This window comes from Paraburkholderia sp., from assembly GCF_047605525.1.
Lineage (GTDB): Bacteria > Pseudomonadota > Gammaproteobacteria > Burkholderiales > Burkholderiaceae > Paraburkholderia.
This window is the reverse complement of record NZ_JASGFN010000004.1, coordinates 57,342-288,027: the sequence shown is the minus strand read 5'-3', so window position 1 is coordinate 288,027 and position 230,686 is coordinate 57,342. Positions and strand designations below refer to the sequence as shown.

The window sequence follows — 230,686 nt, the reverse complement described above, 5'->3', positions numbered from 1 at the left end:
TGCCGGTTTATTCGAAGGAGATCCGCAATACGTGGCGCATGCCGCCGCTCGACGAACTGCCGCCACCGAATCTGACGCTTGCCAAACGCGTGTGGATGGGCGCGCTGCGCGGCTATCTGCTGCTCGCGATCGGCCTCGTGATCGTCAAGGTCGCGCAGATGGCTTTTCTGAAGTAGCGCGAACGGTGAGATGTTCCAGGAGATGACGCGTCAACGACGTCAACGGTGAGGATTTACGGGAGCCGCGGCAAGCGTGGCCGCCGGTCATGCGCGACACGCCCCGTGGCCTCGTTGCAACCCGTCGTCAGGCGATCGGCGCGTACCGGCTTTATCGCTTCGAATTCTGACGGCTTTCCGATCCAGTCCCGCCGCATTCGTTCTGATTCTCCGCGCATTCAGCCCGGAAGTACGGGCAACCTCGCTCGGCGTGGTCTACGCTATGAGTGTGACGCTGTTCGGCGGTTTCGCGCAGCTCATCGTGACAGCGCTGTGGCATTGGTCGGGCAGTTTCTACGCGCCGGCATGGTATGTGATGGGTTGCGGCGCGATCAGTGTTCCTGGTGTTGTTATCTTCAACGAACCCAATGAAGGGGGTGCCCCCCATCAGCGCGGCTGAAATCAACGCGGCCGGATCGCGGCACGTGTTACCGTAGCTGACGACGCATCCGTGACAGATCTTCATCCACACCATAGGATCCCTCGCCATGCAGAATGAACCGAAAGACGGCGTCGATCGACGCGACTTCATGAAGTCTGCGATTGCACTGGTCGGCGCCTCATCCGCCCTCGTCGCGCAGGCCGGCACTGCGTACGCGCAGAACGCGAATGCGCCGGCCGCCGGCGCGGGTACAGCGCACGGCACGGTCTATACCGGCGATGTGATCAATGGCAAGAAGGTGATCAGCGCGCTCGACGTCAACGATCTGCCGCCCGGCACGAAGCAGATGCTCTATTTTCAGGGCGTGCAGATGCCGACGGGGCAGCATTGGTACGTGTCGGTGATCGTCGTGCGCGGCGCGAAGCCGGGCAAGCGCGTCGCGCTTATTAGCGGCGTGCATGGCGACGAGATGAGTCCGGTGCACATGATACAAACCGTCGTGAGCCAGCTCGACCCGGCCCAGATGTCGGGCACGGTGCTCGCGGTGCTGGACGTATCGCGCCCCGCGCTCGAAGCGATGGAACGCAGATGGCCCAACTCAAGCCTGGGCATCGGCCTGATCGACATCAACCGCGAATGGCCGGGCAACGAGAACGGCTCGAGCGCGCCGAGCCGGCATGCGGGGCTGATATTCAACCGGCTGCTGCGTCCGAACACCGACTACGCGCTCGATTGTCATACCAGCACGACCGGCATGGATATCACGTCGTTCAATCTGGCACGAATGGAACTGCCCGAAGCGCGTGCGATGGCTGAGCTGTTTCCGATCAAGCAGATCTTCGATAACCCCGCCTACCCGACGCTGCTGGCGAATGCGCTGATCAACGTGGGCATTCCCGCGATCACACCTGAGATGGGTCCGCCACGAGTTCTCGATCTCCAGATGATTCCGTCGTTCGTCGAAGGCACGATGAATGTGCTCAAGCGCTACGGCGTGATTGCCGGACCGATGGGGCGCACCGGGAAAGATGTCGGGATCTTTGTCGGCAATAGCGCTCATACGGTCATGTCGTCGCATGGCGGATTCGTCGAGTTGCTGGTCAAGCCGAACGACACGGTCTCGCCCGGGCAGAAGGTCGCGATCCAGCGCAACACGTTCGGCGAAGTAGTCGCGGAGTATACGGCCGGGACGGCCGGCCAGGTGACGGGGTTGCGCACCGATGCGACCGCGGAGCCTGGCATTCCGCTGGTGATGATTCTTTATCAAAGCGCCGGGCGGGAAAATCCGGAGGATTACTCCGAGTGAGTGCGATGGGTTGAATTGCGAATGGTGAGGATTTCCAGGAGCTGAAACATAGGTGAAGCGGGTTCACGCCTTTCGGATCACCGGACAATCGGCCGCCGCGCTCCCGAAAACCCTCACCTTCAGAACTTCACCTTCACCTGAAACCCGATCGTAAAAGGCAGGTTATCCGAAGGAATCGGCGGTATCACAATGAAGTTCGCGCCGACGCGCTTGTACTCGACCATCACGATCGGCGCGACCACCGGCCCGATCGTATGATTGCGGCCAAGTCCCCAGTTGCCGTAGTTGTAGCCGGAAATGATCCCGCCTATCGCCGCGATCCGCACGAAGCCCCAGTGCGCGAACTCCGGCGCCCAGACGCCGCCGCCATAGTAGGAAGGCCGGCGCAGCGAGTTGCGAAAGCCGCCGGCCGTCAGCGCCCATTGGTTGTTCAACCAGCATTCGACGCCGAGGCCGGGATTGAACTGTTCGAAGTCAGTACCGGGATCGGGGTTGATGTGATACGAGCCGAGCATCGCGTCGACCCATATGCCGCCTTCGCACCAGTTGCCCGCATGCGCGGCGCAAGCCGCCAGGCCCATAACGAGCGCCATCGCGGCGTGCAGTATCTTCTTGTTCATCTGCCGAAAGTGCATGTGTTCTCCGTCACCGGTCGGGCGCCGGTGTCATTGGTGTTCTGGCGATCTGCTTGCCGCCCGTCGCGCACTGTACCTCAACCCGCGCGGGCGAAGTCGAGAACACGCTCGAATGGCCGGGCACGGCACGTGCCGCGCGGCTGGAACCGCAACGATAAAGGAGAACCGATGGCGAAGTGATGAATCAGCGGCGATGAACGCAAGGGCGCGTCTACAGACCGAGATCCGACAGGCTCGGATGACCGTCCGGGCGGCGACCGAGCGGCCAGCGATACAGCCGGTCGGCTTCGCGAATCGGCAGATCGTTGATGCTCGCGTGACGGTGCGCCATCAGGCCGTGCTCATTGAACTCCCAGTTCTCGTTGCCGTACGAGCGGAACCAGTTGTTCGAATCGTCGTGCCATTCGTATGCGAACCGCACCGCAATGCGGTTGCCAGTGAACGTCCACAGTTCCTTGATCAGGCGATAGTCGAGTTCCTTCGCCCACTTGCGGCGCAGAAAGCCGACGATCTCCCCGCGGCCCTGGACGAATTCGGCGCGGTTGCGCCACACGCTATCCGTGGTATAGGCAAGCGATACGCGCTCGGGTTCGCGCGTGTTCCATGCGTCTTCCGCGGCACGCACTTTCTGGATTGCGGTTTCGCGCGTGAAAGGCGGCAGCGGCGGACGGGTTTCGGTCGGGTCGGCCATGATGGTTCCTCTGTCAGGTGGCGGTGCGCCGGGATGGCGGCCGTCTGGTTGCGGGTTGGCTTGTGCGTTTGCCTGCGGGCTTTTTCTTCGGGTTATCCGCGGACTTCGTTTCCTCGACATCGAGCAGGGTCCGCGCGGTAGCCTGTGCGTCGAGTGCCGCATCGGCTTCGCCACTCACAAGCGCGACCGCGATCGCGCCGTCGAGCAGAACGAGCCACTGCCGCGCGAGACGCGCCGCGCGGCGTGCATCGATAGCCGATTCCATCGCGAATGCATCGCATTGAATTCGCACGAAATCGAGCAGACGCCCCTTGTGTTTGCGCGCAACGGCCCGGATCGGATCGTCGCTGGACGCAATTTCCCCCGCCGCATTCAGAAACGCGCAGCCGTGAAAATCTTCCGATGCAAACCACTCGCGCAGTACTTCGAACATGCCGAGCAGGCGTTTGCGCGCGGTCTTGCCGCGTTGCTGCGTGCCGGCGATAAACCAGTTCATCCAGCGTTCGTCGCGCCGTTCGAGTGCGGCGGCAACGAGTGCATCCTTCGAATCGAAATGCGTATAGAAGCTTTTGCGCGCGGTGCCGGACTGCCGCACGATCGCATCGACGCCGGTTGCATGGATGCCGCCTGCGTAAATCAGCGCTTCGGCGGCATCGAGCAGGCGCTCACGTGCACTGCCGGGTGGCACCGAATCATTCGAGGTTTCACGTATCATGGACGAAAGGTAGAACGACCATTCTCCTTCGTCAAGTTTTTATAGTCTTTCACCAGGCGTCTGCGGCATGGATAAGCTTGCTGCTATCGTGGCGAAGTTCGCTCAACCGGAATAGTTTCGATGAACTCATCCTCTGTCCGCACCGCCTGGGTGCGCGCGCTGCTCGGCGCGATGCTGCTGACGGCCATGGCCTGCACACCGGTGCAGGTGCTCACGCATTCGGTCAGTCAGAACGAGGCGCGCGTGCCGCCTGGCCGCTACGACATCGATCCGGACCATACGAGCATCACGTTCGACATCGATCACTTCAGGTATTCGCGCTTTACGATGCGCTTCGACCGCAAGCACGGGCAGCTCGACTGGCATGAAGGCGGGCTCGAACGGAGCACCGCGTCGGTCACGATCGACGCCGCGAGCATCGACACGAACGTGCCGCTGCTCGACAGGATGGTGAAGAGCGACAGCATGCTCGGTGTGTCGCAATATCCGGAGATCCACTTCGCGAGCACGCGCTTCGAGCGCACTGGCGAATCGCGCGGCACGCTCACCGGCGATCTGACGATTCGCGGCGTCACGCAACCGGTCACGCTCGACGTCACGTTCAACGGCTTCGCACCCGATCCGCTAACGAAAAAGGACACGCTCGGCTTTTCCGCGGACGGCCATTTCAGCCGGGCGAAGTTCGGTTTGGCGACGTGGTATCCGGCTGTCGGTGACGATATTCACGTGCGCATTCAGGCGGAATTCGTGAAAACGCCCGCAGGCGCGTGAGCACCGTGCGGGCGTAAAAGAACCAATGGTGTTGCGCCGCTGACTCAGGCAGCAGTCCAGTCGAGAATCACCTTGCCACTCTCGCCGGAGAGCATCGTCGCGAATGCCTGCTGATAATCGTCGACCTTGAAATGGTGCGTGAGGATCGGCGACAGATCGAGGCCGCTTTGCAGCATCGCGACCATCTTGTACCAGGTCTCGAACATCTCGCGCCCGTAAATACCCTTGATTTCAAGGCCTTTGAAGATCACCTGGTTCCAGTCGATCGCGGTTTGCGCGGGCGGAATGCCGAGCAGCGCGATCTTGCCGCCGTGGTTCATCGCTTCGAGCATGCTCGTGAATGCACTCGGCACGCCGGACATTTCGAGGCCGACGTCGAAGCCTTCGGTCATGTGCAGATCGTGCATCACGTCATGCAACGATTCGCGCGACACGTTCACCGCGCGCGTCGCGCCCATCTTGCGTGCCAGCCCGAGGCGATAGTCGTTGACGTCGGTAATCACAACGTTGCGCGCGCCGACGTGCTTCGCAATCGCGACCGCCATGATGCCGATGGGTCCCGCACCGGTAATCAACACGTCTTCGCCGACGAGATTGAACGACAGCGCCGTGTGCGTCGCGTTGCCGAACGGATCGAAGATCGCGGCCAGATCGTCGGAAATTTCGGGTGGAATCCTGAATGCGTTGAAGGCCGGAATCACCAGATATTCGGCGAACGCACCTTCGCGATTCACACCGACGCCGACCGTGTTGCGGCACAAATGCCGGCGCCCCGCGCGACAGTTGCGACAGAAGCCGCACGTAATATGCCCTTCGCCCGACACGCGATCGCCGATCGCAAAGCCGCGCACTTCCTGCCCCATCTCGACGATTTCACCAACGTACTCATGGCCGACATGCATCGGCACCGGAATCGTCTTTTGCGCCCAGTCGTCCCACTTCCAGATATGAATGTCGGTGCCGCAAATCGCGGTGCGCGTGATGCGGATCATCACGTCGTTATGGCCGACTTCCGGCTTCTGCACGTCGGTGAGCGTGAGGCCCGGCGCCCGCTCGAGTTTTGCCAATGCTTTCATCTATCGCTCCTTGCCGATCACGCGGGAATCACGCCGAGTTCGCGGGCGACGCGCGCGAACGCGGCGACCGCGCGGTCGATCTGTTCAGGCGTATGCGCGGCGCTCATCTGCGTGCGGATGCGCGCACGGCCGCGCGGCACCACCGGGAACGAGAAACCGATCACGTAGACGCCCTCCTTCAGCAGCGCATCGGCCATCTTCCCTGCGAGTTGCGCGTCGCCGAGCATCACCGGGATGATCGGATGCTCTCCCGGCACGAGCGTGAAGCCGAGCGCGCTCATCGCGGCGCGGAAGTGTTTGCCGTTTTCGCGTACCTGTGTACGCAATTGCGCGCCTTCGTCGCTCGCGAGCAGTTCGAGCACTTTGAGCGACGCCGCCGCGATGCTCGGTGTCAGCGTGTTGGAGAACAGATACGGACGCGAGCGCTGCCGCAGCAGTTCGACGATCTCCTTGCGCGCGGCGACGTAGCCGCCGGATGCACCGCCGAGTGCCTTGCCGAGCGTGCCGGTCACGATGTCGACGCGCGACATCACCCCGCAATGCTCGGGCGTGCCGCGTCCGTGTTCGCCGACGAAGCCGACCGCGTGCGAGTCGTCGACCATCACGAGCGCACCGTATCGGTCGGCCAGATCGCAGACGCCGGCGAGGTTCGCGATGATGCCGTCCATCGAAAACACGCCGTCGGTGGCGATCAGCTTGAAACGCGCGCCGACCGCGTCGGCTTCCCGCAGGCGCGCTTCGAGATCGGCGAGATCGTTGTTCCTGTAGCGAAAGCGCTTCGCCTTCGAGAGCCGCACACCGTCGATGATGCTTGCATGATTCAGCTCGTCGCTGATGATCGCGTCGTTTTCGTCGAGCAGCGTTTCGAACAGGCCGCCGTTCGCGTCGAAGCAGCTCGAGTAGAGAATGCAGTCGTCGGTTTGCAGAAACGCCGCGAGCGCCCGTTCGAGTTCCTTATGCACGGTTTGCGTGCCGCAGATGAAGCGCACCGACGCCATGCCGAAGCCATCGTTGTCGAGCCCTTCTTTCGCGGCTTCGATCAGACGCGCATCGTCGGCGAGACCGAGATAATTGTTCGCGCAGAAGTTCAGCACGTCCGAGCCGTCGGCGAGACGCACGCCGGCCGATTGCGGACTCGCGATCACGCGCTCGCTCTTGTAAAAGCCATCGGCACGGATCTGCTCGAGGGTGCCGCGCAGATGGGCAAGGTATTGGTCACGCATGAACGGAACTCCTGGTGGTGCGGCGCCCGCGTGTGTATCCGTCATCCGTTCATCGGCACGGGCGCGCATGGTTGACATGGTTGCCGGCGAGGCGGCCTGTTATAGTCGGCTGTCAGCTTTATCGGATATTTTCGATTTTTCGAACTAAAATCCAATATATCGAACAACTCTAAACGATGGGTCAGGAAATGGCAAGTTCGGGTACACGCCGCGGCGCGGCCAATGCAACGGCCAAAGCGCCGCCCGTTTCGGGCGTGGCGGTGGCGGCGCCGGCGAATGCGGCGCCGCCGCGCGTCGGCGAACAGATCCAGCGCCTGCGCGCCGAGCGGCGCATGACGCTCGACGACTTGTCGCGCGCGGCGGGCGTGTCGAAATCGATGCTCTCGGAAATCGAGCGCGACAAGGCCAATCCGACGATCGCGGTCGCGTGGCGCCTGACCAACGCGCTCGGCGTGAGCCTCGATTCGCTGTTTGCGCCGCCGAAGGCGCCGGAGGCGATCGCCGTTTCGGGCTCGCACGATATTCCTACGCTAAGCGGTCACGACGCGAAATACCAGTTGCGCGTGTGGGGCCCGATCGAGCTGGCCGGCAAGTTCGAGTGGTACGAGTTGACGCTGCAGCCGGGCGGAGCACTCGTTTCGAACGCGCACGAACCGGGCACGCGCGAGCATCTGACCGTGCTGAACGGATCGATTGAAATCGAGGCGGCCGGCGCGACGAAGCGGCTGAAGGCGGCGGACACCGCGCGCTACGTCGCGGACGAGCCGCATGCGATCCGCAACGCCGGCAGGGGTGAAGCGAAAGCGCTGCTGGTGGTGATTCACGGCTGAGCGCCCGGTGACGGGCTGTTGGCGCCGCTGTTGGCGCAATAGGCCGTTCAGCCGAGGTTGCGCCGGACACTGTATGTTTGTACAGTATCCAGTATCGACTGGAGCCGATAATGAACACCCTGAAAACCGATCCTACCGATCAAGCTCTGGCCGCGTTGCGCTACCAGACCGCCGCGCGCGATCTCGAACACATCGTGCGCAGCATCGCGGCGCGCTACATCGCCAAACAGGTGCCGCTCACGTGGCGTCTGCTGCACGCGATCGAGGCCGAGGCATTGGCCGACCTCGGCTTCGCGAGCCGGCACGACGCAGTGATGCTCGGCCTGTTTCAGCGGCCGTCCGATCTGCCTTATCCCGAAACCGACGACACAGTGGATTTCGGCACGTCCAATGCGTTACCGGCTGTTTTTGCGTTTGCCGTCAATGCCTATGAGGAAGCCGCGCGCGAGGCGGCACGCCGTGCGGCGCAACAGCCGGTGCCTGGCGAAGCACCGCTGAAACGCGCGCGGGCGTGGGGTGGATGAAGCAGCGGCCCAAACTTTCGTTCACCTGCCCGTCAGCCTGTTCCCCCGTTTGTTCGTCGGCGCTTCGTGAGTCGGCGCCTACAATACGCACAGCAAGAGGCGCAACTAACCGAAAGATTGCCCATGTCACCTCCTCACCTGTCCGATCCTGTCCCCCGCCCCGCCCCATCTACCGATCTCTTCGATCAACAACGCGAAGACTGGCGTCGCGACCCGCAGATCGCTTTCGATGCGTGGCTCGCAAAGCAGAATTTCAGACGCTCTTCCGCGCTGGTCTATCAGGCGCAATGGGGGCAGTTTCTTGACTGGCTCGGGGCGCGGCAAAAAAACCTCGTCACGGTCGACACACCCGCCATCGCCGAATTCGTCGCCGGACTCGAGATCAAGAAAACACAACGGATCAGGTATTTGCGGCTCATCGAACGCGTGCTCGATCATGTCCGCGAAATCGAATCGGCGGCGACCAATCCCGCCCGCTTCATTGCTCAGGATGGTGAGGCCGCGTGGCGCAACGCGCGCGACAATGAACCAACCAGCTTTCTGATACATGCCGAACGGACCGCGTTAATCGCGCAGTTGTTCGCACCGTTGCCGGATCTATCGACGGCGCAGCGCTGGCGGGAGCGGCGCGATCGGGCGTTGATCGCCGTGTTTCTGGGGGGTGGACTGAAGACCGGCGAAGCCGCGGCGCTTACGGTTAGTTGTGTAAGAGTGGGCTCGCCGTGGGTAACGATCGAATCGGCAAACCCGATGTTGACGCGGCGCACCCGGCTCGCGCCTTTTGCAACGGCGATCCTCGACGCGTGGCTTACCGAACGGCGTCACACGGAACTGGCCGGCAATCTCGTGTTTCCCGCGTCGCCCTCCGGACGGCCGATGCACAAGGCCACGATGCTGCGCGCGGTCGACGCACTCGTCGAAACCGCGGGAATTGCCGCATCGCGGAAATCGCGCGCAAGTCCGCAAACCTTGCGCAACACTTTCGCAGCGGACCTGTTTGAGAGCGGGGTGGAGGCGGAACAGGTTGGTCAATGGCTCGGCTTCGTGCAGGCGGTGTCCTCGAACCGGCTGTATCGCGCGTGGCAGATGTGGGTGGATCAGCAGGATTCGCCGGTGACGGAAGAACCGGATCCGGCGGCGGCGCCGTTGGCCGCGCCGAGGCAGGACGGGCGTTTGACGAGGAAAGCGGGAGACGGCGAGCCCTGAAAACCCTCACCTTCGGGCTCCCGGATTTCCTCACCTTTGGCGTTTTATTTGCTGATTGCTTCGTCAGCGCACCGCGCCGATGGGCCGTGCGGATGGCGCGGCCCGATCATTATTCGACAGAAACTGGCTGACCGCGGCCAGCCTTGATTCGCCGGGGCCCGACGAGTGTTCGCATTCCGGGCAGAGCAGTTCGAAACAGTGATCGACCTGCGACAGCTCCGGCTCACCTTCTTCGCATTTCGGACAACGCGCGGGCAGCGTTACGTGGCCGTCCGCCGCGGTGCCGATCATGCTCAACTCTTCTCTCGTGAGCCGGCCGGCACTGACCAGCGAGCACAGCAAAGCGGCAATTGCCGGATCCATGCCCTGCTGGCCGCGCAGCGCGGCCACTTCTTTCGTCAACGCGTCCACGTCATCCGACTGCTCGCGCAACTGCGCGTCGAGCCGGTCCCCGCGCGCCTTGGCCGCGGCAAGCTGCTGGATAAATTCGAATTCCTTGCGGCTCGCGTCGCGAACGCCGGACTGATAGGTCGCGGCCATGGTCCGAAGCGAATCGAGTTCGACCAGCATCGGCTTGACGCGCCGCTCGGCTTCGGCGACCGCGTCCTTGATCTGTTGCGCATAGTGCTCGGTGCTTTGCCGCAATTCGACGTGCAATGCATCGATCCGGTCGCGCAGCCCGGCATTGGTAGTCTGCTCAGTTTCGAGACGCTGACGCAGCGCTTCGTTTTCCTGCTCGAGCCGGCGCGTGGTCATTTGCAGGCCTTCGCGGTGGACATTGCCGTGCGTGGTTGCGCTCGATAGCTCGGCTTCCAGCGCGCGAACCCGTTCCCAGGCGGCTTCGGCGCGGGCTTCACTACGCCTGATCGCTTCGTCAGCCGCGTCGCGGCGAATTTCGGCGTCCCGCGTACGCTGGTCGGCTACGGCGAGTTGCGCGTGGATTTCCTCGCGTTCGCTATCGAGCGCCATTTTTGCCTGCGCGATGGCTTCTTCGAACAGCGCACCCAGCAGCTCGCCCGCGCGATCTTCGAGTGCCTTGGGGATCGCGCCCGCGCCAATCTTCACGCGCGACGCATTGCGGATACGTTCCCAGAAATGGTCGATGTCTTTCGGAATATCGCTCGCACTGCCTGTCTGGGTCAGATCGCGAACCGCCGCCATTGACGGACGGATGCCCAGGTCGAAAAAGAGCCGCTTACATGCGTGCAGTGAAAGATCCTGCCGGCGCATCCCCTGAGTGCGCATCGTTTCAAGCTCATCACGAATGGTTTGCCGTTCCTGATCCAGATTCATGTTTACCTCGATGTCGCTCGAATTGGATGGATCATAACAATTTACGTAGCGTTTGCTACTGATTTGTTCGTGGCGAGGGAATTGGCGGAAACAGACGGTTTTTGCTGGGTGAACTGCGATGGTAAACGCGTGCAGGCAGATTTTTTCCGTGAAACAAAACGAAGAATAGCTGATAACTTATTGTAAATAAAGCAGTTTGCTTGATTTCTTCTTGATCGAGCACTGTTTCACGGATGTGAGGTGATGGTGGGAGGGGTGGGGAGCGAATGTTTTCAGCGCTCGCGGGGGAAAGCTTGAGAGTAATAAAAGTAAACACCCTTGAACCCTTGTTAAAAACGTTAACGCCTCGGCAAAACGTTACCTGGCAGGCATTCCAGCCTGGCAAGGTGAAGCTTTGCGGGAGACGTGGTGAGAGTGTGCGGGAGGGTCGAGTGATGGGGTTCGGGGAGCTCGGTGAGTGGCTGCGGGACAGAACGTGAGCGGGTTCAGGGGACATCGTAAACGCAGGGTTCCAGCAAAGGTGAGGTTTTGCGGGACCTGGAGGCGGTGAATTGCCCGGCAGTGTTCAAAAGTCCCCGGTCGGGTTGGCCGGCGCAAAGGTGAGCGCTTTCGGGACGTTCATGAGTATCGATTTTAGAGGCTGTTTTGAGGCGGTTAACCCGATTGGTGAGCCGGATCGGGAGAAAACGCGAACCGAAGGTGAGGTTTTACGGGAGTGGCCGGCCGTTTTTGCCTCAAATCTGGGCGTTTGACATGCTGAGGTGAGCTTTTACAGGAGCACAGATGGATTTCTCGAGGAAAAAGGCCGCGGTGCGTTAGCTGAACTGCGTGGCCGCGGCTGGAAAGGTGAGCGGATTCGGGATTTCGGCGGTGGGGTGGATCTGTGAAGTGTTTGGGCCGGTGATTCACGACAAAGGTGAGACTTTTCGGGAGGTTTGGAAGCGGATGCTATGGGCTAGGGTGAGGAGATTCGGGACAGAAATGGGGTTTATCGGCCGGAAACGCCCGGCTGATGGTGATAGCGACAAGCATGGTTTACCGGTGCTGGATTTCAAAGGTGAGGATTTTCGGGAGGGTTGATGGCGGTAAGCGGAAAAGCCGGCACCGCTGAAAATCGGTTTGAGGTGAGGGTTTTCAGGAGTTGCGGGAAATTATTGGCCGACGCATGGCTATATAAGCTATTGAAAATGTTGATATTTTTTATTTTCGACATCAAAGGTGAGTGTTTTCGGGATCGGGCGGGGAGAATGAGTTTTGGCGCCGGTAAGCCCCAACGGTGAGGCTTTTCGGGATGATATTTCGGTGAAGGTCGGTGCTGACGGGGCTTGAGCGCGTGTCGTTGTATCCGGTTAGCGGGCGTTAAGGTGAGCTTTTTCGGGGGAATTCCGGTAGCAGCGATGGGGTTGTCGGTCGGCAGGAGACCTCAGGCGCTTCGCCGGAGCTGCCGAGGCCCCAATTCCGTCGGTTGGCTGACGCTTCCACAGACGTTTGTCATCATGGCCGACACATTGCCCGCGAACACAGCAAAACTTGGCCGAAGCGCCACCGCCGGGTGACTACGCAGTCAAATCCTCCCGTTTACGCGACGCCGGGGAAGAAATTCGCAAAATTTTTTTGAGGTGAGAAGATTCGGGATCAATTGCTCTCCGTTGGCGCGGACCCCGGAATCGTCCAGATTCGGAAACGCCGCTACCTGCAAGGAACCCCCGAACCTGGCGGCAGACGCGGAAGGTGAGGGTTTTCGGGAGCGGCCCGAGGTGAGTCGCGCTTCGTAAACTCGCTTCACCGGCAACGGTGAGATAGACGCTATAGACGCGTATCACCACAGCCGGTATCCTCTCGCAAAATCCCTCCTCTGCCCCGACGCATGGCCACCAAGCGCGCTAAAAAGACCGACGTAGTCAGCCCGAGTTCGGCTGAATTGCGCAAAGCCGTCGAGGCAATCGCAATCCAGCCGAAGAGCGGCAAGATTACGCTGCTCACTCGCAAGCTGTTCAACGTGCTGCTCGCCGTGGCGCAACAGGCCGACGAATCGGGCGATACGTATCGGGCGCTGCTGTCGGACATCGTGGCCAATTCGGCGTTCGATTCCAACGATACCGCGCTCGTCAAGGAACACCTGCGCCGGATGGTGTCGGTGCAGGTCGAATGGAGCACCGGCACGTCGAGCCAGAAGCCGGGCCGCAAATGGGGCATCTCGACCCTGATCGCCGACGCCGAAATTCTCGAGGATCCGACCACCCGCCGCGTCTGGGTCGAGTTTTCGTTTGCGCCGAAGATCAAGAAGAAGCTGCTCGACCCGGTTCAGTATGCACGTCTGAGCCTGCAGTTCCAGAGCCAGTTGCGCAGCAGCGCGGGCCTCGCGCTCTACGAGATCTGCGTACGCTATCTGACCAACCCGAGTCATCTGACGATGCGCGAGACGTGGGAATGGTGGCGTCCGATTCTATCGGGCACGCCGGACACCGAAGCGGGCGACGAGGCGAAGCGCGAATACAAGTACTTCAAGCGCGATTATCTGCGCCCGGCTATCGCCGAGGTCAATGCCGTCACGAATATCTTCGTCGAGCTGCTCGAGCATCGCGAAGGTCGGCGTGTCGCCGAAATCCAGTTCCGCGTGACCGAGCGCAAGCAGCCGATGCTCGCGCTCGACGAGCATCCAAACGTGTTCGACAGCACGCTCGTCGACCGGATGGTGAAGATCGGCATCCCGCTGAAAGAAGCGCAGACGCTATATGCGGACAGCGAGGAAAACCGTATTCGCGCCGCGTTGCAGATGACCGAGCAACGCATGCGCAGCACCTCGCTGCCGCCGGTGCGCAGCGCGCCGGCGCTGTTCAAGGATGCGTTGAAGAAAGGCTATGCGCCGCCTGTCGAGACGCTGCCGTCAGCCGGCGGTGTCGGGAAAGTGGCCGCGACGCCGGCCGACGATCTCAAGGCGCGTCTGCTCGGTGAATACTCCGCGTACCGTCGCAAGCAGGCTTACGAGTTGTACAACGAGCAAGGTGAGTCGGAGCAGGATATCGCGCGACAGTCGTTCGAGGAAGAGGAACTGCCGGGACTCGGCTCGCACATGCGGGACGACTGGCGCCGTCGTGGGCTGGATTCGAAGATCGTCGAAACGGCTTTCTTCGATTGGCTTGCGCGCAGAACCTGGGGTGAGCCGACCGATGGCGATCTGCTTGCTTTTACGCTGAGCCAGTCGCGTGCGGCCTGATGGTTGTCGGTGACGGACCTGCCGGTTGAGGGCGGCGACGAACGCGTGCCGCCCCCTGCCAGCTTTACTTCAGCATCTTTTCAATCTGCCTGAGGATGTCGTCGCGTTTTTCACGCGAGAGACCCTTCAGACGTAGCTCGAGCCGATCGTCTCCGTAAGACTTCAGATCGCCGACCGATACCCCATCGAGCTTGATTTCCAGACGTTGCGCGTAGCGTTGCCGGCCGGCCGGCTTGGGGCTTTCCTGCGCGGTCGCCCGGCCCTTGACGATGTCGGCGACCTGCCGCGTGCTCAGATCGTCGGAGAGAATCCGGTTGATCAGCCGCAGCGTTGCGTCCGCCCCCCGAGCCGTGTGATAGCGGCCCACCTGATACGCCATGTTCGAGCCGAACCGGTCGGTGCGTGCGACCATTTCCTGCATGACGGCTTCCGGCAGCTTGGCGATGGACAGTGCGACCGCGATGGTCGATTCGTCGAGCCCCAGATGCTCCGCAAGCTCCTTCTGGCTCTGGAAATGCCGTTCGTCGAGAAAGCGTTTCCAGACGACCGCGTTATCGAAGACCGTCTGCGAGTCGCGCTGGACGTTGAGGTCGTAGCCGAGCTTGTAGCTCTCGATGCCGATCGGCAGATCGACGACGATCGCTTTCACCGTCTCCTTGTTCGCCTCTTTCAGTGCCCGCACTCGCCGGCCGCCATCGCTGACGAAGTAGGTGCCGGGGTTGTCGTAGTCGGGGATGACGTGAATCGCCTGCTGTTGCCCCTGCTTCGCCAGATTGACGGCGAGCTCGGCAATCGACGATTTCAGATAGAAGTGCCGCGGATTGAATGGGCTCGGCTTGATGGTTTTGAGCGCCAGCTCGATGACCTGGCCCGGTCGATAGCCGTGTTCGAGCCTCCACGCGCGGTAGGCCGCCGATTCGTTGGCTGTGTCGACGTTATCGACTTCCTGCAGGCGCGACGGCACGACGGCCGGAATCGCCCGCCCGGCGGTTACGGCGTTTTTGGGCTCGTTTCTGACCAGTCCGTCGATCGCATTCAGGCGATCAAGCGCGGTGCGCTTTTCGCTGCTGGTGGTATCAGGACGTGCTTGAAAGCCTTTGGCGAATTGGGACGGTTTCATTCAGGGTCCTTTATGCGCATAAATTCACGGGAGCAAGGCGGCGATCTCGTTCGCGCACGCCCGTACTTCGATAGCGGCGAGCTTGGCGCCGCGGTCGTTCATCTGAAGCACCGTCTGTCCGAGCGCCATCGCCTGTTTGTAGGCTTCGCGCGTCGGAATCTGGGTCTTGAGCAGAGGGAAGCCGAGTTCCTCCAGCGCGCGCTTCAGTTCACGCGTCAGCATCCGTTTCTCTTCGGTCTTGTTGAGCAGGAAGACGGCGCGCAGATCTTCGTTCATCACCTGGGCTTGCTGAACCAGCTTGACGAGACCGATGCTCGACCAGTAGTCGGCCGGGGATGATGATGTTGGGATTACCGCGACGCTCGCCGCAAGCAGGACAACGCCAGAGACCTTTTCGGTGATGGACGGCGGGCAGTCGACGACGATGATGTCGTAGTCAGCCACGAATTTCTTGATTTCGCGATGGATCTGGCTACCTGCTTCAGAGAGGTTGACGACGTGGAATGGGATGCCGATGTCGCCGTCAGAGGAAGCGCTGGCCCAGTGGATCAGGGTGTTTTGGCCATCCGCGTCGACAACGAGAACGCGTTTGCCTTTCTCGTGAAAGGCAGCACCGAGATGCATCGCGATTGTGCTCTTCCCGACCCCGCCTTTTTGCTGTGTTACCGCGATGATTTCCGCTGCCAAATTTCACCTCCTCTTTTAGACGCAAATGGATTTTACCTGGATGAATTCCTATTTCAAATGATTTGTGTAAACGAGATAGAAATTAGCCGTTCGGCAGAGGGTTTATGCGCATAAAGAGGACGGGGGTGCGTCGCTGGATAGTTAGGCACGTGATGTGGTGAGTGATGCGCTTGCCACATGCGCGGTTTTCGGAGAGCGCCTGCCGCTGTTGACGGAAGGATGCGGCCGACTCTCGCGCACTGGGCACCGGCGTGGAAGCGACTGTCTTCGATTGTCTGGTTAGGGTGCGCGTGAGAGCGATGCACGCCAGGTGCGCGTTGGAGAATGCGAGACTTTATGCGCATAAAGTCCCGACGTCATCGCCGTGGAGAGGATGGTATTCGTCGGGGGTTCAAGCTACGTCGCCTGATGCGGCAACCGGCAAACGTGCCGTCGCACTCTCATCGGCTTTGGGAATGGGTATTGAGGTGCTGTCTTACGCTGGTTTATGCGCATAAACCGGAGAGATCCAAATATCCCTCAGAGGGCGGGCCGGCGCCGCAGTCGGCCAATGCCATCCATACCGCTCACCCGCTATAAAATCTCCTGACGCTCCTCGTGCAACACCCTTCCCACAACGCAGACCTCAAATCCGCAATGATCACCATCTACCACAACCCCCGCTGCTCCAAATCCCGTGCTGCCTGCGATCTCATCACGAACACCTACAACAGCGCGAACGAAGCAACGGAAATCGTCGAATACCTGAAACAGCCGCTTACCGTCGCCGAGCTCAAGGAACTCAATGCCCAGCTTGGCTGCCCTGTCCACGAGATGATTCGTGACACCGAAGCCGAATACAAGGAACTCAATCTCGCCGATCCGTCGCTGACCGACGCGCAGCTATTTGAAGCATTGGCGAAGCATCCGATCCTGCTGCAACGTCCGATCGTCGTTAGAAACGGGCGAGCCGTTATCGGCCGCCCGCCGGAAAACGTCGTGACGCTCTTCGCCTGAGCGGGTGCGTGTCGAAACAAGGTGATTCGCGTGGCGGTGATCCACGCGACGGCGCTAGGCCTTGCCCGGCAGCGCCGCATCCTTCGTGACGATCTTCGTCGGGATAAGGTGCAGTTCGGTGAACGTATCCGCGATGCGTTGCTGTTCCGCAAGCACGCTCGCGTCGATGGGTTTGTAGATATGCGCGTAATGGCGCAGGCCTGATTCGATCACGCTCGCGTCGAGCCCCTGAATCGGCGCGAGTTGCGCGGCGGCCTCGCTGTAATGGCCGCGCACCCACTCTCCCTCTTTGCCGACTTCATTCATCGCGATCGCGAGTACTTCGCCGTTTTGCTGCGCGAATGGCCGGGCGCTCAGAAAAAACTGATGGTGATTCACGATACCTTCGGCATCCGCAAGCAGGCGCGCGTTCGGCTGTCGCTTCGCGGCTTCGAGGAACGGATCCCAGATCGCCCACGCATCGATTGCACCGCGTTCGAATGCGGCGCGAGCATCAGCGGGCGGCAGATAGACGGGCTGAATCTCGTCGTATTTCACGCCGTTTTTCGCTAATGCGGCGACGAGAAACCAGTGCACATCCGAACCTTTGTTCAGCGCGATTTTCTTTCCCTTCAGATCGGCCAATGTTTTGATCGACGCATCCGGATGGACGAGGATGCCTTCAGCATGCGGCGTTGGAATTTCATAAGCGGTGTACACGAAGTTCGCCCCGGCGGCTTGCGCGAACACGGGTGGCGCTTCGCCTACATAGCCGAAATCGATTGCGCCGACATTCAGCCCTTCGAGCAATTGTGGTCCAGCCGGAAATTCGGTCCATTTGACTGCGATGCCGAGCGGCGCGAGCCGCTTTTCGAGCGTGCCGTGCGCCTTGAGCAGCACAAGAGTGCTCGCGGCTTTCTGATAGCCGATGCGAAATTCCTTCGCATGCGCATCGGCGGCAAAAGCGGCGGTGGAGACAACGGGCAACGCGGTGGCGGCCAGCGAAGCGCCCACGCCGGCAAGAAACGCGCGGCGCGTGAGCAGCGGGTGACGGGACATAAGAATGCTCGTTAAAAAGAAAATGACGGGCATAAAACGGCCCGATTGGCTCCGACGATAATTCGTCCGCCGTTCTGGACGAACCGATAAATTCGGATAAGCAAATCACGCGCGCACTGCGAAGCATTGCCCGCCCTTACACTTGCCCATAGCAAGCCCAAGCCCGCCTCGCTGCGGCGAGCCGCCGCGCACCGCTACAATCAGCCAACCGCGCGAAAGCGCGAAAGCCACCGGACAACCACGCAAGATCACCTCCGCGTCAATCGATAAAAAAGGGAAAAGAAACACCGTGCCGCTAACGACAACACTCACCCCGTGGGCCGCCCACGATACGCAGCTCATCCTGTCGTGCGTGCTCGGGCTCGCACTGATCATCGTCTTCATCAGCGTGCTGAAGCTCGCGCCGTTCCTGTCGATTCTGGTCGGCACGTTCGCGGCGGGTTTCACGGCCGGCCTGCCGCTCGAAGCGGTCGCGAGCGCATTCAGCAAAGGCGCCGGCGCGTTGCTCGGCGACGTCGGCATCATCATTGCGCTCGGCGCAATGCTCGGCGCACTGATGGCCGAATCGGGCGCGGCTGACCGGCTCGTGTCGACGATCCTCGAGCACTCGACCCCGCGCACATTGCCGTGGATGATGGCCGTCGTCGCGTTGCTGATCGGTTTGCCGCTGTTCTTCGAAGTCGGTCTCGTGATGATGGTGCCGATCATCTTCGTGATGGCGCGCCGTTCGCAGCAGCCGATCCTGCGCATCGCGATTCCCGCGCTCGCCGGTATGACGACGCTGCACGCGCTGCTGCCCCCGCATCCGGGGCCGCTGATCGCGGTGAGCGCGCTGCACGCCGACCTCGGTCTGACGCTCGGCCTCGGCCTGATCGTCGCGCTTCCCGCAGTGATTCTCGCGGGCCCGCTCTATGGCATCTGGCTGTCCAAACGGATGCACGTCGTCGAGCCCGAGGAAATGGGCAAGCTGTTCACCGCGCAGCAGAACGGCGCCGAGCCTCCGGGCTTCGCGATTTCGCTGATCACGATCCTGCTGCCCGTCGTGCTGATGCTCGGGCGCACGGTCGCGAAACTGCTGCTTCAGCCCGAGACTTTCCTGTTCAACGCGCTGAATTTTCTCGGTGAGCCACTGGTCGCGCTTGGCCTCACCGTACTGCTCGCGGTGGTCGCGCTCGGCTGGTCACGCGGCATGGCGCGCGAGCGCGTCGGCGGCATTCTGCGCAAGAGTCTGCCGCCGATCGCCGCGCTATTGCTGACGATCGGCGCGGGCGGTGGTCTGAAGCAGGCACTCGTCGTCGCGGGTATCAGCACGACGATCGGCAAGATCGCGGTCGGTGCGCATATCCCGCTGATTCTGCTTGCCTGGCTGATCGCCGTCGCGCTGCGCCAGGCCACCGGCTCGGCGACGGTCGCCACGACGACGACAGCCGGCATCGTCGCGCCGGTCGTGGCGGGTTTGAGCACGACGCACAATTCGCTGATGGCGCTCGCGATCGGCGCGGGCTCGGTGTTTTTCTGCCACGTGAACGACGCGGGCTTCTGGATGGTCCGCGAATATTTCGGGCTGCAACTGAAGCAGACGGTGCTGGTCTGGTCGGTGTTGCAGACGATCGTATCCGTCGTTGGACTCGCGCTGACGCTCGTGTTGTGGACCGCGTTGACGTGACGCGTCGTGCGCAAGCCGTGCGCATCCTCGCCGGCCGCTGAGGCACGCGGCGCCGCTCGCTTTTCGCGGCGATGAGTACCGCTTGAACTGGCTGGCAAGCGATGCGCACCCCAACCGCCGCATCCCGATACCTCAATCCTCGCGCTGCTCTCCCGCCTCATCCGCTGTCGCAATCCCGCTCACCGCATGCGCCGCCATCCGCAGCAGCCGGATCTGCTTGCGATAGTTGCGGCAACCGCTGCAAGCCGGCAGATGCAGCCGGATCGCGATCCACTCGCCGGTCGTCAGCGAGCGGTCGAGCGCATCGGATAACAGGCGCGTGATGTCCTTACACTTCCCCATTCGCATCCTCGCTCGATAGGCCCTTTTCGCTCAGGCACGTGCGCAGCCGCAGGCGCGCGCGATAGATCAGCACGCTGCAATGATTCGCGTTGATTTGCAGTTCGGCGCAGATGACCGCGATTTCGAGATCGAGGAACTCGCGCATCATGAACACGCGCCCGATATGCTCGGGCAGATGCTCGAGGCACATCTCGAAGAGGGTCCAGAACTGCTGCTGTTGCAATGCGGTTTCGGGCGTCGGCCATGGACGCGGTTTTGTCGCGCGCGACCAGTGGCCGTTGTCCTTGAAGAGCTCGCGGTCGAGCAGCGCTTCGCCGTCGAGTTCGGATTCGAGCGCCGACAGATTGACCGTGCGCTGCCGGGCACGCAGCGTGTCGACGAGTTTGTGACGAAGGATGCCGAACACCCACGTCTTGTGCTCCGATTGCGCGGCGAACCGGTCGGCCTGGGCCCAGGCGGCCGTCAGTGCTTCCTGAACGGCGTCCTCCGCAGCCGCGGCATCGCGCAACTGCAGACGGGCGAAGCGCACGAGGTCGCGCCGCAATTGGGCGAGATAGACGGGATCGTCGAACGCCGGGCCGCCTACCTGCGCCATCGCGTACTCCGTGGGCGCGTCGGCCGCTGTGTGCGGCGCCGGGCGTGTTGTCCTGAAACGTGGTGATTCTCGTGGTTCATGAGCGAATGGTCGTCCTCGCACGGTCTGCGGATGCGTGCGCCATTCTCTCTCACCAGCGCGTCAAACGGGCCTCGCGATCGACGCCCGGCCTACCCGTCGGCCAACACAGCAAGCCGTTCGCAGCAGAAAGCGCGCAAGCAAAAAGAAAAGGGCGCCAGATAACGAAACGGCGCCCTTTTTGCATTCAGCGTGACCACGGCGGGCGGCGCGCAATGCGTCACCCACTATCCCGCGCCAGCTCTATCCACAACCGCGCGGCTAGCGCGTCGGCGCCTTCCCGCCGCCATCGAGCCCGGCGCCCGTTCGCCACACCTGCTTGCCTTGCTCGGACAGCTCGCCGCAGCTATGCGTGCGATCGGCTTCGGTCCCGTCGACGGCCATTTTGCCCCCCGACGGTTCCTGCGCGCGCTGCTTGGTCTTCTTGCGCGCGGCGACTGCTTCATCATGCGACTTCCCTGCGTAATCCAGACTCATGGCTCGGTCCTCCAGAGTGTCATGGTGGCGATTTGCCTCAAATCATCCCGACCCGATGGCGGGCTTGATTGACAAGGCAAAAGTCTCACTTATCCACAAGGTTATTCAGCGAATCTGTGGATAACTTGGGGGCCCGCGCAGTTATCCACCGGCGGCCCTCGCGTCACCTGTCCGTATCCGCCAGGCGCTGGGCGGGACGTCCCAATTTGCCGCCTGCATTCTGCCGCCTGCTTTCGCCACTCGCGCGGCTTTTGCCTATGATGGACAGGTCCTACCCTTCGCGCGTCGAGCGCCCAATCCGAGGAAGCGAACCATGGCCTATCACATTGCAGTCGTCGTCGGCAGCCTGCGCCGGGACTCGTTCAATCGCCAACTGGCCCAAGCGGTGATTTCCCTTGCTCCGGCTGACTTCACCTTCGAATTCATCGATATCGGCTCCCTGCCGCTCTACTCCCAGGACTACGACGCCGACTATCCGGAAGTCGGCAAGCAGTTGAAACAGCGCGTCGAAGCCGCGAACGGCCTGCTGTTCGTGACCCCCGAATACAACCGCTCGATTCCCGGTGTGCTGAAGAACGCGCTCGACTGGGGATCGCGTCCGTGGGGCACGAATTCGTGGGGCAACAAGCCGGGCGCGGTCATCGGCACGTCGGTCGGCGCGACCGGCTCGGCTCTCGCGCAACAGCATCTGCGTAACGTGCTGGCCTATCTCGACGTCGCGACGATGGGCCAGCCCGAGGTCTTCATCAAGCACGATCCGGCGGTCATCAACGACAAAGGCGAAATCCTGAACGACGGCACGCGCAAGTTCCTGCAGACGTTCGTCGACCGTTACGTCGCGTGGGTCAAGCGGCAGACGGCGGCGTAACGTCCGACGCTCGCGCTGTCATTGCCGCATCGATCGCTGGCCGCCGGCGCCGCATTCGCGGGGCCTAAACATGATGATGTCCGGTCACGCGCTCCCAGCCATGACGCACCGCGAGCTTGAAGCGCTCCCACGTGCTTTCCGGCGACGTGGTTTCCCAATGGCGTCGCGCTTCGGGCTCGATGTCCTCCCACGGACGGTCGTGGAAACGCGCGTCCTTGCCGATTTCCGCGCCATAGCGATAGGCCGGCACGTAGTCTTCGTAGCGCGTGTTCTCGGCGGCGTACTGCTCGTCGTAGTGCGCGCGGAAATCCTCTTCGTATTCCAGATACTCGTTCGGCATCTCGCCGCCCGCGTCCGCGGGCGGCTGACCGCCTTCGGGGACGCTCCCGGACGGCGCCATCACCGCGCCTGAACCCGGCACCGACGCGGCGGCAATCGCGCTGCGGCCCGCGTCGCCGGTGAGCGGATCCACGACGGGCTCGTTCACCGGATCCGTCAGCGGCCGTTCGCCGAGCGGCGGCGGCACGAACGGCTCGGCGTGAGTGCTGCCCGCCGGCGCCGTGTAGGGCGGATCGGACGCCGGTGTGGCGGTGGGCTGCGTGGCACCCGTCACCGAGGCCGCGCCGGTCGCTCCCGCAATGCCTGTCGACTCCGGCATACTCGCTGCGCCCGCCGCCGCAGTCGTCGCGCTCGACGTGCGCGGCGTACCCGGCATCACCGCGCCGACGCCCAGTTCGTCGAGCACCGAATGCTCGCGTGCGCTCGCCGTCCGCGTTTCCGCGTCGGGCAACTGGTTGCCGATATCGGTCGCGCCGAGCCGCACGAGCGTGTTGCGCGCGAGTTCCGCATGCGATTCGCTCGCGGCATGCACGCACACCAGCACCGCGCCGCGCCGCATCGCCTCGGCATAGCGCGCCGTATCGGGCTCGCGCGAACTGGTCGAGAACAGGCTGGACAGAAAGCGCTCGATATTCGCAAGGACGCCGCCACTGGCGACTTCCCCGGTGGCCGAGCCGAGGGACGGTTCGGGGTTCGCCTGCAAATCGATCTTGTCGCGTGCAAAACCGGTTTGCACGAGCGTGTCGCGCGCGCTTTCGGCTTGCATGTAGGTATCGAATAGGCCAATCACGGTATGTTGCATGGTCGTCTCCCGGCATGTTCTGGCGGAACGCGCAATGTCGATGGCGTTGTCCCACCTTCCTCCGGTTTGTCCCGCAACGATCATGCCGGAGCGCAACCGCGCGCCGTTGCGGCCTTTCGGGCGCTCGCGGCACGGCCCGTCCAGGCAAAAAAGCGCGGCATGCCGCCGCGCTTTTACAAGTTCTGGTAAATGACGCCATGCCCGGGCACGCCGTGCGCCGGGCCTCGGGAGCGCTACGTGTCCGCCGGATGCGTCGCCTGATCGGTGTCCGTCTGCGCGACGTTGCGCTGGATCGTTTCGAGCAGCTTCTCGAGCAGACCGATATCGAACGGCTTGGAGAGCACGCGCACGTTCACGTGCCGCGCGCGGTCGAGTTCTTCCGCATAGCCGGTGACGAGAATCACGGGCAACTGGGTGTCGAACGCCAGCACCGCTTCGGCCAGATCGATGCCGTTCATCTTGCCGGGCATGTGAATGTCCGACAGCACGAGATCGAACGGCAGCGGCTCGCCCGTGCTCGCGCGTTTCGCGCGGGCTTCCTCGAGCAGACGCAGCGCGAGGTCGGCATTGAATACGCAGGTGACCCGGTGGCCCATCATCTGCAACAGTGCCTCGGTGCCGGCGGCCACTTCCTGGTTGTCCTCGACGAGCAGCACGCGCAGCCCTTGCGGCGCGTCGCTTTCCGGCGCGCCCGCTTCGGCCGGGTCGGCCGTCTGCGGCTCAGTCGAGGCACGCGGCAGATAGAGACGCACCGACGTGCCCGCGCCGACCGCGCTGTCTATTGCCGCGAGGCCGCCCGAGCTCTCGCAGAACGCGAACACCTGCGGCAGGCCAAGGCCGGTGCCCGCGCCCTTCGGCTTGGTCGTGAAGAGCGGCTCGAAGGCGCGCGCGAGCACGTCGGGCGTCATGCCGGAGCCGGTGTCCTCGAGCGACAACTGCACGAAGTCGCCGGTGATCGGGAAGCCGTCCTCGTGACGGAACACGACATTGCTCGCTCGCACGGTGAAGCGGCCGCCGTTGACCATCGCATCGCGCGCGTTGACGGCGACGTTGATCAGCGCGAGTTCGAGCTCCGCGACATCGACGCGCACCGGCCATGTGTCGGCGCCGCTGTCGATCACGAGCGACACCTTCGCGCCGAGCGATGCGCGCAGCAGTTCGCGGCAGGTCGGCAGCCAGCGCTCGAGCGATAGCGTCTCGGTGCGCAGCGGCTGCTTGCGCGCGACGCCAAGCAGTTGCCGGGTGAGCGACTGGCCGCTCTTGAGCGCGCGCTCCATTGCCGACAGTTCGCGCTCGAGCCCATTGATGCCGCGCCGCCGCACGATCTGCACGTTGGCCGACAGGATCATCAGCAGGTTGTTGAAGTCGTGCGCGACGCTGCCGACCAGCGTGCCGAGCGCTTCCATCTTGCGTGACTGGCGGTACGCGGATTCGATCGAGCGGCGCATCGACGCTTCGGCCTGCCAGCGCTCCCACGCCTCCTCTTCGGCACCGAGGCGCCGCAGCGACAGCCAGATCACGCACCACAGCGCGATCGACGGCGTGAACATCGACAGGATCAGCACGGTCAGGTGCCGATACCAGGCGCTCCAGATGGCCGACGTGCGATAGCCGCACAGCACGTACACCGGATACGAGCCGACGTGGCGGAACGCGACGATCAGATTGCCGCCGGCGAGGATCGAGTGCATCCGCACCACGCCGGCTCCCCGCCCCGCGGCGACCGCCCGCGCGAAGGGCGAATCCGGGGCCATCGCAGCCGGTTCGCGCGGGTTGCGCGGGTACTGCGCGAGCACCGCGCCATCGGTACGCACGAGGCTCATGACGATCGGCATGTCGTCGTCGCCGCCGAGCAGTTCGCGATAGAACGCGTCGAAGTAGCCCGGCCGCAGCGCGATCGAGACGATGCCGGCGAACGAGCCGTCGGCGGTCTTGCGCTCGAGGCCCATGTTGAATACCCGTTCGCCGGCTACGTGCCCGGTCATCACCTTCGACACATGCTCGAGATCGTTGCCGCCGCGGATGCCGACGAAGTCCTCGCGCTCGCCGATCGACAGCGCCGGCGCCGGGTAGAAGCGGCTGCTCGCGAGCAGCGCGCCCTCGCGCCCGAAGATCGACACGGCGGCCACCTGCGGATAGCCGCCGCCCATCGTGCGCAGCTTGTCGTGGATCGTGAATTCGCGCGCGCGGATGCCGTCGTCGTCGAGGTCCTCGGTCAGATCGACGATGCGCGAGTTCAGCGCCTCGTTCATGTCGAACACCTTGAGCGCGTGTTCTTCCGCGACGCGCACCGTGCGCAGCGCCAGGTCGGTTGCGTCGGCTTCGCGCGAGCGCAGATCGGCGAGCGCCATCGCCGCGACGTAGACGAACGGCAGCACGACGGCCACGACCAGCAGCACGATCAGCGTGATGCGCCGCACGTGGAAATTCTGTTCCGGTACCGCGGGGAACGACGTGTCGTCCTGCTCGCGGGCGGAACGACGGGAAGGGCGGCTCGCGCGCGTCGACTCGACGCGGTCAGATGTCATTTTCGTTAATGCCAAAAAAGCGTTCGGAGCGGGCAGCCCCGTATCGGGCCGGTATCGGCACCTCGCTGCCCTCAGAAGAAGCATAGACGGCGGCTGAGGAAAATTTGACGCAAAGCGTGGAGGTCTTGCGTTCGCCGCCGCGGCTGTTCGTAAAAAGTGGCGTTAAAACAGCGATGAATCGGAAAGCGCAAACGTACACAAAAGTATAAATAATAAAAAACCGTTACCAAAACCATTTAATCATTTTTAAAATCCGGCCTGAATGAAAAAATTTCTTTAACAAAATCTGTTCTGGCGAGTTGCCATTGGCACGGGTTTGCTTCGACAATCCATGCCACGATAAAAAGGCCGTCGCTACGTCGTCTGTGCGCCGGATCGTCAAGGTCCGCCGAACGCGTCCTGTCGCGCACGCTCTCCTCTCGCCGGGCAATCCGCATTTCAACAGGCGTTACTGTACCTGGTCGCGGGTCGGTCGGCCTTGTGCCGAAGCGAGCCTCTATCCGTTGTCGAGACGAACACGAACGCGAACACAAACGAGCCGATTCCGCTTTCCGACCCGCCCATACCGCCCGACTTCCCATTGCCATGCTGCCCATTGTGATCGCCGACGATTCGCTGCTCGCGCGCAAGCTACTCACGAAGGCACTGCCGCCGGACTGGGACGTCGACGTGTCCTATGCGACCAACGGTCGCGAGGCGCTGGCGCTGTACCGGGAGGGCAAGGCGTCGGTGATGTTCCTCGATCTGACGATGCCGGACATGACCGGCTACGACGTGCTCGAAGCGTTGCAGCACGAGGATCTGAACACTTTCGTGATCGTCGTTTCGGCCGACGTGCAGCCGCTTGCCCGGGCGCGCGTGCGCGAGCTCGGCGCGCTCGCGTTCATCGCCAAGCCGGTGACGCCCGAGGCGGTCCTGTCCATCCTCAAGGAGTACGGCTTGTATGCCTGAGCCCGCCTTCACCGAAGACCAGCGCGACGCGCTGCAGGAGATCGCCAATCTCGCGATGGGCCAGGCGGCGACGCGCCTCGCGCGGCTGCTCGATTCGTTTATCGAGCTGTCGGTGCCGCGCGTGCGCGTGGTGGCGGTCAGCGACGCGGCGCGCGCGCTGCGCGAGATGACCGGCATCGACGAGACGGTCAGCGCGGTGCGTCAGGGCTTTCGCTCGGACATCAAGGGCGAGGCACTGGTGATCTGCCGCAGCGACGGCATCGCGCAGCTATGCTCGCTGGTGAGCGACTCGTACGCGCGCTCGAGCTACGAGGCGATCGGCGAGCGGGAACTGATGCTCGACGTCGCGAACCTGCTCTGCGGCGCGTGCGTGTCGTCGATACTCGACCAGCTCGGCCGCACGCCGGTGTTTTCCGCGCCGGGTCTGCTCGGCGAGGCGCTCACGCTCGACGAAGTGTTTCAGCCCGGCATGCTGCAATGGCGCAGGGCGCTGCTCGTCGAAGTGAATTTCGCGCTCGAGACCGGGAGTTTTCGCGCGCATCTCGTGATGCTGATGGCCGAAGAGTCGATTCACCATATGAACGAAGCGCTCGACGCGCTGTTGTCCAGTCTATGAATGCATCCGTGGAATCGTTGAGCGACCTCGTGGTCGAGCGGGTCGGCTTCGGCATTTTCGTGCTCGACCGCGACATGAACGTGCTGATGTGGAATCGCTTCATGCAGGACCACAGCGGGCTCCCGGCCGCACAGGTGGTGGGCCGCCCAATCTTCACGCACTTTCCGGAACTGCCGCGCGTGTGGCTGTCGCGCAAGGTCGAGAGCGTGTTCCAGCTCGGCAGCTTTGCCTTCAGCTCGTGGGAGCAGCGGCCATACCTGTTCAGATTCGATCACGACCGGCCGATCACCGGCGGCGTCGACTTCATGCAGCAGGACTGCACGTTCATGCCGCTGATGCGCGAGCGCGAAGTGGTGGCCGTCTGCGTGACGATCTCCGACGTCACGCACGTGAGCATCGTGCAGCGCGAACGCGAGGAGGCCGTCGCGAAGCTGCAGGCCTACGCGAATCTCGACGGGTTGACCGGCATCGCCAACCGGCGCTTCTTCGAAGCGCGCCTGCGCGACGAGTTCACGCGCTGGCAGCGCTACGGCGGCGACCTGTCGATGCTGCTGTTCGATCTCGATCACTTCAAGAAGATCAACGACCAGTTCGGCCACGGCGGCGGCGATACGGTGTTGCGCGTGATGGCGCAGCGCGTCGCCGGCGTCGTGCGCGCGCAGGACACCTTCGGGCGCTTCGGCGGCGAGGAGTTCGCGCTGCTGCTGCCGTGCACGCCGCTCGACGACGCGATGCACGTAGCGGACAAGATTCGCCGCGTGATCGCCGAAACGCCGGTCGAGCTGCTCGGCACCAGCGTGGCGGTGACGGCGAGCCTCGGCGGCGCGGCGGCGCACGCGGGCGTACCCGCGTACGACGTGCTGATCAACGAGGCCGACGCGGCGCTGTATCAGGCGAAGCGGCAGGGACGCAACTGCTCGGTCGCGTTCCGGCCCGCGGAGGTTGATTTGTAGCGCGGCGAGCCGCGCTGGTCCGTGCCGATCCGCCGTCCGTCGCCCCTCGCCGGACGGTCTTCCTCTCCGTCCGCCCATCCGGCCGCGAAACTGCGGCGACCGGCAAAGATTGCTATACTTTTCGCCGTTTCCGGCCACCCAGCCGGATGTTCTGCGCGTGTCCGCGCGCGCGGGTCCACTTGCCCTGCGGGTCGGCATAAAAACTTCTTTGAACGCCTTTCAGCGGGCGCCTCCAGCGGAGATCGTCTTGGCTGTTTCCAATCTTGTCGTGGACGATACTGAAATCGACGCCGCTGCCGCCACGTCCGGCAGCTCGTTTTATCTCGCCATGCGCATCCTGCCGGCGGCGCAGCGCGATGCGATGTATCAGGTCTACGCCTTCTGCCGAGCCGTCGACGACATCGCCGACAGCGATCTGCCGCGCGCCGAACGCGCGGCCGCGCTCGAGCAATGGCGCGCCGACATCGACGCGTGCTATGCGGGCGCGCCGCGCGCGTCGCTGCGCGCGCTCACGCGGCACATTCATACGTTTCATCTGCAACGCGAGGATTTTCACGCAATGATCGACGGCATGGCGATGGACGCCGCCGCCGACATCTGCGCGCCCGACGACGCCACGCTCGACCTCTATTGCGACCGCGTCGCGAGCGCGGCGGGCCGTCTGTCGGTGAGGATATTCGGGATGCGCGAAGAGCCGGGCCGCCTGCTCGCGCATCACCTTGGCCGCGCGCTGCAGCTCACCAATATCCTGCGCGACATCGACGAAGACGCCGATATCAACCGCTGCTATCTGCCGCTCGAACTGCTCGCGCGCGAGGGCATTGCAGTGACGAACCCGCACCAGATCGCCGACGATCCGTCGCTGCCGCGCGTTTGCGCGACGCTCGCCGAGCGCGCGAAGCAGCACTTCGCCGAGTCCGACGCGATCATGGACCGCGAACCGCGTGCGCAGGTGCGCGCGCCGCGCATCATGTCGGGCGTCTATCGCGTGCTGCTCGACCGTACACTCGAGCGCGGCTTCGACATGCCGCGCACGAAGGTCGGCAAGCCGAAGCTGCGCCTGCTGTGGATCGTCGCGCGCTACGCGCTCTTCTGAGCTGATGCCGAAGCTCGTTCACGTGATCGGCGCGGGCGCGGCCGGTCTCGCCGCCGCCGTGCAGTTGCAGCGGCGCGGCGCCCGGGTCGTTCTGCATGAAGCGCGGGACTACGCCGGCGGCCGCTGCCGGTCGTTCTACGACGCGAAGCTCGGCGCGACGCTCGATAGCGGCAACCACATCGTGCTGTCGGGCAATACCGCGACGCTGAACTACATGCGCGCGATCGGCGCCGCCGACGAACTGGCCGGCCCGTCGCTGCCCGAGTATCCGTTCGTCGATCTGGCCACGCGGGCGCGCTGGACCGTGCGGCTGTCGCCGGGGCGGCTGCCGTGGTGGATTTTCGATCCCGACGCGCGCGCGCCGAACACCCATCCGGCCGATTATCTGGCGCTCGTGCCGCTGCTGTTCGCGAAGCCGGGCCGCAGCGTCGCGCAGACGATGCGCTGTAACGGCCCGCTGTGGGACCGGCTGCTCAGGCCGTTGTTGCATGCGCTGCTGAATATCGAGCCGCGCGACGCGTCGGCCGAGCTGACTGGCGCGATGGTGCGCGAGACACTGCTCGCGGGCGGCCTCGCATGCCGGCCGCTCATTGCGCGCAACGGGCTCGGCAGCGCGTTCGTCGATCCGGCGCTGCGGCTGCTGCAACATGGCGGCGCGACGATCCGGCTCGGTTCGCGTCTGCGCGACGTCACGTTCGCGGCCGATCCTGCTCGCGTGCAGGCGCTGCATTTCGTCGACGAGAGCGTGACGCTCGGCGCGAACGAGGCTGTGATCCTCGCGCTGCCGCCCGAAGTGGCGCCGACGCTCGTACCGGGGTTGCGTGCGCCCGACCGCTTCGCGGCGGCGATCAATGTGCATTTCGCCGTCGAGCCGCCGTTCGGCTTGCCGCAAGTGAGCTGCCTGCTGAACGGAACGGCCGGATGGCTGCTCGCGTTCGATGGGCGTCTCTCGGTGACGCTCGCCGATGCCGGGAAGCTGCTCGACACGCCGCCCGATGCGCTCGCGGCAACCGTCTGGGCCGAAGTCGCGCGGGCGGTCGACCTGCCGCCCGCGCCGCTGCCGCCGTGGCAGGTCGTGACAGAGCCGCGCGCGACGTTTGCCGCGCTGCCCGGACAGGAAACGCAGCGGCCGGGCACGCGCACCCGCTGGAACAACCTGATGCTCGCGGGCGACTGGACGGCTACCGGCCTGCCCCCGACGCTCGAAGGGGCGATCCGCTCCGGCCAGAAGGCCGCGGATACGCTGCTGAATCAACCGATGGAACGCTGATGAACGATTTATCTCAAAGCCAGCCGCTCGACGCGGTCCTGCCTGAGTCCGCCGACGCGGTGCCTGATGCGGCAACCTCCGCCACCCCGCTCGACACCTCGATCGCGCGTGCGACCGACGCGATCCTCGCCGCGCAGCAGCCCGACGGCCACTGGCTCTACGAACTCGAAGCCGACGCGACGATTCCGTCCGAATACGTGCTGCTGGTTCACTACCTCGGCGAAACGCCGAACCTCGAACTCGAACAGAAGATCGCGCGTTATCTGCGCCGTATCCAGTTGCCGAACGGCGGCTGGCCGCTCTTCACCGACGGCGCGTTCGACGTCAGCGCGAGCGTGAAGGCGTACTTCGCGCTGAAGATGATCGGCGATCCGGTCGACGCCGAGCACATGGTGCGCGCGCGCGATGCGATCCTCGCGCACGGCGGCGCGGAACACGTGAACGTGTTCACCCGGATCCTGCTCGCGCTGTTCGGCGTGGTGTCGTGGCGCGCGGTGCCGATGATGCCCGTCGAAATCATGCTGTTGCCGATGTGGTTCCCGTTCCATCTGTCGAAGGTGTCGTACTGGGCGCGCACCGTGATCGTGCCGCTGCTCGTGCTGAACGCGAAGCGTCCGCTCGCGCGCAACCCGCGCCGCGTGCGCATCGACGAGCTGTTCCGCGGCGCGCCGGTGAACACCGGCATGAACGAGCGCGCGCCGCATCAGCACGCGGGCTGGTTCGGCTTCTTCCGCTGCGTCGATACGGTGCTGCGCGCGGTCGATGGCCTGTTGCCGAAGGCGACGCGTGAGCGCGCGATCCGCGCGGCGGTCGCGTTCGTCGACGAGCGGCTGAACGGCGAGGACGGCCTCGGCGCGATCTTCCCGGCGATGGCCAATTCGGTGATGATGTACGACGTGCTCGGCTATCCGGCCGATCACCCGCATCGCGCGATCGCGCGCAAGTCGCTCGACAAGCTGCTCGTCGTCAAGGAAGACGAGGCGTATTGCCAGCCGTGTCTGTCGCCGGTGTGGGATACGTCGCTGGTCGCGCACGCGCTGCTCGAAACCGGCGACGCGCGTGCCGCGCGGGCGGCCGAACGCGGGCTCGAATGGCTGCGTCCGCTGCAGATTCTCGACGTGCGTGGCGACTGGATTTCGCGCCGCGCGAACGTGCGCCCCGGCGGCTGGGCGTTCCAGTACCACAATGCGCATTACCCGGATGTCGACGATACGGCCGTGGTCGTCATGGCGATGCATCGCTCGGCGGCGCTCACGCAATCGACGGCCTACCAGGAAGCGATGGCGCGCGCGCGCGAATGGGTGGTCGGCATGCAGAGCAGCGACGGCGGCTGGGGCGCATTCGAGCCGGAAAACACCCAGTACTACCTGAACAACATCCCGTTCTCCGATCACGGCGCGCTGCTCGATCCGCCGACTGCCGACGTGTCGGGCCGCTGTCTGTCGATGCTCGCGCAGCTCGGCGAATTGCCGCAGGCCAGCGAGCCGGCGCGGCGCGCGTTCGAGTACATGCTGCAGGAACAGGAGTCGGACGGTAGCTGGTACGGCCGCTGGGGTCTGAACTACATCTACGGCACGTGGACCGCGCTGTGTTCGCTGAACGCGGCCGGCATGCCGCACGACGATCCGCGCATGAAGCGCGCGGTGCAATGGCTCGTGTCGATCCAGAACGAGGACGGCGGGTGGGGCGAGGGCGGCGAGAGCTACAAGCTCGACTATCGCGGCTACGAGCGCGCGCCGAGCACCGCGTCGCAGACCGCGTGGGCGCTGCTCGGTCTGATGGCGGCGGGCGAGGTCAACCACGAGGCGGTGGCGCGCGGCATCGACTATCTGCAGCGCGAACAGCGCGAGCACGGTCTGTGGGACGAAACGCGCTTCACCGCGACAGGTTTCCCGCGCGTGTTCTATCTGCGTTACCACGGTTATCGCAAGTTCTTCCCGCTGTGGGCGCTGGCGCGCTTCCGTCATCTGAAGCGCAACGGGCTCACGCGCGTCGCGGTCGGAATGTAGCGGATGCCTGGGTCGACCACGCCATCCGCCGGGGCGGGCGCCGGCAGCTTGCCTGTGATCGTCGTGACGGGCATGGCGTTCGAGGCGCGCATCGCGCGCGGTGACGGCGGCGATCGTGTCGAGGCCGTGTACGCGGCGCGCGCCGATCTGCTCGAACGCGCGCTGAGCGCGGCGGTCGCGCGCGGCGCGGCGGGGATCATCAGCTTCGGTACGGCGGGCGGGCTCGCGCCGGACCTGGAGCCGGGCGCGCTGATCGTCGCGGATGCCGTCGATGGGCCGTTCGGGCGGCTCGAGACCGATCGCCAGTGGGCGCACAGGATCGTTGCCGCCGTGACCGCCGCCGGGGCGGCGGAGGGGCTTGCCGGGCGTCTGCGGCGGGGCTCGATGGCGGCGGTCGCCGCACCCCTCATCACCGCCGACGACAAGCGCGCGCTGCACAGCTCAACCGGCGCGCTCGCGGTCGATATGGAATCGCATATTGCCGGCGCGACGGCCGCCGCGCATAGGCTGCCGTTCGCGATATGCCGCGCGGTCGTCGATCCGGCCTGGCGCACACTGCCGCCGGCCGCCACGGCCGGTCTGCGCGACGACGGCAGCACGGCACTCGGGCCGATTCTGCGGGAATTGCTGCGGCAGCCGTCGCAGCTCGGCGCGCTGATCCGTCTTGCCGCCGATGCCCGCGCCGCGCGGACCACGCTGATGCAGGCGCGCCGGGCAATGGGCGAGGGCGGGGTGCTGCGGATGCCGGCCATCGTTTGATGTAGGGGACCTGCGCCGCGATCGATTTTTGTTGTTGTATTCGGCGTTGTCGTGTGGGCAGAAGATGCTCATGCACGGCATTCGTTCTGGCAACAAATGCGTACTTTGTGTCGGCAACGCGCCCTCGTCGTCACTGACTTAGACGTTGGCTGTCCCATACACCGAACTCGATAGCGCGCTGGAGCATGCCAATTGTCAGTATTTCTTTTGGCGGTCTTTTGACTTTATGTCGACGCTCAATCCATCGGGTGATAAACGATAGTCCCAGTTCAAACCCTTCCGGACCAAAATATCGCGCCTCATCGTAATCACCAGGATCAACATTGAAATGCTGGAAAAATGCTTCCATGAATTCGCCCGCATCTATTCCTGTCACCCCTAAATCACGTTCAATCGTTGTGGAAGCTACCAGGATATGCTGTCGCCATAATCCTGCCTGTTTATTTATGAAACTCAAAAGATTATCCGAGAGTTCCAGTGGTTGCGTCATTTATTCTATCCTCCGGTTTGGCAATGTTGTTGTAACGCATGGTCGTTTTTATACTTATTGATACAACATCATAAACGCCAATTACCCACCCGATTTCAGGAATCGTTCTCCCAACGAAAGCCCCTATGTGATTAGTCCACGATAGTTTCAATGTTCCCAGGGTTCCTGTAATAGCTGGCAGATAGGCTTTTTTGAGCCGGATATCAAGCAATTCCCTGCATACAAGCGAAACAATCGATGTTCCTGTCGTTGCCCCGTTTGGTTTGGCTTTCGTCATCAAAAAAGGATATCCAAGAATGATAGCCATTACAGATGCAATATCATGAATTCCTAGTTGTTCCAGCATTTCTTCTGCCATAAGGCATAGATATAATTCCTGAGGCGTCAAATCCTCAAGCGTACCGTAGCTGTAGAGATTGATTTTCTCAGGACTCGAACTGGTGATTAGAAGCTCATATTCATTCATGACCGGTCACTCGTCAGGCGATGTATTCTGTTTAATATCGATAATTGACATTACCGTGCCTGCGCTACTACCGGTAGCCCTCTGGATTGTATATTCCTGTTTTATCCTCGCGAAACTGAGGCTTACATGTTCCATATCGAGTCCCTGACTCCCTGCCTGCTCGACGTGCGTGATAATCACATCACACATGGAAATCCTCAGATATTCGAACGGCAGACTTCCGGCTTTGCGCATGGTCAACACGGCTTGCTTAATGTGTTTTCCCTGAAAACAGAAAGCAGCCAGATTCGGAGTTGCCTTGTCGATTTGATGTACAAAGTGCAAATCTGAAACGGTGGCTTTTGCCGCGCCGCCGCTACCAGACTGCACGCCGTACTTCCGGGTTACGCTCCAGTTCCAACCGACGACTTTAATTTCATCTGGATGTGTGGCGTCTTGTGATTCGCCAGCGATACCGTCAATCTTGATAAAAATGTCTGCCATTCTCGCGCTTTTTAGGTAAAAAATCAGCCTAGCCGAATGTGCGCGTCGAACGAATCAGACAAAACTTAAAAAATTAACCCCAGGCTTCGACGTAGTTACCTTCTGCGGAGCTTCCATTGCGGGCGCCCCGCTGCGCATTGAGCGCCGTTGTTGAAACGCTACTGCGCGGCCGGTGCGGCGGCCGGCTGTCTGGTGTCCGCTGGCGCGGCCTGGGGGGCAGGCGTTTGCACGGCCGATGCGCCGACTGGCGACGCCGCTGGCGGGGCACCCGCTGCGCTGCCTCCCGCGGTATCGCCGGGATCGACGTAGTTGGGCACGTCATTCGGCGAGTCCTTCGCGGCCCCACCCGCCCCACCCGCCCCAGATGCGCCATTCGGTGCCGGCGTCGCCTCCCCCGGATCGGTGTAATTCGGCAGATCACTCGGCGACGCACTCTTCGCCCCACCCGCCCCGGAAGCACCATTCGGTGCTTGCGCCGCGGCACCCGGATCCGAGTAGTTCGGCAGCCCCCCCGCGGCCGGCGCGCCGGCTGCGGGCGCTGCGGCGCCCGTATTCCCCTGATCTTCGTAATTCGGCAGCGGCGCATTGTTGTCGCTCGTGCCGCGCAGACGCGCGCGGCGCTGCTGCGTATAGGCGTCGCGCACGAACGAGTATTTGTCGAGCGCGGCCTGTTGCAGCAGATCGGTCGCGCCGAGCAGGTCCGAGCGCGTGCTCACGAACTGCAGCACGTACAGCGGATTACGCGTCGCCGGTTCCATGTAGTTCAACGGATTGAACTTCACGTCGACGACGAGCCCCATGCTGTCGCGCACCGTGCTCGGCCCGAACAGCGGCAACACGAGATACGGGCCCGACGGAATGCCCCAATGCCCGAGTGTCAGGCCGAAATCCTGGTGATGCTTCGGCAATCCCGCCGGCGTCGCCCAGTCGAGCAGGCCGCCGATGCCGAACACCGAGTTGAACGCGAAGCGCATGATGTCTTCGGTCGCATCGGTGATCTTCAGTTGCAGCAGCGCGTTCGCGGCATTGGTGAGGTCGCCGAGGTTCGAGAAGAAGTTGCTGACGGCGGTGCGCAGCGGTTGCGGCGTCACCTTCTGGTAGCCCTTCGCGACCGGCACCGCGACATAGCGGTCCAGGCCGTCGTTGAAATTGAAGATGACCCGGTTCACGGGCTCGAACGGATCACCGGGCTTGCGGTCGGGCGCGGTTGCGCAACCGGAGATCAGACCCGCGACGGTGAGCGCCAGCGTGGCATTACGTAGTTTCATGCCTAAATTCCCTTTTGCTTCCCGCGACGTTGGCGCGGCTTGCCCATCAGCACCGGCTGAAACACCACCGCGCCGATCAGCGTGCAGAACAGCGACAGCGCGAGCAACCGTCCCATGCTCGACGTGCCAGGATGATGCGACAGCCAGAGGCTGCCGAACGCGGTGGCCGTGGTCGCCGCGCTGAACAGCACCGCGTGCGTCAGGCTCGATTGCAGCAGGCTGGTCTGGCCGTGGCGCCACGCCATCACGAAGTAGATCTTGAACGCGACGCCGACGCCGAGCATCAGCGGCAGCGCGATGATGTTCGCGAAGTTCAGCGGCATGCCGAACACCACGCACAGTTCGAGCGTCACGAGCGCGGAAACCAGCAGCGGCACCAGCGTGCGCAGCATATCGCCGACGCGCCGCAGCGCGATCCATAGCAGTACCGCGATCGACAGCAACGCGTAGACCGCCGCTTGCAAAAACGCCTTGATGATCGTGTCGGCCGAATGCAGGATCGAAATCGGGCCGCCGATCGCGCCCGGCTCAGCCTTTTTCACCGCGTGCGCGAAGCGGGCGAGCATCTGGTCGTCGTTCGGATCGACGCCGGGCGGCACTTTCGGCGCGATGTCGACGAGCGCGCGGCCGCCCTTGCCGATCCACGTCGCGGTGATCTCCTTCGGCAGGTTCTCGCGCGTGATTTCGGTCGGCTGCAGCAGGTTCTCCAACTGCTTCAACGCGAAGCGCAGCGTGTCGGACATCGCGACTTCCGCGCGGTCGCGCGTCGCGGCGTCGGCGCTCGCGAGTTTCTGCAGCGTCGCCGACAGATGCTGAGCTTCGGCGGCGCCCGGCCCCGGATGATCCTCGGCGGCGAGCGACAACTGGTTCGCCGCGCGCTTCAGGGCGGCGACGCGCACGTCGTCGGTGGCCCGCGGCGCGGGCTGCTGCTGCAACGCGGGCAGCAACTGTTGCGCGGCGCTCGCGATCAGCATCATCTTCTGCTGCTGATCGGTGGGCACGAACGTGCTCAGCGTCGTCACGCGGCCCACTTCGGGCAGCTTGCGCAAACGCTCGGCGATCGCATCGGCATCGGCGAGCGACGGCGCGAGCGCATGCACGTTGTTGACCGCGGCTTCGGGCGAATCCTTCAGCGACAGCAGCGTCGCCATCGACTCCGTATGCGGGTCCTTCAGGTGCAGCGGATTGAAATCGAAGCGCAGATGCGTGAGCAGCGGCGTCGCGCCGAGCACGACGATCAGTGTGCCGATCAGCACGGGCTTGCGGTGATGATCGAGGAAGTCGTCGACGGGGGCGAGCCGCTTGAAGCCCGGCGAGCCGGCTTCGCCGGGCGGCCTGAGGACCTTCAGCAGCGCCGGCAGCAGCGTCATGTTCGTGAAGTACGCGACGAACATGCCGACGCCCGCGATCTGGCCGAGCTCCGACACGCCGCGGTACGCGGTCGGCAGGAACGAGAAGAAGCTCAGCGCGACCGCGACCGCCGCGAGCGTGAGCGGCACGCCGATGCTGTGCGCGGTGTGCATCAGCGCGGCCGACAGCCGGTTGTCGCGATTGCGCTCCTCTCGATACTTGACGCCGAACTGCACGCCGAAATCGACACCGAGCCCGACGAACAGCACCATGAACGCGACCGAAATCATGTTGAGCGCGCCGACCATCATCAGACCGAGCGCGGCGGTGATCGCGAGGCCGACGAACAGCGTGATGAACACGGCGAGGATCATGCGGCCCGAGCGCAGAGCGAGCCACAGAATGACGAGCACGACGATGAAGGTGCCGATGCCGTTGAGTACCGCGCCGTCCTGCACCGATGCGAACTCTTCGTCCGCGAGCGGCTGCTCGCCGGTCAGGCGGATCGTCGCGCCGTAGCGCGCGTCGAGGTGCAGCGAAGCGGCCGTCGCGCGGATCGATCTCGATGCGCTCGCGCCCGGTTCCAGCGCGTCGTAGTTGACGACCGGCTGTACGACGACGAACGCGCGCGCCGGGTCGGTGGCAACGCTTTTGTCGACCAGCGCGCGCCACGAGAACGCGGCCGGCTGGCCAGCCAGCACGCGATCGAGCGTATTGGCGCTTTGCGAAAGCAGATGGCTCATGTCGGCGAGCTTCACCTGGCCGAGTTGCAGCGGCAACAGCAAGCTCGTTGTCAGGGTGCCGGCGAGACCGGTCAGGCTCGGATCGTGCGCGAGGGCATTGACGAGCGGGCGCGACTGCACGAGCTGCGATGTGGTGGACATCACCTCGTCGGTGGACGGGAACAGCAGGCCGTTGTGTTCGAAGAACGGGCCGCCGGCGGGCTGCGAGACCGACGTGAACTCCTTCGGATCGGCCCTGAGCGCGGCGGTCAATGCGTTGGCGGCGGCGTCGGCGAATTCGGGCGCGCGCGCCTCGACCACCACGAGCACGGTGTCGCCGCGCTCGGGGAACGCGGCGTCGAGCGCGTTCTGTAACGCCGACCACTGCTTGTCGGTTTCGATGAGACGGCTGATGTCCGTATTGATCTTGAAGTTATGCGCGACGTAGACGCCGCTCAGAACGGCGAGCACGAACGACAGCGCGATGATCCTGAACGGATGACGCACCGAGTACGCGACGAGACGGACGATAGATGACTTCAGCATGTAGGCGGACGTGGCCTTATCACGGGTGTTGTTTTTGACAAAGGTGCATAAGTATACAGAGCCGGGGCACCGCAACCCGACTTCGGTAGCAAGTCCGGCGCCCGCCGGCGCCGGCCGGGATGGGAACACAATCCCGGCTATACTGGTCTACCCCTCTTTAGCCTCGGGCTTCCTGGCCCGCCGGTGCTACTTCTTTCTGGTCTTGACGAGCGTATGAAACGATATCTGTCTGCTTTCCTGGCTGCGGCCGTGGTGTCCACGGCGGCGTTTGCGCAAAGCGCGCCCGACACGGTGGTAAAAAGTGCCGTCGAAGGCACCGTTACCGCGATGAAAACGGACTCACAGGCGCGCGGCGGCGACATGGCGAAGATTACGCAAATTGTCGAGACGCACTTCCTGCCTGCTACCGACTTCCAGCGCACCACGCGTATCGCGGTCGGCAAGCCCTGGTCGACGGCAACGCCGGAACAGCAGAAGCAGTTGTACGAGCAGTTTACGCTGCTGCTCACACGCACTTATGCGGCGTCGCTGTCCCAATTGCGCGACCAGGACGTGAAGTTCAAGTTTATGCCGGTGAGCGTGCCGGGTGGCGCCTCCGACATCGTCGTGCAATCGCACGTAATCAGCAACGGCGGCGACGATGCGATCGACTACCGGCTCACCAAGGGACCGTCCGGCTGGAAGATCTACGACATCAACATGATGGGCGCATGGCTGATCCAGGTGTATCAGACGCAGTTCGCCGACCAGATCAACAAAGGCGGTATCGACGGGCTGATCAAGTTTCTGACCGCGCACAATGCGCGCGGTGCCTGAGAGTCGATACCATTTGAGGCGGTAAAAGAAAGGCGGTAAAGAAAAAGCGCGGTGGCCCTGATTGGTCACCGCGCTTTTTTTATGCATAAGGAATCGTGCGCAACGCAGGACGGCGCGCGGCCGCCCTGGTCGAACCGCTCAGTGCGCCGCGGTCGCGGTCTGCACCTTCTTGCCCGTGCCGGTGCGCTTGATCTCTTCGAGCTTGATCTCGACGTGACGCGAGAACACGTACTCGGCGGGACGCTGCTTGTCGAGCGGAATGTCCTTTGCGAACGCGCCCGTGGTCTTCGGGCCGCGCATGCTGACCTTCAGCGCCTTCAGCGGATGCGCGACCGTATCCATCACGGCCGTCGCTTCGAAACCGCAGTGGACCATGCAGTCCGCGCACTTCTCATAGTTGCCGGTGCCGTACTTGTCCCAGTCGGTGGTTTCCATCAGTTCCTTGAAGGTCTTCACGTAGCCTTCGCCGACCAGATAGCACGGCTTCTGCCAGCCGAACACGGTACGCGCCGGGTTGCCCCACGGCGTGCATTCGTAGCTCTGGTTGCCGGCGAGGAAGTCGAGGAACATCGCCGACTGGCTGAACGACCAGTTCTTGCCGTTGTTGCCGCGCTTGAAGATTTCGCGGAACAGCTGCTTGGTCTTGTCGCGGTTCAGGAAGTGCTGCTGGTCCGGCGCGCGCTCATAGGCATAGCCCGGCGACACCGTGATGCCGTCGACGCCCATCGGGCCCAGCGTGTCGAAGAACTTCGCGACGCGCTCCGGCTGCGCGTCGTTGAACAGCGTGCAGTTGATGTTCACGCGGAAGCCGCGGCGCTTCGCTTCGCGGATCGCGGCGACGGCCTTGTCGTACACGCCTTCCTGCGACACCGAGTGATCGTGCGCTTCCTTGTCGCCGTCGAGATGGACCGACCAGACGAAGTACGGATTCGGCTCGTAGTCGTCCATCTTCTTTTCCATCAGCAGCGCGTTCGTGCACAGATACACGAACTTCTTGCGCGCCATGATGCCCTTGACGATCTGCGGCATTTCCTTGTGCAGCAGCGGCTCGCCGCCCGCGATCGACACGACTGGCGCGCCGCATTCGTCGACGGCCTGCAGGCACTCTTCCAGCGACAGACGCTGGTTCAGGATGGGATCCGGATAATCGATCTTGCCGCAGCCGTTGCAGGCGAGATTGCAGCGAAACAGCGGCTCCAGCATCAAGGCGAGCGGATAGCGTTTGTTGCCGGACAGATGCTGGCGCATGATGTATGCGCCGACGCGGACTTTCTGTAGCAGCGGAATAGACAAGATGTCCTCCTTAAACTTCGCGTGCAGCGAGTGGTTGCATCAGTTTCGATGGCAACTTGAATTCGACTTTCTCTTCACGGCCCGCCATCGTCGTGACATCGACGGGCCCCAATGCGCGCAGCGCATCGATTACGTTTTCGACCATCTCTTCCGGTGCCGACGCGCCGGCCGTGATGCCGACCGTCTGCACGCCCACGAACCATTCCGGCTTCACTTCCGAGCCATCGGCGACGAGGTGGCTCGCCACGCCGCTCTCGCTACCGATTTCGCGCAGCCGGTTCGAGTTCGAGCTGTTGGTGGCGCCCACCACGAGCAGCACGTCGACTTCCTTGCTCAGCTCGCGCACCGCCGCCTGGCGGTTCTGTGTCGCGTAGCAGATGTCGCGCGTGTCCGGACCGACGATGTCGGTGAAGCGGCGCAGCAGCGCATCGATGATGCCGCGCGTGTCGTCGACCGACAGCGTGGTCTGCGTGACGTAGGCGAGCGGCGTGTCGACCGGCAGCTCGAGCTTCTCAACCTCCGCCTCGCTTTGCACGAGCAGCACCTTGCCCGGAATCTGGCCGATCGTGCCTTCCACTTCCGGATGGCCCGCGTGGCCGATCAGGACCAGCGTGCGGCCGGCGGCGACATACTGGCGGCCTTGCACGTGAACCTTGGTGACGAGTGGGCAGGTTGCGTCGAGCACGTCGAGACCGCGGGCTTCGGCGTCACGCTCGACGGTCTGCGCGACACCATGTGCGCTGAATATCGCCACCGCGCCTTGCGGCACTTCATCGAGTTCCTCGACGAAGCGCGCGCCTTTCCGGCGCAGATTGTCGACCACATGACGGTTGTGGACAATCTCGTGCCGGACGTACACGGGCGCGCCGTGTTGCTGTAACGCACGATCGACGATTTCGATTGCGCGGACAACGCCCGCACAAAAGCCGCGGGGCTGGGCAAGGATGACTCGCATAAGTTGGCGAACTCCGACTGACGCGGGTTTCGAAGAAATAGTCAAAACTGACTACTTTATTCGCCGCGCTCATCTAGATTAGTTGACGTCTTGAGCCCCGGCGACCGGCCGGTACAGCAAAACCAAACGCGCATTCTAACGCTATCGGGGCCGCTCTGCTTTCTGGCACGGCCGCCACGACCGCACGCTGCGCTGCCGCGGCGGAACCCTTAAACTACCGATCCTTGCGGCATGCATAGCGCGCCGTATTACAGAATGGTTTCGAGGCTCGCCGGATGGACGTCGACCAGCACGAAAATTTCCCGATCGCGAGCGTGTTGCTGCCGAAGGCGCTGCGCGCGCCTGTCGGCATTATCTACCAGGTTGTGCGCACCGCGGCCGATATCGCCGGCGAAGGCGACTGGAGCGCCGCCGAGCGGCACGCGCGCCTCGCGGATTTCCGCGCCGGGCTCGACGCGATTGCGCAGTGGCGCGCGGCGCCGGTGCATCCGCTGCTGTTCGGCAAGCTGGCCGGCGTGATCGCGCAATATAAGCTGCCGCTCGCGCCGTTTTACGATCTGCTTGACGGCTGCGCGCAGGACATCGACACGAACCGCTACGAGGACCGCGCGGCGCTCATCGACTATTGCCGGCGCTCGGCGCATCCTGTCGGGCATCTGATGCTGCATCTGATCGGCGCGGCGAGCCCGGCCAATCTCGCCGATGCCGATGCGATCTGCACCGCGTCGCAACTGATCAGCTTCTGGCTCGATGTCGCCGAGGACTGGAAAAAGCAGCGGGTGTATCTGCCGCAGGCGGACTTGCGGCGTTTCGGCGTCACCGAGACGCAGATCGCCAACGGTGTCGTCGACGCTGCGTGGCGCGCGCTGATGGCGCACGAAGTGGCCTTCGTGCGCGGCACACTGGTACGCGGCGCGCCGCTCGCGCTGCGCATTCCGGGGCGGCTCGGCATCGAGCTTTGCGGCGCCGTGCATGCCGGCCTGCGTTTTCTCGAGCGGATCGAGCGCGCGGACTACGACGTGTTCCGCGAGCGGCCGGTGCTCACCATGTTCGACTGGTGCGTGGTCGCGGCGCGCACCGTGGCAATGCAACTGTCCAGACGCGTCGGCGTGGCGGCGCGTTCAATCGAGGGTAATGCTTAATGGCGGCGGTTCTGTTTGTTCTTTCGGGTGTTTCCCTGCTGATCTGGTGCGTGCTGCTGTTCGCGCGCGGCGGCTTCTGGCGCGCGCGTCCCGCCGCGCCGCTGAGCGTCGCGGCGCGCGTCGCGTGGCCGGCAGTCGCCGCCGTGGTGCCGGCACGCAATGAAGTCGACGTGATCGCCGGAGCGGTGACGTCGCTGCTCCAGCAGGACTATCGCGGCGCATTCCACGTGATCGTGGTCGACGATCACAGCGCCGACGGCACCGCCGATGCCGCGCGAGCCGCCGCGCTGCAACTGCAATGCCCGGAGCGCCTGACGGTGCTGAGCGCGAAGCCGCTGCCGCCGGGGTGGTCCGGCAAGGTGTGGGCGCAATCGCAGGGCATCGAGGCGGCGCGCGCGCTCGGTCTGCCGGCCGATTTCCTGCTGCTGACGGACGCCGACATCGGCCATCCCGCCGACGCGCTCACGCAGCTAGTGGCGCGCGCGGATGCGGAAAAGCGCGACCTCGTCTCGCTGATGGTCCGGCTGCGCTGCGATTCGTTCTGGGAAAAGGCGCTGATTCCGGCCTTCGTGTTCTTCTTCGCGAAGCTGTACCCGTTCGCGTGGGTCAACAATCCGCGCAACCGCACGGCGGCCGCGGCGGGCGGCTGCATGCTGGTGCGCCGCGCGGCGCTCGAGGAAGCGGGCGGCATCGAGTCGATTCGCGCCGAATTGATCGACGATTGCAGCCTCGCCGCGCGCATCAAGCATCGCGGCACCGGGCGTCATCCGATCCGGCTCGACGTCGCGGCGAAGAGCGTGTCGCTGCGTCCGTACGACAGTTGGCGCGAGATCTGGAACATGATCGCCCGCACCGCGTTCACGCAGTTGCGCTACTCGCCGCTGCTGCTCGTGGGCACGCTCGCCGGCATGGCGATCATCTATCTGCTGCCACCCGTCGCCGCGCTCGTGCTCGGGCCGCTCGGCTGGCCCGCATGGCTCGCGTGGGCGGCGATGTGCTGCGCGTATGCGCCGATGCTCGTCTACTACCGCCGTTCACCGTTGTGGGCGCCGTTCCTGCCGCTCGTCGCGCTGTTCTATGTCGGCGCGACGTTCGCGTCGGCGGTGCGCTACTGGCGCGGCAAGGGCGGGCAGTGGAAGGCGCGCGTGCAGGCGCCGGTGCAGGAGCGTTGAGGCGGGACCATCGACGGAATCGGCGGGTACAAAAAAAAGCGGCTTCGGCCGCTTTTTTCGTGCTTCTCGTGCATCACGCGTTGGTGAGCATCATGTACATCTGAATCACGACGTCCGGCGAAAATGTGAACGGCACCCAACCATGACCGGTGTGGCGCATCACGAGCAGGCGGTCGCCGTTGGACTGCTTCTGCACCGCCATCACCGGGTTCTTCGTCGATACGAACTGCCAGCCTGGCGGGACGCCCATCGGCTGTTCCGGCGTCATCGACGCGCGCGCGTTCGACAACTCCTCGATCAGCTTGCTGATCTGATCCGGGCGAAACGAGACCATCTGGTTGCCGATCGTCATCGTGATTTCGTCGCGCGTGGGACGGCCGACTTCGAGTGTCGGCTGGATCTGCGGGACGGACGGATCGGTGTCCGCGGGCTGTCCGGAGGCTGCGTCCGTGGCGGTGGCCACCGTTTCGGCCTGCGTGGCCACGACAGCCTGAATGAGCTGATCGACGCCCATTTCCAATGCGCCGAGCTGTTCGTGAAGATTCATGCGAGGTTTCTCTGATAGGACCCGCGATTTTACCTGCTGCGCGCGGGCTTTGACCCGTCGCCGATGCGGGACTTGTAACAAAATGCTTACGGCTTCGCTCAGCCCTTCAGATATCCCGCCTGCCGGAACCATTCGAGCGCGTCCGCCAGTCCCTCGCGATAAGGCCGCGCGCGATAGCCAAGTTCGCGCTCCGCCTTCGCCGACGTGAAATACATCTTGTTCTTCGACATTTTCAGTCCGTCGACCGTGACGAACGGTTCGCGCTTCGTGAATTTCGCGACCGCCTCGGCGCCCATCGCGAGCGGATACAGCGGCCAGCGCGGCAGGCTCAGCGTCGGCGCCTTGCGGCCGGTCAGCGCCGCGATATCGGCGAGCATCTGCTGCAGCGGCAGATTTTCGCCGCCGAGGATATAGCGCTCGCCGATCCTGCCGCGTTCCAGCGCGAGGAAATGGCCTGCCGCGACGTCGTCGACGTGCACGAGGTTCAGGCCGGTATCGACGAACGCCGGGATCTTGCCGAGCGCCGCCTCAAGGATGATGCGTCCGGTCGGCGTCGGCTTGACGTCGCGCGGACCGATCGGCGTGGACGGATTGACGATCACCGCGGGCAGACCATCCTCGGCGATCATCCGCTCGACCGCGCGCTCGGCGAGCACCTTGCTCCGCTTGTACACACCGATCGCCTGGGCGGCCGTGAGCGGCGAGGTTTCGTCGGCGGACTGGCCGGAGCTGGTCACTTTCAGCGTCGCCACGCTGCTCGTGTAGACGATGCGCTCGACGCCTTCCTTCAACGCCGCGCGCATCGTCGCCTCGGTGCCTTCGAGATTCGAGCGCTCGATTTCGCTCGGGTCCGGTGCCCACAGCCGATAATCGGCGGCCACGTGCAGCAGATAGCGCACGCCGCGCAGCGTGCTGCGCATCGACGCTTCGTCGCGCATGTCGCCAACGACGATTTCCGCGTCGAGCGACTCGACGTTCTTGCGCGGGCTCGTCGCGCGCACGAGTACGCGCACCCGGAACCCCTTGCTCTGCGCGATGCGTGCCACCGACGAGCCGACGAAGCCGGACGCGCCGGTCACGAGCACGAGATCGCGATTCTGTTCGGTCATTCTGTTTCCATTTCCATGACGGTCGACGGATTGTACGTGGCGCGTTCGCGAAATGGGCGTTGGCGGGCACGGCCGCCGCGACGCGACTAGAATGCCCGCTTGAAAGACTGTCAGGCATCAAGAGGAGAGAGCGGCATGGCCCCGGATCTGGACGAGCGGATCGAAACATATTACGTGCGCGTGCGCGGCATGGTGCAGGGCGTCGGCTTTCGCCACGCGACCGTGCGCCAGGCGCACGCGCTGGGCATCAAGGGATGGGTTGCGAATCTCGACGATGGTTCGGTCGAAGCGATCTTGCAGGGACCGGCCAATCAGGTCGACCGGATGCTGTCGTGGCTGCGTCACGGGCCGCCGGCGGCGCGCGTGACTGACGTGAGCGGCGAGGAGCGTTCGACGGACAAGCGCTACGAGCGGTTCGAGCAGCATTGAGCGCAATGGTACGAGAGTACGAGACGACGGTAGATCCGACGTGAAATCGTGGTGAACCCGCTGTAAGCGCGCGTTGAATCAGTAAAAAGGCGGCGCGCTATCCGGAAGAGGGCGCGCCGCTCTTTCTGGTTTCTCCTGCTTTTGCCATGTCGTGCGCGCTTCCCGGTGCGCACCGTACTACTTCCAGCGCTTATCGCGCCACCAGTAAACTCTCCGCGAAGCCCCACTCTTCCTCGATCCACTGATGGCTGCACACGAAGCCGGCATCGTCGGCAATCGCGGGCAGTTCCTCCGCGCGATACTTGTGGCTGCTCTCGGTCCAGATCGTTTCGCCTTCCTTCAGCGACACCGTCAACTGCGCCGCGCGCACGTGCGCGGTGAGATCGCGCTTCGCGCGCAGATGCATCTCGATGCTGCGCGCGTCCGGATTGAAGCGCGCGACGTGCTCGAACGCGTCGAGTGGAAAGTCGCCATCGAGTTCGCGATTGATGCGCGCGAGCAGATTCAGATTGAACGAAGCCGTCACGCCGATCGCATCGTCGTACGCGGCGATCAGCACCGGCGTCGGCTTGATCAGATCGGTGCCGAGCAGCAACGCGTCGCCGGGTGCGAGCATGTTGCGGATATCGCGCAGAAAACGCGTGGCCGCGAGCCTGCCGAAGTTACCGATCGTGCTGCCGAGAAACAGGACGAGTAACCGGTCGCCCGGCGCGCGTTGCCGGCTCACTTCGGCGAGACCGGCCAGATAATCGCGCTCGTAACCGACGATCGAAATCCGCTCGATGTCGCCGAGTTCGCGCCGGCACAACTGCAATGCACTGCGCGAAATTTCAATCGGGCAGTAAGAAGTAGGGCGTTTTTTACACAACGCTTCGAGAATGCGGCGCGTTTTACGGCCGCTGCCGCTGCCGAGTTCGGCGACCGTCACGTCATGCGGCAAATGCTCGACGATATCCGCCGCGTGCTTGGCGAGCAGCCGTTCCTCGGCGCGCGTGACGCCGTATTCCGGCAATACGGTAATCACTTCAAAGAGCGCGGAGCCGACTTCGTCGTACAGATACTTCGACGGCAGTTCCTTCTGTGGCGTGTGGGTCAGGCCGGCGCGCACGTCGGCGGCGAAGGCGCGGCGCAGTTCGGAAGGCGAGTTGCCAAGCGATAGGGCTGGCTGGGTCATGCTGTCTCCAGTAGTCACATTCGATGAGCGGGATCGCTGCCGGGCGGTGGCATGCGCGGTAAACGCGGTTGACGCATGCCGTGGGCGAGAAGCGCGGGTGGGTCCTCGCGGCTGCCTGAAAACTGCGCTCAGGACTGCATTCACCGGCCCGGCTCGTGGGTGCTGCCCGGTAGTCCCGTCTGAACTGTCGTGAACGACGGGCGAGCAGCGTGCAAAGCTTCGTAGCAAGATTCACGCACGGGCCGGCCCTGAACCGGAATTGATACCTGACGGAACCGGAACGCGATTCGCCCGCCGCGGCGCATGAAGTTATGTTCTAGTGCATCGATGCGCGATGCGCACGACTAATTGCAGCCGATCGACGGGAAAAAGCGCAAACTCCGTGCGCCGATAACCGTCTAGAATGCCCGTTTCGCGCCCATCCGCGCTGTCGATTCCAAACGACCGAGAACAACAACGCAGCGTCTGTCTGCTTATGAGACGTCACATTTCATGACCATAACGAATGCCGCGAACGCCGCGCGCCCGCCTGCGCAATGAACCACAACGACTTCAGGCGCGGCATCGCTCTCGCGGTCGGCGCATCCGCGATGTTCGCATTACTGTCCGCTTACGCGACGCTGCTCAAGCCGTTGAGCGGGCTGGACATCTTCGCGTGGCGCATCGTGTGGACCGTGCCGGGCGCGCTGCTGCTCGTCGCGGTGCGCAAGCGTCTGCCGATTCTGCGCCAGCTTGTTGACCGCATGGTGACGGAGCCGAAGCTCGGCGCCGCGATGATCGTCACCTCGGCGCTGCTCGGCTTGCAATTGTGGCTGTTCCTGTGGGCGCCGCTGCATGGGCGGATGCTCGAAGTGTCGCTCGGCTATTTCCTGCTGCCGCTGGTGATGGTGCTGGTCGGGCGCTTCCATTATCACGAGCGCCTCGACATGTTGCAGTGGCTCGCGGTCGCGTGCGCGGCCATCGGTGTCGGCCACGAACTGTGGGTGACGGGCGCGTTTTCGTGGCCGACGCTGGTCGTCGCGCTCGGCTATCCGCCATATTTCATATTGCGTCGCAAGATCAGGCAGGATTCGCTCGCGATGTTCACCGTCGAAATGGTGCTGCTGTTGCCGGTGGCGGTCGTGTGCATCGTCAGCGGCGGATCGCTGCAAGCGATCGCCGGCCGCGTGGAGATGTGGTGTCTGCTGTTGCCGGGTCTCGGCGCGTTGAGCACGCTCGCGCTCGCTTCGTATCTGAAGGCGAGCCGTCTGCTGCCGGTCGCCTTGTTCGGCATTCTCGGTTACGTCGAGCCGGTGCTGCTCGTGTTCATATCGATCACGCTGCTGCGCGAAACGCTGAGCGCCGCGCAACTGGCCACCTACGTGCCGATCTGGATCGCGGTCGCGCTTACCGCGCTGCATAGCGTGCGGTTCGTTCGCTTCGCGTCGGATTGAGCGGCGCGATGCAAATGCACGGGCTGGTGTAACGCGACCGATCAGCGATGCGCTGCGGCACGCCCGGCGTTGATGCGCGTCGGGCCGACCTGTGCGTCGATCGCTTCGCGTAGAGCGGGGCGCCAGCCGAATCCGAACAGCGCTTCGGCGAGCACGAACAGCGGTCCGATCAGGAGGCCGATCACGTCATCGACGAATGCCGGCTTGCGATGTTCGTACGCGACGTGGCCGACGAACTGGAACACCCAGCCGATCACGAACAGACCGATGCCGGTGGCGAGCCAGACGAGTGTCGACTGCGCGGCGATCCACTCGCCGAACGCGACGCACAGCGCCGAGACGCAGGCCATCGCCACGCCGAGCGGCACGTCGAGCGCAAGGTAGTAGACGGTCGCCGCGACGAACAGCAGCCACGCGGGCGACAACGTCACGGGTAGCAGGCCACCGCCGAAAGCGGGGCGGCTCAGCAGCACGGCGAGCGCGAGCACGATCAGCGGAATGCCGACGAAGTGCGTGGCGATATTGCGCCGGTCGCGATGGTAGGCCGCGTATTGCGTCAATTGCTGTGTCAGCGTTCGCATCAGTGCCGCTCCTGTGTCAAAGTCAGCATAATCGCGGGCTGCGGAATTTGAAACCATCGGCTACCCGACAATCAGCGACAGTCGACAACCCTTGCGCACGGATGCCGTCCCATGACTGAGCGTTTTTCATCGAATGAACTGGCCGTGCTGCTCGCGCGCAGCGCGTGGTTTCGCGCGGCGCCCGCCGATATGCAGGCGCGCTTGACCGAAACGGGGCGCGTCGAATGCCTGGCAGCCGGTCAACGGCTCTTTACGCGCGGCGATGCCGATGACGGCCTCTATGGTGTGCTCGACGGCCTCGTGAGAATCGGCGCGGCAAGTCCGACGGGCAAGGAGGCGTTGCTCGCGGTGATCGAGCCGGTGAACTGGTTCGGCGAGATCGCGCTGTTCGACCATCGCCCGCGCACGCACGACGCGTATGCCGAACGCGATTCCGCGCTGTTTCATATACCGCGCGCGGCGCTCGCCGCGTTGCTCGAACGCACGCCGGCTTACTGGCATGTGTTCGGTCTGCTGCTCACGCACAAGCTGCGTCTCGCATTCGAGGCGATCGAAGAGGCCGCGCTGCTGCCTGCCGCGCCGCGTGTCGCGCGACGCCTGTTGCTGATGGCGGGCGGGTATGGCGAACCCGGCGCGTTGCGGCGCGTGCTCAAGGTGCCGCAGGAAGATCTCGCGATGATGCTCGCGTTGTCGCGACAGACGATCAATCAGGTGCTGAAGCACTTCGAGACGCAAGGTGCGTTGAAGCTGCGCTATGCGGAAATCGAAATCGTCGATGCCGACAGGCTGCGTGCATTGGCCGACTTACAGGTGAGCGACGCCGAGCGGAATTAATTAATGTGCGCTGGCGGTGCTGACGCGACGCTTCAACGCGCCGATCGTCGCGGCCGGCAGCGTGGCGAGTAGCGTGTGCAAGGTGAAGTCGAGATCTTCGCGCGCGATGTCGAGTTGCACGCGGATTTCTTCGCGCACGGCTTCCGTGCTGATGACGTATACGCCGAGCGGCGAATGAAGCAGTGCGCGCAATTGGGTGCCGGCGTGATCGTGAGGCGGGTGGGGCAGCGTTACGTGCAGAAGCGCACGTGTCGAAGGAAACGGAATGACGTTGTTGCGTTGAACCTGCCGGTTGGCGGATTTGGCGGATTGCGGTGCGAACGTGTCGAGCGATTGCGTGAGAGCCATGTGGTGCGGCGTTCGGGTGACGCCAGGGTGAGTCGGGACAGTTCGAGATTAAACGTCCGCGAGTAAACACGGTACAAAAATTCCGCTGCCTGTCGACAAAATGATACGGCGTGGAAGCGCGCGCATTCCCGAAAGTACAGGGAGCTTCATTCACTCACACAGAAAAAAAAGGCGAGTCATACGACTCGCCCTCCCTGAACGGCACAGCCCGGCTTCGATCAGCTTTTATTGGAACAGCACCTGCATGGCCGGTAAGTGCCGGAACCGGTCACGTGTTATTGCGTGCTGGTCGTGCCGGTTTGTGCGCCACCGGCTTTTGCCGGGGCAGTGCTGGCCTCTTTCGCACTCTCCGTTTTAGTCTTTGCGGCGCTCGTATCGACGGCGTTTTTCTTGCTGGTCTTGTGAGTCGTCTTCTTCGTATGGGCAGCGGTCTTTTTCACCTGTTTCTTCGGTGCGGCTGCGGCGGGTGCCTTCGTCGCGGCGGCGCTTTCGTTCGTGGCGCCGGATTGCGCGGTTTGCGCGGATTGTTCGGTTTGCGTCGTGGACGGCGCGGCCGTTTGAGCGAATGCGGTCGACACGAGCAGGGCGGAAGCGAGAGCGGCGAAAAGCGTCTTCATGAGATGACTCCTTGTTGAACCGGTGGGTTCTTTTGTCGCGGCTGAATCATTTCAGCGCTGCCGGTTTAACGTGGGCCGGAATACGGAAGTTGACGCTGTCGTGGTGACAAAACGTAACTACTGCGTCGGCGCTGAAACATGTTGGTGCGTCGAATCGGAGAGCGCCGCTAACGCAGGGAAGAAGTGAAAAAAAGAAGGCGGGAGAACTTCTCCCGCCTCTTAACAGTATTTTGCATTGGCTCATGCCGTTGCGTTGGCTAATACGTCGGCATCGGCTAATGCGTGATTAAGTCGTGGTTAAAGCCACGGACTTCATTGAAACGGATTCTGCACGACACCCGGCTTCGCGTCCGGCTCGTCCTGCACCTTCGCCGGCAAATCCTTGCGTGCCTGCAGATTCGCGACAATCGCATCGACCGCTTCCTTCAATGCAAGCGCCGCCTTCAGTCCGCGCTGGTCGCGCGTCAATTCGAGCGTACCGTTCAGCACGACGCGCGTGGTGCCGTTGCTGAGCGTGAGCGCATCGCCCTGAATGTTGAGTACGTCGTCGTCGTTCGAATAGGGTTTAAACACCTTTCAGTCCTCCTGGCCGCTGATCCTTGAGGTTTTCCGGAATGCCCGGAAAACGGATGCCCGATACCGCTTCGAGTTCATGAATCGTCCTGATGTCGTAGCGACTGGTCGAGACATTATCGACCACGATCGCGAATGCCAGCCGGCGCGACGGCACGTAGACGACCTTATACAACTGCGTCGGCACGAATACGCGCGTGGGTCCGATGGTTTGCAACTGCTGGCCGGCGAACAGCGGTCCGGTGACGACGTACGTATCGTCGTAGGAGAGCGCGATCCTGCGCACCGCGGTTTCGATGCGGGCCCACAACCGCTGGTTATTCTGACGGTTCTGCGGCACGACGTTGGCGAGCGAGAACGATTGCGCCATCGCTTCCTCATTCCAGCGATTGCCCGCCGGGCTCATATGACCACGATCGAAGCCGCTGCGTTTGTAGTCGGCGAGCGTCGCGCCTTCGCCGTCCGGCAAGCGCGCGTCTTCGAAGAACTTGTTGGTGCGCACCATATCTTTCGCTTCTTCGATGTGATCGCGCGTCAGATGCTCGGCGGACCATAGCGGGCCGTGCGTGATGCCCGAATGCAGAACCGCGAAATCGCTATAGCAAAGCAGGCGCGTTTTCGGCGCCATCTTCTGATTGGTCAGGACGGGCCATTGCGCATTCGGCGTGAACTGGGTGCAGGAAGGTGCCGCGCTCGCATGAGCGGCGACGGCGAATAACAGACAGGCGAGCCACTTCTTCATGTGTCGGTCGTTCGATGGATGGGGGCGCAAGTATAGCGTTGCGGCCACCATCGGGCGACCCGCAACGCAAGGGCGGCAAACGCGCAGGAATGAAGAGGAGAGAAGCGGTGCGAATCGAGCAGGCTACGACAGTGCCGGGTTCAGTATTGAATCGGCGGCACCCGGATTCGCGACGCAAAAAAATGGGCCGCTTTGCAGCGACCCGAATGCGTGGACTTCCGACTCTATGCACACAAGCTTAAGAAGGTCTTAAGCAGCGCGACAATATGCCGCCGACGTATGTATGCGTTCGCGTACGCACACGTCGACGCCTGCGAGCGACCGCCCGCGCGCGAACCGGAAGTTTCGACCGAAATGCTGACGCGCAACAAAATCGCGCTAGAACTTAATTACCGAAGACGCTGTTTTCTGCGCGGACTTTCTGACGGTCCACTGCCTGCAGGCGCCAGAAGCCGCTCGCCGGCTTTTGCGTGCGTAGCGCGGTCCACGCGGCGGCGCCTTGCGCGGCGCTCACGCGCTCCTTGCGATCGACGTGCAGGCCGCGCAACGTGCAAAGCGGCGCACCGGCACTTGGCGCACAGAGCGTGGTCACGCCGTCTTCATCGTGCAACTCACCCCAGGGGGGCAGGTCGATCCCTTGATGCGCCTCTCTCGACCACCGGTGCTCATCGGTGTCGAGCCAGAGCACAGCGTAATCGTGGCTTACGGTGGGATCGGAACCGTTGATCAGGATGGTCAGTCGCATGTCAGTTCCGTACAAAGTGCGAAGTGCTTTATCAGTCTAGGTGGCGCCGCGCGTTATGCAAGGCAAAGGCATGACGCGCGAGATGAAAAGAAAAAAATTATCGGGGAATGACGTGTCGGGATATAGCGGATGCTGATGCGCTGCGGCATACGCGGTGTGCGTGCCGCATCAACCGCGGGCACACCGCGAACAGCAGGGAACCCGATCATCCCGACGCAACGCTCAGGCGAGATCGAGCGCGGCAGTCAGATCGCCGGGCGGCGCGAGACCATTGTTCGCAAACGCGTTGTCGCGCGCCACTACGCCGTCGAGCGGCGCGAGTCCATGTATGCGGCTAATGAAACGCAGAATCGAGTTCGTGTCGTACACCGTGTGATCGACGTAACCCTTCTTCGCGAAGGGGGAAATCACCAGCGCGGGAATCCGTGAGCCCGGACCCCAGCGATCGCCGATCGGCGGCGCGACCGGATCCCACCAGCCGCCGTTCTCGTCGACGGTGACGATCACGACCGTGTTCGGCCATTGCGGGCCGCGTTGAATATGCTCGATCAGCGTCGCGATATGACGGTCGCCCGATTCGACGTCCGCGTAACCCGCGTGCATGTTCAGATCGCCTTGCGGTTTGTAGAACGTGACGGTGGGCAGACGTCCCGCATCGATGTCGGCGATCAGCCGGTTGGTCGACGCGTCGTTGCCCATACCGCCATCGCGCAGATGACGGCGGCGTGCCGCGGTGCCCGGCGCGTAATTGGCGAAGTAGTTGAACGGCTGATGGTGATACTGGAAGTCGGGCACCGCGCCGGTATCGCGGTGCTCGAGCGCGTATTGCCACGCGCCGCTATACCATGCCCAGTCGACGTCCTTGTCCGACAGCCGGTCGCCGATCGTCGCGTAATGCTGCGGCGGCAGCACGCGCGGATTCGCCGCATCGGCGAAGGCCGGGTCGCCGCCCTCGGCCGGGCGGACGTTGCTCGGCTGATAGGGTGGCGCCATCGTGTTGACCGCGTAACCGTCGGCGGTAAACGCGCCGTCGTTGACGAATTTCGGCGGACCGTCGAGCGCCGACGGCGGCGAATCCGGCGCGAGCTTCAGGCGTGTGCCGGTCGGATCGTCGCCTTCCACCACCGACACCATCTTCTTCGCCGGGCTGTTGTGAATGTCCGGGTAGTACGGCGCCTGCGCCGAGATCAGGAAGATGTGATTCAGCCACGAACCGCCGAAAGCAGCCATGAAGAAGCTGTCGCACAGCGTGTACTGCTGTGCGAGATTCCACAGGCGCAGCGAGTCGGCGGAATTGCGGTAGTGCCCCATCACGAGGCCGCCGGAGTCGCCCCACGCGGCAAACTGGTTGTTGCGCCCCGCGTTGATCTGCATCTGGTTCTGATAGAAGCGGTGCACGAGATCGCGTGTGATCACGCCGTTCGGCAGCGGCGCGCCGTGCGCGTCGACGATGCGGAACGGCCGGTTGCGCAGATGATCGAGGTCCTTTTCGCCGATCATGTAGCGCTTGCCGTCCACTTCCTGCGCCTGCGGCACGAGCCCGCCCCAGATGGCCGGCAGGCGCGGCAGCGGCGTCTTGCCGTCGCGGTCGAGCTGCACGTAACGATCGGCGCTCACCGCATCGAGCGGATACTGCACGCCCGGATAATTGCCGTACAGGTTCGCGAAGCTGCGATTCTCGGCATAGATCACGACGATGTGCCTGACCTGATCGTGCAGTGCAGCGTCGAGCCGCAGATCGGCGGCGCTGCGCGGCGGCGCGTTGCCCGCGATGCCCTCGCCGGTCTTGCAGCCGGTCAGCGCGAGGCCGATGCCGACCGCCGCGAGACCGGTCAGCACGCGGCGGCGTTCGGGATCGTCGGGGGCGTCGGCGTTATGGATCGGGTCGAGGTTGTCCGGATTCGGCGGCAGGTAAGGATCGTGGTCGGTCATCGGTCAGTTCCGAAGTAGACGTGACGCTTGCATCTGCGACGCTCTGGGCGGCGCTTGCGACACCGGTTGCGGATCCGGCGAGGCCGGCTGGCCTCGCGGCTTACGGCAGCCTGCGCTTCACGCGCCAGCTGTGGTGCGTTGCATCGACAGCCAGGAGTAGCCAGTGCCGTGCGTTGACTGGATGACGTTTTTGCGTCGCATAACCGTCGACCGCCAATTCGAGTTCGTCAGGCGCGCGCAGATGGCAGGTGCCGTGCGCGCCCGAACCATCCGCGAATTCGACGAGCGCGTCGGTCGCGGCGGCCGGTTCGGGCAGATGCGCGATGCGCACCGTGCAGCCCGGATAGAGATGCGAGTCGGCGACCTGAATCTGGATCGAATCGGACATGACGTGGCCTCCCTGCGCTTCTTTGGCGGCGAGTGCGCGACGTGGGGGCGCCGCGCTGTTGGACCGGATCAAAGCATAGCACCGCGTGGCCGATTCGCCGCATGCTTCGCGCTATCATGACGAATTGACTCAATGAACCCGTACAGAAACGGCAGCCAAGATGGCAAAAGAAGAGCAGACAGGAGTGGGACGCAGGCAGGCAAAGCCCCGAGCAGCAGCCGCTTCGGACTCGCACGACGAAACGGCGCAATCGCTCGCGGAGGGCGCCGACGTTTCCGCCTCCGCCGACGATGAAAGCGCCGGCGGGCCCACTTATCTGGTGCCGGGCCTCGAACGCGGCCTGCGCATCCTCGCCGAATTCAGCGCGCGCGAGCCGGTGCTCGGCGCGCCCGAATTGTCAAAGCGGATCGGCATTCCGCGCACCACCACATTCCGTTTGCTGCAGACGCTCGAGGCGCTCGGCTTTCTCGAACGCGTGAACGGCGACCGCTATTTCAGGCTGAGCGTCGCGGTGCTGCGGCTCGGCTTCGAGTACCTGAGCTCGCTCGAGTTGACCGACGTCGGCACGCCGATTCTCGAGCGTCTGCGCGACGCGACCGGTTTCAGCACGCATCTGGTGATCCGCGATGAGCGCGACGTCGTGTTCGTCGCGAAGGCGCAAACGCACGCGCCGATGTTCAGCTCGGTGAAGGTGCATGTCGGCACGCGCCTGCCGGCCCATGCGACCGTGCATGGTCAGGTGCTGATGGGTGACCTGAGTTTCGAGGAATTGCGCCAGCTCTATCCCGAGCCGCAACTCGAACGCTTCACCGAGCGCACGCCGGCTACCGTCGAGGAACTGTATGGCCGGGTGCGCGAGAGCGCGGCGCTCGGTTATGCGGTGAGCGAGGCGTCGTTCGAGCGGGGGATTTCGGTGGTGGACGCGCCGGTGCGCGATCAGGCCGGCAAGATCGTCGCGGCGTTGACCGTGACGATTCCGCGTTCGGATATCGGCGTCGCGGCGGAGCGCGACCCGCTCATCACCGCCGTGTGCCAGGCGGCACTCGAATTGTCCGAGCGTCTGAGCTATCGCCCGAGGCCGGACGATCCGACCACGATGCAGGCGCGTCGCGGGCAGGTCGCCGCGAACTGACTGTGTGGTGGATGGCGCGCGGTTATTTGATGCGCTTACTTCACACGCCTTTCACATCCATTGACTTCACATCTGCCGGCGAGTCCCGCTGCATCGCGCAGCCGGACTCGCCGTTTCACGTCGTCGGGTAATCAGAACGAGTGGTGAATGCCGCTCAGGACGATCGCCTGATTGCGGCCGCTCGACACGCCCGCGGTGAAGAACGCCGCATCCGTGTTCGACCCCGCGCGCTGATACAGCGCGTTGATATACACCTGCGTCGACTTCGACAGCGCATAGATGTTGCCGATCATGAATTGCGTCCAGCGATGTCCCGCCATCGTCGTCGTCGCGGCGCCGCCGGCGATCGTGTTGAACGGCGTGACCTGCCAGTTCGCGCCACCGTCGTAGCTCTGATAGGTGTCCGAGTGGCCGGCGCTTTCGAGCTTCACGCGGGTGTACACGCCGTGCACGAGCACGCTGCCGAACTGGTAGGACAGACCCGCGCCCATGTTCTGCAGCTTGTCGGCCACATAGGTCGCGGCCGGCTGACCCTGGAAGGTCGCGATGCCGGTCGTGACGATCGACGGCGTACGGTTGTTTTCGTTCGAGTAGGTCGCGCCTGCCTTGAAGCCGCCGTTCGCGTACGTCGCCGCAAAGCCGTATTCACGGCCGGTGGCGAAGTTGGTCTGGTTGCCGAGGCCCATCATCGCGCCGACGCTGAAGCCGCCGAACGACGCCGAACGGAATTTCACCGAGTTGTCATACGGCACGACCGCGGTATTGGCGAGCGCGTCGATGTTGCCCGGGTGGAACGCGTACCAGCTCGCGGCCTGATAGGCGGTGCTGAAGGTGCCGAGCACGTCGAAGCTGAACGGCGTCTGATGACCGAAGGTCAACGTACCGATGCTGTCGGACGCGAGGCCCACATAAGCCTGGCGGTTGAACAGCACGCCCGCCTTGGCCATCGCGCCGGTGTTCGTATAGAAGCCGTTTTCGAGCTGGAATACCGCCTTCAGGCCATTGCCCAGATCTTCCGTACCCTTCAGGCCCCAACGGTCCGGCTGCATGTTGCCCTGTTCCTGAATCCACTTCGAGCTGCCGCCCACGTTGCTGATATACGCGACACCGGCATCGAGGCTGCCGTATAGCGTCACGCTGCTCTGCGCCCACGCGCCCGTGGCCATGCAGGTTGCCGTCAAGCCGGCTGCAATGATTTGCTTCACCGTTGGTTCTCCTGATCTACGACGTTGACACTCGCCGAATGCGCCGTCCCTGATCTGTTCTTGGGGTTGAGACGGTTCTGGTTTCTTCGCCAGAACCTTGCCGCGATATGTTATGTTCCACCTATGGACAAACGTATCGCATATGGAAAGTATAGTGAAGCTGAAAATAATCAAAATAAATTTTGAGATCGGTACAAACCCGTAGCCGCCCAGTTGCCTTCGTCTGAAGATTCCGTCTGGGCCGCGTCCGGCAAAGTCCCGCGTGGTATGAGGTTTCGCGGGAAGCGGGTGGGCCGGATGTGTTGCAAATACGACAGTCGGTGTTTTCCCCTAACAGGCCATTTTTTTATTTTCTCCGCCCAAAACGACTCCTATAATTGCCCATATACGAACTGACGTTCCTTGTATGGAACATCAAGGCTCAGGAGAAGGTGAGAAATGACTGAACAATGGCGCTGCGCCGGACATGCCGGCGATCTGTCCGAAGACACTCCGCTCGAGTTCAAGCTCGACGACACGGAAATCGGCATCTACAAGGTGGGCGACGAGATCTACGCGATGGAAAACGTTTGTCCGCACGCATACGCATTGCTGACGCAGGGCTTCGTCGACGGCGACACCGTCGAATGTCCGTTGCACGAAGCCGTGTTCCATATCCCGACCGGCAAATGTCTGAAAGAGCCGGGCGGCCGCGACCTGAAGATGTACTCGGTACGTCTCGCAGGTGAAGAAATCCAGATCAAGGTGGAATGACATGCGAGAGGTAGCCGTGAATTTCAATCCCTTCCTGAAGCCGTGGCTCGCGCCGCAACCGAACAACGTCGCCGGCAAGGGCGTGATCGAGAAGCCGGGCGAAAGCGCCAACATGGTGTGGCAGAACCGCAAGGCCGAGCCGACCCAGTATGAAAACGACTTCGGCGACGCGCTCGAACGCGTTTTCGAAGATGGCGCGACGGAATTGCAGGAAGTCGTCGACGGCCTGAACCGCGATGGCTTCCGCACCCCGGAAGGCGCGCAGTGGAACGCCGAGCGTCTTGCCGCCGAACTCCGTCTGCTCGCTGACTAAGCGGGCTTTCCTGAACACGTTTCATCGCATCCGTACTGGAGCCTCTTCATGACGTCCCCCACTACAACTGAAGGCACGGCCGATCCGATCAAGTCATATCTGGACCGCGGCCTGCGTAACTACTGGTATCCGGTCGCGCCGAGCTGGCAGGTCGGCAACGCGCCGATTGGCGTCACCCGTCTCGGCGACCAGATCGTGCTGTGGCGCGATGGCGAAGGCAAAGTCCACGCGCTCGAAGACCGCTGCCCGCACCGTGGCGCGCGTCTGTCGCTCGGCTGGAACCTCGGCGACCGCGTCGCCTGCTGGTATCACGGCGTCGAAGTGAACGGCGGTGGCACGGTCATCCGGGTGCCGGCCGTCTCGGCCTGCCCGCTCGAAGGCCAGACGTGCGTGAAGTCGTATCCGGTCGAGGAACACGCCGGCGCGGTCTTCCTGTGGTTCGGTGACGACGCGCACAAGGAACCCGCGCCGCTCAAGCTGCCGGACGAGCTGGTGGGCGAGGAGTACGCCGCCTTCCTGTGCATGTCGAACTGGAAGTGCAATTACCAGTACGCGATCGACAACGTGATGGACCCGATGCACGGCGCGTATCTGCACGCGACGTCGCACTCGATGGCCGAAGGCGACAAGCAGGCCGACATGCGCGTGCGCAAGACCGAAACCGGTCTGATGTTCGAGAAGATCGGCCAGCGCGACGTGAACTTCGACTGGGTCGAACTCGGCGATACCGGCGCGCTGTGGATGCGCCTCGCGATTCCGTACAAGAAGAAGTTCGGGCCGGGCGGCAGCTTCGGCATCATCGGCTTCGCGGTTCCGGTCGACGGCGACAACTGCCAGGTCTACTTCTGGCGTACCCGCAAGGTGCAAGGCTGGCAGCGCGACGCATGGCGCTTCCTGTATCGCAACCGTCTGGAAGGTCTGCACTGGGACGTGCTCGAGCAGGATCGCTACGTCCTCGAAAGCCTCGCGCCGAATGCCCGCGACCACGAGTTCCTGTATCAGCACGACGTCGGCATGACGCGCGTGCGCCGCATGCTGCGTCAACGCGCGCAGCAGGATCTCGCCGCGCTCGACGCGCATCGCGCCAACGCGGCGCCCGCCGCCACCGAAGCCGGTCACAGCCATGCATAACGACGCACTCGCAGCGCTCAAGGACCGGCGCGTCCTCGTGACGGGCGGCGCGCGCGGTCTCGGCGCGGCGTTCGTCCGGGCGCTCGTAGAGGCCGGCGCGCAGGTCGTGTTCGGCGACGTGCTGCACGACGAAGGCCGCGCGCTCGTGGCATCGCTGCGCGAGCAGGGCCACGCGGCGACGTACCTGCCGCTCGACCTCGCCGATGCGCAAAGCGTCAAGCAGTTCGCCGACCAGGGCGCGGCGCAGCTCGGCGGTCTCGACGCGCTGATCAACAACGCGGCGATCACGAATTCCGGCGGCAAGTTCGCGGACGAACTGTCGGTAGAAACGTGGGACGCCGTGATGAACGTCAACGTGCGCGGCACCTGGCTGATGAGCACCGCCGCGCTGCCTTATCTGCGCGACTCGGGCCGCGGCAGCATCGTCAACATCGCGTCGGATACGGCGATGTGGGGCGCGCCGAAGCTGCTCGCGTACGTTGCCAGCAAGGGCGCCGTGATTTCGATGACCCGTTCGCTGGCACGCGAATTCGGCGCGCACGGCGTGACGGTCAACGCGATCGCGCCGGGCCTCACCGAAGTCGAGGCCACCGCGTACGTGCCCGCCGAGCGTCACCAGTATTACCTGCAAGGCCGCGCGCTCACGCGCGCACAGGTGCCCGACGACGTGACCGGGCCCGTGCTGTTCCTGTTGTCCGATGCCGCTCGCTTTGTGACCGGCCAATTGCTGCCGGTCAACGGCGGCTTCGTGATGAATTGATCTTGTCGAATCGAAAGGAGAAAGAGATGGCCGACGCCGATAACGAACGCAAATCCTGGGAACAACCCGCCGACGCAAGCTTCCAGCAGTGGCTGGACAGCCGCGTCGCGCGCCTCGAAACGCGTCGCTACGACTGGGACGCGCTGAAGTTCCAGGCCGACTACGACCCGAAGTACCGCCGCGCGCAGATGCGCTATGTCGGCACGGGCGGCACGGGCGTCGCGAAGGACGTCAACACGGTGCCGGCAGGCAGCTTCACGTTCTCGACGATGGTGATTCCGGCCGGCAACATCGGCCCGAGCCACATCCATACCGATGTCGAAGAAATCTTCTTCGTGCTGCGCGGCAAGATGAAAGTGATCTGCGAGCGCAATGGTGAAACGTGGGAAGCCGTGCTCGGCGAGCGCGACCTGATCTCGGTGCCGCCCGGCGTGTACCGCACGGAAATCAACATCGGCGAGGAAGACGCGCTGATGTGCGTGATGCTCGGTTCGTCGAAGCCGATCACGCCGACCTATCCGCCGGATTCGCCGCTCGCGAAGATCAAGCGCTAAGCGGTTGACGCGTTTCCACGCAGTTTCACGTCATGTCACTCACGAACGAAGGAAATCATGTCCGTCGCCCCGTCCGCCAACGCCGATCAGCATGCCGCGCTCGAAGCGCGTCTCGCAGGCTATCCGGCGCAGCAAAGCAGCCTGGCATCGCAACGCGTATTGAGCTATCGCGAAGTCGATCGCGCCGGCAACGATGCGTTGCCGCTGGTGCTGCTGCACGGTATCGGTTCGGGCGCGGCATCGTGGGTGCAGCAGTTCGACGCGCTCGGCGCATCGCGCCGCGTGCTGGCCTGGGATGCGCCGGGGTATGGCGCATCCACGCCGGTCGCGGCGCTCTCGCCGGCCGCTCGGGATTACGCAGCCGTTCTGAAGGAATGGCTCGACGCACTCGGCATCGAACGCTGCGTGCTGGTCGGGCACTCGCTCGGCGCGATCGTCGCCGGTGCGTTTGCCGCGGCTAACCCGGGGCGTCTGGCCGGTCTGTTGCTGTTGTCGCCCGCGGGCGGCTACGGCGCGGCACCGGCTGAAGTACGCGACGCGAAACGCGCCCAGCGCCTTGCGATGCTCGCCGAACTCGGCCCGCAAGGTCTCGCCGAAAAACGCAGCGCCAACATGCTGTCCGCGAACGCGAGCGACGAAGCACGCGCATGGGTGCGCTGGAACATGTCGCGCGTGATTCCGCACGGTTACGCGCAGGCGACGCATCTGCTCGCCAACGCCGATCTCGCGAGCGACCTCGCGCGCTACGACGGCCGCGTCGACGTCGCGGTCGGCGGCGACGACACCATTACGACTCCCGCGGCCTGCGAAAAGATCGCCCAGGCCGCGCGGACCCGGTTGCAGGTCGTGCCGCGCGCGGGGCACGCCGGCTACATCGAAGCACCCGCCGCCTATACGGCGATCATCGACACGTTCTGCCGCGCCAGCGGCGGACAACGGAGCCAATGACATGACGCCCGACATTCTTGACGCCGACAGCGACACGCTCGCCGAGCACAAGGAAATCAGCAGCGAGAGCGGCTACCGCGTGCCCGGTCTCGAACGCGGCTTGAGGATCCTGATGGAATTCTCGCCGCGCGAGCCGGTCCTCGGCGCGCCCGAACTGTCGCGCCGCCTGAAGATTCCGCGCACGACGGTGTTCCGTCTGCTGCAGACGCTCGAAGCCCTCGGCTTTCTCGAACGCGCCGACAAGGACCGCAACTATCGCCTCGGCATCGCGGTGCTGCGCCTCGGCTTCGAATATCTGAGCTCGCTGGAGCTGACCGATCTCGGCCTGCCGATCATCGAAGGGCTGCGCGACGACACCGGCCTCACGAGCCACATCGTGATTCGCGACGGACGCGACGTCGTGTTCGTCGCCAAGGCGCAAAGCCATGCGCCGATTTTCAGCTCGGTGAAGGTCAACGTCGGCACGCGCCTGCCCGCGCATGCGACGACGCACGGCCAGGTGCTGATGGGCGACCTGACGTTCGACGAACTGAAGAAGCTCTATCCCGAGCCGGAACTCGAACGCTTCACGATGCAGACGCCGGCCACGCTCGACGAACTCTACGAACGCATTCGCGACGACGCGCGGCGCGGTTTCGCGATCAGCGAGTCGTCGTTCGAACGCGGTATTTCGGTGGTCAGCGCGCCGGTGCGCAACGACACGCGCCGTATCGTCGCGGTCATCACGACGACGATTCCGCGTCGCGAGATCGACGCGGCACTGCTCGACGGCGGTCTCGTCGACAAGGTGCGCCGCGCGGCGGACGAACTGTCGCAGCGGCTCAATTTCCGGCCGAAGTCCGAGCCGAATGGCGGCAACAAATACATGAAGGCACTGGGGCTCTGATGATCCAAATCGACTTGACCGGACAGGTAGCGGTGGTGACGGGCGGTTCGTCCGGCATCGGCCTCGCGACCGCCGAACTGTTTCTGCGCGCGGGCGCCTCGGTTGCGATCTGCGGCCGCGACAGCGCGCGTCTCGAACAGGCGCAAGCCGCGCTCAGCGAAAAGTTTCCCGGTGCGCAACTGCTCGCGCATCGCTGCGACGTGCTCGACGCCGCCGACGTGAACGCATTCGCGCAGGCCGTGCAGCAGCGCTTCGGCCGCACCGACATGCTCGTGAACAACGCCGGCCAGGGCCGCGTGTCCACGTTCGCCGACACGACCGACGACGCGTGGCGCGAAGAACTCGACCTGAAGTATTTCGGCGTGATCCGCCCGACTCGCGCGTTCCTGCCGATGCTGCGCGACGCCGCCGGCGAAGGCAACACCGCGAGCATCGTCTGCGTGAATTCGCTGCTCGCGTTGCAGCCCGAACCGCACATGGTGGCGACCTCGTCGGCGCGCGCGGGCCTGTTGAGTCTCACGAAGTCGCTCGCGGTCGAACTCGCGCCGCAGCGCATCCGCGTCAACTCGATCCTGATCGGCATCGTCGAGTCGGGTCAGTGGCGCCGCCGTTACGCGACGCAGGCGCAACCGGGTCAGAGCTGGGAAGACTGGACCGGCGAACTCGCGCGCAAGAAAAACATTCCGCTCGGCCGCTTTGGCCGTCCTGAGGAAGCCGCTCAGGCGCTCTTTTATCTGGCTACCACGCTGTCGTCGTACACGACGGGCAGTCACATCGATGTTTCTGGAGGCGTTGCACGACATGTCTAATAAAACCACCGTTGGCGAACTGATCGCCGCCTTTCTCGAGCAATGCGGCGTTCAAACCGCATTCGGCGTGATCTCGATCCACAACATGCCGATCCTCGACGCGATCAACACGCGCGGCAAGATCCGCTATGTCGGCGCACGCGGCGAAGCCGGCGCCGTCAACATGGCCGACGGCCTCGCGCGCGTCTCCGGCGGCCTCGGCGTCGCCTTCACGAGCACCGGCACCGCGGCGGGCAACGCGGCGGGCGCGATGGTCGAGGCGCTGACGGCGGGCACCGCGCTCCTGCACGTCACCGGCCAGATCGAAACCGAATACCTGGACCAGGACCTCGCGTACATCCACGAGGCGCCGGATCAACTGTCGATGCTGCAATCGATCTCGAAGGCCGCGTTCCGCGTGCGTTCGGTCGAAACCGCGCTGCCGACGATCCGCGAAGCCGTGCGCGTCGCGCAAACGGCGCCGAGCGGCCCGGTCAGCGTCGAGATTCCGATCGACATCCAGGCTGCCGAAGTCGAATGGCCGAACGATCTCGGCGCACCGCACGTGACGACGCTCACGCATTGCAGCAAGCGCGTCGCGCAACTCGCCGAGCAGTTGACGAAGGCGAAGCGCCCGCTGCTGTGGCTCGGCGGCGGCACGCGCCATGCGCGCGCGGCGGTCGAGCGTCTGGTGGCGCTCGGCTTCGGCGTCGTGACCAGCGTGCAGGGCCGCGGCGTGCTGCCGGAAGATCATCCGGCGACGCTCGGCGCGTTCAACGTGCATCCGTCGGTCGAAAGCTTCTACAAGACCTGCGACGCGCTCGTCGTGGTCGGCTCGCGCCTGCGCGGCAACGAAACGCTGAAGTACAAGCTCGCGCTGCCGCAGCCGCTGTATCGCATCGACGCCGACGCGCTCGCCGACAACCGCGGTTATCGCAACGAGATGTTCATCCACGGCGATGCATCGGCCGTGCTGAACGAACTCGCGACGCTGCTCGAAGGCAAGCTGAAGATCGATCCGGCGTTCGCGCAGGATCTGGCCGCCGCGCGCGAAACCGCGGTCGCCGACGTGAGCAAGGGCCTCGGGCCGTACAAGCGCCTCGTCGACGCGCTGCAGGAAGCCGTGGGCCGCGACTACAACTGGGTGCGCGACGTCACGATCTCGAACAGCACGTGGGGCAACCGCCTGCTGAAGATTTTCTCGCCGCGCGCGGGCGTGCACGCGCTCGGCGGCGGCATCGGCCAGGGCATGCAGATGGGCATCGGCGCGGCGCTCGCGGGCAATGCGGCGAAGACTGTGGCCCTGTGCGGCGACGGCGGCCTGATGGTCAACGTCGGCGAACTCGCGACGGCCGTGCAGGAAAACGCCAACGTGATGATCGTGCTGATGAACGACCAGTGCTACGGCGTGATCCGCAACATCCAGGACGCGCACTACGGCGGCCGCCGCTGCTACGTCCAGTTGCATCAGCCGGATTTCGCGCAGTTCTGCGAAAGCCTGAAGCTCACGCACTACCGCATCAAGTCGCTCGACGACGCCGCCGCGATCATCCGCGAAGGGATGCAGAAGACCGGTCCGGTGCTGGTCGAAGTGGACATGCTGTCGATCGGCTCGTTCGCGACCGCATTCGCGGGCCCGCCGGTCAAGAAAGAGGAGCCGGAACATGCATGAGGCAGGCTACGCGGGACAGCACGCGCCCGTCGACGTCGCGATGATCGGCTTCGGCGCGATCGGCCAGGCGGTGTATCGCTCGGTCGCCGCCGATCCGGCGGTACGCGTGTCGCACGTGATCGTGCCCGAGGCTCAGATCGCGTCGGTGCGCGAAGTGGTCGGCGCGTCGATGGATGTGGTGTCGTCGGTGACGGCGCTCAGCACGAAGCCGCAGTTCGTACTCGAATGCGCGGGCCACGGCGCGCTCGTCGATCACGTCGTGCCGCTGCTGAAGTCCGGCGTCGACTGCGCGGTCGCGTCGATCGGCGCGCTGTCCGACGTCGGCCTGCTCGAATCGCTCGCGGCCGCGGCCGACGAAGGCGACGCGACGCTCACGCTGCTGTCCGGCGCGATCGGCGGTGTCGATGCACTCGCGGCGGCCCGCTTCGGCGGTCTCGACGAAGTGCTGTACACGGGCCGCAAGCCGCCGACCGGCTGGCTCGGCACGCCGGCCGAAGCGGTCTGCGACCTGGCCACGCTCAGTGAAGAGAAAGTGATTTTCGAAGGCAGCGCGCGCGATGCGGCGCGGCTCTATCCGAAGAACGCGAACGTCGCCGCGACGATCGCGCTCGCCGGCCTCGGGCTCGACAACACGACGGTGCGGCTGATCGCCGATCCGAACGTGACGCGCAACGTGCACCGCATCCTCGCGCGCGGCGCGTTCGGCGAGATGTCGCTCGAAATGAGCGGCAAGCCGCTGCCGGACAACCCGAAGACGTCCGCATTGACCGCGTACAGCGCGATCCGCGCACTGCGCAATCGTGCGGCGCGCTGCGTGATTTAAGACCCGCCAGGCCCCTGGCCTGACAGTTAACGGAACGACCGACATGACTCACTTCGATACCAGCCTCGTGCCCAACGGCGATATTTTCATCGGCGGCGAATGGCGGCAAGGGCGTGGCAACCCGTACAAAAGCCTGTATCCGGCGGATCAGTCGGTCAACATGGAAATCTCGACGGCCAGCGCGGACGACGCGCGCGAAGCCGTCGAAGCGGCCGACGCCGCATGGCGCAAGCCGGACTGGTCGGGTCTGAAGCCGCATCAGCGCGCGCTGATCCTGTATCGCATCGCCGATCTGATCATGGCGCGCCACGAAGCGCTCGCGAATCTGCAGCGCCGCGACAACGGCAAGCCGATCGGCGAAACGCGCGTGCTGGTCGCCAGCGCCGCGAACACGTTCCGCTATTTCGCGGCCTGCCTCGAAACGCTCGACGAGGAAGTCACGCCGTCGCGCGGCGACTATCTGACGATGAGCCTGTACGAGCCGATCGGCGTCGTCGCGGCGATCACGCCGTGGAATTCGCCGATCGCGTCCGATGCGCAGAAGCTTGCCCCCGCACTCGCCGGCGGCAACGCGGTGGTGCTGAAGCCGGCCGAAGTGACGCCGCTCGTATCGCTCGCGCTGGCGCGCATCTGCGAGGAAGCGGGCGTACCGAAGGGCGTCGTGAGCGTGCTGCCGGGCAAGGGCTCGGTGATCGGCGACGTGCTGGTGCGTCATCCGCTCGTGAGGAAGGTGTCGTTTACCGGCGGCACCGAAGTGGGCCGCGGCATCGCGCGCATCGCCGCGGACAAGCTGATGCCGGTGTCGCTCGAACTCGGCGGCAAGTCGCCCACCGTCGTGTTCGACGACGCCGATCTCGATCACGCGGTCAACGGCGTGCTGTACGGCATTTTCAGCTCTTCGGGCGAGGCGTGCATCGCTGGCTCGCGCCTGTTCGTGCAGCGCTCGATCTACGACACCTTCATGCAGCGTCTCGTCGAAGGCGCGCGCAAGTTGCGCGTCGGCGATCCGTCGCGTGAAAACACGCAGATGGGTCCGCTGATCACGCAGGCGCATCGCGAGACGATCGAGCGTTATGTCGCGCTCGGCCTCGAGGAAGGGGGCCGCCTGCTGTGCGGCGGCGAGCGTCCGGTCGGCGACGGCCGCGAAGCCGGCACCTACTTCCAGCCGACGATTCTCGAAGGCCTGAACAATAGCGCGCGCATCTGCCAGGAAGAAATCTTCGGCCCGGTGCTGGTCGCGATGCCGTTCGACGACGAAGCGTCGCTGCTGAAGGAAGCGAACAACAGCGTGTTCGGCCTCGCCGCCGGCATCTGGACGCGCGATTACAAGCGCGCGTACCGGATCGCGCGCGGGCTCGAAGCCGGCACCATCTGGATCAACACCTACAAGCTGTTCTCGATCTCGACACCATTCAGCGGCTGGAAGGAAAGCGGCATGGGACGCGAAAAGGGCCGCCTCGGCATTCGCGAGTACATGCAACAGAAGAGCCTCTACTGGGGCTTGAACGAAGCGCCGCTGGCGTGGGCGAACTAAAGAGCGGCAAGGAAGAGGCACGTTATGACGATTCTCGGCATTGAACAGATTACCTACGGCGTGACGGATCTCGCCACCTGTCGGCACTTTTTCGCGGACTGGGGCTTGAAGGAAACCGCCCACGACGACAAACACGCGCGCTTCGAAACGCAGAACGGCTGCACGGTCCTCGTCGTCGACGCGAACGAGCCGTCGCTGCCGCCCGCGTTCGAGGAAGGCCCGACGCTGCGCGAAGTGACGTGGGGCGTGGCGACGAAGGCGGAGCTCGACGAGCTGCGCGGCCGCTTCGCCGGTCAGCCAGGCCACTACGAAACCGCCGATGCGGTCGGCTGTATCGACCCGAACGGCATGGCGATCCGCGTCGAAGTGACCCGCAAGCGGCCGCTCGACGTGCAGGGTTCGCCGTCGAACGTGTGGGGCAACACGCAGCGCGTCGATCGGCCGTCGCCGATCTACGAACGCGCGGAGCCGATCGAAGTGGGCCACGTCGTGTTCTTCACGAACAACCTCGCGGAACAGGAAAAGTTCTATCACGAGCTGCTCGGTTTCGAGACCTCGGACCGTTATCCGGGCCGCGGCGCATTCATGCGCTGCGCGCCGCACGGCGGTCACCACGACCTGTTCCTGCTCGCGCTGCCGAATGGCAAGCGCGGCCTGAACCACGTCGCGTTCACCGTGCGCGACATCCACGAAGTGTTCGGCGGCGGCATGCACATCAACCGTTGCGGCTGGGAAACGCAGCTCGGGCCGGGACGTCATCCGGTGTCGTCGGCGTACTTCTGGTACTTCAGGAATCCGGCCGGCGCGCTGATCGAGTACTACGCGGACGAAGACCAGTTGACGCCCGAATGGCAGCCGCGCGATTTCGAACCGGGTCCGACCGTGTTCGCCGAATGGGCGATCGAGGGCGGCATCGACGGCAATACGCGCCGGCAGAGAGACGCGAAGGCGCCGGAAGGCAAGTTCATGACGGAGCGCAAAAATGACTGACGCTGCTACCGAAAAGGCGCAAGCCGCGCACGCGGGGCTCGAAGCGCCGCGCACGATCGTCGTGATCGGCGGCGGTCAGGCGGCCGGCTGGGTCGTGAAGACGCTGCGCAAGGAGGGCTTCGACGGCCGCCTCGTGATGATCGCCGACGAAGTGCATCTGCCGTACGAGCGTCCGCCGCTGTCGAAGGCCGTGCTGGCCGGTGAAGCCGATATCGAAACGGTGCGGCTCGTGAAGCCCGACGACTTCGACGCGCTGAACGTCGAGGCATGGCAGCCCGATTGCGCGACGTCGATCGATCGCGAACAGCGCATCGTGCGCACGAAGTCGGGCCGCGAAGTGCAATACGACCGCCTCGTGATCGCGACCGGCGGCGCGGCGCGCCGTCTGCCCGACGCGCTCGTGAAGACCTCGCATCTGGCTTACCTGCGCACGCTCGACGAAGCGGTCGCGCTCGGCGAACGGCTGCGCGCCAGCCAGCGCGTGCTGGTGGTGGGCGGCGGCTGGATCGGTCTCGAAGTCGCGGCGACCGCGCGCAAGCTCGGTGTCGAGGCGAGCGTCGTGGAAGGCGCGCCGCGTCTGTGCATGCGCTCGCTGCCGCCGATGGTGTCGGACTTCCTGCTCGAGTTGCATCGCGCGAACGGCGTCGACGTGCGTCTGAACGCGGCGCTCGTCAAGCTCGAAGACCATCCGAACGACGCGAACCGCATTCGCGCGACGTTCGCCGACGGCTCGACGCTCGACGCCGATTTCGCGGTGGCCGGCATCGGTCTCGCGCCGCACACCGCGATCGCACAAGCGGCGGGTGTGAAGGTCGAGGACGGCATCGTCGTCGATCACTTCGGCGCCACCGACGACCCGCGCATCTTCGCGTGCGGCGACGTCGCGAATCATCCGAGCGCATGGCTGAAGCGCCGCGTGCGGCTGGAGTCGTGGGCCAACGCGCAGAACCAGGCGATCGCCGTGGCGAAAGCATTGCTCGGCACGTTCGAACCGTACGCGGACATTCCGTGGTTCTGGTCCGATCAGTACGACGTGAACCTGCAGATTCTCGGCGACATTCCGCCCGCTGCGCAGCTCGCGGTGCGCGGCGACCTGCCGGGCAAGCGCGCGACGCTGTTCTATCTGGAAAACGACGTGATTCGCGGCGTGATCGCGATCAACACTCCGCGTGAGCTGAAGCTCTCGCGCAAGTGGATGAACCAAGGCCGGACCATCGACCTTGCCACCCTGACTGACGCCTCGACGGCGCTTGCCTAACCATTTTTACGGACGGCACCTTGGCATGAGAACCATAGACAACACGACAGGAGACCGCAGCAGCGCAGGCGTATCGGCTGCTGTCACCCCCGGCTCGATCATCGCGCGTCTCGAGCGCCTGCCGCGCAACCGGATGCAGGTGCGCGCGCGTATCCTGATCGGTCTCGCGACGTTCTTCGACGGCTTCGACGTGATCGCGATCGCGACGACGCTGCCCCTGCTGATTGCGAAGTGGCACCTGACGCCGTGGGACATCGGCTTTCTGCTCGGCTCCGGCTCCGTCGGACAGTTGATCGGCGCATTCCTGTTCCCGTGGTATGCGGAGCGCGCCGGACGCGTGAAGGCGATTGCGCTGAGCTCGGGCATCATCGGTATCACCAGTATTGCGTGCGGTTTTGCGCCGACGTTCGCGATATTCGTCGCGCTGCGCATCGTCCAGGGTCTGGGACTCGGCGGCGAACTGCCGGTGGCCGCGACCTACATCAACGAGATCAGCCGCGCGCATGGCCGTGGACGTTTCGTGCTGCTGTACGAAATCGTCTTCCCGATCGGGCTGCTCGCGTCGAGCGCAATGGGCGCGTGGATCGTGCCGCGCTTCGGCTGGGAGGCGATGTACTTCATCGGCGGCGCGCCGCTCATCCTGTTCTTCACGCTGCGCAGGCTCGTGCCGGAATCGCCGCGCTGGCTCGCCGTGCGTGACCGGATGGCCGAAGCCGATTCCGCGGTGCTGGCGTTCGAACGTGCCGCGAAGGTGCCGCTGCCGCCGGTGGCGAATTCGGCCGAATTCGACGAGCTGGTCAATCGCCATCCGAAGCGCCGCATCGCGGACCTGTTCGGCGCCGCGTATCTGAAGCGTTCGATTGCCGTCGCGATGCTGTGGATTACCTGCGGCTTCATCCAGTACGGTCTGTCGACCTGGCTGCCGACGATTTACCGCACGGTCTATCACGCGCCGCTGCAACTCGCGCTGAACCTGGCCGTGGCGGCTTCGGTGCTCGGCGTGATCGGTTCGCTGGTCTGCGCGCTGCTGGTCGACATCGTAGGCCGCAAGCCGATCATCAGCATCTCGTTCGTGCTGTGCGCGGCTTCGCTGGCGGCGGCCGGCGTGCTGCACAACTCGTCGGTGTATGTGGTCGCGACGTTCTGCGCGCTGGCGCTCGGCTTCCTCGCCAGCGGCTTCATCACCGCTTACGTGTATACGCCGGAGTTGTATCCGACCAGCATCCGCGCAATGGGCTGCGGTGTCGGCGGCGCGTGGCTGAAGGTGGCGGCGATCTTCGCGCCGACGATCGTGTCGAAGACGATGATAGGCGGCAACCTGGACGTTGCGTTCTATATCCTCGCGTCCGTGCCGTTCCTCGCGGCGATCGCGGTGTTCCTCCTCGGCATCGAAACCAAGGGCAAGGTGCTGGAGCAGCTCGAGGCCTGACGCAAGCCCGATGAAACGAAAGGCGCACCCCGCGGTGCGCCTTTCGTCTTTGTGGCCCCGGTTTTTTTGCCGGTGCGGCGCGTCACAACGCCTTGCGATAAACCACGAAGCCGGACTTGTCCGCGACCTTGTCGTAAAGCTGCATCGCGGTGTGATTGGTCTCATGCGTTTGCCAGTAGACGCGCTCGGCGCCATCGGCTTTCGCGCGCGCGTACACGGCCTCGATCAGCGCGCGCCCGACGCCCTTGCCGCGCTCGCGGTCGAGCGTGTACAGGTCCTGCAGATAGCAGATCGGGCCGGCCATCGTCGTGTGCCGGTGGTAAAGGAAATGCACGATGCCGACCAGTTGTCCGTCGCGTTCGGCGACCAATGCGTGCATCGGTTCGTAGCCGTCGAAAAAGCGGTTCCACGTGATCCGCGTGATTTCGCGCGGCAGCGCGGTTTCGCCCGAGCGGCCGTAGAACGCGTTGTACGCGTCCCATAGCGGCAGCCATGCGTCGAAGTCTTCACGGGTGACGGCGCGAATCTGAGGCGGGGCGGACATGTCGGCGGTTCCTCGTCGGACGGGCGGGCAGCAGCGAGCCCGCTGAAAACGGTCGAACCGTCAGCATAGAAAATTCGCGGCGCGATTGTTAGCTCCACGATTCGCGCGAAATCTGGAGCCACGGGCGGGATCGCGCGTCACCGCGCGCTTTCGTCGGAGCAATCGTTCTGGCGGGAATAGCAATAGCGCGCCGGCTGCGGACTGAGCCGTGGGGACGGGCGACGCCGCCAGGCCCCCGCGCGCATCACCCGATCAATGCTTGCGATGCGAATGGCGAAGCTGATCGCGCACCTTCTTCGCGGCGAACAGCGGCACGTAATCGAGCACGCGCGCGTCGTGCCGGTAATCGGCGAGCGTATCGGCGTACATGCGCGATACCGTTTCGGCTGGTGTGTCGGTTTCTTCGGCGATGCTTTTCACCACTTCGTCTATGTTTGTCTCGGGCTGCGACATGGATCTCTCCGGGTGGGGCGGCGGGCTGGATGGACGGAACGTGAACAGCAGGTGTTCATTACAGGATGCGATCCGCGACCATGCCAATTGAATCGGCCTATCGCACGATCCGTTCCACAGAGATTTTTATCTTGCACTGCGAGAAGCATCCGCGTGACGGGGCCGCGCGGAAAATCAATGGGTATGGCGGTGGTGAATGTCCGGGAAATGCGCATGAGTATGGGTGAGCGGCGCATGGTGATGCGGATGGGTGTGCGGTTCCTCACCGTTCCATGCGAAATCGTGCTCGTGCTGATGATGCGCGTCATGCCGATGGCGATGCGTATGGTCGAGCGCCTCGTGCGTGTGCGTATGCTCGTGGCGCTCGCGAATGTGCAGCCATACGCCGAGCGCCATCAGCGCGGCCGCGAGCCAGAATTGCCGGGTCGGCAGTTCGGGCCACAGCAGCCACGCGAGCGTTACGCCGAACAGCGGCGCGACGGAGAAGTACGCGCCGGTGCGCGCGGTGCCGAGATTGCGCAGTGCAACGACGAACAGCACGAGACTGACGCCGTAGCCCGCGAAGCCGGTCAGCATCGCAAGCGCGACGCTCGCTGGGTGCGTGCCGGTGCCGTGGGGCCAGCTTGCACCGAAGGCGAGCGCGAGCGCCACGTTGACCGAACCCGCAACGAGCCCCTTCACGCAGGCGATGAACGTCGCGTCGTGCATCGAGACCTTGCGGGTGAGGTTGTTGTCGACGGCCCAGCACGCGCATGCGCCCGCAACCAGCAGCGCGCCGGCCGGCAGGCCGGCCGTGGCAGCCGTGCCGGGTTGCCAGGACAGCACGACGCCGCCCGCGACGATCGCGAGCATGCCGAGAAACACCGGTGCGTCGACGTTCTCGCGAAACACGAGCCACGCGATCAGCGCGGTGAACACGCCCTCGAGATTGAGCAGCAGCGACGCGGTGGCGGCCGGTGTGGTGCCGAGGCCGAGCATCAGCAGCACGGGGCCGGCGACGCCGCCCGCGGCGATCGCGCCGGCGAGCCACGGCACGTCGCGCAACGGGAAGCGCTGTGGTCCGGCCGGCTCGGCCGGCTGAGCGACGCCGCGTTGCATGATGCGGCGCACCAGAATCACGACGGCCAGGCCGGTGCCGCTGCCGAGATAAAACAGCCCCGCGAGCAGAAACGGCGGCAGTGAACCGAGCAACGCCTTGGCAAGCGGCGTGGTGGCGCCGAACAGCGCGGCGGCGAGCAGAGCGGTGAAGGCGGCGCGATGGCGGGACGGCATCGGTGCACCATGGGTGAGAGCAACGAGGATGCGCACACGATAGCGCGATTGTCGTGGCGATGGGCGGTCCTGGCCGGACCGGCTACCGCGACGGAAGCCGCAAGTCCGCGCCGCGCGTCGCTACTTCCCCACCTTCTCCGCCACATGCGCGATGCGGTCCCGCACGATCCCGATTGCCTGCTTCAGCGCGTAAACGTCCTGAAAGTAGCGATACGGAATCCGGATCTGGCTTGCATTCGCGTCGATGCTTTCGATGTCGTCGTTCCATTGCGCGATCTGCGCGCGGCTCGGATGGCTGTTTTTCCATACTTCGTCTTCGAGCGCTTTGATCTCGCGATACCAGACCACGAGCCGCTTTTTCATGCGCGTCTCGAGCATGCGTGGCAATGCCTGCAGGAGACCGATCAGCAGCGCCATGAACGGCAGCAGGATCAGGAGGCGGCGCTCGATCAGACTCGCGAGCCAGAACGGCAGGTAGCGGTACAGGAACGGCCGGCCTGATTTGAAATAGCGGATGCTTTCGTCGGAGAGCGGGAATTCCTGGGTCCTCAGGTTCGGAAACGTGCCGAGCGGCGTGAAGTAATCCTCGCCGCCGTGGACCGTGCGCGCCGCGTCGAGCAGCAGATACACGAGCGCCGGATGCAGCGTGTCCCTCGAAACCAGCAGCGCCGTTGCGGCGAGCAGCGTGACGTCGTGGGGCGGCAGATCGTCGGCGACGCTCGTCGATGCGCGCGGCAGGACGATTTTCGACAGCGACGGGAATTTCTGCACGAGTGCATCGGCCTGCGCAAAGCTCATCAGCTTCAGATTGCTGGTGAGCAGCGTGCGCTGCATCTCGGCATCGGGTCTGCCGATAAAGAACGCCGCGTCGACCTGACCGCTTTCGAGCCCCTGGTACGCGGCGTTCGCATCCATTTGCAGCAGCGTCGAGTTCTGGCTCGTGATGCCGCTATAGCCGAGCAATACCTGCGAGACGTTGAGCAGCCCGCTACCGGGCACGCCCAACGAAATGCGCTTGCCGCGCAGTTCCGAGAGCCGGTCGATTGTCGTGTCGCCGCGATAGAACACCCAGATCGGTTCGTACGACACGGCGGCGATCGTTTGCAGGTTGTCGGTTTCTTTCGGATTGGTCGTGCCCGACTGGATGAAGCCGACTTCGTAAGCGCTGTTCGGGTCTGTCAGCCGCTCGTAATTTTCGACCGAGCCTGACGAGCTGCGAATGTCGAGCTTGATGCCTTCGTGCTTCAGGAGCGGCGCATAGCGATCGGCAAAGCCGCGATAAATGCCGTTGTCCGCGCCGGTCGTGATGACGATCGTGCGCTGGAACGCGGGCTGAAGCACGCTCGCGAGAATCCATCCGAACGCGGCGAGCAGCACGATCGCGGCGGCGATCAGAAGGCGCCGGCGCCTGCGCGACATGGGCGTGTGCTGGCTGCGGTGAAGCGCGGGATTATGTCTGGGCATCGTTACCCGTCTCTGGTCGGATTCGCCCCTGGTGCGCTACGGGCGGGACTCGGATTTTGGTCCCGTAACTTTACGATATTGGAACGTTTTATTCGATGGTGGGTGCTATGCGGGTGGGGGGTGCGGGTTGGCCTTACTGAGGTGGAATCATTTCCCTGGTTGTAACGGCAATTGGATTTTGGTCACATATTGCGCGGCCAGCGAAACGCTGCTTCGTTTTCGATTGCGTCCGTATCCCATCGTCCCCGGTGCATCGCGAGGAGCAGCATGCCAAGGGTAAGAGGATGCTCCGATTCGTGCCTTTTTCCCGTCAAGACAAACCTTCGAATAGCTTGTCGACGAATTCAATCGCGTCCATACCGGACACGCGTAAATTCTCTTCCACGCGAGTTAGCGGCGTAAGAGAGAGCTCCTTGCCGAATAGTGAGCGACCGATTTCCGCGTAAGTGAACGCCTTTAGCTGCTTCCACAGATCGTAATCGTCGGTCATAGCCGATCCTCCGGCTTAACCATTGACCATGCTCAATAAGACAACTCGGAAAGCGAGGCTGGACGCGTGCCCGTATCAGATCGTTTTCTTAGGGAGCAACTACGCCAGATCCCCCGCTTCGCTCGTCAAATCCCGCGCAATAAACTCAACAAACGCCCGAATACGATTCGACATCTGATGCCGCGGCGAATACACCGCAAAGATGTCGGCGTTCGGCGTGTCGTGATCGGGCAGCAACTGAACCAATGAGCCGTCCGCGAGGTACTGCCTGATGTCCCACTCGGCGCGCATCAGGATGCCGTGTCCTTCCAGCGCCCACTTCACGGCGATCTCGCCGTCGTTGGTGGTCAGCGTGCCTTTGATGCGCACCGCTTCCGTCTTGCGCGCGGCGCCGCGTCCCGAGGTCAGACGCCACACGCCGTACGCCTCGTCCCCCTGACGGATGCCGATGCAGTTGTGGCGCGTCAGATCGTGCGCGGTGAGCGGCATGCCATGCGCTGCGATGTACGACGGCGCCGCGCACAGCAGACGCCGGTTCGGCGCGAGCCGGCGCGCGACCACGCGCGTGTCGGGCGGCTCGCCGAAGCGGATGCAGACGTCGTAGGTGTCGTCGGTGAGCGGCGGGGGCGTCACCGAAAGCTGCAACTGCACCGACACCTGCGGATACCTCGCGACGAAGCGCGAAATCGCGGGGCCGACGTGGCTGCGTCCGAAGCCGAGCGTCGCGTTTACGCGCAGCAGACCCTTCGGGGTCTTCTTCGCCGCGCCGAGCAATTCGGCCAGTTCATCGATTTCGTCGAGAATCCGCCGCGCGTGCGCGAGGTATAGCTCGCCTTCGGGCGTCAGCATCATGCGGCGCGTGGTGCGGTTCACCAGCGCGACGCCCGCGCGCTGCTCCATCTGCGTGAGACGCTTGCTGATCGCGGCGGCGGTCAGCCCCAGCTCGCGCGCGGCCGCGCTCAGGCTGCTGCTCGCGGCGAGCGTCGAGAAAAAGCTCAGATCCGACGGCTGGACGGTATCGCTCATCGCCTTGTCAGCGCCTTTTCACTTGTGAATTGAAGTTAAAGATGCTTTGAGTTTAGCACCGGTTTTTACCTGCGGGGCGGAGCTAAAGTTCACTTACACCCTTCACAACGCAAAGGACGGAGACATGAAAACCTATCGCATCGCAACCATCCCCGGCGACGGCATCGGCAAGGAGGTCGTGCCCGCCGGCGCGCAGGTGCTCGAGGCGCTGGCGAAGAGCACGCGCGCATTCGCGTTCGAGTTCGAAAACTTCGACTGGGGCGGCGACTACTATCGCCAGCACGGCGTGATGATGCCGGCGGACGGACTCGACTCGATCCGCGACAAGGACGCGATCCTGTTCGGCTCGGCGGGCGACAAGGACATTCCCGATCACGTCACGCTGTGGGGGCTGCGGCTGAAGATCTGTCAGGGCCTCGACCAGTACGCGAACGTGCGACCGACGCGCATCCTGCCCGGCATCGACGCGCCGCTGAAGTACTGCAAGCCCGAGGATCTGGACTGGGTCATCGTCCGCGAAAACTCGGAGGGGGAGTATTCGGGCGTCGGCGGCCGCGTGCATCAGGGCCATCCGATCGAAGCCGCGACCGACGTGTCGATTCTCACGCGCGCCGGTGTCGAGCGCATCATGCGCTTCGCGTTCCGCCTCGCGCAGTCGCGTCCGCGCAAGCTGCTGACCGTCATTACCAAGAGCAACGCGCAGCGTCACGCGATGGTGATGTGGGACGAGATCGCGCTGGAGATCTCGAAGGAGTTTCCGGACGTCACGTGGGACAAGGAACTCGTCGACGCGGCGACCGCGCGCATGGTCAACCGTCCCGCGACGCTCGACACGATCGTCGCCACCAACCTGCACGCCGACATTCTGAGCGATCTCGCCGCCGCGCTCGCGGGCAGCCTCGGCATCGCGCCGACCGGCAACATCGATCCGGAGCGCCGCTATCCGTCGATGTTCGAACCGATTCACGGCTCCGCGTTCGACATCATGGGCAAGGGCCTCGCGAATCCGGTCGGCACGTTCTGGTCGGTCGTGATGCTGCTCGAACACCTCGGCGAATCCGACGCCGCGCGCCGTGTGATGCAGGCAATCGAAGCGGTCACCGCGAACAGGTCGCTGCACACACGCGATCTCGGCGGCACGGCTACGACCGCGCAGGTGACGGCGGCGGTTTGCGCGTTCATCGAACAGGCGGGGACGCCCGCGGCGAACGCGGCCTGAGCAATCGGCTCGGGGTGAACCGGGCGGGAACCCGGCGCAATTCAGGCGCAATTCAGGCACGCGGTCTACGCGCCGGCCACGGTGTGGCCGGCACACAACCATCACTCGACTAACGCGGCCCGACGTCGGCCCGCGCGGCTCGCGCGCGGCCCAATGCCGCGCGCCGCAGGAGGAGACAATGATTTCCGGACTCGAAAACCGGGTGTCCCGCAAGCTGATGCTGCGGATCATCCCGTTCGTCATGCTGCTGTACTTCGTGAGCTTTCTCGATCGCGTGAATGTGGGCTTCGCGGCGCTGTCGATGAACAAGGCGATCGGTCTTTCGCCGACCGCGTTCGGACTCGGCGGCGGGCTCTTTTTCATCGGCTACTTCCTGTTCGAAGTGCCGTCGAACCTGATTCTTCACAAGGTCGGCGCGCGCCGCTGGATTGCGCGCGTGATGGTGTCGTGGGGGCTCGTGTCGCTCGCGTCCGCGTTCGTGGTCGGACCGACGAGCTTCTACGCGCTGCGCTTCATTCTCGGCGTGGCGGAGGCGGGCTTCTTTCCGGGCATCATCCTTTACCTGAGCCTGTGGTTTCCGACGCGTCAGCGCGCGGTCGCGGCGGCGTGGTTCATGGCCGCCGCGCCGATCTCCACCGCGATCGGCTCGCCGATTTCAGGCGCGATCATGAAGCTGCCGCCGATCGCCGGGCTCGCCGACTGGCAAATGCTCTATGTGCTCGAAGCATTGCCCGCGATCATTCTCGGCTTCTGCGTGCTCAGGTACCTGACCGATAAGCCCGCGCAGGCACAGTGGCTGCAGCCGGAAGAACGCGACTGGCTGATCGCGAAGCTGAAGCTCGAAGCCGAGGCGCGGCATGCGCATGCGGGCCACACGGCCGGCGCGCTCGGCGCGTTGCGCGATCCACGCGTGCTTGCGCTTGCGTTGATCTACTTCGGTACGTCGGCGGGGTTGTACACGCTGGGTTTGTGGGCGCCGCTGATCATCCGCCAATACGGCTTCGGCTCGTTCGAAACGGGGCTGCTGGCGGGCGTGCCGAGTGTGCTTGCGGTGATCGCGATGGTGTTGTGGGCGAAGCATTCGGATCGCAGCGGGGAACGCACGTGGCATGTCGTCATTCCTTGCGCGCTTGCGTGTGTCGGCTTCGTGTTCGCGGGTAACGCGACTACGGCGTTGATGATCGTGCTTGCGCTCGTGGTCGTGAATGTCGGGATCAGCGCGGCGAAGGCGCCGCTATGGGCGATGCCGAGTACGTTCCTGTCGGGTGCCGGCGCGGCTGCGGGCATTGCGATGATCAATTCGATTGGCAACCTGGGCGGTTTTGTCGGGCCGTTTGCGATTGGCTGGCTCAAGAATGTGACCGGTGGTTATGCCGCGGGGCTGTATGTGGTCGGCGCGACGTTGGCGGTGTCGGCGGTCGTGACGTTGCTGTTGAGCCGGCAGACGAAGACGAGGCATGCGCCGGTGACGGCAGGTGAAGGGCACGGGCGTTGAGCGCAGCTTGCCGTGAAACGGCCGCCGGTGTAGCAACCGGCGGCCGTTTTTATCGAAGCACGCTTGCGACTGTTTGCGATGGACTGCGTGAGTTACCGCATGAGTTACCGCGGCGTGCTTTCCACCTGCGTCAACGCCGCCTGACGACGATAACGCGCGAAGTACATCACGCTCAGCAGCAGGAGGAACGGCACGCCGAAAATCAGCGTCATGTGAAACTCCGGCGTGAAGTACGTCGTCACCATGATCGCCAGCATCAGACCCGCGCCGAGCAGCGTCGGCACCGGAAAGCCGGGCATGCGGAAGCGGCCCGCGGGGATGCCGTTCGCGGCGCGTCGACGGCGGAAGAAGTAGTGCGTGACGAAGATCATCATCCACGTGAACAATGCGCCGAACATCGAGATCGCCATCATGATCGTGAACGACGCGTTCGGATAGAGCACGCTCACCACCGTCGCGATCGCGATGCCCGCCGTCGACAGCAGCAGCGCGCCGAACGGCACGCCGCGTTCGTTGACTTCGCCGAGGCTGCGCGGCGCGTAGCCGGCGCGCGCGAGGCTGAACATCATGCGCGTCGTGATGTAGAGCTGGCTGTTCATCGCCGACAACGCCGCCACCAGCACGACGAAATTGATCACGCCCGCCGCGGCCGGCAGATGAACCGCGATCATCATCTTCACGAACGGGCTTTCGTCGTGACCGGCCGCGGTCCAAGGCACGATTGCGAGCATCAGCGCCATCGTGCACAGATAGAACAGCACGAGACGCACGACCGTCGAGCGGAACGCACGCGTGACGGCCTGTTCCGGATTTTCCGCTTCGCCCGCGGCCACCGCGATCATTTCGATGCTCAGGTAGCTGAAGATCGACACGATGACGGCGACCCACATGCCCCACATGCCCTTCGGAAAGAAACCGCCGTGATCGAAATAGTGATGAAAGCCCGCGACGCTCGCATCCGGGTTGCCGCCACCCGCGACGAGCGTCGGGTTCACGAACACCACGTACGAGCCGATCACGATGAATGCGACGATCGCCGTGATCTTGATGACCGAGAACCAGTACTCGACCGAACCGAATACGTCGACGCTCAATGCATTGACGAGCACCAGCACGGCCGAGAAGCCGATGATCCACATCCATCCGGGTACCGTGGGAAACCAGTACTTCATATAGAGCGCGATCGCGGTCACTTCGGTGCCGACCGCGAGCACGATGCACGCCCAATACGAGTAGCGCACCAGGAAGCCGGCCCATGGGCTCATATAGTGCTCGGCATACGCGCCGAACGAGCCCGACGTCGGATGAGCGATCGTCATCTCCGCGAGGCAGCCCATCAGCAGCAGCGAAATCAGCGCGCCGATCGCATAGCTGATCAGCACGCTCGGGCCGGCGAAGCTTATAGCGAAGCCACTGCCGAGAAAGAGCCCGGTGCCGATGGCGCCGCCGATCGCGATCATCGACATCTGACGCGCCGTCAGCGTGCGGCGAAGACCCGTTTCACGCGCGGCGATCTGTTGAAATTGTCCTTCTGAACTCATCGAATATCTCCTCCAACCTTCCTGATGCGGAGCGCGGGCCGACGCTGCTACGTCGCTTGCCCGCGCGAACGACTCCAGCCGGGCGGTCGAGGCGGCCGAAAAACCGCGGCTCGAACGACGGCATCCCACTGCGATGCGCCGGTTAGAACATGTGGCGAATGCCGGCTGCGATGCCGGTCTGATTGCTCCTGCCCGGCAGCTCGGTGTACGCGCCGCCGGTGACCTTGTTGTAGTCGACGGTGCCGTACACCTGGGTCGCCTTCGACAGCGCGTACTCGGCAACCAGCACGCCGGTGTAGCGCTTGCCGCCATTGCCGGCGATCGCGTTCACGTCGCGCATCGAGTCGTAGTAGAACGCGCCCGACACGGTGACGGCCGGCGTGACCTGATACACGACCCCGGTATAGCCGATCGACTCGCGGCGCGGGTTGGTCACGTACGAACCGGGCTGGACGTTGCGGCTCGGGTCGGTCAGGTCCTGATCGATTTCGCCCGTCGAATCCTTGCCGCCGATATAGCCGAGGAACAATTGCGCCGGTCCGACGACATAGCGCGCCGCCGCGCCCCACATCTGCTGCGAATGACTCTGCATGTCGCGCGTCTGCTGATACACGCCGCCGAGCGTGAACGGGCCGTGCGTGTACGACGAGCGCAGACCCCAGTACGCGTTTTGGCTCATGCTGCCCGCCTGGCCGCCGAAACCGTAGCTCGCGCCGACGTCGAGACCGGGGATCGTCTTGTTGTTGTCATAGCTGACAACGTTGTTCGCGTAGCCCTGCGTGAGGAAGTACGGCCAGGAGTTGGCCGTGTAGTTGCCGATCGTCAGCGGATCGAGATCGCCGAACAGGTTGAAGCCTTCAGTCGTCTGACGGCCCATCTTCACGGTGCCGAAGTTGCCAGACAGGCCGACATACGCATAGCGGCCGAACAGCAGGTTGCTGTCCAGCTTGCCGTTCTGCGGCTCGAAGCCGTTTTCGAGGCGGAAGATCGCCGACAGACCGTTGCCCAGGTCTTCCGTTCCTTTCAGGCCCCACCGGCTATTCGTGATCGCGCCGTTGGCCATCTGCACGCTGCCGTCGTTGTCGGCGTTGGCGTTCGTCGTGTAGCGGATGCTCTGATCGACGATGCCGTACAGCGTGACCGAACTCTGCGCGAATACGCCTTGAGAGATCGCGAGACCGAGCGTCGTCTGTAAGGTCAAGATTCCAAACCGGTTAATGTGTTTTTTCATGATGTATGTCTTCTGATCAGCCGGGGCCTCCGGCCTGCCGGCCGAGCGCCACGTACGCAACCAGTTCGATGCGCATGTCCGGATGCGCGAAGCCCTGCACGGCGACGCAGGCCCGGTTCGGATAGGGCGCCTGAAAGAACTTGCGGTACTCGGCATCGATGATCGGCATGTCGCGCGCGTCGGCCATGTACATCAGCACCTGCGCGACGTCCTCCATGCGCGCGCCCGCCGCCCGCACGGCGAGAGCGAGATTCGCGAACGTCAGGTGGGCCTGCTCGGCGATGTTTTTGCCGGCGATCGCGCCGGTTTTATCGACGGGGCCGTGGGCCGTGAACATCATGCCGTTCGCGTGCGTGGCCCATGAAAAGGGCTGACTGGGCTCGGGCAAGCCCACCGGGATCTGCTGGGACATAAGAACTCCTTCGATGAGCTTACTTGCGCGCTTTCAGCACGTTGCCGATCGCTTCGGCGACGTAGCCGACGTTCGCGTCGTTGAGACCGGCCATGCACGCGCGTCCCGAACGCAGCAGATACACGCTGCTCCGCTCGCGCAGCGCGTCGACTTCGTGCGGCTCGAGGCCGGTGTAGCTGAACATGCCGCGCTGCGTGACCAGGTAGTCGAAAGACATGCCGGGCACGTGCGCGTCGAGACATGCCTTGAGCGCGGCGCGCATGCGCCTGATGCGCTCGCGCATCGCGGCCACGTCCGCTTCCCACTGCCGCGCGAGCGCGGGATCGTCGAGCACCGTCGAGATCAGTTGCGAGCCGTGGAGCGGCGGGCTCGAATACATGCGGCGCACGTTCGCCTGCGCCTGACCGAACACGCGCACAGCCTCGCTTTCGTTCGGGCAGACGACCGACAGGCCGCCGCAACGCTCGCCATAGAGCGAGAAATTCTTCGAGAACGAATTGCTGACGAACAGCGACAGACCCGCATCGGTCATCGCGCGAATCGGCCACGCGTCGTCGGCGAGCTCGCCGCCGAAGCCCTGGTATGCCATGTCGAGGAACGGAATCAGGCCGCGCTTCACGCACAGTTCGGTGACGGCGTGCCATTGCTCGCGCGACAGATCGATGCCGGTCGGGTTGTGGCAGCACGGCTGCAACAGCACGACGCTGCCGGCGGCGAGACCCGACAGCGTGGCCATCATGTCGTCGAAGCGGATGCCGTTGGTCGCCGGGTCGTAATACGGGTACGTGTGAACGTCGAGGCCGGCCGCGGTGAACAGCACGCGATGGTTGTCCCATGTCGGATCGCTGACCCAGATCGCGCTGTCGGGAAAGTAGCGCTTCAGCAGTTCCGCGCCGAGGCGGATCGCGCCGGAGCCGCCGACGGTTTGCAGCGTCGCGATGCGCCGGTCGCGCAATGCCGCGCTATCGGCGCCGAAAATCAGCCGTTGCAGCGCGTGGCGGTAACTCGGCATGCCTTCCATCGGCAGATAGGTGTGCGGGGTGTCCTGAGCAGCGAGGCGGCGCTTCGCGTTGCTCACGCTCGGCAGCACCGGCAGCTTGCCGGACTCGTCGTAGTAAAGACCGATGCTCAGATTGACTTTGCGGACTTCGGGGTCGCGCTGGAAGTCCTGGAAAAGCGACAGGATCGGATCGCCCGGATAGAGGGGAATGTGTTCGAACATGGTTTCAACGCGTCAGGAAAGGAGTGGTGCGATGGGGGTCGGCGCCGTGAGGCCACACGCCGATGTCTGAAGCGCATGTTATCGACGACAAATTGAAATGTGCTTCGGTAATCGTGCTTGGCGGCGCATCAACGTGGTAGAGTCTGCGAATCTGAAAATCTATTACGAAATTTTCTTCGATATGACACTCGATCGAACGGATATGCGCATCCTTCGGCAGCTCGAGAAGGACGGACGCATCAGCAATCAGGACCTCGCGAACGCGGTTGCGCTTTCGCCGTCAGCGTGTCTGCGGCGGGTGAAGTTGCTGGAAGAGGGGGGCTATATCGAGGGCTACCGGTGCGTCATTGCGCCGAAGCGCATCGGCGTGGAATTCGAGGCGCTCGTGCATGTGTCGATGCGTCCCGATGTCGAAGACTGGCACCAGAAGTTCGTCGACGCGCTGCAGTCGTGGCCGGAAGTGGTGTCGGCGCAGGTGGTGACGGGCGCGTCGAATTACGTGTTGACGGTGCGCGCGCGCAGCCTCGATCACTTCTCCGACTTTGTCATGAATCACTTACATCGTGCGCAGGGCGTGATGTCGATCAATTCGAGCATCGTGCTCGCGACGCTGAAGCGGGATGGCTCGGTGCTGGATCTCGCGAGCAAGCCGGCCTAGTGCCGGGTTTTCGTATCGCGTTCCGGTGGCTCACGCGAAAACGTAAGACAAATAGGCTGGTGGGCGTCTATGCTGAAGTACGCGAAGCAGGGACGGTTTGCCCGAGCCGTTGCGTTTCGCATGCCCAACGTCGCACCGTGATGTCACGGAATACGGAGACGAGATGACCACGCACGACGCTTCGCAGCCGCTCGATCCCTCGGACTATGTCGCCCGGCATCTGCAGAATTTCTCGACGCCGTCGCCGGTTTCGGCCGCTGCCGCTGCGGGACATCATGCGGGGTTCTTCATGTGGACGCCGTACGCGCTCATTCTGGCGGGCGTGCTGTTTGTCGTGCTGATCTGCATTGGCGCGCTCAGGGATGGAAGCGCGCTGTTCAGCCTGGGCCGGAGCATCAGCGTCGGCCGGCGCCTGTATGTATGGTGGTCGTGTGCGTGGCGGCAATGGCTCGCGAGCACGCTGCTTTTCGTCGTTGTCGTGCTGGCGTTTCATTTCCTGGCCCCGACGACGGCGGCGCCGGTGATGAAGTTCTCGCAGGATCTGATCACACCCGATCTCGCGCGGCATTCGCCGGCGTGGTCGACTGCGATTGCCGCGATGCCGGCAATCATTGCTTTGCTGATTTATCTGCTGGTGAGCCTGCCGCTTGCAGGGTATATGGTGCGCAGCGGCCTCGCCGCGCATGCGTTGCGCGGGTCTGAGCGTTTCGGCTTCTGGAACGCGATCGTGCTAGGGCTGACGACGTATGTGTGGTCCGTGCCCGGAAGTCTCGTGATTGCCGACCTGGGGATGTCGTTGCCGGACTATGCTGCGGACGTGCTGCGGGTGATTTTTATCGTGACATGGGGGATGTATATCGTGTTGCCGCGACAGGTGAGAAGGGTTCGGAGATTGGATTTGGCGTACGGCAAATAATTGACCCTTGGAAATCCAGGGGGCATTGCTGTTATGCGAGAACGAGAAGTCCGGTTGGAATTCCCCAGGCGAGTACACCTTTGTTGAGAATGTAGCGGAGCATTTGATTTTCAGATTGTTCCTGGTACGCGGCTGCTGCCCGCGGCCTCGCCGGCGCGAATCCCGATTCGACCGGACTGCGCGTGGCCGATCCCGGAAGTCGAGCCCGTAACGAGAGCAACGGGTGCCGCGGTCGATGATGCTGTCATGAACGGAGCGAACGAATCGAGCCTGCGAACAAGGGCCGACGACACCTCATCGTTTCAATCGCCCGGCAGACGATAGGCGAACTCATAGGAATGCGCGCCATCGACGACCTCGATTTTGAATTCGCCCTCGATACCGGTCAGCTCTCCGGTTCCCGAGTCCGGCACGACGGTCACGGACAGCGACGAAGCGCCGCGATTCATCACGCCGACGTGCTGCAGCACGAACGAGCCCTCCTTGCCCGCCAGCGTGCCGCTGACCTGCTCGATCGCAACATAGCCGGCCGAGCCCTTGACGTTCGTCATCGCGCTCAGCATTTGCCCCTTCGTGGTCGCGGCGAGATCGCCGGATATCTGCTTGTCGATCGACATGCGGCCGAGTTTCGCTTCGGCGTTCGCGTTTTCGAACGGCATCGGCTGGAGCGAAACGACGAAAGTGCCTTTTGCGGTGTGTGTCATCGGAATTTCTCCTTGAACAGGACGGTGGCGAATCCACGGAAGGGGCAGCGCGGATAGTCGAGCCGAAACGGCTGCGCTGCTGAAACGTAGCACACGTTGCTGTCAGAAAGCAGTATGCGTGTCGCCGTTCATGCCGAACGCATCGGCAAACTCGCGTTTCAACCACGCGAGTCCCAGATCCTGGTCGCGGGCCGCGGCCCACATCAGCGACACCTCGTACCCCGGCACGTCGAACGGCAGCGGACTCATCGCGAGATCGAGCGTGTCGCGCCACACGCGGCCGATGAAGTCGGGCACCGTCGCAATCGCCGCCGTGCGTCGCACGATGAACGGACTGGTTGCGAAATTCGAACTGGAAAACACGACATTGCGCTTCAGGTCCTGCATTTCGAGCCGTTCGTCGATGAAGCCATGCAGGCCGGCGCTGAACGAAGTCAGGATATGGCGGTGGCGCAGGAACTCGTCCATCGACAGACGCTTGCGGCGCGTCCTGACGAGCCGCGGGTTATAGACGCTCACGAAACGCCACGAAAACAGCGGCGCGCGCCGCTGCCACGGCACGCATTCGCGGAATACGCCGACCGCGAGTTCGATCGTGCCGTCGTCGAGCATCGCGGCGGCGCGCGTCGAATCGGTGGAGCGCGCGATCACTTTCACGCCGGGTGCTTTTTCGGCGAGGCGCGTCATGATGTCCGGCATCAGCAGGACCTCGAGCGAATCGCTCAGGCCGATCCGGAAGACCCGCTGCGCGTGCGCCGGATCGAACACGGACGACTGCGTGAGCGCCTGATGCAGCGATTGCAGCAACGGCTCGATCTGGCGCGCGAGTTCGAGTGCGCGCGGCGTCGGCGCCATGCCTTGCGGCGTGCGCACGAACAGCTCGTCGCCCAACGTTTCGCGCAGGCGTTTCAGCGCGCCGCTTACCGCGGGCTGACCGAGAAAGAGCCGCTGCGCGGCGCGCGTGACACTGCGCTCTTCGAGCAGCGCGCGGAAGGTCAGCAGCAGGTTCAGGTCGAAGCGGCGAAAATCATTTTCAATGATGTTGCCCATGACATCAAACGATTTGAATGATATGCGGCCAGCGGCCATTCTAATGCAACGGCAACGCAGGAAGTCTGCCGTTCATCCACAGGAGCAATGACATGGACTGGCAAAATCAGAAGGTCGTGGTGCTGGGCGGCTCGTCGGGCGTCGGGCTCGCGACCGTGACGCGGCTCGCGGCGGCCGGCGCGAGCGTCGTGGCGGTAGGCCGCGACCGCGTCAAGCTGGACAACGCGCTGAGCCGCATGAGCGGACAGGTGACGGGCGAAGCGCTCGACTGCACCGATCGCGCCGCGCTCGAACGCTTCTTCGGCGGCCTCGGCCGCATCGATCATCTGGTGATGACGCTCTCCGGCGGGGAAGGCGCCGGGCCATTCGCCGAGCTCGATCTGGCGGCGCTGCGGCGCGGTTTCGAGGCCAAGTTCTGGCCGCAACTCGAAGCGGCGCAGGCCGCGCTGCCCGCGCTGCGCCGCGACGGCAGCCTGACGTTTCTGACCGCGATATCGGCGCGCATCGCGAACCCCGGCACGGCGGGGTTGGGTGCGATCAACGGCGCGCTCGAAAGCATGATCGGCACGCTCGCGCGCGAACTTGCGCCGTTGCGCGTCAACGCGGTTTCGCCGGGCGTCGTCGATACGCCGTGGTGGGACAGATTCCCCGCCGGCGTGAAGACCGAGCTGTTTCGTCAGCAAGCCGATACGTTGCCGGTGCGGCGCGTCGGGCAGGCCGACGACGTGGCGCACGCGCTGCAGTTTCTGCTGGAGAACGGCTTCATGACGGGCGCGGTGATCGAATGCGACGGGGGTTTGCGGCTGCTATGAAGCTGAAGCGCGGCGCACGCTTACGCGGCCTCGCCGCTTGCGCGCGCCACGCCGGCGGATTGCGCCTGCGCGAGATGACGCAGCAGCTTCGTCACCATCACGACAACGACGAACGCGACGGCCACGAAGAACAACGCGAGCGGCGCGAGGATCTGCACCGACACGAAGCCGGCCAGGCCCATCATCGCCGACGACACGAGCAGCAGCGCGCAGCCGAGAATCGCGCTCGTCAGACCCGCGATGTGCGGGAACAGCGAATTGCCCTTGGCCATCAGCGTCGGATACATCGCGCCCGCGCAGAAGCCCATCACCAGCACGGGCGTCGCGAGCGTCCACACGCGCAGGCCGACCGTCAACGCAAGCAGCAGCATCACCACCGATGAAGCCGCCATCAGCCGCGCGCCGATGCGCAGCCGCTGCTCGGCGGTCGGCAGACGCGGACCGTGCAAACGGTTCGACAGACCACCGAGGAAATACATCATGCCGATGCCGAGCGCGAGGTAGCCGAAGAAGGTCGGCGGCTTGTGCAGCGTGTTCTGCACCATGAACGGCCCGATGATGTTGAACACGAGCAGGATGCTGTAGCACAGGCCCTGCGCGAGGAAGCAGCTCTGGAACACCGGGCTCGAGAGCACCTTGCGCGCGTTCGCGATCAGCGTGCGCGGCTCGAGATGCACCGGCTTCGGCAACGTCTCGCGATAGCGCCACAGCAGCGCCCACATCACCAGCGAGTAAATCAGCAGGAACACGAGGCAGGCGCGCCAGCCGAACAGGGTTTGCAGATGCGCGCCGATCACCGGCGCGATGATCGGCGCGAGCCCCCATGCGATCGACATGTACGTGAACGCGTGCATCAGCGCGTGGCCGGTGAACGTGTCGGTGATGATCGCCTTCGAAAGCAGGTTGGTGGTCGCGATGCCGAAGCCTTGCAGCGCGCGGGCGAGGATGAACGTCTCCAGATTCGGCGCGGCCAGCGACAGCAGGCAGCCGATCGTGAAGACGACGAGGCCGAACGCGAGCACGCGCTTGCGGCCGTATGCGTCGGCGATCGGACCGAAGATCAGCTGGCCGAACGCGTAGGCGGCCATGTAGCCGGTGACGCTCGTCTGGATCGCCTGCGGCGAGGTGGCGAAGTAACGCGCCATCGCGGGCAGCGCGGGCACATAGATGTCGATGGCGAGCTGCCCGGCGGAAGCGAACAGGCAGATCAGGAACAGCAGGAAGCGCGGCGAGTTCGGGGCGGAGGCGGAAGGAGCGGCGTGGTCGGCGGTAGCGTGGGTCATGACTGCATCGAAAGGGAATTCTGGCGGCGCGGCATCGGCGTGTTTGGATATCGAACGAAACAACGCGGGATTCCCGGCATTATCGCCGGGTATCGTGCCTGGGGTATCGCGGGGAGTGGGATTTTCCCCTGGCAGGGGAATGGATTGTGGGCATCTTTGCAGCGTGGCCGCCAGACCACGACCGGCTCCTTTTCAAGCCGGCTTCACTTCGAACACGCCTGAATGGACTGCAGTAGCGCACTCTGATCCGCGGGATCCTGGAAGAACGCCTCATCGAGGCTCTGATGCCAGTTTGGGCATGGCCTGGCTTTCACCTGGGCGCCGGGTGTCGTCCAGATGACCGCGCCGCCGACAAGGGTGGCAAGCAGCGCGGCAGTCACGGCCAGGCCGATCAGCCACGGCCTTGCATCGTCACCGGTAATGGCTTCGTGTCCGTGCGAATCCCGCCGGGATTCAGCGCTGCGAATGGAGGATGGATTCATGCCGATGGCCTTTGACAGTTCACGTTGAAGAAACCCGCGTCACCATCTTCCATCCGCGCGTAAGATTGGAAAAGTTGAGTTTACTGACTGGTAAATTCAGTTTTTCTGACCGACGCTATCCCAATGAGAGAAATCAGCCTCGATCGCTTGCGCACCCTCGTTGTCATTGCCGACCTGGGCTCCTTCGCCGAGGCAGCACGTGTGCTTCATCTCGCTCCGCCAACGGTGAGTCTGCACATTGCCGATCTCGAGAGCCGCGTCGGTGCTCCGTTGTTGTCGCGCAAGCGCGGGCAGGTGCGGCCGTCCGCGATTGGCGAGTCGCTGATTGCCTATGCCCGTCAACTGCTGACCCAGGCCGAGCAGGCGCTCGAGGATGTGCGGCGGCAAGTGGAGGGTCTGGGCGGCCGCGTTCGGCTCGGCGCGTCCACCGCGGCCATAGCGAACCTGCTACCGCGGGCGTTGGAGAAGTTGGCCGCGGAGCATCCCGGAATCGACGTGCAGATCGCCGTGCTGACTTCTCAGGAAACACTCGGCAGACTGATGGACGAATCGCTCGACGTGGGTATCGTGGCGCTGCCTCAAGCGCCGGTCAGAGGACTCTCGATCGAACGATGGCGCCGCGATCCCGTCGTCGCGTTCATGCCGGCAAGCTGGCAGTGTCCGGCTCGCGTCACGCCGCAATGGATCGCCGCCAGACCGCTGATCCTCAACGACTCCGGCACCCGGCTCGCGCGTTTGACGACCGAATGGTTCAGCGCCGCGGGCCAACATCCGACGCCGCGGATCCAGCTCAACTATACGGATGCCATCAGGAGTCTGGTGGCGGCGGGATACGGCGCGGCGCTGCTGCCGCAGGAGGCCGGCAGCGCGGCTCCCGACGCGCGTATGGTCACGCGTGCGCTGCGTCCGCCGCTATGGCGGCAACTGGGGCTTGCATACCGTGCGGGGGCGCCGGAGCGTCCCACGCGGCATGTTCTGGACGTGTTGCGAAGCTTGCGATTGAGCTAGCAGGCGTCTTCAATCAGGCAGTCTCCGCTTTCCGCCTCTGCTGTTCCTCGCGATAAAGCGCCAACTCCTCGGCCAACGCCTTCTGCACGGCAGGCCGGCGCGCGATGCGTTCGTAATACGCCTGCACCGCCGGCCACTGCGCAAGCTCGACGCCGCTATAGCGCGCCCAGTTCAGCACGGTGACCAGATATGCATCCGCCACCGTAAAGCGATCCAGCAGAAATTCGCGCTCGTGCAGATGCCGCTCGAGCAGATTCAAACGCAACGCCACCTTCTCGCGCGTATAGCTGCGAACCTCGTCCGGCGCGAGCGGATCGAGCAGCGGCACGAACACGGCCTTATGCAGCTCCGTGCTGATGAACCCAAGCCACTCCTGCAGTTTCGCGCGTTCCGGGGTGCCGGCCTTCGGCGCGAGCCGCGCGGCCGGAAACGCGTCGGCGACATACGGCAGGATCGCGGTGTTTTCCCGCAGCAGCCAGCCGTCGTCGGTACGAAGCACGGGCACCTGGCCGAGCGGATTGATCGGATAGAAGTCGGCGCCGTCGCGCAAGCGCTTCGATTTCATATCGACTTCGATAAAGCGCGCGCCGGTGCCGGCCTCGTAAAGCGCGATGCGCGTGGCGAGCGAACAGGCGAGCGGCGAAAAGTAAAGCTCCATGCTGATGGCCCCATCGTCGAAAATGTTTTTGTACTATAGTGAACAAAAATCAACGGCGCCAGATATTTTTATGCATACCGGTACAAAAAATGAAAAGCGGCCGCGTGGGCGGCCTCGCAACTACGATTCGCGTCAGGCGTTGAACGATGCGCGCGACGCGTTCTGGCACGGCGGCTACTCCGGCACGTCGCTCGATGCGCTGAGCGAGGCGACGGGCATGAACCGGCCGAGTCTGTACGGCGCGTTCGGCGACAAGCACGCGCTTTATCTCGACACGCTCGATCGATACGTCGAAGTCGGCCGCAATGCGATGGAAACCGCGCTGCACGGCGATCGTCCGTTGGCCGACGCGTTGCTGGCCGTCTACGACGGGGCGCTGGCGCTTTATCTTCCGCCCGGCGAGGTGCCGCGCGGCTGTTTTCTGATCGGCACGGCGGTAGTGGAATCGAGAGCGGACGCCGAAGTACGCGGCAAGCTCGCGAGCGGCCTCGCTACGTTCGACGCCGCGTTCGAGCGGCGGCTCCAGCGCGCGCAAGCGGAAGGCGAACTCGATGCGTCGGCGAATCCGGCACTGCTCGCGAAAGTCGCATCGGCGATTCTGCACAGCCTCGCGTTGCGCTCGCGCGCCGGCGATTCGCGCGATTCGCTGCGAGCGACGGCGCAGGCCGGTGTCGCGTTGATCTGCGGTACGTCGGGCACATCGGGCGCATCGGGCACGCAGAATGCGTCGGGCAAGCGGCGCAAGCCGACGCGCTGAGCTTCTTTTAGCGTCGCGGCCGCGGCGCCACTCGTGGGCGGCCGCTCACCCAGGCTGGCAAAAACAGAGATGGTTGCCGAACGGATCGGCGATCCGCATCTGGCGTCCCCAATCGACCGTTTCCACACCGGGCCGTGCATACGTGTACTGCTTCGCTTGCAGTTCCTGATGCAGCGAGTCGATATCGTCGACCGGCAGAAAGACCGCGGAGCCGGGCGTGCTGTCGCCGTAATGTTCGCTCAGGTGGAAAACGACGTTCCCGCGTTTGACCTGCGCATAGAGCGGTAAATCATCGGCGAAGCGATGCTCCCATTCGAGCGTGAAGCCCAGATAGTCGAGATAGAACTCGTAGGCCTTCTCGACCGAGAAGATGCGGAGAATCGGAATGGCGTCGCGGAGAGTCATGGCATCACGTCCCTGGGTGGTGGCAAGTGCCGCATGCGTGGCCCGTCTGATGTCCGGCACGGGCCGGTGCGCACGTCGCCGGAATCCGGATTGTTGACGAGCCGGTGGTACATGTCCAACGTTTCGACAATGCCGACTCGTCGCCAAGGGAGCCGCCAAAGGAACCGCCAGGACGGGACGCGTCATCCTTTCATTCGGTTTTCAGCGTGCCTTTCCTGATCGCAACGGAGACGGGCGCCGCCGGCGAAACTGCATCGCGGCCGCGGCAGCGCCGATAATAGGCACTCGCACGCTACGTCTTGTCCCTTCTTCGCCATCAGTGCCACCGGACGGAACCGCCATGACCGCTCCCATCCCCTTCGTCCCCGACCGCTTCAAGGACAACGCTGCCCACTATCTGATGGGCCGCCCCGCGTATTCTCCGCAACTGATCCGCCGCGTCGCGCAGTCGTGCGAGTTGCGCGGCTCGCACAGGCTGCTTGATCTCGGCTGCGGGCCGGGGCAGTTGTCGCTGGCGTTTTCGTCGTGGGTCGGCGCGGGGCTCGCGCTCGATCCGGGGGAGGACATGCTGCGCATCGCGGCAGGCCTCGGCGCGGGCCTCGCGCCGAACATCGCGTATCGCAACGGCAGTTCGTACGATCTGTCGCCCGCGCTCGGGCAGTTCCGGCTCGCGGTGATCGGCCGCGCGTTTCACTGGATGGACCGGCCCGACACGCTCGCGCGTCTGGATGCGCTGATCGAGCCGCACGGCGCGGTCGCGCTGTTTTCGACGTCGCTCGTCACCGATGCGCCGATTGCATGGCTCGCGCCTTATCGCGCGCTGATCGAGGAATACGGGAGCGACGATCCGGCGCGCATGCAGCGCAAGACCGAAGGCTGGGAGGACCATGAGGCGGTCCTCGCGAAGTCGGCGTTTGCGGCGCTCGAGCGTATTGCGGTCGTCGAGACGCGGCGCGTGTCGGCCGCAGCACTGCGTGCGCGGCCGCTGTCGATGTCGAGTCTGTCGCGTGAGCGGCTCGGCGCGCGGCTCGACGAACTGCTCGCGCGCATCGACCAGCTACTCGATGCTCATGCAACCGGTGACGGCTGGTTCGACGAGCGGATCGAATCTACCGCATTGATCGCGCGGCGGCCGCTCGGTGCGCCCCTCAGTGCGCCCCTGAGTCATGCATGACGCGATGCCCGAAACACACTGAAACATGCGCGTTAAGCGCTTCGAGGAATAAAGAGGCACACTTGGGCGTTAGCCTGACACAGGCGGCACCGTGGTTCGCGCAGCGGGCGCGGTCCGCGCCACGCAACCGGATTTTCAAACAGCTTTCGCAGCCTTCATTGCTATCGCGGACAGAACAGCCATGAACACTCGTGCGGACTCCCTGACCGATTCGACCGCGGCGCCGCCGCAGCGCTACACGCGCACGGCGATGGCGCTGCACTGGCTGATCGCGCTGCTGATGATCGTCAACGTCGCGCTCGGGCTCAGCGCGGATTCGCTGCCCGACGACTGGGTGCGTCCGGTGATCGATACGCACAAGTCGATCGGCATCACGGTGCTCGGACTCGCGTTGCTGCGCATTCTGTGGCGCGTGTCGCACAAGCCGCCGCCGTTGCCGCGCGAATTTCCGTCGTGGGAGAGGGTCGCCGCGCATCTCGCCCATTTCGCGTTGTATCTGCTGATGATTGCGTTGCCGCTGTCCGGCTGGCTGCACGACTCCGCGTGGAAGGACGCGGCCACGCATCCGATGCATTGGTTCGGCCTGTTCCAGTGGCCGCGCATCGGCTACGTGATGAATCTCGATCCGACGCTCAAGGAGAGCCTGCACGATCGCTTCGGCGCGCTGCACACGTGGCTCGGCTATGCGCTCTATGCGTTGCTGGCGATGCATATCGGCGGCGCGCTCAAGCATGAGTGGATCGATCGCAAGTCGGTATTGAAGCGCATGAAGCCGTGAAGCACCGCGCAGTTTTTACTCATGCACCGACGCATCGAACACATCCGCGCATCCGCTTTCCAACCGCAACCTCGACGAACCCGGCAATCGCTTTGAAGAAGACTCTCGAACAGGCACTCGCTCTCACATCGCCGCGCATCCTGCCGCGTCGCGCAACGCTGTCGAGCACGCTGATTCACGCGAGCGTCGTCGTGCTGTGGCTGCTGCTGTTCGCGCGCGCGTTCTTTCTGCGCGGCGCGCTCGCGTGGTCGACCGGGATTGCGTATGTGGTGTACGACACGCTGCTGCTCGCGTTCGTCACGTGGAAGTCACTGCCGCTGATGTGCCGCGCGCGGCCACTCGAAGCCGACTACGAGCGGCGCGCATTGCCGGACATGGGCGTGATCGTCGCGTCGCATAACGAGGCGGCGGTGCTGCCGGTGACGCTCGCCGCGTTGCTGCGGCAGACGCACGGCCCGGCGCAGATCGTCATTGCCGATGACGGCTCCACCGACGGCACCGGCGCACTGCTCACCGAACGCTTCGGCCTCGCACCCGCCGCCGAGGGCGTGCTGAGCGCGCCGAGCGCGCTTTATCCGAACCTGTTCTGGCTGCGCGTGCCGCACGGCGGCAAGGCGCGCGCGCTGAACGCCGCGATCACCGTGATGACCACGGAAACGGTGATGACGGTCGACGCCGACACGCTGCTCGACGACGACGCCACCTACGCGATGCGCGCCGCGTTCGCGAGCGAGCCGAAGCTGGTCGCGGCGGCCGGCATTCTCGTGCCGGTCTGCGGCAAGTCGGTGTCGGGCCGCGTGTTCCAGTGGTTCCAGACCTACGAGTACATGCGCAATTTCATCGCGCGTTTCGCGTGGATGCGCGCGGACAGCCTGCTGCTGATCTCGGGCGCGTTCGCGTCGTTCCGGCGCGACGCGCTCGTCGACGTCGGCGGCTTCGATCCGCAGTGCCTCGTCGAAGACTACGAGCTGATTCACCGGCTGCGCCGCTACTCGGTCGATCACGGCCTCGGCTGGGACGTGCGCGTGGTCGGCGAAGCGCATGCGCGCACCGACGCGCCCGGCAACCTCGCGAGCTTCCTGCGGCAGCGCCGCCGCTGGTTCGCGGGCTTCCTGCAAACGCAGTACTGGAACCGCGACATGACCGGCAATTCGCGCTACGGCACGCTCGGCACGCTGATGCTGCCGGTCAAGGCGTTCGACACGATGCAGCCGATCTACGGGCTGACCGCGTTCGGGCTGCTGCTCGGCTTCCTGTTCGGCGGGCACGGCGCGATCGTCGTATCGATCTTCAGCGTGATCGGCCTGAAAACGGCGATCGATCTCGCGTTCTATCTGTGGAGTATCCATCTGTACCGGCGCTGGACCGGCGAGCGCAGCGGCAACAGCCTCGGCATGGCGATGCTCGCGGCGCTCGCCGAGCCGTTCTCGTTCCAGCTTGTGCGCCATCTCGGCGCGGCGCTCGGCTGGCTGCATTTTTTACGCGGCGGCAGCGCGTGGGGTGTGCAACGCCGCTCCGGACTCGTCGCGGGCGACGACCGCTGAGCGTCGCATCCAGGTCATTTTTTCCGTGGCACGCGCGCGGCGAAGGTAGCTCCTTCACGCCCAGGCGCGCGCGCCTGCGCACCGTGCGCGGCGGCACGTCGTACGGACCGCGGGCGGACCCAGGCGGCGCTGCTTCGAGTAGACTGGCGACGATGCCGGCCTCGACGTTCGACGTTCGACGTGCGAGGCGGCAACCTCCTTCTATTCGCTCGCGCACGGAGACTTGACCTATGCATGCTGTCCCCCCGCTCGAACAGGATATCGCCGACGCAGCCGTCGCCGCGGCGCCTTCCGAGACGGCGTCGCAGAATCCCGCTTCCTCCGCTTCTTCCGCATCGCAAACCGGCGAACAGACGCACGCGGCGAACGGCGCGCCGGTGCGCGATCTGCGCCGCGTCGGCATTCATCCGGATTACTGGTACCCGCTCGCGTGGTCACATGAAGTGAAGCGCGGCAAGACGCATGGCGTGACGTTCGCCGGCGATCCGATCGTGCTCGCGCGCACCGAAAGCGGCAACGTGTTCGCGCTCGAGGACCGCTGCGCGCATCGGCAGGTGCCGCTGCATCAGGGTGTCGTCGACGGCGAATCGATTCGCTGCGGCTATCACGGCTGGACCTACGACTGCTCGGGCAAGTGCATCGACGTGCCGTATCTGGGCCGCGACCGTTTGCCGAACGGCGTGCGCTCGTATCCGTGCCGGGAAATCGAGGGGCTGATCTTCGTGTTTCCGGGCGACGCCGCGCTCGCCGAACAGCGGCCGCTGCCCAGTTTCGGCTCGGTGTCGGACCCGAAGTACAAGACGCGCCGCTTCGGCCGCGCGGTCAATTGCCACTACTCGTTCATGCACGAGAACCTGATGGACATGAACCATCAGTTCCTGCATCGCCGGCAGATGGGCAAGATGCGCGCGCGGTCGGTCGGACGGCGGCGCGGCGAGGGCTGGGTCGAGGTCGACTACACGTTCGCGCGCATGGAGGGCCAGCAGCCGATCGGCGAGGCGATCGTGTTCGGCCAGAGCCGCAAGAGCGGCGGCGACAACGACAAGGACGTGATGACGATCCGCACCGGGTATCCGTACCAGACGCTGCAGATTCGCAATGCCGAGCAGACGCTGGTGATGGATCTGTGGATCGTCTACGTGCCGCTCGATCGCGAGCAGCGCACCAACCGTACGTTCGGGCTGCTGTCGATCCGCAAGCCCGGCATTCCGGGCGTGATGCATCTCGCGTGGCCGCTGCTGGTGTGGTTCACCGAGCGCATCTTCAAGGAAGATCGCGAGATCGTCGAGGCGGAGCAGCGCGCGCACGATTCGCAGGGCGCGGACTGGAATCACGAGGTATTTCCGGTCATCAACGAATTGCGCGCGCTGCTGCGCGAATGCGGCGCGCCGGATCAGGTGGTGGGCGCGGGTACGGGCGACACCGCGGTGATCCGCTTCTGGGATTCGCGCCACGGCAATCCGCTGGCGAAGACCTGAGCGCGGGCGGTAGTTTGCGACCGGCGTCGCGCGCCGGTCCTGCCTGCGATACAGCGCCGGCCGCGCAGGTTTCCCCCTCGCCGGGAATTAATCCATCTCCTCACGGTAGACAATGCGCCGCGCCCGAGCGGCGATAATGTCGCCCGGTACTTTATTGCGCGCGAGTTTGCGCCAATCGACATGCGCGTCATCCGCGCCCGTGTACCATTGCGCTTTTTCCGAACTTCAAGAAACGCCCGTGACCACGCAACACACCCCTTCCAGCTCGCGTAAATCCCTCACTTTGCTGCAACTGCTCGGCCTCGTCGGCGGCGCGGCCCTGATCGTGTCGATCGCGCTGAATCTGCTGGTCCAGGCGCGCTGACGCACCGGCCTCCCCGATATTCCGATTGCCATGTACAAGAAGGGCGTAGCGGTAGAAATCCAGTTTTCCCCCGAGCGGCTCAACGACGGCGCGGGCGATCCGTACTGGATCGATCTGACGCAGGACGAGGCGCAGCGCCTGCTCGAAAGCCTGCAGGCGCGGCTCGCCGGGACCGGCAGCGGCACGGTCGCGCCGCTCGTCGTCAGTCTCGACGCGACGCCGCGGACTGCCGCGCCGCCCGCGGAAGACGTGGCCGCGGCGGCGTCCGCTACCGTGGCTGCAGCCGACGATTTCAGGCAATGGGTCTGTGTGATCTGCGGCTGGGTCTACGACGAAGCGGCCGGTTTGCCCGAGGAAGGGATCGCGCCGGGCACGCGCTGGGCCGATGTGCCGGCCGACTGGCGCTGCCCGCTGTGCGACGTGGGCAAGGAAGATTTCGCGCTGGTCGAGTTTTGAAACGGCGCGGCGCGTAGGCGGAAAACGCCGGGCTTCGGACGGCTCAACGGCTCGGAAGCTCAGGGGCTCAGCGCCGCGCAGCCCCAGCGCCGATCACCTCTCCCTCACGCCGCGCCTTGCGAATAATCCGCGCCCTCGGTCGTCGCCTTCCACGCGTCAAAATCGCCGCGCATGAAATCGAGCTTTTTATAGGCAAGCTCGAGCGCGGCCTTGCCGAGCAGCAGACGCAGCGGCGGCTGGTCCGACAGCGCGGCATCGATGATCGCCTGCGCGGCGCGCACCGGGTCGCCCGCCTGGTTGCCGCTGCGCGCTTCGGTCTGCTTGCGGCGCTCGCCGGCCGTTGGCGCGTAAGCGTCGATCAGCGTGGCCGACTGCTTGATCGACGGCCCCGCCCAGTTGGTGCGGAACGGCCCCGGCTCGACGATCAGCACGCCGATGCCGAGCGGCTTCACCTCCAGCGCGAGCGATTCCGACAGCCCTTCGACCGCGTATTTCGTGGCGTGGTAGTAGCCGGTCGCCGCGAAACTCGCAATGCCGCCAATCGACGACACGTTGACGATCAGGCCACTGCGCTGCGCGCGCATGATCGGCAGCACCGCCTTCGTCATGTCGATCAGGCCGAACACGTTGGTCTCGAACATCGCGCGGACTTCGCTGTCCTCGCCTTCCTCGATCGCGGCCAGATAGCCGTAGCCCGCGTTGTTGACGAGCACGTCGACGCGGCCGAAATGGCGCTTTGCCTGCTCGACCGCGCTATCGATCTGCGCGCGATTCGTCACGTCGAGCGGCAGCACCAATGCGCGCTCGCCGTGCCCCTCGGCGATGTCCTTCACTTTCGACGCATCGCGCGCGGTGACGACCGCGCGCCAGCCGCGTTCGAGCACGAGCTTCGCGAGCTCGCGGCCGAAGCCGGTGGAACAGCCTGTAATCAGCCAGACGGGATTGTCTCGATTCATCATTTGGGCAACTCCTGTTGATGGTCTACGACGTTTGACGACTCCGATACGGCGCGGCCGCGCGGTGTGCGCGGCGCGTCGGTGATCGGTGTGCGGGTGATGATGTCAGCGTGAAGCGTGCCTGGGCCGCGCGGCGGACGGCATGGACGGCGGTTTGCGGGAGCGCGCGTCGTGCGGCGCTTATGACCGCCGAAACTGCTGTTACCGTCCCGGCCCGGAATGGCGTTTCAATTGTAGTCGCAGCGCGGCGGCTTCGCTTTGCAGCGCGCCGACGAACGCGGGCGCGAGCGGATGCGCGGGCCGGTGCTCGGGATGAATCACGCTCACGCGAAACGGCAGCGACAGCGCGAGCGGCCGGATATGCAGATGGCGGCCCGCGAAGTCGATGGCGGTCAGCGGATTGACGATCGCGATGCCGAGGCCCTGCCGCACGCAGTTGCATACGGAGACCGCGCCCGGCGTTTCGATCAGCAGGCGGCGCGCGATGCCGGCCTGCGCGAACGCTTCGTCGATCTGGAGCCGGTACGGATCGTTCGCGGACAGGCTGATAAAGGCCTGATCCGCGAAATCCTTCAGGCCGATCACGCGTTTCGCGAGCAACGGATGTCCGTCGGGCAGTACGCACACTTCATCGACTGCGAGCAGCGGCGTCAGACGCGTGCCGGGCGGCGGCGCGCCATGTTCGGTCAGGCCGAGATCGTAGCGCTGCGCGGTCAGCCATTCCTCGAGAAACGGCGACTCCTGCGTCGCGATCGACACACTCACGCCTGCTTGCATGTCGTGAAAGCGTTTGATCGCAGCCGGCAGGATCGATTGCGAGAATACCGGCAGCGCGATCACGGAAAGCTGGCCGCCCTTGAATTCGCGCAGCGCGGCCGCCGTCGATGCGACGTGTTCGAGCCCGACATAGGCGCGCCTGATTTCGTCGAACAACGTCAACGCGGATTGGGTGGGGCGCAGCCGGCCCTGCACGCGCTCGAACAGCGCGAAGCCGATGCTCTGTTCCATGCGCGCGAGTTCGCGGCTCACGGTGGGCTGCGACGTGAACAGCATGTCGGCCGCTTTGGTGACGCTGCCCGCGGTCATCAGCGCGCGGAAGACTTCGATATGCCGGTGCGTGAGCGCCATGGTCAGGCCTATATCAGGAATGAATAGGTGAGCAAGAAATTGGTATTTTACTGAATGATGGCTGCGCCGCATCATGGCGGCTATCGCAATGCAATGCGCCGCCAGGCTTCGACATGGAAACCATCGTGACACCGTTCGATCCGCACCAGCTCGCCGAACTCGCACGCCAGCATGGCACGCCGCTGTGGGTCTATGACGCCGGCGCAATCCGTCGACGCATCGCGGAACTGCACAGCTTCGACACGATCCGCTACGCGCAGAAGGCCTGTTCGAACGTGCATATCCTGAAGCTGATGCGCGACGAGGGCGTGGTGGTCGATGCGGTGTCCGTCGGTGAACTCGCGCGCAGTTTTGCCGCGGGCTTCAAGGCCGACACCGCGGCCCAACTCGCGGTTCAACCCGCGACAAACGCCGCCGACGGCGTCGTCTTTACCGCCGATGTGCTCGATCACGCGACCCTTGCCGCAGTGCTTGCCCAGCGGATCACGGTCAACGCCGGCTCGCTCGACATGCTCGAACGGCTCGGCCGGCACGCGCACGAAGGCCATCGCGTGTGGCTGCGTATCAACCCCGGCTTCGGCCACGGCCACAGCAACAAGACCAACACCGGCGGCGAGCACAGCAAGCACGGCATCTGGCGCGACGACGTGCCGCGCGCGCTCGATCTCATCCGGCGCTATCGGCTGAAGCTGGTCGGCCTGCACATGCATATCGGCTCGGGCGTCGACTACACGCATCTCGCGCGCGTCTGCGAAGCGATGGTCGATGCGGTGATCGGCCTCGATCACGATATCGAGGCGATTTCAGCAGGCGGCGGCCTGTCGGTGCCGTATCGCGACGGCGAGCCGCGCGTCGATACCGCGCATTACTTCAGGCTGTGGGACGACGCACGCCGGCGCATCGAAGCGCATGCCGGGCATAGCGTGCGGCTCGAGATCGAACCGGGGCGTTTTCTGGTCGCGCGGGCGGGCGTGCTCGTCGCCGAAGTGCAGGCATTGAGCCGGCGGCCGTCGCGGCAATTCGCGCTGATCGACGCGGGCTTCAACGATCTCGTGCGGCCCTCGTTTTACGGCAGCCATCACGAGATGAGCGTGCTGAAGCCCGACGGCACGCCGAGCGACGCGCCCGTCGGCTCGTTCAGCGTGGCCGGTCCATTGTGCGAAGCGGGCGATGTGTTCACGCAGGCCGAAGGCGGCGTCGTCACGAGCCGCGCGCTGCCCGCGCCGGAAGTGGGTGACTTCATCGTGTTTCACGACGCGGGTGCGTACGGCGCGTCGATGTCATCGAACTACAACAGCCGGCCGCTCGCTCCGGAAGTACTGGTCGAGAATGGCGGCGCGCGGCTGATCCGCCGCAGGCAGCGCATCGACGAATTGCTGGCGCTCGAAACGTCGGCCTGATTGCCGCGTCACTGCCGGCGCTCAACGCGCCCGCACCGTGCGCGTGTACGACGCGATCATCGTCGCGAATTCCTGCGCGGCCGGCGTCAACGGAATCGCCGCGCGTTGCAGCAGGCAGACGTTCTGCTCGACGCCGCGCTCACGCACCGCAATCGTCGTGAGCACGTCCGCGAACGGCCCGCGCCTCGCGACGACCGACGATTCGAGCGACAGGCAATCGGTCGCGCCGACCAGATGCAGTGTTTCGTACAGCCCCTCGACGGTCGCGACGATCCTCGGCGGCGGCAGCCCGTGACTGTCGAATAGGTGGCTCAGCCGGTTGACGTGCGGCTCCTCGGTCAGATTCGGCGAGCGTGTCGTCACCCATGTGCAATCGGCAAGCTCGGCAAGCGACTTCGCACGCGCCTTCGGATGCCCTTTGCGGCACACGATCACCGGATCGGACGGATAGAGCGGCGTGACCGACAGATCGGCGGTATCGGTCTGCTTCGACACGAGCGCGACCGCGAAATCGAGCGTGCCTTCGCGGATCCACGAAATCATCATGCGCGACGTGCCGGTGCGCAGATGCACGGCGACGCGCTCGAAGCGCGCGCGAAATTCCATCAGCACCGGCGCGAACGCGTCGACGAGCGGCTCGGTCGTCATGCCGAACGTGACTTCGCCCGCGTAGTCGCCGCGCAACTGCCGCACGTCCTGCTCGGCGCGCTCGCATTCGCCGAGGATCGCGCTGGCCCGTTGCAACAGCCGCTGACCGAGCGCGGTCAGTGCGATGCCGCGATTCGTGCGCGTGAAGAGCGTCGCGCCGAGCATCGATTCGAGATTCTGCAATTGCTGCGTGATGCCGCTCTGCGCGATGCCGAGCGCGCGCGACGCCGCGCGGATGCTGCCGTGCTCGGCGACCGCGGTGAACGCGCGCAGTTGGGAAATCGTCAATGCCATGACGTTGTCGTTCGGTGATCGGTAAAAGTGATCATGATAGTCCGAACGGGGCTTCTTTAAGGCGCGGTGGCGGCATAGGATTGCGCTGTCCCCATCCGCCCACACCCGGTTTCCATGAAAATTCCGCTGACGATTCTCTGCGCCGCGCTGACCTTCAGCAGCGGCGCGTTCGCCGCCGACGCCAACACGTTGCGCCTCGGCATCGACCCGACCTATCCGCCGATGGACTCGAAGGCGCCCGACGGCAGCCTCAAGGGCTTCGACGTCGATCTCGGCAACGAGATTTGCCGGCGCATCCACGCGCATTGCCAGTGGGTCGAGCTGGAATTTTCGGGGATGATTCCGGCGCTCCAGGCGCGCAAGATCGACGCGGTGCTGTCTTCGATGGCGATCACCGAGAAGCGCGAGCAGCAGATTCTGTTTTCGTCGAAGCTGTTCCAGTTCAAGTCGCGGCTGATCGCGCGGCAAGGTTCGACGCTCGCGCCCACTGCCGCCGGGCTTGCCGGCAAGCAGATCGGCGTGCAGTCGGGCACGCAGTTCGAGGGCTATGCGCTGAAGAACTGGACGCCGCTCGGCGCGCACGTGGTGGCCTACAAGAGCCAGGACGAAGTGTTCGCCGATTTGCAGAACGGCCGGCTCGACGGCGCATTGCTCGGCACGGTCGAAGCCGATTACGGCTTTCTGCGCACGCCGGCGGGCAAGGGCTTCGCGTTCGTCGGCGAGCCGCTGTCGATGGGCGATCGCGGCGTCGGCATCGGCCTGCGCAAGGATGAAACCGCGGTGCAGGCGTCGATCAACGCGGCGATCGCGTCGATGCTGAAAGACGGCACCTATGCGCGGATCGCGAAGAAGTACTTCGACTTCGATCCGTACGGCAACTGATCCCCACGTCCCACTTTCCTATTGCGACTTTCCGTTCATGAACAGGCAATCGATTCCGCTTCTCTCGCCGGCTATCGGCACGCACCGCGAACTGGTGTCCTTTCATTTCGGTCCCGCGGGCGACACCCACGGCGGCCAGAAGATCTATATCCAGGCGTCGCTGCATGCCGACGAAACGCCGGCGATGCTGACCACCGTGCTGCTCAGGCGCCGTCTGCTCGAACTCGAGAAAACCGGCGCGCTGAACGCGGAAATCGTGCTCGTGCCGGTCGCGAATCCGGTCGGGCTCGGCCAGTACGTGCTGGGCCAGTTTCTCGGCCGCTTCGATCTCGGCAGCGGCAAGAACTTCAACCGGCATTTCGTGCAATTCTCGAAGCTGGTCGCACATGCAAAGGAAGCGCTGGGCTCCGACGCGAACGAAAACCGGCGCATCGTGCGCGGGCTGGTCGCGGCCGAACTCGCGCAGCAGAAGCCGCTGACCGAATTCGAGTCACTGCAACTGGCGCTGCTGAAGCTGTCGTTCGACGCGGACGTCGTCATCGATCTGCATTGCTCGCTCGAAGCGGCGATGCATCTGTACACGAGCGAAGCGGCATGGCCGGAATTCGAGCCGTTGTCGCGCTACCTCGGCGCGCAGGCGTCGCTGCTCGCGACGGACTCGGGCGGCGGCGCGTTCGACGAAACGCATAGCCTGCTGTGGTGGACGTTGCAGCAGCAGATGCCCGCGGACAAGCCGGTGCCCACGGGCTCGATCGCGGTGACGGTGGAGTGCCGCGGCCAGCGCGACGTGTCGTACGAAGTCGCGCAGCAGGACGCCGATGCGATCGTCGATTACCTCGTGTGGCGCGGCGCGATTCGCGGCGAAGCGAAACCGTTGCCAGCGTTGCGGTCGGCCGCGACGCCGCTCGCGGGCAGCGAACAGTTCTATGCGCCGGTGAGCGGGATTCTGGTGCACCGCGCGAAGATCGGCGACACGATTCGCGTCGGCCAGCCGCTATTCGATATCGTCGATCCGTTGACCGACGAGACGACCACGATCGTCAGTCAGACCGAGGGGGTGCTGTATATGCGGCGCGCGATCCGCTTCGTCACGGCCGGCGCGCCGCTCGGCCGGGTGACGGGCACGCGGCCGATCAGGACGGGGGTTCTGCTCGGCGCCTGATCGAGCGAGGCGGGCGTGCCGCGGCATGCGGGACGCCACGCCTCGTGGCCACGACATCCTCCCGGATGGGTCCTGTGCCGGAGTCGGCATCGGTGCGTGCCGCAAGCGTCACGTGAGGTTGTCGCCACAGCCAGACCCTGTCTTGGTGCAAACCCAAAAACCCGGCCAGGTCCGGTGATTTTGCGCCCCGGCGATTGTGCAGATTTAATCTCTTTCGGCTACGAAAAAGCCCAAGCCCACCCGAAGATAAAAGCCGATACTCGTTGCCATACATCAACAGGTGTCGGCGCGGCCGGCGTTTTGAAGGAGAGGGGCACAATGAGCAAGGCTATCCAGTGGAGCGGTGTGTTTCCCGCCGTCAGCACCCAGTTCAGGCCTGACTTTTCGCTCGACATCGACGCGACGCATCGCGTGGTCGGCAATCTCGTGAAGGACGGCGTGTCGGGCCTCGTGGTCTGCGGCACGGTCGGCGAAAACACGTCGCTGAGCACGTCGGAAAAATTGCAGGTGATCGAAGCCGCGCGCGATGCCGCCGGCGGCAAGGTACCGGTCATCGCGGGTGTTGCCGAGTTCACGACCGAGTTCGCGCGCCAGACCGTGCGCGAAGCCGCGCGCGTCGGCGTGGACGGCGTGATGGTGATGCCGGCGCTCGTCTATTCCGCGAAGCCGCACGAAACCGCCGCGCATTTCCGCGCGGTCGCGACCAGCACCGATCTGCCGGTGATGATCTACAACAACCCGCCTATCTACAAGAACGACGTCACGCCGGACGTGCTGATCGCGTTGCAGGACTGCGAGAACATCGTCTGTTTCAAGGATTCGTCGGGCGATACGCGCCGTTTCATCGATCTGCGCAACGCGGTCGGCGATCGCTTCGTGCTGTTCGCCGGCCTCGACGACGTGGTGGTCGAAAGCATCGCGGTCGGCGCGCAAGGCTGGGTGTCGGGCATGTCCAACGCGTTTCCGAAGGAAGGCGAGACGCTGTTCCGGCTTGCCACGCAGAAGCGTTACGACGAAGCGCTGTCGCTGTACCGCTGGTTCATGCCGCTGCTGCACCTCGACGCGCGTCCCGACCTCGTGCAATGCATCAAGCTGTGCGAGGAACTGCTCGGCCGCGGCAGCGCCGTCACGCGTCCGCCGCGTCTCGCGCTGCAGGGCGACACGCTCGCAGAAGTGAAGGAGATCGTCGCGAAGGCGGTGGCCACGCGTCCGTCGCTGCCGGACGTCGGCATCTAGTCAGAGCGATCGCTTTCGCGAATTGCGTCAATGCGCGTGCCGCTCGCGCCGATGCGGTTCGATGCCGGCGACGATCGATGAACGAAGGAGCCAGCATGACCGCTGATGCGACGGATGTCGTGCTCACGCTCGACGAAGTCCACGACCTGTCGTTTCGTGTATTGACGCGGCACGGCATGTCCGACGCGCACGCCGACGCGATCGCGCGCGTGATTACGCAGGGCCAGCGCGACGAATGTCATTCGCACGGCATCTACCGGCTGCTCGTGTGCACGCGTTCGCTGCGTATCGGCAAGGTGAATCCGCGGGCCGAGCCGACGTTGCGCGACGTGTCGGCGAGTATCGTCGCGGTCGATGCGCACTACGGCTTCTCGCTGCTCGCGTTCGAAACCGGCTTGCCGGTTCTGCTCGAGAAGGCGCGGCGCCAGGGCATCGCGGCGATGGCGATCAACCATTGCTTTCACTTCTCGGCGCTGTGGCCCGAGGTGGAAGCGATCGCGCGTGAAGGACTCGTCGGCCTCGCGATGAATCCGAGCCATAGCTGGGTCGCGCCGGCCGGCGGTAAGCAGCCGGTGTTCGGCACGAATCCGCTCGCGTTCGCATGGCCGCGGCCGGGGCGCGAGCCGTTCGCGTTCGACTTCGCGACGAGCGCGATCGCGCGTGGCGATATCGAGCTGCATGCGCGGCAAGGCAAGGCGATTCCTTCGCATTGGGCGATCGACAGCGAAGGCCGGCCGACCACCGATGCGCAGGCTGCGCTGCAAGGCGCGATGCAGACGTTCGGCGGCCACAAGGGCTCGGCGCTGGCGGCGATGATCGAATTGCTGGCCGGCGCGTTGATCGGCGATCTCACGAGCATGGAGTCGCAGGCGTTCGATGAAGGCGCCGGCGCGACGCCGTGTCATGGCGAACTGCTGATCGCGCTGGATCCGAAGGTGTTTCTCGGCGATGGCTACGAGGCGGGGCTGGCGCGCGCCGAAAAGCTCTTCGGCGCGGTGACCGGGCAGGGCGCGCGGCTGCCTTCGCAGCGGCGTTTCGATGCGCGCGGGCGCAGCATGCGCGATGGCGTGAAGATTCCGCGTGCGCTGTATGACGACGTGCTCGCGTTGCTCGATTGAAGATCAAATGCAAGTAAAAACACCGGCATGAAATGAAATCGGCATCCTGTCCGCCGCACGGGCGAAACGGGATGCCGAATCACGCTACAAGAGCCTGCAAGAGTCGTAAGCGAAAACCTCAGCTCACCACGAGCACCGGCGCGACCGCCGCCGGATCGCTGATGCTCGGCCGGCCGTTCTCGACGTGACCGGCGAAGCGGCGCGAAAAGCTCGCGTCGTCGCTGCTCGTCACCGTCAGGTCGTACCAGTGATGGCTCGACGCGAGCACCCAGCCTTCCTCGATATGCGCATGCGCCGGCACGAGCACGGTGCGCGGGCGCGCGCCGTACGCGTTGTCGGTCACGGCGAGGCGGGCAATGCCGCCGCCGTTGTTCGTGAACTTCAGGAACACGTTGCCGTTGGCGACGTCGTATTGCGCGGTCACTTCGGGCTTCGCGGGCGTGCCATTGCCATGTCCGTGGCCGCGGTCATGTCCGTTCTGCGTGCTTTGCACGCTCGCCTGCGTATTGCCCGCGAACTTGCGCACGAAGCCGTTCGGACCGAACACCTCGAACGAATACACGCCGTTCGTCGCGCTCAGATCGAACGTATCGCTGAGCGACTTGCCCGCCTCGACCGTATAGCGCCACGGACCATCGGTGCGATTCGACGCGTATACGTAGAAGTGCGCGCCCTGGTCGCCGGTGTTGCCGAACGAGATCTCGAACGTGTTCCTGCCCGCATCCGCCGAGCCGTTCACGTGCAGTTCATACGGCAATGCGCGCGCGAAACGGATGCCCGCTTCCTGCGCATCGACCGGGCCGGGCGTCGTGGGTACGGTCGGCTTCGGCTGGGTCGCGCACTGGTTGTCGGCGATGCTCTTGTAGTTGCTCGTGTCCGGCAGCGGCGGCATCTTCGAGTCCGGCGTGCGGAAGTCGAATGCGGTGGTCAGGTCGCCGCACACCGCGCGGCGCCACTGCGTGATGTTCGGCTCATGCACGCCGAAGCGCGTTTCGATGAAGCGGATCACCGACGTGTGATCGAACACCTGCGAGCAGACGAAGCCGCCCTTGGTCCACGGCGACACGATCGTCATCGGCACGCGCGGGCCGAGGCCGTACGGCAGGCCGTCGGCGGTATAGCTGCCGCCGCGCAGCGGATTGACGACGTCGTGGATCTCGCCGTCGGTCGTGACCGTCGACTTGCCCTGCGCGGACGTCGTCGGCGGTTGCGGCGGCACGATGTGATCGAAGAAGCCGTCGTTCTCGTCGTACATGATGAAGAGCACCGTCTTGCTCCACACCTCGGGGTTCGACGTCAGCGCATCGAGAATCTGCGACGTGTATTCGGCGCCGTATGCGGGCGTGTAGCTCGGATGCTCCGAGTACGCGGCCGGCGGGCACAGCCACGACACCTGCGGCAAGCGGTTCGCGAGCACGTCGGCCTTCAGGTCGTCGATCGTGCGCACGGTCTGCGCGCGCTCATAGAGCGGCGAGCCCGGCTGCGCGTCGATGAAGTTCGTGAAGTTCTGCAGGATGTTGGTGCCGTAGTTGCCGTTCAGCGGATCGGCGCCCGTCAGGCCCTGCTGATAGACCTGCCACGAAATGCCCGCGGCCTGCAGGCGTTCGGGATAGGTCGTCCACGACAGCAACTGGTACTTCGGCGGTAAGTCGTTGTCCACGAAATCGTTGTTGTCGAGCAGCGGACCACCCATCGTGCCGCTCGGATCGACCATGCCCGTCATCAGATACGCTCGGTTCGGGTGCGTCGGTCCCGGCATCGAACAGAAGTAGGCGTCGCACACCGTGAACGCATCGGCCAGCGCGTAATGGAACGGGATGTCGCCACGCAGGTGGTAGCCCATCGTCATGTCCGTCTTGTACTGCGGCCACTGGTTGTAGGCGCCGTTGTTGATCGCGTAATGCGTCGGATACCAGTTGTGATCGAGATCGCCGACGCACTGCGCGCTCGTCGTCTGCGTGTTCAGGTGGAACGGCAGCACCGGTTTGGTCGGGTCTTCCTTCGACGGTTGATACCAGACCGGTTGCTGGCCGCCCGGCAGCGGAATCGGGAAGCGGTCGTTATAGCCGCGCACGCCGCGCAGATGGCCGAAGTAGTGGTCGAACGAACGGTTCTCCTGCATGAACACTACGATGTGCTCGACATCGCGGATCGTGCCCGTGCGCGAGAACGCGGGTATGGCCAGTGCGTTGCGGATCGACTCGGGCAAGGCGGTCATCGCGGCGGCGGCGCCCGCCGATGAAGCCACGGTCTGCAGGAAACGGCGACGGCTGGTTGATGTCATCGGATATCACCTTCTGCGTTGGGGAAGAATAGCGCGCGTGCGCGCGCCGGGGGGACGTCGGATTCGTCGTGGGGTCCGGGTTGCCGGCTAGTTGCTCGCGCTGTCGCCGGGTGCGTAACGCATCACCGGTGCGACCTGCTGGCTGTCGGCCGCGAGATTGGCCTGCATGTTTTGCGCGATCGGGTCGGAGGCGGCGCTTGCGCTGTTTGCCGCGTCGCTGATGCCCGGTGTGGAAGCGCCGGGAAGCGCGGCGACTGCCGAAGGCGCCGGTGATGTTGCCGTCGCCGTCGCAGGAGGCGGCGCCGCGTCGTTAGCGGCGGAGTTCGTCGTTGAAGGAGTGCTCGCGGACGATCCGTCGTCCGCGCCGCAACCGTTCAACGCCATCGTTGCGAGTGCAAGCAAGGTTGCACTCGCCATGAGCCTCGTCTTTCTCATGTCTGCATCCGGTTCGGTGAAAGCGGATGCAGTCTCCAATCCTTTCAAGAAATAATTGTGAAACGTTTGCGCGTGGCATAACTTTCGTCAATTCGTTGGGTTATCGAAAGTAAATGGAAAGTGGCGAGAAGGACAACGGTCACGGTATCGCCATCTATGACATCTGCGTTATGGTCTTGTGCACGACGTTTTTGCATGGGCACGCATGACATGACACGCATCGAATCACCTCTCGACCTCGCGCGGCTCGAAGACGAATGGCTGGAAGCGGACAGCTTCGGCGGTTTCGCGTCGGGCACGGTTGGCATGCTGCGCACGCGCCGTTATCACGCGTTGCTGCTCGCCGCGACGCGCGCGCCGGGCGGGCGGATGGTGCTCGTCAACGGCGTGGAGGCGTGGCTCGAAGCGGGCGGGCAGCGGTATCCGTTGAGCATGCAACGCTATGGGCCCGACGTGATCTATCCGGATCTGCGCGGCAGCGTGGTCAGCTTCGATACCGCGCCGTGGCCGACGTGGCGCGTGCGGGTCGATGCGCGGACGGTGGTGATAGCCGAAGTGTTCGTCAGCAAGGCGACCTGCGAAACGGTGCTGCGCTGGCGGCTCGAAGGCGGCGATGTCGATGCGCCGGTGCTGAAGGTCAGGCCGCTGCTGTCGGGCCGCGACTATCACGCGCTGCATCATGAGAATCCCGCGTTCAACTTCAATGCGCGGGCGAGCGACGACCAGTCGTGCGTGAACTGGCAGCCATACGGCGGCCTGCCGGTCATCCGTGCGGCGACGAACGGCACTTACACGCACGCGCCCGACTGGTATCGCAACTTCTGCTATGTGCGCGAGCAGGAACGCGGGCTCGATTGCACCGAAGATCTCGCGACGCCCGGCGTATTCAGCTTCAACCTTGCCGCTGGCGACGCGCTGATGATCCTGAGCGCGTTGGGCATCGCCGCAACGGAGAACGCAAGCGATAAAGCCCAAACCGCCGCGCACGCCGACGCGCTTGCGCGCACCGAACAGCAACGCCGCACCGCGCTCGGCTCGCGCCTGCAACGTTCCGCCGACGCCTACGTCGTCACGCGCAACGAAGGCCGCACGATCCTCGCGGGTTTCCCGTGGTTCACCGATTGGGGGCGCGACACCTTCATCGCGATGCGCGGCTTGCTGATCGCGTCGAATCGTCTCGCCGACGCCGAAGCGATCCTGCTCGAATGGTCGGGCACGCTGTCCGAAGGGATGCTGCCGAACCGTTTCCCCGATTACGGCGACACGCCCGAATACAACTCCGTCGATGCGTCGCTGTGGTTCATCGTCGCCGTGCACGACTATCTGGCGACGCCGCACGCAAGCACGGCCACGCGCGCGCACTTGCAACAGGCGGCCGAAGCGATCCTCACCGGCTATACGAACGGCACGCGCTTCAACATCGGCGCCTGCGCCGAAGACGGCCTGCTGCGCGCCGGCATCCCCGGCGTGCAGCTCACGTGGATGGATGCGAAAGTCGGCGACTGGGTGGTCACGCCGCGCATCGGCAAGCCGGTCGAAGTGCAGGCGCTGTGGATCAACGCGCTGCGGATCGCGTCGGCATGGAACCCGCAATGGCGGCAGCAGGCGGAGCGCGCGACGCTCGCGTTTCATCGGCGTTTCGTCGATCCGGACACGCAGGCGCTGTTCGATAACGTCGACGTCGATCATGTGCCGGGCACGGTGGATCGCGCGATCCGGCCGAATCAGATTTTCGCCGTCGGCGGCTTGCCGTTTCCGCTGCTCGAAGGCGAGGCGGCGCGCGCGGTGCTCGGCCAGGTCGAAGCGCAACTGCTCACGCCGCTCGGGCTGCGTTCGCTCGCGCCGTCCGATCCCGCCTATCGCGGCCGCTATGGCGGCCCGCCGCTCGCGCGCGACGGCGCCTATCATCAGGGCACGGTGTGGCTGTGGCTGATCGGTCCGTTCGTCGAAGCGTGGCTGCGCACGCATGGCGCGAGCGCTGAAAACCGCGCGCAGGCGCGGGCGCGTTTTCTCGATCCGCTGTATGCGCATCTCGACCATGCGGGGCTCGACCACCTGTCCGAAATCGCCGATGGCGACGCGCCGCATACGCCCGCGGGCACGCCGTTCCAGGCGTGGTCGCTCGGCGAGCTGCTGCGCATCGAGAACCTGCTGGCCCAGGCGGAGCGCACCGGCGCGTAAACCGCGCTACGATGTGGGTCCCGTCTCGCCAGGCCTGTTGCAAGGATTCCCTCATGCCCCCGCTGCGCCCCGCCAATCTGCTTGCCACCATCGAAGGTTCCCGGCTGCATTCGGCCGACTGCGGCCGCTGGCAGCGCTGGGGCCCGTATCTGAGCGAGCGCCAGTGGGGCACGGTGCGCGAGGACTACAGCCCAAATGGCACCGCGTGGGACTCCTTTCCGCATGACCATGCGCGCAGCCGCGCATACCGCTGGGGCGAAGACGGCATTGCCGGTTTCGGCGACGACCGGCTCAACTGGTGCGTGTCGCTCGCGCTGTGGAACCGCAAGGACCCGATCCTCAAGGAGCGCCTGTTCGGCCTCACGAATTCGCAGGGCAATCACGGCGAGGACGTAAAGGAGCTGTACTTCTATCTCGACGGCACGCCGACGCATTCGTACATGCGCATGCTCTACAAGTATCCGCACGCGGCTTATCCGTACGAAGACCTGATCGAGGAAAACGCGCGCCGCGGCGGCGATATGCCGGAGTACGAGATTCTCGATACCGGCGTATTCGAGGATTCGCGCTATTTCGACGTGCAGGTCGAATACGCGAAGCACACGCCCGACGACATCGTGATGCGCGTGACGATCGAGAATCGCGCGGATCAGGCCGCGTCGCTCGACGTGCTGCCGCAGATCTGGGCGCGCAACTCGTGGTCATGGAGAGAGAACAGGGACAAGCCGAAGCTCGTGATGAGCACCGACCATGACGGCGCGGTGCATCTCGTCGGCCATCATCACGTGCACGAGCCGATCGTGGTGACCGCATGGTCTCCCGACGTGCCGCGGCTTGCGTGGCTGTTCTGCGAAAACGACACGAACGTGAAGCGCCTGTTCAACATGGACGGCGCGGGTCCGTTCAAGGACGGCTTCAACGACTATCTGGTGCACGGCGACGCGAACGCGATTCGCCACGACGCGGGCACCAAGGCCGCCGCGCATGCGGCGCTCGAACTCGGTCCCCATGCGCGCTCGGTCGTGTATCTGCGCTGGCGCTCGCAATCCGCTGCCGACGACGCACCGTTCGACGCCGACGCGGTCTTCGCGCGCCGCATCGCCGAGGCCGACGAATTCTATGGCGCGCTGCAACACGAGATCGCCGATCCCGACGCGCGCCTCGTGCAGCGCCAGGCGCTCGCCGGCATGCTGTGGTCGAAGCAGTACTACCAGTACGACGTGCAGCGCTGGCTCGACGGCGATCCGTTGCAGCCGCCCCCGCCCGCCGAGCGCAAGCACGGCCGCAACGTGGACTGGCGGCATCTGTGCAACGCGGACATCGTGTCGATGCCGGACAAATGGGAGTACCCGTGGTACGCGTCGTGGGACCTCGCGTTTCACGCGGCGGCGTTCGCACTGATCGATCCCGCGTTCGCGAAGAAGCAACTGCTGCTGCTCGTGAAGGACCGCTATCAGCATCCGAACGGGCAGTTGCCCGCGTACGAATGGGCGCTCAGCGACGCGAATCCGCCCGTGCATGCATGGGCCGCGTGGCGTGTGTACGAGATCGACCGCGCGCTGACCGGCAAGGCCGATCGCGATTTCCTCGAACTCGTTTTTCACAAGCTGCTGCTGAATTTCTCGTGGTGGGTGAATCGCAAGGACGCCGACGGCCACAATATTTTTCAGGGCGGCTTTCTCGGGCTCGACAACGTCGGCATTTTCGACCGCTCGTCGCCGCTGCCGACCGGCGGCCATATCGACCAGGCCGACGGCACCGCGTGGATGGCCGCGTATGCGCTCGACCTGATGCGCATCGCGCTCGAACTCGCGTATGCGAACCACGTGTTCGTCGATATCGGCGTGAAGTTCTTCGAGCACTTCCTGTACATCGCGGAAGCCGTCAGTTGCGACGATGGCTGCGATACGGGCCTGTGGGACAGCCAGGACGAGTTCTTCTACGACAAGCTGCGCCTGCCCGACGGCAGTAGTTTCCCGATGCGCGTGCGCTCGATCGTCGGACTGATTCCGCTCTTCGCGGTGCACGTGCTCGAGGAGCGTTTGCATGGCGGTTTGCCGGGATTGCGCGAGCGGCTCGTGTGGTTCCTCGAACATCGGCCCGATCTCGCGAGGCTCGTGTCGCGCTGGAACGAGCCGGGCAAGGGCAATGCGCTGCTGCTGTCGCTGCTGCGCGGGCATCGGATGAAGGCATTGTTACGCCGCGTGCTCGACGAAAGCGAATTTCTTTCCGATCATGGCGTGCGCGCACTGTCGCGTTTCCATCGCGATCAGCCGTTCGTGTTGCAGCACGACGGCAACAGCTTCTGCGTCAAATATCTGCCGGCCGAGTCCGACACGCGCGTGTTCGGCGGCAATTCGAACTGGCGCGGCCCGGTGTGGATGCCGGTCAACTATCTGCTGATCGAATCGCTGTATGAATTTCACCGCTATTACGGCGACGATTTTCGTGTCGAGTATCCGACCGGGTCCGGGCAGAAGTTCTCGCTGAGCGAAATCGCCGACGAACTCGCGCGCCGCGCGACCACGCTGTTCCTGAAGAACACGGACGGCGAGCGGCCGGTAATGGGCACGTATCCGCTATTGCAGGCGGACCCGCGCTCGCAGGATCTGATTCTGTTTCACGAGTACTTTCACGGCGATAACGGGCGTGGGGTGGGCGCGTCGCACCAGACCGGCTGGACCGGATTGGTCGCGTTGCTGCTGCAGCCGCGCGCGATGGGGGCTTCGGGCAATGTGCCGCTGGCGGGCGAGCCGGTGGCGCGGGCACCGATTCCGGCCGGGGCTGGGGTGACGGCGGCTCCCGTGGTTTCCGCGCCCACGCCAGCGCAAGAAGCCGCGCCGTCACTCGCGGCCACGACGACGAAGTAAGCGCGCCACGGCCGCGGTTGTCGCACTCACGCGCGAGATTACATACGTCATACAAGCGGAATGCCGCACAGCTTGCATGATCGTGATTGAACTGTGCGGGGCCGTGCGCGGTCTTTCACGTATCCATTGGCTCGTCCAGGTCCAAGTGAATCTCATGTCGACTACACCCAACCCCTCCGCTTCTTCTTCTTCTTCTTCTCAACCCGACACAGCCTCCGCGCGTAGCTGCAAGCTCAGCGCGAGCCCGCACGATGCGCTGTCGTCGCCGGCCGGCAAGAAGCCGGCGCCGCCGTGCACGCTGGTGATCTTCGGCGCCGGCGGCGACCTGACCCGGCGTCTGCTGATGCCCGCGCTCTACAACCTCGCGGTGGATGGGCTGCTCGACGACGGCATGAAGATCGTCGGCGTCAATCACGGCGAGCGTGAAACCAGCGAATGGGTGGAGGATCTGCACAAGTCGCTGCAGCAGTTCGCCGCCGACAAGGCCAGCACGTTCCACGCCGGCAAACTCGACGACAACGCGTGGAATTGGGTCGCGCAACGCCTCGAATACATGGCGGGCGAATTCGAATCCGACGATACGTTCGCGCAGCTCAAGCAGAAGCTTGCGCAGCAGCAGAGCGGCAACGTGATTTTTTACCTCGCGGTCGGCGCGCGCTTTTTCAAGCCGATCGTCGATCGTCTCGGCAAGGCCGGTTTGCTGAAAGAAGGCGACGGCGCGAACGGCGGTTTTCGCCATCTCGTGATCGAAAAGCCGTTCGGTACCGATGCCGCGTCGGCGCGCGACCTGAACGCGCATATCCTGTCTTGCGCGAACGAGTCGCAGGTGTATCGCATCGATCATTTTCTCGGCAAGGACACCGTGCAGAGCATTCTCGCGGTGCGTTTCGCAAATGCGCTGTTCGAGCCGATCTGGCGGCGCGAATATATCGACAGCGTGCAGATTACGGCGGCGGAAACGATCGGCGTCGAAGGGCGCGGCAGGTTTTACGAGCAGACCGGCGCGTTTCGCGACATGGTGCCGAACCATCTGTTCCAGCTTCTCGGCATGGTCGCGATGGAACCGCCCAATTCGTTCGACGCCGAAGCGGTGCGCGACAAGAAAGCCGACCTGTTCGACGCGATCCAGCCGCTCACGCGCGACGACGTGGTATTCGGCCAGTACGAAAAGGGACCGGCCGGGGTCGGCTATCGCGAAGAGCCCGACGTCGCGCCCAACAGCACGACGGAAACCTACGCGGCGGCGCGGGTGTTCGTCGAGAACTGGCGCTGGGCCGGCGTGCCGTTCTATCTGCGCACCGGCAAGCGGCTCGCCGCGCGCCGCACCGAGATTTCGGTGCAGTTGAAGCCGGTGCCGTTTCGCCTGTTCCGCGACACGCCGGTCGATGCGTTGACGCCGAACGTGTTGACGTTGCGCATCGATCCCGCGCACGGCACGAGCTTCGATTTCAACGTTAAAACACCGGGACCCGTGATGCAGGTCGGCGCGGTGCAGTCGTCGTTCGACTACAACGACTTCTTCGCCGAGCGCGCGAATGTCGGCTATGAAACGCTGCTGTACGACTGCATGCTGGGCGACGAGACGCTGTTCCAGCGTGCCGACAGCATCGAGACGAGCTGGTGCGCGGTCGACGATGTGCTGCATCCGAAAAGCGGCGGCGCCATTGCCGTGCACGGTTATGCGGCCGGCAGCGAAGGGCCGGCGCAGGCCGATGCGCTGCTTGCGCGCGACGGCCACGCATGGCGGCCGTTGCAACGCGATACGGTCGAAAAGAAGTAATGCCACGGCAGTTCAACACACGTGCTAACACTCGCATTCACGCAACGGGGGATATCGTGACAACAGGCAGAAAGAACGCGGCAGCGAAGAAGGGCGCGGCAACGAAGAGCGCGACGAAAGGTACGACGAGGAGCGCAACGAAGAACACAGCGAAGAACACGACGAAGCGCGCGGCGACAGGTGGCGCCGAAAACATTCTGGCGATCGACGTCGGCGGCACCGGTTTGAAGGCCGCGATCATCGGCGCCGATGGACAGATGAAGACCCAGCGCGTGCGCGTCGCGACGCCGCATCCGTGCACGCCGGATCAGCTCGTGGACACGCTCGCGCAACTGGTCGCGCCGCTCATCGAGCAGGCGCCGCCCGCGATGATCTCGATCGGCTTTCCGGGTGTCGTGCGCGACAACCGCATCCTGACCGCACCGCACTTCGGCATCGAGGGCTGGCATGACATCCCGCTCGCGGATTCGCTCGCGCAGCGCCTCGGCGGTCTGCCGGTGCGCATGATCAACGATGCGGAGATGCAGGGCTTCGCCGCGATCGAAGGACACGGCCTCGAATTCGTGCTGACGCTCGGCACCGGCGCGGGCACCGCGATGTTCCGCGACGGCGAGCTGATGCCGCATCTGGAGCTGGCGCACCATCCGGTGAGCAAGAAGGGTGTCGCGTACGACGAATACATCGGCGAGGCCGCGCGCGAGCAGATCGGCAACAAGCGCTGGAACCGGCGCGTCGAGAAGGTGATCGGCATTCTGAATTCGCTCGTCAATTACGACAAGCTGTGGATCGGCGGCGGCAACGCGGCGCGTATCAAGTTCGAGTTGCCGGCGAACGTGGCGACCGTGTCGAACGACGCGGGCATCGAGGGCGGCGCGCGCTTGTGGCATCCGCTGTCGGTGCGCGAGACGCGGCAGTTGCCGGAGGCGACGCAGAAAATCGGGCGGTTCAAGTTCAGGTGACAAGGAGCGTGCGACCTTCCCGCCACGGAGACTCACGATGACGACTCGAAGCAATCTGAACTTTGCGCGGCGCCTGCTCTCCGTCGGCATCTGCGCGGTGCTCGCTTACGCGAGCGTGCATGCGTATGCGGTGCAGGCATTCGCGGTGTCGTCGCCCGGACTCGCCGACGGCGGCACTCTCGATGCCAGCCACGCCGCGAGCGCCAACAATTGCGGCGGCGGCAACGTATCGCCGGCACTGCAATGGCGGAACGCGCCGGCCGGCACGAAGAGTTTCGCGGTGACGATTTTCGATCCCGACGGCGCGAAGGGATTGGGCATCGTTCATTGGATCGTGTACGGCATCGCGCCGACCACGATGGGACTCGCCGCGGGCGAGGCCGCGCCGCACGGCAGCGTCGCCGGCACGAACCGCACCGGCGGTCCCGGCTACTACGGACCATGTCCGCCGGTCGGCGACGTGCCGCATCACTACGTCGCGCAGATCTATGCGCTCGATCTGCCGCCCGACGCATTGCCGGCCGGCTTGACGCGCGACGCGTTTCTCGCGGCGATCAAGGATCACGTGCTCGCCGCGACGAGCACCGTGCTGCGCTATGGGCGTTGACGGCGCGCCGTCTGACGCGCCTACCGCGCCGCGTCGCCCCAACGGTATTGCACGCTCGCTTCGTCGAGCTGCGTCTTGAGCGCGCCATCGAGCACGAAATCAGCGGCCGCGAGCGTATCGCTCAGTTGCTCCGCCCGGCTCGCGCCGATAATCGCCGACGTGATCAGCGGATTCGCCAGCACCCAGGCAAGCGAAACCTTCGTCAGCGATTCGCCGGTCGGCGCGACGATCGCCTTCAGCTGCCCGATGGTCTCGAACTCGCGCTCGTGCCAGTAGCGCTCCTGATACATCGCGCCCGCCTTGCCGACCGTTTCGGTGAAACGCCCTTCGGCGGGCTTCGCATCGTGCCGGTGCTTGCCGGTCAGCAGCCCGCCCGCGAGCGGGTTATACGGCATCACGGCCAGTTGCTCCTCGGCGGCCAGAGGCAGCAACTCGCGCTCGATCTGGCGAAACAGCAGGTTGTAGCGCGGCTGCACCGACACGAAACGCGCGACGCGCAGCACGTCCGCGCGTCCTAACGCGCGCGCGAGCCGGTACGCGAGAAAGTTCGACACGCCGATATAGCGCGCCTTGCCCGCTCGCACGATCACGTCGAGCGCTTCGAGGGTTTCGTCGAGCGGCGTTTTCGCGTCGTCGGAATGGAGCTGGTACAGGTCGACGTAATCGGTGCCGAGGCGGCGCAGCGATGAGTCGATCGCATCGAGCAGATGCTTGCGCGACGCGCCCTGATCCCATGCCGCCGGCCCCACCTTGCCGACCGCCTTGGTCGCGACGATGAAGCGTTCGCGCTTGCCCTTCAACCAGCGTCCGATGATTTCCTCGGTACGTCCGGCCAGATTCTCGCCGCCGCCGAGCGGATAAACGTTGGCGGTGTCGATGAAATTGACGCCGGCGTCCGCGGCCGTGTCGAGAATGCGGTGCGATGCGGCTTCTTCGGTTTGCAGCCCGAAGGTCATGGTGCCGAGACACAGGCGTGAAACGGTCAGGCCGGTGCGGCCGAACTGGCGGTATTGCATGGGTCGACTCCAGAAAGGAACGGGAATAGCCGGCAACGAGGACGCTCGCGAACGTGTCGCCGGCGATGGTGTTGTAAAAAGGATAAACGCAGTCGTGGTTCCGCGTGCGCGGCGTCTTTTTCGGTTCGTTATTGAATTGAAAGATGGGCTGTAATGTTCTGCTGAATAACAAGCTTACGCGCAATAAGATTTCTCGTGATCGAAGAATCGTGCGTTGCTGTTCGATATGGACACCGCGATTCAACGGCTCAATGCCACGCATGCCGATGAGGCCGCCCGCGGACAGTGAGAACGACGCGCACGAGTTGCGGCGGCTCGATGACGATGAGCTCAAGTCGCGCCAGCAGCGCTCGCGCCGCGCGACCTTCATCAAATGGCTGCGCAAGGTGCACGGCTGGGTCGGGTTGTGGGGGGGCCGCGCTCGGTCTGTTGTTCGGCACCACCGGGTTCTTCCTGAATCATCGCGGCGGCCCGCTCAGGGTGTCGACTGGGAGCCGCAGGTGTCGGTCGTGCAGATGCCGCTGCCGCAACCGGCGCCGGAAACGCCGCGCGAGCTTGCCAGCTGGCTGAAGGGCGAACTGAAGATCGCCGGCAATCCGGGGCGCGTGCAGAAGGAGCCCGAGCGTCGCGTCGCATGGGGTGATCGTAGCGTGATGCAGCCCGAGCATTGGCAACTGATTTTCGCGTCGCCGCGTGAGAATACGTCGGCCGAATACTGGGTCGGCAATAACTATGTGACGGTCAAGCGCAGCGAGAACACCTTCCCCGCAATGCTGACGAACATGCACAAGGGCGTGGGCCTGAGCGTCGGCTGGGTACTGCTGATCGATACGTTCGCGTGCAGCCTCATTCTGTTGTCGCTGACCGGCGTGCTGTTGTGGACCGAGTTGAACAAGCGCAAGACCGTGGGCGCGATGCTCGGGCTGGGGTCGATTGTCGCGATCGTGTGCCTGGGGTTGCTGTAAGCGCGGCTTTTTCCGCCACACTCCGTCAATTACACACTACGTATTGCATCGCGCGGATCATCGCGCTCCGGCGACCTGTGTGCTTGCGCGCGGGCTTTGACCGGCACGCGCTAGAATCGTCGCAGACCCACTTCGCTGGCGCTGCCGCCATCCGCCGATGCCCTCTCCCGCCAATCCTTCCAATCCTGTCGATGCCGCGCTGATGACGCGGCGTGCGGTGCGCGCGTTTCTGCCGACACCGGTGCCGCGCGCCGACATCGAAGCGATTCTCGAAGCCGCGAGCCGGTCGCCGTCGGGCACCAACACGCAGCCGTGGAAGGTGTACGTGCTGACCGGCGACTCGCTCGCGCGGCTGTCGCGCGAACTGCTTGCCGCTTACGACGATCCGCAACGCGACGCGCTCTATCGCGAGGAATATCCGTACTATCCGCAGCAGTGGCTGTCGCCGTTTATCGACCGGCGCCGCAAGATCGGCTGGGATATGTATGGGCTGCTCGGCATCGGGAAGGGTGACAAGGCGCGCATGCACGCGCAGCATTCGCGCAATTTCCGTTTCTTCGATGCGCCGGTCGGTCTGCTGTTCACGATCGACCGCAGCCTCGAGCTCGGTAGCTGGCTCGACTACGGGATGTTCCTGCAGGCGATCATGACGGCCGCGCGCGGACGCGGGCTCGATACCTGTCCGCAAGCCGCGTTCATACCGTTTCATCGATTGATTGCCGAACATCTCGGCTTGCCCGGCAACGAGCAGTTCGTGTGCGGCATGTCGCTCGGTTTCGCCGACGAAAGCGCGCCGGTCAACGCGCTGCGAACCGAACGCGAACCGGTCGAGCGATTCGCGCGGTTTCTCGATTGAGCATTCGCCAGTCCCCATCCGGAGCCACACGAAAATGAAAACATCACGTCGCCAATTTCTGCTGCTGAGCGCGGGCGTCGGCTCGTCGCTCGTGTTGTCCCGCGCCGTGTTTGGTGCCACTGCCGCCAATACGATTAGCGAGAGCGATCCGCAGGCGCGGGCGGTCGGCTATGTCGCGGATGCGTCGAAGGTCGACAAGGCGAAATTCCCGAGCTTCGCGCCGGGGCAATCGTGCGCGAACTGTTCGCTGTTCCAGGGCAAGGCTTCGGATGCGTACGGCGGCTGCACGTTGTTCGGCGACAAACAGGTGGCGTCGCGCGGATGGTGTAGCTCGTATTCGAATATCTAGGTCGGTCCGTACCGGGGCGCAGGGCGTGTGGCGCCGGCTACATCAACGCTTTCAACACCAGCTCATACGAACGCCCGATCCACACCGCCGCGTCGCGATGATCGCGCAGCGCGTCGCCGGTATTCGGATGCAGAAACACATCGAGCGCGCCGTGATTGAGCGTGAGCCAGCCGACCACGTCGGCGAACTGCGCGTGCGTAAACGCAAGCTGATACGACCACATCGGATGTGGGCCGACCGGTCGTTCGTGAAAGCGGCCGATCTGCAACCTGTTGCCCCAGTGCGCCGCGATCTGCTCGCGAAACGCCCATGCGGTGTCGCGGCTCGCCGCATCGAAATAAATGTGCGCATGCCAGCTTTCGATAGCTGACAGATCACGAAAAGTCATATCAGAGTTCATCACGTATCAGTCTTTATCCGACATTGGTTCTGCTTCGCTTTCCGCCGGCGCGCACGGTGCGAGGCGCATATGAAACTGTGCTTCATCTTCGCCGACGATCTCGAAGCCGAGCCGATCGTACAGCCGTTTCGCGGGATTACCCTTGAGCACGTCCAACGCGACCGGCAGCGCGTCGGCCACGGCGGCGCGCAGGATCGTGCGCAGCGCCCGCTCGCCGATGCCGCGCCCTTGCAGTGCCGGCGCGACCTGCAATTGCACGACGAACCACCCGGCGTCGCTGCGATGCGCCTTCAGCAGACCCGCGGGTTCGCCGTCGACGCAGATCACCTGCGCCGCGTCGTAGCGATGCAAGAGGCGCGCGCGATGGGCATCGTCGTCGGTCGGTTCGCCGGCGCGCGTGAGGTGTTCGGTCATCGTCGCCTTGCGCAGCTCCAGCAGGAACGCTTCGTCGTCCGGTTGCGCGGGGCGCAGGATCAAGTCGGGTTGTTGGGCTGGCGCTCGGGCGGACATGTCGACAAGTTTGCGGCGCGCGCTTGGCACACGGTTGGCACGCGGTTGTGGTGCAAGGCGCGAGTAAGAATTATCGTCGATTGTCGCGCGCGCAGCGCTTTTTTTCCACCCGCGCGCAATGACTGAGATGTACATCGAGGGGTCAACCAGCGGGCGTAAAACAACAGATGTGAGGCAGTGGCGCAACAACGGCGGCCCCTGCGAGTTTCATACGGATTTTCCGGCGACGTTCGAGCGGCACGGCGAACGCCGCAACCCATGTCGGGAGGTGGGCCATGACGACGATCGAGGCGGCGGCCAGCGTCTCGGCAGATGGACGCGCGGTGATTTTCCAGTTTTCGTCGCGCGGACGCGATCTCGAATGCTCGGTCACGCGCGAGGCGCTCGAGCAGTACTTCTGGCTGCAAAGCGGCGCGGGCGAAGCGCGCGTGCTGCAGACGTTCGCGGATGGACGCAAACGCATTACCGCGATCGCCGAGCGAAAAATGCTCGCGCGTCCGGGCGAGAAGGTGCTGCTGACGATCGACGATTTTTCCACGCGCGGTTGAGGTGCGTTGCGCCGTCGCCGCCGCGCCTGTTCAGCTTGAAGCGGCCGGCTTCGCAAATTGCGCTTTTCGTTTCTCACCTTGCGTTTCGGACTACCCGTCCGCGCGTCTTGCCGCGCTGTTACATCGATTCGTCAAATTAACCCGCCAATGCCCCTCGCTTCACGCAATTGCATCCGCGCTTGCGCGCCTACACTGTTTTCCATGGAGCGACGAATCACCGAACTCCATCGACGCGATCTTCCCCCGCGTCGTGTCTGAACCGTACCGTTGATGGTAGTAAGTCACCCGCAGTAGCAGTAACGTAAAACGCGCCATCCACATCACGGAGTAACGCAGTAACCCGGTAGATGTTGCAATCGCAATAGCACTAGCGGTTTGAATCGATAGATAGTTGAAGTCAGCTTTGAAGCAGTGGGTTTGGCTAAAAAGAAGTCGGCAGGCATCCACGCGCATGGTCGACTGTTTCATCCTGTCAACCCTGTTCCCCGCGGAACAGGGTTTTTTTCGTTGGGGCGGTTCGCTCGTCTTGTATCTGGCGGGTTCGAACCGATATGCGGGCATTGCATCCTGCGATACGGTTCCGATCAACGGCGCGCCGCGTGTCGTGAACTGTCGGGCGGGAAAAGCGTCGGACGACTTTGAGCGCCGCGTTTGCCGTCGCCGCGTGCCGAAGTCCGGCCGCGCAGCAGTGACAAGGAGGTTGAATCGATATGCCCAGTAAATCGCGAGTTCGCAGGCACGGCCAGTCGGCCCTGTCCCCACTATTGCGCGCACTGACCCTCAGCCGCACCGCGCACGAGCCGGTCACGCAGACGATGCTGCTGCAAGCCTACGCCGCACTCGACGCGTTCCGCCGCGGCCACGGCGCGCGCAATCTGCACACGACGCTGAGCCGGCATTTGCTGGTGGCGCGGGAACTCGCACGTATCGGCCTCGGCGAAGACGCGCTCGCCGACATCGAAAGCGCGCACGCGGCGATGGTGCGGCTCGACCTGCGCGAGCGCGAAAACGGTCGCTGGTCGCTCGAAGACGACGAATATGCGCGGCTTTGCACGGCGCTCGCGACTTTCGACGGGCAGTTGTCGGCGGCGTCGTTGAGCGAGCTGGCAAGCGCGGAAGCGCGCATGATCGAAGGTCTGGTGAAGTCCGCGCAGGTGCGGGCATTCGCGGACGCAGCGGTTTGAGCCGAAAACGGACGCCGCCACACCCGGATACCGGGCGAAAAACGCCCCACGTTGAATCGCCCCCGCGCGCGATCAACCTCGGCAACGTCAGTCGTTGTACTTCGTGATGTCGTAGTACGCGGTGCCGTTCTGGCCGCCACCCAACTGAATGAGCCGCGAGCCGCCCGTGGTCAGCGCCGGGAACGGGCAGTTCGTGCAGGCCTGCGCACCCGACGAATCGACGCCCGCGCTGACGGTCGTCTGATATTGCCCGACCGTCGTGTTGTTCATCGGGCCGACCGAGAATCCGTCGGCTTCCACCAGCCCCGCGTTCGACTGCGCGGTCGCCTGAATCTGCACCGAGTTGACCGGAATCGCCAGGTCGAGGCCGTTCACGAGACTCGACCACGTGACGCTCAACGCGTACTGCACGTCGGCGAGTTGCGTGCCCGGCGTCAGGAACTGTTTCGTCGCGTCGTTCATCAGCAACGACGGCCACGCGACCGAGCCACCGGCCGCCGCGCCGAGCGGGCTGCCCGGATTGATCACCGACGACTGGCCGAGTTGCGCGCCGTTCCTGTCGTAGAACGTCACCGTATAGGTCGAATAGAGCGGCACGCTGGTCGCGTCGATCGCTTGCGCCGCGTAATAGCCGGTCGATGCCGGCGGCGTGAAGCTCGCCGTCGACGACAGCGACTGCCACGACCAGCGGTACAGCGACGTATTGCTGCTGGTCGTCGCGGGCGCGACGGGCGGCGCGCTCAACGCGGTATCGGCGAGACCGAGCGAACTGCTGCCGGATGCGGTGCGCGGCATCAGCCACACCGGCGCGGCGAGACCCGGCCCCGTGACCGATGCCGAATACACGGTCGGATTCGACGCGCCCGGAATCGTGATTTCGAGCCCCGATTCGTAGCGGTTCACGTCGTTCAGCCGCGTATCGAGGAACGTGCTGCGCTGGATTTGCGATTTGATCGCCACCGCGAACGACGACTGATCGCCGATCAGATCCCAGCCGAGCTGCGTGCCGTTCGCGAGCGTCACCGGCGTCGCGAGCTGTTGCGCGACGCTGTAGAGCACGCCGGGGTTGCCGCTCGCGAGCGTGAACGGCAACTGCACGAGCGCGAGCTGCTTGCCGCCGCGCGTGAAGAAGGCGAGCGTCTTCGGCGAGCCGAACACCGCGCCGGTCACCACCGATTCCGTCAGCCCGTGCGCGATCGCGAGATCGGTCGAGCCGCTTTCCTTGTACGCGGTGTCGATGGCGGGCGAGCACGACGTGTTGTCGAGCGCGCCGTTCGCGGCACACGCGGTGAGCAGCGACGCGAGCGGCTCCAGATAATTCGCGGCGGCTGGCGGCGCGGCGAGCGCGACGCCCTGCGCGGTCTTGCTGTTCAGCGTGACGGTCGTGCCAGGCGCCGCGTTCGACACCAGCGACAGCCCGCCGTTGGCCGCGGTCACCAGCGATACGGTGTCGATCACCGCATCGGCGCCCGTGTGATTCGGCGTGAACGCGGTGCCGACCGGATCGAAGCCGGCCATCTGGATGCCGTTCTGCTGGAGGATGTTCGCGAGGATCGTGTCGAGCGTGATGGTCGCGATTTCGACGGACGGCAATGTGACTTTCGCGAGCGCCGTGCTCGACGCGAGATCGAGCGGATTGCCGGACGCGGTCAGCATCGCGGCGAGCGCGGTGGTCAGCGTGGTCACGTTGGCGACGGCCGGCGCGGTGCTGTTCGGCAGCTTCGCGACCACGGAGACGAGCGGCGCGGACAGACCGGCCGCGTCGTTCGCGACGATCAGGAACGGCAACGTCATGCCCTTTACGGAGAGGCTGTACGCGCCCTGCGCGTCGGTGGTCGCGGTGGCCTGCGCGCCGGTCGCGTCGATCAGCGTGACGTTTGCGCCGACGAGCGCGGTGCCGGATGCGACCGTGCCGCCTACCGAGGTCGGCGTGGGGGCCGGCGTGCCCGACGAGCCCGTGCCGGAATCGCCGCCGCTGCCGCAACCGCCGAGTTGAAAGAAGACGAAGGCGACGGCGGCTGCGATGCCGGTGCGCACGATCGATCGATGCATGAAATTCCCCGCTGCTCGGATTATTTGAATTGTTGCCGGTGCGGCCGACGAGGCCGCCGTGACTCCACGCTAGAACGGCTGTTTCAGCGCGGACTTGAATGGATTTCGGAGAATACTTCAAAGCGGCGTCGGCGTGTCGCGTATCGCGTATCGGGGTGAACGCCATACGAGTGTCCGTAGATCGGATATCCGCCGATGCCGGCCAGAAGGCGCCCGCGCGCGGCGTGAAAGCCGAACGAAGCGCCGGGCCCCGCGTTTGCCGCTGTCATGCGTGCTTGCTAGACTGGCTTCGCCTGTTTTCCGCTCGCGCCGACTGGCCGTTGCGTTCATCGCCGGACGCCGTCGCGCGCGGCGCGAGCCAGCCCGCCAACCGGAAACGAACCGGAAACGAATCGGAACCAATCGGAGACGCCATGTCCTACATGCTGCTCATCGTCGAACCCCCGAATCAACGCGCCGAGCGCGGCGAAGCCGCGGGCCGGCAAGTCTATGACCAGATGGTGCAATTCGCCGCCGGCCTCAAGGAGCGCGGCAAGCTGCTCGCGGTCGAATCGCTGACCTCGCAGAAGGACGCGGTGCGCGTGCAGGTCCGCAACGGCCAGCCGAAGCTCGTCGACGGTCCGTTCGCCGAAGCGAAGGAAATGATCGGCGGCTTCTTCCTGCTGAACTGCGACACGCGTGAGGAGGCCGTGGCGATCGCGCAGGCCTGCCCGGCGGCGACGTGGTGCACAGTCGAGGTGCGCAAGCTCGGGCCGTGCTTCACGTAGCCGCGTCTGAAGGCGAACGCGGTTTTTTAGGTACTTTCCCTGGGCATTGACGCGCGTGTCGATCCGGCCGCGCATCGCTCGTCGTGTGAATAAGAAGCGGGCCGGCGCGGCTCGTTTCGCGATCGATTCACTGCATCCACTCACAACCAACTCATAAAAAAGGAGCAACGACAATGCGATTCATGATCATCGTCAAGGCCACGGCCGCGAGCGAAGCCGGCGAGATGCCCGAGCCGTCGCTGATCGCCGCGATGAGCGCGTACCACGAAGAACTCGCGAAGGCCGGCGTGCTGCTCGACGCGACCGGCCTGCAGCCGAGCGCGAAAGGCTGGCGCGTGCGCTACAGCGGCGGCAAGCGGACCATCGTCGACGGACCGTTCACGGAAACAAAGGAACTGATCGCCGGTTACACGCTGATCCAGGTGCGCTCGCGCGAGGAAGCGATGGAATGGGCGCGGCGCTTCCCGGCGCCGTTCGGCGAGAACGCCGATGGCGAAATCGAAGTGCGGCAGTTGTTCGAACTGGACGATTTCGAACCGGGCCCGGAAATCGAGCGCTTCCGCAAACTCGAAGAAGGTCGTCGCTGAACTGAACCCCCGGCCAATGCCGATTACCGGATTCCATCATGCACAAACAGATCTACGTCAATCTCGCGGTCGATAACGTCGCGCGTTCGAAAGCTTTCTTCACCGCGCTCGGCTTCAGCTTCGAGCCGCGTTTCAGCAACGAACGGGCGGTGTGTCTGATCCTCGGCGAGAACATCTACGCGATGTTGCTCGTCAAGGACATGTTCAAGACCTTCACGCCGAAGTCGCTTGCCGACGCGAAGGCGAGCACCGAAGTGCTCGTGTGCCTGTCGTGCGAGAGTCGCGAGGAAGTGGACTCGCTGGTCGCGAAGGCGCTCGCGGCAGGCGGCGCCGTGCCGCGCGCGCCGCAGGACCACGGCTCCATGTACGTGCACGGCTTCGAGGATCCCGACGGCCATATCTGGGAGCTCGCGTACATGGACCTTAACGCGCAGCCTGCGGCCAGCTAGGGTCAAGCTCGTGACGACGCAGGCCACCCATCGTGCGATCGAGGCTGTCTGGCGGATCGAGTCCGCGAAGGTCATCGCCCACGTCGCGCGGATCGTGCGCGACGTCGGGCTCGCGGAAGAGCTCGCGCAGGACGCGCTGGTGGCCGCGCTCGAGCATTGGCCCAGCGCGGGCGTGCCCGACAACCCCGGAGCATGGCTGATGACGACCGCGAAGAACCGCGCGCTCGACCGGCTGCGCCAGGAAGCGCTGCATGCGCGCAAGCGCGAGGAGCTCGGGCACGATCTCGACGCCATCGACGCGCATGTCGTGCCGGATTTCGTCGATGCGCTCGATGCCGCGCGCGCCGACGACATCGGCGACGATCTGCTGCGGCTGATCTTCACCGCGTGCCATCCGGTGCTGTCGACCGATGCGCGCGTCGCGCTGACGCTGCGTCTGCTCGGCGGCCTCACCACCGATGAAATCGCGCGCGCGTTTCTCGTGCCGGAGCCGACCATCGCGCAGCGGATCGTGCGCGCGAAGCGCACGCTGTCGGCGGCGCGAGTGCCGTTCGAAGTGCCGCAGGCGGATGCGCGCGCGCCGCGTCTCGCGTCGGTGCTGCAGGTGATCTATCTGATTTTCAACGAAGGCTATTCGGCGACGGCCGGCGACGACTGGATGCGCCCGGCGCTGTGCGAGGAAGCGCTGCGGCTCGGACGCGTGCTCGGCGGTCTCGTTCCGGACGAAAGCGAAGCGCTCGGCCTCGTCGCGTTGATGGAGATTCAGGCGTCGCGCACGCATGCGCGCACCGACGCGCAGGGGCGTCCGGTGTTGCTGCTCGATCAGGATCGCAGCCGCTGGGACCCGCTGCTGATTCGCCGGGGACTGGCGGCTTTGGAGAGCGCGCATGCGCTCGGCGGCGCGAGCGGGCCGTACGCGTTGCAGGCCGCGCTCGCCGCGTGTCATGCGCGGGCGCGCCGCGCCGGGGATACCGACTGGGCGCGCATCGTCGCGCTATACGATGCGCTGGCGCAGGTCGCGCCGTCGCCGGTGGTCGAATTGAACCGCGCGGTCGCGGTGGGGATGGCGTTCGGGCCGGCGGCGGGTCTCGAGATCGTCGATGCGCTTGCCGCCGATGCGGCGCTCGCGAACTACCACTGGCTGCCGAGCGTGCGCGGCGATCTGCTGGTCAAGCTGGGGCGCGTCGATGAAGCGCGCGCCGAGTTGGAGCGCGCCGCGGCGATGACGCGCAATACGCGCGAGCGGGAGTTATTGCTGGAGCGTGCGCGCGGGCTTGCGGATTGAGCGTTGCGTGGATGTCAGGGTTGGCGTTCGCGCGCATGCACATGAACGCACGCCGCGATAAGCGCATCGCAACGAATGCCGCCTCAACGAATCAACTGCCGCACCCCCAACGCGACAATCAATCCGCCGCACACCCGATCCACCCACGCCTTGCCGCGGCGGTACGCCGACGCGATCCGCGCATGCGACAGCGCCAGCGCGACGAACCCATACCAGCTGCTCGCGACGACGAACACCACGCCGAGCATCGCCGCAAACGTGCCGGTGCCCACGTGCGCGGGCGCCGCCGACGAGAACACCGCGGCAAAAAACGCCATCGACTTCGGATTCGCGATATTGGTCGCGAAGCCCTGCGCGAATGCCTGCCGGAAGCCGCCCGACGGCGCTTTGCCGAGAGCCGTCTGCCTGGCCGCCGACGCGTTGAAGATCAGCCGCCCGCCGAACCACAGCAGATAACACGCGCCCACGAGCCTGACCACGAGCGCGAGCCACGGAAAGGCGGCGAACACGAGGCCGACGCCGAGAATCGCGCAACTCGCCCAGAACAGATTGACGAGCACGATGCCGGCGACTACCGCGAGCGCCTCGATGCGCGTCGCCGACGCGGCCTTGTGCGCGACCGCGACGAAGTTCGGGCCGGGGCTCACCACGCCCGCGATATACACGGAGAAAACGCCGAGAACGGCGGAGCCATCGATCACAACACACTCCTTTGAAACGGGCTTTTCCTGTTGTCGCCGGGCGGGGCGGGAGCCCGGCGGGCCCCAATCTTAACGTGTCGCATGCGGCGGCAGGCCGCGGGATCCGGGATTCAGCGAATGATTCAGTGCAGGCCCGACGCGAGCCACGTGCGCACGAACGGAATCAGATGTTCGCCGCCGACCATGCCGAGCAGCCCGACCAGCGCGACGGTCGGCGGCGCGGGCGATTTCACGTTCATCACGCTATAGAGCAGCCCGACCAGCACACCGGCGGCGAGCGAGAGCAAATACGCTTTCATGTTCGTGGTACCTGTGGGGAAGGGAACGGTGCCGGCTATTCCATGCGAATCACGACGCGCCCGCGCGTGCCCGCGGCCACCGCCTCGTAGGCCTCGCGCGCGTGGGCCAGCGGGAACGTCTGTGCGATCGCCGGCGCGCTCAGCTTGCCGCTGTCGAAGCCTTCGACGAGCGCCGTCATCAGCGGCGCCGATTCCGCGACGCCGAGCTTCGCGCTGTCGACGCCGAGCAGTTGGGTTTCGTTGTGATAGAAATCGATCAGGTCGAATTCGACGCGGCGCTTGCCGGTGCCGCTGATTTCGAGCACACGGCCGCGCCGCTTCGCGAAGCTCAGCGCGGTTTCGAATGCGACGCCGCCGACCGTGTCGTAGACGACTTCCGCGCCCGCGCCACGGGTCAGCTCACGCAGGCGTTCGGTCGCGTGTTCGTCGAACGGCACGTGGTCGTCGATCAGACGGCCCGCGGGCGTCGCCGGATCGAGCGGCCGGCGGTCTACGGCAATCACGCGCGCGCCGCGCGCTTTCGCGATCTGCACGACCGCGCCGCCGACGCCGCCGCCCGCGCCGAGCACCACGACCGTTTCGCGCGCGCGCAACCGCGCGTATTCGACGGTGCCGAGCCATGCGACCACGAAGTTCACGCCGATCGCCGATGCTTCGGCGTGACTCAACGCAGCGGGCTTGCGCGACAGCGCGGCGAGCGGAACCTGAATGTATTCCGCGTGCGTGCCGTCGCGCGTGAAGCCGATGTCGCCGCCGGTGCCCCACACTTCGGCGCCGAGCCATGCTTGCGGGCCGTCCGTGACGACCCCGCTGAAGTCGCGGCCCGGTGTGCGCGGCAGGACCGTGTGCGCGAAATGGCCGGAGACGTTTTTCACGTCGCTCGGATTGACCGAGGCCGCCATGACGCGCACGACCGCGTGGCCGGCATCGGCTTGCGGCGTCGGGAGGTCGACGTATTCGAGCACGTCGGGGGTGCCGAAAGACTTGAACTGGATCGCTTTCATCGTGAGTGGCTCCGCAGTGGATGGAGCCTAGTCTAGGTGACGCGTGAGCCGGTGTCAGGACAAGGGCTTTCGAATTTCGGACAATGGGGAGCGGATTTCAGGCCCATCTTTATCGACACCCGCACGCGCCGCGGCGTGCGCGTCCCGTACATCCGCCAATGTCTCGCCCGGATCGAACGCGCTCGGCGGCGCGCCGAGTTCGCGCCGGAACATATCGCTGAAGCTGCTCGGCTGGAAACCGAGCGCGCGGGCGATGCTGCTGACCGGCCGCCCTTCGGCCAGTCCCGACACGGCCACCGCGAGTTGCACCTGACGCCGCCATTGCGCAAAGCCGACGCCGAGTTCGCGCATGAAGAGACGGGCCAGCGTGCGCACACTGGCGCCGACCGACGCCGCGTGCTGCTCGAAGCTGATCGCATTGGACGGGTCGTCGATCACCGCGCGGCATAGCGCTTCGAGCCGCCGGTCCGAGGTGCCGGGCAGCGCGATGCGCAGCGACGAGCGCGGCGCGTGCGCGAGTTCGAGCATCGCGAGACGGTAGGCGGCGTCGAGATAGGTCCGGTCGCGCGCGTCGGTGCGCTCGTATTCGGCAATCGACGCGATCAGCTCGCGCAGCAGCCCGTTGACCTCGAACACGTCGCTGCGCCGGCTGAGATGGCCAACGTTGCGCTCGTGCAGATAAATGTTGCGCATCTCGACGTCGCTCATCATATGGATCGAGTGCGACGTGCCGGCCGGCAGCCACACCGCGCGCTGCGGCGGCACGACCAGCGCCTCGCGGCCGACCTCGACCCACATCACGCCGGACACCGCGTACAGCACCTGCGCCCACGTGTGCGAGTGCGGATCGATGCGCAGTCCGCGCGGATAGCGGCGCGCGAGGGAGCGGGCGTTGGCGTCGTCGTCGAGTTCGGGTGGGCGGGCTTGGGGCACGGCGGGTGGTCGCGCGGCGCGCGTCAGGGAGTCGCGAACCTTCGCGGTTCGTGTGCGAAGGATAGCGCGTGGCGGGCGTGGGCGGGGCCTATGCGCGATGCCCCATCACCATCAACAGCAACGACAACGTGAGCACCGAGCCCACCGTCGACAGCAAAATCGTCCGCGACGTAATGTGCGCCTCGCGCTCGTAGAACTCGGCAAGCATGAACGGCCCGGTGCCGGTCGGCAGCGCGGCGAGCACGACGGCCATTTCGACCAGCGTCGGCGCGAGGCCGAACACGCGCGCGGCGAGCCACCAGGTCAGCGCCGGCTGCACGATCAGCTTGACGCCGGTCAGCAGCAGCGAGATGCCGCCCGCGCCGGCTTCGGTGGGACGCTTTTCGGCGAGGAACAGCCCGAGGCTCACGAGCGCGCACGGACTCGCCGCGCCGGCCAGCAGCTTCAGGAACGTCTCCGCGCTCGCCGGCAGCGTGACGTGCAGACTCGCGACCGCGGCGCCCGCGAGCGGCGACACGATCAGCGGATTGCGCGCGAGCGAGCCCAGCACCTTGAGGCCGAGCTTGTGCGGCGTGCGCTCGGTCTGCAGGCCGATTTCGATCAGCACGATCGCGAGCGCGAACAGCACGCATGCGACGAGAATCGTCGCGATCGTCGTCGGCGTGAGGCTTGCCTGGCCGAATGCGATCACGCCGAGCGGAAAGCCGATGTAGCCGGTGTTCGGATACGACGCGGCGATCGCATCGACGCTCGCATCGGCGAGATGCCGGCCGCTGCCAAGACGCATGACCAGGATCAGCGCGAACACGCTCACGCACGCAATCGAAAACGTTGCGACGAATGCCGGCTGGTAGAACTGATGCCACGTCGCGTGCGCCATCGTGTCGAACAGCAGCGCGGGCAGCGCGAGCCAGACCACGAAGCGATTGAGTTCGGATGCGGCGTTCGGTCCGAGCACGCCGCGCCGGCGGCACGCGAAGCCCGCGAAAATAAGGCCGAAAACGGGAAGCAGGATTTCGAGGGTGGCTAACATCGGTGCAGGGGAGCGGGCGTGCGAAAGCAGGTGCTGAATGAGACGAAATGCGACGAAACGGACGATCCGCCAGCGTAGTGAATTGCGTTGATACAATCCAATACCGTTTAAAGGTTTCAACGATACCTTTTTTGCATCGTCAATCCGCGGAGGCGTCGTGATTGATGTCAAACCGCTGCGCTACTTCGTGACGCTCGCCGAAACGCGCCATTTCGGCCGGGCGGCGGCGCGGCTGAATCTGTCGCAACCGCCGCTGAGCCGGCAGCTCGCGGCGCTCGAGGCGAGCCTCGGCGTCACGCTGATCGAGCGCAGTCCGCGCAGCGTCACGCTGACCGCGGCCGGCGAACGTTTTTACGCGGATGCGAAGGCGATCCTCGCGGCGCTCGAGCAGGCGGTCAGCAACGCGCGGGCCGCCGCGCACGGCGAGGCGGGCAAGCTCGCGATCGGCTTTACGATGTGCTCGGCGTATAGCGTCGTGCCCGGCTATGCGCGGACCTTCGGCGCCGCGTATCCGGAGGTCGAATTGAAGCTGCGCGAGGTCGTGTCGAACGACCTGACCGAACAACTGCTCGCCGGCCATATCGACGCGGCGATCATGTTCCCGACCGCGACCGACAAGGCGCTCGCGACACGCACGGTGCTGAGCGAGCCGTTGTGCGTCGCGCTGTCGCGCGGCCATCCGCGCGCGCGGGCGCGGCGCCTGAAAATCGCGCAGTTGGCCGGCGAGCCGTTCGTGCTCGCATCGGAAGAGGTTGCGCCGAGCCTGCGCGCGACGATCCTCGAACATTGCCGGCTGGGCGGCTTCGAGCCCGACATCCGTTTCGAGGTGCAATTGCAGCAGACGGTGCTGAGCCTCGTCGATGAAGGCGTGGGCGTTGCGCTGGTGCCGTTGTCGATGCGCAAGGCGCAGCTTGCGGGCGTGGTGTTCCGGCCGCTCGTCGATGCGCCGTTGATCGAGCAGGTATTGGCGTGGTCGCCGGCGAACCGGAATCCCTGTTTGAAGAGGTTTCTGGAGTTGGCGTGAGGGGCGCTGCAAAGACGTTCAGGGACTGGCCGGTGAACCAGCGGCGCGCCTGTTGGAGCCAACGCGCTTACGCGTCTTTTTATGCCGCCGCTCGCCGGCGCGCGATCAGATCCGCCAGCTTCTCGATCTGCTGCCCCCGCGCGTCGAAATTACCCGCGTCGAGCCACTGCGTATAGCACTCGCGCAGCGCGGGCCATTCGCTATCGATGATCGAAAACCACGCGGTGTCGCGATTGCGTTCGCGATATACGATCGCCTGGCGAAAGATCCCCTCGAACGTGAATCCATAACGCAGCGCCGCGCTGCGCGACGGCTCGTTCAGCGAATCGCATTTCCATTCGAAGCGCCGATAACCGAGCTTGTCGAACACCTCGCTCATCAGCAGGAACATCGCATCGGTCGCGATGCGCGTGCGCTTCAGACGCGGCGAGTACGTGACGTGGCCGACTTCGATCACGCCGTTCGCCGGATCGATCCGCATCAGCGAGAGCGTGCCGACCGGCTTGCCGGTCGCGAGGTCGATCACCGCGTAGTGCAGCGGATCCTTCGACGCGGCCATCCGCGTCAGATGCTCGCGATAGGCGGCGAGGCTGTCGAACGGGCCGACCGCGAGATAGGTCCAGTCGCGGCCGTCGGCGGCCGAGCTATACGCGTCGAACAGGTCCGTCGCGTGGCGCTCGACATCGACCGGCTCGAGCCGGCAATAGCGGCCCGTCAGCGGTTCGCGGCCCGGCGGTTGCGCGCCTCGCCAGCCGGGCACGGGCACGCCGATCGGCTGGCCGTATGCGTTTCGTTTTGGTTCCATGTCTGTTCTCCTGTCGGCGCATGCCAGGGGGTGTCGATGGGGAAACGATACGGCAATCGTGGTATGTTCAAAAGATCCACGACACGCCCAATCGATAGGTCCAGCCAATATATGATCGAGATCATCGGAGCGCTCGTCCATGCGGACGATGCCACCGCCGCGAACGGTACCGCGCGGCCCGCGCCGCTGCAAAAGCAGTTGATCGAACGTCTGCAGCAGGCGATTCTCGCGGGCCGCCTGGCGGCCGGGTCGCTGCTGCCGTCGTCGCGGTTGCTCGCGGCGGAGATGGGCGTGTCGCGCAACACGGTCGTGATCGCCTACGAGCATCTGGCCGCGGTCGGCTACGTGATCGCCGACCGCCGGGGCACGCGCGTGAGCCCGTTGTCGAACCCTGCCGCGCGCGGCGAGCCGGCGGCGGCATCCGTCGCGCCCGAGGTGGCGTACGCGGCGCGCGTCGGCCAGTTCGCGGCGTCGCACGCCGCCGCCGACAACGCCTACGCGCTGACTCCCGGCACGCCCGCGCTCGACCGTTTTCCGCTCGCCGCGTGGCGGCGCGCGCTCGAACGGGCGATGGAGCGCGCGTTGCCGCAGGCGCTGGGCTACGGCACCCCGGCCGGCGAGTCGGCGTTGCGCGACGCGATCGCCGCGCATCTGCGGATGGCGCGCGGCGTACGCTGCGACGGCTCGCAGGTCGTGATTACCGAGGGCGCGCAGGAAGCGCTGAACCTGTGCGTGCGGCTGTTCACGAATCCGGGCGATGTCGCGTGGGTCGAGGATCCCGGCTATCGGGGCGCGAAGGCCGCGTTCAACGCGGGCGATCTGCGCACGCTGCCGGTGCCGGTCGACGCCGAGGGCATGGCCGCGCCGGACGATGCGTGGCGCACGCATCCGCCGAAGCTGATCTACGTGTCGCCCGCGCATCAGTATCCGACGGGCGCGGTGTTGTCGGTGGCGCGGCGGCTCGCGCTGATCGCGCAGGCGCGGCGCCGCGGCGCGTGGCTGATCGAGGACGATTACGACGGCGAGGTCCGCCATACCGGCGAGCCGATCGCGAGCATGCAGGGCCTCGTCGACGACGCGCCGGTGCTGTACGTCGGCTCGTTCAGCAAGACGATGTTTCCGGCGCTGCGCATCGGCTTCGTGGTGCTGCCGCGCGCGATCGCCGCGCGCATCGCTGTTGCTCTGCAGGAAATGCTGCGCGGCGGACATCGGCTGGAGCAACTGGCGCTGGCGCATTTCATTGAAAGCGGCGAGTTCGGGCGGCACCTCGGACGCATGCGGCGGCTGTACCGCGAGCGCCAGCAGGCGCTGCGCGACGCGCTGGCCCGGCATTTTCCGGCGACGCGGATTCTGGGTGGCGATTGCGGGATGCATTTGACGCTGCTGTTGCCGCCGGGGATCGACGATCGGGCGCTCGCGGAGCGCGCGCAGGCGCGAGGGCTCAATCCGCGTGCGCTGTCGGGGTTCGCGCTGGCAACGTCGGACGAAACGAATGGGCTCGTGATCGGGTATGGCAATACGGCTGCGGAGCGGTTGGCGCCCGCGGTCGAGGTGCTGGCGGAATTGGCGCGGGAGATGGAGGCCGCGGCGGGATCTGTCGTCGTGAAACGCGCGGCGAAGGCCGCCGCGCAACCGGCGGCCAAAGCTGTGCCGGAAGGCATGGCCAGATCTGCCGCAAAACGGGCCGCCACGTCCGCCGCAAAACCCGCCCGGCGGCCCGCCCGGCGAGGCCGCACGGCCGCGGCGTCCGGCGTGTAAGTTTTACGTTTGTCCGCGCGGCCCATGTCGCGCTATCGTGTCGTCTATGCGCGGCGATTCGGCGTTGCCGATGTCCTGTTCTGCCCGCATGTGTCGCCGTTGCCCGGCCCGCCGCGTCGCGGGCGCAGCGCCGCCGGCAATGGGCACGAAGAATGCCTTGAGTGTGGTTATCGATGACGATTTATCCGACCGGAGAAGACATGAAGGAAATCGAACCGACCCCGTGGTTTGACCTTGCCACTCATACGCCCGTCCGCGAAGGCTGGTACGAGGTGCAGTTGACGAGCGGGGACACGGCGTTTGCGAAGTTTGGCGACGGCGTCTGGACCGAAAAACCGTTGCTCGTGTTCACGCACTGGCGCGGATTGTCCGCTGACCCGTCGAGAGCCGAGGAGGGCGCGGCCGAATCGATCAGTGCCGAAGCCACCGCGGCGCAAGGCGTGCGCGCCGCATGGAACGCGTTCTTCCCGGGACTCGGCGAAGAGCAGCACAAGCCGCACGATGCGCTGCCGAACGGCAAAGCGCCGCATTGAGATTCGCGCGGGCGGCAGCTTGCGGGCTGTCGCCCGCAACGCTGCTTGCAAAGCGGGCGGCTTTTCTTCGAACGCTTCCTGCCTGAGCGCGACGGATGCCACTCGCGCGTGATGGCTGCCAGGCCGACATGGCTACAATCAGCGTCATCTCTTCCGACGCACACCAGCAGATATGAACCCCAGCCGAGAACCCGTGGAGTTGTCGCGCGCGACGCAGTTGCTCAATCATGGCCCGGTCACGATCATCACGAGCGCGCACGGTGGCCGCACGAACGTGATGGCCGCGTCGTGGGCGATGCCGCTCGATTTCAACCCGCCGAAAGTGGTGGTCGTCGTCGACAGCCGCACGCTGACGCGGCGGTTGATCGAAGCAAGCGGTGTGTTCGGGCTGCAACTGCCGAGTCGCGGCTTTGCCGCGCAGACGCTCGCGGTCGGCACGCACGCGGGCGTCGAACTCGATAAATTCTCCGCGTTCGATCTCGAGACGTTCCCCGCGCAAAAGATCGACGTGCCGATGCTCGCCGGCTGCATCACGTGGATGGAATGCAAGGTGATTCCGGACGACAGCCAGCGGCATGATCTGATCATCGGCGAAGTGGTCGCCGCGTACGCGGATAGCCGCGTGTATTCGCACAACCGCTGGCATTTCGGCGACGATCCGGACCTGCGCACCTGTCATTACGTAGCGGGCGGCACGTTCTTCGCGACGGGCGATGCATTCGAGATCGCGCCGGCGAGTGCGTCGTCCGTGGAGTGATGGGAATGGGCGTCGCCGCGCCAACTCGCGAATACCTGTTCAACGCGCGTATCACAAAGGCTTTGCGTGGCTGAATAGCGATGCTGCGTGCGGCTTATGCGTTTCCTTCGGCAAACGCCTTCAGCGCATCGCCCGCGAGACGGTAACGCACCCATTCGCTCTGCGGGTTCGCGCCGATCGACTTGTAGAAGCCGATGGCCGGCTCGTTCCAGTCGAGCACGCTCCATTCGAAGCGGCCACAGCCGGTCTCGCAGGCGATCTGCGCGAGATGGCGCAGCATCTGTTTGCCCGCGCCGCTGCCGCGCGAGGCGGGCGACACGTATAGATCTTCCAGATAAAGCCCCTGCTTGCCGAGCCACGTCGAATACGAAAAGAAATAGACGCAAAAGCCGACGGGTTCGCCATCGATTTCGCAGATCAGCGCTTTCGCGGGAACGCCCGCGGAAAACAGGCTCTTTTCGATGTCTTTGACGGTGGCGACGACTTCGTGCTCGGCTTTCTCGTACACCGCGAGTTCGGTGATGAAGCGAAGGATCAGGGTAGCGTCGGAGGCGGTGGCGGGGCGGATGTGGATGGTCAAGGTTTTGAATGCTCGGTGAGTTGAGTGGTGGATCGTGGCCGGGCAGCCATGCATGGAAACGAGCCGGCGTCGAATCGGACGTACATCGTAGCGTTTATCGCGTCGTCGTGGCCAGCGCGGCACGCGTGCATTCGTCATGACGATTGACGTACCAGTACCATTTCGCGTATTTTCGACACATGCACTTCCACTCGATTTCCCTCTCCGCCGTCACCACCACGACGACCACCTTCGCAGGCGGGTCGTCTGGAGGTTGCGCGCGCTAGAAGCTGGAGAACAGCGGAATCAGTGGCAAATCCCCAAGGGCCCCGCCGGAAACGGACGGGGCCCTTGGCGTTTGTGGCTTCTCCGTTTGCGGCATTCATCGTGACATTCGAACCAACGGAGCATGACCGTGAACGACATCGATCATCGTGTACTTGGCAATAAACTCGATCTCTTCCATCAACAGGAAGAAGGCCCCGGCATGGTCTTCTGGCATCCGCGCGGCTTTACGCTTTATCGCGTGCTGGAAGATTATGTGCGCGAGCGCATGCGTCGCGCGGGCTTTCGCGAGATCCGCACGCCGCAATTGCTGGCGCGTTCGCTGTGGGAAAAGAGTGGCCATTGGGAGAAGTTCGGCGGCGCGATGTATTCGCTCGACGATGCCGAAGAAAACCGCGCGCTTTGCCTGAAACCGATGAGTTGCCCTTGCCATGTGCAGGTGTTCAGCCAGCGCGTGCGTTCGTATCGCGAGTTGCCGATGCGCTATAGCGAGTTCGGCGCGTGTCATCGCGACGAACCGTCCGGATCGCTCGAAGGTTTGAAACGCACGCGCGCGTTCGTGCAGGACGATGCGCATGTGTTTTGCGCGCCCGCGCATATCGAGGCGGAAGTTGGCCGCTTCTGCGCGTTGTTGCGTTCGATGTACGCGGACCTCGGCTTTCCGGCCTTCAGGGTCGCGCTGGCGACGCGCCCCGCGCAGCGCGCCGGCAGCGATGCAACGTGGGATCGCGCGGAAGAAGCACTCGCTAATGCCGCGCGCGCGGCCGGTCTTGCGTTCGACGTGCTCGTCGGAGAAGGGGCTTTTTATGGACCGAAACTCGAATTCCATCTGACGGACAGCCGCGCGCGAAGCTGGCAATGCGGCACGATCCAGCTCGACCTCGTGCTGCCCGACCGGCTCGATGCGGTGTACGTCAACGAGCGCAACGAACGCGAGCGGCCGGTGATGATCCATCATGCGGTGCTCGGCAGTATCGAGCGTTTCATCGCAATGCTTCTCGAACATCATGAGGGATGGCTGCCGATGTGGCTCGCGCCGGAGCAGGTGGTGGTCGCCACTATCAGCGACGCGAATCTCGCCTACGCGAATGAGGTCGTGCAGGCGCTCGACGATGCGGGTATTCGCGCGATGCTCGATGGCCGGCCCGAGCGCCTGGAGAAGAAGATCGTCGATGCGCGCGAGAAGCAGGTGCCGGTTCTGGTCGCCGTGGGTCCGCGCGACGAACGTGACCGTACGATCAGTGTTCGGGCGCGTGACGGGCGGCAATCGATATTTGCGCTGGCGGAGGGTGTCGAGTACTTGAGGAAGATTGCGCTGCCGCCGATTCCATTGAAATGACGATGCGAGGTTTGCATCCTGCTGCACTCAGTCGAGACATCCGCTTCCACTGAGTCGTCGCGACTCGTCCCTGCCTGTAATAGTCGGTAACGAGTGCTCCGGTTTCTCGGCCGGAATAAACGCAACTTCGCGAGCGTTCATCCTCAGCGTCAGCCTTTCGACAGGTATTCGTTGGCTCAAAGGCTGACCGGAAAGGAGTGCACCGGCAGAACATCGCATCTGTTCTCGACGGAAGAACCAGGGGCCCGGTGGAATCAATAACGGGGCAAATTGCATTCTAAAAGTTAAACAAAAATCGTTATCAGTTGCATTTCTGGTTAAAAGTCGGAGCAGTCTCGTGACAGATCAATGTGTCATGGCGGCGAGCGCAAATCAGTTCTGCAATTGAGAAGCGAGCTGGAGGACTTGCAGTGAAGAAAACCCGCATCGTTAGGATCGGCAAAGAGGTGGCGTGGGGATTGACCGCGCCGCTGCTGGTCATCGCACTCGTTCATCCCGCGACCGCGCAGGAGTCGCCAACGACTGGCCCCGGAAAGTCGGGGCCGCCGGACGCTACGACCTTGCCGCCCGTCGAAGTGCGCGCGACCTCATCGAATCAGGCTCCAGTGGTCGACAACGTCAACGATCCGGATCAGGTCACGGGTCTGAGCAAGACGGGAACCGCCCTGAAGGATTTGCCCGCAAGCGTGCAGGTCATTCCGCGCGCACTGATGACCGAGCAAGGCGCGACGATGCTGCGGCAGGGCGTGGCCAATGCGAGCGGGGTCAATGTCGGCGGTCAGGACACGAAGGGCTACTACGATCACTTTCTGATTCGTGGCCTCAATGCGCAGATCTATAACGACGGGTTCTCCGACGGCGATCTGCTAGGGGGCGTCTCGCATTCACTGAATGGCGTGGAGCGCATCGAAGTGCTCGAAGGTCCCGGCTCAGCGCTTTTCGGCAGCGGGCCTCCGGGCGGCACGATCAACATCGTCCATTACACGCCGTCCGCCGATTTTCATTTTGGCGGCGATATCCAGTCCGGCTCGTTCGGCACGATCGGCGGCAGCGGCTACGTCACGGGGCCTACGGGGATCTCCGGACTGAACTACCGCGTGGACGCAACCGTGTCGCGATCAGATGGGTTTCGTGATCTGGCGAGCCGCGACGAAGAGATCCGGCCCGCATTCGAATGGAAACTCGACAATCACAGGATTAATTTCTCCATCGACGCGCGTGACATCCACGAGACGCCCGACTCGTATGGTCTGGTTTACTTTCACGGCTCGCCCATTACAGGCGTGCCTATCGATGCAAAGTACTCGACGCCCTTTGCTTATGCACGTAGTAACTACGTCCGCCCGACACTCACCGATGAATGGAAAGTCAGCGATATTCTGACCATCAACAATCGTTTTTCGTATCTGCATCGCAGTCTCGATGTGCTTGGAAACGGCGATAGCACGAGTACCAAGGTGAGCGGCAACGAGGTGGTCGGCCGGCAACTCCGGCAGCAGGACGATTCGGACAACAGCTTTGATTATCAACTGGAGCCTGTCTGGCGGTTCGGTACCGGCAGCGTCAAACACACGTTGCTGACGGGTTTCGAGTATCAGCATCAGACGATCGACACGGAGCGCAGCACGGCGGATTTGCCGAACATTCCGGATGCATTTGCGCCCGTGCCGCCCGAGACTTCGCTTGCCGGCCTGACTTTCCTGTGCGATGCAAAGCACTCGTGCGACAACGATCATCTCGTCGCCAATTACTACAGCCTGTATGCAACCGATCAGATCGACGTGACCGACAGGCTCAAGGTGAGAGCGGGCATTCGCAAGGACTGGTGGGACACGTCGCTTACCCCGAACATCACGGTGCCGGGGCGATTCGATACGCAGGGTCAACCTCTCGTCGCCGGTGTGACGGACTCGCGCAACGACGCTCCGGTCAGTTGGAACATCGGCGTGCTCTACAAGGTACTGCCGTGGATGTCGCCATACGTCGGCGTGTCGAAGAGCCATCTTGCGAACTTCAATTCCGAGAACACGCAAAACGGCATTGGTGCACCGGAGTCCGCGCTGCAATACGAAGTGGGCGTGAAGTTCTCCTTTCTCGATGACCGGTACGTGTTGAACACCGCGCTATTCGACGTTTCGCGCGACAACGTGGCGACGCTGACGACGATCAACAGCGCGGAAAGCGTGGTCTTCGACAGTCAGAAGACGAAGGGCGCCGAGGCGTCATTCGATGCGAGCATTACGCCACGGTGGCATGTGGTTGCCAATTTCACCGCGCAGGACGCAAAGATTACCGGCAACCCTCAAGCGGTGGGATCGATCGGCAATCGGCCGCAAGGCGCACCGGCGTATCTCGGCAATCTGTGGACCACCTACGACTTTTCGATTGCCGGCATGCCGGGTTTCCATGTCGGCGCGGGCATCAACTATGCCAGCAAGTCGTACAGTGACACCACGAACGTGAATTCGATTCCTTCGTACGTGATAGCGAATGCCGCATTCGGCTATGAGACGTCGCGCTGGGGTGTCGATCTGAATGTTCACAACATCACGGACCGGCGGTACTTTATTGCCGCAAACGCTGCGGGCGCGTATGTCGGTGAATCGCTCAGTGCGTTCGTCAGGCTGCACGCGAACTTTTAAGTCGGAGAGGGCGCCGCATCAGGGTTGTTCTCGGGGCGGTGCAGTAATTGTTGTTCGCAAACCGGGGCGCAAACGCCGTTCTTTCCGTCATCGCGTCAGCGCGATACGACGGATAAGCGCCTCGGCCTTCAGCTCGCCCGCGCCGGTGTGTCCACCGGGCTCAACTGAGCGAGCCAATGCCCGACTGCTGATAATTCTCGATGCCGATCTTGTCGATCAGGCCGAGCTGGGTTTCCAGCCAGTCGATGTGATCCTCGGTGGCGTCGAGAATCTCGACGAAGATCTCTCTCGACACGAAGTCCCGAACGGATTCGCAATACACGATGGCTTCCTTGCATTGCGCCTGTGCGGTCTGTTCGAGCTTGAGGTCGCACTCGAGTATCTCGCGCGTGTTCTCGCCAATGAGGAGCTTGCTCAAGTCCTGCAGATTGGGCAGTCCGTCGAGCATGAAAATCCGCTCGATCAGCTTGTCCGCGTGTTTCATCTCCTCGATCGATTCGTCATACTCGTGCTTGCCGAGTGCATCGAGACCCCAATGCTTGTAAAGCCTCGCATGCAGAAAATACTGATTGATCGCTGTCAGCTCGTTTTTCAGTTCGGCGTTGAGATATTCGATAACCTTCGGATCAGCTTGCATGGCTCCCTCCTGGGCTCGGTTCCGTTGCGGCGATGGGGCGATTAAAAAGAGCATAGACATTTGACGCCGGCATCGCGCGAACAATAGTGTCAATGAGAAGAATTCCGCTTCCCATCTTTCGCACGTTCCGGCAGAGGTAGGGCGCCGCCTTCCGAGGTTGCCGTCAACCGCCTGCATTCCCAGGTTCGCCGAACCATCGCGATAGTGCCTGTCGAACGTCTTCATCGTCCGGGGCCGCTTCGGTTGCCCAGGCGACGAACCCGTCGGGACGCACCAGCAGAGTGCGCAGGCCTAGCCGATCCCTGACGTCGCCTGCTACATAGGTGACCCGCTCCCGCCAACGGTTTGTCAGCGTCCGAAGCGATGGGCGTGGGTCGAAGTCCAGCAACAGGCCCTTTCCTTCGCGCAGAAGGCTGCCGACCCTGGTTCCGTCGACCAGTTCGAAATCAGGAACGCTTAGGCCCATCAGCGGATGAGCGTCGCCAAAATCGTAGCGGAGCGAAACCCCCCACATGCGCTCGGCGAAATACGTCGCGCCGTCGCGGGTCGCGACGAGATCACGGATGACGGCTTCGAGCGCGCGCGTGCTCGGCGTGGGCCGCATCAGTGCAACTTGCGCGCGCGACCAGTCGAGAATGCGCGCGCCCACCGGATGCCGCTCCTGCTGATAGCTGTCGAGTAAGCCGGCCGGTGCGTCGCCACGGATCGTGGACGCCAGCTTCCAACCGAGGTTCAGCGCGTCTCCGAGCCCGAGATTGAGCCCTTGACCGCCCAACGGAGAATGGATGTGCGCGGCATCGCCGGCGAGCAGCACCCGTCCTTTCCGATACGCGGTCACCTGACAGGCGCGATCCGTCCAGGTGGTGGCGAGCTGAAGGCCTGTCAGGGTGACGTCCGTGCCGGACACGCGGCGCAATACCGCCTGCACATGCTCCAGCGTGATCGGCTGGATGCGGTGAAAAGCGCCGCCGTCGAATTCGACCATCGCGATCGTGCTGGGACGCGCATAGGTGTACATGCCGGTCGGCGTATAGTGCCGGCCGGGGCGGAGCGCTTCCGGATCGGCCATCCGGGCTTCGACCGAATAGCCGGTGAACTCGGGATCGGTGCCGACGAATTCGAAGCCGCCTGCCTTGCGAATCGCACTGCGGCCGCCGTCGCAACCGACGAGCCAGCGTCCACGAAAAGTCTCCCCGCCGGCGTGAACGGTCACGCTTTCGTCCGACGCGAGGAAATCGTCGACGCCGAAGCCGCGCCGGATTTCGGCTCCCATTGCACCGGCTCTGCGGGCGAGAATGGTTTCCAGTGTCTCCAATGTGACTGCCATGCTGGTGCCAGCCGGGCTCGGCAACCGATACGGCCATCTGGAGGTGTCGACGTCGTCGTGATAGAACTGGATGCCCGCGAAGTGGCCGGCTGGCCGGCGCGGCTGCTGGATCCAATGCGCGGCCGCCGCGGTCTTGCCCGCGGCATCGTCTGTGCGCTGCGCCGCGACCAGCTCGTCGAGCAAGCCGCGACGGTAAAAGGCTTCAAGGGTGGGCGCCGACAGGCCGCGCATGCCGAACGGAAGGCGCTTCAACGGGGAGTGTGGGTCGTGGGCTCGCTCCAGCACCAGGACCGACAGGTCCAACAGGCGAAGCTCACAGGCGAGAAACAGGCCGACGGGGCCGGCCCCGGCGATTACGACGTCATAGATATCCGGATGGCGGTTGTGCATGAACGACTCCTCTGTCGATGTTCGACCGGAGCGTTCCTCAGGATGAAAACCGCGCGGACGAACGACTGGACGCTTCTACAGCGCCCGATGTTCGTCGTGGGGATCTCATGCACGAGGCCAAAGACCAGAGCTTTCGTTACCGAAAGGACTTGGGCTTACCAAACCAAGTCTGCCTTTTCCGACACGGCTTTATAACATTGCGGCAATCGACGCGCAACGAGTGGTGGCGCCTGGCGCCATTACATCAATCATCCGGCAACGCGGATTTACTCCGCCGCTTACGTGGCTTCGGCTCGACGCCCACACGCGGATCGCGAGCCAACACGAGCGCCGTCATCTTTTCCACAGTACTTTCAAACGCAGGATCTTCCTGCGGCACATAAAGCCACTTCCCAAGTACCGGATGCGGCCGCAATGCAGGCATCTCGGCGGTGAGCGACGCGTGGCGCTCCTGCGACGTACACACCAGCAGCCCATTCCATGGCTTGGCGCGATCGGCGGCGACCAGGCACAACAGGCCGTCGATATAAGCAGCGTCGGAGCCGAACATCCGCCTGCGGACGTAGGTCGGATCGCGCTCGAACGCGTCAAGGATCCAGAGAAGCGAATTGCTGATCGAGGAGGGCATTGGCGAGAGGACCCAGGTGGCGGAGGAAGCGGAGACAGGAAGCTTACATAAATTCCCCCGGCCCGGCAGCTACGCCGATTGAAGATCGAGCAGGCGCGACCCGGAACGGAATTCTGCTCCCTGCGAATAGCCACCTGAGCAAGATTTCTGGCGTACCAGTCCGATCGCCCCAACGACAATCGAAAGGCGCTTTCACTGGCCATGCTGCGTGCCAGGACCGGAACCCCGCAATGTACTCATTGTCAATACAAATTGTCACCCGCGCTTTTGGGGAGATATCAAATGGCCGCCACGCAATCAGGGGCAACACCCCTCTCCAATGAGGAGGCTCGGCGCCAGTTGCGCCGCGCTGTCATCGCCAGCACGATCGGCACGACAATCGAATGGTATGACTTCTTCCTGTACAGCACGGTCACGGGTCTTGTATTCGCCAAGCTGTATTTCCCCGAATCGGATCCACTCGTCGGCACTCTCCAGGCTTTTCTGATCTACGCCGTCGGCTTCATCGCGCGACCGGTCGGCGCGGCGATTTTCGGCCACTATGGCGATCGCATCGGACGTAAAGCCACCTTGATCGTGACGCTATTGCTGATGGGACTCGCCACGTTTGCCGTGGGTTTTGTTCCGACCTACGCGACGATCGGCATCTGGGGGGCGATCGTGCTCACAGTGCTGCGCTTCATTCAGGGCGTGGGCGTCGGAGGCGAGTGGGGCGGCTCGGTGCTGATGTCGATGGAATGGGCGCGCACCAACAGGCATCGCGGGTTCGTCGCGTCGTGGCCGCAGTTTGGCGTACCGGCCGGATTGTTCGTGGCGAACCTCGTGGTGCTGGCCATGAGCCGGATTTCCGGCAGCGCGTTTCTCACGTGGGGTTGGCGCGTGCCGTTCTTCCTGAGCATCGTGCTGGTCGGGATCGGTCTTTATATCCGCTTGAATATTCTCGAGACGCCGATCTTCACGAAGCTTCTCGCCGAGCGCAGGATCGAAAAAGCGCCGATGCTCGAGGTATTGCGTCGCCAACCGAAAGACATCTTTCTGTCAGCCTTTGCGCGCATGGCGGAACAGGCGCCTTTCTACATTTTCACGGCCTTTATCTTCACCTATGGCGTGATGACGCTAGGCGTGACACGCGACCTGTTGCTGACGGCGGTGCTGGTGGCTTCGGTGCTGGAATTCGTCACGATCCCCTTCTTCGGTCACGTGTCCGATCTGATCGGGCGGCGGCGCATGTACATGATCGGCGCCGCTGTTGTCGGCATATTTGGCTTCCTCTACTTTTTCATGGTCGGCACGAAGAACCCGATATGGATCTTCGCAGCCATCGTGCTCTCGCTGGTGCCGCACGCGATGATGTATGGTCCGCAAGCCGCGTTGATCGCCGAATCGTTCACGGGGCGCATGCGTTACAGCGGTGCGTCGATGGGCTACCAGTTAGCTTCCATCATTGCGGGCGGTCCGGCGCCGTTGATCGCGACGGCGCTCTTCGCCTACTTCCATTCGGGCTTTGCGGTGGCGGCCTATATCCTCATATGCGCGGTGATCAGTCTGGGCGCCGCTTCGCGACTCGGCGATTACACGAACAAGGACATTTCGCGGGAATACGACGACGCGCAAGCAACGCATGACACGCGGCATGCCACGCCGTGATCGATCAGGCGAATGGCCGGCCACTCCCCGGTTATTCGCCGCATCGACCATCAGCTCTTCAACGGCAACCAGATCTCGACGCCACCTATTCCCGTCACCGGATCGAACTGTTCGCCATATCGCTCGAATTGCGGCGCATCCTCGGGCACATGTCCGGACGCCGGCAACCACTGATTCCAGATCGTGTTCATCGTGCGGCGAATTCCCGAGATATGCTCGCGATGACTGAACACCGCATACCGTTGCGCGGCAATACGCACGCGGCTCAGTTCAGCCGGCAGCCCCGAAAAATCACTGACTTCGACGCCGCACATATAGTCGAAGTTGCCGAGGTCATCGGCGTTATAGCCGACGCCATACGCCACCTTACCGACCTGTCCCGGCACGCTGCCGTACCACGCGCCAAAGCGCTGCCATTGCGATGGAATCGCCTTGCTGCTGTCGCACGTATAACGCTCGCTCAGGCCGGCGACGAGAAACGCCCGGCCGTCTTCGAAACGCGGCGGGTCCAGATGCATGAGAAGGGTTTCGTCCATTCTGATCGGCTCCACGAGGGCAAGATTGTCGAGATGACCACGCGCGCGCAGCGCTTCCGGCGTGATGCCGAACTGCTCGCGAAACGCGCGCGTGAATGCCTCGTGAGAGCCATAGCCGGCGTCGAGGGCGACCGCGAGGATATCGGGCGCGCCATCGGCGAGACGTCGCGCGGACTCGCTCAGACGCCGCGCGCGAACGTAGCGCATCACCGGAATTCCGGTCGCCGCTTCGAACGCGCGCGCGAGGTGGAAGCGCGACACGCAGCCACAGCGGGCGATATCGTCGAGCGTGAGTTCGCCCGCGAAATGGCTTTCGATAAACCAGAGTGCTTTGCCAACCGGGTTCATATCGGCTCTCATATCAGCATGAAGCCAGCATAGCGGGCGGCGCAACCGCGCATTTGATCGCGCTTGCGCTTCCGCGCCGGAACGCGGCAACGCGGCAACGCGGAAACGGGATGACGGCGCGCGCCGCTCAGCAGTTCTCCGTTGCCGCCCGCGCATCGCGCGAAGACTTTGCCGGCCGCGTATCAACCGCCTCTACCGGATGCGCTTCACCAGCCGGCCCCGGTCGCAACAGCAACCCGCCGAGAATCCCCGCCATCGCGGCGAAAATCGCACCGAAGAGAAACGCGACGTGATAACCGCTATTGAGCGCCGCGTCCGCGTTCATCGACGCCTGCATCGCATCGCTGCGCGCGGCCGCCAGGCTCGCGAGCACCGCGAGGCCGAGCGCGCCGCCCATCATGAACGACGTGTTGACGATGCCCGACGCGAGGCCCGAGTCGGCCGGATCGACGTCGCTCATCGCGGCGAGCAGCAGCGGATTGAACGCGATGCCCGCACCGAAGCCGAGCAGGATCATGCCGGGCAGCACGTCGGGCACGAAGCTGCCGTCGACGGGCGCGCGCGCGAACAGCGCGAGCCCGCAAGCCGCGATCAGCAGACCCGCGGCGAGCGGCCGGCGCAGCCCGAAGCGCAGCACCACGCGCGCCGACAGACCGAGCGAAAAGAAGCCCATGATCAGATTGGCGGGCAGGAACGCGAGCCCGACCTGCAACGGCCGGTAGCCGAGCACGCGTTGCAGATACAGCGCGGAAATGAAGAACCATGCGAACATCGCGGCCGCCCACAGCACGCCGACCACATTTGCGGTTGCCACGTTGCGCAAACGCAGGAGACCCGGCGGCATCAACGGATGTTCGACGCGCGTTTCGATCAGCAGGAACACCGCGAGCAATACCAGCGCCGCGCCGAGCAGGCCGAGCGTTTGCGCGGAGGTCCAGCCCGCCTCGTTGCCGTTGACGACCGCGTAGACCGCGAGCATCAGCGACGCGGTCACGCTCACTGCGCCGGCCACGTCGAGCCGTTCGCCGTGCGCGTGTCCGTGCGCGGCCGGCAGCATCGCGAGACAGAGCGCGTACACCGCGATGCCGATCGGCAGATTGACGAGAAAGATCCAGTGCCAACTGAGCAGGTTTGTCAGCAGTCCACCGAGCAGCACGCCGATGCTGCCGCCGCCCGCGCAGACGAAGCCGTACACGCCCATCGCTTTGGCGCGCTCGCCGGGTTCGGTGAACAGATTCATGATCAGCGACAGCGACACCGCGGAGACGATCGCGCCGCCCAGACCCTGCACCGCGCGTGCGGCGATCAGCAGGATCTGCGAGTTCGCGAGTCCGCAGGCGAGCGATGCGAGCGTGAACAGCGTGATGCCGCCGAGAAAGAGGCGCCGGTGTCCGTACAGATCGCCCAGCCGTCCGCCGAGCAGCAGGCAGCCGCCGAACGTGAGCATGTATGCGTTGACGACCCACACGAGCGAGGTTTCGCTGAAGTCGAGGTCGGCGGCGATGGATGGCAGCGCGACGTTCACGATCGTCGTGTCGAGCACGATCATCAGCACGCCGAGGCACAGCACGATCAGCGCGAGCCAGCGTTGCCTGCCGTGAAGGGAATGGGTCATGCGGGCGCTCCTGTGCCGCGAGGGGGCGGGGGCGGCGTGAATCGCGCATAAACGCGGCATGCGGATGCGCATATGCATGCATGGGCGTTCACGCGGGTTTGGGCGATTCGCGCCACTGCCGACGGTGGGGTTTTTGAGTCTAGCACCCGCCTGTTTCGCGTCACAACTACGAAATCCTGGGCGTTCGGCGCGACGCAGTGCGCCGGGCCGGGTCAGCCGCCGAGGATGTCGTATTTGCCGCCGCGTTCGAGCGCGCGTTGATACGCAGGACGCGCGTGAATGCGCTGCAGGAAGCCGGCAATCGCGGGCAATTGCGATTGCAGACCACTGCGCGCGGCGGCGGCTTCGAGCGGGAAGCTCATCTGCACGTCCGCCGCGGTGAAGTCATGACCGACGAACCAGCCGGTCGCGCCGAGTTCCTTGTCGATATAGCCGAGATGCAGTTGCAATTGCGGATCGACGAAATTCGACTGCAGCGTCGCGGCGATCTTGCGCGCGATCGGCTTCGCGAAGAACGGCATCGGCGCAGCGGCGATGCGTTGCGCGACGAGCTTCAGCAGCAGCGGCGGCATCGCCGAGCCTTCCGCGTAGTGCAGCCAGTACGTGTAGCGTAGACGCTCCGGCGTGCCGGGTGCCGGAGCGAAACGTCCCGCGCCGTACCTGTCGACCAGGTACTCGATGATCGCGCCCGACTCGGCGATGGTCAGGCCGTCGTCGGTAATGACAGGCGACTTGCCGAGCGGATGCACGGCGCGCAACTCGGGCGGCGCGAGCAACGTGTTCGGATCGCGCTCGTATCGACTGATCTCGTAGGGCACGCCGAGTTCTTCGAGCAGCCACAATACGCGTTGCGAGCGGGAGTTGTTCAGATGATGGACGGTGAGCATTGGGCGGCGGCGGTTGGGGGGAAGCCTCACATCATAGGGATGTTGTGCCGAGGCGTGGCTCTAGTTCACGAGACCGGCCGCCGTCGTGCTCAAACCTTCGACTTCCCGCCCATCAACTGATTCGACGGCAACGTCTCGTCGAGCAGCTTGCGCGCGCTCTCGATTCCCGCCACCGGCAGTCCCTCGGGATCGAGCAATCCCACCTGCACGAGTACCGAAGCCTGATCCCAATAGATGTGCTCGTTATAAAGCTTGTCGCCGCGGAAGCACACCACCGCCAGCATCGGCACCTCGAAATATTTGCCGGTCGGTGCGACGCCGGGCAGCAGCCAGTCGATTTCGCAGCTATGCGTGCAACTGAAAATGAATTCATCGACGACGCGGTCCGAGCCGATCGTGCGCGAAATCGGAATCAGCTTCGTGTCGGGCGGATTCGAGTTGACGAAGTGATGCGTATAGAAATGCTTGAGATTGTCATGACCGACGCCGCCCGTCATCGTCGGAACGTGATTGACGTAGGGCTCGGCGACCATCGTCGGCATCACCGCATCGACGTCGCGCGTCGCGAACTCGTGATAGCAGTGCGCTTCCCATAGCGCGTTCAGATCGTAGACCGGACCCAGCACCTTGCGCAGCAGCGCGAGCGTGCGCGAATACGCCATCATCGCGGCGGGCTTGTCGTACTGCGCGCGCTGCGGCGCCGCGAACGCGTGATCGCAGCCGGGATACACGTATTGCTCGATCTGCGGCCGCGTGCGCAATGCGGCGCTAATGCGCTCGCGTGTCGCGGGTGGGCAGTGTGCGTCGTTTTCGGGGAAGTGAAACACCATCGGGCTGCGAATCGCCGGCACTTCGTCGAGATGCGCTTCGAGGCCCACGCCGTAATAACTGACCGCGCAATCGACGTCGGTGCGCGCCGCGCCCAGAAACGCGAGCTTGCCGCCCAGGCAATAGCCGACGATGCCGACCTTGCCGGCCTGTTCGGGCATCGCGCGCAACGCCGCGATGGTGGCGGCAATGTCCTTGACCGCGAGATCGGCGTCGAACCGGTCCAGATAACCGAGCGCCTGTTGTATGTCGGCTTCACCGTAGCCGAGCTCGATGCCGGGCTTGATGCGCCAGAACAGATCCGGCACCAGCACGACGTAGCCCTCTTCGGCATAGCGGTCGGCGCTCGCCTTCATCGTATCGTTGACGCCGAAGATTTCCTGCAGCAGCACGAGCCCCGGACCGGAGCCCTGCGCGGGGCGCGCGACGTAAGCGTTGAAACGGCCGCCATCCTGGGCGACGACTTCGATGAAAGAGCCGGCCATGCAGTCTGTCTCCATGCAGCGCATTCGCTGCAAAAGAAGTGCGTTATGTGATCGTGCGCAACTCGAAACGTTTGAGCTTGCCGGTTTCGGTGCGCGGCAGCGCGCCGACGAAGTTGATGACGCGGGGATATTTATAAGGCGCCACACTATTTTTAACGAAATCCTGAAGTTGCGCGACCAGTTCGTCGTTGGCCGTGTAGCCGGGGTTCAGCACGACGAAGGCCTTGACGATCTGTCCGCGTGTTTCGTCCGGCACGCCGATCACGCCGCATTCGGCCACCGCTTCGTGTTGCAGCAGCACGCTTTCCACTTCGGGGCCGGAGATGTTGTAGCCGGCCGAGACGATCATGTCGTCGGCGCGCGCCTGATAGAACACGTAGCCGTCCGCGTCGAGATAGACCGAATCGCCCGGCAGGTTCCAGCCGTCGCGCACGAAGCGCAGTTGCCGTTCGTCGGCGAGATAGCGGCAACCGGTCGGGCCGCGCACCGCGAGCTTGCCGATCGTGCCCGGCGGCACCGGCCGCATGTCGTCGTCGACCGCCTGTACGATATAGCCCGGCACCGCGCGGCCGATTGCGTTCGGCCGGATTTCGGCGCCCTGCGACGAAATGAAAATGTGGATCAGCTCGGTGCCGCCGATGCCGTCGATCATGTCGATGCCGGTCGCATCGCGCCATAGACGCCGTGTCGAATCGGGCAGCGCCTCGCCGGCCGACACGGTTTTCTTCAGCGACGACACGTCATGCGTGGCAACGAGCGGCGCCATCTGCCGGTAGAAAGTCGGCGCGGTGAACATGACAGTCGCGTGAAAGCGCTCGACGACTTCCAGCAGGGTTGGCGGTGTGAGCTTTTCGATCAGTACCGTCGCGGCCCCGACGCGCAGCGGAAAACACAGCAGGCCGCCGAGGCCGAACGTAAACGCGAGCGGCGGCGTGCCGCAGAAAATATCGCTCGAAGACGGCTTCAGCACGTGGCGCGGGAACAGATCGCACATCGCGATCACGTCGCGATGGAAATGCATGCAGCCTTTCGGCAAACCGGTCGTGCCGCTCGTGAACGCGATCAGGCAGACGTCGTCGGCGGCGGTATCGCACGCGGTGAAGTGCTCGGGCTTGTTGACCGCGAGCGTTTCGAGCGAATCGGCGGAGTCGTCGTGAAAGCGGCGCGTCTGCTTCAGCGTCGCGCAGTAGAACTCGTCTCGCGGATCCGTGCAGCGTTCGAGTTCGCCGGTCAGGCGCGCGTCGCATAGCGCGGCGCCGATCTGCGCCTTTTCGATGATCTGTTTCAGTTCCTTCGCGCGCAGCAGCGGCATGGTCGGCACGACGACGAGACCGGCCTTCAGCGCCGCGAGCATCACGACGGCCATCTGCAGCGTGTTCGGGCCGCGCAGCAGCACGCGGTTGCCGGGCCGCAGACCCATTTCATCGACGAGCACGTGCGCGCTGCGGTTCACCAGCGCGAGCAGTTCGCCGTACGTGGTTGCCTGCGGCTTGCCGTCCACGTCGGACCAGATTGCCGGCCGGTCGCGATGGCCTGCTTCGATGGTGCGCTCGAGCAGTTCGGTCGCGCAGTTCATCCGCGGCGGATAGGCGACGTCCGGGTTGTCGAGCAGAAAGACAGGCCATTGATCCTGCGGCGGAAGATTGTCGCGCGCGAAAGTATCGACGTGTGCTGACGGTTCCATCATGGTCTCCGGAGGCGTTGAGCCGGAAAATGCGCTTCGTTGGGCGTGAGAAGGCGTGAGAGGGTGTGAGAGGATGTGCGCGGGTTCTCGATGCTTGAAACGTTCAGTGCGGAATCACCGCGGTGGCTTCGATCTCGACCTTCGCGCGGTCTTCCATCAGCGCGACGACCTGCACCGCGCTCATCGCGATGTCGTAGTCGCCGATCAGCTCGCGAAACGCGCGGCCGATGTCCTTCAGCGACGCAAGGTATTCGCGCTTGTCGGTCACGTACCACGTGAGGCGCACGAGATGCTCGGGCTTGCCGCCCGCTTCGCGCAGCACGGCCAGCAGATTCTTCAGCGCCTGTTCGGATTGCGTGGCGAAATCGTCGGTGTGGAATTGCGCCTGTTCGTCCCAGCCGATCTGGCCGGCGATAAACACCTGCGTGCCGACGGCCGCGACACCGTTCGCGTAGCCGCGTGGTTTGATCCAGCCGGCGGGAAGGAGAGCTTTTTTCATGAGCGATGCGCCTCGATGGATTGGGACGGAGGGACGAACGCCGCGAGCGCGCTCGCGATGTCGCCGGGAATATCGATGGATTTGCCGGTGTCGAACGACATGAACACGAGCACCTGTTTCGAGCGAAAGCGCGTTTCGCCGTTGCAATGGCCGCGAATCCCGATGCCGATCGAGCTGCGGCCGATGGTGGCGACATCGAGCGTGAGCAGAATCGTTTCGCCCATCCGGCTCGGCCGCGAGAATTCGCAGTCGAGCTTGACGATCGGCAGGCCGACCCTGCGTTGCCCGATCATGTGCGCGTAGTCGATGCGCAGCCCCTCGTTGAACCAGTCTTCGACGAGCATGTTGGTCATCACGAGGTACTGCGGAAAGTACACGATGCCCGCCGGATCGCAGTGCGAGAAGCGGATGCGCACGGGCCGCTCGAACGACGTGCTCATGGCGCGTTCCCGTTCGCGGCGGCATGCGCCTTCAACAGATCGCGGCCGACGATCAGTTGCTGCACTTCGGTCGCGCCTTCGTAAATGCGCAGCGCGCGAATCTCGCGGTACAGCATCTCGACCGCGGTGCCGCTTTGCACACCCATGCCGCCGTAGAGCTGGACGGCGGCGTCGATCACCTGCTGCGCGCCTTCGCTCGCGTGCCACTTCGCCATCGCCGCTTCGCGCGTGACGTTCTCGCCCTGATCGCGCAGCCACGCGGCGCGATAGACGAGCAGCGCGCTGCTGTCGATCGTCAGCGCCATCTGCGCGAGCTTCGCTTGCGTGAGCTGGAAGTCGCCGAGCGTTTGCCCGAACATCTTGCGCGACGATGCGCGCGCGAGCCCTTCGGCCAGCGCATGACGCGCAAAACCGAGCGATGCCGCCGCGACCGACGTGCGGAAAATATCGAGCGTGCGCATCGCGATCTTGAAGCCTTCGCCGGGCGCGCCGAGCATCTGGCTCTTCGGCACGCGCGCGTTCGCGAAGCGCAAGCGCGCGAGCGGATGCGGCGCGATCACGTCGATGCGCTCGGCGATTTCGAAACCCGGTGTATCGGCATCGACGACGAACGCGCTGATGCCTCGCGCACCCGGCGCCTCGCCGGTGCGCGCGAACACCACGTAGAAGTCGGCGATGCCGCCGTTCGAAATCCACGTCTTCTCGCCGTCGAGCACGTAGTGGCCGCCGTCCTCGCGCGCCGCGAGCGCCATCGCCGCGACGTCCGAGCCCGCTTGCGGCTCCGACAGCGCGAACGCGGCAATCGCCGTACCGCTCGCGACGCGCGGCAGATAGCGCGACTTCTGCTCATGCGTGCCCGCGAGCGAGATCGCACCCGAGCCGAGGCCCTGCATCGCGAGCGCGAAATCGGCGAGGCCCGAATAGCGCGCGAGCGTTTCGCGCAGCAGACAGACCGCGCGCATGTCGATCGTGTCGCCGTGGCCGCCGTACGCGACGCCGCCGACGCCGTATTTCAGCCAGCCCGCCGCGCCGAGTTCACGCACGAGGCGGCGGCAGGTCGCATCGGTGTCGCCCGGCTCTTCATGCGCGAGATGCGCGCGGCACCATGCGTCGATGCCGGTGGCGAGTTCGCGGTGGCGCGGCTCGAAAAACGGCCACGCGAGCGGGCTATGCGGATCGATGAGGTGGTCGTGGTTGTCGGCGCTCAACTCAGTCTCCTTCGAACACCGGGCGCGTCTTCGCCGCGAACGCGTTGTAGGCGCGCTCGAAATCGCGCGTGCCCATGCAGATCGCCTGCGCCTGCGCTTCCGATTCGATCGCTTCGTCGATACTCATGCTCCATTCCTGGTGCAGCATCTTCTTCGTCATGCCGTGCGCGAAGGTCGGACCGGATGCCAGGTCGGCAGCGAGCTTCCGTGCTTCGTCGAGCAGCGCGGTCGGTTCGCACAGGCGGTTGTAGAAGCCCCATGCGTGGCCTTCGTCGCCGCTGGCCGAGCGGCCGGTGAACAGCAGTTCGGCGGCGCGCCCCTGGCCGATGATGCGCGGCAGCATCGCGCAGGCGCCCATATCGCAGCCGGCGAGACCGACGCGTGTGAACAGGAACGCGAGCTTGCTGCGCGCGGTGGCAATGCGCAGGTCGGAGGCCATTGCGAGAATCGCGCCCGCGCCGGCGCAGACGCCGTCGACGGCCGCGATGATCGGCTGCGGGCAATGGCGCATCGCCTTGACGAGGTCGCCGGTCATGCGCGTGAACAGCAGCAGTTCCGGCATCGGCAGATCGATCAGCGGCGCGATGATGTCGTGCACGTCGCCACCGGAGCAGAAGTTTTCGCCGGCGCCGTGCAGCACGACCGTTTTCACGTCGGTCGCGTACGCGAGGTCGCGGAACAGGTCGCGCAGTTCCGCATACGATTCGAAGGTCAGCGGGTTCTTGCGCTCCGGGCGGTTCAGCGTGATCGTCGCGACCTTGCCGGTCACCGACCAGCCGAAGTGCTTCGCCTCGTAGCCGGCGAGCGTCAGGCGGTTGCCGGCCAGCAGTGCGTCGGCGTTGGATCGTGTCATGGGTGTCTCCAGCGGTTCCGAATGGTTCGGCGTGGTTCGGTACGAGGTCAGCCTTTCAGACTGTCGAGCAGATGCTGCTTGAGCTTGCCGAGCTGCTGATGCGTCTGCATTTTTTCGTCGAGGCTCAGGCCGCCGAACATCTCGACGACCCATTGCTCGTGCGCGACCGCCATCCTGTCGAACGCCTTGCGCCCGGCCGGCGTCAGGCACACGCTGATCGAGCGACGGTCGTTCGGATCGGTGTCGCGCGCGACGAGCCCTTCCTTTTCGAGCTGGTCCGTAATGCCGGTGACGTTGCCGCCCGTCACCATCAGACGGCGCGACAGCTCGGTCATCTTCAGGCCTTCGGGATGGCGCTCGAGTTGCGCCATCAGATCGAAACGCGGCAATGTGATGTCGAATTCGTTGCGCAGACGCTTGCGCAACTCGGCCTGCACGAGATTGGTGGTGGTCAGCATACGCAGCCACAAACGCAGACCCATGTGACTGTCCGCGCCAGTACTCATTTCGAGGTCCACGACGTTCTCCGCGGGTTGGGCGACGCCTTTGCGCGGCGGCTTCGCTGTGCCGGCCGCCGTCGATTTCCGGATTGGGGTCGATTTGCTCACATTACTTCTCCGCCCGAGATGGAAATGGATTGCCCCGTGATCGCATCCGAGCCGGGGCGGCATAGCCAGAGCACCGCGTTCGCGACCTGTTCCGGACTCACGAAGCGGCGCTGCGGATTCGAACGCAGCAGCGTTTCGCGCGCCTGTTGTTCGGTACGCGAGGTCTTGCTGGTGATCTGTTCGAGCGATGCGTGCAGCAGCTCGGTTTCGGTGTAGCCGGGGCACACCGCGTTGACCGTGATGCCTTTGGTCGCGGTTTCGAGCGCGAGCGAACGGGTGAGACCGATCACGCCATGCTTCGCGGCGCAGTACGCGGCGACGTACGCATAGCCGATCTGGCCGGCCGTGCTCGCCACGTTGACGATGCGCCCGTGGCCGCGTTCGAGCATGCCGGGCAGCACCGCGCGCGTGCCGAGAAACACGCCGGTCAGGTTCACGTCGAGCATGCGCTGCCACAGCGCCATGTCGGTGTGCGAAAACGGCGCGGCCTGTGCCTGGCCCGCGTTGTTGACGAGGATATCGACCGCGCCCGCCTCGCTGAATGCACGCGCGACCGAATCTTCCTGCGTGACGTCCACGCTGATGCACGCGACGTCGCCGAGCGCCGCGCATTGTTCGCGCTGCGCTTCGAGGCGTTGCGCGTTGCGGCCCATCAGCGTGACGCGCGCGCCCGCGCGCAGCAGCGCCTGCGCGATCGCCGCGCCGATACCGCCGCCGCCGCCGGTCACGACCGCGTGCTGTCCGGCGAGAGTGGTGTCCGATGTGTTCACACGGTTCCTTCGGCGCGTTGCGCGCGTTGTTGCGCGGTGAGACCGGCGTTCGCGATGGCCTGGGCACGCTCGCGTTCGAGGTTGCGTTCGAGCTGCATTTTCGCGGCGGTGTAGGGCTTCGGCCAGGCCACGTCGAGATAGCCGATCTTCGCGGCTTCGTTGAGCGTCCACGATGGATTCGCGAGGTGCGGGCGCGCGATGGCGCACAAGTCCGCGCGGCCCGCCGCGATGATGCTGTTCACGTGATCCGCTTCCGAAATCGCGCCGACCGCGATCGTCGCGATACCGGCTTCGTTGCGCACGCGGTCGGCGAACGGCGTCTGGAACATGCGGCCGTACACGGGCTTTTCTTCCTTGCTGACCTGACCCGACGATACGTCGATCATGTCCGCGCCGGCCGCCTTGAAGGCTTGCGCGATCTTTACCGCGTCGTCCGGCGTGTTGCCGCCCTCGACCCAGTCGTGCGCGGAAATCCGCACCGAAATCGGCTTGTCTTGCGGCCACACCGCGCGAATCGCATTGAACACGCGCAATGGATAGCGCAGACGGTTTTCGAGCGAGCCGCCGTATTCGTCGGTGCGTTGATTCGTCAGGGGCGACAGGAAGCTCGACAGGAAATAGCCGTGCGCGCAGTGTAGTTCGAGCCAGTCGAAGCCCGCTTCGACCGACATACGCGTCGCGTTGACGAACTGCTCTTCGATTTCGCGCAGCTCCTCATGCGTGGCTTCGCGCGACTGCTGGCTGATGCCGTGCAGGTACTGCTGCGGCGACGCGGAAATGAGCGGCCAGTTGCCTTCGGTCAGCGGCTGATCGATGCCTTCCCACGCGACGCGCGTCGAACCTTTCGCGCCGGAGTGGCCGAGCTGGATGCCGATCTTCGCATCCGACTGATGATGGACGAGATCGACGATGCGCTTCCAAGCGGCGAGATGTTCGGGCGCGTACATGCCGGGACATCCCGGCGTGATGCGCGCTTCGGGCGACACGCAGGTCATCTCGGTCATCACGAGCGCGGCGCCGCCCATCGCGCGGGCGCCGAGGTGCATCAGATGATAGTCGCCGGCGATGCCGTCCACCGCCGAGTATTGCGCCATCGGCGACACCATCACGCGGTTTTTCAGCGTGACACCGCGCACCTTGAACGGCGTGAACATCGGCGGAATCGAATGCCTGTCGGGCGCGCGCTCGACGCCCGCGCGCCGCGCGAGCCAGTCCTCGAAACCGGACAGATACCGCGAGTCGCGCTCGCGCAGGTTCTCGTGCGAGATGCGCTGCGAGCGCGTGAGCAGCGAATACGCGAACTGTTCCGGCTCGAACGACGTATAACGGTCGACGTGTTCGAACCATTCGGTCGAATTGCGCGCGGCGTTCTGGATGCGCAGCACGTCGACGCTACGTACTTCGGTGTAGTGCTGGAGCGCGGCGGCGAGGTTGCCGGGATCCGTGCCCGGATGCGCGCTCATGCTGTTCGCGAGTTCGATCGCGTCTTCGAGCGCGAGCTTGGTGCCCGAGCCGATCGAGAAGTGCGCGGTATGCGCGGCGTCGCCCATCAGCACGATCGGGGTTTGCGTGCCGTTCGCATTGGTGCGCCAATGCACCCACTCCTTGTTGACGACGCGTGGGAAGCGGATCCACTGCGACGAACCGCGCAGATGCGCCGCGTTCGACATCAGCGCGTTGCCGTCGAGGTACTTCGCGAACAGCTTTTCGCAGAACGCGATGCTGTCTTCCTTGCTCATTTCGTCGAGACCGGCGGCGCGCCACACGCGCTCCGGCGTTTCGACGATGAACGTCGAGGTCTGATCGTCGAAACGGTATGCGTGGGCCTGGAACCAGCCGAATTCGGTTTCCTCGAATGCGAACGTGAACGCGTCGAACAGCTTCTTCGTGCCGAGCCACACGAAGCGGCAGTCGCGCACGTCGATGTCCGGCTGATAGGTGTGCGCGTATTTTTGCCGGATCACGCTGTTCAGGCCGTCGCTCGCGATGATCAGGTCGGCGTCGTACGTGCTGTCGTCCACGACCTGGGTTTCGAATACGAGCTTGACACCGAGTTCTTCGCAGCGCGCTTGCAGGATATTCAGCAGGCGTTTACGTCCGATGCCGCAGAAGCCGTGGCCCGACGAGCGGACGCTGCGGCCGCGGAAATGGATCTCGATGTCGTCCCAGTGGTTGAACGCGTCGAGAATCGCGTCGGCGCTGGGGGCATCGGCGGCGCGCAGGTTGCCGAGCGTCTGGTCGGAGAACACGACGCCCCAGCCGAAGGTGTCGTAGGGGCGGTTGCGCTCGATCACCGTGACTTCGTAGCCGGGATTGCGTTTCTTCATCAACAGACCGAAGTACAAGCCGGCCGGACCGCCACCGATACAGACTATGCGCATGCTGGTTCCCCAAAAATGAACTCTGCCGTGCGATTAATTTAGGTTTAGATAATTTAGATGTCAAGTAAATTTTTGGGAAACGCCGGTGAGACGGGGCTGGGGTTGTTGCCTTGGCTAAAGAGGCTTGCTTTGATTAAAAACACCCGTTGGCGATCACTTCGGAACGCCGGTTCGCGGAACGCCTCACTTGCGCTAGACTGGCTCGAGCAATCAGAAGGAGACCTGGATGATACGCAAGACGCTCAATGCTTCGCAGCTACAGCAGGAGGTCAATCGGCGGATCCATCGACTGCGGGAAATCGTCGATGATGGCGTGAAGATTCGTGTGCCGCGGCCGCAGTTGCAGGAGGCTGACAAGACAGGCTGCAACTGGAACATGACTCACTTCGGCAACGCGGCCGGCTTCGAGCGCGACATCGAGAGCGTGCTCAAGACCATGCGTGCGGAATACAACCTCAATACCGAAGTGAAAGACATCGGCAATCCGTTCGGGGACTAGCCGCGAAAGATATCGATTCCTTGTTCGTTTTTGGCGTGGGCGCTAATGGTGCGCTTACCTCAAATGGTCTGCCTTGCGACGCCCCTACCATTGGGACGGGGCGCAATGGCTGATTACGAGTCATCACTCGTCGGCGATGCCGGAGAAGCAGTGACAAAAGTGCCCGCCGCCGACAGCTCCATGCGCCTGCGTTGCAGGAACCGGCGCACGGCCGGATCGCGCGCGAGGCCGATCGCGAGATCGTATGCGCCGAGCGCTTCGGCCGTCGCGCCGGCGCGCGCGAGCAGATCGGCGCGCGCGGCCCAGTACGGCTGGTAATCGGCGAGCCGCGGATCGTCCGCATACGGTTCGAGCGCGGCGAGCGCCGCCCGCGGGCCATCCCGTTCCGCCAGTGCGAGCGCGCGGTTGACCGCGACCACCGGCGACGCCGCAATCGCGAGCAACGCATCGTAAAGCTGCACGATTTCGCCCCAGTTCGGACGACGCGTCCGGCAGCGGTGCACGTGCGCCGACTGCAGCGCGGCTTCGAGCTGAAAGCGCCCGATCGCGTTGAATGCGCTCGCGCGCCGCAGCAGTGCGTCGGCTGCGTCGATCATCGGCGTGTTCCATGTCGCGGGATCCTGAGCCGACAGCGGCACGTAGTCGCCGGCCGCATCGCGTCGCGCGTCACGACGCGCCTGCGCGTACAGCATCAGCGCGAGCAGACCCAGCGTCTCCGGCTCTCCGGGCAGCAATTCGGCCAGCAACTGCGCGAGAAACAGCGCCTCGCCGGCGAGATCGCGCCGCTCGGTATCGCTGCCGACCGGGTCGGTCCACCCTTCCGCGTACACCGCATAGACTGCTTCGAGCACCGCGGCGAGCCGCTCGGGCAACTCCTCGCGCTCGGGCACCTCGAACGGAATGCCCGCTTCGCGGATCTTGTTCTTCGCGCGCACGAGGCGCTTGCTCATCGCGGCGGGCGACATCAGGAACGCGGACGCGATCGTCTTCGCTTCGAGTCCCAGCACCACCTGCAGCATCAGCGGCGTGCGGATCGCGGGTTCGAGCGCGGGGTGTGTGCACGCGAACAGCAGCGCAAGCCGCTGGTCGGGCAACGCGCCGGCTTCGCGCTCGTCGATTTCGTCGGCGAGGATCGCGAGCTGGTTCGCGACTTCGTCGCCGACCCGGCGATGACGCGCGCCGTCGATCGCCCGGCGGCGCGCAACCGTCATCAGCCACGCTTCGGGATTGGCCGGGCAGCCGCGCGCCGGCCAGTCCGCGAGCGCGGCCGCGAACGCATCGGCCAGCGCGTCCTCGGCCGCAGCGACGTCGCGCGTGCGCATCGCCAGCAGCGCGACGAGCTTGCCGTAACTGCGGCGAGCGACCGCCTCGGCAACCGCATGCGCGGCGCCGTCGACGTCACGGCCGCCGCCGCGCGAACTCATGCGGTATATCGCGCGTCGGGGGACGCCACCCAGACCGGACGCACTTCCAGGAGCCCGTGCGCTGCGCCAGGGCAGCGCGACGCCCACGTAATCGCCGCATCCAGGTTGGGCACGTCGATCAGGTAATAGCCGGCGAGCTGCTCCTTCGAATCGGAATACGGACCGTCGAGCACCTGCGGCTTGCCGTCGACGAGTCGTACCGTAGTGGCCGTGCCCGTATGCTGCAGCCGGTTCGCGCCCACCAGCGCTCCCGCTTTCCGCAACGACTCGGTGTACGCCTGATAGGCGGCGACGCCTTGCTGCCGCTCGCTGTCGCTCATCTGGTTCCAGCGGGTTTCTTCCGAATAGATCATCAACAGGTATTGCATATGAGCCTCCGTCATGGGGTTGAGGCGGGTGGATTGCATCGAGCCGCCATTTCAATGTCGCTCGGGACGCATGCCGACGGACAGGTCGCATCGAAAAAATTGCGGGCGCTCGCCGATTTCAGCGATTCCGGCGAAGATAGCTGACTTTAAACCGCCCCGGTCCAGACACCCGGAAATGCCTGCCGTATTGCACTTTTGGCGCGAGATTTGCGGGGTTCGCCGTGCGTTGAAAAACTGGACCATGACTGGAAAATCATTCAGCAGACTTTTCGACAGGGGGCAGGATGCTGCCGTCGTGGCTCGTGCGCGAGCGCGCGCAGGCGGGCATACTCGTACAGTTGCCGCGTGACGAGCCCGCTTTTCCCTACGATGCGTACGCGCTGCCTCGCGTTCATGACGTGAGCGCGATCCGCCGCCAGCGGCCCACCACCTCATTCGATGTCAGGGAGCGAAGCAAGCAATGACGAGCGTGACGATGCGCGACGGCCAGCCCGATAACTGGCTCGTCGCGCGACGCGATCCGGAGACGGGCATCGAGGGTCTGCGCGCGCATTTCAGCGGCCACGCGTACGATCCGCACGATCACGACGACATGCTGATCGGCTACACGGAGCAGGGTGTGCAACGCTTCCAGTGCCATCGCTCGCTGCATACGAGCGTGCCGGGCCGCGCGATCCTGATCGAGCCGGGCGCGCTGCACGACGGCCACGCGCCCGAGGCGGGCGGCTTCACTTACGCGATGCTGTATCTGCCGCAAGCGTGGGTCGAGCGCGCGGCGCGCCGGCTCGATCTGCCGGGCCTCGGCGGCGTCGAGGCGGCTTTCGGCCAGACGCTCGTCGACGATGACGGCCTCGTCGACGCGATCCGGCAGGCGTTTCTCGCCATTTACGACGACGAGGGGCGGCTCGCGCGCGACCAGTCTCTCGATCGTCTGCTGATGCGGCTCGGCGGCCAGTTGCGTGACGCGCCGATCATCGACGGTCTCGCCGCGCCGCCCGCGATCGTGCGCGTGCGCGGTCTGCTGCACGAGCATATGGACGGCAATCTCGGCCTCGACGAACTCTCCGATATCGCCGGCATCGACCGGTTCCAGCTCACGCGCCTGTTCCAGCGCGCGTTCGGCACGTCGCCGCACGCGTATCTGGTGCGCTTGCGCCTGCGGGCCGCGCGCAGACTGCTGGCGACCGGCCGCACGCCGGCGCAGGTCGCCGCGGAAGTCGGCTTCGCGGATCAGAGCCATCTCGGCCGCTGGTTTCGCCGCGCGTACCGGATGACGCCGGCAGCATACCGGCGCATGTGTACAAACGTTCCAGACTGAACGCGGCGGTTCGCCGATCATGATGCGCTCAACGAGGAGCCATCATGTTCGATACCAAAGTGGCGCTGATCGTGCGCGACGATCTCGCGGTCTGGCAAAAGCTCAATGTGGTCGCGTTTCTCGCGACCGGCATCGCGGCGGAAGCGCCCGAAGCGCTCGGCGAGCATTACGAGGATGCCGCCGGGCATCGCTACGGCCGCATGCTCGGCCAGCCGATGATGGTGTATGCCGCGGATCTGTCCGGCCTGCAAGGCGCGCATCGACAGGCGCTGTCGCGCGAACTGACGATCGTGCCTTACGTGCACGCGATGTTTTCGACCGGGCACGACGCGGCGAATCGCGAGGTCTTTCGTGCCGAAGACGCGGCGAATCTCAACCTCGTGGGCCTCGCGCTGCACGGACCCAGAAAGGCCGTCGACAAGGCGGTGAAGGGATTGGCGTTGCATGGGTGAGTGAGGGGGCTGGCGCGTGACTTCGCGAATTGCATGCATTTCTCTACCCGATGGCGGCGCACATGGTTAACCTATGCGCAATCTGTCATGTGGAGCGAGGCAATGGAAAACCACATTACCGGCTCCTTCCGGTGCATGGCTTTGGCAATCACGCTTGCGGCGACGTGCAGCGGCTGCTCGACGGACGGCCCGCGGGCAGCCGCGCCCGACACATATAGCCCACAGTCGCCGTTTCCCGGCACTGAATGGTCGGTGGCCGCGCCTGCCACGCAGGGTTTCTCGCAGCAGGGCATCGATGCGGCGATCGCGTACGCCAAACAGAGCGGGGCGACGTCCGGCATGATCGTCCATAACGGACTGGTCGTGGGCGAGTGGGGAGACGTGGCGAGGAAATCGAACCTCTATTCGGCGCGCAAGAGCCTGCTGAGCGCACTGATCGGGATTGCGGTCGCGCGCGGACAGATGCACCTCGACGACACGCTCGCGCAACTCGGTATCGACGACAACGAGCCGTCGCTGTCGCCGACCGAGAAGCAGGCCACGATCCGGATGATGCTGGAGGCCCGCTCGGGCGTCTACCATCCGGCCGTCTACGAGACCGCCGCGATGCAGGCAGCCAAACCGCCGCGCTATAGCCATTCGCCGGGTACGTTCTGGTATTACAACAACTGGGACTTCAACACTGTCGGCGCGATCTACGAAAAGGCTACCGGCGAGGCGATCTTCACGGCGCTGAAGATGGACATCGCCGACCCCATCGATATGCAGGATTACCAGCCTTCGGACGGACACTACGTGTCGGGCGGCCCAGCCACGCGCTATCCCGCGTACCTGATCGATATGAGCACACGGGATCTTGCCCGGTTCGCGCTGTTGTATCTGCATGACGGCAACTGGCGCGGCCGCCAGGTCGTGCCGGCCGGCTGGGTCGCCGAATCGACGCGGCCGTACTCCGATACGTCCACGGGTGGGTATGGCTACATGTGGTGGACCAGCGCGCCGGCCGTGGGACCTCGTGGCGCCAATGCGGCGTTGTTACGGCCCGCCTACTGGGCCGATGGTCACCTCGGCCAGTACGCGGTCATCGTGCCGTCACTGGATCTGGTGGTGGTGACCCGGGTCGATTCGCAATTGACCTCGAAGCGGATCGGGCAACTCAAGATGGAGAAGCTGGTCTGGCTGGTCGAGTCCGCGGGAAACGCGAGCGGCATCGGTCCTGAACCCGGGAAGAAGCCGCCGGCGTGACAGCGGTGAGTCGGCTCGTTCAGGCTGCTGTCAGACTAGCGATAGTTGACGAAGTTGATGATGTCGTTGAGGAACCACGGCAGGATAAGTTGCGTGTCGGAATAGCTGGTGCCGACTGTGAGTCTCGGTGGTCTTGACGCGTAATTGGCGGGTGGTGCGCCGTAGGGAGCGTGCAGCATGTAGGCGTTCGTGTCGTCCACCGTCTGAGGATTCGCCGGCGACGAAGTCGAAGCGCAGCCGGCAGTGAAAATGGCGAGCACTGCTGCGAAGCAGAGGGACTTCATGAGGGGTGAACTCCGGCGACGTTTTCAACATTATGGCCGAACTCAGTCGAATACCGGGGAACGAACCGCAGCCGCTATTACAACTCCACCACCGCGACCCCCACATCCATCCGATCTGAAGCGCTCGCGCGATTTACGGCAGAGGGAATTGATCCGGCTTCACGCGCAAACGCTGCTTCACTTCAGGGTGATACATCGAGAGTATGCCGAGCGCACAGGCCCCGAGGCGGTTGGCGACATTCTCTGTCAGTTCACCGCCTGGAATGGCGTCAAGCCGCCAGGGCGCGACGAGGGCGTTCTCGCGCAGTTCCGCCAGATCTGAATCTTTGAGCGAGCACATTTCGAATTGTTGAAGTTCCTCGTTGAACGAGATAACGAAAGAGTGTGGTGCTGGAATAACCTGGAATGATTCCGGAGCGATTGCCCCACCTTCGATCACCAGATGCGCTGCATCCACTCCAGGCGCGAAGAAGCGCCAGTCCTCGTCATCTTGAACACCGTCAGGGATCACGACAAGGCTATACCCTCGCGAGAACGAAACATCCACGCCGCCCGCATCGTCCGCTGATACTGCCTCGACCTTGGTAGGCCCTTGTCCAATGAGCATTTCATGCAAGCGCCTGGCTGAGTCGTGCGCCTTTTCATCGGTACCACGCAGATCATCGCGGGTCGCAATAGTCTCGCCCTCCCGCTCGAGCTTCCAGGCACATTGCACGTGAAGCGCCCACGCCCCGCCCTCACGATCCCTGCCCCTGAGCGTGTACCGCCTTTGCGGGCCAAACTGCATGGTGAGCATGTCTCCCGCGTGGCTGACCCAGCTCGTATCGAGCCCGATGAGCGCGGAAAGCCGCGTCGTAATTTCTGTCCTGGTATCAGTCACTACCGCCTCCAAACAAATCCTGCCCACGCTTCAGCATCTCGTGATAGCCGAGCCCCTGCTTGCTTATATCGTCGTGAAGCTGCCTCGCCTGATCCTGATTGAGTCTCAACGCCTTTACGACGGCCTTGAACTGCTTGTTTTGCGCGTGATTGTTGCGGGGAGTTCCCTCACTGCCCGCCAGATCTACCACGTCACCACTCACCGCATCCGGTGCATACTCGAACGCTTGCGCATTACTGAGGTTCTGCGGCACGCGTGGGCTGTTGCCATATTGCGAGCTTGGTATGTCCGCGTCGGCTGGTTGCTGCGCGCGCCCGTTTTCTGTTGCTCCATTGGACTCATCATGAAATTTCTGGCGATACCCGGAGAATTGACCATCGAAGCGGATCACGGTCAACCGCTTTAAATTGGGATAAGGCCGTTTTGACAAAACATGACGATTGTTTCGGGCATCTCGTTTTTATTGCATATTCCTGCTTACGCAGGATGATTAAGAAAAGCGGCATTGAGCGGTAATGCCGTTCAGTTAAGGTCTCTTTTGAGGACTCGAACGGTATAACGAAATGGTCTGGATTTAACGGCCCGAGCGAGGTGCGTCCCAGGCCGTTTCTCCAGCGCTGTCCCGCGCCGCACTACCGCGCCTGCCGTGGACCATATCCTCCACGGCCATCTCGTGAGGCGATGGCTTCATCACCAATGGTCAACAGCGCCGGCGCGTAATATGTCTATGCTCTCTTCACGAATCGTCGATGCAGGCGATCGATCGTACGGAGGAGACAATGAAACGGGCGTATCAAGCGCTTTGGCTCGTCGCGTTCATCGTGGTTGCAGGTTCGGCAAACCGGTCCGCCATCGCCGCGCCGGCGAACTGGCGTTGCTATACCTATCTGCCGTCATCGACTGATCCTGCTTTCCAGGCGCTTTCCAGACTCGCCCGCGACATCGAATCCGCCACTGATGGCGCGGTGCATATCACCTGTAATGTCGGCGGCTCGCTGCCGATCAAATCGAGCACGATTCCAACCGCGATCCGTGACAACGTTTTGCAGTTCGGCCTCACTGATTCCGGCTCTTACACCGGCTTCGTTCCGATCGCCGGCCTGCTCTCGCTTCCCGGTCTCTACCAGAACGATGCCGCGCTCGAACGCGGTATTGCGCTACTCCGACCCACGCTCGACAAGCAGTTCGCCGCGAAGAACGTGAAATTGCTCGGTGTCGCGTACTACCCGCCGCAGGTGTTGTGGAGCACGCAGAAGCTGACCTCGCTCGCCGATCTCAAAGGCCAGAAAATCCGCGTGACGACCGCCGAGCAGGCCGAATTCGCCAAGCGCGCCGGCGCGGTGCCGGTCAGCATCGATACGCCCGAGGTGCCCGCCGCGTTGCAGCGCGGCATCGTCAGCGCCGTGCTGACGTCGAGTTCCGGCGGCGGACGCCTGTGGCACGACCTTCTCAAGTCGAATCTGCGCGTCGGTGCGAACTATGTCGCGGTGATCTTCACCGCGAACCTGCAGAACTTCGAGAAGTTGCCGCCCGCCACCCAGCAGAAAGTTGCCGCGCTAAGCGACAAGGCCGCCACCGACCTGACGCAACTGCTGCGAAACAACGAAGCGTCACTGACGGCCGGCTTCCAGAAGGAAGGCATGACCGTCACGCCGGGCAGCGATGCCGACGCCAGATCGATCACGTCGATGATGCGGCCGTACTGGAGCGATTGGGCGAAATCGCGTGGCCCGGAAGCTGAAGCGCAATTGCAGCAATTGCGCAGCGCGCTCGGCGAATGATTCCCGGATTTTCTTTCTGATCGTTCTGGAGACACTCACATGTACGCAGCGCCGCCGCTTCTGGAAACTCACGTGTTCGCGAAGGTACCGGTCGATCTCGAAGTCCGCGACCGCTCATCCGACTGGCTCGCCGGCCGTCATCACGGCCGTCCGACGTCATTTCTCGAAGGTCCGTCGTTTGACCGTGAAGGCAATCTGTACGTCACCGATATTCCGTATGGCCGGGTGCTGCGCATTTCGCCGGCAGGCAGATTCGAGGTCGTCACCGAATACGATGGCGAGCCGAACGGTCTGAAGATCCACAAGGACGGCCGCATTTTTATCGCCGATCAGAAGAACGGGATCCTCGTGCTCGAACCCGGCGATGCGAAGCCGAAGCCGTTCTTCGTGCGCGCCAATCTGGAGCGCCTGAAAGGCCCCAACGACCTGGTGTTCGCAAGCAACGGCGATCTGTATTTCACCGATCAGGGTCAGTCCGGCCATCACGATCCGACCGGCCGCCTCGTGCGCGTGCGCGCCAACGGCGAGGTCGACATCCTGCTCGACAACGTGCCGAGCCCCAACGGACTCGTTCTGAACCTCGACGAATCGATGGTGCTGCTGGCCGTCACGCGTGCAAACGCGGTCTGGCGCGTGCCTCTGGTCGGCAGCCGCGTGAGCAAGGTCGGCACCTTTATCCAGATGTCGGGCGGCGGCGGTCCGGACGGCATGGCGATCGACGAGCAGGGCAATCTGGCGGTCTGTCATGCGGGGCTCGGCAGCGTGTGGTTCTTCAGCCCGCTCGGCGAACCGCTCTACCGGATCACGTCGTGCACCGGCGGACGGATGACGACGAACCTCGCGTACGGCGGCCCGGAGCGCAAGACGCTTTTCATCACCGAATCGTCGACGGGCACCGTCATCACGGCACAGATGGATGTGCCGGGACGCGCGATGTATTCGCATCAATGATGCGGCGCGGGATTTTCATCAAGCACTTTCGGAAGGGATAGTCATGTCCAGAACGTTCAAGCTGGTGGCGGCAACAGGCATGCTCGGCTCGGGTTTTCGCGCCGAATCGATCGACAAGGCGATCGAGCTGGGCGCCGAGATGATCGGTTGCGACGCGGGCTCCACCGATTCGGGCCCGAACGGGCTCGCCCAAGGCAAGAGCCATTTTTCGGTCGCGGCGGTGCGGCGCGATGTCAGCAATATCCTCGGGCGCGCGCTGAAGGCGGGTATTCCGCTCATCATCGGCTCGGCGGGGACGTCGGGGTCGGACAAGTCGCTCGCGTCGCTGGTCGAGATCGTGCGCGAACTCGCGCGCGAGCAGGATCTGCATTTCAGGCTTGCGATCATCCACTCGGAGCTGAGCAAGGACGTCGTGCTGGAGCACGTGCGCGCGGGCCGCTCCCATCCGTTGACGCCGTCGCAGCCGCTGACCGAAGCGGAAGTCGACGAGTCGCTGCACATCGTCGCGATGATGGGTGTCGAGCCGATCCAGGAAGCGCTGAAGGCGGGCGCGCAGGTGGTGCTCGCCGGCCGCAGCAGCGACACGTCGATCTATGCGGCGCTGCCGCTGATGAAGGGCTTCGATCCGGCGGTCGTGTGGCACATGGCGAAGATCCTCGAATGCGGGGCGGCGGCGGTGGCGGTGCGCACCGCGCCGGACAGCATGATGGCCGTGCTGCACGAAGATTCCTTCGATGTCTTCCCGCTGCGCGACGACTATCGCTGCACGCAGCAAAGCGTCGCGTCGCACACGCTCTACGAGAACGCCGACCCGTTCGATCTGAAGGAGCCGTCCGGCACGCTGATCACACGCGATTCGAAATACGAAGCGATTTCCGATCGCGCGGTCAACGTATCGAATTCGCGCTTCGTGCCCGCCGACGAGTACACGATCAAGATCGAGGGGGTACGTCAGCGCGGCTATTCGACGATCATTCCCGGCGCGATCCGCGATCCGTACATCATCGGCAATCTCGATCCGTGGCTCAGGCAGCTCGACGAGAGCATCAAGGTCCGGCTGTCGAATACGATCGGCGACAAGCCCTACGAAATCGTCACGCGGGTCTACGGTCGCGACGGCGTGATGGGCGAGCTCGAACCCGATCCGACCATCAAGGGACACGAGATCATGATCCTGTGGGACGTGATCAGCGAATCGCAGGAACTGTCGCATACGATCGCCAGCAGCGTCTCGCATCTGGCGGTGCACAATCCGATTCCCAAATGGAACGGCCTGATTTCCGGCGTCGCGTATCCGTACTCGCCCAACGAGATCAATCGCGGGCCGGTGTACGAATTTCACCTGAATCATGTGCTGGTGCCGGACACGCCGACCAGCCTGTTCTCGACCGAATTCGAGGAGATCTGATCATGGCAAGAACCATCGGCGATCTGGCGGTGCTGGTGCGCTCGAAGAACGCGGGGCCGTTCTGGCTCACCTTCGACGTGATGTTCAACGACGAAGCAGTCTACCGGCGCGTGCGCGACAGCCGCGTGATCAACGCGAACGACGTCGCGCGCGCGTTCCATCGACGCGAAGACGAGGTGATCGTCGTGAATCACGACGCGGCGCTCGCGGTGAAGGTCAGCTTCCCGCGGCCGCAAAGCTCGGGATCGAAGCTCGACAACGACGTGTACGGCGGCCAGCAGTACGCGCCGCTGCTCGCGCTGGAAATCCCCGACTAGCACGACGATCGTGAATCGCGGGACCGGCGCGCATGAACGCCGGCACGACAATAACAGGAACAGCAACCATCTTTCATGGGACCGGAGTAAGCGCTAAAGCGCTCACTCCGGTCGACACAGGAGACATTCCCATGAGCCGACACGACGAGTCGGACGACGGCGTGCCCGCGGCGCGGGAGAACGTCGACGCCGAGCGCCTCGCGCTTCAGCAGACGCTGCATCATGGCCATAGTCCATACGCACCGGACGCGAAGCCCGGCCTGATCGAGAATGCCTTCATGTGGGCATGCAAGCTGATCATCGTCGCGATGATCGCGATCATCGGCACCGAGCTGGTGACGCGCAACCTGTTCCACTTCTCGTTTCAACTGTCCGACGAATTCGGCGGCTACCTGCTCGCGGCGCTCGCGTTCTTCAGCTTCTGCGTGTGCCAGTCGCGCGGCTACTTCCATCGCGTCGATTTCGTGCAGGCGCGCTTGCCCGAAGCGGGGCAGGCGCTGTCGATGGTGATCTTCGACGTGCTGTCGCTGGCGTTCGCGCTGGTGCTGTTCTGGCAGATGTTCCTGCTCGAGCGCGGTTCGTGGGAAACCGGCGAACTGGCGTCGACGATCCTGATGACGCCGCTGTGGATCCCGCAGTTCGCGCTGCCGATCGGCGCGGCGGCGCTGTGCGTGTCGGTGAGCCGCAGTCTCGTCGCGAACGTGCGCTGGTTCATCGGCGCGCTGGCCCGGCGCAGAGGCTGAGCCATGTCGCCGGAACTCCAGATCGCGCTATCGTTCGGCGCTTTTCTGCTGTTTCTCGCGTGCGGCATGTCGGTGCCGTTCGCGATCGCGGTGCCGGGCACGCTTTATCTGCTGATGCAGAGCGGTATCGACGGACTGCGCGGAATCGGGCTCGTCACGTGGGGCAGCATGGACAGCTTCACGTTGACCGCCGTGCCGCTGTTCGTGTTGATGGCTGAAATCATGCAATTCAGCGGGCTGAGCTCGCGCATCTATCGCGGCCTCTCGCGGCTCGTGTGCCGCGTGCCGGGCGGGCTCGTGCAGACCAACATCGTCGGCTGCGCGCTTTTTGCGGCGATTACGGGCTCGAGCGTCGCGACCGCTGCGTCGATCGGTGGCGTCGCGCTGCCGCAACTGCTGCGGCGCGGCTATGACCCGCGTCTGGCGGCGGGGTCGCTGGCGGCGGGCGGCACGCTGGGCATTCTGTTTCCACCCAGCGTGGCACTGATCATCTACGGAAGCCTGACCGACACGTCGATCGCCAGGCTGTTCGTTGCCGCGGTGATTCCCGGGCTGATGCTGACGCTGATGTTCATGTTGTATGTGGGCGCGTACGCGATGCTGCGGCCGGGCGCGACGCCGCCCGAGCCGCCGCTGATCTCGCTGCGCGAGTTCCGCGAGGCGCTCGTCGACGTGGTGCCGTTCGTGCTGCTGATCGGCGGCACGATGGGCAGCATGTACTTCGGCCTCGTGACGCCGGTCGAAGCGGCGACCGCCGGCTGCATCTTCGCGACTATCCTGGCGGTGCTGCTCGGCGATCTCACTTTCGACAGGCTGCTGCAGGCGCTGCGGCGCTGCGTGCTGATCGTCGGCAACCTGCTGTTCATTATCTACGCGGCGTTTATCTTCGCGTATGCGATCGATACGTCGGGCATGGGAGAGGTGCTGACGGGCTGGATCGTCGGCCTGCACCTGACGCGCGGCGAATTCTTCATCGCGCTGTTCATCCTGTACACGGCGCTCGGCTGTCTCGTCGAGAGCGTCGGCATGATCGTCATCACGGTGCCGCTGTTGCATCCGGTGCTGGCGCAATACGGCATCAGCACCGTGTGGTTCGGCGTCATTCTCGTGATGTATATCGAGCTCGGCCAGATCTCGCCGCCGATCGGCATCAACCTGTTCGTGATTCAGAGCATCTGGACCGGCGTGCTGCGCGACGTCGTGCTCGGAACGATGCCGTTCCACGTGATCATGTTCGTTTTGCTGTTGATTCTGTCGGTATGGCCGGACTTCGTGCTCTGGTTGCCGGGCCGCATGTAGCGGCTTTTGTGTAGCTTGCGCGGTTCGGGTTTCCGGCGCGGCCGCCTTGATATCGGGCGCGCTAGGACAGCAAGTCCCCCGCGCGGTCCTGCTTGCCGAGAACGTGTGCGAGCATCAGGCGCGCGGCCGTCGACAGTTCGTCCGGCTGACGGACGCACACGCGATGCTCGCGTCGCGCCCACGGTTCGAGCAGCGGCCGTACCGCGAGTCCCATCGCTTCAGCCAACAGCAGGAGCGAAGTGCTCTCGGCCACGATGCCGATGCCCACACGTTCGTTTGCGAGCTGGCACGCGAGATCGAAACCGCGCGCCCGCACGCGGATGCGCAGCGTGCGCCCGTAGATCGCCGCCTGGCGATTGAGCAGGCTGCTCAGCGCGCCATGTTCGTCATCGCCGATGACTTCGTGATCGAGCAACTGGATCAGTGTGACGCCCGGCATCGATGCGAGGACGTGATCCTTGTGCATGACCGCGATGATCTGGTCGCGAAAGCACGGTCGTACCCATAAGCCGCCGGGCGGCAGGTCCGCGGCGCAGATCCCGAGATCACCGCCGTGTTGTTCGATTGATGCGATCACGTCCGCGCTCCCGCGCTCTTCGAGATCGACATGCACGGCAGGGTAGCGTTGCACGAACTGACCCACGATCTCCGGCAGGTATCCGACGAGCGTGGTTTCGCTCGCGACGATCTTCACGTGTCCGTCGACGCCCGCGGACAGGCGGGCCAGCTCGGCGTCCAGCTCCGTGGCTTCGTGAATGAGATTGCGTGCGCGCCGCAGCACGATCGAGCCCGCGGGCGTAATTTCAACGCCACTTGCTCGCCGGGTCAAAAGGCGATGGCCAACGCGCTGTTCGACTTCGCTTATGCGCTTGCTGACCGCGGAAGGAACGATGTTCTCGCGCCGTGCAGCTCCGGCGATACTTCCTTCTTCAACAACGGCGACAAAAAGGCGCGCTGTAACGATATCGAGGAAATAAGACATGGGCGGGGTTTATCCGGTCACCAGATACCGCTGCTGGGATCGTTGAAATTATATGGCAGGTGTCTGTCCGGAGACTTCGAGCTGGTGGCTCGTATTCGTCGTATTCATGCATAGCGTGCGAGGAACATATCCGCGGCCGATTCCGCGACCTGCCTTTGCTGCTGTTCGCCGAGCGGCGCCTGGCCCATCGTCACCTGTGGCCAGAACGCAAAAGCCTTCACCAGCGCCTGCAATTGCAGCGCCGCCAGCAGCGGATCGTCGGTCTTGAGACGGCCATCCGCGGCGGCCGCCCGGACCCACACCGTCAGATCTTCCTCGCGTTCGCCGAGGCGCGCGACCATGTCCCGCGCCCGCTCCGGCGAATGGATTCCGGCGGCGATTGCCACGCGTGCAAGCGACAGAAACGACTCGTCGTTCAGTAGCCGGAGCTTGCGGCCCAGGAGATCGAGCAACTGGGCGCGCAACGGTTCGTCGGCGCGGTAGGCGGGAGCATCGCCTCCCTCGCTTGCATCCCATAGTTGATGAAGAATCGCCGCGAAAAGCGCTTCCTTGCCTGGAAAGTGGTTATAGACCGTACGTTTCGAGACGTTCGCGCGGGCGGCGATACGGTCCATGCTGGTCGCGTCGTAACCGGATGCGAGGAATTCCTCGATCGCCGCCGCGACGATAGCGACACGCTTGCGGTCAGTCAGCCGTTGATGGGTGGTACCGGAATTCATGGCTGGATTTTACACCGGGCAGTTTACTTTTCTTGAAAATAAACTACACTGCCGGGTGTACATTTTTCCGGATGACCTGTTCATGACGTCGCTTTTCACTGTTGTCAGCCGCATGCTCGGCGTGAGCGCCGCGCAACGCGGCCGGGCATTGTCCAGTCATTCGCCGCAGCATGACGGCGAGCGTTTTCGCAACGTCAGGCCACGTCCCGTGGAAGGCCTGCGCAAGATGCTCGGCATCGCGTGGAACATGCTGTTCAACAAGCCGCGCGGCACCGTGCCGACAGACGCCTTTCCCATTAATGCGCTCACACGTGAACAGCTCGATGCGGCGCCCGACCGCAGCCTCTACCGGCTCGGTCATTCGACGATGCTGCTGAAACTGCGCGGCCAGTTCTGGCTGACCGATCCCGTGTTCGCCGAGCGTGCGTCTCCGTTCCGGCATCTCGGCCCGAAGCGCTTTCATGCGCCGCCGATTGCGCTCGCCGATTTGCCGCCGCTGCGAGGCGTGATCCTGTCGCACGACCATTACGACCACCTGGACCGCGAAACCGTACTGGCGCTTGCACAGAGTACGGGGGTGTTTCTGACCCCGCTCGGCGTCGGCGACCGGCTGATCGAATGGGGCATCGACGCTGCGAAGGTGACGCAGTTCGACTGGTGGCAAGGCGTCGAAGTAGACGGCGTGCAGTTCACCGCCGCGCCCGCGCAGCATTTTTCCGGCCGTAGTCTGTTTGACGGCAACAGTACGTTATGGGCGTCGTGGGTGATCGTCGAGAATGATCTGCGGATGTTCTTCAGCGGCGACACCGGCTACTTCGACGGCTTCCGGACGATCGGCGAGCGCCTTGGGCCATTCGACGTCACGCTGATCGAAACGGGTGCGTACGACGCGCAATGGCCGTACGTTCACATGCAGCCGGAAGAGACCGTGCAGGCGCATATCGATCTGCGTGGCCGCTGGCTCGTGCCGATTCACAACGGCACTTTCGACCTCGCGATGCACCGCTGGCAGGAGCCGTTCGAAAGAGTGACGGGGCTGGCGCTCGCGCGGGGCGTCGCGCTGTCGACGCCCCGCATGGGCGAGCGGCTGGATCTGGGCGCGCCGCATCGCGGCGAATCGTGGTGGCGGCATGCCGTCGAGAACATCGCCGCGCCGAAGGCCGGATGGCGTTTGTGCTCCGGCTCCCGTTCCGGATAACCCTGCTCCGCCGGCCGGGGCCGTCAGCGACGCTGCGTCCCGAACATCCGGCCGAGCATGCGCGCGAGTTCCTTGACGACCGGATCAGCGGTCGGGCGATGCAGCAGGGCGATGTCCATCGTCTCGATGGGCGGCAGTCCGCTTTTGCTCGTCAATACGACATGTTCCGCGGTGACGGCGCGCGCGGGAAGAAGACTGATGCCGAGGCCGTCGGCGACGGCTGCCTGAATGCCGCTCAGACTCGAACTGATGAAGCTGATCCGCCAGCGGCGTCCGAGTCCTTCGATCGTGTTGATCATGTCGTCGCGGTATAACCCGCGCGGCGGAAACGCGACGAGCGGAATGGGGTCGAGGTGGATCGACGGGTTCTTCGCGCTGTCGATCCACCTCAACTGCTCGGGCCAGCATGCGACGGTTTCGCGACTGTTGCGCCGTTGCTTCACGAGAATCAGGTCGAGGTCGCCGCGATCGTAGCTGCTGGTCAGATCCCGGCTCAACCCGCTGGTCACTTCGAGCTTCACCTGCGGATGCTTGCGATTGAAGGTTGCGAGCATATGCGTGGTGGGCCCGCCGACGAAATCTTCCGGCACGCCGAGCCGGACCGTCAAACCCACCGTCGCACCCGATAGCGCTTCGATCATTTCATCGTTGAGCGCGAGCATCCGGCGCGCATAGCCAAGCAGCATTTCACCGGCATCGGTCGGACGCGCGTCGCGACTTCCACGATCGAGAAGCTTATGCCCGGCCATGTCCTCCAGCCGCCGCACTTTCTGGCTGACGGTGGACTGGGTCGAATGAAGCCGTGCGGAAGCGGCGGTGAAGGTGCCGCAATCGGCGACCATGACGATCGCTCTCAGCAGATCCAGATCGAACAGCGGTCTGCGCGTTTTTGCACTGTTTCTCATCGAACTATTCGATATTCGAATGGATTAGCCGCCTTGTACCACGCAAGGGGACGGCCGGCAATCTCGCTTCGCCCGAGGATCCACAAGCCTACGTCTTGCTTACACGGCGGAATCCCGCGCCGGGAGGCGTGCACGCGCATTTCCCCACTATTCGGATTTCAACTGGGAACCAGTGGAACATTTCATTTTTGAATGTGATGTGGTCTGGATAACATCCAGTGGCTGACGAGGCGGCATGGCAGCGTGCAGGCAAACCCGGCCACGAAGAAGGTGGCCGGACACGAACAGGAAAAAGGCGGCAAATGAGGCAACCAGTGAGGAGTCGAATGGACCGGAAGGCCGGAATCGCGTCCCGCGCAACAGGTTCGGCGTGGTTCGAGGACCGGCCACGCGTGGGGGGTATATGAAACTCCGGCTTTTCCTCGCCGCGTTGCCCTTCGTCGGCATGTATTCGGGCGGTTCGCTCGCCGCGCATCTGCCGATGCTGTTCGGGATGCCGTTCCTGCTGTCGTGGAACCTGATCTGGATGGCCGGCACGGCCGCTGTTCTCGCGCTCATCCTTCATCTCGACACCCGCGCTGAAGCGACGAACGCGGACAGCGGGACCGGAGACCCGCGATGAACGCAGCCCTGATCGTCATCATCCTGTTCGCGGGGTTCGCGCTCGGCATCGGCCTGCTTGCGCGTCGCGGCAAGAAGCTGAGTCTGGAACAGTGGGCGGTGGGCGGCCGCGGTTTCGGTTCGCTGCTCACGTTCCTGCTGATGGCCGGTGAAGCGTTCTCGACCTTCACTTTCCTCGGCGCGAGTGGCTGGACGTACAGCAAGGGCATTCCGGCGTTCTATATCCTGTCGTACGGCTGCCTCGCGTATGTGATCGGCTACTGGATGCTGCCCGCGATCTGGCGCTACGCGAAAGAGCGCAATCTCGTGTCGTTCGCCGATTACTTCGCGTCGCGCTACGACAGCCGCGGTGTCGGCGTGCTCGTGTCCGTGGTCGCCGTTCTGGCGATGGTTTCGCTGCTGATCATCCAGTTGCGCGGGCTCGGCATCATCGTGTCGGAGATGTCCTATGGCTCGATCTCGCCGTCCGTCGCGATCTGGATCGGCGCGATTCTGATGACGATGTACATGACCGTATCCGGCATTCACGGCTCGGCGAGCATCGCGGTCGTCAAGGACGTACTGATTCTCGCGCTCGCGATTTTCCTCGGTATCTATCTGCCGCTGCACTACTACGGCGGCATCGGCGAGATGTTCACGCGCATCGACGAGGTGCGCCCCGAACTGCTGCGCATGCCCGAACACGGCTTCAACCTGAGCTGGTACAACTCGACGATCCTGCTGACGTCGCTCGGCTACTACCTGTACCCGCACGGCTTCACCGCCGTCTACGTGGCCCGCGACGCGAAGGTGCTGCGCCGCAACGTGGTGATGATGCCGATCTACCAGGTTCTGATCGCGTTCCTGTTTCTCGTCGGGTTTGCCGCCACGCTGACCGTGCACGGCCTCGAAGGCGCGCAGACCGACCTCGCGCTGCTGCGGCTCGTCAAACAGACTTTCCCGTCGTGGTTCGTCGGCGTAGTCGGCGGCGCCGGACTGCTGACGGCGCTCGTGCCGGGTTCGCTGATCATGCTCAACGCGTCCACGACAATCGCGCGCAACGTCTATCGCGAAGGCTTCGCGCCGCACGCCACCGAGCAGCAGGTCGCCCGCGTCGCGCGCATCGCGCTGCCGCTATTCACGCTGGTCGTGGTCTACTTCACACTGATAGGCGGCGCAACGTTCGTTTCGCTCGCGATCTTCTCGTCGAGCCTGCTGACCCAACTGGTTCCGATGCTCGCGTCGAGCTTTCTGAAACGCCCGTTCGGCACCCGCGAGGCCGCATTCGGCGGGATTGCCGCGGGCGCCATCGTGCTTGCGCTGGCGAACTGGCGCGGCATGACGCTGTCGTCGTTGTTCCCCGGCGCGCCCGACGCGTTTCTTTCAATCAATACGGGCCTCGTCGCGCTGCTCGTGAACGCGGTAGTCTTCATCGCGATCAGCGCCGCGCAACGCGCACTGCGAGCCCGTATAGCCACTCCCGTCAAATCATCATGACATCCTCTCTCCCGTCTCTCGTCATTACCAACGTCCGCCTGTCCGGCGGGCAGCCGGTGGCCGTATCGATCGCAGCCGGCCGCATCGCGGCGCTCGGCGCGGACGTCGTGCCGCCACCCGGCGCCGTGGTGGAAGACGGCGGCGGCGCGCTGCTGCTGCCCGGTTTCGTCGAAGGGCACACACATCTCGACAAGACCAACTGGGGCCAGCGCTGGTATCGCAACGAAGTCGGCGCCACCTTGCTCGACCGGATCAACAACGAACGCCGCTGGCGTCGGGAGTCCGGTCACGACGCCGGTGCGCAGTCGCTTGCGCTGGCTCGCGCGTTCGTGCAGGCGGGCACCACGCGTCTGCGTACGCACGTCGACGTCGATACCGATGCGGGGTTGCGCTACATCGAACGCGTGCTTCAGACCCGCGAGACGATGCGCGATCTGCTCGATATGCAGATCGTTGCGTTTCCGCAATCGGGCCTGCTAGGGCGTCCGGGCACGGACGAACTGCTGGCGCGCGCGCTTGCCGACGGCGCGGACGTGCTCGGCGCGCTGGATCCGGCATTGATCGACGGCGATCCCGTTGCGTCGCTGGACGCGACGTTCGCACTGGCCGGACGCTATGGCAAGCCGATCGATATCCACCTTCACGAGCCGGGCGAAGTCGGCGCGTTCACCTTCAGACTGCTGCTCGAGCGCGTCGAGGCGCTGGGCATGCAAGGGCAGGTCGTGGTCAGCCATGCGTTCTGTCTTGGCGCGTTGCCGGAGCGCGAGCGCGATCTGCTGCTCGAACGGATCGCGCGCCTGAACGTGGCGCTTCTGACGTCCGCACCGCCGTCGCGGCCGGTTCCTCCGTTGAAGATGTGCAGGCAAAAGGGCGTGACGATTTTTGGCGGCAATGACGGTATCCGCGATACATGGTCGCCGTATGGCTCGCCCGACATGCTCGAACGCGCGATGTTGATCGGCATGCGCTACGACATGCGCCGCGACGACGAGCTGGAGATCGCATTCGATTGCGTCAGCGCGGCGGCGGCGCGCGGTTGCGGGTTCGGCGACTACGGGCTGCATGCCGGCGCGCGCGCCGATCTCGTGCTGGTCGACGCGGACACGATCGCGCATGCGGTGGCCGCGCGCCCGAAGCGCAAGCTGGTGGTGTCCAATGGACGCATCGTCGCGCGCGACGGCGAGCTGGCCGCGGCGGTCTGATGCAGCGGCCCGATGCGAGGCTAAAGCAAACAAGGAATCCGGCTATGGACAATCGTGAACGGGTCGACATTCTGGTCCGGAATGGCTGTGTAGTTACCGTCGATCCGCGGCGCCGTGTAATCGATGATGGCGCCGTCGCCGTGAAGGGCGAGCGCATCGTCGCCGTCGGCGAGACGTCCGTGCTTGCTTCGCAATACGTTGCCGATCGCGAGATCGATGCGCGCCGCAAGGCCGTGTTGCCCGGCTTTATCGATGCGCACGCGCACGCGGGACACGCGATGCTCCGAACCATCGGCGGCGCGGATGGCGATGCCTGGACGGCCGCGTGCGAGGCGATTTATACGCGCGCGTCCGACGAAACGTTCTGGGAGGTCGAATCCCATCTGGCGGCGCTCGAACGGCTGAAGGCCGGCGTCACGACCGGAGTGTCGCTGCTTGGCGGCGGAGACTCGATCATGCGCGTCGACGACCCGGTCTATGCGCGGCGTCATTGCGATGCGGTGGTCAGAACGGGCACCCGCTCGATCGTCGCGGTCGGCCCGTCGCGCCCGCCCGCGCCCGCCCGCGCCGCGTGCCTATACCCGTCATACTTCGGACGGCAGCGTCACGCGCGACGTCGATTTCGACACGATGTACGACGTTTGCAAGGACATCGTCGATGCGTGCGACGGCGACGCGAACGGCAGGATCGGCATCGCGCTGACGTTGCCGGTCTATGCACCGGAACACTATTCCTGGCAGCTCGCGTACGAGAGCGTATTTCGCGCGCAGGCCGAACGCTACATGGCGCTCGCCCGCGAACGCGGGTTGCGTTTCACGCAGGATGGGCATCGCGCCGGCACGCTCGCTTTCGCTCATCGCGAGCTGGGGCTCCTGAACGGGACCTCGTTCATGTCGCATTCGATCGATCTGACAGACGACGACATCGCGGCGTGCGTCGAAACCGGGGCCTCGATCGTGCACAACCCGAGTGCGATCATGTCGATCGTCGGACGTTGCCCGGTGCCGGAACTCATCGATGCGGGCGTCAATGTGGCGATCGCATCCGACGGCGCGGCGCCCGATCGTGGCTACGACATGTTCCGCCACATGTGGCAATGCATGCACTACCATCGCCGGCATTTCCGCGATCCGGACGTCCTGCCGCACGGCAAGGTTCTCGAGATGGTCACGATCGATGCCGCGAAGGCGCTGTCACTCGATGATCGGCTAGGTTCGCTCGAAGCCGGCAAGCTGGCGGACATCATTCTCGTCGATCTGTTCAAGCCGCATATGATGCCGATGAACATGCCGGTCTATCGCGTCACGTGCTTCGCGAATGCTGGCGACGTGTGCATGACGATGGTCGGCGGCAAGATCCTGATGGAGGATTACCGCGTGCAGACGGTCGACGAAGGCGAGATACTGGAACGCGTCACTTTAGCCGCGCAACAGATGCTCGATCGCAGCGGCTTGCATCATCTGCTCGATGCGCCATCCACGCTTTGGCGGCGCAGCCACTACTAGACCCGCCAGATCAAAGATGCCGGCTTTCCGCAGGAGGATTGTTCCAATCGTTCTGCAGGCGACGCTTGCGCGCAGAGTGCATGCGAATACTGATCGAGCGCGAGAGTAACGTATCGTCGCGTAGCGCGATTCGGGTCCGTGCCACGTGAGCACTCAAATTCTATTTGTATCGATGCAAATAAGCATCTAGTCTTCAGTCGATCTCGTCCGGTCAAAACCACAACTACTCATACCCGGCGTGTCAGCAATTCAAATCCGATATCTATTCTCTTTTTACGTGACGGTTTTATGACGTCGCCGGAATTTCGGCATAGCGACGTTACGAATCAAGGACGGGGCATGCGAAGCAAAGTAGAGCATGGCGGCTTGACCGCGCAGGCTGTAGCCGGAACGCACGTAGTGCTGCTCGGATGGGATATCGAACCGGCACTTGAAGCCGGTTTATTAGGATTCGCCATTCAGCGAACGGATCACACGGAAGGTGAAACATACTGGCTTCGTGGAATGAAAACGTTTCCAGATACGGTGCCCAAACTTGCGCCGGGTGGAACCGTATCGAGTCAGGACCAGCCATTCCAGACATTCCAATGGGGCGACTACTCCGCGAAACCAGCCCATCAGTACACGTACAAACTGATTGCGATGTATGGCAGACCCGGTGCATTGGAGCGAGGCGTCTCGATGGACATGTCGATCGACACCGAAGTGGAGGATGGAGCGCGCCATAGCGTCTACTTCAATCGCGGGGCGATCGCATCGCAGGAATATGCGCGCCGCTTCCAGGACAAGGCGCCTGACGTGATCGGCCAGGCTGCCTACGACTGGCTATCGCGTGGCCTGCTCGAAGCGATTACGCGCTTTATCGGCAAGGCCGCCGATCACACGTTTGCTCTGCGCGTCGCTATCTATGAGTTTCAATGGCCCGCCGTGCTCGACGCGCTGAAGTCCGCCACGGCGCGTGGCGTGGACGTGAAAGTGATCTTCGATGCGATCGAAAACGCGAAGGAAGACCCCGTCGCCAAAAACGAGGAAGCGATAAATCGCGCCGGAATCAGGAACATGTGCGTGGGCTTTACCAACGGCAAGATCATGCATAACAAGTTCATCGTTTTGCTGAAAAACGATGTCGCGATCGAAGTACTCACTGGCTCGACCAACTACACCGAGAACGGAATATTTGGTCACTTGAACTGCGCGCATGTGGTGAACGATCGAGACATTGCCGATGCCTACCTTCAATACTGGAGCAAATTGTCGACGAACCCGGAACTTGCGGAAATGCGCATCTGGGACGATGAGGCAACGCCGGCCCCGGACGTTCCTCCGCCCGAGGGGACCAGCAAGGTTTTCTCTCCGCAAAAAGGTACTGGGACCCTGAAGACCTATGCGAATATCGCGGCGCTGGCTAAACGCGCGTTGTTCATGACCTTCGCGTTCGGCATGAATGCGGACTTCCTGCCCGTCTACAAGGAAGGTGGCGGAGTTTTGAGGTTCGCGCTGATGGACAAGGAGGGAGCCGGGAAAGGCCTCGCTGCCGCGAAGGAGCAGATTGCGGAAATCCGCAAGGTCGACGGCGCCGTCGTCGCAATTGGTCAGAACATCGCGACGAACGCATTCGATCACTGGCTGCGCGAACGCGACGGTCTGGCGCCGGGGGAATACGTGCGCTGGGTACACACGAAGTTCATGCTGGTCGACCCGCTCTCGGATGATCCGATCGTTATTACCGGTTCTGCGAATTTCAGCGACGCGAGTGTCGAAACCAATCATGAGAACATGCTCGTGATTCGCGGCGACAAGCGTATCGCGGATATCTATCTGAGCGAATTCATGCGGCAATTCTCCAGCTATGCGTTCAGAGATGCAGTGGCGGCTTCGCATGCGGAAGATCCGGAGAATTTCGAACGGCAATCCCTTGCGACAGACAACGCGTGGATCCGCCGCTATAGCAAAGCCGGGTCAGCGGGGGCACTGCGTCGAAGCTATTTCGCGGGCAGGTAGATATCCCTTTTCCAACCTGTGTTCCGACGAGGCCGGCGCGTCGTCGCACGACCCCGCGTTGGCGCTGCCGGGCCGCCGGTAAATCCGTGTGCTGCCGAACCCGCCCTGTTTCGTCGGACGTCCATGATTTACCGATAGCTGTCTTCCCTTTCAGGCCACTGTCCGAAAGCCCCGGCCGGCGCGGCCTCGGCCGGATTCCGACGAAGGCAATATGGGTTCGCGAATAGCGAGCCGCATTCCGGCTATCATCTATGAATACGAGGCCGCGCGTTCCCGTTTGGCATGCGAGGTCCCGACGTTCTGTAGTCGCCGCTTAGGACATCGCGTCGGGCCTTGGCACGCGCGGTGGAGTTCGTCACTCTTCAAGAGTTCGGTGTTCGTCACCGGGATTTCCGGGTCTGGGTTGGACCGTTGCAGACAGGCCTGGATCGGGTCTTCCGCTTAACCACCACTTCACAGGACGGCAATATGTCACTCCGCATCAATGACGTCGCGCCAAACTTCACCGCGCGCACCACGCAAGGCACCATCGATTTCCACGACTGGATTGGAGACCAGTGGGCCATCCTGTTCTCGCATCCGAAGGATTTCACGCCGGTTTGCACCACCGAGCTGGGCTACATGGCGAAGATCGAGCCGGAGTTCACGAAGCGCAATGCCAAGCTGATCGGCCTGTCGGTCGATCCGGTCGAAGATCACGAAAAATGGGCCGCCGACATCGAGGAAACCCAGGGTGCCGCGGTCAAGTACCCGATGATCGGCGACACCGATCTGGCGGTCGCGAAGCTGTACAACATGCTCCCGGCGGACGAGGGCGGCACGAGCGAAGGCCGCACCGCCGCTACCAACGCCACCGTGCGCTCGGTCTTCATCATCGGTCCGGACAAGAAAATCAAGCTGATGCTGACCTATCCGATGACCACGGGCCGCAATTTCGACGAAATCCTGCGGGTGCTCGATTCGATGCAATTGACCGCGAAACACAGGGTGGCGACGCCGGTCAACTGGAAGCATGGCGACGACGTCATCATCACCGGCGCGGTCAGCAACGAAGAGGCGCAGCAGCTCTTTCCCGGCTTCAAGACCATCAAGCCATATTTGCGCACCACGAAGCAGCCGGGCTGAATGCGGGCACGGCGCGTTGGAACCGTTCGCGGGCCATCGCCGTGCCTTCTTTCCTTCAGAGGTTTGCGATGATCTTTCGTCAGCTATTCGATCCTGTCTCGTCCACTTACACCTATCTGTTGGGCGACAGCGGCGAAGCGCTGCTGATCGATCCCGTCTACGAGCAGGTGCCGCGGGACCTGGCGCTTTTGCAGGAAATGGGTCTGCGGCTGCTCACCACGCTCGATACCCACGTGCACGCCGATCATGTGACCGGTGCATGGCGCTTGCGTCAGCGTTGCGGCAGCGAGATCGCGCTTGCCGCGGTGGTCGAAGCCGACGGCGTGACCCGCCCGCTGCGGCACGGCGATCGCATCGATTTCGGCACGCGTCATTTGACCGTGCGTGCGACGCCCGGCCATACCAATGGCTGCCTGACCTATGTTCTGGACGACCAGAGCATGGCCTTTACCGGCGACAGTCTGCTGATTCGCGGCTGTGGCCGCACCGATTTCCAGCAGGGTAGCCCGCAGCAACTGTTTGCGTCCGTGCGCGAGCATATCCTGTCGCTGCCCGACGATTGCCTGCTTTATCCCGCGCACGACTATCGCGGCATCACCGTGACCAGCGTGGCCGAGGAGCGGCGTTTCAATCCGCGCCTGGGCGGCAATGTGGACGTCGGCGACTTCACCGGTCATATGAACAATCTGAATCTGCCGCATCCGAAGCTGATGGCGGTGGCGGTGCCCGCGAATCTGCGCTGTGGAAAGCCGGAGGGCGGAGCGGATCCGGTGGAGACACCGGATTGGGCGCCGCTGACGCTGCGCTTCAGCGGTGTGTGGGAAATCGAGCCGATGGCCTTGCTCGAGCATGGCGCGGCGTTTCAGATCGTCGACGTGCGCGAGGCGCCGGAATTCATCGATCGTCTGGGCCATTTGCCGGGTGCAAAGCTGGTGCCGCTGTCGCAACTGATGGGCCGTATCGACGAGCTGGATCGGGAGCGCCCGATCGTCGCGGTGTGCCGCTCCGGCGTGCGCTCGGCTCAGGCCAGCGTATTGCTGAGCAAGGCGGGTTTCGGCAAGGTGGCCAATCTCGCCGGCGGTATGTTGCGCTGGAAAATCGAGGGGTTGCCGGTGGCGTCGGATAGTGTTTGAAGTGATGTTGCCGGACCTGGCGACAGACACCATCAACTCGATCATCAGATTGTCGGGCGCTACGCGATAACAAACCGCATAGCCAGTTCCACCTGTTTCGTTTCGTCGTCCTCACCCGGAATCCCCCGGCGACCGTATCTCCTGTTCAGTCCCAGTGACCCGTGGCAGGCCCACGGTCCATCTACTCCCGCCCCACGCGAAATCTCCGTCACGAGTGATGTCACGTCAACTGGCATCGCCTTGCGCATAGATTCCGGCGCAGTCTTTTCTCGCGGCATTTTCCTCTCCTCTTTCTTATCGCGCGCGATTAGCAGATCGGCATTTCATTTCAATGAAGCACTCCGCCCGCACTCAATAAAACTCCGCGGAAAAGCGGCTCAGTAAAGGTTCCATGTCACAAAAAAGGAACATATCCACTCGATAATTCGCTGCATAAAAATTCACGGATTTATTCCGTTTGGGCGGGAAAAGCAGTGCATTCAAACCAACAGGGGTCCCACAATGCCGGTCAGTCCATCACGTACCACCCTTCTTTTAACATCGATCGCGGCAGCCTGTGTCCTGGCCGCTTGCGGCGGCAGCGACGATAATCCGTCGACGGCCAGCAACGGCGGCGGTACCAGCACGCCGCAACCGACGACGTTCGCGGGCGTCGTGACCGCCACGAACTTCGTTCCGGGCAGCACGTCCGGTAATCCGGACATCAAGGCGGGCTACTACGCCGGCGCGACCGTGTGCCTCGACGCAAACGGCAACGGCAAGTGCGATACGGGTGAAGCGAACGCGACGACCGACAGCAGCGGCCACTTCTCGCTGCAATCGACGGCAAGCGGTCAATTGATTGCCGACGTCAGCACGAAGGCCACCAACACCGCAAGCGGCGCAGCCGTTGCGAGCCACGTGATCCTGCGCGCTTCGGCTGCGCAGATCGCCGACCAGGGCACGTCGAACATCGTGATCAGCCCGATGTCGAGTGAAGTTCAGCGTCTCGTCGAGGCGAACGGCACCGACTATGCAACCGAGAAAGCCAACCTCGCGTCGCGCATGAGCGTTGCGGCTCTGGGCGCGTCGTCGGTGACGGTCAGCGCGGCCGACGCGCTCGGCGACGTGAACAAACTCTCCGGCGCCGAGCAGCAGTCGATGCTGTTCGAAGACAACCAGCTCGCCAACCGCTACACGTACGCGACGACCAAGCTCGACCGTGGCGATATGTACCCGGACAACCTCGCGATGGCGGGCGGCGATCCGTCGCTCGTCGGCGCATCCGGTGTGAGCGCCGCGACGGCCGTGAAGCCGGCGCAGCAACAGGCGCCGATCACGTTCGCGCAGGCTCAGCAGGCCGCGTTCAACGTCGAAGGCGTGCCGCGCTACGACAACGTGTTCATCATCATGCTCGAAAACCACAGCGTGGGCCCGACCCCCGGCACGCCCGGTATTTTCGGCTCGAACAATGCACCGTTCATCAACCAGTTCCTGACCTCGAACAACCAGTTCACGACCTACTACGCGACGGGTAACCCGAGCGAGCCGAACTACACGGCACTCGGCGGCGCGGACGACTGGGGTATCGTCGACGACAACTGGTGGGGCTGCGGCGCGGGCACGACCGGCGCCAACGCACCGACCGACAAGCCGTTTGCCGGCGGCATCGCGTCGGACGGCCAGCCGCTCGTCGCGACCGGCGCACTGCCGCTGCTCGACACGAGTCACCTGACGGGCTACACGACGACCGGCACGTGCGCGTCGACGACCGCGATCGCGAACCACAACATCTCGGCGCCGAACCTGTTCACGCTGCTGTCGCAAGCCGGCATGACGTGGCGTACCTACAGCGAATCGATGAACCCGGGCCAGGATCCGCGCGCGGACAGCATCGCCGAGCCGACCATCTCGGACAGCTACAAGGGTCCGGGTACGACCGGCACGGCCTTCACGATGCCGGGCGCGCTGTACAAGACCAAGCACAGCCCGGCGATGGCCTACCAGACGGCGCGTAACCTGCCGGAGTTCTTCGCCGACAACCGCACGTTGTTCGGTACGCAGTACCCGGCCGCCGACCTGGCGACCTCGAAGGATTACCCGATCCCGGCGAACTACAACTATGACCAGTTCAGCACCGACCTCGCGAACGGCGACGTGGGCAACCTGAACTTCATCATGCCGGACCAGTGCGACGACATGCACGGCACGGGTTCCGATCCGTCGTGCGCGGGCGGCAGCACCGCGATCGTTCAGCGCGGCGACGACTACGTGCGTCAGGTGGTGGGCAAGATCGAGGCTTCGCCGATCTGGACCAACCCGAACCACAAGGTCGCGATCGTCGTGATGTTCGACGAAGGCGAAGGCAGCTCGACCTCGTGCTGCGGCTGGAATCCGGTCACGTCGAACGTGAATCAGGCGCCGCTGACGTTCACGAACGGCAAGTACTCGCCGCAGACGACGACGCTGTACAACCAGGGCAACCATGGTCACGGCAACTCGGTGTTCGGCGTGGCGACGAACCAGGCCAACCCGAATGTCGTGGATAGCGACGAGTACAGCCACTTCTCGTTCGTGCGTACGCTGCAGGACATGTTCCAGGTCGCGGACCCGGTTCAGCCGAACACGTACCTCGCGCGCGCGAAGTACTCCGAGTCGTTCATCGCGACGAATATCCTGAACCTGCCGGAACTCGCGGGCAGCGCGGATACGCACTTCGATTCGGTGCGTCCGATGAACCACGCGTACATCACGCCGGCGACCTACACGCAGAAGCTGAACCCGGTCGACGTGACGACCACCTCGCTGGCATCGCGCGGCCCCGGCCCCGACCCGACCCAGACCAACATCTGGTCGCTGAAGTCCGCGAAGTAAGCAGCCGACAGCAGACGGGCAACGCGGTTCGCCGCCTTGCATCGCAGCCGGATGCGTAATCGCTCGCTGCCGGACCACGTTTCGTGTGGTCCGGCAGTTTCCATTCCGTTCGTCCCATTGCCATGCGGCCTCAGCTATACCGCGCTTAGCCAGGACCGTCCGGCAATCGGACCCAGGTAAGAACATCGACATGCGAAAACTTTCCCTCGGCGTGCTTTGCGCGCTTTCCCTGATATTGACCGCCTGCGGCGGCGGTGGCAGCGATGGGGGCAGCGGCTCGACCCAGACGTCGTCGTCGGGCAGCGGCGGCACGAGCAGCGTTGCACCGCCCGCCGCGGTCACGCTGAGCACCGCGGCACAGGTCGGCAAGCAGCTGTTCTTCGACCAGAGCCTGTCGGGCGGCAAGAACATGTCCTGCGCGACCTGCCACAGTCCTCAATATGCGTACGGACCGCCGAACAGCCTGTCCGTGCAGCTCGGCTCGGATCCGTCGCTGGCGGGTCAGCGCGCGGTGCCTTCGCTGCGCTACAAATCGATGACGCCGCCGTATAACGACGTCGCCGACAATCCGGACGGCATCACGCAGAACGCGCCGGGCGGCGGCTTCATGTGGGACGGCCGCGCGACGACACTCGCGACCCAGGTGTCGTTGCCGCTGCTCAATCCGCTCGAGATGAACAACTCGTCGCCGGCATCCGTGGTGGCGGCCGTGAAGAGCGCGTCCTATGCGCCGCTGTTCCAGCAGGCGTTCGGCTCGGGCGTGTTCTCGAACACCGACACCGCGTTCGCCGATATCGGCCTCGCGTTGCAGGCGTATCAGCAGGAAGACCCGAGCTTCGCGCCGTATTCGAGCAAGTTCGACCTGTTCGAAGCCAACAAGGTGGGCGGCGCGCTGACGCCGGCGGAACTGCGCGGTCTCGCGCTCTTCAACGACACCGACAACGGCGCCGGCTGCGTGGCCTGCCACTACGCGGGCGCGAACTTCAACGGCTCGGTCGGGTTGATGACCGACTTCACGTATCAGGCGATCGGCGCGCCGCGTAACGACACGCAGATTCCCGACAACCCGGACCCGATCCCGAGCAACGCGAATACCTCGTACTACGACATGGGACTGTGCGGCCCGCTCAACTCGATCCACACACCGGGTACCGCGAATAGCGGCTCCGGGCCGGATTCGTTCACCGGCGTGAACGTGCCCGATCCGTACTGCGGCCGCTTCAAGGTGCCGACGCTGCGCAACGTCGCGACGCGCACGGCGCTGTTCCATAACGGCGTATTCCACTCGCTCGTGCAGGTGATCAACTTCTACAACACGCGCGACACGAACCCGGAGTTCTGGTATCCGAGCACCGGCGGCGACAGCACGCATATGATCCAGAACCCGTCGTTCGCGCTGTTCCCGCAGGTGGCATCGGGCGCCACGGCCACGCCGTTCAACGATCTGCCCGTGGCGTACCAGGGCAACATCGACGAAGAACTGCCGATGGGGCAGGGCCAGACCGACGCGGGCGGCACGACCGCGGCGGACGGCGCGAAAGCGCGCGCGGTTCACTCCACGCCGCAACTGACCCAGCAGAACATCGCGGATCTCGTCTGCTTCCTGAACACGCTGACGGACGGCTATCAACCGCCCGCGACGCCGCCGACGAGCGGCGCGTGCGTGAACTGACGCAACGGCGCGGCGCGCGGCATATGTACATTTCACGCGTACCTGAGTACGCAACCGAATTACCCAACCGAACTACCCAACCTGAGCAACAACACCATGATGCGACGCTCCACCGCCGCCCGCCTTGCCGGCGGCGCGCTTTCCCTGATTGCCCTGACGCTGTTCGCCGGCTGCCACGACAGGAGCCAGGACGCCAATCAGGAAAACTTCACGGCCGCCATCAACGACTTCCTCGGTCAGCGTGGTCACCTGTGCCTCGCCAAATACGACTGGCCGATCTACACGACGACCGAAGATCAGGCCGCCGGCACGCGCGACGCGGTGCAGATGCCGGTGCTCGAGAAGCTTGGTCTCGTGACGGGCAAGGACGTGATGGTCGAACGCGTCGACGCGGACGGCAAGAAGATCACCGCGTCCGCGCGCCAGTACCAGTTGACCGATGAAGGCAGGAAGTACTACCTGCAGATTCCGGAAGTGGTCGCAACGGCCACGTCGCGCGTCACGCATCCGGCCGATTTCTGCGCGGCCACGCTGAAGCTCGACAAGGTCGTCGGTTGGGAACGGCCGATGCAGATGGACGGCAAGACGGTGACGTCGGTGGTGTACACGTACAAGGTCGACCCGGCGCCGTGGGCGAAGGACGCCGACGCGCAGCGCGTGTTCCCGATGGTCAGGCGCGTGATCGAAGGCGCGGGCACGATGCAGTTGCGCGAGGGCGTGCATCTGACGTCGGAAGGCTGGGTGGCCGACGAGGTGTTCCAGCGTTGAAGTTGCCGTTGATCGAGGCGGGCTGAGGTGACTGAAGGGACGCCGCGCGCGACGCGCCGTCCCTCTTAACGTTACTCAGAAGTTAGTCAGCCCTGATTGCGCGGCACGAAGCGTCGCGTGCGAATCCATTTGGTGGCCACCCACTTTTCACCCGAGCGCAGCGGCGTGCTCGCGTGCAACGAGCCCGGATCGGACAGCCCGAAGCGGTTGCCGTATTCGAAGTAGAGCGCGTGGCCGCGCTGCGGCGCGACCGACCAGCCGAGCTGCGGAAACACCGTCTCGCCACCGCTTTCCACATCGTTCAGATACATCAGCAGCGTACCCATGCGCTGGCCGCTGCGCGCGATCGACTCGCGATTCGCCTCGTTGCCCGCGATCAGATAGTCGACGTGCGGCGTCGACTCCGCGCCTTCCTCGTAGTGCAGCATTTGCAGGCCTTCGCCGTTCTCGACCGGCGTGCCGGTCAGTTCCGCGATCCGCGCTTCGAGGCGCGCGATCAGCGGCGTTTCGCCCAGACGGAAAAACATCCCGTGACTGCTGCGATGACCGGCGACGACATTGCGGCCCGTGACCGGATCGACGACGGTCGAGCGGTCGAGGCGCGGATGCGCGAGCGCGATCAGTTGCTCGCATTCGTCGGCGCTTAGAAAGTTGGCGAGATGCACGGCGGCCGGCCGTTGCAGACGCGACAGCACCCACACCGCGCGCTCGCCGAGCCGGATCAGCGGACCGTCGGGCACGCGCAGCGGCTCCGCCTGATAGCTGACCGGCGCACCGCCGACTTCGAGCTTGTCGCCAGGCAGCGGGGTGCCGTACAGGAACGCCGCGGAGATCGCATCGACCATCGCCGACGCGAGCTCGACCGCGTTGTTGCGGTTGACGAGCTCGTTCACGATCGCTTGCGGCGCGACGCCGCGCGAGAGATTGGCGGCGATCCAGTCGCGCACTTCGGCGGGGAAATTGACGGTTATGGACATCGGGGTGGTGCGCGATGGCTCGCGATGGTGTCGCGAGAAGGTTGATCCTGGCGAGCATGATACTGGGGGATTGTTACGGGCTGGAGAAGGGGCGAGGCTTCGCGGTGGTATTGAAGGATGTACCGGCACGGTGAAGAGGTTGACACGCTCACGCGAGAACGCGCCATCCCGATAACACGAATACTGTGTCACTTCCCGAATGTCACCTTTTGCAATGTTCATTTGCAGTATATGAACCTTGACGTGATTTTACATTCGGCATATTGCGTCGCTGGCGATATTGCAGAAATATCGAAGCATCTGGACACGCGATTCATTCACTTCAACTGCCTGCTTTGCCAGCCGGCACCGCTGGTGCTTTTTCAGTAGGTAGCGTGCTTCAGTTTCACAAGCTGTCGTTGTAGATAGCACATAACGAGAATGGAGTTGTCATGAGAGACGAACGGGGGCGCGAAGTTGCGCGACTGGGTGACGGAACTGATCACGGTGGCAGGGTCGTTCAGGCTGCGGACGACCTTACCCACATGGGGCGGCGCGTAGCACTCGACGGCCATCTGGTCGAGTGCCCGAAATGTGGTGGCGTGTTCCCGATCAAGGCAACGGGAGAGCGTACGCACGGGGGCGTACGTATCGCGTTTACTGGCGACAGGACCGCGTGCGAGGCCACGCTCATCAGGGTGTGAGGCGCGTATGACATGGGATATCCAGACGCGCAGCATCGGGTTCACCTGCCCCGCGCTTCCCGAAATGGTCAGTCGCAGCCCCGGCGGCGAGGAATTCCGCGAACCGATGCTGGCCACACGCCGTATCAAGGGATGTGAAGCGGTGGGTGAGCTGTTCGAATACCTGGTTGTGGCGGAGAGCCAGCCCGATTTCCTGCAAAACCCGGTCGACGCCGCGCAGATCGATCTGGAGGCGATCGTCGGCACCCACGGCACCGTTGCGATCGAGCTGACCGGTATCGGCACGTTCAGACCCGGCCAGCACGGGAATACCGGGCGCGCAAATATCGGCGCCGATACGCGCTACATCAGCGGCGAGATCGCGTCGGCACGAATCCGGTGCGTGGAAGATCGCGCGGTGGTCTATGAATTCGTGCTGCGCCCGTTCGTCTGGCGCGCGACGCAGAACTGCGATTCCCGCATTTTCAGCGGTTCGGTGACGGACGTGCTGCGGGAAGTTCTCGCGAAGTATGCAGGCATGGTCGAATGGCGCATACGCGGCCCGGCAGGGGGAAAGGGTTACTATCCGCCGCGCGCCATGGTCCGGCAGGCGTGGGAGTCCGACTGGACGTTCGCGCTTCGTCTGATGGAGGAATGGGGCCTGGTATTCTGGTTCGAGCACCGGCAGGATTTTCACAGCCTCGTGATTTCCGATTCGCCCGGCGGCTTCCAGCCGCACGGCATCGCCTATGAAACGCTGCGCTATCACACGGGTAGCCGGATCGACGAGGAACACATCAGCGAACTGGCCGTGACGTACACCGTCACAGCGGGCCAGGCCACGGTCAACGACCACAACTACATGCAGCCTCGCCTAGGCCAGGGCAGGGAGCCGAACCGGGAGGAGTATGAGGACGCGAGCGGCACCGCCAGCCGCGAAATCGAGATCTATGCGGCCGCCGGGTTCGCGCAGCCCGAAGCGCACCGCGCGCCCGAACCGCATGACATGCGCGAGGAGGGCCGGCATCTGGCGCGGGTGAAGTTGCAGGCGGCACGCTGCGGGGGGCGCCGCGCGAACGGCAAGGGCTGTCTGCGTGGACTCCAGCCAGGCCGCACCTTCACGCTGGTGGACTATCCGCAGGCGAGCGCGAATCGCGAATATACAGTGCTGGCCTGCGAGCTGGACATCACCGAAGCCGGTACGTCAACGGGTACACGGCGTACGTACACGGTCAGTGCGGAATTCGAGCTGCACCCGGTGAACGAGCCTTACCGGATGCCGCAGGCGACGCCGAAGCCGCGCGTCGAGGGCTACGAGTATGCGGTCATCGTGGCGCCGCAGGACCATGAAATGTGGATTGACTACCGCAACTGCCTGTTCATCCAGTTTGACTGGGACCGTCGGGCCCGGTTTGATGGCGCCACGTCGATCTGGGTACGGGCGGTGACGCAATGGCAGGGGAGCGAACTGGGCGTCGTCACGCCGGGGCGGGCGGGGCAGATGGTGGTCGTTTCCCACGTTCATGGCGATCCCGACCGGCCGGTTATCTCGGGATTCGTCGTGGACCGGTTCAACACACCGCCCTGGGAACTGCCGGCAAACGCGGCGCTGAGCGGCATGCGCAGCAGGAGCCTCGAGCACGGCGTGGAGTCGAATCATCTGGCGCTGGACGATACGCCTGGCAGGCAGCAGGCGCAACTGGCGAGCGATCATGCGAAATCAGGCCTGAGCCTGGGCTTTATCACGCGGATCGACGGCAACAAGGGGCGGCAGGATGCGCGGGGTGAGGGCTTCGAACTGCGTACCGATCGTTGGGGCGTGCTGCGCGCTGCAAGAGGACTGCTGGCGACGACGTTCGCACGGTCCAATGCGGCGGGCAAGGCAAAGGACATGTCCGAGACGCATGCGCACCTGACTGAGGCGCGTGGCATTCACGAGCACATGGCGCAACTGGCACGGCGCCACGGTGCGCAGGACGCGACGGATAACCAGGGCAACGTAGCGAAGGCCATCAGGGATACCAATGCGGCTCTGCGTGGCAACGCTGCGCCCCGTTCCGACGATTTTCCCGAACTTGAAAATCCCGATATCGCGATCTCGAGCGCGGCCAACGTTCATATGGGCGCGACGGCCAGCACGCACATTGCGAGCCGCGAACACACGGCATTAACCACGGGCGGGAACGTCGCGATTGCGGCGCTGAAGTCTCTTTATGCTTCGGTTGGCGAGCGGATAGCGCTGTTCGCGTCGAAGGCGATTACGGTCCTGACGCCGGGGCGCGTGCGTGTCGAGTCGCAAACTGATGATGTCGAGCTGATTGCGCGGAAGGTCATCAGCATCCTGAGCGAGCAGGATGAAATCAGGCTGACGGCGAAGCGCATTGTCATGAACGGCGGCGGCACGCAGTTGACGCTTGGCTCCAATGGAATTCTCGGGCACACCGCCGGTGCGTTTCTCGTTCACGCAACGTCGCACGCAACGGAGAGGCCACTGGATGTTCCGGTAAAGGCGCCTATGACAGATATCAGCGCCGCAAAAATCGCCGAGCCGTTTGCGCTGGTGGACAACGTGACCGGCCTGCGCATCGCGAACCAGCCGTACCGGATCACGCTGGAGGATGGCCAAATCATCAAGGGCATGACCAATGACGCAGGCGAAACAGCGCTGGTGCTGACCGACACGCCGCAGTTTGCGACCGTCGAGGTCTATCACAACGACGGGACCGACAACCCGATAGGCATCTTCAATTCGTTGCTCACGCAGCATGCCGATGTGGCCAAGTCATCGGACAATACGTCGATGCCGCCGTCGCATGTTTCTGAAAAGCGATCGGTGCAAAGGGTTGGCTCACGTGATCTGAAGGTGAACGATGATTCGCCGTCATCATCGGGACATGGCCTGAACTACGCACTGTGCCAGCCGTATAACTGGGGAATGCGTTACAGCACGCGTAACAGCAAGAACCCCAGGCAGCTTGAATTTCCGGTGGCGAAGCAGTTTGCACTTGATCTTTACAGCGTGCTGGTCGAGAAAATACAGTGGGGTTCCAACTACTACGGGAATGAGAAAGATAAATCGAAGAACCCGGAATGGGTGTTTAGTGCGTTTCCACTTGGCGAGACAAACTGTAACAAGCTTGCTCTTTTAATTGCACCAGTCATACAAACTGCACTGACGACGCCACAATCAGGGGCATTTGCGCTTCCAGTTCCGGCAGTACCGACTGTAGTTGTGACGGATGCTCCATTGGTTGATGGAGCCAAAGGAACATTTAGCGAAAACACATGGACGCTTACCATTGCGACTACTGCGCTGGTGGACCTGTTCAAGCCGTATGACGGCAGCCGGGGTACCCGGTTGGTTCATGTCAGGAAGCAATTGCAGGATTTGACCGACACGATTTTTCATGAAACACGACATTGCCAGCAGTATTTTTGGGTATTCGCAATGATGCAGCAGCAGGTGAGGAATTTTCCTGATACACCGAATATTGCCAGATTCCCTGCTGTCGATACTGGTGTACAAAGCGATGCAGGCGAGGGCAGGTTGCTTGCACAAAAAGTCGTTGAATTGACCGCAAGTCATGCCATTCCCGCAGATACGGCTGCACTGACAGGTATCAAGCAGATGGCAGTCGCCATCTACGTAGAAGTTCTGGCGTACTGGAGATTGCAGGCCAAACAGGCGGAAGAAAACAGCAAATCACCTTTTTTCCCGTCCTTCGCGCCCGATAGAGCATCGCTGGAAAATGAATACGAGCGGGCCTACCGGCAGGCGCAAATCTTTTTAACCAATGCGGGAGCGGGAGGAACACCGGTTGATGTCGACAAGATGGTTGATCAAAGCCAGAACGGAGGGGCAGGCTATCTGTCGCGCCCGTGGGAAAATGATGCGATGTTTTGCGGAAATATCGAAGGCGATTACTGGCTCGTTGGTCATCCGGTTGATGTGGATTCTGATAGTCAATGCAGCCGTCTGTATGCCTACACCTACAATGTCGGCGAGTTTTCCGGCGGCTCGACCACTGTCGGGAGCAAGTGACACGGCACAGACGTCAAAGCCGTATCCGTCATGGCCCGCGCAGCGAGACATGACTCCGGAACAACGCGATGAACTTTTTCAGGTATCCGCAGTTGGCCTGCAATGGATAGCGGGAAAAATCACCATTGAGGATGCGCAAAAGATGCTCGGAAAAATGGATGATATGAACGTGGGCGGCACGCATTCATATTTTCTAGACGGCCATGGATTTGCAGCGGTGTTTAGCCGGAAAGAGCAACTGGAACAGGCCAGGGATGGCATCGCAAGCGAATTCCACCTGGGTGTCGAGGCATGGCTTACGTCGACAATTCCGCGTGATATGTTCGATTCCCGTTTGGATCTGCAGCGCGTGGTGCCAGGGGAACTGATTGATGGCGTGCGCAGGGAAGGTGGTCACTATTTCAATCCACATAATATTTCCCCGCGTGGTGATCCAGACATGGTCACGTTGCTATATCGATATCAAATGCCGAATGACTCTCTGTTTGACGTGACCGCCAGAATCGACTACATGGGACAAGGGACTGATGAGAGTCTGGATGATACGCAGAATTTCCGTCGCCTCACGTTCTATCGTGACTATCTTTCCGCGGATAAACAACGACAACGCGACGAGGCGAGACAGTACAAATAGAAAATTTCCTTATCTCCACCACACTTCGGTCAAAAGCTTCCCTGTACGGTCGCTCAAGTGAGCTGATAAGCACGCACCGGCGCGACCGGCGCCGGGATCGGGCACCCGCACAGTTCGAGAATGGAGCGCTCGATATTGCGCGACATCGCGTCGAGCGCGAGCGCGTTGGGGGTGGTGCTGAACGGGTCGGCCACTTCGCTTGCGATGGCTTCGAGCGCGATCAGCGTATAGGAGATGAACACGCAGAGCAGCGGCGTGAAGAATTCGGTCGAATCGACGAGACCGAACGGCAACAGCACGCAGTACGCGTAGACGGTACGGTGCAGCAGCACGTTGTAGGCGAACGGAATGGGCGTGGAGGCGATACGTTCGCAGCCGCCCACGACCTTGCCCAGCTCGTTGATCTGCGCATCGAGTATCCATAGCTTCGTGTCCGAAGTATGGGCGCGATGACGAGGGCTCGCCACGTCGCGGCGGATTTCGTTGAGGATCGCGATGGGCTTGTAGCATTGATCGCGCAACATGCCGGTCTCCTCGCATCCGAGCAGGCGCAGCAGGTCCTCGGTAGGGTCTGTGCCGCGCAACTCGTGCTTGAGGGCATAGACGAAGCCGATGAGCTGCCGGGCGACGCGCAGGGTGTCGGCGCGCTCGGGCACGTAGCAGAGCATCTGTGACGTGAGCGCGCGCGACGCGATCAACAGATTGCCCCACAGATGGCGCGCCTCGTTGAAGCGCTCGTAGCTGGCGTTGTTGCGAAACGCGAGGAAGATCGCGAGCGCCACGCCGAACAGCGTGAACGGCGCCGTATTGAGCGGAATCTTTTCTCCCAGCACGCGGCCGTGCGTGAAAACGGCGAGAGTGCTGACGATCGCCATGAAAGTCAGTTGCGGAATGATCGACGGCAGCACGGAGCCGTTCCAGACGAACAGCAGGCGGAACCAGTTTTCCCTGGGCCTCACAATCATGATGCGCTCTTGTCGTTTATCGAATCATCAGTGATAGCCCGCGTCCCCTTCGCGAACCTTGCCGCGGAATACCCGATACTGCATCGCGTTGTAGACGAGAATCACCGGCAGCACGATCACGGTGCCGACCAGCGCGAAGAGCTGGCTCGAGTGGCTCGAAGAAGCCTCCCAGATCGTCAGCGAGGGCGGAACGATGTTCGGCCAGATGCTGATCACGAGCCCGGTGAAGCCGAGGAAGCAGATCGCGAGCGTGAGGAGGAACGGCGACGCATCGTGCCCGAGCCGGACCGTGCGAAAGATGCCCCACACGCAGGCGACCACGAGCACCGGCACCGGCAGGAACCAGACCAGATTGCCGCTCGCGAACCAGCGCGCCTCGACGGCCGGCAAGCCGAGCACGGTCCACAGACTCACGAAGACGATGGCCGCGAGCAGCACGGCCGCGAGCGGACACATCAGTTGCCGCATCTTGCGTTGCAATTCGCCTTCGGTTTTGAGGATGAGCCAGCCACAGCCGAGCGTCGCGTAGGTGACGAGCACACCGAAGCCGCAGAACACGCTGAATGGCGAGAACCAGTCGAACGGGTCGCCCGCGAAGCGGTCGTCCACGATCCGGATGCCTTGCAGCAGCGAGCCGAGCACGATGCCCTGGCACATGGCCGCGAGCGCCGAGCCGCCGATGAACGCGAGCTCCCACGCGTGCTGCGTGCGGGTGGCTTTCGCGCGCAGCTCGAACGCCGCGCCGCGAAAGATGAGGCCGACGACCATCAGGATGAGCGGCATGTAGTTGGCCGGCAGCAGCGTCGAGTACACCACCGGAAACGCGCCGTAGAGTCCCGCGCCGCCGAGCACGAGAAACGTTTCGTTGCCGTCCCACACCGGCGCGACGGTGTTGAGCATGACCTCGCGATCGGCCTTGCCTTCGAAGAACGGAAACAGCAGGCCGATGCCGAGATCGAAGCCGTCGAGCATCACGTAGAGAAAAACGCCGAGGCCGATGATGGCGGCCCAGACGACGGGGAGATCGAGGTACATGGCGTCAGTCTCCTGTCACGGCGTCGAGCGCGCGGTTGTGCAATCCCGGGTACTTGAGCGACTCGCTGCTTTCGATACCTTGCGCCGGGCCCTTCTTCATCATCTTCAGCATGTAATAGACGCCGGCGCCGAACACGAGAAAGTACACGATGACGAAGACGAGCAGGGACACGCCTGCCTGTTGCGCGCCGATGGGCGACATCGAATCCGCGGTGCGCAGGACGCCATAGACGGTCCACGGCTGGCGGCCGACCTCGGTCGTGATCCAGCCCGCGAGAAGCGCCACGATGCCGGACGGTCCCATGCAGAACACGAACCACTGATACCAGCGCGTTTCGTAGAGGCGTCCGCGCAGCCGCAGCCACAAACCCAGCAACGCGGTCAACAGCATCAGCATGCCGAGACCGGCCATGAGCCGGAACGTCCAGAACACGATGGGCGAGTAGGGGCGATCCTGCGGCGCAAACTCCTTGAGCCCGCGAATCTCGCCGTTCCAGCTATGCGTCAGGATCAGGCTGCCCAGATGCGGAATCCGGATCGCGTAACGCGTGACTTCCGCGTTCATGTCCGGCAGGCCGACCAGGTTGAGCGCCGTGCCGCCATGCTCCGTTTCCCAGAGCCCCTCGATGGCGGCGATCTTGGCGGGCTGGTATTCGCGGGTGTTCAGGCCGTGCGCGTCGCCCACGACGATCTGCACGGACGCGAGCACGAGCAGTATGCCGAGCGCCATCGAAAAGCTGCGCTTGACCGGCACGTCGCGCCGGCCGAGCAGCAGATGCCACGCGCCGCACGCCGCCACGATGAACGCGGCGACGATGAACGCGGCAATCGTCATGTGCGCGAGCCTGAACGGAAACGACGGGTTGAAGATCACCTTGAACCAGTCCACCGGCACGATGCGGCCGTTCTCGATCGCGTAGCCCTGGGGCGTCTGCATGAAGCTGTTCGACGAAAGAATCCAGAACGTCGAGATCAGCGTGCCGATCGCGACCATGACCGTGGCGAAGAAATGCGCGCGCGGACTCACGCGGTTCCAGCCGAACAGCATCACGCCGAGAAAGCCTGCTTCGAGGAAGAACGCGGTCAGCACCTCATAGGTCAGCAACGGCCCCGTGATGTTGCCCGCGATCGTCGAAAAGCCGCTCCAGTTCGTGCCGAACTGGTAGGCCATCACGACGCCCGAGACCACGCCCATGCCGAAGCCGACCGCGAAGATCTTCGACCAGAAGCGGTACATGTCCTTGTAGGCCGCGTCGCCCGTCAGCAGCAGGCGCCATTCGAGCACGGCGAGAAAGCTCGCCATGCCGATGCTGATGGCCGGAAAGACGATGTGAAAGGAAACCGTGAACGCAAACTGCAACCTGGCGAGATGAAATGCATCGAAGATTTGCATGATGGGTCGGAGTTCCAGGTAACGCCTGCGTGAGCCCGAGCCGCGGCACCGCGCGGCCGAAGGGCAATGAGGCCGCCAGGATCGCCGGCGGGCTGACTAACCCGCCGCGTGCACGACGCGCACGGGCACCGACTTGTACGAAGGCGTGCCGCTCTCCTTGTCGATGTAGTCGAGCGGAACCAGCACGTTCGCTTCCGGATAATACGCCGCCACCGATCCCTTCGCGATGCTGTAGACGATCGCCGTGATGCCTTTCAGGCGCAGCGTCCGTCCGGGCGTGAGCGTTTCGATATCGACCACGTCGCCGTGCTCGATGCCTTGGGCGGCCATGTCCGCTTCGTTCATGAACAGCACGTCGCGCCGTCCGAACACGCCGCGATAGCGATCGTCCATTGCGTAGATGGTCGTGTTGTACTGGTCGTGGCTGCGGATCGTGATGAGGCGCAGCACGTTCCCGGCGCCCAGCACGTCCGCGTCTTCCTTCACGCCGCCGTAGACGGAGAACTCGGCCTTGCCCGACGGCGTGTGCCATACGCGCTCGGTGGGCGGCAGGGGCAGACGGAAGCCGCCCGGTATCCTGATGCGCGCATTGAAGTCCTCGAAGCCGGGAATGACGCGCGCGATGAGATCGCGGATCCTGTCGTAGTCCGCGATCAGCTCCATCCACGGCACCTTGCTATGCGGTAGCGTCGCGCGTGCGATGCCGGCGACGATCGCCGGCTCCGAGCGCAGGTGTTCCGAGGCGGGCGTGAGCTTGCCGGCGGACGCGTGAACCATCGACATCGAGTCCTCCACCGTGATCGACTGCCGGCCGCCCGCCTGCATGTCGAGCTCGGTGCGGCCGAGGCACGGAAAGAGATAGGTTTCCTTCGAAACGAGCAGATGCGTGCGGTTGAGCTTGGTGCCGATGTGCACGCCGAGATCGAGTCCGGCCATGGCCGGGAAGGACTGCCCGGAGTCGGGCAGCGCCACCGCGAAATTGCCGCCGAGGCAGATCAGCGCCTTCGCGTCGCCCGCGATCATGGCCTGCATTGCCTGGACGGCGTCGTGACCGTGCGCGGCCGGCGGAGTGAAGCCGCAGGCGTCTTCGATCAGCTTGAGAAACGCCGCGGAGGGCTTCTCGGTGATACCGACCGTGCGATTGCCTTGCACGTTGGAGTGTCCGCGCAGCGGGCAGATGCCGGCGCCCGGCTTGCCGAAGTTGCCGCGCAGGAGCAGCAGGTCGGCGATCAGGCGGACATTGGCGGTGCCCTTGTTGTGCTGCGTAATCCCCATGCCGTAGGTGACGATCGTCGCATTCGACTTCGCATAGGCGACGGCGACGTGCTCGAGGTCGGCGCGCGTGAGGCCGCTGGCCTTTTCTATGTCGTCCCACGACGTCGCATCGAGGTCGGCCGCGAACGCATCGAAGCCCTGCGTGTGCGCGGCGATGAATGCCTTGTCGAGGACGGTGCCCGCTTCGGCCTCCATCGCGAGGAGCGCCTTCATGACGCCCTTGAGTGCGGCCGCGTCGCCACCGGCATCGAGCTGGAAATACGTCGAGGCGATGCGGGTCGAACCGAAGGTCGCCATCTCGAGCACGCTCTGCGGATCGGCGAAGCGTTCGAGCGCGCGTTCACGCAACGGATTGAAGACGATGATCGGGACGTTGCGCCGCGACGCCTCGTGCAGCGTGCCCATCATGCGCGGATGATTGGTGCCGGGGTTGTGGCCGATGGAGATGATGAGCTCCGCCGAATCGAAATCCTCGAGCGAAACCGTGCCTTTACCGATGCCGATCGACTGCGGCAGCCCGACGCTCGTCGGCTCGTGGCACATGTTCGAGCAATCGGGGAAATTGTTCGTGCCGTATTCGCGGGCGAACAGTTGATACAGGAAGGCCGCTTCATTGGACGCGCGCCCCGATGTATAGAACTCGACCTGATCCGGCGAAAGCGAGCGCAGAATTTCCCCGATGCGCGCGAACGCATCTTCCCAGTCGACCGCGCGGAACGTATCGGTCGCGCGGTCGTAGACGAGCGGATGCGTGAGCCGTCCCATGTCTTCGAGCTCGTAATCCGTTTTCTGCAAAAGCGCCGTGACCGTATTGGCCGCGAAGAATTCGGGCGGCACGCGTTTGGTCGTCGCTTCCCACGTCACGGCCTTGGCGCCGTTCTCGCAGAACTGGAACGTCGAGCGGTGCTCCTTGTCGGGCCATGCGCATCCGGGACAATCGAACCCGTCGGGCTGATTCGTGCGCATCAGCATGATGGGCGCCTCGATGCTCTCCATTTGCTGGTGAATCGCCTGGGCGGTGGCCCGAAGCGCACCCCATCCGCCGGCGGGCCCGTCATAGGGGCGCACGCCCGGTACTTCGCGTTGCTTGGTCATAGGAAACTCCAGGCGGTGCCGTTAGAAATCGTCGGGATCGTGGCGATGCGGGACGCGGTGCCGGATAGAAGCGAGAATGCCCCTCGCGTGATGATGCGATTTATTTTAGGGAATCCCGATGGCTAAACAAGATGGGTTAATGCGATTCTAATAATCGGTAAATTCGTTGTATTTTCCCGGATATATCGAATGAAAAGCCAATGCGTCGACGCGGCGTCCGTCTTTAAAAATACTTCTGGCAATAACGGCTGCCGCGTTGCTCCAGTCTGATTATTTGGCGTTCGCTTCCGGTTTGTGTTCGCCGCGTTTCTTGCGCCCCTTTCCCGTCGTCGGTGCCCCGGCAGCCGCGGGCTCGCCGGCGTCCGCCGCCGCTCCGGCACCGTTGGCGGCCTTATCCTGGCGAGGCGTGGAAGCGGACGATGTTTTGTTGACCCGGACCTCGCCGCTTTCCTTGTCGTAGTCGATTTCCGCGCTGTCGCCGGGCTTCAGCGCATCGCCGAGTATTTCCTTCGCGAGACGCGTTTCCACGCCCTGGCGAATCTGTCGTTTCAGCTCGCGCGCGCCGAATTCGGGCTGATAGCCGACTTCGACCAGATGATCGAGAAGGGACTCGCCCATCTTCAGCGTAATGTCCTGCGCGGCGGCCGTGCGCGTCACGCGGTCGAGCTGGATTTGCACGATCGAGCGAATGTTCTCCTTCGAAAGCGCGTGGAAGACGATGACCTCGTCGATGCGGTTCAGGAACTCGGGGCGGAAGTGGCCCTTGAGCACCTTCATGAGTTCCTCGCGTAGGTCCTTTTCGCTCTTGCGTTGCGCCTCGGGCTGCTCGAGGTTGTCCATGATGATCGCGGAGCCGAGGTTGCTCGTCGCGATGATGATCGTGTTGCTGAAATCGACCACGCGGCCCTTGCCGTCGGTGAGACGTCCATCGTCGAATACCTGCAGCAGCACGTTGTAGACGTCCGGATGCGCTTTCTCGATCTCGTCGAGCAGGATCACGCTGTACGGGCGCCGCCGCACGCGTTCGGTCAACTGGCCGCCCTCGTCGTAGCCCACGTATCCGGGCGGCGCGCCGATGAGGCGCGCTACCGCGTGACGCTCCATATACTCGCTCATGTCGATGCGGATGATGGCCTGCTCGTCGCCGAACACGCTTTCCGCCAGCGCTTTCGCGAGTTCGGTCTTGCCGACGCCCGTGGGTCCGAGGAACAGGAACGTCGCAATCGGCCGGTGCTCCTGGCCGAGGCCCGCGCGCGAGAGCCGCACGGCGTCGCTCACCGCGACCACCGCATCGTTCTGGCCCACCACCCGCTCGCGCAGCTTGTTCTCCATCTCCAATAGCTTCTGACGCTCTTCCTGCGTGAGTTCGGTGACGGGAATGCCGGTGAGCCGCGACACCACTTCCGCCACCGACGCGACCGTCACTTCGAGTGTTTCGGAGCCCGTCTTGCGCTGCCACGCTTCCATCTGCTCGTCCAGCAGCTTCTGCTTTCCGGTGATGCGCTCTTCGAAGTCCTTGGCCTCGTCGAAGCGCTTGCGCGACGACGCATAGTCCTGCTCGCGCTTCAACTGCGTGATTTCAGCTTCGAGCTCCTGGATATCGGCGGGCCGCGAGGTCGCGCCGATACGCACGCGCGCCGCGGCCTGGTCGATCAGATCGATGGCCTTGTCCGGCAGGAAGCGCTGCGTGATATAGCGGTCCGCCAGCTCGGCGGCGGCCACGAACGCATCGTCGGAGAACGTGACCTGGTGATGAGCTTCGAGCTTGTCGCGCAAGCCGCGCAGGATCACGATGGTTTGCTCGACGCTCGGCTCCGGCACGAACACGGGTTGAAAACGCCGCTCCAGCGCCGCATCCTTCTCGATGTACTTCTGGTACTCGTTGAGCGTCGTCGCGCCGATCAGGCTCAATTCGCCGCGCGCAAGCGCCGGCTTGAGCACGTTGGCGATATCGAGGCCGCCTTCGCCGCCGCCCTGGCCCGCGCCGACGATCGTATGCAGCTCGTCGATGAAGAGAATGAGTTCGTCCTGTTTGGCCGTTACCTCATCGATCAATTGCTTCGCGCGTTCCTCGAATTCGCCACGGTATTTCGCGCCCGCGACCATCGAGTTGATATTGATCTCGACGAGCCGCTTGCCGCGCAGCACTTCGGGCACGTCGCCGTTGACGATGCGCTGCGCGAGTCCTTCGACGATCGCGGTCTTGCCGACGCCCGGCTCGCCGATCAGCACCGGATTGTTCTTCTTGCGCCGCGCGAGCACTTCGATCGTGCTCTCGATTTCCTGTGCGCGGCCCAGAACGGGATCGAGCTTGCCTTCGCGCGCGAGCGCGGTGAGGTCGCGCCCGAACTTGTCGAGATTCGGCGTACCGGTAGGTGTTTCGACGCGCCCGTCTTCCGCGCCTTTGCCGACGACCTTCACCACTTTCTGGCGCAGCGCTTCCGGCGTCACGCCGTACTTCTTGAGCAGCGTGCCGGCCAGGCTTTCGGGTACCGCGGCAAGACCGATCAGCAGATGCTCGGGGCCGACGTACGAATGACCGAGATCGCGCGAAGCCTGAAACGCGAACTGAAACGCTTTCTTCAGCCGCGGCGACACGGTCATCTTTTCGACAGACGCGTCGTCGCTCGCAGTGCCTTGCTTGGCATGCTCGTCGATATAGCTGCGGATGTCCTGCGGCGAGAGCTTCAGCTCCTTCAGCAGCGCCGCGCATACGTCGGTATCGGCGAGCACGTACAGCAGATGCTCCGTGTCGAGCTCGTTGCGATGCAACTCGTGCGCTTTTTCCGCGGCGCGCTGGAGAATTTCGAGGGTTTGCCCGCTGAACGCGTCGGTGGCGTCGACGGACTCGCGCGGCACTTCGGCCGCGAGGCCCGCGAACGCGTCGTCGTGATCGCCTTCGCCGCCCATGCCGCCGAAGAAGCGCGACAGGCCGCTTCCGCCCAGCAGCGAATCGAACGGATTGAGCATGCTTTGATGACGCATCAACTGCCGGTAGTGGTAGTCGCAGATCGACAGCGCCTTGCGCTCGCCGTTCTCGGTGACGACGACGCGCGCGACGGCGGGGCGGGCATGGCAGATATCGCAGAGTGTGGACATGATCGGGTTACCTCTAACCGTGGGAAGTTTCGTCCTGCGAGGGTTCGCGTGTGCCCGCCGCGCTCTCCGGACGCGCGCCCGGCGAGCCGGCGGCTTGCGCGCCGGGTTCGACGAGCGCTTCGAGCATATCGGCCGAAGGCACGAAAAAGAGGCCGCCTGTCACGGCGCGGCTGAAATCGAGCAGCCGGTCGTAGTTGCCCGGCGGCCTGCCGATGAACATGTTTCGAAGCATCTGTTCGATCGGCGCGGGGGAGCGTGCGTAGCCGATGAAATAAGTGCCGAATTCCTTGTCGCCGACCCGGCCGAACGGCATGTTGTCGCGCAGAATCTTGATCTCTTCGCCGTCTTCGTCGAGCGTGGTCAGGGAACTGTGCGAGTTCGTGGGCTTGACGTCGGGGGCGAGCTCGATATCGGAGAGCTTTTTGCGGCCGATGATGTTCTCCTGCGTCTCGACCGGCAGCGCATTCCAGCCCTTCATGTCGTGCAGGTATTTCTGCACGATGACGTAGCTGCCGCCCGCGAACGCGGGGTCCTCCTTGCCGATGAGCGTGAACTTCGCGGCATCGCGGCCTTCCGGGTTCTCGGTGCCGTCGACGAAGCCGATGATGTCGCGCATGTCGAAATTGCGAAAGCCGTGGACTTCGTCCGCCACTTCGACGGCGTCCTCCAGCCGCTCGAGCAGTTGCGTCGCGAGCTCGAAGCACAGGTCCATGTGCGACGCGCGAATGTGCAGAAGAATATCGCCGGGCGTCGATACCGCCACGCGCTCGCCAGAACGGATTTCCTCGAACGGATGCAGCCCGGCGGGACGCGGCGCGCCGAAGAGGGTGTCCCACGCCCGCGAGCCGAACCCGCAGACGCAGGCCAGGTATCCCGAGGGCACGCGCTTGCCGACCGAGCGTATCAAGGCGGCGACGTCGCCGCACCATTCGCGCACGGTGGCGGCATGGTCGTCACCGGGTTTGAGCGTCGCCACGATGAAGATGGCGGCGGCGGTGACGGGGGTGATCACGGCTTGCGGCACGGGATCGCGCATAGGCATTGGACGACTCCTGTAGAAACGGCAACGGGAGCGCCTCGCCGAACCCGCGGGCGCCGCCGGGCAACGGACGGCAATGGAACGCACGTGTTCCGCGGTCCCCGAGCGGGCCAACCGGACGTTGCAAGCGGTATCCCGATGCGAATTACAAAAAGGGACACTTTGGTCGTTGAATTCTATGAAGCAATTCCACGGCTGTGAACCTCTGTGCAGCCGATACTAGATATCGGACAGGGTGTGTCACATCGAACGCGAACGAACCTATATCCACTATCGGATCGCGCCGGGCGTTGCGCTCAACCGGTTTGGATGTACGATGGCGCGAACATGAAGGAATGCCGCTACGCCATTGTTGCCCTGTCTCGCATGGCTACTTTCGCATCATCGCCATGACGAGGAAATGAAACGGCAGGACAAGCAGAACTGCGCCGCCGAAACCGACGCACCACAGAATGGCGACCCACTTCAGGTCGTGCAGGAGACGGTGCCGGCGGTTCGCCGGATTGCGTTGCGTGGCTGGCTTCATGGTCAACTCCTCGACTCGGTGACTCGCTTCGGGGCGCAGGTTGCAATTCATCGCGTGGTGATCGAAAGGACAAGGAGCGAGCATGGCAGCGCACGAACGTATCGAGTGCCACGGGTTCGACATCACGGCGCAATCGCGGTGCAACCAGCGTGGCGGATGGATCGCGCACGTGGATATCCATCACAACGGGCGTCTCTTCGCGACCTGCAGCCCCGATACCGTTCAGCCCGAGTGGCTGACCGAGGCGGAGGCGAACCGCGATGGAATCGAGCGGGGCTGCAAGTTCGTCAGCCGCATGATGAGCGATCCGCAGGATCACTCATGGGTGGCCCTGCGTGCCCATGCGGAAAAATGGTTCTTCACGATCGTCGAATCGCGGGAATCCGAACAGATTCTGCGGGATCTGCTCGCGAGCCGGGGGAGCACCGCATAGCGGCGCGTTTTGCGGATGTTTTGCGGATTCCATCAACTGTCGTCGACGTTGTCCGCGTAATGGTCGATCGCGACCTTGCATTCGTCCACGATGACCTGGAGCGCGTCGGGGTTGAGCGATTCGACCCAGCGCTCCGTGTGCAGGAAGCGGTCGGTGCCGAGCCCGGCGATACGCGCGGGATCGGTGGTGGTGACGGTGACCGTCGCGAGTCCGTGATGGTTCGGCAGCGGCGTGAGCGTCGCGACAATCTCGAACCGGCGGTAATGGGTATTGGCTGACACGGCGGCTGACCTCATGTCGAAGGGTTGCGGGATGAGCGGGCCGCGTCGATCACCACGATAGCGGCTGGGTGAAGAGCTTTCCGCCGTAGCCTAGCACGACGTTTTCCACCTCGTATTCGGGCGGCTCCGTCGTTTCGAGAATGAGTGCGACGCTGCCGGGCCGAAGCTCGCCCTCGATCGCGGTTGTCATCTTCCTGTCGAGAACGTGTTCGATCGCATGGCCCGTGAGCGCGGCGCCGGCTCCCGCGGCAGCGCCGGCGACGATGCCGAGGGGGCCGCCGATGATGCCGATCAGGCCGCCCGTCACCGCGCCGATCGCCGTTCCCCAGTACGACTCGGTGTACTGCCTGAGCACGGCGAGCTGGCCGTCGGCATGTTTCTGGACCATTACGCCGCTTTCGATCTTGAAGCCATCCCCATCCTTCACGAAATTGTCGAGATCCCGTGCGCACCGTTGCGCGACGTCCAGATTATCGAAAGTCGCGACGATCAGCTTCTGAGACATTTTGCACTCCTCGTTCGATGAGCTGTACCCATTCAACATAGCAACATAGACAATGGCAATCCACCCGCCAGCGTTAATCGTCCGATATGAACTATCGGTCCATGCCCAGTTCTTCGACGACATAGTTCTTCAGCATATCGACAATCTTGCGCACCCGAGCCGGGACCGGGCGCTGTGGCCGGATCAGCAGATTCAGCGCGAGCGGCGGCACCTCGTAGTCCGGCAGGAGCCGCACGAAGCGCCCTTGCGCGATGGCTTCCCTGCACGCGGGGGCTTCGAGTACGCCGATGCCCAGGCCGGCCCTCACCATTTCGAACATCGGCCGCCAGTGCGTCGTCTTGATGGTCGTCTGGATGGGCACGCCGTCGACGCGGTCGGCCACGGCGGCACCGGGCGCGCGCGGGGCGAGCGGCAGCAGGTCCGCGTCGAACGCACCCTTGACGCGGATGAAGCTGTGGCTTGCGAGGTCCGCCGCTTCGGCAATCGTGCCGTGCCGTTTCAGGTAATCGGGCGACGCGACGAGCAGACGCTCTACCGGGCCGAGGGGAGAGGCGATGTATGCGCCGTCGCCGAGCGGCCCGAGACGGAACGAGATGTCGACGCCCTCGGTCACGAGGTCGGCAACCTTGTCGTTCAGCACCAGTTCGATGTCGAGCTGCGGATAGCTCTCCCGTATGCGACGTACGCCCTCGGGCAGGATGGTTTCGCCGAAGCAGTGCGGCGCGGCAATGCGAATCGTGCCCCTGACCACCTGCCCGTCGTTCGACACTTCGGCGACGGCCTGTTCCACCGCGCCGAGCACCGACTTGCTGCGTTCGTGGAAGATGATCCCTTCCGGCGTGCACTTGAATACCCGCGCGTTGCGCAGCAGCAATTGGCAGCCGAGATATTTCTCGAGCCGTTCGATGCGCTCGCTCACTGCGGGCTGGCCGATCTCGAGATCGCGCGCGGCCCCGGATATGCTGCCTCGCTCCACCACTCTTACGTAAATCCGCATCGCCTCCAGCAGATTCACATTGCGCTCCCTGCCGTGGCCGGCCGTATGAGCGTTGCGTGCGTCAGCGGGAAGCGTGGACATATGACCCCTTTCATTCCATGGCTCCAGATTCCGGCGTCGCGAATCGTTGCGGCGACGCGTCATGGGATAAGAGTAAGGGCAGGTCTGCATGTCCGGTATGCACAGATCGGCCCGGCGTCGCGCAGTACAGTTCTGCTACGATCGGCGTCGCGCAAGGACGCCGGACGACGCGCCGAACGACGTGCCTGACAACGCCGGGGAGGGCGTTCGATGAAACTTTACGAAAAACTTGCGGATGAAATCGAAACGTCGATCCGGCAAGGTGTGTACCGTCACGGCGAAAAACTGCCCTCGGTGCGCCAGATGGGCCAGCAGCACCGGCTCAGCGTCGCGACCGTGGTGCGCGCATACATCCTGCTTGAAAGCCGCGGCCTGATCACGAGCCGCCCGCAATCCGGCTACTTCGTGAGCAGCGAGGATCACGGCGCGGATGGCGGCCGCATTCCGGCGCTGCGGCCGTCGCGGCCGCAGCCGGTTTCGCGGCCCGTGGATGTGAGCCGCCTCGTGCTCTCCACGTTGCGCTCCATCGGCGTGGACGACGCCGTGCCGCTCGGCTCGCCGTATCCCGATTCCCGCGCGTTTCCGTTCGACAAGCTCAACCGCTACGCGTACGACGCAGGCCGCGGCCAGGCCGTCTGGAGCGTGACGGACGCGTTGCCGCCCGGCAATGTGAGGCTGATGCGCCAGATTGCCCGCCGCTACCTCGAAAACGGCATGCCGATCGACCCCAACGAGATCGTCATCACGGTGGGCGCGACGGAAGCGATCAATCTGTGCCTGCAGGCGGTGGCGAAGCCCGGCGACACGATTGCGGTGGAGTCGCCGACCTTCTACGCGATGCTTCACGCGATCGAGCGGCTGGGGATGAAAGCGATCGAAGTGGCGACGCATCCGGATTCCGGAATCGATGTCGATGCGCTCGCCGAAGTGATCGCGTCGCATTCCATCGCGGCGTGCATGGTCATGCCGAACTTCCAGAATCCGCTGGGCTTCCTGATGCCCGACGCGAACAAGCGCGCCTTCATGGATCTCGTGACGGCAAACGATATTCCGGTGGTCGAAAATGGCGTCTATAACGAGCTGTATTACGGCGATGCCTATCCGACCACGCTGAAGTCTTTCGATACGAAAGGGCTCGTGCTTCATTGCGGCACGTTCTCGAAGAGCCTGACCGTCGCCTACCGGATCGGGTGGGCGCTGCCGGGACGCTACCGCGACCAGGTCGAGAAACTGAAATTCCTCAACACGCTCACGTCGCCGACGATCCCGCAGATCGCCATCGCCGAGTTTCTGGAACGCGACGGCTACGAGCACCACCTGCGACGCGTGCGCAAGACCTACGCCCAGCAGGCCAACCTGATGAGGACGATGGTCTCGCGGTTCTTCCCGAAGGGCACGCGCATGTCCCGGCCGGCCGGCGGCTACGTGCTGTGGGTCGAGTTGCCGAAGTCCGTGGATTCGCTGCGCCTGTACAAGCTCGCGCTGGAGCAGGGCATCACGATCGGGCCCGGATACATGTTCTCCGTCTTCGAGAAGTCTTACCGGAACTTCATCCGGCTCAATTACAGCAGTCCCTGGACGGACGAAATAGAACAGGCGGTGATCACCGTCGGCAAACTCGCCGCAATGTGCATGCGCGGCTGACGTGGGCTGGGCAGCCATGCGGGTCGCCATTCACCGGCCTGTTACTGGATATTGCAATCTTTCCCCCTGCTTTTCCCTTCCAGTTCGCCCACGACCCCATCCATCCAGTCCCGGCTGGGCTCGCGAACCCTTTCACCCCCCCGACATGTTGCACCGCTGTAACTCAAACCCCGCGCAAGGCAGTTACATTGGCGCCATGCCGGCGCCCCGACACACGGCCCGTTTCCTTACGTCCAGATAACAGCGCATCCCGAGGCTCGCGACTAATGACAACGCGCGCGAACCATGGCACTTTTGCGCAGTCCCGACACAGGACGGCCAGCCGCCCGATCATCATCTACACCAATATCCGCACCCGGAGATCAATATGAGCGAAACCGTGTCCCCGCCGCCGAAGCGTTCCCGACGCGGGCTCATCGTATTCGCGGCGATCGTGCTCGTGCTGATCGCTCTCGTCGTGGTCCATCTGCTGACCCGCAAGAAGCCCGCGCGCGAGAACGCGGCGATCGTCGTCACCGTGACCCGCGCGACCACCGGCTCGATGCCGGTCACGCTGAGCGAACTCGGCACGGTCACGCCGACGGCGACCGTGACCGTGCTGCCGCAACTGAGCGGCTACCTGACCGAAGTCGGCTACCACGAAGGCCAGGAGGTGCAGAAAGGCCAGTTCCTCGCGCAGATCGATCCGCGTCAGTATCAGATCAGCAAGCAGCAGGCGCAGGCGACGCTCGCGAAGGACCGCGCGTCGCTCGCGCAGGCGCGCGCCGATCTCGAGCGTTACACGCAGTTGAACGAGCGCAAGTCGATCGCGCAGCAGACCTTCGCGGACCAGCAGTTTCTCGTGCAGCAGGACGAGGCGGCGGTGAAGTCCGATCTCGCCAACATCGCCCAGTTCGACCTCGACCTCGCCTATTGCCGCATCACCGCACCGATCGCCGGCAAGGTCGGCTTGCGCCTCGTCGATCCGGGCAACTACGTGACGGCGTCGTCGACGACGGGCATCGTCGTCATCACGACGGTCAAGCCGACCACGGTGCAGTTCACGGTGCCGCAGGATTCGCTCGCCTCGATCGTGCAGCGCCTGAACACCGGCGCGAAGCTGCCGGTGACCGCCTGGTCGAGCGACAACGCGCGCGAGATCGCGACCGGCACGCTGTACGCGGTCAGCAACCAGATGGCCACGTCAACCGGCACGGTGACGCTGCGCGCGACGTTCGCCAACGACGACGAAGCGCTGTTTCCGAACGAGTTCGTCAACGTGAAGCTGCTCGTCGACACGCTTCAGAACGCGGTGCTCGTGCCGACCGCCGCGGTGCAGACCGGCGCGCCGGGCGACTTCGTGTATCTCGTGAATGCGGACAACACGGTGTCGGTGCACAAGGTCAAGCTCGGCCCGAGCGACGGCGGCAACACGGTGATCCTGTCGGGTCTCGCGGTGGGCAACGAGGTCGTCACCGACGGCATGGACCGGCTGTCCGACGGCGCGAAGATCCAGCCGACCAGCGCGAAGCCCGCGGCGGCGGCGAGCGGCGCGGCCGGCGTGCCCGCTTCCGGCGCGGCGCCCGGCGCCGCCGCTTCGGGAGCCCGCCCCGCGGCATCATCGACCGACGCTGCTTCGTCGTAACGGACCGCCGCGCCGATGAATATCTCGCGTCTCTTCATTCTTCGACCGGTCTCGACGCTGCTGCTGATGATCGCGCTCGTGCTCATCGGCCTGATCGCGATGCGCGTACTGCCGGTGTCGTCGCTGCCGAACGTCGACTATCCGACGATCCAGGTGCAGACCTTTTATCCGGGCGCGAGCCCGAGCGTGATGGCGACCACGGTCACCGCGCCGCTCGAGGTGCAGCTCGGCGAGATTCCGGGCCTGCAGCAGATGACCTCGTACAGTTCGGACGGCGCGTCGGTGATCACGCTGCAGTTCGATCTGTCGCTGAACCTCGACATCGCCGAGCAGGACGTGCAGCAGGCGATCAACGCGTCGAACAGCTACCTGCCCTCGGGGCTGCCGGCGCCGCCCACCTACGCGAAGGTCAATCCCGCCGACCTGCCGATCCTGACGCTCGCGGTCACGTCGAAGTCGATGTCGCTCACGCAACTGCAGGACGTCGCGAACAACCGCCTCGGCACGAAGATTTCGGAGGTATCGGGCGTCGGCGTCGTCACGACGAGCGGCGGCAACGTGCCGGCGATCCGCGTCGAGGCCGATCCGCACAAGCTCGCCGCCTACGGCCTGAACATCGACGATCTGCGCACGCTGCTCAGCTACGTGAACGTGAGCCAGCCGAAGGGCAATTTCGACGGCCCCGATCTCGACTACACGATCAACGGCAACGACCAGATCACCGATCCGAAGGACTATCTGGACACGGTGATCGCGTATCAGAACGGCTCGCCGGTGTTCATGCGCGACGTCGCGCGCGTGAGCCAGGCCGCGCAGGACGTCGAGCGCGGCGCGTGGTACAACGGCTCGCCCGCGATCGTGCTGAACGTGCAGCGGCGGCCGGGCGCGAACGTGATCCAGACGGTCAACCAGATCATGAAGGAGCTGCCGCAGCTCGAATCGACGCTGCCGGCCGGCATGAAAGTGACCGTGGTGTCGGACAGCACTGGCGTGATCCGCGCGTCGGTCGCGGATGCCGCGTTCGAGCTGATTCTCGCGATCGTGCTGGTGGTCGCGGTGATCTTCGTGTTCCTGCGCAACGTGCCGGCGACGCTGATTCCGAGCATCTCGGTGCCGGTCTCGCTGATCGGCACGCTCGCCGTGATGTACCAGCTCAATTACTCGATCGACAATCTTTCGCTGATGGCGCTGATCATCGCAACCGGTTTCGTCGTCGACGATTCGATCGTGATGATCGAGAACATCGTGCGCTATCTGGAAGAGGGCATGACGCCGCTCGAAGCCGCGCTCGAAGGCGCGGGGCAGATCGGTTTCACGATTCTGTCGCTGACCGTGTCGCTGATCGCGGTGCTGATTCCGCTGCTGTTCATGGGCGGCGTGATCGGCCGGCTGTTCAGCGAATTCGCGGTGACGCTGGCGGTCACGATCGTGATCTCGGCGGTCGTTTCTCTGACGGTGGTGCCGATGTTGTGCGCGCGCATGCTGCGCGCGCAGGCCGAGCGGCATCCGAGCCGCTTCGAGCGCATCAGCGAGGGCCTGTTCGACAAGACGCTGGCCGCCTACGAGCGCGGCCTCGCATGGGTGCTCGATCATCAGACGCTGACGCTCGCGGTCGCGGTCGGCACGGTCGTGCTGACCGGCATCCTCTACGTGGTGATTCCGAAGGGGCTGTTTCCGGTGCAGGACGTCGGCGTGATCCAGGGGATCAGCGTGGCCGACAACTCGGTGTCGTACGCGGCGATGGTGCAGCGCCAGAGCGCGCTCGCCGACGCGATCCTGAAGGACCCGGACGTGACGTCGCTCACTTCGTATGTGGGTATCGACGGCGTCAACACGACGCTGAACAACGGCCGCTTCCTGATCAACCTGCGCGATCGCGACAAACGCTCCGACACCGCGCAGGAGATCGCGCGGCGTCTCGCCCAGGAAGTCGCGCACGTGCCCGGCGTGAAGCTCTACATGCAGCCCGAGCAGGACCTGACGCTCGACACCACGGTCTCGCCGAACCAGTACAGCTTCGTGCTGCGCGGGCCGAATCAGCAGGCATTCCAGAAGTACGTGCCGGACCTGGTGGCGCGGCTGAAGAAAATTCCGTCGCTGGAAGACGTGCAGAGCGACCTCAACAGCGACGGCCTCAGCGTGAACGTCGAAGTGAACCGGCAACTGGCCGCGCGCTTCGGCATCACGCCCGCGACGATCGACAACGCGCTGTACGACGCGCTCGGCCAGCGCATCGTGTCGACGATCTTCGAGCAGTCGAACCAGTACCGCGTGATTCTCGTCGCGAAGCCGGAAACGATGCCCACCGTGCAGTCGATCGGCAATCTCTATCTGCCGAGCCAGACCAGCAGTACGGGCCAGGTGCCGCTGTCCGGCATCGCGAAGATCGAAATAAAGAAGGCGCCGCTCGTCATCAGCCATCTCGCGCAGTTCCCGTCGGTGACGATCTCGTTCAATCTCGCGAAAGGCGCGTCGCTGAGCACGGCGGTCAGGGAGATTCACGCGGCCGAGCAGGCGGTCGACCTGCCGCCGTCGATCACGTCGTCGCTGCAAGGCGCGAGCGCCGCGTTCGAGGATTCGCTGTCCAGCGAGGTCTATCTGCTGATCGCGGCGCTGGTCGCCGTGTATATCGTGCTCGGCGTGCTGTACGAGAGCTTCATCCATCCGGTCACGATCCTGTCGACGCTGCCGTCGGCCGGCATCGGCGCCTTGCTCGCGCTGATGCTCGCGGGCAGCGATCTCGACGTGATCGGCATCATCGGCATCGTGCTGCTGATCGGCATCGTCAAGAAGAACGCGATCATGATGGTGGACTTCGCGCTCGACGCCGAGCGCAATCACGGCAAGGCGCCGCGCGACGCGATTTTCGAGGCGTCGCTGCTGCGCTTCCGCCCGATCCTGATGACGACGCTCGCCGCGATGCTCGGCGCGCTGCCGATGCTGCTCGGCACCGGCACGGGGTCGGAATTGCGTCGGCCGCTCGGTCTCGCGATCATCGGCGGGCTGACGCTGAGCCAGATGCTGACGCTGTTCACGACGCCGGTGATCTATCTGTTCTTCGACCGGATGGCCGCGCGCGTGAAGCGCTGGCGTGAAAATCGCAACGCACGCGGCAGCGGCGGCGAGCCGGACGGGAGCCCGCCTGAAGGCGGCGCGGAGGGCGCGCCGTGAACATCCCGGCGCTCTTCATCCGGCGGCCGGTCGCGACCACGCTGCTGGCCATCGCGATCCTGATCTCCGGCACGCTCGCGTATTTCCGCATGCCGGTCGCGCCGTTGCCGAACATCGCGTTTCCGGTGATCGTCGTGCAGGCGAACATGGCCGGCGCGAGCCCGGACATCATGGCGTCGACGGTGGCCGAGCCGCTCGAGCGGCGGCTCGCGACGATCGCCGACGTCGAGGAGCTGACGTCGATCAACAACGTCGGCTCGTCGCTGATCGTCGTCGAGTTCGGGCTCACGCGCGACATCAACGGCGCCGCGCGCGACGTCGAGGCGGCGATCCAGGCCGCGCGCGCCGATCTGCCGACCACGTTGCGCAGCAATCCGAGCTACCGCCAGTACAACCCGGCCGACGCGCCGATCATGGTGCTGTCGCTCACGTCCGACACGCTGACGAAAGCGCAGCTCTACGATTCCGCCGATTCGGTGATCCAGCAGCAACTGTCGCAGGTGCGGGGCGTCGGGCAGATCACACTCGGCGGCGGCGCGCTGCCGTCGGTGCGCGTCGAGTTGCAGCCGGGCAAGCTGAACAGCTACGGCATCGGCATGGAGGACGTGCGCGCGGCGATCAGCGCGGCCAATGCCGACAGCGCGAAGGGGCATCTCGACGTCGGCGACCAGCGCTACGTGGTCACCTCCAACGACCAGATCACGCACGCGGCGCCGTACCGCGATCTGGTGGTCGCGTATCGAGACGGCGCGCCGGTGCAGTTGCGCGACGTCGCCGAGGTGCGCGACTCGAACGAAAACATCCGCAATGCGGGGCTCTTCAACGGCAAGTCGGCGATCCTGGTGATCGTCTATCCGATGCCGGGCAGCAACGTCGTGCAGACCGTGCGGCAGATCCGCGACGTGCTGCCGTCGATCGAGGCGACCTTGCCGAGCAGCATTCACGTGGGCGTGGCGATCGACCGCTCGGTGTCGGTCACGTCGTCAGTCGGCGATACCGAGCGCACGCTGTTCATCGCGGTGCTGCTGGTGGTCGGCGTCGTGTTCATCTTCCTGCAGTCGCCGCGCGCGACGCTCGTGCCGGCGGTGGCGCTGCCGCTGTCGATCGTCGGCAGCTTCGGGCCGATGTATCTGCTCGGCTATAGCATCGACAACTTGTCGCTGATGGCGCTGACGATCGGCACCGGCTTCGTCGTCGACGACGCGGTCGTCGTGCTCGAGAACATCGTGCGGCACATGGAGCTGGGGCTGAGTCCGAAAGAGGCCGCGTTGAAGGGTGCGGGCGAAGTCGGCTTCACGGTGATCTCGATGAGCCTGTCGCTGATCGCGGTGTTTCTGCCGATCATTCTGTTTCCGGGCATCGTCGGCCTGATGTTCCATGAGTTCGCGATTACGCTGTCGATCGCGATCATGATTTCGCTGGTGATCTCGCTGACGGTCACGCCCGCGATGTGCGCGTACGTGCTGAGCCGCAACAACGCCGGCCACTCGAAAGCGCGCTGGGCACGCTGGGTCGAGCGGCAGTTCGACCGTTTCAAGGACGTCTACGCGCGCTCGCTGACGGCGGTGCTCGATCATTCGCTGCTGGTGATCCTGCTGCTGTTCGGGCTGCTGGTCGGCAACGTGTTCCTGCTCAAGCTGGTGCCGGCGACGTTCTTTCCCGAACAGGACACCGGCATCCTGATCGGTCAGATCATCGCCGACCAGAGCATCTCGTTCACGGCGATGCAGAAGAAGCTCGCGCAATTGCAGGCGATCGTGCAGAAGGACCCGGCGGTCGAGTCGGTCGCGGGCTTTACCGGCGGGCGCTCGCTCAACAGCGCGAGCGTGTTCATCGAACTGAAGCCGCTCGCCGAGCGTCACGCCATCGCGACCGAGGTCGTGAACCGGCTGCGGCCGAAGCTCAACGAAGTGTCGGGCGCGCGGCTCTTCCTGCAGGCGCAGCAGGATCTGCGCATCGGCGGACGGCAGTCGGCGGCTGAATACCAGTACACGCTGACGAGCGACGATTCCGCCGCGCTCTTCAAATGGACGCCGAAGCTCGTCACCGCGCTCTCGAAGGAGCGCGGGCGGCTGCTCGACGTGAACTCCGATCTGCAGCAGAACGGCTTGCAGACCTATGTGACGATCAATCGCGCGACGGCGGCGCGCTACGGCTTCGCGCCGAACCAGGTCGACAACGTGCTGTACGACGCATTCGGCCAGCGCACGGTGTCGACGATCTATAACCCGCTGAACCAGTACTTCGTCGTGATGGAGGTGGCGCCCGAGTACTGGCAGTATCCGCAGACGCTGAGCCAGATTTATCTGAGCACCGCGTCGGGCAATCCGACCGGCACGGCGGCCACGCAGATGCCGGGCGGCACGGTGTCGGCGACGACGAGCGCGGCAAGCACGAGTACGTCGGCGAATACCAACGCGCGCAATGCGAACGCGCAGTCGAACGCGACGAACAACAGCATCGCCAACAGCAAGGGCGGCAGCTCGACCGGCAGCGCGGACAGCACGGCCGCCGAAACGATGGTGCCGCTTTCGGTGATGGCGTCGTATTCGAACAGCCATACGGCGACGCAGGTGAATCACCAGAGCGGCCTCGTCGCCGCGACGATCTCGTTCAACCTGCCGCCCGGCGGTTCGTTGAGCCAGGCGGGCGCGGCGATCGAAAGCACGATCCGCGAGCTCGGCATGCCCGCGAGCATCCACGGTTCGTTCGCGGGCGCGGCCGCGGCCTATTCGCAATCGATGGGTATCGTGCCGCTGCTGGTTCTCGCGGCGCTCGGCGTCGTCTACATCGTGCTCGGCGTGCTGTACGAAAGCTCGATCCATCCGCTGACGATTCTCTCGACGCTGCCGTCGGCGGGCATCGGCGCGACGCTCGCGCTGCTGATCTTCGGTACGCCGTTCTCGGTGATCGCGATGATCGGCATCATTCTGCTGATCGGTATCGTCAAGAAGAACGGCATCATGATGGTCGACGTCGCGATCCAGTTGCAGCGCCAGGAGCGCATGCCGGCGCGCGACGCGATTCATGGCGCCGCGCTGATCCGGCTGCGGCCGATCATGATGACGACGTTCGCGGCCGTGCTCGGCGCGGTGCCGCTCGCAATCGGCATCGGCCAGGGCGGCTCGCTGCGTCAGCCGCTCGGTATCACGGTGATGGGCGGGCTGATCCTGAGCCAGATGTTTACGCTGTACACGACGCCGGTGATTTACCTGTACCTCGACCGCCTGCGCGCGAGGCTGGTCAGATGGTCCGAGGGTTTGCGCTGGAACCGCGACGCGAGGCAGCCGGGAGAACCCGGGCAGCCGGATACGAAGGCATGACGATGAAGATTTCCATTGAACGTTTGGGGCCGCGCCGCATGGCGACACTCGCCGTCGCGACGCTGGCGCTGTTCAACGCCGGCTGCATGGTCGGCCCGGATTATCACCGGCCGCAGGTGCGCGTCCCCGCGACCTACTCGGAACTGCCGGGCTGGACGCAGGCCGAGCCGAACGCGAGCGCGCCGAAGGGCAACTGGTGGACGGCGTTCAACGATCCGCTGATCGACGAACTCGAACCGCTGGTCGTGGTGTCGAACCAGACCGTGCGCGCGGACTACGCGAACTATCAGGAAGCGCTCGCCGAAGTGCGGGCCGCGCACGCGAGCCTGTTTCCGACGATCGGCGCGACCGGCTCCGCCACGCGCGAACGCGCGGGGAGCGGGTCGGTGAGCTCGGCGGGAACCCTGGTGAACAGCGCGGCGGCGCGCGTCGTCAACTCGGGCTCGCTCGAAGGCAACGTCAGCTGGGCGCCGGACCTGTGGGGCCAGGTGCGGCGCACGGTCGAGGAAAACGCGGCGACCGCGCAATCGAGCGAGGCGACGCTCGCCAACGCGACGCTGTCCGAGCAGGTCGCGCTCGCGACCGCGATCATCGAGCTGCGCACGACCGATGCGAACATCGACCTGCTGGAGAAAACGGTGGACGCGTATCAGCACTATCTCGACGTCGTCACCGAGCAGGACCGCGCGGGCACGATTGCGCCGAGCGACGTGATCACCGCGCGCAGCCAGCTCAATACCGCGAAGTCGGATCTGATCGCACTCGGCGTCGCGCGCGCGCAGTACGCGCATGCGATCGCGGTGCTGGTCGGCAAGAATCCGGAGGAACTCGAGGTCGCGCATAGCGCCGCGATGCCGGCGCTGCCGTCGGTGCCGGTGGGCGTGCCGTCGACGCTGCTGGAGCGCCGGCCCGACATCGCCGCCGCCGAGCGCAAGATGGCCGCGCAGAACGCGGCGATCGGCGTCGCGGTGTCCGCGTATTACCCGGAGATTTCGCTGTCGGGCGCGGCCGGCTTTACGCAGTCGCCGCTGTCCGGGCTGCTGAAGATCGCGAACTACGTGTGGTCGCTCGGCGGCAGCGCGAGCGAAACGCTGTTCGACGGCGGCCTGCGCAGCGCGGACGTCGACGCGGCGAAAGCGGCTTATGACGCGACCGTCGCCAACTATCGCGGCACGGTGCTGGGCGCGTTCCAGAACGTCGAGGACGATCTGTCCGGCTTGCGCATTCTCGCCGAGCAGGCGGACGTGCTCGACGCGGCGGTGCGCGACGCGGATCGCGGCGCGGAGATCGCGTTCAACGAATATCAGGCCGGCACCGTCGACTACACGACGGTTGCGACCGCGCAGGCTACGCAACTGAGCACGCGGCAGACCGCGCTGAACGTGCAGGAATCGCGCTTGCTGCACGCGGCTTCGCTGTTCGGCGACCTCGGCGGCGGCTGGTCGACCGACGAGTTGCACGATCCGCGTCATCCGGCTGCGCCTGCCGCCGCTGCTGCCGGGTCCGTGCAAGGCGGCGCGACATCCGCGGGTAGCGGTGAAGAGAAGGTGCAATGACGGGGTTTTGCGCCGAGGGCTCCGCGCCATTACGGCTATGATGCGAGGCAGCCGGAATCACGAACGATCGCCAGAACGGGACAGGAGGAGCCTTGACCCAAGCCACCCACGCGGACGACCTCGGCGAGCCGCCGTCGACACGCGAAGACGTCGCGCAACACGACGACCCGCCGCCCGGCAAGATCACCTCGCTCGGGCTGTTCCTGATCTTTGCGCGCATCGGTTTGACGAGTTTCGGCGGCGGCCTGAGCGGCTGGTTCATGCGCGAATTCGTGCATGACCGGCACTGGATGAGCGAAGACGAATTCCTCAACGGCCTTGCGTTGTCGCAGGCGCTGCCGGGCGTCAACGTGAAGAATCTGGCGATCTGGATCGGTTACCGGCTGCTCGGCTGGCGCGGCGCGCTTGCCGGGTTCTGCGGCATCATTTTTCCGCCGGCCGTCGTGATCATTCTGCTCGGCGTGTTCTTCTCGGCGATCGCATCGTTTCCGCTCACGCATATCGCGCTCGCGGGCGCGGCGGCCGGCGCGATCGGGCTGTCGCTGTCGATGGCGCTCACCGCCGCGCGCAGGCTGCCGCGACGGGTGTTCCCGTATCTCGTGCTGATCGCGACGTTCGCCGCCGCCGCGCTGTTTCGCGTGTCGCTCGTGTGGACCGTGCTGATCGCCGGCGCGCTGAGCATCGGCTACGAATACGTGCGTTCGCCGCCGCAGCCGTGACCGTCGTGACTGCCTCGATCGCCCCTGGTCAAACTTCAGAAAAGCTTCTCACGTGTCCAGAACACTCATCGCCCTGTTTTCGGTTTTTGCGCCGCTGTCGATCGTGACCGTCGGCGGCGGTCAGGGGATCATCGCCGAGGTGCAGCGGCAGGTCGTCGACGTGCATCACTGGATGACCCATGCGCAGTTCCTGAGCGACTTCGCGATCGCGCGGCTCGCGCCCGGTCCCGGTTCGCTGCTCGCGACGTTGATCGGCTACCAGGTCGGCGGCCTCCCCGGCGCGCTCGTCGCGACGCTCGCGTTGTTCGGGCCGACCGCGTTTCTGATGTACGGCGTCGTGCACGTCTGGAACCGGCACGAAGGCGCGCGCTGGCTGAACGCGTTGCAGGCCGGTTTGCGGCCCGTCGCCGCGGGGCTGATTCTCGCGGCCGTCTATGTGCTGATAAAAGAACTCGAAGGCGGCTGGATTGCGTGGCTCACGGCCGGGATCGCGACCGTGCTCGTGATGAAGACGCGCATCAATGCATTGGTGCTGATCGCGGGCGGCGCGGTGCTGTTTGTGCTGGTGCATTTCGCGGGGTTGCTGTAGGGCGGCAACGGCGGCCTAGCCGTTTTTCTCTCCGCGCCATCACGCCTGGCTTACCGCGCCGCAGCACGCCAACTAGGGCCTCGGTGCCCCGTATTTTTAGCGATGAATGCACTAGGACAATAATTTCCCGCCCCGTTTTTGCCTCACTATGGAGACGGCGCGGCTTTACACGGAGTCGCGGCCGACCCTAACGAAGGAGCAGCGGTGATCGAGCAGTGGCGCGAAGCCGTGCGCGCGGTGCACGGCGTGGAATCGAAATACAAGCGGCTGGTCAAGGCGATTGCGGGCGATATCGAAAGCGCAACGCTGCCGCCGGGCGCGCGTCTGCCGCCGCAGCGCGACGTCGCCGCGGAACTGGCGATCAGCGTGCAGACCGTCACCAACGCGTACAAGGAGCTGGAGCGGCAAGGGCTGATCCGCTGCGAGGTGGGGCGCGGCAGCTTCGTCGCGGCACGCGTCACCGAAACGATGTCGAGCTATATGCTCGATACGGCCGAACGCTCGGTGGTCGATTTTTCGATTGCGCGCATCATCCATACGCCCGAACACGATGCGATGTGGCGCAAGGTGTGCGCGACGCTGTCGACGCTCGACGATCAGCCGTGGATTCGCGCGTTCCGCCCGATTGCGGGCTTCGAGCATCATCGGCAGGCGGGCATCGCATGGCTCGCGTCGCTCGGCATGCCGGCTTCCGCGGATACGCTGCTCGTCACGAACGGCGCCGCGCACGGCATTTTTCTCGCGCTCGCTTCGCTGGTGGGACCGGGCGACACGGTGCTGTGCGAAAGCCTCACGGATCACGGCGTGATCGGCTCGGCGAACGTGCTCGGCTTCACGCTGAAGGGACTCGAAATCGACGAGTACGGCATTCACCCCGAGCACTTCGAGGAGATGTGCGACAGCGAGCGCGTCTCGGCACTCGTCTGCACGCCGACGCTGAACAATCCCACCGTCGCGCTGATGCCCGATTCGCGGCGGCGCGCGATTGCGAAGATCGCCGAACGCTACGGCGTGTACGTGATCGAGGACGATGTCTACGGACCGTTGCCCGCGAAACCCTCGACGCCGATTTCGAGCCTGATTCCCGATCTGTCGTTTTACTGCACGAGCCTGACCAAATCGGTGATGGCCGGCTTGCGCATCGGCTATCTGACGACGCCGCGGCGCCTCGCGCTGCGCGCCGAAAGCGTGCTGCGCGTGAGTAGCTGGATGGCGACCCCGCCGATGGCCGAGATCGCGACGCGCTGGATCTTCGACGGCACGGCTGCGCGGCTCGTGGAAATCCAGCGCGAACGATTGGGGCGGCGTCAGGCGCAATTGCGGCAGACGCTCGGCAACTACGTGCTCGGCGCGCATCCGCAGGCGCTCTCGGCATGGCTGCGCGTGCCCGATCACTGGCGCACCGATCGTCTCGTGCGCGAGCTGCGCAATCGCGATATCGCGGTCACGTCGCCCGATCCGTTTCTCGTGCGCGAAGCGGACCGGCCGAATGCAGTGCGGATCTGCGTCGGCGCGGAGGTCGGCGAGGACACCTATAAGTCCGCGCTCGAAACGATGCGCGACGTGTTCGAGCAATATCCGCAGGTGCACGACTTCACGTGAGCTTCACCGTCAGGCCCGTGCATGTTTCGCGCCACGCGATCCGAAATGGACTAGGACAATAGAAATCCCTTTTTGGAACACTAGACTGGGCTGCATGAAAAGCGATGCGGCCACGAACGTTCTGCCACTGCCTGCGAAAGTTGCGACTGCATCGAACGAAACGCTTTGATGCAGGGCCGAGTCCATGTCCGTTCAGCCGTCCGATCTGTCTTTAGCCGATATCTATCGTGCGCGCAGCCGTATCGAAGGGCGCGTATGCCGTACGCCGCTGGTCGAATCGCCGGGCCTGTCCGCGCTGGCGGGCACGCCGGTTTATCTGAAGCTCGAAACCGTGCAGCCGACCGGCAGCTTCAAGGTGCGCGGCGCGACCAATGCGCTCGCGCGGCTCGCTCAACAGGGCTGCCGTCGCGTCGTGACCGCGTCGACCGGCAATCATGGCCGCGCGGTGGCGCACGCGGCGCGCGCACTCGGCATCGAGGCGACGGTTTGTCTGTCGCGGCTCGTGCCCGCAAACAAGGTCGAAGCGGTGCGCGCGCTCGGCGCGCAGGTGCGCATCGGCGGTAAAAGTCAGGACGAAGCCGAACATGAAGCGCTGCGTCTCGCGCGCGAAGAAGGCTTCGCGTACGTTTCACCGTTCGACGATCCGCACGTGATCGCCGGACAGGGGACGATCGGACTCGAAATCGTCGAAGCCGTGCCGGATGTCGCGAACATCGTCGTGCCGCTGTCGGGCGGTGGTCTGTTCGCGGGTATTGCGCTCGCGGCGAAAAGCGCGAATCGCGCGATCGGTTTGACGGGCGTCACGATGGCGCGCGGCGCGGCGATGCATGCGAGTCTCGCGGCCGGTCATCCGGTGCTCGTCGAAGAACTCGACACGCTCGCCGATTCGCTCGGCGGCGGTATCGGACTCGAAAACCGCTATACGTACGCGCTCACGCGCGATCTGATCGACGAGACCGTGCTGCTCGACGAGACGTCGATCGCGCGCGGCATCGTGCATGCGTACCGGCAGGAGCGGCTCGTCGTCGAAGGCGCGGCGGCGGTCGGTATCGCCGCGCTGCTCGATCGCGCGCTGGCCGCCGCGCGCATCGAACGCGGGCCGCTCGTGCTCGTCGTGACCGGCGCGAACATCGATATCGATCTGCATCGGCGCATCGTCGACGGCGATGCGCGGCAATTTACGACACCACCGGATTCACACACTGCGCCATGACCTCGATCACGCTCCTTGGCGAAGCGGAGCTTCGCAAACTCGTGCCACTCGATCTTGCCGCGATCGATCAGATCGAAGCGGCCTTTGTCGCGCTCGCCACCGAGGCAGTCGCGATGCCGCCGATCCTGCGTCTCGATCTGCCCGAACACAACGGCGAGGTCGACGTGAAAACCGCATGGCTGCCGCGCTTCGACAGCTTCGCGATCAAGGTGAGCCCGGGCTTTTTCGACAATCCGTCGCTTGGTTTGCCGAGTCTGAATGGCCTGATGCTGGTGTTGTCGGCGAAGACGGGATTGACCGAAGCGGTGCTGCTCGACAACGGTTATCTGACCGCGATACGCACGGCGGCGGCCGGCGCCGTCGCGGCGCGCTGGCTCGCGAAGCCGCACACGCCGCAAGTCGCGGTGATCGGCGCGGGCGAACAGGCACGTCTGCAATTGCAGGCGTTGATGCTGGTGCGTCGTGTCGAACGCGTGCGCGTATGGGCACGCGACGCGGCGAGCGCACGGCGTTTCGCCGCCGCGGTGAACGCCACGCTCCGTGTGCGATGCGACGTGGCACTCAGTGTGCGCGATGCGCTCGCCGAAGCGGATGTCGCGATCACCGCGACGCCGAGCCGTACGCCGCTGATCGAAGCCGCGCATCTGCATCCCGGCCTGCACATCACGGCGATGGGCTCGGACGCGGAGCACAAGAACGAAATCGCACCGGCCGCGTTGGCGGCAGCGCGCTACATATGCGACCGCGCGCGGCAAACACGCGTGCTCGGAGAATTGCATCACGCGCTCGACGCAGGCGCGATGCGAGCCGATGCGGCAATCGTCGAGCTCGGCCAGGTCATAGCAAAACAGGCCGCGGGCCGCGCGAGCGATGCCGACGTGACGATTTGCGATCTGACCGGCACCGGCGCGCAGGACACCGCGATCGCCGCGCTCGCGTTGCAGCGTGCGCGTGCCGTGGGAGCGGGAACGCGTTTTCGCAACGACGCGCCGGCGAAATGAGGCTCGGCAATCCGCCGCGCAAGCGGCCCAGGAAGGAGTGGCACTTATGCGGGCATCCCCGATTCAACCGACGGTCGATTTCAACGCCGACGGCGAACAGCACGGCTTTCTGAAGCTGCCCCATTCGCACGACGGATCCGCGTGGGGCGCGGAGATGATTCCGGTCACGGTGATCCGCAACGGCGAGGGGCCGACCGCGCTGCTCACCGGCGGCAATCACGGCGACGAATACGAAGGTCCGATTGCGCTGTCGAAGCTGGCCGGCGCGTTGAAGGCGCAGGACGTGAGCGGGCGCGTGATCATCGTGCCGTTCATGAACTTCCCCGCGTTTCGCGCGGGCAGCCGCACGTCGCCGATCGATCGCGGCAATCTGAATCGCAGCTTTCCGGGCAAGCCGGACGGCACCGTCACCGAGAAGATCGCCGATTATTTTCAGCGCTATCTGCTGCCGCTCGCCGACTATGTGCTCGATCTGCACGCGGGCGGACGCACGCTCGATTTCGTGCCGTTCGCCGCGATTCATTTGCTGCCCGACGCGGCGCAGCAGTCGCGTTGCGAAGTGGCGATGCGCGCATTCGGCGCGCCGTATTCGATGCGGATGCTCGAACTCGACAGCGTCGGGCTGTACGACACGGCCGTCGAGGAAGCGGGCAAGGTGTTCGTGTCGACGGAACTCGGCGGCGGCGGAACGGCGACCGTGAAAAGCGTCGCGGTGGCCGAGCGCGGCGTGCGCGGTTTTCTGCAATACGCGCGCATTCTGCAACGCGAGGAAGCGCGCAACGGCATGAGCGATGACGTATCACGCACCACGACGCTGCTCGACATGCCCGACGGCACCTGCTACACGACGAGCGAGCACGACGGCCTGCTCGAATTGTGCAAGGACCTCGGCGAGATGGTCGAGCGCGACGAAGTCATCGCGCGCATTTACGATGCGACGCGCACGGGCGCCGCGCCGGTCGAATATCGCGCGCGACGCGGCGGCATGTTGGCCGCGCGGCATTTTCCGGGGCTCGTCCGGACCGGCGATACGGTTGCGGTGGTGGCCGACGTCGTCGAACGCGGCATACCGGTGACGGTTTGAGCACGCGATGAAATTCGACCGCTACGATCTCGCGATTCTGCGCATTCTCGCGCGCGACGGGCGCATCACGAAGTCGCGCCTCGCCGAAGAGATCAATCTGTCGATTTCGCCGGCGTGGGAGCGCGTGAAGCGTCTCGAGGAGGACGGCGTGATTCGCGGCTATCGCGCGGACATCGATTGGGTGCGTGCGTTCAAGGGCAGCCGCGTGGTGGTCGAGGTCACGCTCGCGCGTCACACCGCGCCGGACATGCGGAGGTTCGAGGAACGCGTGGCCGCCGCGCCCGAGGTGGTGCAATGTCTCGCGACGGGCGGCGGTGTCGACTATGTGATGCACGTGCTGTCGCGCGATATCGACCACTATCAGCGCTTCATCGATACGCTGCTGACCGACGGGCTGGGCATCGAGAAGTACTTCACCTATATCGTCACGAAGGTCGTCAAAAGCGGCAGCGAAGGTCTGCCTGAGTGGGCGGAGCAGTCGGTTGGCGAGAGCGGTTGAATGCCGCGATGGACGTGGAAAAAATGCAGTAAAAAGCACGCGAAAACGCCGCAACGCGTACCGCGTGAAAAACCCGCCACGTCACGGCCAATTGCAGAAAAAACGCAGTTTTCGAGATGCCATAACGAAAAAAACCACGGCGCCGCCGGACCTACAGTGACAGTAGATATCGCACACAGGAGGTCGTCATGCTGCTGGGTCATCCGGTCCTATTCAAATCGCTGTGCTATGTGGACGGACGCTGGGTTCACAGTGCCAGCGCCGCGAGCGTCGCCGTGCAGAATCCCGCCGATCAGACCGTGCTCGGCCACGTGCCGATGCTCGACGCGGCGCAGATCACCGGCGCGGTCGACGCCGCGCATCGCGCGTTTTCCGCATGGCGCTGGCTGCCGGTCGCCAAACGCTCGGCGCTGCTGCTGCGTTGGCACGAACTGATCCTGCGCCATCAGCAGGATCTTGCCGCGATTCTGTCGCTCGAACAGGGCAAGCCCCTTGCGGAAGCGCGCGGCGAAATCGCCTATGGTGCGAGCTTCGTCGAATGGTTCGCGCACGAGGCGCGGCGCCTCAATGGCCGCACGATTCCGACGCATATCGACGGCGCGCATCTCGGCACGTTCGTCGAACCGGTCGGCGTCGCCGCGCTGATTACACCGTGGAATTTCCCATGCGCGATGCTCACGCGCAAGGCCGCGGCCGCGCTGGCCGCCGGCTGCACCGTGGTCGCGAAACCCGCGCACGAAACGCCTTTCTCGGCGCTCGCGCTCGCGCAACTCGCGGAAGAAGCCGGCTTTCCGGCCGGCGTGTTCAACGTCGTGCTCGGCGAGCCGCAAATGGCAATGGAAACGCTGGTCTCCGACTCCCGCGTGCGCTCGGTGAGCTTTACCGGTTCGACGCGCGTCGGCACGCTGGTGATGCAGACGGCGGCCAACGCGGGCATCAGGAAGACCGCGCTCGAACTCGGCGGCAACGCACCTTTTATCGTCACCGAAGATGCGGACCTCGAGCAGGCCGTACGCGTCGCGGTTGCGGCGAAGTTCCAGACCTCGGGACAGGACTGCTGCGCGGCGAACCGGATCTTCGTTGCCCGTCCGCTCTACGAATCGTTCGTCGCGCGCTATAGCGACGCAGTGCGGGAGCTGAAGGTAGGCAGCGCATTCGAAGCGGACGTCGATGTCGGTCCGCTGATGCACCAGGCGGCGTTCGATGCGACCGCGCAGCGCGTCGCCGATGCGCGCGAGAAGGGCGCGCGCATCACCGTCGGCGGCGCGGCGCATGAACGTGGCGGCTGGTTCTTCGCGCCGACGGTGGTCGCGGACGCTGCGCCCGGTATGCGCATCTACGACGAAGAGAACTTCGCACCGATCTCCGCCGTGTCGCCATTCGATTCGCTCGATGAAGTGGTCGAGCGCGCGAACGACACCGAATACGGTCTGGCCGCGTATGTGTGCGCGAAAGATCTCAACACGGTGTTTCAATTGATTCGCCGGCTCGACTTTGCAATGGTGTCCGTCAATGGCGCGAAATTCACCGGCGCGCCGATTCCGTTCGGCGGCATCAAATCGTCGGGGCTCGGCCGCGAAGGTGGCGTGGAAGGTTTCGAGCCGTTCGTGGAAACCCGTTATTTCTGCCTTGGCCAGCTC

214 protein-coding genes and 4 pseudogenes (2 of these 218 only partly in view) are annotated in these 230,686 nt (G+C 64.2%); 119 read left to right on the top strand and 99 right to left on the bottom strand.

Translation table 11 applies throughout. The annotated features are described in order from the left end of the window. From QM685_RS08005 to QM685_RS07995, 3 genes are all read left to right on the top strand, one after another. Positions 1-176 carry the 3' end of an NRAMP family divalent metal transporter gene (locus QM685_RS08005; RefSeq protein WP_415114518.1) on the top strand. The gene continues 1,471 nt to the left of window position 1, outside the view, so the window shows 176 of its 1,647 coding nt (coding positions 1,472-1,647); its start codon lies beyond the left edge, outside the window; the stop codon is at positions 174-176. A 262-nt stretch (positions 177-438) separates the two neighbouring features. Beyond that, positions 439-615, top strand: coding sequence for a hypothetical protein (locus QM685_RS08000; RefSeq protein WP_415114516.1), 177 nt, complete (start codon positions 439-441; stop codon positions 613-615). A gap of 88 nt (positions 616-703) precedes the next feature. Further along, on the top strand, positions 704-1,903 hold the full coding sequence (locus QM685_RS07995) for a succinylglutamate desuccinylase/aspartoacylase family protein (RefSeq protein ID WP_415114514.1): 1,200 nt from the start codon (positions 704-706) through the stop codon (positions 1,901-1,903). Positions 1,904-2,022: 119 nt separating this feature from the next. On the opposite strand, the gene QM685_RS07990 is transcribed toward QM685_RS07995, so the two are convergent. From QM685_RS07990 to QM685_RS07980, 3 genes are all read right to left on the bottom strand, one after another. Beyond that, positions 2,023-2,538 (bottom strand): hypothetical protein, encoded by a 516-nt coding sequence (locus tag QM685_RS07990; RefSeq protein ID WP_415114512.1) that lies wholly within the window; start codon positions 2,536-2,538, stop codon positions 2,023-2,025. A 211-nt stretch (positions 2,539-2,749) separates the two neighbouring features. Next, a complete protein-coding gene (locus tag QM685_RS07985; RefSeq protein WP_415114510.1) occupies positions 2,750-3,229 on the bottom strand; it encodes a DUF1348 family protein in 480 nt (159 codons plus the stop codon). A gap of 13 nt (positions 3,230-3,242) precedes the next feature. Beyond that, positions 3,243-3,944, bottom strand: coding sequence for a TetR/AcrR family transcriptional regulator (locus QM685_RS07980; RefSeq protein WP_415114508.1), 702 nt, complete (start codon positions 3,942-3,944; stop codon positions 3,243-3,245). 120 nt (positions 3,945-4,064) lie between these two features. On the opposite strand from QM685_RS07980, the gene QM685_RS07975 reads away from it, so the two are divergent. Continuing rightward, positions 4,065-4,715 carry a YceI family protein gene (locus tag QM685_RS07975; protein ID WP_415114506.1) on the top strand — a complete coding sequence of 217 codons (651 nt, stop codon included), beginning with the start codon at positions 4,065-4,067 and terminating at the stop codon, positions 4,713-4,715. 44 nt (positions 4,716-4,759) lie between these two features. Here the strand turns inward: QM685_RS07975 and tdh are convergent, their stop codons facing one another. After that, positions 4,760-5,791, bottom strand: a complete 1,032-nt coding sequence (tdh, locus tag QM685_RS07970) for an L-threonine 3-dehydrogenase (protein WP_415114504.1) — start codon at positions 5,789-5,791, stop codon at positions 4,760-4,762. Positions 5,792-5,808: 17 nt separating this feature from the next. Next, a complete protein-coding gene (locus QM685_RS07965) occupies positions 5,809-7,014 on the bottom strand; it encodes a glycine C-acetyltransferase (RefSeq protein ID WP_415114502.1) in 1,206 nt (401 codons plus the stop codon). 188 nt (positions 7,015-7,202) lie between these two features. On the opposite strand from QM685_RS07965, the gene QM685_RS07960 reads away from it, so the two are divergent. From QM685_RS07960 to QM685_RS07950, 3 genes are all read left to right on the top strand, one after another. Continuing rightward, positions 7,203-7,844 carry a helix-turn-helix domain-containing protein gene (locus QM685_RS07960; RefSeq protein WP_415114500.1) on the top strand — a complete coding sequence of 214 codons (642 nt, stop codon included), beginning with the start codon at positions 7,203-7,205 and terminating at the stop codon, positions 7,842-7,844. 110 nt (positions 7,845-7,954) lie between these two features. After that, complete coding sequence (locus QM685_RS07955; protein WP_415114498.1) at positions 7,955-8,368, top strand: DUF2471 family protein; 414 nt, start codon at positions 7,955-7,957, stop codon at positions 8,366-8,368. A 123-nt stretch (positions 8,369-8,491) separates the two neighbouring features. Continuing rightward, the gene (locus QM685_RS07950) at positions 8,492-9,574 is read left to right on the top strand and encodes a tyrosine-type recombinase/integrase (RefSeq protein ID WP_415114496.1); all 1,083 of its coding nucleotides are present in this window, start codon (positions 8,492-8,494) and stop codon (positions 9,572-9,574) included. A 63-nt stretch (positions 9,575-9,637) separates the two neighbouring features. Here the strand turns inward: QM685_RS07950 and QM685_RS07945 are convergent, their stop codons facing one another. Continuing rightward, on the bottom strand, positions 9,638-10,867 hold the full coding sequence (locus QM685_RS07945) for a DNA-binding protein (protein WP_415114494.1): 1,230 nt from the start codon (positions 10,865-10,867) through the stop codon (positions 9,638-9,640). Positions 10,868-12,734: 1,867 nt separating this feature from the next. On the opposite strand from QM685_RS07945, the gene QM685_RS07940 reads away from it, so the two are divergent. Continuing rightward, positions 12,735-14,084, top strand: a complete 1,350-nt coding sequence (locus QM685_RS07940; protein ID WP_415114492.1) for a replication initiation protein — start codon at positions 12,735-12,737, stop codon at positions 14,082-14,084. 64 nt (positions 14,085-14,148) lie between these two features. Here QM685_RS07940 and QM685_RS07935 read toward each other — a convergent pair whose 3' ends face one another. Both QM685_RS07935 and parA read right to left on the bottom strand, forming a co-directional pair. Then, positions 14,149-15,204, bottom strand: a complete 1,056-nt coding sequence (locus QM685_RS07935; RefSeq protein WP_415114490.1) for a ParB/RepB/Spo0J family partition protein — start codon at positions 15,202-15,204, stop codon at positions 14,149-14,151. 24 nt (positions 15,205-15,228) lie between these two features. Continuing rightward, the gene (gene parA, locus QM685_RS07930) at positions 15,229-15,891 is read right to left on the bottom strand and encodes a ParA family partition ATPase (protein WP_415114488.1); all 663 of its coding nucleotides are present in this window, start codon (positions 15,889-15,891) and stop codon (positions 15,229-15,231) included. A 636-nt stretch (positions 15,892-16,527) separates the two neighbouring features. On the opposite strand from parA, the gene arsC reads away from it, so the two are divergent. Next, on the top strand, positions 16,528-16,887 hold the full coding sequence (arsC, locus tag QM685_RS07925; RefSeq protein ID WP_415114486.1) for an arsenate reductase (glutaredoxin): 360 nt from the start codon (positions 16,528-16,530) through the stop codon (positions 16,885-16,887). A gap of 54 nt (positions 16,888-16,941) precedes the next feature. On the opposite strand, the gene QM685_RS07920 is transcribed toward arsC, so the two are convergent. Further along, positions 16,942-17,925 (bottom strand): sulfonate ABC transporter substrate-binding protein, encoded by a 984-nt coding sequence (locus QM685_RS07920; protein ID WP_415114485.1) that lies wholly within the window; start codon positions 17,923-17,925, stop codon positions 16,942-16,944. 289 nt (positions 17,926-18,214) lie between these two features. Between QM685_RS07920 and QM685_RS07915 the strand changes: the two genes are divergently transcribed. Continuing rightward, complete coding sequence (locus QM685_RS07915) at positions 18,215-19,591, top strand: gluconate:H+ symporter (RefSeq protein WP_415114483.1); 1,377 nt, start codon at positions 18,215-18,217, stop codon at positions 19,589-19,591. A gap of 132 nt (positions 19,592-19,723) precedes the next feature. On the opposite strand, the gene QM685_RS07910 is transcribed toward QM685_RS07915, so the two are convergent. The 3 genes from QM685_RS07910 to QM685_RS07900 form a co-directional block, all read right to left on the bottom strand. Next, positions 19,724-19,933: a zf-HC2 domain-containing protein gene (locus QM685_RS07910; protein ID WP_415114481.1), complete on the bottom strand. Its 210-nt coding sequence runs from the start codon at positions 19,931-19,933 to the stop codon at positions 19,724-19,726. Further along, complete coding sequence (locus tag QM685_RS07905) at positions 19,920-20,528, bottom strand: RNA polymerase factor sigma-70 (protein WP_415114478.1); 609 nt, start codon at positions 20,526-20,528, stop codon at positions 19,920-19,922. Before QM685_RS07905 ends, QM685_RS07910 begins: the two co-directional genes overlap by 14 nt. Positions 20,529-20,867: 339 nt before the next feature. Continuing rightward, a complete protein-coding gene (locus QM685_RS07900; protein ID WP_415114476.1) occupies positions 20,868-21,083 on the bottom strand; it encodes a hypothetical protein in 216 nt (71 codons plus the stop codon). Between the two features lie 313 nt (positions 21,084-21,396). Between QM685_RS07900 and QM685_RS07895 the strand changes: the two genes are divergently transcribed. Further along, entirely contained in the window at positions 21,397-21,951 is a 555-nt protein-coding gene (locus tag QM685_RS07895) for an NADPH-dependent FMN reductase (protein ID WP_415114474.1), read from the top strand. Between the two features lie 64 nt (positions 21,952-22,015). Here the strand turns inward: QM685_RS07895 and QM685_RS07890 are convergent, their stop codons facing one another. Next, complete coding sequence (locus QM685_RS07890; RefSeq protein WP_415114472.1) at positions 22,016-23,092, bottom strand: hypothetical protein; 1,077 nt, start codon at positions 23,090-23,092, stop codon at positions 22,016-22,018. Between the two features lie 233 nt (positions 23,093-23,325). Further along, positions 23,326-25,620, bottom strand: a complete 2,295-nt coding sequence (locus QM685_RS07885; RefSeq protein WP_415114470.1) for an ATP-binding protein — start codon at positions 25,618-25,620, stop codon at positions 23,326-23,328. 585 nt (positions 25,621-26,205) lie between these two features. On the opposite strand from QM685_RS07885, the gene QM685_RS07880 reads away from it, so the two are divergent. The 7 genes from QM685_RS07880 to QM685_RS07850 all read left to right on the top strand — a co-directional run bounded on the left by QM685_RS07880 (position 26,206) and on the right by QM685_RS07850 (position 33,274). Beyond that, positions 26,206-26,571 carry a response regulator gene (locus QM685_RS07880; protein WP_415114468.1) on the top strand — a complete coding sequence of 122 codons (366 nt, stop codon included), beginning with the start codon at positions 26,206-26,208 and terminating at the stop codon, positions 26,569-26,571. Then, on the top strand, positions 26,564-27,187 hold the full coding sequence (locus QM685_RS07875; RefSeq protein WP_415114466.1) for a chemotaxis protein CheC: 624 nt from the start codon (positions 26,564-26,566) through the stop codon (positions 27,185-27,187). Before QM685_RS07880 ends, QM685_RS07875 begins: the two co-directional genes overlap by 8 nt. Next, a complete protein-coding gene (locus QM685_RS07870) occupies positions 27,184-28,140 on the top strand; it encodes a GGDEF domain-containing protein (protein WP_415114464.1) in 957 nt (318 codons plus the stop codon). The genes QM685_RS07875 and QM685_RS07870 overlap by 4 nt, the downstream gene beginning before the upstream one ends. Before the next feature lie 247 nt (positions 28,141-28,387). Beyond that, the gene (hpnD, locus tag QM685_RS07865) at positions 28,388-29,236 is read left to right on the top strand and encodes a presqualene diphosphate synthase HpnD (protein WP_415114462.1); all 849 of its coding nucleotides are present in this window, start codon (positions 28,388-28,390) and stop codon (positions 29,234-29,236) included. Positions 29,237-29,240: 4 nt separating this feature from the next. Next, positions 29,241-30,506, top strand: a complete 1,266-nt coding sequence (gene hpnE / locus QM685_RS07860; protein ID WP_415114460.1) for a hydroxysqualene dehydroxylase HpnE — start codon at positions 29,241-29,243, stop codon at positions 30,504-30,506. Continuing rightward, positions 30,506-32,515 (top strand): squalene--hopene cyclase, encoded by a 2,010-nt coding sequence (gene shc, locus QM685_RS07855; protein ID WP_415114458.1) that lies wholly within the window; start codon positions 30,506-30,508, stop codon positions 32,513-32,515. The genes hpnE and shc overlap by 1 nt, the downstream gene beginning before the upstream one ends. A gap of 3 nt (positions 32,516-32,518) precedes the next feature. Next, a complete protein-coding gene (locus QM685_RS07850) occupies positions 32,519-33,274 on the top strand; it encodes a phosphorylase (protein WP_415114456.1) in 756 nt (251 codons plus the stop codon). Between the two features lie 130 nt (positions 33,275-33,404). Here QM685_RS07850 and QM685_RS07845 read toward each other — a convergent pair whose 3' ends face one another. The 5 genes from QM685_RS07845 to QM685_RS07825 form a co-directional block, all read right to left on the bottom strand. Further along, positions 33,405-33,764, bottom strand: coding sequence for a DUF1493 family protein (locus tag QM685_RS07845; protein WP_415114454.1), 360 nt, complete (start codon positions 33,762-33,764; stop codon positions 33,405-33,407). Beyond that, positions 33,736-34,230: an STM2901 family protein gene (locus tag QM685_RS07840; RefSeq protein WP_415114452.1), complete on the bottom strand. Its 495-nt coding sequence runs from the start codon at positions 34,228-34,230 to the stop codon at positions 33,736-33,738. Before QM685_RS07840 ends, QM685_RS07845 begins: the two co-directional genes overlap by 29 nt. 6 nt (positions 34,231-34,236) lie before the next feature. Further along, entirely contained in the window at positions 34,237-34,713 is a 477-nt protein-coding gene (locus tag QM685_RS07835) for an Hcp family type VI secretion system effector (RefSeq protein ID WP_415114451.1), read from the bottom strand. A gap of 158 nt (positions 34,714-34,871) precedes the next feature. Further along, entirely contained in the window at positions 34,872-35,981 is a 1,110-nt protein-coding gene (locus QM685_RS07830) for a VacJ family lipoprotein (protein WP_415114449.1), read from the bottom strand. 2 nt (positions 35,982-35,983) lie between these two features. Next, complete coding sequence (locus QM685_RS07825) at positions 35,984-38,599, bottom strand: MMPL family transporter (protein WP_415114447.1); 2,616 nt, start codon at positions 38,597-38,599, stop codon at positions 35,984-35,986. Between the two features lie 213 nt (positions 38,600-38,812). Between QM685_RS07825 and QM685_RS07820 the strand changes: the two genes are divergently transcribed. Next, entirely contained in the window at positions 38,813-39,415 is a 603-nt protein-coding gene (locus QM685_RS07820) for an MlaC/ttg2D family ABC transporter substrate-binding protein (RefSeq protein ID WP_415114445.1), read from the top strand. A 138-nt stretch (positions 39,416-39,553) separates the two neighbouring features. Here the strand turns inward: QM685_RS07820 and hpnH are convergent, their stop codons facing one another. Together hpnH and ispH are read right to left on the bottom strand one after the other, a co-directional pair. After that, complete coding sequence (hpnH, locus tag QM685_RS07815; RefSeq protein WP_415114443.1) at positions 39,554-40,708, bottom strand: adenosyl-hopene transferase HpnH; 1,155 nt, start codon at positions 40,706-40,708, stop codon at positions 39,554-39,556. A gap of 10 nt (positions 40,709-40,718) precedes the next feature. Continuing rightward, positions 40,719-41,663: a 4-hydroxy-3-methylbut-2-enyl diphosphate reductase gene (ispH, locus tag QM685_RS07810; protein ID WP_415114441.1), complete on the bottom strand. Its 945-nt coding sequence runs from the start codon at positions 41,661-41,663 to the stop codon at positions 40,719-40,721. A 275-nt stretch (positions 41,664-41,938) separates the two neighbouring features. Here ispH and hpnC point away from each other — a divergent pair, with 275 nt between their 5' ends. Further along, a complete protein-coding gene (hpnC, locus tag QM685_RS07805; protein ID WP_415114439.1) occupies positions 41,939-42,805 on the top strand; it encodes a squalene synthase HpnC in 867 nt (288 codons plus the stop codon). Then, positions 42,805-43,977 (top strand): glycosyltransferase, encoded by a 1,173-nt coding sequence (locus tag QM685_RS07800; RefSeq protein ID WP_415114437.1) that lies wholly within the window; start codon positions 42,805-42,807, stop codon positions 43,975-43,977. Before hpnC ends, QM685_RS07800 begins: the two co-directional genes overlap by 1 nt. Before the next feature lie 73 nt (positions 43,978-44,050). Here the strand turns inward: QM685_RS07800 and QM685_RS07795 are convergent, their stop codons facing one another. Together QM685_RS07795 and hpnA are read right to left on the bottom strand one after the other, a co-directional pair. Then, positions 44,051-44,524, bottom strand: a complete 474-nt coding sequence (locus QM685_RS07795; protein ID WP_415114435.1) for a hypothetical protein — start codon at positions 44,522-44,524, stop codon at positions 44,051-44,053. Between the two features lie 98 nt (positions 44,525-44,622). Next, entirely contained in the window at positions 44,623-45,633 is a 1,011-nt protein-coding gene (gene hpnA / locus QM685_RS07790) for a hopanoid-associated sugar epimerase (protein WP_415114433.1), read from the bottom strand. A gap of 135 nt (positions 45,634-45,768) precedes the next feature. On the opposite strand from hpnA, the gene QM685_RS07785 reads away from it, so the two are divergent. Continuing rightward, positions 45,769-46,062 carry an acylphosphatase gene (locus tag QM685_RS07785; RefSeq protein WP_415114431.1) on the top strand — a complete coding sequence of 98 codons (294 nt, stop codon included), beginning with the start codon at positions 45,769-45,771 and terminating at the stop codon, positions 46,060-46,062. A gap of 190 nt (positions 46,063-46,252) precedes the next feature. Here the strand turns inward: QM685_RS07785 and egtD are convergent, their stop codons facing one another. After that, positions 46,253-47,236 (bottom strand): L-histidine N(alpha)-methyltransferase, encoded by a 984-nt coding sequence (egtD, locus tag QM685_RS07780; protein WP_415114429.1) that lies wholly within the window; start codon positions 47,234-47,236, stop codon positions 46,253-46,255. Positions 47,237-47,772: 536 nt separating this feature from the next. Between egtD and rarD the strand changes: the two genes are divergently transcribed. Then, entirely contained in the window at positions 47,773-48,669 is an 897-nt protein-coding gene (rarD, locus tag QM685_RS07775; RefSeq protein ID WP_415114427.1) for an EamA family transporter RarD, read from the top strand. A gap of 41 nt (positions 48,670-48,710) precedes the next feature. Here the strand turns inward: rarD and QM685_RS07770 are convergent, their stop codons facing one another. Next, a complete protein-coding gene (locus tag QM685_RS07770) occupies positions 48,711-49,250 on the bottom strand; it encodes a DUF962 domain-containing protein (protein WP_415114425.1) in 540 nt (179 codons plus the stop codon). Between the two features lie 111 nt (positions 49,251-49,361). On the opposite strand from QM685_RS07770, the gene QM685_RS07765 reads away from it, so the two are divergent. Then, positions 49,362-50,084, top strand: a complete 723-nt coding sequence (locus QM685_RS07765; RefSeq protein ID WP_415114423.1) for a Crp/Fnr family transcriptional regulator — start codon at positions 49,362-49,364, stop codon at positions 50,082-50,084. Here the strand turns inward: QM685_RS07765 and QM685_RS07760 are convergent, their stop codons facing one another. From QM685_RS07760 to QM685_RS07730, 7 genes are all read right to left on the bottom strand, one after another. Further along, complete coding sequence (locus QM685_RS07760) at positions 50,085-50,432, bottom strand: hypothetical protein (protein WP_415114421.1); 348 nt, start codon at positions 50,430-50,432, stop codon at positions 50,085-50,087. It abuts the gene before it with no gap. A gap of 275 nt (positions 50,433-50,707) precedes the next feature. Then, positions 50,708-51,049, bottom strand: a complete 342-nt coding sequence (locus QM685_RS07755; protein ID WP_415114419.1) for a hypothetical protein — start codon at positions 51,047-51,049, stop codon at positions 50,708-50,710. 312 nt (positions 51,050-51,361) lie between these two features. After that, the gene (locus QM685_RS07750) at positions 51,362-51,622 is read right to left on the bottom strand and encodes a hypothetical protein (protein WP_415114417.1); all 261 of its coding nucleotides are present in this window, start codon (positions 51,620-51,622) and stop codon (positions 51,362-51,364) included. Continuing rightward, positions 51,615-52,364: a DNA/RNA non-specific endonuclease gene (locus QM685_RS07745; RefSeq protein ID WP_415114415.1), complete on the bottom strand. Its 750-nt coding sequence runs from the start codon at positions 52,362-52,364 to the stop codon at positions 51,615-51,617. Before QM685_RS07745 ends, QM685_RS07750 begins: the two co-directional genes overlap by 8 nt. A 385-nt stretch (positions 52,365-52,749) precedes the next feature. Beyond that, complete coding sequence (locus QM685_RS07740) at positions 52,750-53,109, bottom strand: DUF3564 domain-containing protein (protein WP_415114414.1); 360 nt, start codon at positions 53,107-53,109, stop codon at positions 52,750-52,752. 222 nt (positions 53,110-53,331) lie between these two features. Next, complete coding sequence (locus QM685_RS07735) at positions 53,332-55,041, bottom strand: acid phosphatase (RefSeq protein ID WP_415114413.1); 1,710 nt, start codon at positions 55,039-55,041, stop codon at positions 53,332-53,334. Between the two features lie 100 nt (positions 55,042-55,141). Beyond that, the gene (locus QM685_RS07730; protein ID WP_415114410.1) at positions 55,142-55,429 is read right to left on the bottom strand and encodes a hypothetical protein; all 288 of its coding nucleotides are present in this window, start codon (positions 55,427-55,429) and stop codon (positions 55,142-55,144) included. Positions 55,430-55,589: 160 nt separating this feature from the next. On the opposite strand from QM685_RS07730, the gene QM685_RS07725 reads away from it, so the two are divergent. Beyond that, a complete protein-coding gene (locus QM685_RS07725) occupies positions 55,590-56,561 on the top strand; it encodes an IclR family transcriptional regulator (protein WP_415114408.1) in 972 nt (323 codons plus the stop codon). A 131-nt stretch (positions 56,562-56,692) separates the two neighbouring features. Here the strand turns inward: QM685_RS07725 and QM685_RS07720 are convergent, their stop codons facing one another. After that, a complete protein-coding gene (locus tag QM685_RS07720) occupies positions 56,693-57,766 on the bottom strand; it encodes a porin (RefSeq protein WP_415114406.1) in 1,074 nt (357 codons plus the stop codon). A gap of 438 nt (positions 57,767-58,204) precedes the next feature. Here QM685_RS07720 and QM685_RS07715 point away from each other — a divergent pair, with 438 nt between their 5' ends. The 14 genes from QM685_RS07715 to QM685_RS07650 are packed head-to-tail and all read left to right on the top strand — an operon-like array spanning position 58,205 to position 71,605. After that, positions 58,205-58,519 carry a non-heme iron oxygenase ferredoxin subunit gene (locus tag QM685_RS07715; RefSeq protein ID WP_415114404.1) on the top strand — a complete coding sequence of 105 codons (315 nt, stop codon included), beginning with the start codon at positions 58,205-58,207 and terminating at the stop codon, positions 58,517-58,519. Position 58,520: 1 nt separating this feature from the next. Then, positions 58,521-58,832, top strand: coding sequence for a recombinase-like helix-turn-helix domain-containing protein (locus tag QM685_RS07710; protein ID WP_415114402.1), 312 nt, complete (start codon positions 58,521-58,523; stop codon positions 58,830-58,832). Positions 58,833-58,880: 48 nt separating this feature from the next. Beyond that, positions 58,881-59,963, top strand: a complete 1,083-nt coding sequence (locus QM685_RS07705; protein ID WP_415114400.1) for a Rieske 2Fe-2S domain-containing protein — start codon at positions 58,881-58,883, stop codon at positions 59,961-59,963. After that, positions 59,956-60,723 carry an SDR family oxidoreductase gene (locus tag QM685_RS07700; protein ID WP_415114398.1) on the top strand — a complete coding sequence of 256 codons (768 nt, stop codon included), beginning with the start codon at positions 59,956-59,958 and terminating at the stop codon, positions 60,721-60,723. Before QM685_RS07705 ends, QM685_RS07700 begins: the two co-directional genes overlap by 8 nt. A 26-nt stretch (positions 60,724-60,749) precedes the next feature. Continuing rightward, the gene (locus QM685_RS07695; RefSeq protein ID WP_415114396.1) at positions 60,750-61,277 is read left to right on the top strand and encodes a cupin domain-containing protein; all 528 of its coding nucleotides are present in this window, start codon (positions 60,750-60,752) and stop codon (positions 61,275-61,277) included. A gap of 57 nt (positions 61,278-61,334) precedes the next feature. Then, positions 61,335-62,225, top strand: a complete 891-nt coding sequence (locus tag QM685_RS07690) for an alpha/beta fold hydrolase (protein ID WP_415114394.1) — start codon at positions 61,335-61,337, stop codon at positions 62,223-62,225. 1 nt (position 62,226) lies between these two features. Continuing rightward, the gene (locus QM685_RS07685; RefSeq protein ID WP_415114392.1) at positions 62,227-63,111 is read left to right on the top strand and encodes an IclR family transcriptional regulator; all 885 of its coding nucleotides are present in this window, start codon (positions 62,227-62,229) and stop codon (positions 63,109-63,111) included. Beyond that, positions 63,111-63,920: an SDR family oxidoreductase gene (locus QM685_RS07680; protein WP_415114390.1), complete on the top strand. Its 810-nt coding sequence runs from the start codon at positions 63,111-63,113 to the stop codon at positions 63,918-63,920. Before QM685_RS07685 ends, QM685_RS07680 begins: the two co-directional genes overlap by 1 nt. After that, complete coding sequence (locus QM685_RS07675) at positions 63,913-65,571, top strand: thiamine pyrophosphate-binding protein (protein WP_415114388.1); 1,659 nt, start codon at positions 63,913-63,915, stop codon at positions 65,569-65,571. The genes QM685_RS07680 and QM685_RS07675 overlap by 8 nt, the downstream gene beginning before the upstream one ends. Next, entirely contained in the window at positions 65,564-66,394 is an 831-nt protein-coding gene (locus tag QM685_RS07670) for an aspartate dehydrogenase (RefSeq protein ID WP_415114386.1), read from the top strand. The genes QM685_RS07675 and QM685_RS07670 overlap by 8 nt, the downstream gene beginning before the upstream one ends. A gap of 43 nt (positions 66,395-66,437) precedes the next feature. Then, positions 66,438-67,928 (top strand): aldehyde dehydrogenase, encoded by a 1,491-nt coding sequence (locus QM685_RS07665; RefSeq protein WP_415114384.1) that lies wholly within the window; start codon positions 66,438-66,440, stop codon positions 67,926-67,928. Between the two features lie 24 nt (positions 67,929-67,952). Then, on the top strand, positions 67,953-68,918 hold the full coding sequence (locus tag QM685_RS07660) for a VOC family protein (RefSeq protein WP_415114382.1): 966 nt from the start codon (positions 67,953-67,955) through the stop codon (positions 68,916-68,918). Further along, complete coding sequence (locus QM685_RS07655) at positions 68,911-70,176, top strand: NAD(P)/FAD-dependent oxidoreductase (RefSeq protein ID WP_415114380.1); 1,266 nt, start codon at positions 68,911-68,913, stop codon at positions 70,174-70,176. Before QM685_RS07660 ends, QM685_RS07655 begins: the two co-directional genes overlap by 8 nt. Positions 70,177-70,201: 25 nt before the next feature. Further along, positions 70,202-71,605: an MFS transporter gene (locus QM685_RS07650; protein ID WP_415114378.1), complete on the top strand. Its 1,404-nt coding sequence runs from the start codon at positions 70,202-70,204 to the stop codon at positions 71,603-71,605. 82 nt (positions 71,606-71,687) lie between these two features. On the opposite strand, the gene QM685_RS07645 is transcribed toward QM685_RS07650, so the two are convergent. The 6 genes from QM685_RS07645 to QM685_RS07620 all read right to left on the bottom strand — a co-directional run bounded on the left by QM685_RS07645 (position 71,688) and on the right by QM685_RS07620 (position 76,854). After that, complete coding sequence (locus QM685_RS07645) at positions 71,688-72,149, bottom strand: GNAT family N-acetyltransferase (RefSeq protein ID WP_415114376.1); 462 nt, start codon at positions 72,147-72,149, stop codon at positions 71,688-71,690. A gap of 252 nt (positions 72,150-72,401) precedes the next feature. Continuing rightward, positions 72,402-72,602, bottom strand: coding sequence for a DUF3562 domain-containing protein (locus tag QM685_RS07640; RefSeq protein ID WP_415114374.1), 201 nt, complete (start codon positions 72,600-72,602; stop codon positions 72,402-72,404). A 174-nt stretch (positions 72,603-72,776) separates the two neighbouring features. Continuing rightward, positions 72,777-73,874 carry a DMT family transporter gene (locus QM685_RS07635; protein ID WP_415114372.1) on the bottom strand — a complete coding sequence of 366 codons (1,098 nt, stop codon included), beginning with the start codon at positions 73,872-73,874 and terminating at the stop codon, positions 72,777-72,779. Between the two features lie 120 nt (positions 73,875-73,994). Next, complete coding sequence (locus QM685_RS07630; protein WP_415114370.1) at positions 73,995-75,293, bottom strand: TAXI family TRAP transporter solute-binding subunit; 1,299 nt, start codon at positions 75,291-75,293, stop codon at positions 73,995-73,997. 355 nt (positions 75,294-75,648) lie between these two features. After that, a complete protein-coding gene (locus QM685_RS07625) occupies positions 75,649-75,828 on the bottom strand; it encodes a hypothetical protein (RefSeq protein ID WP_415114368.1) in 180 nt (59 codons plus the stop codon). Between the two features lie 99 nt (positions 75,829-75,927). Further along, positions 75,928-76,854 (bottom strand): LysR substrate-binding domain-containing protein, encoded by a 927-nt coding sequence (locus QM685_RS07620; RefSeq protein WP_415114366.1) that lies wholly within the window; start codon positions 76,852-76,854, stop codon positions 75,928-75,930. A gap of 124 nt (positions 76,855-76,978) precedes the next feature. Here QM685_RS07620 and QM685_RS07615 point away from each other — a divergent pair, with 124 nt between their 5' ends. Together QM685_RS07615 and QM685_RS07610 are read left to right on the top strand one after the other, a co-directional pair. Next, positions 76,979-78,073: a tartrate dehydrogenase gene (locus tag QM685_RS07615; RefSeq protein ID WP_415114364.1), complete on the top strand. Its 1,095-nt coding sequence runs from the start codon at positions 76,979-76,981 to the stop codon at positions 78,071-78,073. A gap of 178 nt (positions 78,074-78,251) precedes the next feature. Next, the gene (locus tag QM685_RS07610) at positions 78,252-79,568 is read left to right on the top strand and encodes an MFS transporter (RefSeq protein WP_415114362.1); all 1,317 of its coding nucleotides are present in this window, start codon (positions 78,252-78,254) and stop codon (positions 79,566-79,568) included. Between the two features lie 104 nt (positions 79,569-79,672). Here QM685_RS07610 and QM685_RS07605 read toward each other — a convergent pair whose 3' ends face one another. The 4 genes from QM685_RS07605 to QM685_RS07590 all read right to left on the bottom strand — a co-directional run bounded on the left by QM685_RS07605 (position 79,673) and on the right by QM685_RS07590 (position 83,974). Then, positions 79,673-81,109, bottom strand: a complete 1,437-nt coding sequence (locus QM685_RS07605; RefSeq protein WP_415114360.1) for an amino acid permease — start codon at positions 81,107-81,109, stop codon at positions 79,673-79,675. 142 nt (positions 81,110-81,251) lie between these two features. Beyond that, positions 81,252-82,328: a porin gene (locus QM685_RS07600; protein ID WP_415114717.1), complete on the bottom strand. Its 1,077-nt coding sequence runs from the start codon at positions 82,326-82,328 to the stop codon at positions 81,252-81,254. 28 nt (positions 82,329-82,356) lie between these two features. Then, positions 82,357-82,752, bottom strand: a complete 396-nt coding sequence (locus QM685_RS07595; protein ID WP_415114358.1) for a RidA family protein — start codon at positions 82,750-82,752, stop codon at positions 82,357-82,359. Positions 82,753-82,771: 19 nt separating this feature from the next. Next, complete coding sequence (locus QM685_RS07590; protein ID WP_415114356.1) at positions 82,772-83,974, bottom strand: amino acid aminotransferase; 1,203 nt, start codon at positions 83,972-83,974, stop codon at positions 82,772-82,774. Between the two features lie 181 nt (positions 83,975-84,155). Between QM685_RS07590 and QM685_RS07585 the strand changes: the two genes are divergently transcribed. Next, on the top strand, positions 84,156-84,632 hold the full coding sequence (locus QM685_RS07585) for an Lrp/AsnC family transcriptional regulator (protein ID WP_415114354.1): 477 nt from the start codon (positions 84,156-84,158) through the stop codon (positions 84,630-84,632). A 163-nt stretch (positions 84,633-84,795) separates the two neighbouring features. After that, positions 84,796-85,548, top strand: coding sequence for a hypothetical protein (locus tag QM685_RS07580; RefSeq protein WP_415114352.1), 753 nt, complete (start codon positions 84,796-84,798; stop codon positions 85,546-85,548). A gap of 302 nt (positions 85,549-85,850) precedes the next feature. On the opposite strand, the gene QM685_RS07575 is transcribed toward QM685_RS07580, so the two are convergent. Then, positions 85,851-86,252: a DUF3224 domain-containing protein gene (locus QM685_RS07575; protein WP_415114350.1), complete on the bottom strand. Its 402-nt coding sequence runs from the start codon at positions 86,250-86,252 to the stop codon at positions 85,851-85,853. A 102-nt stretch (positions 86,253-86,354) separates the two neighbouring features. Next, on the bottom strand, positions 86,355-87,302 hold the full coding sequence (locus QM685_RS07570) for a LysR family transcriptional regulator (RefSeq protein ID WP_415114348.1): 948 nt from the start codon (positions 87,300-87,302) through the stop codon (positions 86,355-86,357). 92 nt (positions 87,303-87,394) lie between these two features. On the opposite strand from QM685_RS07570, the gene QM685_RS07565 reads away from it, so the two are divergent. Continuing rightward, the gene (locus tag QM685_RS07565; RefSeq protein WP_415114346.1) at positions 87,395-88,114 is read left to right on the top strand and encodes an SDR family oxidoreductase; all 720 of its coding nucleotides are present in this window, start codon (positions 87,395-87,397) and stop codon (positions 88,112-88,114) included. Between the two features lie 20 nt (positions 88,115-88,134). On the opposite strand, the gene QM685_RS07560 is transcribed toward QM685_RS07565, so the two are convergent. Together QM685_RS07560 and QM685_RS07555 are read right to left on the bottom strand one after the other, a co-directional pair. Further along, positions 88,135-89,397, bottom strand: coding sequence for a multidrug effflux MFS transporter (locus QM685_RS07560; protein WP_415114344.1), 1,263 nt, complete (start codon positions 89,395-89,397; stop codon positions 88,135-88,137). Positions 89,398-89,600: 203 nt separating this feature from the next. Beyond that, complete coding sequence (locus QM685_RS07555; RefSeq protein ID WP_415114342.1) at positions 89,601-89,879, bottom strand: hypothetical protein; 279 nt, start codon at positions 89,877-89,879, stop codon at positions 89,601-89,603. 123 nt (positions 89,880-90,002) lie between these two features. Between QM685_RS07555 and QM685_RS07550 the strand changes: the two genes are divergently transcribed. Continuing rightward, entirely contained in the window at positions 90,003-90,887 is an 885-nt protein-coding gene (locus QM685_RS07550; protein ID WP_415114340.1) for a LysR family transcriptional regulator, read from the top strand. 13 nt (positions 90,888-90,900) lie between these two features. On the opposite strand, the gene QM685_RS07545 is transcribed toward QM685_RS07550, so the two are convergent. Then, positions 90,901-91,545: a glutathione binding-like protein gene (locus QM685_RS07545; protein WP_415114338.1), complete on the bottom strand. Its 645-nt coding sequence runs from the start codon at positions 91,543-91,545 to the stop codon at positions 90,901-90,903. 70 nt (positions 91,546-91,615) lie between these two features. On the opposite strand from QM685_RS07545, the gene QM685_RS07540 reads away from it, so the two are divergent. After that, complete coding sequence (locus QM685_RS07540; RefSeq protein ID WP_415114336.1) at positions 91,616-92,302, top strand: TetR/AcrR family transcriptional regulator; 687 nt, start codon at positions 91,616-91,618, stop codon at positions 92,300-92,302. A 45-nt stretch (positions 92,303-92,347) separates the two neighbouring features. Here the strand turns inward: QM685_RS07540 and QM685_RS07535 are convergent, their stop codons facing one another. Then, on the bottom strand, positions 92,348-92,893 hold the full coding sequence (locus QM685_RS07535) for a glyoxalase superfamily protein (protein ID WP_415114334.1): 546 nt from the start codon (positions 92,891-92,893) through the stop codon (positions 92,348-92,350). A 154-nt stretch (positions 92,894-93,047) separates the two neighbouring features. Between QM685_RS07535 and QM685_RS07530 the strand changes: the two genes are divergently transcribed. The 6 genes from QM685_RS07530 to QM685_RS07505 all read left to right on the top strand — a co-directional run bounded on the left by QM685_RS07530 (position 93,048) and on the right by QM685_RS07505 (position 98,501). After that, positions 93,048-93,881, top strand: a complete 834-nt coding sequence (locus tag QM685_RS07530) for a class I SAM-dependent methyltransferase (protein ID WP_415114332.1) — start codon at positions 93,048-93,050, stop codon at positions 93,879-93,881. 181 nt (positions 93,882-94,062) lie between these two features. Then, complete coding sequence (locus QM685_RS07525) at positions 94,063-94,659, top strand: cytochrome b (RefSeq protein WP_415114330.1); 597 nt, start codon at positions 94,063-94,065, stop codon at positions 94,657-94,659. Positions 94,660-94,751: 92 nt separating this feature from the next. Next, the gene (locus QM685_RS07520; protein ID WP_415114328.1) at positions 94,752-96,203 is read left to right on the top strand and encodes a glycosyltransferase family 2 protein; all 1,452 of its coding nucleotides are present in this window, start codon (positions 94,752-94,754) and stop codon (positions 96,201-96,203) included. Positions 96,204-96,433: 230 nt separating this feature from the next. Beyond that, complete coding sequence (locus QM685_RS07515; RefSeq protein ID WP_415114326.1) at positions 96,434-97,681, top strand: Rieske 2Fe-2S domain-containing protein; 1,248 nt, start codon at positions 96,434-96,436, stop codon at positions 97,679-97,681. A 238-nt stretch (positions 97,682-97,919) separates the two neighbouring features. Continuing rightward, positions 97,920-98,045, top strand: a complete 126-nt coding sequence (locus QM685_RS07510) for a hypothetical protein (protein ID WP_415114324.1) — start codon at positions 97,920-97,922, stop codon at positions 98,043-98,045. Positions 98,046-98,075: 30 nt separating this feature from the next. Then, on the top strand, positions 98,076-98,501 hold the full coding sequence (locus QM685_RS07505) for a rubredoxin (protein ID WP_415114322.1): 426 nt from the start codon (positions 98,076-98,078) through the stop codon (positions 98,499-98,501). 104 nt (positions 98,502-98,605) lie between these two features. Here QM685_RS07505 and QM685_RS07500 read toward each other — a convergent pair whose 3' ends face one another. Beyond that, positions 98,606-99,460 carry an oxidoreductase gene (locus QM685_RS07500; protein ID WP_415114320.1) on the bottom strand — a complete coding sequence of 285 codons (855 nt, stop codon included), beginning with the start codon at positions 99,458-99,460 and terminating at the stop codon, positions 98,606-98,608. A 198-nt stretch (positions 99,461-99,658) separates the two neighbouring features. Beyond that, the gene (locus tag QM685_RS07495; RefSeq protein ID WP_415114318.1) at positions 99,659-100,585 is read right to left on the bottom strand and encodes a LysR family transcriptional regulator; all 927 of its coding nucleotides are present in this window, start codon (positions 100,583-100,585) and stop codon (positions 99,659-99,661) included. A 113-nt stretch (positions 100,586-100,698) separates the two neighbouring features. Between QM685_RS07495 and lysA the strand changes: the two genes are divergently transcribed. Next, entirely contained in the window at positions 100,699-101,985 is a 1,287-nt protein-coding gene (gene lysA, locus QM685_RS07490; protein ID WP_415114316.1) for a diaminopimelate decarboxylase, read from the top strand. A 21-nt stretch (positions 101,986-102,006) separates the two neighbouring features. Here the strand turns inward: lysA and QM685_RS07485 are convergent, their stop codons facing one another. Then, the gene (locus QM685_RS07485) at positions 102,007-102,927 is read right to left on the bottom strand and encodes a LysR substrate-binding domain-containing protein (protein WP_415114314.1); all 921 of its coding nucleotides are present in this window, start codon (positions 102,925-102,927) and stop codon (positions 102,007-102,009) included. Between the two features lie 114 nt (positions 102,928-103,041). Here QM685_RS07485 and QM685_RS07480 point away from each other — a divergent pair, with 114 nt between their 5' ends. The 4 genes from QM685_RS07480 to QM685_RS07465 all read left to right on the top strand — a co-directional run bounded on the left by QM685_RS07480 (position 103,042) and on the right by QM685_RS07465 (position 107,325). Further along, positions 103,042-103,809, top strand: coding sequence for a transporter substrate-binding domain-containing protein (locus tag QM685_RS07480; RefSeq protein ID WP_415114312.1), 768 nt, complete (start codon positions 103,042-103,044; stop codon positions 103,807-103,809). Between the two features lie 37 nt (positions 103,810-103,846). After that, complete coding sequence (locus tag QM685_RS07475) at positions 103,847-104,971, top strand: succinylglutamate desuccinylase/aspartoacylase family protein (protein ID WP_415114310.1); 1,125 nt, start codon at positions 103,847-103,849, stop codon at positions 104,969-104,971. Positions 104,972-105,289: 318 nt separating this feature from the next. Further along, positions 105,290-106,207, top strand: coding sequence for a dihydrodipicolinate synthase family protein (locus QM685_RS07470; RefSeq protein ID WP_415114308.1), 918 nt, complete (start codon positions 105,290-105,292; stop codon positions 106,205-106,207). Between the two features lie 95 nt (positions 106,208-106,302). Further along, on the top strand, positions 106,303-107,325 hold the full coding sequence (locus tag QM685_RS07465) for an Ldh family oxidoreductase (RefSeq protein WP_415114306.1): 1,023 nt from the start codon (positions 106,303-106,305) through the stop codon (positions 107,323-107,325). Positions 107,326-107,443: 118 nt separating this feature from the next. On the opposite strand, the gene QM685_RS07460 is transcribed toward QM685_RS07465, so the two are convergent. Beyond that, entirely contained in the window at positions 107,444-109,609 is a 2,166-nt protein-coding gene (locus QM685_RS07460; protein ID WP_415114304.1) for a phosphocholine-specific phospholipase C, read from the bottom strand. 166 nt (positions 109,610-109,775) lie between these two features. Between QM685_RS07460 and QM685_RS07455 the strand changes: the two genes are divergently transcribed. From QM685_RS07455 to QM685_RS07430, 6 genes are all read left to right on the top strand, one after another. Beyond that, complete coding sequence (locus QM685_RS07455; protein ID WP_415114302.1) at positions 109,776-110,099, top strand: hypothetical protein; 324 nt, start codon at positions 109,776-109,778, stop codon at positions 110,097-110,099. Between the two features lie 155 nt (positions 110,100-110,254). Continuing rightward, positions 110,255-112,225, top strand: coding sequence for an amylo-alpha-1,6-glucosidase (locus QM685_RS07450; RefSeq protein WP_415114300.1), 1,971 nt, complete (start codon positions 110,255-110,257; stop codon positions 112,223-112,225). Positions 112,226-112,278: 53 nt separating this feature from the next. Further along, positions 112,279-115,095 carry an MGH1-like glycoside hydrolase domain-containing protein gene (locus QM685_RS07445; RefSeq protein WP_415114298.1) on the top strand — a complete coding sequence of 939 codons (2,817 nt, stop codon included), beginning with the start codon at positions 112,279-112,281 and terminating at the stop codon, positions 115,093-115,095. Positions 115,096-115,249: 154 nt separating this feature from the next. Further along, entirely contained in the window at positions 115,250-116,875 is a 1,626-nt protein-coding gene (gene zwf / locus QM685_RS07440) for a glucose-6-phosphate dehydrogenase (protein ID WP_415114296.1), read from the top strand. 56 nt (positions 116,876-116,931) lie between these two features. Next, the gene (locus QM685_RS07435; RefSeq protein ID WP_415114294.1) at positions 116,932-117,834 is read left to right on the top strand and encodes an ROK family protein; all 903 of its coding nucleotides are present in this window, start codon (positions 116,932-116,934) and stop codon (positions 117,832-117,834) included. A gap of 37 nt (positions 117,835-117,871) precedes the next feature. Continuing rightward, positions 117,872-118,441 (top strand): YbhB/YbcL family Raf kinase inhibitor-like protein, encoded by a 570-nt coding sequence (locus QM685_RS07430; protein ID WP_415114292.1) that lies wholly within the window; start codon positions 117,872-117,874, stop codon positions 118,439-118,441. A 20-nt stretch (positions 118,442-118,461) separates the two neighbouring features. Here the strand turns inward: QM685_RS07430 and QM685_RS07425 are convergent, their stop codons facing one another. Then, positions 118,462-119,457 carry an aldo/keto reductase gene (locus QM685_RS07425; protein WP_415114290.1) on the bottom strand — a complete coding sequence of 332 codons (996 nt, stop codon included), beginning with the start codon at positions 119,455-119,457 and terminating at the stop codon, positions 118,462-118,464. Positions 119,458-119,665: 208 nt separating this feature from the next. Between QM685_RS07425 and QM685_RS07420 the strand changes: the two are divergent. The 4 genes and pseudogenes from QM685_RS07420 to QM685_RS07405 all read left to right on the top strand — a co-directional run. Next, positions 119,666-119,746 (top strand): annotated as a pseudogene (locus QM685_RS07420) (PKHD-type hydroxylase); the annotation flags it as partial. Next, positions 119,718-120,422, top strand: a pseudogene (locus QM685_RS07415) (PepSY-associated TM helix domain-containing protein). The pseudogenes QM685_RS07420 and QM685_RS07415, both read left to right, overlap by 29 nt. A 157-nt stretch (positions 120,423-120,579) precedes the next feature. Then, the gene (locus QM685_RS07410; RefSeq protein ID WP_415114288.1) at positions 120,580-121,278 is read left to right on the top strand and encodes a nitroreductase; all 699 of its coding nucleotides are present in this window, start codon (positions 120,580-120,582) and stop codon (positions 121,276-121,278) included. Positions 121,279-121,312: 34 nt separating this feature from the next. Further along, positions 121,313-121,627 (top strand): high-potential iron-sulfur protein, encoded by a 315-nt coding sequence (locus QM685_RS07405; RefSeq protein WP_415114286.1) that lies wholly within the window; start codon positions 121,313-121,315, stop codon positions 121,625-121,627. 37 nt (positions 121,628-121,664) lie between these two features. On the opposite strand, the gene QM685_RS07400 is transcribed toward QM685_RS07405, so the two are convergent. Together QM685_RS07400 and QM685_RS07395 are read right to left on the bottom strand one after the other, a co-directional pair. After that, positions 121,665-122,015 (bottom strand): DOPA 4,5-dioxygenase family protein, encoded by a 351-nt coding sequence (locus QM685_RS07400; RefSeq protein WP_415114284.1) that lies wholly within the window; start codon positions 122,013-122,015, stop codon positions 121,665-121,667. 18 nt (positions 122,016-122,033) lie between these two features. Continuing rightward, on the bottom strand, positions 122,034-122,537 hold the full coding sequence (locus tag QM685_RS07395) for a GNAT family N-acetyltransferase (RefSeq protein ID WP_415114715.1): 504 nt from the start codon (positions 122,535-122,537) through the stop codon (positions 122,034-122,036). A 275-nt stretch (positions 122,538-122,812) separates the two neighbouring features. Between QM685_RS07395 and QM685_RS07390 the strand changes: the two genes are divergently transcribed. Both QM685_RS07390 and QM685_RS07385 read left to right on the top strand, forming a co-directional pair. Continuing rightward, positions 122,813-123,085, top strand: a complete 273-nt coding sequence (locus QM685_RS07390) for a DUF1488 family protein (protein WP_415114282.1) — start codon at positions 122,813-122,815, stop codon at positions 123,083-123,085. 710 nt (positions 123,086-123,795) lie between these two features. Continuing rightward, entirely contained in the window at positions 123,796-124,269 is a 474-nt protein-coding gene (locus QM685_RS07385) for a hypothetical protein (RefSeq protein ID WP_415114280.1), read from the top strand. Positions 124,270-124,356: 87 nt separating this feature from the next. Here QM685_RS07385 and QM685_RS07380 read toward each other — a convergent pair whose 3' ends face one another. After that, entirely contained in the window at positions 124,357-126,321 is a 1,965-nt protein-coding gene (locus QM685_RS07380; RefSeq protein WP_415114279.1) for a hypothetical protein, read from the bottom strand. Between the two features lie 413 nt (positions 126,322-126,734). Here QM685_RS07380 and QM685_RS07375 point away from each other — a divergent pair, with 413 nt between their 5' ends. The 4 genes from QM685_RS07375 to QM685_RS07360 all read left to right on the top strand — a co-directional run bounded on the left by QM685_RS07375 (position 126,735) and on the right by QM685_RS07360 (position 129,409). Further along, positions 126,735-127,088, top strand: a complete 354-nt coding sequence (locus QM685_RS07375; RefSeq protein ID WP_415114277.1) for a YciI family protein — start codon at positions 126,735-126,737, stop codon at positions 127,086-127,088. Positions 127,089-127,261: 173 nt separating this feature from the next. Beyond that, the gene (locus QM685_RS07370; protein ID WP_415114275.1) at positions 127,262-127,675 is read left to right on the top strand and encodes a YciI family protein; all 414 of its coding nucleotides are present in this window, start codon (positions 127,262-127,264) and stop codon (positions 127,673-127,675) included. 38 nt (positions 127,676-127,713) lie between these two features. Further along, complete coding sequence (locus QM685_RS07365; RefSeq protein WP_415114273.1) at positions 127,714-128,124, top strand: VOC family protein; 411 nt, start codon at positions 127,714-127,716, stop codon at positions 128,122-128,124. Positions 128,125-128,134: 10 nt separating this feature from the next. After that, entirely contained in the window at positions 128,135-129,409 is a 1,275-nt protein-coding gene (locus QM685_RS07360) for an RNA polymerase sigma factor (RefSeq protein ID WP_415114271.1), read from the top strand. An 83-nt stretch (positions 129,410-129,492) separates the two neighbouring features. On the opposite strand, the gene QM685_RS07355 is transcribed toward QM685_RS07360, so the two are convergent. The 5 genes from QM685_RS07355 to QM685_RS07335 all read right to left on the bottom strand — a co-directional run bounded on the left by QM685_RS07355 (position 129,493) and on the right by QM685_RS07335 (position 133,379). After that, positions 129,493-130,110 carry a LysE family translocator gene (locus QM685_RS07355; protein ID WP_415114269.1) on the bottom strand — a complete coding sequence of 206 codons (618 nt, stop codon included), beginning with the start codon at positions 130,108-130,110 and terminating at the stop codon, positions 129,493-129,495. Positions 130,111-130,232: 122 nt separating this feature from the next. Further along, positions 130,233-130,409, bottom strand: coding sequence for a DUF1427 family protein (locus QM685_RS07350; RefSeq protein WP_415114267.1), 177 nt, complete (start codon positions 130,407-130,409; stop codon positions 130,233-130,235). A 35-nt stretch (positions 130,410-130,444) separates the two neighbouring features. After that, the gene (locus tag QM685_RS07345; protein ID WP_415114265.1) at positions 130,445-131,413 is read right to left on the bottom strand and encodes a quinone oxidoreductase family protein; all 969 of its coding nucleotides are present in this window, start codon (positions 131,411-131,413) and stop codon (positions 130,445-130,447) included. Between the two features lie 54 nt (positions 131,414-131,467). Then, positions 131,468-132,346 (bottom strand): AraC family transcriptional regulator, encoded by an 879-nt coding sequence (locus tag QM685_RS07340; RefSeq protein ID WP_415114263.1) that lies wholly within the window; start codon positions 132,344-132,346, stop codon positions 131,468-131,470. An 88-nt stretch (positions 132,347-132,434) separates the two neighbouring features. Continuing rightward, positions 132,435-133,379 carry an AEC family transporter gene (locus QM685_RS07335; protein ID WP_415114261.1) on the bottom strand — a complete coding sequence of 315 codons (945 nt, stop codon included), beginning with the start codon at positions 133,377-133,379 and terminating at the stop codon, positions 132,435-132,437. Between the two features lie 157 nt (positions 133,380-133,536). On the opposite strand from QM685_RS07335, the gene QM685_RS07330 reads away from it, so the two are divergent. Next, positions 133,537-134,403: a LysR family transcriptional regulator gene (locus QM685_RS07330; protein ID WP_415114259.1), complete on the top strand. Its 867-nt coding sequence runs from the start codon at positions 133,537-133,539 to the stop codon at positions 134,401-134,403. A gap of 79 nt (positions 134,404-134,482) precedes the next feature. Here the strand turns inward: QM685_RS07330 and QM685_RS07325 are convergent, their stop codons facing one another. Next, positions 134,483-135,208, bottom strand: a complete 726-nt coding sequence (locus tag QM685_RS07325; RefSeq protein ID WP_415114257.1) for a GNAT family N-acetyltransferase — start codon at positions 135,206-135,208, stop codon at positions 134,483-134,485. Positions 135,209-135,319: 111 nt separating this feature from the next. Here QM685_RS07325 and QM685_RS07320 point away from each other — a divergent pair, with 111 nt between their 5' ends. From QM685_RS07320 to QM685_RS07310, 3 genes are all read left to right on the top strand, one after another. After that, positions 135,320-136,966 (top strand): PLP-dependent aminotransferase family protein, encoded by a 1,647-nt coding sequence (locus tag QM685_RS07320; protein WP_415114255.1) that lies wholly within the window; start codon positions 135,320-135,322, stop codon positions 136,964-136,966. Between the two features lie 200 nt (positions 136,967-137,166). Then, positions 137,167-137,499, top strand: a complete 333-nt coding sequence (locus QM685_RS07315; protein ID WP_415114253.1) for a hypothetical protein — start codon at positions 137,167-137,169, stop codon at positions 137,497-137,499. Positions 137,500-137,671: 172 nt separating this feature from the next. Further along, on the top strand, positions 137,672-138,256 hold the full coding sequence (locus QM685_RS07310; RefSeq protein ID WP_415114251.1) for a flavin reductase family protein: 585 nt from the start codon (positions 137,672-137,674) through the stop codon (positions 138,254-138,256). A gap of 94 nt (positions 138,257-138,350) precedes the next feature. Here the strand turns inward: QM685_RS07310 and QM685_RS07305 are convergent, their stop codons facing one another. Then, on the bottom strand, positions 138,351-138,836 hold the full coding sequence (locus tag QM685_RS07305; protein ID WP_415114248.1) for a GNAT family N-acetyltransferase: 486 nt from the start codon (positions 138,834-138,836) through the stop codon (positions 138,351-138,353). Positions 138,837-139,230: 394 nt separating this feature from the next. Here QM685_RS07305 and thrS point away from each other — a divergent pair, with 394 nt between their 5' ends. After that, positions 139,231-140,439, top strand: coding sequence for a threonine--tRNA ligase (gene thrS / locus QM685_RS07300; protein WP_415114246.1), 1,209 nt, complete (start codon positions 139,231-139,233; stop codon positions 140,437-140,439). Between the two features lie 410 nt (positions 140,440-140,849). Next, complete coding sequence (locus QM685_RS07295; RefSeq protein ID WP_415114244.1) at positions 140,850-143,081, top strand: TonB-dependent receptor; 2,232 nt, start codon at positions 140,850-140,852, stop codon at positions 143,079-143,081. 160 nt (positions 143,082-143,241) lie between these two features. Here the strand turns inward: QM685_RS07295 and bfr are convergent, their stop codons facing one another. From bfr to QM685_RS07280, 3 genes are all read right to left on the bottom strand, one after another. After that, a complete protein-coding gene (bfr, locus tag QM685_RS07290; protein ID WP_415114242.1) occupies positions 143,242-143,718 on the bottom strand; it encodes a bacterioferritin in 477 nt (158 codons plus the stop codon). A 163-nt stretch (positions 143,719-143,881) separates the two neighbouring features. Next, positions 143,882-145,435 (bottom strand): FAD-dependent monooxygenase, encoded by a 1,554-nt coding sequence (locus tag QM685_RS07285; protein ID WP_415114240.1) that lies wholly within the window; start codon positions 145,433-145,435, stop codon positions 143,882-143,884. Between the two features lie 244 nt (positions 145,436-145,679). Continuing rightward, the gene (locus QM685_RS07280; protein WP_415114238.1) at positions 145,680-146,063 is read right to left on the bottom strand and encodes a hypothetical protein; all 384 of its coding nucleotides are present in this window, start codon (positions 146,061-146,063) and stop codon (positions 145,680-145,682) included. 282 nt (positions 146,064-146,345) lie between these two features. Here QM685_RS07280 and QM685_RS07275 point away from each other — a divergent pair, with 282 nt between their 5' ends. After that, the gene (locus QM685_RS07275) at positions 146,346-147,710 is read left to right on the top strand and encodes an MFS transporter (RefSeq protein WP_415114236.1); all 1,365 of its coding nucleotides are present in this window, start codon (positions 146,346-146,348) and stop codon (positions 147,708-147,710) included. Positions 147,711-147,760: 50 nt separating this feature from the next. Here the strand turns inward: QM685_RS07275 and QM685_RS07270 are convergent, their stop codons facing one another. From QM685_RS07270 to QM685_RS07215, 12 genes are all read right to left on the bottom strand, one after another. Continuing rightward, positions 147,761-148,594 (bottom strand): AraC family transcriptional regulator, encoded by an 834-nt coding sequence (locus tag QM685_RS07270; RefSeq protein WP_415114234.1) that lies wholly within the window; start codon positions 148,592-148,594, stop codon positions 147,761-147,763. A gap of 127 nt (positions 148,595-148,721) precedes the next feature. After that, positions 148,722-150,209 (bottom strand): MFS transporter, encoded by a 1,488-nt coding sequence (locus tag QM685_RS07265; protein WP_415114232.1) that lies wholly within the window; start codon positions 150,207-150,209, stop codon positions 148,722-148,724. A 212-nt stretch (positions 150,210-150,421) separates the two neighbouring features. After that, positions 150,422-151,096 carry a glutathione S-transferase gene (locus QM685_RS07260; protein ID WP_415114230.1) on the bottom strand — a complete coding sequence of 225 codons (675 nt, stop codon included), beginning with the start codon at positions 151,094-151,096 and terminating at the stop codon, positions 150,422-150,424. Between the two features lie 89 nt (positions 151,097-151,185). Continuing rightward, complete coding sequence (locus QM685_RS07255) at positions 151,186-152,409, bottom strand: dienelactone hydrolase family protein (RefSeq protein ID WP_415114228.1); 1,224 nt, start codon at positions 152,407-152,409, stop codon at positions 151,186-151,188. A gap of 43 nt (positions 152,410-152,452) precedes the next feature. Then, on the bottom strand, positions 152,453-154,093 hold the full coding sequence (locus QM685_RS07250; RefSeq protein ID WP_415114713.1) for an AMP-binding protein: 1,641 nt from the start codon (positions 154,091-154,093) through the stop codon (positions 152,453-152,455). A 103-nt stretch (positions 154,094-154,196) separates the two neighbouring features. Further along, the gene (locus QM685_RS07245) at positions 154,197-154,592 is read right to left on the bottom strand and encodes a RidA family protein (RefSeq protein ID WP_415114226.1); all 396 of its coding nucleotides are present in this window, start codon (positions 154,590-154,592) and stop codon (positions 154,197-154,199) included. Beyond that, on the bottom strand, positions 154,589-155,032 hold the full coding sequence (locus QM685_RS07240) for an acyl-CoA thioesterase (RefSeq protein WP_415114224.1): 444 nt from the start codon (positions 155,030-155,032) through the stop codon (positions 154,589-154,591). The genes QM685_RS07245 and QM685_RS07240 overlap by 4 nt, the downstream gene beginning before the upstream one ends. Then, complete coding sequence (locus QM685_RS07235; protein ID WP_415114222.1) at positions 155,029-156,240, bottom strand: acyl-CoA dehydrogenase family protein; 1,212 nt, start codon at positions 156,238-156,240, stop codon at positions 155,029-155,031. Before QM685_RS07235 ends, QM685_RS07240 begins: the two co-directional genes overlap by 4 nt. Position 156,241: 1 nt before the next feature. Further along, positions 156,242-157,093 (bottom strand): enoyl-CoA hydratase family protein, encoded by an 852-nt coding sequence (locus tag QM685_RS07230; RefSeq protein ID WP_415114220.1) that lies wholly within the window; start codon positions 157,091-157,093, stop codon positions 156,242-156,244. Positions 157,094-157,140: 47 nt separating this feature from the next. Beyond that, entirely contained in the window at positions 157,141-157,701 is a 561-nt protein-coding gene (locus QM685_RS07225; RefSeq protein ID WP_415114218.1) for a MarR family winged helix-turn-helix transcriptional regulator, read from the bottom strand. Continuing rightward, the gene (locus QM685_RS07220; RefSeq protein WP_415114216.1) at positions 157,698-158,471 is read right to left on the bottom strand and encodes an SDR family NAD(P)-dependent oxidoreductase; all 774 of its coding nucleotides are present in this window, start codon (positions 158,469-158,471) and stop codon (positions 157,698-157,700) included. The genes QM685_RS07225 and QM685_RS07220 overlap by 4 nt, the downstream gene beginning before the upstream one ends. Next, complete coding sequence (locus QM685_RS07215) at positions 158,468-160,852, bottom strand: bifunctional salicylyl-CoA 5-hydroxylase/oxidoreductase (protein WP_415114214.1); 2,385 nt, start codon at positions 160,850-160,852, stop codon at positions 158,468-158,470. The genes QM685_RS07220 and QM685_RS07215 overlap by 4 nt, the downstream gene beginning before the upstream one ends. A gap of 226 nt (positions 160,853-161,078) precedes the next feature. Between QM685_RS07215 and QM685_RS07210 the strand changes: the two genes are divergently transcribed. Beyond that, positions 161,079-161,351 carry a hypothetical protein gene (locus tag QM685_RS07210; protein WP_415114212.1) on the top strand — a complete coding sequence of 91 codons (273 nt, stop codon included), beginning with the start codon at positions 161,079-161,081 and terminating at the stop codon, positions 161,349-161,351. Between the two features lie 113 nt (positions 161,352-161,464). On the opposite strand, the gene QM685_RS07205 is transcribed toward QM685_RS07210, so the two are convergent. Both QM685_RS07205 and QM685_RS07200 read right to left on the bottom strand, forming a co-directional pair. Continuing rightward, positions 161,465-162,775, bottom strand: a complete 1,311-nt coding sequence (locus tag QM685_RS07205; RefSeq protein WP_415114210.1) for an RNA polymerase sigma factor — start codon at positions 162,773-162,775, stop codon at positions 161,465-161,467. Further along, positions 162,772-163,143, bottom strand: a complete 372-nt coding sequence (locus QM685_RS07200) for a YciI family protein (RefSeq protein WP_415114208.1) — start codon at positions 163,141-163,143, stop codon at positions 162,772-162,774. Before QM685_RS07200 ends, QM685_RS07205 begins: the two co-directional genes overlap by 4 nt. A gap of 460 nt (positions 163,144-163,603) precedes the next feature. On the opposite strand from QM685_RS07200, the gene QM685_RS07195 reads away from it, so the two are divergent. The 3 genes from QM685_RS07195 to QM685_RS07185 all read left to right on the top strand — a co-directional run bounded on the left by QM685_RS07195 (position 163,604) and on the right by QM685_RS07185 (position 166,158). Continuing rightward, complete coding sequence (locus QM685_RS07195) at positions 163,604-164,461, top strand: helix-turn-helix domain-containing protein (protein WP_415114206.1); 858 nt, start codon at positions 163,604-163,606, stop codon at positions 164,459-164,461. A gap of 44 nt (positions 164,462-164,505) precedes the next feature. Further along, entirely contained in the window at positions 164,506-164,913 is a 408-nt protein-coding gene (locus QM685_RS07190; protein WP_415114204.1) for a DUF2000 family protein, read from the top strand. Between the two features lie 102 nt (positions 164,914-165,015). Beyond that, entirely contained in the window at positions 165,016-166,158 is a 1,143-nt protein-coding gene (locus tag QM685_RS07185; RefSeq protein ID WP_415114202.1) for a serine hydrolase domain-containing protein, read from the top strand. Between the two features lie 35 nt (positions 166,159-166,193). On the opposite strand, the gene QM685_RS07180 is transcribed toward QM685_RS07185, so the two are convergent. The 3 genes from QM685_RS07180 to QM685_RS07170 form a co-directional block, all read right to left on the bottom strand. Then, the gene (locus QM685_RS07180; protein ID WP_415114200.1) at positions 166,194-166,442 is read right to left on the bottom strand and encodes a hypothetical protein; all 249 of its coding nucleotides are present in this window, start codon (positions 166,440-166,442) and stop codon (positions 166,194-166,196) included. A 133-nt stretch (positions 166,443-166,575) separates the two neighbouring features. After that, positions 166,576-167,322 carry a hypothetical protein gene (locus tag QM685_RS07175; protein ID WP_415114198.1) on the bottom strand — a complete coding sequence of 249 codons (747 nt, stop codon included), beginning with the start codon at positions 167,320-167,322 and terminating at the stop codon, positions 166,576-166,578. After that, complete coding sequence (locus QM685_RS07170; protein ID WP_415114196.1) at positions 167,315-167,713, bottom strand: hypothetical protein; 399 nt, start codon at positions 167,711-167,713, stop codon at positions 167,315-167,317. Before QM685_RS07170 ends, QM685_RS07175 begins: the two co-directional genes overlap by 8 nt. Positions 167,714-168,101: 388 nt before the next feature. Here QM685_RS07170 and dctP point away from each other — a divergent pair, with 388 nt between their 5' ends. The 6 genes from dctP (at position 168,102) to QM685_RS07140 (ending at position 173,821) form a co-directional block, all read left to right on the top strand. After that, positions 168,102-169,103, top strand: coding sequence for a TRAP transporter substrate-binding protein DctP (gene dctP / locus QM685_RS07165; RefSeq protein ID WP_415114194.1), 1,002 nt, complete (start codon positions 168,102-168,104; stop codon positions 169,101-169,103). Positions 169,104-169,142: 39 nt separating this feature from the next. After that, positions 169,143-170,054, top strand: a complete 912-nt coding sequence (locus QM685_RS07160) for an SMP-30/gluconolactonase/LRE family protein (RefSeq protein ID WP_415114192.1) — start codon at positions 169,143-169,145, stop codon at positions 170,052-170,054. Positions 170,055-170,097: 43 nt separating this feature from the next. Continuing rightward, positions 170,098-171,462, top strand: a complete 1,365-nt coding sequence (locus QM685_RS07155; protein ID WP_415114190.1) for an acyclic terpene utilization AtuA family protein — start codon at positions 170,098-170,100, stop codon at positions 171,460-171,462. Positions 171,463-171,464: 2 nt separating this feature from the next. Beyond that, positions 171,465-171,779, top strand: a complete 315-nt coding sequence (locus tag QM685_RS07150) for a DUF4387 domain-containing protein (protein WP_415114188.1) — start codon at positions 171,465-171,467, stop codon at positions 171,777-171,779. Between the two features lie 131 nt (positions 171,780-171,910). Next, positions 171,911-172,522, top strand: a complete 612-nt coding sequence (locus QM685_RS07145) for a TRAP transporter small permease (protein ID WP_415114186.1) — start codon at positions 171,911-171,913, stop codon at positions 172,520-172,522. 3 nt (positions 172,523-172,525) lie between these two features. Continuing rightward, positions 172,526-173,821: a TRAP transporter large permease gene (locus tag QM685_RS07140; protein ID WP_415114184.1), complete on the top strand. Its 1,296-nt coding sequence runs from the start codon at positions 172,526-172,528 to the stop codon at positions 173,819-173,821. A 61-nt stretch (positions 173,822-173,882) separates the two neighbouring features. On the opposite strand, the gene QM685_RS07135 is transcribed toward QM685_RS07140, so the two are convergent. The 3 genes and pseudogenes from QM685_RS07135 to QM685_RS07125 all read right to left on the bottom strand — a co-directional run bounded on the left by QM685_RS07135 (position 173,883) and on the right by QM685_RS07125 (position 175,522). Beyond that, a complete protein-coding gene (locus tag QM685_RS07135; protein WP_415114711.1) occupies positions 173,883-174,515 on the bottom strand; it encodes a LysR substrate-binding domain-containing protein in 633 nt (210 codons plus the stop codon). Positions 174,516-174,668: 153 nt separating this feature from the next. Next, positions 174,669-174,803 (bottom strand): annotated as a pseudogene (locus QM685_RS07130) (helix-turn-helix domain-containing protein); the annotation flags it as partial. A 104-nt stretch (positions 174,804-174,907) separates the two neighbouring features. Then, positions 174,908-175,522 (bottom strand): TetR/AcrR family transcriptional regulator, encoded by a 615-nt coding sequence (locus tag QM685_RS07125; protein ID WP_415114181.1) that lies wholly within the window; start codon positions 175,520-175,522, stop codon positions 174,908-174,910. Positions 175,523-175,604: 82 nt separating this feature from the next. Here QM685_RS07125 and QM685_RS07120 point away from each other — a divergent pair, with 82 nt between their 5' ends. Next, positions 175,605-176,720 carry an MBL fold metallo-hydrolase gene (locus QM685_RS07120; protein WP_415114179.1) on the top strand — a complete coding sequence of 372 codons (1,116 nt, stop codon included), beginning with the start codon at positions 175,605-175,607 and terminating at the stop codon, positions 176,718-176,720. 23 nt (positions 176,721-176,743) lie between these two features. Here the strand turns inward: QM685_RS07120 and QM685_RS07115 are convergent, their stop codons facing one another. Then, positions 176,744-177,625: a LysR family transcriptional regulator gene (locus QM685_RS07115; RefSeq protein WP_415114177.1), complete on the bottom strand. Its 882-nt coding sequence runs from the start codon at positions 177,623-177,625 to the stop codon at positions 176,744-176,746. Positions 177,626-178,028: 403 nt separating this feature from the next. Here QM685_RS07115 and QM685_RS07110 point away from each other — a divergent pair, with 403 nt between their 5' ends. From QM685_RS07110 to QM685_RS07060, 11 genes and pseudogenes are all read left to right on the top strand, one after another. Further along, a complete protein-coding gene (locus QM685_RS07110) occupies positions 178,029-178,247 on the top strand; it encodes a DUF3311 domain-containing protein (RefSeq protein ID WP_415114175.1) in 219 nt (72 codons plus the stop codon). Then, on the top strand, positions 178,244-179,722 hold the full coding sequence (locus tag QM685_RS07105; RefSeq protein WP_415114173.1) for a sodium:solute symporter family protein: 1,479 nt from the start codon (positions 178,244-178,246) through the stop codon (positions 179,720-179,722). Before QM685_RS07110 ends, QM685_RS07105 begins: the two co-directional genes overlap by 4 nt. Further along, complete coding sequence (locus tag QM685_RS07100) at positions 179,719-180,924, top strand: amidohydrolase family protein (protein ID WP_415114171.1); 1,206 nt, start codon at positions 179,719-179,721, stop codon at positions 180,922-180,924. The genes QM685_RS07105 and QM685_RS07100 overlap by 4 nt, the downstream gene beginning before the upstream one ends. Then, positions 180,924-181,091, top strand: a pseudogene (locus tag QM685_RS07095) (hypothetical protein); the annotation flags it as partial. The gene QM685_RS07100 and the pseudogene QM685_RS07095, both read left to right, overlap by 1 nt. A gap of 463 nt (positions 181,092-181,554) precedes the next feature. Then, on the top strand, positions 181,555-182,430 hold the full coding sequence (locus QM685_RS07090; RefSeq protein ID WP_415114169.1) for an amidohydrolase family protein: 876 nt from the start codon (positions 181,555-181,557) through the stop codon (positions 182,428-182,430). Between the two features lie 339 nt (positions 182,431-182,769). Next, complete coding sequence (locus QM685_RS07085) at positions 182,770-184,431, top strand: phospholipase D-like domain-containing protein (protein WP_415114167.1); 1,662 nt, start codon at positions 182,770-182,772, stop codon at positions 184,429-184,431. Positions 184,432-184,899: 468 nt separating this feature from the next. After that, positions 184,900-185,556 (top strand): peroxiredoxin, encoded by a 657-nt coding sequence (locus tag QM685_RS07080; protein ID WP_415114709.1) that lies wholly within the window; start codon positions 184,900-184,902, stop codon positions 185,554-185,556. A 68-nt stretch (positions 185,557-185,624) separates the two neighbouring features. Continuing rightward, the gene (locus QM685_RS07075) at positions 185,625-186,689 is read left to right on the top strand and encodes an MBL fold metallo-hydrolase (RefSeq protein ID WP_415114165.1); all 1,065 of its coding nucleotides are present in this window, start codon (positions 185,625-185,627) and stop codon (positions 186,687-186,689) included. A gap of 501 nt (positions 186,690-187,190) precedes the next feature. Next, entirely contained in the window at positions 187,191-189,542 is a 2,352-nt protein-coding gene (locus tag QM685_RS07070) for an alkaline phosphatase family protein (protein WP_415114163.1), read from the top strand. A 190-nt stretch (positions 189,543-189,732) separates the two neighbouring features. Next, entirely contained in the window at positions 189,733-191,214 is a 1,482-nt protein-coding gene (locus QM685_RS07065) for a cytochrome-c peroxidase (RefSeq protein WP_415114161.1), read from the top strand. A 96-nt stretch (positions 191,215-191,310) separates the two neighbouring features. Then, on the top strand, positions 191,311-191,982 hold the full coding sequence (locus tag QM685_RS07060) for a hypothetical protein (protein WP_415114159.1): 672 nt from the start codon (positions 191,311-191,313) through the stop codon (positions 191,980-191,982). A gap of 86 nt (positions 191,983-192,068) precedes the next feature. Here the strand turns inward: QM685_RS07060 and QM685_RS07055 are convergent, their stop codons facing one another. Next, positions 192,069-192,959 carry a 2OG-Fe(II) oxygenase gene (locus QM685_RS07055; RefSeq protein WP_415114157.1) on the bottom strand — a complete coding sequence of 297 codons (891 nt, stop codon included), beginning with the start codon at positions 192,957-192,959 and terminating at the stop codon, positions 192,069-192,071. A gap of 431 nt (positions 192,960-193,390) precedes the next feature. Between QM685_RS07055 and QM685_RS07050 the strand changes: the two genes are divergently transcribed. The 3 genes from QM685_RS07050 to QM685_RS07040 are packed head-to-tail and all read left to right on the top strand — an operon-like array spanning position 193,391 to position 198,297. After that, positions 193,391-193,642, top strand: a complete 252-nt coding sequence (locus QM685_RS07050; protein ID WP_415114155.1) for a PAAR domain-containing protein — start codon at positions 193,391-193,393, stop codon at positions 193,640-193,642. Positions 193,643-193,649: 7 nt separating this feature from the next. Then, on the top strand, positions 193,650-197,663 hold the full coding sequence (locus QM685_RS07045) for a type VI secretion system Vgr family protein (RefSeq protein WP_415114153.1): 4,014 nt from the start codon (positions 193,650-193,652) through the stop codon (positions 197,661-197,663). A 49-nt stretch (positions 197,664-197,712) separates the two neighbouring features. Next, a complete protein-coding gene (locus tag QM685_RS07040; protein WP_415114151.1) occupies positions 197,713-198,297 on the top strand; it encodes a hypothetical protein in 585 nt (194 codons plus the stop codon). A 53-nt stretch (positions 198,298-198,350) separates the two neighbouring features. Here QM685_RS07040 and QM685_RS07035 read toward each other — a convergent pair whose 3' ends face one another. From QM685_RS07035 to QM685_RS07005, 7 genes are all read right to left on the bottom strand, one after another. After that, positions 198,351-199,262 (bottom strand): bestrophin family protein, encoded by a 912-nt coding sequence (locus tag QM685_RS07035; protein WP_415114149.1) that lies wholly within the window; start codon positions 199,260-199,262, stop codon positions 198,351-198,353. Positions 199,263-199,289: 27 nt separating this feature from the next. Continuing rightward, positions 199,290-200,297, bottom strand: a complete 1,008-nt coding sequence (gene cydB, locus QM685_RS07030) for a cytochrome d ubiquinol oxidase subunit II (RefSeq protein ID WP_415114147.1) — start codon at positions 200,295-200,297, stop codon at positions 199,290-199,292. A gap of 4 nt (positions 200,298-200,301) precedes the next feature. Next, positions 200,302-201,690, bottom strand: coding sequence for a cytochrome ubiquinol oxidase subunit I (locus QM685_RS07025; protein ID WP_415114144.1), 1,389 nt, complete (start codon positions 201,688-201,690; stop codon positions 200,302-200,304). Positions 201,691-201,786: 96 nt separating this feature from the next. Next, positions 201,787-204,060 carry an FdhF/YdeP family oxidoreductase gene (locus tag QM685_RS07020; protein WP_415114142.1) on the bottom strand — a complete coding sequence of 758 codons (2,274 nt, stop codon included), beginning with the start codon at positions 204,058-204,060 and terminating at the stop codon, positions 201,787-201,789. A 270-nt stretch (positions 204,061-204,330) separates the two neighbouring features. Next, positions 204,331-207,159 (bottom strand): AAA family ATPase, encoded by a 2,829-nt coding sequence (locus QM685_RS07015; protein WP_415114140.1) that lies wholly within the window; start codon positions 207,157-207,159, stop codon positions 204,331-204,333. A 13-nt stretch (positions 207,160-207,172) separates the two neighbouring features. Beyond that, positions 207,173-208,201 (bottom strand): Dyp-type peroxidase, encoded by a 1,029-nt coding sequence (locus QM685_RS07010; RefSeq protein ID WP_415114138.1) that lies wholly within the window; start codon positions 208,199-208,201, stop codon positions 207,173-207,175. A 367-nt stretch (positions 208,202-208,568) separates the two neighbouring features. Continuing rightward, positions 208,569-208,724 carry a hypothetical protein gene (locus QM685_RS07005; RefSeq protein WP_415114136.1) on the bottom strand — a complete coding sequence of 52 codons (156 nt, stop codon included), beginning with the start codon at positions 208,722-208,724 and terminating at the stop codon, positions 208,569-208,571. A gap of 82 nt (positions 208,725-208,806) precedes the next feature. On the opposite strand from QM685_RS07005, the gene QM685_RS07000 reads away from it, so the two are divergent. After that, positions 208,807-209,157 (top strand): DUF6566 family protein, encoded by a 351-nt coding sequence (locus QM685_RS07000; RefSeq protein WP_415114134.1) that lies wholly within the window; start codon positions 208,807-208,809, stop codon positions 209,155-209,157. 32 nt (positions 209,158-209,189) lie between these two features. Here QM685_RS07000 and QM685_RS06995 read toward each other — a convergent pair whose 3' ends face one another. From QM685_RS06995 to QM685_RS06985, 3 genes are all read right to left on the bottom strand, one after another. Then, positions 209,190-209,438, bottom strand: coding sequence for a hypothetical protein (locus QM685_RS06995; protein ID WP_415114132.1), 249 nt, complete (start codon positions 209,436-209,438; stop codon positions 209,190-209,192). Positions 209,439-209,487: 49 nt separating this feature from the next. Further along, positions 209,488-209,943, bottom strand: coding sequence for a DUF1269 domain-containing protein (locus tag QM685_RS06990; RefSeq protein WP_415114130.1), 456 nt, complete (start codon positions 209,941-209,943; stop codon positions 209,488-209,490). Positions 209,944-210,034: 91 nt separating this feature from the next. Beyond that, the gene (locus QM685_RS06985; protein WP_415114707.1) at positions 210,035-210,958 is read right to left on the bottom strand and encodes a LysR family transcriptional regulator; all 924 of its coding nucleotides are present in this window, start codon (positions 210,956-210,958) and stop codon (positions 210,035-210,037) included. Positions 210,959-211,231: 273 nt separating this feature from the next. Here QM685_RS06985 and QM685_RS06980 point away from each other — a divergent pair, with 273 nt between their 5' ends. The 13 genes from QM685_RS06980 to QM685_RS06920 form a co-directional block, all read left to right on the top strand. Further along, a complete protein-coding gene (locus tag QM685_RS06980; RefSeq protein ID WP_415114128.1) occupies positions 211,232-212,665 on the top strand; it encodes a PLP-dependent aminotransferase family protein in 1,434 nt (477 codons plus the stop codon). Between the two features lie 367 nt (positions 212,666-213,032). Next, on the top strand, positions 213,033-214,289 hold the full coding sequence (locus QM685_RS06975; protein ID WP_415114126.1) for an efflux RND transporter periplasmic adaptor subunit: 1,257 nt from the start codon (positions 213,033-213,035) through the stop codon (positions 214,287-214,289). 15 nt (positions 214,290-214,304) lie between these two features. Beyond that, positions 214,305-217,460, top strand: coding sequence for an efflux RND transporter permease subunit (locus QM685_RS06970; protein ID WP_415114124.1), 3,156 nt, complete (start codon positions 214,305-214,307; stop codon positions 217,458-217,460). Further along, a complete protein-coding gene (locus QM685_RS06965) occupies positions 217,457-220,783 on the top strand; it encodes an efflux RND transporter permease subunit (RefSeq protein ID WP_415114122.1) in 3,327 nt (1,108 codons plus the stop codon). The genes QM685_RS06970 and QM685_RS06965 overlap by 4 nt, the downstream gene beginning before the upstream one ends. Then, entirely contained in the window at positions 220,780-222,339 is a 1,560-nt protein-coding gene (locus tag QM685_RS06960; RefSeq protein ID WP_415114120.1) for an efflux transporter outer membrane subunit, read from the top strand. The genes QM685_RS06965 and QM685_RS06960 overlap by 4 nt, the downstream gene beginning before the upstream one ends. A 92-nt stretch (positions 222,340-222,431) precedes the next feature. Further along, positions 222,432-223,058: a chromate transporter gene (locus QM685_RS06955; RefSeq protein WP_415114118.1), complete on the top strand. Its 627-nt coding sequence runs from the start codon at positions 222,432-222,434 to the stop codon at positions 223,056-223,058. 52 nt (positions 223,059-223,110) lie between these two features. Then, positions 223,111-223,647: a chromate transporter gene (locus tag QM685_RS06950; protein WP_415114116.1), complete on the top strand. Its 537-nt coding sequence runs from the start codon at positions 223,111-223,113 to the stop codon at positions 223,645-223,647. 204 nt (positions 223,648-223,851) lie between these two features. Continuing rightward, positions 223,852-225,249 (top strand): PLP-dependent aminotransferase family protein, encoded by a 1,398-nt coding sequence (locus QM685_RS06945; protein WP_415114114.1) that lies wholly within the window; start codon positions 223,852-223,854, stop codon positions 225,247-225,249. Between the two features lie 184 nt (positions 225,250-225,433). Further along, positions 225,434-226,462 (top strand): hydroxyectoine utilization dehydratase EutB, encoded by a 1,029-nt coding sequence (eutB, locus tag QM685_RS06940; protein ID WP_415114112.1) that lies wholly within the window; start codon positions 225,434-225,436, stop codon positions 226,460-226,462. Beyond that, a complete protein-coding gene (locus QM685_RS06935; RefSeq protein ID WP_415114110.1) occupies positions 226,459-227,463 on the top strand; it encodes a cyclodeaminase in 1,005 nt (334 codons plus the stop codon). Before eutB ends, QM685_RS06935 begins: the two co-directional genes overlap by 4 nt. Positions 227,464-227,509: 46 nt before the next feature. Then, a complete protein-coding gene (doeB, locus tag QM685_RS06930) occupies positions 227,510-228,547 on the top strand; it encodes a N(2)-acetyl-L-2,4-diaminobutanoate deacetylase DoeB (RefSeq protein WP_415114108.1) in 1,038 nt (345 codons plus the stop codon). A gap of 7 nt (positions 228,548-228,554) precedes the next feature. Then, positions 228,555-229,046: an Lrp/AsnC family transcriptional regulator gene (locus QM685_RS06925; RefSeq protein WP_415114106.1), complete on the top strand. Its 492-nt coding sequence runs from the start codon at positions 228,555-228,557 to the stop codon at positions 229,044-229,046. 188 nt (positions 229,047-229,234) lie between these two features. Further along, on the top strand, positions 229,235-230,686 hold the 5' portion of the coding sequence (locus tag QM685_RS06920; RefSeq protein WP_415114104.1) for an NAD-dependent succinate-semialdehyde dehydrogenase. Its footprint extends 72 nt past the window's final position; 1,452 of the gene's 1,524 nt are visible here — the first part of the coding sequence; its start codon is at positions 229,235-229,237; its stop codon lies off the right edge, out of view.

Coding starts and splice junctions, on each gene's coding strand:
- hpnC (WP_415114439.1), top strand. CDS start 41,939: ATGGACGTCGACCAGCACGAAAATTTCCCGATCGCGAGCGTGTTGCTG.
- QM685_RS07200 (WP_415114208.1), bottom strand. CDS start 163,143: ATGCAATACCTGTTGATGATCTATTCGGAAGAAACCCGCTGGAACCAG.
- QM685_RS07995 (WP_415114514.1), top strand. CDS start 704: ATGCAGAATGAACCGAAAGACGGCGTCGATCGACGCGACTTCATGAAG.
- QM685_RS07020 (WP_415114142.1), bottom strand. CDS start 204,060: ATGACCAAGCAACGCGAAGTACCGGGCGTGCGCCCCTATGACGGGCCC.
- QM685_RS07310 (WP_415114251.1), top strand. CDS start 137,672: ATGAACCCCAGCCGAGAACCCGTGGAGTTGTCGCGCGCGACGCAGTTG.
- QM685_RS07700 (WP_415114398.1), top strand. CDS start 59,956: ATGCATAACGACGCACTCGCAGCGCTCAAGGACCGGCGCGTCCTCGTG.
- QM685_RS07380 (WP_415114279.1), bottom strand. CDS start 126,321: ATGCATCGATCGATCGTGCGCACCGGCATCGCAGCCGCCGTCGCCTTC.
- QM685_RS07845 (WP_415114454.1), bottom strand. CDS start 33,764: ATGACGCAACCACTGGAACTCTCGGATAATCTTTTGAGTTTCATAAAT.
- QM685_RS07215 (WP_415114214.1), bottom strand. CDS start 160,852: ATGCGCATAGTCTGTATCGGTGGCGGTCCGGCCGGCTTGTACTTCGGT.
- QM685_RS07990 (WP_415114512.1), bottom strand. CDS start 2,538: ATGCACTTTCGGCAGATGAACAAGAAGATACTGCACGCCGCGATGGCG.
- QM685_RS07965 (WP_415114502.1), bottom strand. CDS start 7,014: ATGCGTGACCAATACCTTGCCCATCTGCGCGGCACCCTCGAGCAGATC.
- QM685_RS07190 (WP_415114204.1), top strand. CDS start 164,506: ATGTTCGATACCAAAGTGGCGCTGATCGTGCGCGACGATCTCGCGGTC.
- QM685_RS07145 (WP_415114186.1), top strand. CDS start 171,911: ATGAGCCGACACGACGAGTCGGACGACGGCGTGCCCGCGGCGCGGGAG.
- QM685_RS07375 (WP_415114277.1), top strand. CDS start 126,735: ATGTCCTACATGCTGCTCATCGTCGAACCCCCGAATCAACGCGCCGAG.
- QM685_RS07090 (WP_415114169.1), top strand. CDS start 181,555: ATGTACGACGTTTGCAAGGACATCGTCGATGCGTGCGACGGCGACGCG.
- QM685_RS07480 (WP_415114312.1), top strand. CDS start 103,042: ATGAAAATTCCGCTGACGATTCTCTGCGCCGCGCTGACCTTCAGCAGC.
- QM685_RS07560 (WP_415114344.1), bottom strand. CDS start 89,397: ATGACCCACGCTACCGCCGACCACGCCGCTCCTTCCGCCTCCGCCCCG.
- QM685_RS07315 (WP_415114253.1), top strand. CDS start 137,167: ATGAAGGAAATCGAACCGACCCCGTGGTTTGACCTTGCCACTCATACG.
- QM685_RS07385 (WP_415114280.1), top strand. CDS start 123,796: ATGCCCAGTAAATCGCGAGTTCGCAGGCACGGCCAGTCGGCCCTGTCC.
- QM685_RS07365 (WP_415114273.1), top strand. CDS start 127,714: ATGCACAAACAGATCTACGTCAATCTCGCGGTCGATAACGTCGCGCGT.
- QM685_RS07760 (WP_415114421.1), bottom strand. CDS start 50,432: ATGGCTCTCACGCAATCGCTCGACACGTTCGCACCGCAATCCGCCAAA.
- QM685_RS07910 (WP_415114481.1), bottom strand. CDS start 19,933: ATGGGGAAGTGTAAGGACATCACGCGCCTGTTATCCGATGCGCTCGAC.
- QM685_RS07615 (WP_415114364.1), top strand. CDS start 76,979: ATGAAAACCTATCGCATCGCAACCATCCCCGGCGACGGCATCGGCAAG.
- QM685_RS07690 (WP_415114394.1), top strand. CDS start 61,335: ATGTCCGTCGCCCCGTCCGCCAACGCCGATCAGCATGCCGCGCTCGAA.
- QM685_RS07645 (WP_415114376.1), bottom strand. CDS start 72,149: ATGTCCGCCCCGCCTCAGATTCGCGCCGTCACCCGTGAAGACTTCGAC.
- QM685_RS06970 (WP_415114124.1), top strand. CDS start 214,305: ATGAATATCTCGCGTCTCTTCATTCTTCGACCGGTCTCGACGCTGCTG.
- QM685_RS07705 (WP_415114400.1), top strand. CDS start 58,881: ATGACGTCCCCCACTACAACTGAAGGCACGGCCGATCCGATCAAGTCA.
- QM685_RS07150 (WP_415114188.1), top strand. CDS start 171,465: ATGGCAAGAACCATCGGCGATCTGGCGGTGCTGGTGCGCTCGAAGAAC.
- QM685_RS07840 (WP_415114452.1), bottom strand. CDS start 34,230: ATGAATGAATATGAGCTTCTAATCACCAGTTCGAGTCCTGAGAAAATC.
- QM685_RS07605 (WP_415114360.1), bottom strand. CDS start 81,109: ATGAGTTCAGAAGGACAATTTCAACAGATCGCCGCGCGTGAAACGGGT.
- ispH (WP_415114441.1), bottom strand. CDS start 41,663: ATGCGAGTCATCCTTGCCCAGCCCCGCGGCTTTTGTGCGGGCGTTGTC.
- QM685_RS07905 (WP_415114478.1), bottom strand. CDS start 20,528: ATGGCGCAGGTAGGCGGCCCGGCGTTCGACGATCCCGTCTATCTCGCC.
- QM685_RS07100 (WP_415114171.1), top strand. CDS start 179,719: ATGACATCCTCTCTCCCGTCTCTCGTCATTACCAACGTCCGCCTGTCC.
- QM685_RS07050 (WP_415114155.1), top strand. CDS start 193,391: ATGAGAGACGAACGGGGGCGCGAAGTTGCGCGACTGGGTGACGGAACT.
- QM685_RS07005 (WP_415114136.1), bottom strand. CDS start 208,724: ATGAAGCCAGCCACGCAACGCAATCCGGCGAACCGCCGGCACCGTCTC.
- QM685_RS07070 (WP_415114163.1), top strand. CDS start 187,191: ATGCCGGTCAGTCCATCACGTACCACCCTTCTTTTAACATCGATCGCG.
- QM685_RS07835 (WP_415114451.1), bottom strand. CDS start 34,713: ATGGCAGACATTTTTATCAAGATTGACGGTATCGCTGGCGAATCACAA.
- doeB (WP_415114108.1), top strand. CDS start 227,510: ATGCGGGCATCCCCGATTCAACCGACGGTCGATTTCAACGCCGACGGC.
- QM685_RS07160 (WP_415114192.1), top strand. CDS start 169,143: ATGTACGCAGCGCCGCCGCTTCTGGAAACTCACGTGTTCGCGAAGGTA.
- QM685_RS07250 (WP_415114713.1), bottom strand. CDS start 154,093: ATGGAACCGTCAGCACACGTCGATACTTTCGCGCGCGACAATCTTCCG.
- QM685_RS07935 (WP_415114490.1), bottom strand. CDS start 15,204: ATGAAACCGTCCCAATTCGCCAAAGGCTTTCAAGCACGTCCTGATACC.
- QM685_RS07010 (WP_415114138.1), bottom strand. CDS start 208,201: ATGCCTATGCGCGATCCCGTGCCGCAAGCCGTGATCACCCCCGTCACC.
- QM685_RS08000 (WP_415114516.1), top strand. CDS start 439: ATGAGTGTGACGCTGTTCGGCGGTTTCGCGCAGCTCATCGTGACAGCG.
- QM685_RS07405 (WP_415114286.1), top strand. CDS start 121,313: ATGAAAACATCACGTCGCCAATTTCTGCTGCTGAGCGCGGGCGTCGGC.
- QM685_RS07570 (WP_415114348.1), bottom strand. CDS start 87,302: ATGGGCAACATCATTGAAAATGATTTTCGCCGCTTCGACCTGAACCTG.
- QM685_RS07320 (WP_415114255.1), top strand. CDS start 135,320: ATGATCGAGATCATCGGAGCGCTCGTCCATGCGGACGATGCCACCGCC.
- QM685_RS06980 (WP_415114128.1), top strand. CDS start 211,232: ATGAAACTTTACGAAAAACTTGCGGATGAAATCGAAACGTCGATCCGG.
- QM685_RS07665 (WP_415114384.1), top strand. CDS start 66,438: ATGACTCACTTCGATACCAGCCTCGTGCCCAACGGCGATATTTTCATC.
- QM685_RS07770 (WP_415114425.1), bottom strand. CDS start 49,250: ATGCGAACGCTGACACAGCAATTGACGCAATACGCGGCCTACCATCGC.
- QM685_RS07735 (WP_415114413.1), bottom strand. CDS start 55,041: ATGACCGACCACGATCCTTACCTGCCGCCGAATCCGGACAACCTCGAC.
- lysA (WP_415114316.1), top strand. CDS start 100,699: ATGGAAACCATCGTGACACCGTTCGATCCGCACCAGCTCGCCGAACTC.
- QM685_RS07715 (WP_415114404.1), top strand. CDS start 58,205: ATGACTGAACAATGGCGCTGCGCCGGACATGCCGGCGATCTGTCCGAA.
- QM685_RS07610 (WP_415114362.1), top strand. CDS start 78,252: ATGATTTCCGGACTCGAAAACCGGGTGTCCCGCAAGCTGATGCTGCGG.
- QM685_RS07000 (WP_415114134.1), top strand. CDS start 208,807: ATGGCAGCGCACGAACGTATCGAGTGCCACGGGTTCGACATCACGGCG.
- QM685_RS07280 (WP_415114238.1), bottom strand. CDS start 146,063: ATGCCCTCCTCGATCAGCAATTCGCTTCTCTGGATCCTTGACGCGTTC.
- QM685_RS07730 (WP_415114410.1), bottom strand. CDS start 55,429: ATGTCCGATTCGATCCAGATTCAGGTCGCCGACTCGCATCTCTATCCG.
- QM685_RS07025 (WP_415114144.1), bottom strand. CDS start 201,690: ATGCAAATCTTCGATGCATTTCATCTCGCCAGGTTGCAGTTTGCGTTC.
- QM685_RS07475 (WP_415114310.1), top strand. CDS start 103,847: ATGAACAGGCAATCGATTCCGCTTCTCTCGCCGGCTATCGGCACGCAC.
- QM685_RS07975 (WP_415114506.1), top strand. CDS start 4,065: ATGAACTCATCCTCTGTCCGCACCGCCTGGGTGCGCGCGCTGCTCGGC.
- QM685_RS07670 (WP_415114386.1), top strand. CDS start 65,564: ATGCATGAGGCAGGCTACGCGGGACAGCACGCGCCCGTCGACGTCGCG.
- QM685_RS07265 (WP_415114232.1), bottom strand. CDS start 150,209: ATGACCCATTCCCTTCACGGCAGGCAACGCTGGCTCGCGCTGATCGTG.
- QM685_RS07875 (WP_415114466.1), top strand. CDS start 26,564: ATGCCTGAGCCCGCCTTCACCGAAGACCAGCGCGACGCGCTGCAGGAG.
- QM685_RS07495 (WP_415114318.1), bottom strand. CDS start 100,585: ATGGCGCTCACGCACCGGCATATCGAAGTCTTCCGCGCGCTGATGACC.
- QM685_RS07425 (WP_415114290.1), bottom strand. CDS start 119,457: ATGCAATACCGCCAGTTCGGCCGCACCGGCCTGACCGTTTCACGCCTG.
- QM685_RS07640 (WP_415114374.1), bottom strand. CDS start 72,602: ATGTCGCAGCCCGAGACAAACATAGACGAAGTGGTGAAAAGCATCGCC.
- QM685_RS07595 (WP_415114358.1), bottom strand. CDS start 82,752: ATGTCCCAGCAGATCCCGGTGGGCTTGCCCGAGCCCAGTCAGCCCTTT.
- QM685_RS07400 (WP_415114284.1), bottom strand. CDS start 122,015: ATGACTTTTCGTGATCTGTCAGCTATCGAAAGCTGGCATGCGCACATT.
- QM685_RS07765 (WP_415114423.1), top strand. CDS start 49,362: ATGACTGAGCGTTTTTCATCGAATGAACTGGCCGTGCTGCTCGCGCGC.
- bfr (WP_415114242.1), bottom strand. CDS start 143,718: ATGCAAGCTGATCCGAAGGTTATCGAATATCTCAACGCCGAACTGAAA.
- QM685_RS07950 (WP_415114496.1), top strand. CDS start 8,492: ATGTCACCTCCTCACCTGTCCGATCCTGTCCCCCGCCCCGCCCCATCT.
- QM685_RS07795 (WP_415114435.1), bottom strand. CDS start 44,524: ATGAATCTTCACGAACAGCTCGGCGCATTGGAAATGGGCGTCGATCAG.
- QM685_RS07110 (WP_415114175.1), top strand. CDS start 178,029: ATGAAACTCCGGCTTTTCCTCGCCGCGTTGCCCTTCGTCGGCATGTAT.
- QM685_RS07125 (WP_415114181.1), bottom strand. CDS start 175,522: ATGAATTCCGGTACCACCCATCAACGGCTGACTGACCGCAAGCGTGTC.
- QM685_RS07625 (WP_415114368.1), bottom strand. CDS start 75,828: ATGACCGACGATTACGATCTGTGGAAGCAGCTAAAGGCGTTCACTTAC.
- QM685_RS07785 (WP_415114431.1), top strand. CDS start 45,769: ATGGCCCCGGATCTGGACGAGCGGATCGAAACATATTACGTGCGCGTG.
- QM685_RS07285 (WP_415114240.1), bottom strand. CDS start 145,435: ATGCACAACCGCCATCCGGATATCTATGACGTCGTAATCGCCGGGGCC.
- QM685_RS07210 (WP_415114212.1), top strand. CDS start 161,079: ATGATACGCAAGACGCTCAATGCTTCGCAGCTACAGCAGGAGGTCAAT.
- QM685_RS07335 (WP_415114261.1), bottom strand. CDS start 133,379: ATGTTAGCCACCCTCGAAATCCTGCTTCCCGTTTTCGGCCTTATTTTC.
- QM685_RS07740 (WP_415114414.1), bottom strand. CDS start 53,109: ATGCGACTGACCATCCTGATCAACGGTTCCGATCCCACCGTAAGCCAC.
- QM685_RS07620 (WP_415114366.1), bottom strand. CDS start 76,854: ATGAGCGATACCGTCCAGCCGTCGGATCTGAGCTTTTTCTCGACGCTC.
- QM685_RS07040 (WP_415114151.1), top strand. CDS start 197,713: ATGACTCCGGAACAACGCGATGAACTTTTTCAGGTATCCGCAGTTGGC.
- QM685_RS07900 (WP_415114476.1), bottom strand. CDS start 21,083: ATGAGTCTGGATTACGCAGGGAAGTCGCATGATGAAGCAGTCGCCGCG.
- QM685_RS07120 (WP_415114179.1), top strand. CDS start 175,605: ATGACGTCGCTTTTCACTGTTGTCAGCCGCATGCTCGGCGTGAGCGCC.
- QM685_RS07580 (WP_415114352.1), top strand. CDS start 84,796: ATGACCACGCACGACGCTTCGCAGCCGCTCGATCCCTCGGACTATGTC.
- QM685_RS07485 (WP_415114314.1), bottom strand. CDS start 102,927: ATGGCATTGACGATTTCCCAACTGCGCGCGTTCACCGCGGTCGCCGAG.
- tdh (WP_415114504.1), bottom strand. CDS start 5,791: ATGAAAGCATTGGCAAAACTCGAGCGGGCGCCGGGCCTCACGCTCACC.
- QM685_RS07325 (WP_415114257.1), bottom strand. CDS start 135,208: ATGGAACCAAAACGAAACGCATACGGCCAGCCGATCGGCGTGCCCGTG.
- QM685_RS07545 (WP_415114338.1), bottom strand. CDS start 91,545: ATGGAGCTTTACTTTTCGCCGCTCGCCTGTTCGCTCGCCACGCGCATC.
- QM685_RS07455 (WP_415114302.1), top strand. CDS start 109,776: ATGTTTTGCGCGATCGGGTCGGAGGCGGCGCTTGCGCTGTTTGCCGCG.
- QM685_RS07245 (WP_415114226.1), bottom strand. CDS start 154,592: ATGAAAAAAGCTCTCCTTCCCGCCGGCTGGATCAAACCACGCGGCTAC.
- QM685_RS07940 (WP_415114492.1), top strand. CDS start 12,735: ATGGCCACCAAGCGCGCTAAAAAGACCGACGTAGTCAGCCCGAGTTCG.
- QM685_RS07825 (WP_415114447.1), bottom strand. CDS start 38,599: ATGCTGAAGTCATCTATCGTCCGTCTCGTCGCGTACTCGGTGCGTCAT.
- QM685_RS06990 (WP_415114130.1), bottom strand. CDS start 209,943: ATGTCTCAGAAGCTGATCGTCGCGACTTTCGATAATCTGGACGTCGCG.
- rarD (WP_415114427.1), top strand. CDS start 47,773: ATGAACCACAACGACTTCAGGCGCGGCATCGCTCTCGCGGTCGGCGCA.
- QM685_RS07275 (WP_415114236.1), top strand. CDS start 146,346: ATGGCCGCCACGCAATCAGGGGCAACACCCCTCTCCAATGAGGAGGCT.
- QM685_RS07195 (WP_415114206.1), top strand. CDS start 163,604: ATGACGAGCGTGACGATGCGCGACGGCCAGCCCGATAACTGGCTCGTC.
- QM685_RS07540 (WP_415114336.1), top strand. CDS start 91,616: ATGCATACCGGTACAAAAAATGAAAAGCGGCCGCGTGGGCGGCCTCGC.
- QM685_RS07055 (WP_415114157.1), bottom strand. CDS start 192,959: ATGTCCATAACCGTCAATTTCCCCGCCGAAGTGCGCGACTGGATCGCC.
- QM685_RS06975 (WP_415114126.1), top strand. CDS start 213,033: ATGAGCGAAACCGTGTCCCCGCCGCCGAAGCGTTCCCGACGCGGGCTC.
- QM685_RS07060 (WP_415114159.1), top strand. CDS start 191,311: ATGATGCGACGCTCCACCGCCGCCCGCCTTGCCGGCGGCGCGCTTTCC.
- QM685_RS07515 (WP_415114326.1), top strand. CDS start 96,434: ATGCATGCTGTCCCCCCGCTCGAACAGGATATCGCCGACGCAGCCGTC.
- QM685_RS07140 (WP_415114184.1), top strand. CDS start 172,526: ATGTCGCCGGAACTCCAGATCGCGCTATCGTTCGGCGCTTTTCTGCTG.
- arsC (WP_415114486.1), top strand. CDS start 16,528: ATGATCACCATCTACCACAACCCCCGCTGCTCCAAATCCCGTGCTGCC.
- QM685_RS07080 (WP_415114709.1), top strand. CDS start 184,900: ATGTCACTCCGCATCAATGACGTCGCGCCAAACTTCACCGCGCGCACC.
- QM685_RS07065 (WP_415114161.1), top strand. CDS start 189,733: ATGCGAAAACTTTCCCTCGGCGTGCTTTGCGCGCTTTCCCTGATATTG.
- QM685_RS07535 (WP_415114334.1), bottom strand. CDS start 92,893: ATGACGCGTCCCGTCCTGGCGGTTCCTTTGGCGGCTCCCTTGGCGACG.
- hpnE (WP_415114460.1), top strand. CDS start 29,241: ATGCCGAAGCTCGTTCACGTGATCGGCGCGGGCGCGGCCGGTCTCGCC.
- QM685_RS07035 (WP_415114149.1), bottom strand. CDS start 199,262: ATGATTGTGAGGCCCAGGGAAAACTGGTTCCGCCTGCTGTTCGTCTGG.
- QM685_RS06960 (WP_415114120.1), top strand. CDS start 220,780: ATGACGATGAAGATTTCCATTGAACGTTTGGGGCCGCGCCGCATGGCG.
- QM685_RS07445 (WP_415114298.1), top strand. CDS start 112,279: ATGCCCCCGCTGCGCCCCGCCAATCTGCTTGCCACCATCGAAGGTTCC.
- QM685_RS07590 (WP_415114356.1), bottom strand. CDS start 83,974: ATGTTCGAACACATTCCCCTCTATCCGGGCGATCCGATCCTGTCGCTT.
- QM685_RS07685 (WP_415114392.1), top strand. CDS start 62,227: ATGACGCCCGACATTCTTGACGCCGACAGCGACACGCTCGCCGAGCAC.
- QM685_RS07710 (WP_415114402.1), top strand. CDS start 58,521: ATGCGAGAGGTAGCCGTGAATTTCAATCCCTTCCTGAAGCCGTGGCTC.
- QM685_RS07180 (WP_415114200.1), bottom strand. CDS start 166,442: ATGAAGTCCCTCTGCTTCGCAGCAGTGCTCGCCATTTTCACTGCCGGC.
- QM685_RS07660 (WP_415114382.1), top strand. CDS start 67,953: ATGACGATTCTCGGCATTGAACAGATTACCTACGGCGTGACGGATCTC.
- QM685_RS07565 (WP_415114346.1), top strand. CDS start 87,395: ATGGACTGGCAAAATCAGAAGGTCGTGGTGCTGGGCGGCTCGTCGGGC.
- QM685_RS07530 (WP_415114332.1), top strand. CDS start 93,048: ATGACCGCTCCCATCCCCTTCGTCCCCGACCGCTTCAAGGACAACGCT.
- QM685_RS07820 (WP_415114445.1), top strand. CDS start 38,813: ATGAAACGATATCTGTCTGCTTTCCTGGCTGCGGCCGTGGTGTCCACG.
- QM685_RS07745 (WP_415114415.1), bottom strand. CDS start 52,364: ATGAAGAAGTGGCTCGCCTGTCTGTTATTCGCCGTCGCCGCTCATGCG.
- QM685_RS07575 (WP_415114350.1), bottom strand. CDS start 86,252: ATGACACACACCGCAAAAGGCACTTTCGTCGTTTCGCTCCAGCCGATG.
- QM685_RS07650 (WP_415114378.1), top strand. CDS start 70,202: ATGAGAACCATAGACAACACGACAGGAGACCGCAGCAGCGCAGGCGTA.
- QM685_RS07695 (WP_415114396.1), top strand. CDS start 60,750: ATGGCCGACGCCGATAACGAACGCAAATCCTGGGAACAACCCGCCGAC.
- QM685_RS07015 (WP_415114140.1), bottom strand. CDS start 207,159: ATGTCCACACTCTGCGATATCTGCCATGCCCGCCCCGCCGTCGCGCGC.
- QM685_RS07880 (WP_415114468.1), top strand. CDS start 26,206: ATGCTGCCCATTGTGATCGCCGACGATTCGCTGCTCGCGCGCAAGCTA.
- QM685_RS07800 (WP_415114437.1), top strand. CDS start 42,805: ATGGCGGCGGTTCTGTTTGTTCTTTCGGGTGTTTCCCTGCTGATCTGG.
- QM685_RS07655 (WP_415114380.1), top strand. CDS start 68,911: ATGACTGACGCTGCTACCGAAAAGGCGCAAGCCGCGCACGCGGGGCTC.
- QM685_RS07460 (WP_415114304.1), bottom strand. CDS start 109,609: ATGACATCAACCAGCCGTCGCCGTTTCCTGCAGACCGTGGCTTCATCG.
- QM685_RS07255 (WP_415114228.1), bottom strand. CDS start 152,409: ATGGCCGGCTCTTTCATCGAAGTCGTCGCCCAGGATGGCGGCCGTTTC.
- QM685_RS07500 (WP_415114320.1), bottom strand. CDS start 99,460: ATGATGAATCGAGACAATCCCGTCTGGCTGATTACAGGCTGTTCCACC.
- QM685_RS07270 (WP_415114234.1), bottom strand. CDS start 148,594: ATGAACCCGGTTGGCAAAGCACTCTGGTTTATCGAAAGCCATTTCGCG.
- QM685_RS07505 (WP_415114322.1), top strand. CDS start 98,076: ATGTACAAGAAGGGCGTAGCGGTAGAAATCCAGTTTTCCCCCGAGCGG.
- QM685_RS07205 (WP_415114210.1), bottom strand. CDS start 162,775: ATGAGTTCGCGCGGCGGCGGCCGTGACGTCGACGGCGCCGCGCATGCG.
- QM685_RS06935 (WP_415114110.1), top strand. CDS start 226,459: ATGACCTCGATCACGCTCCTTGGCGAAGCGGAGCTTCGCAAACTCGTG.
- QM685_RS07105 (WP_415114173.1), top strand. CDS start 178,244: ATGAACGCAGCCCTGATCGTCATCATCCTGTTCGCGGGGTTCGCGCTC.
- QM685_RS07085 (WP_415114167.1), top strand. CDS start 182,770: ATGCGAAGCAAAGTAGAGCATGGCGGCTTGACCGCGCAGGCTGTAGCC.
- QM685_RS07390 (WP_415114282.1), top strand. CDS start 122,813: ATGACGACGATCGAGGCGGCGGCCAGCGTCTCGGCAGATGGACGCGCG.
- QM685_RS07985 (WP_415114510.1), bottom strand. CDS start 3,229: ATGGCCGACCCGACCGAAACCCGTCCGCCGCTGCCGCCTTTCACGCGC.
- QM685_RS07635 (WP_415114372.1), bottom strand. CDS start 73,874: ATGCCGTCCCGCCATCGCGCCGCCTTCACCGCTCTGCTCGCCGCCGCG.
- QM685_RS07680 (WP_415114390.1), top strand. CDS start 63,111: ATGATCCAAATCGACTTGACCGGACAGGTAGCGGTGGTGACGGGCGGT.
- QM685_RS07725 (WP_415114408.1), top strand. CDS start 55,590: ATGGCAAAAGAAGAGCAGACAGGAGTGGGACGCAGGCAGGCAAAGCCC.
- QM685_RS07370 (WP_415114275.1), top strand. CDS start 127,262: ATGCGATTCATGATCATCGTCAAGGCCACGGCCGCGAGCGAAGCCGGC.
- QM685_RS07895 (WP_415114474.1), top strand. CDS start 21,397: ATGGCCTATCACATTGCAGTCGTCGTCGGCAGCCTGCGCCGGGACTCG.
- QM685_RS07945 (WP_415114494.1), bottom strand. CDS start 10,867: ATGAATCTGGATCAGGAACGGCAAACCATTCGTGATGAGCTTGAAACG.
- QM685_RS07850 (WP_415114456.1), top strand. CDS start 32,519: ATGCCTGGGTCGACCACGCCATCCGCCGGGGCGGGCGCCGGCAGCTTG.
- QM685_RS07550 (WP_415114340.1), top strand. CDS start 90,003: ATGAGAGAAATCAGCCTCGATCGCTTGCGCACCCTCGTTGTCATTGCC.
- eutB (WP_415114112.1), top strand. CDS start 225,434: ATGTCCGTTCAGCCGTCCGATCTGTCTTTAGCCGATATCTATCGTGCG.
- QM685_RS07980 (WP_415114508.1), bottom strand. CDS start 3,944: ATGATACGTGAAACCTCGAATGATTCGGTGCCACCCGGCAGTGCACGT.
- QM685_RS07465 (WP_415114306.1), top strand. CDS start 106,303: ATGACCGCTGATGCGACGGATGTCGTGCTCACGCTCGACGAAGTCCAC.
- QM685_RS07115 (WP_415114177.1), bottom strand. CDS start 177,625: ATGAGAAACAGTGCAAAAACGCGCAGACCGCTGTTCGATCTGGATCTG.
- QM685_RS07885 (WP_415114470.1), bottom strand. CDS start 25,620: ATGACATCTGACCGCGTCGAGTCGACGCGCGCGAGCCGCCCTTCCCGT.
- QM685_RS07155 (WP_415114190.1), top strand. CDS start 170,098: ATGTCCAGAACGTTCAAGCTGGTGGCGGCAACAGGCATGCTCGGCTCG.
- QM685_RS07555 (WP_415114342.1), bottom strand. CDS start 89,879: ATGAATCCATCCTCCATTCGCAGCGCTGAATCCCGGCGGGATTCGCAC.
- QM685_RS07045 (WP_415114153.1), top strand. CDS start 193,650: ATGACATGGGATATCCAGACGCGCAGCATCGGGTTCACCTGCCCCGCG.
- egtD (WP_415114429.1), bottom strand. CDS start 47,236: ATGACCCAGCCAGCCCTATCGCTTGGCAACTCGCCTTCCGAACTGCGC.
- QM685_RS07260 (WP_415114230.1), bottom strand. CDS start 151,096: ATGCTCACCGTCCATCATCTGAACAACTCCCGCTCGCAACGCGTATTG.
- QM685_RS06925 (WP_415114106.1), top strand. CDS start 228,555: ATGAAATTCGACCGCTACGATCTCGCGATTCTGCGCATTCTCGCGCGC.
- QM685_RS07345 (WP_415114265.1), bottom strand. CDS start 131,413: ATGAAAGCGATCCAGTTCAAGTCTTTCGGCACCCCCGACGTGCTCGAA.
- QM685_RS07230 (WP_415114220.1), bottom strand. CDS start 157,093: ATGACACGATCCAACGCCGACGCACTGCTGGCCGGCAACCGCCTGACG.
- QM685_RS07240 (WP_415114224.1), bottom strand. CDS start 155,032: ATGAGCACGTCGTTCGAGCGGCCCGTGCGCATCCGCTTCTCGCACTGC.
- QM685_RS07470 (WP_415114308.1), top strand. CDS start 105,290: ATGAGCAAGGCTATCCAGTGGAGCGGTGTGTTTCCCGCCGTCAGCACC.
- QM685_RS07920 (WP_415114485.1), bottom strand. CDS start 17,925: ATGTCCCGTCACCCGCTGCTCACGCGCCGCGCGTTTCTTGCCGGCGTG.
- QM685_RS07890 (WP_415114472.1), bottom strand. CDS start 23,092: ATGCAACATACCGTGATTGGCCTATTCGATACCTACATGCAAGCCGAA.
- dctP (WP_415114194.1), top strand. CDS start 168,102: ATGAAACGGGCGTATCAAGCGCTTTGGCTCGTCGCGTTCATCGTGGTT.
- QM685_RS07395 (WP_415114715.1), bottom strand. CDS start 122,537: ATGTCCGCCCGAGCGCCAGCCCAACAACCCGACTTGATCCTGCGCCCC.
- QM685_RS07410 (WP_415114288.1), top strand. CDS start 120,580: ATGCCCTCTCCCGCCAATCCTTCCAATCCTGTCGATGCCGCGCTGATG.
- QM685_RS07350 (WP_415114267.1), bottom strand. CDS start 130,409: ATGAAAGCGTATTTGCTCTCGCTCGCCGCCGGTGTGCTGGTCGGGCTG.
- QM685_RS07870 (WP_415114464.1), top strand. CDS start 27,184: ATGAATGCATCCGTGGAATCGTTGAGCGACCTCGTGGTCGAGCGGGTC.
- QM685_RS07450 (WP_415114300.1), top strand. CDS start 110,255: ATGACACGCATCGAATCACCTCTCGACCTCGCGCGGCTCGAAGACGAA.
- zwf (WP_415114296.1), top strand. CDS start 115,250: ATGTCGACTACACCCAACCCCTCCGCTTCTTCTTCTTCTTCTTCTCAA.
- QM685_RS07630 (WP_415114370.1), bottom strand. CDS start 75,293: ATGTCGCGCAGGCGCCGGCGCCTTCTGATCGCCGCCGCGATCGTGCTG.
- QM685_RS07830 (WP_415114449.1), bottom strand. CDS start 35,981: ATGAAACTACGTAATGCCACGCTGGCGCTCACCGTCGCGGGTCTGATC.
- QM685_RS07960 (WP_415114500.1), top strand. CDS start 7,203: ATGGCAAGTTCGGGTACACGCCGCGGCGCGGCCAATGCAACGGCCAAA.
- QM685_RS07430 (WP_415114292.1), top strand. CDS start 117,872: ATGACGACTCGAAGCAATCTGAACTTTGCGCGGCGCCTGCTCTCCGTC.
- QM685_RS07585 (WP_415114354.1), top strand. CDS start 84,156: ATGACACTCGATCGAACGGATATGCGCATCCTTCGGCAGCTCGAGAAG.
- QM685_RS07525 (WP_415114330.1), top strand. CDS start 94,063: ATGAACACTCGTGCGGACTCCCTGACCGATTCGACCGCGGCGCCGCCG.
- QM685_RS07185 (WP_415114202.1), top strand. CDS start 165,016: ATGGAAAACCACATTACCGGCTCCTTCCGGTGCATGGCTTTGGCAATC.
- QM685_RS07675 (WP_415114388.1), top strand. CDS start 63,913: ATGTCTAATAAAACCACCGTTGGCGAACTGATCGCCGCCTTTCTCGAG.
- QM685_RS07075 (WP_415114165.1), top strand. CDS start 185,625: ATGATCTTTCGTCAGCTATTCGATCCTGTCTCGTCCACTTACACCTAT.
- QM685_RS07955 (WP_415114498.1), top strand. CDS start 7,955: ATGAACACCCTGAAAACCGATCCTACCGATCAAGCTCTGGCCGCGTTG.
- hpnA (WP_415114433.1), bottom strand. CDS start 45,633: ATGACCGAACAGAATCGCGATCTCGTGCTCGTGACCGGCGCGTCCGGC.
- shc (WP_415114458.1), top strand. CDS start 30,506: ATGAACGATTTATCTCAAAGCCAGCCGCTCGACGCGGTCCTGCCTGAG.
- QM685_RS07755 (WP_415114419.1), bottom strand. CDS start 51,049: ATGAAGACGCTTTTCGCCGCTCTCGCTTCCGCCCTGCTCGTGTCGACC.
- cydB (WP_415114147.1), bottom strand. CDS start 200,297: ATGTACCTCGATCTCCCCGTCGTCTGGGCCGCCATCATCGGCCTCGGC.